Raw genomic sequence first — 230,686 nt, 5'->3', positions numbered from 1 at the left:
CACGTCGCTGATGACCAGTCCGAGGGTGCGGGTCTGGTCGGTACGCAGCGACCGGGCCAGTGTGTTGGGCCGGTAGCTCAGCTCCGAGACGGCGGACAGCACCCGGGCCCGGGTCTCCTCGCGGACCCCGCTGTGGTCGTTGAGGACGCGCGAGACCGTGGCCACGGAGACGCCCGCGCGGGCTGCGACGTCCTTGATGCCTGCCATTGCCGTGCCGTGTTCCAGAGGTGAGGGACGCCGCGTCGGCGCGGTGTCGGGCGGGGAGAGGGGAAGAGCGGTCGGGGTTCCGGTGGCGGGGAGCCGTGCTGGCCTCCGGTCCGGAACGGTGCGAAGTGCTTCCCGACGCGCACCGGTGTACCAGGAGGCGCCGTGCTGCGCATGGAAACGATTACATCGGTAATGGAAAGTGATGTGCGCATGGTGATGCAAGTTGAGGACATCGACGATGCAGGATCGTGATGATGCGCGTGCAGACGCAACTGCGGTGGCCGTGCGGACAGTTCCGGAAGGGGTCGCGGAGTTGTCCACAGGGTCGCCCCGGTGTCGGTCCGCGAGGCTACCGTCGGTGACATGACGTTCCAGCCTGCGGTGCTCGAAGGGGTACTAGAGCGCATCACCTACGCCAATGAGGACAACGGGTACACCGTGGCCCGGGTCGACACCGGCCGCGGCGCCGGCGAACTGCTGACGGTCGTGGGTGCGTTGCTCGGCGCCCAGGCGGGGGAGTCGCTGCGCATGGAAGGCCGCTGGGGTTCCCACCCGCAGTACGGACGCCAGTTCCATGTGGACAACTACGTCACGGTGCTCCCGGCCACCGTCCAGGGCATCCGGCGCTATCTGGGCTCGGGCCTGGTCAAGGGCGTCGGGCCGCGCATCGCGGACCGGATCGTCAGCCACTTCGGCGTCGACACGCTGGAGGTCATCGAGGCCGACGCGGGCAGGCTCATCGAGGTGCCCGGTCTCGGCCCCAAGCGCACCGGACTGATCGCCGCGGCCTGGGAGGAGCAGAAGGCGATCAAGGAGGTGATGGTCTTCCTCCAGGGTGTGGGCGTCTCGACCTCCATCGCGGTGCGCATCTACAAGCAGTACGGCGACGCGTCCATCTCCGTGGTGCGTGGCAACCCCTACCGGCTGGCGGCCGACGTGTGGGGCATCGGCTTCCTGACCGCCGACCGCATCGCGCAGGCGGTCGGCATCCCGCACGACAGTCCCGAACGGGTCAAGGCGGGGCTGCGGCACGCCCTTTCGCAATCCTCCGACCAGGGCCACTGCTATCTGCCCGAGGAGCGGCTCATCGCCGAGGCGGTCAAGCTCCTCCAGGTGGACACGGGCCTGGTCATCGACTGCCTCGGCGCACTCGCGGGGGACGAGGAGGGCGGGGTCGTCCGCGAACCGGTGCCCGACCCGGAGCAGCAGGAGCACAGCCTGACCGCCGTCTACCTCGTCCCCTTCCAGCGCGCCGAGGTGGCCCTGGCGGCGCAGCTCAAGCGGCTGGCCCGCACCCCCGAGGACCGGCTGCCGTGGTTCCAGGACGTCGACTGGGAGGCGGCCCTGGGCTGGCTGGCCCGGCGCACCGGCGCCCGGCTGGCACCCGAACAGGAGGAGGCGGTGCGGCTCGCGCTCACCAGCCGGGTCGCGGTGCTGACCGGGGGGCCGGGGTGCGGCAAGTCCTTCACGGTGCGCTCGGTGGTCGAGCTGGCCCGTGCCAAGGAGGCCCGGGTGGTGCTCGCCGCGCCCACCGGCCGGGCCGCCAAACGGCTGGCCGAGCTGACCGGCGCCGAAGCGTCCACGGTCCACCGGCTGCTGGAGCTGAAGCCCGGCGGGGACGCGGCCTACGACCGGGACCGCCCGCTGGAGGCCGACCTCGTGGTGGTCGACGAGGCGTCCATGCTCGATCTGCTGCTCGCCAACAAACTGATCAAGGCCGTCCCGCCGGGTGCGCATCTGCTGCTCGTCGGGGATGTGGACCAGCTCCCCTCGGTGGGCGCCGGTGAGGTGCTGCGCGACCTGCTGGCCGAGGGCGGTCCGGTCCCGGCGGTGCGGCTGCGCCGGATCTTCCGCCAGGCCCAGCAGTCCGGTGTGGTGACCAACGCGCACCGCATCAACTCCGGCACTCCTCCGCTCACCCGGGGTCTGGCGGATTTCTTCTTCTTCGTGGAGGAGGACACCGAGGCCGCCGGGCTGCTGACGGTGGACGTGGCGGCCCGGCGCGTCCCGGCGAAGTTCGGGCTGGACCCGCGCCGCGATGTGCAGGTGCTCGCCCCCATGCACCGCGGCCCGGCCGGCGCCGGGGCGCTGAACGGCCTGCTCCAGCAGGCCGTCACCCCGGCCCGGCCCGACCTGCCGGAGAAGCGGTTCGGGGGGCGGGTCTTCCGGGTGGGCGACAAGGTCACCCAGATCCGCAACAACTACGAGAAGGGTGCGAACGGCGTCTTCAACGGCACCATCGGGGTGGTCACCGCGCTGCACCCGGACGACCACCGGCTCACCGTGCTGACGGACGAGGACGAGGAGGTCGGGTACGACTTCGACGAGCTGGACGAGCTGTCCCACGCCTATGCGATGACCATCCACCGCTCGCAGGGCAGTGAGTACCCGGCGGTAGTGATCCCGGTCACCACGGGTGCCTGGATGATGCTCCAGCGGAATCTGCTCTACACGGCCGTGACGAGAGCCAAGCGGCTGGTGGTGCTGGTGGGGTCCCGCAGAGCCCTCGGACAGGCCGTCCGCACCGCCTCGGCGGGGCGCCGGTGCACGGCGCTCGACCACCGGCTGCGCGCCTCCGCGCCGGTTCCGGGAGGCGGGATGGGCGCCGGGGGGTGACCATGACGGCCAAGAGGGTGCACCATGTCCAGATGGACGGCACTCCGTGCCACCATGGAGCCCTCTGGCTGACCCCCAGTGCACCGCACAGCGCTGGATAAGGGAGAGTGGAAAGAGTCAGGGCACCTCGAAGAAGAGGCACTACGTCGGTGAGGGATGACGTGAGCGAACACCGCGACAGCGAGAACTCCGTAGTACTCCGCTACGGGGACGGCGAGTACAGCTACCCGGTCGTCGACAGCACGGTGGGCGACCGTGGCTTCGACATCGGCAAGCTGCGCGCCCAGACCGGTCTGGTGACCCTGGACTCGGGATACGGCAACACCGCCGCCTACAAATCGGGCATCACCTTCCTCGACGGTGAGCAGGGCATCCTGCGCTACCGCGGCTATCCGATCGAGCAGCTCGCCGAGCGCGGCACCTTCCTGGAGACGGCCTACCTGCTCATCAACGGTGAGCTGCCCACCGTCGACGAGTTGAGCGCGTTCAAGAACGAGATCACGCAGCACACCCTGCTGCACGAGGACGTCAAGCGGTTCTACGACGGCTTCCCGCGCGACGCGCACCCGATGGCGATGCTCTCCTCGGTGGTCAGCGCGCTGTCGACGTTCTACCAGGACAGCCACAACCCCTTCGACGAGGAGCAGCGGCACCTCTCGACCATAAGGCTGCTGGCGAAGCTGCCCACGATCGCCGCCTACGCGTACAAGAAGGCCATCGGCCACCCGGTCGTCTACCCGAGCAACGACCTCGGCTATGTCGAGAACTTCCTGCGGATGACCTTCTCGGTCCCGGCGCAGGAGTACGCACTGGACCCGGTCGTGGTCAACGCCCTGGACAAGCTGCTGATCCTGCACGCGGACCACGAGCAGAACTGCTCGACCTCCACCGTGCGCCTGGTCGGCTCCTCGCAGGCGAACATGTTCGCCTCGGTCTCGGCCGGTATCAACGCCCTCTGGGGTCCGCTGCACGGCGGCGCCAACCAGAGTGTGCTGGAGATGCTCCAGGGCATCCAGGCCTCGGGCGGCGACGTCGACACCTTCATCCGCAAGGTGAAGAACAAGGAAGACGGCGTCAAGCTCATGGGCTTCGGCCACCGCGTCTACAAGAACTTCGACCCCCGGGCGAAGATCATCAAGTCGGCCGCCCACGATGTGCTCTCGGCGCTGGGCAAGAGCGATGAGCTGCTGGACATCGCGCTCCGCCTGGAGGAGCACGCGCTCTCCGACGACTACTTCGTCGAGCGCAAGCTCTACCCGAACGTGGACTTCTACACCGGCCTGATCTACCGCGCCATGGGCTTCCCGACCAGCATGTTCACGGTGCTGTTCGCGCTCGGCCGGCTGCCGGGCTGGATCGCCCAGTGGCACGAGATGATCAAGGAGCCGAACTCGCGGATCGGCCGACCGCGGCAGATCTACACCGGCATCGTCGAGCGCGAGTACGTTCCGGTCGAGGCGCGCTGAGCCGCGGAGGCGTACACATCCGGCTCCTGACACCGGCACAAACGGAAGGTCCCCATCCGAACGGATGGGGACCTTCCGTTTGTGCGGATTGACGAAGAGACGTAGGTCACAGAAATTAGGGGGTAACCATAAGCGGGGCTCGTAGGTCTAACCGGGTGGCGTCGGCCTCCCGGCGGAGCCTTCGCCACTGCTTCACATCTGTCTTGGGGGACGGATGGGGAGTGAAGAAACGGTGAACGTGCGCGGGGAGCTTGAGCGGCCCTCCCGCAGCACGGACACCCAGAGGCGCCCGGCCAGGATCCCGTGGGGGGAATCCATGACCGGGAATCGGAAGCGCCCCGTCGACGGGCCCGTGGGGGGACCTGGTCGGCGGGGCGCTTTCTGCCGTTCGGGGTGCCGGGCTGTCTGACGGCCGTACTGCGCCGGGCGCGGTGCGGGTCGATACTGGAGACAGGCCGATGCCCGCGAGCCGGTGCCCGGCCGGTGTCAGGCCCGGCCCACCAGCTCGTACCCGGCCTCGTCGACGGCGTCGCGCACGGCGGTGTCGTCCAGCTCGCCGGAGGAGGTGACGGCGACCTCGCCGGAGGCGGCCACGGCCTGCACTGCCGAGACGCCCTCGATCCGGGAGATCTCCTCGGAGACCGCGCCCTCGCAGTGGCCGCAGGTCATTCCGGAAACCTTGTAGGTGGTCGTGACGCTGCTCATGACCCGCTCCTCAACTCTCGGTACGCATTTCTCCGCGGGAACCCGGCGCGGGCTCCCGGTGCGGGCAGCGTCGGAGGGTCGGCCCTCCCGGCGGTGTCCGCGGAACAGACGATATACCCCCGCAGGGTATCCACCAAAGCGTGCTCCCGGAGCCGCTCCGGCCCCCGGCCCCCAGTGGCCCCGGGCCGGCAGTGGCGTGCGTGCGGGCTCTCGGAGCCGTCGGCCGCCGCGTCCGGCAGGGGCACGCCCGCCGTGGGTGCTCGGTGGAAGGCAGGTGGTCGGCATGGACGGCGCGCTGCTGATGACGCTCGCCGTGGTGGGGCTGACGACCCTGCCGCCGCTGGTGCCCAACTCCGCGCTGATCGCGGCGGCCGGGGCGCTGGCGGCGACGGGCCGGATCCCGCTGCCGCTGGTGCTGCTGACCGTGGCGGGCAGCGCCCTGGCCGGGGACGCGCTGATGTACGGGCTCGGGCGGCGCACCGGGGCGCGGCTTCGCCGTCGGCTCTCCCGTGGCCGCCGCCGGGCCGCGCTGGAGTGGACCCAGGAGCGCGTCGGCCGGTACGGGGTGCCGTTCGTGATCGCCGTCCGCTTCCTGCCCAGCGGACGGGTCGTCGGCGGGCTGGCCACCGGAGCGGTCGGCTATCCGGTACGCCGCTTCCTGCTCGGCTCCGGCCTGGCGGAACTGCTCTGGGCGGTCTACTCGGTCGGAGTCGGCTACTGGGGCGGACGGGCGCTCGCCGGGACGCTGTCCGGTGCGCTGATCGGAATCGGCGCCTCGGCGGTGCTGGCCGCAGCCGCCGGGGCGGTGCAGCGGCTGCTCCGGCGGCGGGCACCCGCCCGGCCGGGGCCGCACCGGCCCGAGCTCCCGTCGGGTCCGCCCCGGCCGCCCTCCCGATTCGGTCGGCCGCCGCTGCCGCTGCTGTCGCCGCCTTCCCGGTTCGGTGGGTTGCCGGCGCCGCCCCCGTCCGGTGGGCTGCCGGTGCTCTCCTGGTCCGGTGGGCGGCCGCCGTTGCCGTCGCCGTCGTCCGGTCGGTTGTCCGTGCTCTCGCGGTCCGGTCGGTTGTCGCCGCCCGCCCCGCCCGATCCGTTGCCCGCCGTGCCCGAGCCGGCCCCAGGGCAGGGTTGTCTGTCCGCAGCCAACCCTGCCGATCCCGGCTTCAGGGAACATCGGTACAGCCGTTGGCGCTGACAATGATCATGCTCTGATCGGCGCGAGCGTGCTGACGCGGTCCCGTGCGCGCGACGGGCTTTGCGCTGGGCCGGAACAGCCGGGACGCCCTGGCCGCCGTCGGGCGGCTGACAGCGGGCAAGGAGCTGATGGTGCACGGCGGGGACGGCGCTGACGTGCAGGGTGTACCCCCGGCCGCGCCGTACGGTCGTCCCCTCGTCGGGCGCGGCCCGCCCGGCAGGCTCCAGGTCGGCTGAGTGGAGGCGTCGCGAATGCCGAGCATTGCGCGCCGGCGTCAACGTTCCGGCTTCGGGTCAGGCCGGCGATCCGGGGTGTATCTGGCGAGCATGGTCTGGACGGCCTGTTCGACGGCGTCATGGATGTCGGAGGCGGCGGGGTTCCAGTCGGTCAGCAGCATGCGGGGCCACAGGACGTAGTTGGCGATCATGCCGAGGAACTGGTTTGCGGCGCTCACCGCGTCCGGCACATCGGCGTTGCCCGCCTCGTGCTCGGATTCCAGGTAGTGCTGAACGGAGGTGAAGTAGGGCAGTTTGCCGAGCTCGAACTGCATCCGTCCCAGTTCGGGGAAACGAGGCAGTTCGGCGATGACGATCCGGAACAGGGCTGTCATGCCGGGCTGGCCGACCAGGTCGGCATAGCGGTTGCCGATGGTTGTCAGCCCGGAGCGCAGATCTCCGGGCTGTGGCTGCGCGGCGGTATCGCCGGCGTCCCGCTGCCAGGACTCGGTGACGATGGCCTCGAAGAGGGCCGCTTTGGTGGGGAACCGCTTGAACAGGGTGGACTTCGAGACCCCGGCCGCTTCGGCGATCCGGGCCAGTGAGGTGCCGTCGTAGCCGCGGTCCAGGAACAGCTCTGTGGCCGCGGTGGTGATCGCCTCGCGTTTCTGCTGAGCGAGTCTGCGGTGGTGTGCGGAGAGTTCTGCTGCCATGGGGACAGTATGCCGCAGACCCGAGGCGAGTCACTTGACTCGCCTCAATGGTCCTGCTTATGGTGCGAGAGAAAGGTGAGTCGAGTGACTCGTATCCTATCTGTGGCGCTCGGATGAATGCCGGTAGCCGTGCGGTGGAGGAACAGTTCATGACGATCAACAAGATCGCTTTGGTCACCGGTGCGAATCGCGGCATCGGACGTGGCGCGGCCATCGCTCTGGCCACATGCGGGGTGCGGGTCCTGGTCACCCACCGCGGTGATGCGGCCGGGGCCGAGAAGACGGTGGAACAGGTGCAGGCGGTGGGTGGGACTGCCGCTGTTCTCCGGCTCGACATCAGCGACGTCTCCGCTTTCGCGTCCTTCGTCTCCGAACTGAGCGAGCAGTTGGAGCGCTGGGATGCTTCGCGGCTCGACATCTTGGTCAACAATGCGGGAGTGGGGCTCTTCGGGACGCTGGAGGACGTCACGGTCGACGACTTCGACACGGTGATGGGCACCAACGTCCGGGGCACGTTCTTCCTCATCCAGTCACTTGTGCCGCTGCTGGCCCAAGGCGGCCGCGTCATCAACGTCTCGACGTCACTGACCCGCCACACCAGCCCCGCCACCTCGGTCTACTCCGCCTCGAAGGCCGCCGTCGAAGCCTTGAGCCGCACCCTCGCCGCGGAACTCGGCCCGCGCGGAATCCGGGTCAACTCCATCGCCCCGGGGCCGACCGCCACCGATTTCAACGGTGGTGCGATGCGGGACGACACCGAGATGCGCCAGGGTCTGGCCGGACAGACCGCGCTCGGCCGCGTCGGCGAACCTGAGGAGATCGGCGACGCCATCGCCACGCTGGCCTCCGAGGGCCTGCGCTGGGTCACCGCCCAGCGCCTTGAGGTCTCCGGCGGCGCCCTCCTCTGAGCGGCCAGGCGACGGCCTGCAGCGGCGCAGGCAGCGACAGCCCCGGCTCACTCCCAGCCGTGCCGGGTGGCTCCGGGTCCGCTGCCGTCGCGTCCGGCACAGGTGGCCGGGCCCCGGACGTCGGCCGGGGCGGCACCTGTGGTGCCGCCCCGGAGTGCTGGTGCTCCGGCCGGTGCTCCGGGCGCCGTGCCCGAAGTGGCGGCCGGAGCCGCGTCAGTGGCCGCCGCGGTGCCCCGGCCTGCGGGTCACCCAGTCGCGGACGGTGTCCGCGTACCAGTACGGCTTGCCTCCTTCCACGAGGTCGGGTGGCGGTAGCAGGCCGTGTTTCCGGTAGGAGCGCACGGTGTCCGGTCGCACGCTGATGTGCGCGGCGATCTCCTTGTACGACCAGAGGGTTCGGTCGGCCATCTCTCGCACCTCCCAGGGTGACTGGTGATCACTCGGCCTGTGCCTGGTGAACGACGGAGAGTGACCCTGGGCCGGGCGCTGTGCGGCGCTGTGACACCGAACCCGTGAAACGGTGACATTGGTGACGCGGCTGTCGTCCGGTGCTATGCCCCGCAACTGCGCAGGAACCGGCGGGTGCGTTCGGCGATGGGGAAGGGCTGGTCCGGCGGGCACGGGTACATGTCCTGCTCGACGATGGCGAACAGGTCCACGCCCAGGTTCTGGGCCGCGGTCAGGACGGGCTCCAGCTCCGGCACACCCCCGGGGGGTTCACACATCACCCCGCGGCGCACCGCGGGTCCGAAGGGGGTCCCCTCCCGGACGACGTCGGCGAGGATCTCCGGGTCCACCTGCTTGAGGTGCAGGTAGTCGATCCGCTCGCCGTAGCGTTCGATCAACTCGACGCTGTCGCCGCCGCAGTAGGCGTAGTGCCCGGTGTCCAGGCAGAGGCTGACCAGTCCGGAGTCGGTGGCGTCGAGGAAGCGGACGACGTGTTCCTCGGTGTCGATGTGGGTGTCGGCGTGCGGGTGCACGGCGATGCGCAGCCCGTACTTCTCGCCGACCTCCCGCGCCAGCCGCTCGGTGCCCTCGGCGAGGTGCCGCCACTGCCCGGCGGTCAGTTCGGCGGGCTCGATCAGTTCGGCCGTCCGGTCGTCGCGCCAGAAGGACGGGATGACCACGAGGTGGCCGGCTCCCATGGCGCGGGTGAGTTCGGCGACCTGGGAGACGTGGGCCCAGGTCTCGTCCCAGACGTCCGGTCCCCGGTGCAGGGAGGTGAAGACCGTGCCGGCGGAGACCTTCAGGTCGCGTGCGGCGACCTCGTCGGCCAGCCGGGCCGGATCGGTCGGGAGATAGCCGTAGGGGCCGAGTTCGATCCAGTGGTAGCCCGCCTGCGCCACCTCGTCCAGGAAGCGCTGCCAGGGCACCTGCTGAGGGTCGTCGGGAAACCACACGCCCCAGGAGTCGGGCGCCGAGCCGACCCGGATGCGGTCGAGGGAGGGGGAGGAGGGGGCGGAAGTGCCAGTCATGGCCCAGAGCCAATCCGGTCCGGAGGAGCCCGGTCAAGAGTTTGTCAGGACAACGCTTCATCCTGCCGAAGTCGTCCGGCCGTCGCGGGCTCCGGTGTGCACCCGCCGGTGCGCCTCGACGTCAATATGTAAGGACAAATTATTGACACTGGTCGGCACCGCGACGGACGATGAGCCGGGCACCTGCGCACACCGCGGGCCACCACCCGACCGGCGAGGGAAGAGAGGCACCGGAGAGATGACCGAGCCGCAGCCGCGCGCGCCGCACGATCCGGGCATGCCGCACGACGTACTGACCATGGGCCGCATCGGGGTGGACCTCTACCCCCTCCAGAGCGGCGTCCCGCTCCAGCACGTGGAGAGCTTCGGCAAGTTCCTCGGCGGCTCCGCGACCAACGTCGCCGTCGCGGCGGCCCGGCTCGGCCGCTCCGCCGCGGTCATCACCCGCACCGGCGACGACCCGTTCGGCGTCTACTGCCACGAGGCGCTGCGCGGCTTCGGCGTGGACGACCGCTGGGTGACGCCCGTGGCGCAGTACCCCACCCCGGTGACGTTCTGCGAGATCTTCCCGCCGGACGACTTCCCGCTCTACTTCTACCGCCGGCCCAAGGCGCCCGACCTGGAGATCCGCACCGGGGAGCTCGACCTGGCGGGTGTCACCGGCGCCGCCGTCTTCTGGGCGACCGGCACCGGGCTGTGCGTGGAACCCAGCCGGGCCGCCACCCTCGCCGCGCTCGCCGCCCGGGCGCCCGGCCGGGACGACGCGGTCGCCACCGTCCTCGACCTGGACTGGCGGCCGATGTTCTGGGGCGCGGGCGCGGCCGGTCCGCTCACCGAGGAGGAGGCGGCCGAACAGGCGCGGCCCCACTACCGGCAGGCCCTCGCGCACGCCACCGTCGCCGTCGGCAACCTCGCCGAGTGCGAGGTGGCCACCGGAATCCGCGAGCCGCACGCCTGCGCCGAGGCGCTGCTCGCCGCCGGAGTCGAACTGGCCGTCGTCAAACAGGGCCCGAAGGGGGTGCTGGCCGTGCACGCGGACGGCACCGCCGTCGAGGTGCCCCCGCACCCGGTGGAGGTCGTCAACGGCCTCGGCGCGGGCGACGCGTTCGGCGGCGCGCTCTGCCACGGGCTGCTCTCCGGCTGGGAGCCGGAGTACACGATGCGGTACGCCAACGCCGCCGGCGCCCTCGTCGCCGCCCGCCTGGCCTGCTCCTCGGCCATGCCCGCCGCGCCCGAGGTCGAAGAGCTGCTGCGCGCCTGACGGCCACCCGTCCGCAGGGCCACGTGCCTGACCGGGCGGGCACGGGCGCACCCTCCCCGGCGGTACGGCGGCACCCCGCACCCGCGCCCGTCCCGCACCCCCGACGCCCGAAAGAGAGTCACCCTTGACCCCCAGCAGTGTCAGCATCTCCGAGCTGGCGGCCCTACGGACCCGGCATCCGGAGGCCATCGCCGAGGCCGCGGCGCGCCGCAGGCGCCGGCCGCTGGTGCGGGACGGCTCCCGGCTGATGATCGTCGCCGCGGACCACCCCGCCCGCGGCGCGCTGGGCGTCGGCAGTGACGAGCTGGCCATGGCCGACCGCGCCGACCTGCTGGAGCGGCTCGTCCTGGCGCTCTCCCGGCCCGGCGTCGACGGGGTGCTGGCCTCCGCGGACATCCTGGAGGACCTGCTGCTGCTCGGCGCCCTGGAGGACAAGGTGGTGCTCGGCTCCATGAACCGCGGCGGACTGGCCGGCGCCTCCTTCGAGCTGGACGACCGCTTCACCGGGCACCGCGCCGAGGACCTGGCCCGGGCCCGCTTCGACGGCGGCAAGCTGCTGCTGCGGATCGACCTCCAGGACCCCGGTTCGCTGCGCACGCTGCACTCCGCGGCCCGCGCCGTCGACGACATGGCGGCGCACCGGCTGCCGGTGTTCGTGGAGCCGTTCCTGAGCACCCGCAGCGGCGGCCGGGTCGTCAACGACCTCCGCGGCCCGGCCGTCGCGCGCTCGGTCGCCATCGCCTCCGGGCTGGGCGGCACCTCCGCCTACACCTGGCTCAAACTGCCGGTCACCGACGACCCGGAGGACATGGCGCGGGTGTGCGGGGCCTCCACGCTGCCCGTCGTGCTGCTCGGCGGAGAGGTGCACGGCGACCAGGAAGGCGCCTATGAGAAGTGGCGCAAGGCACTCGGCCTGCCGACCGTGCGGGGACTGGTCGTCGGGCGCTCTCTGCTCTACCCGGCCGGCGGCGACGTCGGCGCGGCCGTGGACACCGCCGTCGGACTGCTCTGAAAGGGGCTGCAAGGAGATGACAGACACCAGCTCGGGTTTCCATCTGCGGGCGGGCAGCGCCGCCTCGGGCCCGTACTCGCTCGCCGTCAGCCCGGAGAGCGCCGAGTGGGGCTACTCGTCGCTGCGGGTGCTGGAGCTGGCCCCGGGCGCCGGGCACACGTTCGCGACCGGCCCGAGCGAGTGGATCGTGCTGCCGCTCAGCGGCGGCTGCACCGTGCGGGCCGACGGGCACACCCTGGAACTGCGCGGCCGGGAGAGCGTCTTCGCCGCCGTCAGCGACTTCGCCTATGTCCCGCGCGACACCGAGGTGGAGATCAGCAGCGCGGCGGGCGGCCGGTTCGCGCTCACCGGGGCGCGCTGCGAACGGCGGCTGCCGGTGCGCTACGGCGCCGCCGAGGACGTGCCCGTGGAACTGCGCGGCAGCGGCACCTGCTCGCGGCAGGTGAACAACTTCGCCGCAGCGGGCGTGTTCGAGGCCGACCGGCTCATCGCCGTCGAAGTCCTCACCCCGGGCGGCAACTGGTCCTCCTACCCGCCGCACAAGCACGACGAGGAGCGGGCCGGCGCGGAGAGCGCGCTGGAGGAGATCTACTACTACGAGATCGCCCCGCACGGCGCCACCGAGGGCCTGGGCTACCAGCGGGTTACCCCCAGCGGCCGCGGCCGGGGCACCGACGTGCTGGCCGAGGTGCGCGGCGGGGACGCGGTGCTCATCCCGGACGGCTGGCACGGGCCCTCCATGGCGGCGCCGGGTCACGACATGTACTACCTGAACGTGATGGCGGGCCCGGGGGTGGATCGCGCGTGGCTTATCTGCGACCATCCAGATCACGCGTGGATTCGTGGCGCCTGGAGCGAATCGCCTATGGATCCAAGGCTTCCACTGTATGAAGCGAAGGATTCCGCAGAATCGCGCGGTGCTGCGCAGAACGAGGAGGGCGAGCGATGACGACCGTCAGGCTGACCGTCGCACAGGCCCTCGTGCGCTTCCTCGCCGCCCAGCACACCGAACGCGACGGGCAGCGGCACCGGCTGATCGACGCCTGCTGGGGCATCTTCGGACACGGCAACGTCGCCGGGCTCGGCCAGGCCCTTGTGGAGAGCGGACAGGGCTGGTCCTCGAAAGAAGCGCCGCTCCCCTTCCACCAGGGCCGCAACGAACAGGCGATGGTGCACGCCGCCGTCGGCTTCGCCCGTCAGCGCAACCGCCTCTCGGCGCAGGCCGTCACCACCTCCATCGGCCCCGGGGCCACCAACCTGACCACCGGCGCCGCGCTGGCCACCGTCAACCGGCTGCCCGTCCTGCTGCTGCCCGGCGACGTCTTCGCCGGCCGCGCCCCCGACCCGGTCCTCCAGCAGCTGGAGGTGCCGTACGCGGGTGACGTCTCGGTCAACGACGTACTGCGCCCCGTCTCCCGCTACTTCGACCGGGTGCTGCGCCCCGAGGCACTGATCCCGGCCGCGCTCCAGGCCGTGCGGGTGCTCGCCGACCCCGTCGAGACCGGCGCCGTCACCCTCGCGCTGCCGCAGGACGTGCAGACCGAGGCGTACGACTGGCCCGAGGAGTTCTTCGCCGAGCGCGTCTGGCGGGTGCCGCGCCCGGTCCCCGAACCCGAGGCGCTCGCCGCGGCGGCCGAGGCCGTCCGCGGCGCCCGGCGGCCGCTCCTGATCGCGGGCGGCGGCGTCCACCACAGCGAGGCCGAGGACGCGCTGCGGGCCTTCGCCGACGTGACCGGCATCCCGGTGGCCGCCACCCAGGCGGGCAAGGGCTCCCTGCGGCACGACCACCCCTGCGAGGTGGGCGGCGTCGGCCACACCGGCACCGCCGTCGCCGACGAGCTTGCCCGCACCGCCGATCTGGTGATCGGGGTCGGCACCCGGTACACCGACTTCACCACCGCCTCCCACACCCTCTTCCCGTCCACCGTGCGCTTCCTCAACCTCAACATCACCGCCTTCGACGGGCACAAGCTCGGCGCGACCGCCGTCGTCGCCGACGCGCGCGCCGCGCTGGAGGCGCTCACCGGCGCCCTGCGCGGGCACCGGGTCTCGCCCGACTACGAGGCCGAGTACGGGCGCGGCAGGCAGGAGTGGGAACGCACCGTCACCGAGGCGTTCGCGCCGAGCCCGCCGGACGCGCCGGCCCGGCCCTCGCAGACCCAGGTGCTCGGCGCCCTGGACTCCGTCGTCGGGGAAGAGGACGTCGTCATCAACGCCGCCGGGTCGATGCCCGGGGACCTGCACAAGCTGTGGCGGGCCCGCTCCCCGCGCCAGTACCACGTCGAGTACGGCTTCTCCTGCATGGGCTACGAGATTCCCGCGGCGCTCGGTGTCCGGCTGGCGGCACCGGAGTGCCCGGTGTGGGCGCTGGTGGGCGACGGCACGTATCTGATGCTGCCCACCGAGCTCGTCACCGCGGTCCAGGAGGGCATCGACATCAACGTCGTCCTGGTGCAGAACCACGGCTACGCCTCCATCGGCGGCCTGTCCGAGCAGACCGGCGGCGAACGCTTCGGCACCGCCTACCGGTTCCGGGACGAGGACGGCGGCTACACCGGCGCGCCGCTCCCCGTCGACCTGGCCGCCAACGCCGCCTCGCTCGGCATGGAGGTGCACCGGGCCGCCACCTGCGACGAGCTCCGCGAGGCGCTGGCCGCGGCGCGCGCCTCCGACCGGCCCACCTGCGTTTACGTCGAGACCGACCCGGACCCGGCCGTCCCCGCCCCCGGGCCGCAGGCGTGGTGGGACGTCGCCGTCGCCGAGACCTCGCAGCGCCCGGCCGCGCGCCGGGCCCGCGCGGAGTACGAACGGCAACGCGCCGACCGGGGGCGGTATCTGTGACCGCGCGCCGGCACCGGCACCCGCGCCGCGGCACCCGCGCCGCGGCACCCGCGCCCCTGCTCCCTCACCCGCACCATGAAAGGTCCCGTCCCCATGAAGACCCTCGGCCACTGGATCGGCAACAAGCCGGTGGAGTCCACCTCCGGCAACGTCGGCCCCGTCTACGACCCCGCCACGGGCGCGCAGCCCACCCAGGTCGCGCTCGCTTCCGTCCAGGAAGTGGACGCGGCGGTCGCCGCCGCGGCCGCCGCCTACTCCGAGTGGTCGCAGTCCTCGCTGGCCCGGCGCACCGCCTTCCTGTTCAAGTACCGCGAGCTGCTGGACGCGCGGCGCGACGAGATCGCCGCGCTGATCACGGCCGAGCACGGCAAGGTGCACTCCGACGCGCTGGGCGAGGTCGCCCGCGGCATGGAGATCCTGGAGCTGGCCTGCGGCATCCCGGAGAAGCTCAAGGGCGAGCTGTCCACCCAGGTCTCCACCCGGGTGGACGTCTCCTCCATCCGGCAGCCGGTCGGCGTGGTCGCGGGCATCACCCCGTTCAACTTCCCCGCGATGGTGCCGATGTGGATGTTCCCGCTGGCCATCGCCTGCGGGAACACCTTCGTCCTCAAGCCCAGCGAGAAGGACCCCTCGGCCGGCTACCGGCTCGCCGAACTGGCCGCCGAGGCCGGGCTGCCCGAGGGCGTGCTCAACGTCGTCAACGGCGACAAGACGGCCGTCGACCGCCTGCTGTCCCACCCGGACGTGGCCGCGGTCTCCTTCGTCGGCTCCACCCCCATCGCCCGGCACATCCAGGCCGAGGCCACCGCCCACGGCAAGCGGGTGCAGGCCCTCGGCGGCGCCAAGAACCACATGATGGTGCTCCCCGACGCCGACCTCGACCACGCGGCGGACAACGCCATCAACGCCGCCTACGGCTCGGCCGGCGAGCGGTGCATGGCCGTCTCCGTCGTCGTCGCCGTCGGAGGAACCGGTGACGAACTGGTCGCCAAGATCGCCGAGCGGGCCGCGGCGCTGCGCATCGGCCCCGGCGACGACCCGGCCAGTGAGATGGGCCCGCTCATCACCCGCGAGCACCGCGACAAGGTCGCCTCCTATGTGGCCGGCGCCGCCGACCAGGGCGCGAAGGTCGTCGTGGACGGCACCGGCTTCCGGGTCGAGGACCGTCCGGAGGGCTTCTTCCTCGGCGTCTCGCTGCTGGACGACGTCCGGCCCGGCATGGCCGCCTACGACGACGAGATCTTCGGCCCGGTGCTGTGCGTGGTGCGCGCCGAGACCTACGACGAGGGCCTCGCGTTGATCAACGCCAGCAAGTGGGGCAACGGCGCCGCCGTCTTCACCCGGGACGGCGGCGCGGCCCGCCGCTTCCAACTGGAGGTGGAGGCCGGAATGGTGGGCGTCAACGTGCCCATCCCGGTGCCGGTCGGATACCACTCCTTCGGCGGCTGGAAGCAGAGCCTCTTCGGCGACCTGCACATCTACGGCAACGACGGCGTGCAGTTCTACACCCGCGGCAAGGTCGTCACCACCCGCTGGCCCGACCCCGCCGACAGCGGCGGCATCAACCTCGGCTTCCCCAGCAACCACTGACGCCTCCCCGGTATCCCCTGCGGCCCGGGAGGCCACCTCCCGCCGCACCGGCGGGAGTCCGCGGAACCGGTCCGGCCGCCGCCCGGCGGCCGGACCCGGCACCGTGCGGCGCGGCGGGTTCCCGCCCCCGTCCGGCTGCGTCACCAGGACGTTCGCCTTCGGTAGGGTCGATCGCATGCTCGGGTACTTGAAGGCCGCACCACTGCCCTGGCTCCGGGCGCTGAAGGACACCGCGCGCTCCGGACTCAGCGTGGAGCGCGCCTCGCTGACACCGCTGACCGCGGTACGCGGCGCGTGCGGCGTCGGACTGGTCGTCGGACTGGCGCTGCTGATCGGCACCCCGCAACTGGCCGTCTCCAGCGCCTTCGGCGCCTTCGCCTCCGGTATCGCCACCTTCCAGCGGAGCTGGCGGCCCCGGCCCGTACTGGCGCTGGCGGCCTCGACCGGCCTGGCAGTCTCCACCTTCCTCGGCTACCTGCTGATCGGCATGCCCTGGGCGTTCGTGCTGCTGCTGGCCCTGTGGGCCTTCCTGGCCGGGATGGCCTGGGGCATCGGCCCCACCTCCGGCGTGGTGGCCGCCTTCAACATCTCCGTGATGCTGATCACCGTCCACCTGCCCACCAGCACCCTGGGCGCGCTCAACCACGCCGCGCTCATCGCCATGGGCGGTGTGGTGCAGGCCGGACTGATCGTGCTGTTCCCCGTACGGCCCTGGGGCGCACACCGCGACACCCTCGCCGACGCGCTGGCCGCCGTCGCCGACTACGCGCGGCGGCTCCGCCACGACCCGATGGCGCCCTTCGACCCCGAACCGCTCATCCAGGCCCGCAGCGCCGCCGCCGTCACCCCGCGTCAGGCCCGCCGCAGGCCACGCCAGTTGCACGGCTACCGGGCCATGGCCGAGCGCTTCCGCCCCGTGCTGGCCTCCCTCGCCGACCCGGTGGTCGGCGGCGCCCCGATGGTGGGGCCCGAACGGGACCGGGTACGCGAACTCCTGGCCGCCGCCGCGACCGTGCTGGACGCCTCCGCGCGCGCCATCCGGCGCGGCCAACGCGTCCGACTGCCCGACCAGGCCCTGGACGTCCTCCAGGTGCCCAAGAGCGGCCCCGTCCTCAGCGGCCCCGCACGACGCGCTGCCCTGCGCCTCATCGCCCTCACGGACGACGCGGTGGAAGCGGCGCAGGAACCCGTGGAGGTCACCCGCGGCGGGGTACTGGCCCGCGTCACCTGGCACGTGGCCGACCGCGAGGGCCGCCGCCGCGGCTTCCCCGACCAGCACCCCGAAGCGGACGCCAGCCTGGACGGCCCCTACGGCCCCGACCCGGACGAGGTGGCCGCCGAGGAGGCCGAGGCCCGGGACGCCGCGAGCACCCGCCGCAAGGCCGCCGGCGGCAAGCACACCCCCGCCGCCGGGCACGCGCTCGCCCGCCACCGCCATCTGCACATGCCCACCCTCGCCGGGCTGGTGCCGGTCGCGCTGCGCACCCTGCGCCGCGAACTCCACTGGAAGTCGCTGATCCTGCGGCACGCGCTGCGCGTCAGCGCCGTCGTCTCGGTCGGCTTCCTGATCGGCCGAGCCCTGCCACCCGCACACGGCTACTGGGTGCCGCTGACCGCCGTCATGGTGCTGCGGCCGGACTTCTCCCGCACCTACGAACGCGGCATCGGCCGCGCCGTCGGCACCTTCGTCGGCGTCGCCATCGCGGGCACCGTGATGGCCCTGGCCGGACCCGGCCCCTACCTCAGTGCCGGGCTCGCCGTGCTCAGCGTCGGCTTCCTCTACCTGCTGCTGAGCACCGGATACGTCATCGCCTCCGTCTGCACCGGCGCATACGTGATCTTCCTGCTCGGCATCCTGGGCACCGACTGGTACCAGACCGCCTACGAACGCGCCGGACTCACCGCGCTCGGCGGACTGCTCGCCATGCTCAGCTACGCACTCTTCCCCGCCTGGCACACCCCGCTGCTGCGCGACCGGCTCGCCGACTGGCTGGCCGCCACCGGCCGGTACGCCATCGCCGTGCTCGACGCCTTCGCGCAGCCCGCCGCGCACGCGCCCCGCCAGGTGCGCGAAGCACTGCTGGACACCCGGGCGGCCCGGCAGAACTGGGAGCAGACCCTCAGCCGCGCCGAGGCCGAACCCGTCCGCCACCGCGGCCGCCTCTCCCGCCGCTCCGCCAGCGACGCCCAGTCCGCGCTGGTCACCATGGGCCGCGCCTGCATGCTGCTGGAGGCCCACCTCCCCGGCCCGGACGCCCGCCCCGACAGCGCCGCCGCCGACTTCTCCGCGGCGGTGGCCACCGACATGTCCGCCGCGGTCACCGCCGTCCGGGAGAGCGAACCCCTGGAGTGGAAGCGCGTCCACCAGGCCCTGGCCCGCTGGTGGGAGGAGGCCGACCACCCGCCGCCGGTGGCCCTGCGCACGGCCGAACTCCTCACCGACGCCCTGGACGACCTCACCCAGGCGACAGCCCCGAAGAAGTCCTGAGCTTCCGTTCCAGGGGTGCGCCCGTCGCGGACCGCCGTCACGCGGGCCCCGTCCGCACCGGAGCCCGGCGCAACTGGTCGCCGTACCGGTAGATCATGATGGGCGGCCCGCCGGTGTCGTCCTCGTCCACCAGCACCCGGTAGATGAACGGCGCCGGGCCGGTCACCTGCACCACCGTCCCCGGCTTGCCCGTCTTCGCGTCCCGCACCCGGTCGCCCTCGGACCACACGGTCACACGCTCCGCAGCCCGGGTCCGTCGCCCGTGTCGCCCCCGCTGCCGCCGCCGTCGCCGCTTCCGTGTCTGCGGCGCAGATGCGCCGCGAACAGCGCCTCCAGATCGGCACGCGGCTGCGGGTCCCATGCCGCCCGCCTGATCATCGTGCGGAACCAACCACAGTCCTGGCAGTCAGGCACCCGCGGCCCGTCGTTCATGAATCGTCCTCGCGCTGGAATTTCCGGCTCACAGCAACAAGAGTGCGTGACGCCACGTAGTCTCAACAGCACTGACAGCTTTACTCGTTCCGTAATAGCCAGCCGGGGTGAGCCCATGGCCAAAACTCCACTCGACCCGTCATCGAGCATGGCGGCCCTCTACGGTGTCCACCTCAAACGGCTCAGAGAACGGCGCGGCTGGACCCAACACGATCTCGCCGCCCGCGTGTTCGTCAGCCCCGGCCGGGTCGCCCAACTGGAATGCGCCTCCGGGGCCCGCCCCACCGCGGAGCTGACCCGCGCCCTCGACGATGCCCTCGACGCGGCCGGCCTGCTGGTCGACCGCTGGCCGCACGTGTACCGGGAGAGCTTTCCGGACTGGGCACGCAGGTTCATGGAGCTCTCTGAGCGGGCGATCATTATTCGCCTGTACGCAGCGCAGGCCGTGCCCGGCTTTCTTCAGACAGAGCCGTATGCTCGCGCAGTGTTGCGACGCGGTCGGACGCTGACCAGCGCCCACATGCTCGACGAACGTGTCGCGGCTCGAATGGCACGACAGGAACGGCTTCAGGGGGTTGGGGCTCCCGCGCTCTCCGTTGTGCTCGACGAAGCAGTGCTCATGCGCCCGGTGGGTGGACACACATCAATGCGAGATCAGTTGGTGAGGCTGCGCGAGGCTTGCACCCAGCACACCGTTCAGGTTCTCCCTTTCAGCTCCGGTGCACACCCGCTGTTGGGTGGGTCACTCACCCTCCTCACCATGCCGGATGGCTCCGAGACGGCGTATGCCGAGGGTGCCGAACACGGACAACTGTTTGAAGAGCCAGACGACGTAGCGTCGTTCAACCGGGCTTACGATCAATTGCGTGCGGAGTCGCTTCCCGTCGCGATGTCCGTGCAAATGATCGCCGACGCAGCGGAAGGCTACAGACATGGCGGATCTGAGCGGCGCGCGCTGGCGCGCAAGCAGCTACAGCAACGCAGCGGGCGGAGAGTGCGTCGAGGTGGCAGACGGCTTCCCGGGCGTCGTTCCGGTGCGTGACAGCAAAGATACGGCTCGGAAACCCTTGGTGTTCTCCGCGCACACCTGGGCGGCGTTCGTCATGGACCTCAGCAGCAGCGGATCTTCGCCTCTGCCCGCTGGAAGTCGCCTGCCGCGAAGGCACCGGCCGGGATCGTGAAGTAGAGGGTTCCGGCGTCGCCCCAGCCCCAGCCGAGATCCATGTCCTCCGCGAGCTGGAGCAGGTGGATCTCGGGGCCGTCGGCGTCGCGTTCGGTGACGTCTGACGCGTACGAGGTGTCGGGCCAGCCGAAGGCACGGTGCCGCCCGGCGGTGTTCCCGTCGAGGTCGGCCATCTCGGTCAGGATGAGCGAGGTGAGCCCCCAGTGCTGCGCGGGATCGTAGGCGATGTCGTCATCGGCGAGATCCCAGCAGTCCGGGAGCATGGTGACCTCTGCGGCGTGCAGGGGGGTGTCCGGATAGCTGTTGGCCGGTTCGGGTGCCCCCGCCTCGGAGGCGAGCGCCGGGTCGGCGGTCAGGACCCGGCATGCCTCGGGGCCGAACATGTCCAGGTGGCGGTACTCCTCGTACGGCACATCCGGATCGAAGCAGAAGAAGTTGAGCAGGCCCGGACGCGTGGGCAGTTCGTCGCCGAGCCAGGGAGCGAGTGCCTCGGTGTCGAGTACGGCATGGAGGGACAGCGGGAAGCCGCCGTAGCGGGGCCAGGGGGTCCCCGGTTCGAGCAGGGCCGGACCGCCGAGCCGGCAGCGTCCGGTGGCAGGCGCCGCGTCCGTCGGACGGTCGAGCCGGAAGCCGCGGCGGGCCATGGCCGTGAACTGGCGGCCGGACTCGTCGCCGAGCCGTTCGGCGCAGATGCGCCGCATCGCGGCGGTGTCGTCGAACTCCATGCGCGGGATCTTCTCAACCCGCAGCCCGCGAGAACCGGTCGGGGCGGGTGGGCGGAGCTGAGTCGCACGATAGGCTCTGCGCCGCCTCTGCCGCCGCTCTCCGGAACTGCCCTGTGTCGCCCTTCGGTCTGTCGCTGCTCTTCTCCGCCGTCTTCATGCCGGTTGGTGCGATGGTCGGGGCACTCGCGTACGGACGGGTGCGCCGGGTCCGAAGCCTGCTGGCGGACGGGGCGCAGGCGCGAGGTGTGGTGACCCGCCTGGAAGCCCGGGAGATGAGCGGCCCCTCCGAGTCGGGAGGCGTCACCTTCCGGAGCTACGGCACCACCGTGTACCACCCGGTCGTCTCCTGGACCACGGAGACGGGGCGACCGATGGAGACCAGGAACATGATCGGCCGCCCGCTGCACCGCACCCCTCCGATCGGCACCTAGGTGACGGTCTTCTACGACCGTTGGACGATGGCATCCGAAGGCACGGCCATCCCCCGGGTCTGCGTCGCTGTGGGCGCGGTCTTCCTGGCGGTCGGAACAGGCTTCCTGCTGGGCGGGGTGCTGCGGGTGTTCTGAACGTTTCCCGCAGCGGAGCGGTACCGGTCGGTGCCATACGGCTCGTCACGTGGTCTTGCCGAGTCCTGCTGGCTGGTGCGTCAGCGGCTGAGATACCGGGTGACCGCCTCCGCCAGTTCACGGTGCCACTGCTGCACGCGGGAGACGCGGCGGGCACTGATCTCGCTCTCGAAGGCCGAGCCGTCGTGCAGCGTGACGGTGACGTGCAGTCGGGACCTGCGGACGGTGCGATGGGTGACGTCGGCGATCTCCGGCCAGGAAAGCTCGATCCTCGCGCCGTCCTGATCGAGGTCCTCGTCGGTCTCGATCTGGTCCCACGGCAGCCCGCGCCCGTCAAGTGTCAGCATGATCCCGTCGGCATCGACGATGATGCTGGAATCCGCGTCCGCCGCGATGAACGACTCGTCGTCCGGGACGGGCGTCTGTTCGGAGCCGCGGCTCGTCGATGCCTCGGCGAGGGTAGGCACGTACGGGGGGACGGACGGGCGTGGTGGGGCAAGGCGACAGTCCGGCCTCGGTTCCGGCGGGCGCTCGGGGCAGGGGCGCGGCCGGTCCCCGTCACTCCCAGGCCGCCGTGTCGGGGTCGATGCCGTGGGCGCGGGTGTCGGCGTCGACGATGCTGCGGAACCAGGTGGCGAGGCCGGGGCGGATGGCGTCGTAGTGGGCGGCGAAGCCCGGATCGGCCTCGTACTTGCGGGCGAGGCAGACCTGCATCTGCCGGGTCAGGGGGAAGTACGAGGCGAAGACCTCGCGGTGCCGCTCGACGAGGTGGCTCGCCTCCGGAGTACCCGGGGCCACCCCGGCGTCCATGGCCTCGGCGAGAGCGCGGTCGAGATCGGCGACTGCTTCGGCGACGGCCTGCCACTCCTCCGCAGTGCGCGAGGCCGAGCGTTCGGCGAACTGCCGCCACTGTGCCGTGTCTCCGTACTCTTTGCGGGCCTGCGCGGTCCAGTCCGGATTCCACTCCGGGCCGAAGAGCGCGGCCTGCTGCTCGGCGGTTAGCAGCAGGCCGTTCTCGTGGGCGTCGATCATCCGGTCCAGTCCGGCGCTCAGCCGCTGGAGGCGGGCGATGCGTTCCGCCACCTGGGCGCGCTGCGCGCGCAGGGCGCCGGGCACGTCCGCGGTCGAGTCGTCCAGGACGGCCTGGATCCGGTCCAGGCCGAGACCGATCTCGCGGTAGACGACGACGCGGTGCAGACGTTCCAGATCGGCCGCGGTGTAGAGCCGGTATCCGGCAGGCGTGCGCAGCGACGGACGTGCCAGACCGATCTCGTCCCAGTGGTGCAGCGCGCGTATCGTCACGTCCAGCCGGGCTGAGACCTGCCCGACGGTCAGGCCCTCGGCGTGGCTTTCCTCAGGCATGCTCCCCATTGTCGCCGCCACCGGCATCCGGTGCGGTGATCCCGACGGCCGCGAGGTTGCGCGCCTCCTCGGTGTCCGGGTCGAAGGGCTTCGCCGCGGTGAGGACGATCCGGGCGTTCTCCGGCGTCGTCACCGTCACGTCGCGGGTGTTCCACGGGGTGTCCCGCGGGCCGTCGACGGAGTCCGGGCGTACCGCACGGCAGGTCTCGACGAGGGAGTCGAGCTGGCCGAGCACGCACGCGAAACTCACGCTCATCGCCGGCGCCTGCTCCGGAACGCTCGTCGCCGGGACGAGGAGCACGTCCTGGAAGGCCCAGCGGCGCAGATGCACCACCGCGCCAGGGATGCTGAACAGTTCGAAGAACCCGAGTCCCCGTGTCCAGAAGTCCACCGAGGCCGTGAGGTCGTCCGTCGGGATCGTCACGAAGGCCGGCATGCCGTAGATGCCGTGGAACGGCTCCGGCGGGACCGCGTCCGGGCCGGGCGGGGGGACAGGGCTCATCTCGAACGCGTTGTAGTAGTCGCTCATGGGCCCCACCTTTCAGCCTCACGCAACGTGAGGGTCAAGCCGTGTCCCTGTGGGGCCGCATCCGGTGGGCACACACGCGGCTGTGGCGGGGGAGCCGCCCCCCGGCGGCTCCCCCGCCACAGCGGTCAGGGGGCATGAGGGTCAGGAGTGGGAGGTGATGACGCCGCCGGGGGTGAGCACGATGTACACGCCGTTGGCGCTGGTCCCGGTGGCGCTCTCGTTCGCCTCCAGGGTGCCGTTGACCGCACCGTCGTCGCCCAGGATCTCCGCGCGGTACCGGTTCTGGCCGAGCTTGGTGACCTCGGCCTTCCAGCCGCCCTCCAGGTCCAAGGTGCCCGGACCCTGCTGCTCGCCGCCCGTCCAGGAGTGGACCTTGCCGCCCATGGTGAGCACGAGGTACATGCCGTTGAAGTTGGCGCCGTCGTCCGCGTCATGGGTGCGCAGCGTGCCGTAGCGCTCACCGCCGTTGACGATCTCGGCGCGGTAGTTCTGGTCACCGCTCCGGTAGATCTCGGCGGTGCTGCCGTCCACCAGGGTCTGGGTACGCACGGGCGAGGCCGCCTTGCTCTCGGTGCTGTCGGCGACGGGTGTGCCGTTGTGCTCGCCCTTCGGGGTCTTGCCCGATGCGGAGGAGGAACCGCCGGACGAGGAGCCGCCGGACGCGGCCTTGTCCTCGCCGCTGGAGTGCGAGGCGGCGGCGGAGTCCTTCTTCTGTGAGCTGCCCGCGGCGTCCTGGTCGCTGCCCTGGCAGGCGGTCAGCGAGAGCGCGGCCGCGGCGGCGAAGGCGACCAGGCCGGTGGTGCGGAGCGTACGGCGGGTGCGGCGAGCGGTCATGATGGAATCCCCCAGGGGCTGTCAGGATGCGGCGGTCGCCGCCCGTCTGCGCGGGCTGCGGCCGCATCGGCTGTGAGCTTGTACCCCATGTGATGGCGCCCGGGCCGAAGTTGTTCACGGAGTTCTGTCCGCATCCGGTAACAGCCCGCCTCCGCCGCGACGAACCGGCAGCGGGGGCTCAGCCGGTGATCCGGCCGCCCGCCACGTCCAGCGTGATGCCCGTGAGATAACTCGCGGCGTCGGAGGCGAGGAAGAGCGCCGCCGAGGCCACGTCCGCCGGTTCGGCCATCCGGCGGAGCGGGTGGCGCAGTGCGGTCCGGTGCTGCGCTTCCTTGGACATGGTGGCGGCGACCTTCTCCGTGCGGACCGTGGAGGGGGCCAGGCAGTTGACGCGGATGCCCTGCGGGCCCAGCTCGGTGGCGAGTTGCCGGGTGAGCGTGGTCACTCCCGCGTTGGCGACGCCATGGGCCAGGTCGGGCGCGCCGGGGCGGGAGCCTCCGGAGGACGCCGAGGATGCAGCGGTCATGGTGAGGACGCTGCCGCTGAAGCGTTCGACCATGGCCGGGAGGAAGGCGCGGATCGTCAGGAAGGTGGCGGTCAGTCCCGCGTCGAGGACGTGCCGCCAGCGTTCCTCGGTCAGCTCCAGGGCGGGTACGGGGGAGCCCCGGCCGCCCGCGAACGCGGCCAGAATGTCGACCGGGCCCAGCTCCTCCGCCACCCGCTCGGCCACCCGGCGCAGCGCCGCGCTGTCCGTCACGTCGGCGAGGGCGCCGATCGCGGTGCCGCCTTCCTTGCCGATGCCGTCGACGACCTCGAACAGCGCCGGGCGGTCCCGTCCCACCAGGCAGACGGCGACACCCTGGGCGGCCAGCGCCCGTCCGGTCCCGGCGCCGATGCCCCGGGAACCGCCGGTGACCACCGCGACCTTGCCCGCCAGGTCCGGGTAGACGGGGTGGGTGGGGACGGGGCCGCCGAGCGGGGCGGACGGCGCGGGGCTGTCCGGTGCGGCACCGCTGGGGCTGTGCGTCATCGGGAGGATCCTCCGGTCGGTTCGCTCGTGTGCAGGCCCAGTTCACTGCGGCGGCGGTGGCCGTAGACCGCCGCGGCGATCGCGCAGCTCACCAGGACGCCGGTGGTGATGCCCCAGCCGACGACGAAGGCCCCCAGCTGTGTCGGCTCCGAGCGGCTGGGCCGCACCTCGCCCTGCGGGTCGGCGATGACCGACAGGGTCTCGCCCACCTCGCTCTCGCTGCACGGGAGGCGCAGGCCGTCGGTGCGGATCCCGTCCTCCGCGAGCGGGCGCATGTCGCAGGTGGGACCGCCCTTGGCGTGGTGGTGCACCTCCGTCAGCTCCACCCGTATCCACTCGCCGCGCTGCCCCAGGACCGAGGCGGTGTTGCCGTTCCCGGCGACGACCAGCAGGGCCAGCCCCGCGAGGATGATGAGCAGCAGATAGCTGGGCCGCGGCCCGTAGTAGGTCAACTCCAGCAGCAGCAGGACCAGATAGACCGCGGTGAGCAGCATCAGCGTCCAGAACAGCGGCTCACCGCCGACATGGGTGGGCAGCACCATGGCGGCCGCGGCCAGCGCGCATCCCACCAGGGTCACGGTCGTCGCCAGAGCCGCGGCGGCGGGGAGCGAGAGCTGCTGGATCCGGGCGTCCAGCCGGGGGCTGAGCCGGTGCGGTGCGGCCGGGCGGGCGCCGAGCCGGGTGTAGAGCCCGGCGCCGGGTGCCAGCCGCGAGTCCCGCGCGCTGCCGCCGGAGCCGGACGGACCCGAGGGGCCGTCGGCGCGCGGCCGGTACCGGCGGGCCCGGGCTGTGCCCCCGCAGCCGGCGACGGTCAGGATCGCGGCCCACGCCAGCAGCGCTCCGTGGACCGTGGGGTCGGGTTCCTCGTACGGGTCGGACGAGAACGCCTGCATCAGCCCCGAGAGGAGGAAGACGAAGGCCAGGAACAGTGCGAGCACGGACAGCGCCGTCCATCCGGCCCGCCGCCCGCGCAGCCCCTGTCCGGCCTTGCCGCCGACCGGGCCGCCGTACAGCTCGATCATCCGGTGCCGGTCGCGGCTGCGGCCGCGCAGCCGCAGCAGCACCACCAGAGCCCCGGGGACGAGGACCGTGCCGGTGCCCAGTGACAGGTTCGCGGCCAGGCCCTCGGGGCGGCCGACGTGCGTGTAGTCGTAGACGCCGGAGGCCAGCAGGCCACTGCCCGCGCAGAGCGCCACGACGAGTGCGGCGCGCGCCCACAGTTCGCCGGGTGCGAGCTGGGCGCGGATCAGCGCCGTGCTCCACGCGGCGTCGTCCGCGGCATCCTCCCCGTGCGCGTCCGGGAGCCCGTCCGTGGCCGTGCTGCCGTCCGCCGTCCGCAGGCCGTCCCGGCCCGTCCTCGCCATTGTGCTGCCCCCGTTCGCCTCGGGCTCCGCCGGCCGGCTCCGAGCCCCGCGCCCCGCACTCTAGGGGCGCCACCGACAGTGTCGGGGGTCGGGTCCGGTGCGGAAAATCCCTGTGGATAAACCCGCCTCGGAGGAGTAGAGAGTCTGCTGTGTCTTCTTCTGCGTCCTCTCCCTCCTCTCCTGCCTCCGCGGCCTCGGCTTCCACGTCGTCCGCACCTCGCATCCGGCCGGCCGTCCTGGCCGATCTGGCGGCGGTCGCGGACATCTACGCGCACTACGTCACCCACACCGTCGTCACCTTCGACCAGACCCCGCCGTCCGCCGACGACTGGCGGCGGCGCTTCGAGGAGCTGTCGGGGCGGGGGCTGCCCTTCCTGGTGGCGGAACTCGGCACCGAGATCGCCGGATACGCCTACGCGGGCCCCTGGCGCCCCAAACCGGCCTACCGGTACACGGTCGAGGACTCCCTCTACCTCGCTCCCGACCGCACCGGCCGGGGGCTGGGCTCGGCTCTGCTGACGCGGCTGCTCCGGGAGTGCGGACCGGCCGGTGTGCAGCAGATGGTGGCCGTCATCGCCGACACCGGCAGCGACGCCTCCACGGCGCTGCACCGCAGGCACGGCTTCACCCCGGCGGGACGGCTCACGGCCGTCGGCCGCAAACACGGCCGCTGGGTCGACACGGTCCTGATGCAGTACTCCTTCGAGGGCACGCAGGACGTGCACGACCGGTAGCAGCACCCGGGACGTGCGGGACGGGGGGTACCGCGCAGGGTGCGCGGAAAGTGCGGAGCAGCACGCTGCGCCCGGCGCCGAGCGCTCGGCGCCGGGCGGCGTGTCACTTCTCTCCGCGCTCCTGCTTGCGGGCCTGCTCCCACTCCTGCCGGCGCTCCTGCTCGCGGGCGCGGCGGGCCGCCTCGGCAGGGCGGCGGACCGGGTCCAGTTCCTGGTCGATGTCCGGGATGGAGTCGTGGTCCTCGTCGCGGGTCTCCGCCTCCCACAGGGTCCGGTATTTCGCGTCCCGCAGTTTCAGCAGGAAGCAGGCCACCAGCGCGGAGAGCAGCGAGCCGAGGAGGACGGCGGCCTTGGTGTGCTCGGTGACGGCGGCGCCCTGGAAGGCCAGCTCGGACACCAGCAGCGAGACCGTGAAGCCGATCCCCGCGAGCATGGCGACCCCGGCCACGTCCGCCCAGGCCAGATCGGAGCTGAGGCGCGCTCGGGTGAACCGGGCCGCCAGATAGGTGCCGCCGAAGACACCGAGGAACTTGCCGACGAACAGTCCGATCATCACGCCGAGCGCCTCCGGTTGCCGGAAGGTCTCGCTCAGTGCCGAGCCCGAGACGCTGACGCCCGCCGCGAAGAGGGCGAAGACGGGCACGGCGAAACCGGCCGACAGCGGGCGGACCAGGTGCTCGATGCGCTCGGCGGGGGAGACGCTGTTCGGGTCGTCGGAGTTGTCGGGCTTGACCCGGAGCAGCAGGCCCATCGCGACGCCCGCGATGGTGGCGTGCACGCCGCTGTTGTACATGAGCGCCCAGATCACCACGCCCAGCGGTACGTAGATGTACCAGCCGCGCACCCGCAGGTTGACGTGGAGGACGCGGAAGAGCACCAGCCCGGCGACGGCACCGGCGAAGGCCGCCCAGTTGAGGGTGGAGGTGTAGAAGACGGCGATGACGAGGATGGCGCCCAGGTCGTCGACGATGGCGAGGGTGAGCAGGAAGGCGCGGATGCCGGAGGGCAGGTTGGTGCCGATCACCGCGAGGACGCCGAGCGCGAAGGCGATGTCGGTGGCCATCGGTACGGCCCAGCCGTTCAGGTTTCCGCCGTCCGCCAGGTTCACCGCGACGTAGCAGAGGGCGGGCACCACCATGCCGCTGGCGGCCGCGACCACAGGCAGTGCGGCCGCCGCGGGGCGGCGCAGTTCGCCGACGGTCAGCTCGCGTTTCAGCTCGATGCCCGCGACGAAGAAGAAGATCGTGAGGATGCCGTCCGAGGCCCAGTGCTCCACGGACAGATCCAGCCCCAGCGCGGGGACGCCGAAGTGGAAGGCCCGCACGCTTTCGTACAGATGTGCGAGCGGGGTGTTCGCCCAGACGAGTGCCACCACGGCGGCGATCAGCAATACCGTCCCACCGACGGTCTCCGTGCGCAGCGCGTCGGACAGCAGCTTGCGCTCGCGGGCCGAGGGGCGTGCGAAGAGCGACGTGTCGCCGCTGCCGCTCTGCTGGTCGCGGTTCTCGTCTGCGGTGGGCGGTGTCATGGGCGGCTCCTGGATCGGCGCGTGCAGGGATACGGGGAGGGTCCCCGTACCGCCGACCAGACTTCCCGGCACACCTGTGACAAACCTGGCGCGATCTTGACGCCTTTCCGACACCGTACTCGAACACATGGGAAGCGCACCCTCCGGTCTCCTGGCCGATGCCCGGCCGATGCCCGCCCGTAGCCTCGCCGGGTCCGGGATCCGCTGTTCCGGAGGCTCGTATTCCGCCCTTCCGGGCCCGGAATCCCGCCCCGACGGGCCGGGGCGACCCGCCTCGCCGGGCCCGGAATCACGCCCCGCGGCAGCGGTCGGATCCGCCTTGAGGGGGTCGGGGGGTGTTGATACTGTGCCCGGGATCTGTAGGGCGTGGCCGCGTGTCGGTACGCGGGGGTATGTCCGCTGTGGGGTAGCGCACGGCGGCGCGGGGGCAGGTTTCTCGACGTGGAACGACGTGAGACGCACACAGAACGGAACACGGGGGTGGTGAGGTGAAGACCCAGGAGCGGAGCTCCGCCGGAGTCGGGCGCGGGGCGGCACTCACCCCACCGGCCGGTGACCGGCTGCCCGCCCCGCCACGCGAGCGCAAGCCCGCGCTCGCCGCGCTCGCCGTCCTCCTCGTGCTGCTCGGCGCGCTGGGTGCCACCGTCCTGGTGATGCGCGCCGGCGACCGGGTCGAGGCCGTCGTGCTGACCAAGCGGGTCCAGCAGGGCCAGACGATCCCCGACTCGGCCGTCGAACCGGTGATGGTCGCCGAGGACAGCGACATCAAATACGTGCGCTGGGACCAGCGCGGCCTGCTCAAGAGGTACCGCTCGACCACCGACCTGGTCGACGGCACCGTACTGGTGGGCAGCATGCTCACCAAGGAGAAGGGTCTGGAGGCCGGCAAGGCCGTGGTGGGGCTCTCGCTCAAGAGCGGGCAGTACCCGCCGCGCCTGAAGGAGGGCGACACGGTCTCCGCCTACCGGGTGGGCCGCGAGACCTCCTCCGGCGGCAGCGACGACTCCGACAGCGGCACCGGGGACGGCTCCGGGCAGCGGCGCGGCTCCTCCGGCAACGCGACGATCGCCGAGGGCGCCAAGGTCCAGTCGATCAAGTCCGGCTCCGGCGACTCCTTCGCCTCCAGCGGCAATCTTCCCGTCTCCGTGGTCGTCGACAAGAGCGACGCCGCCGAGCTGACCGCGGCCGCGTCCAACGGAGAGGTGTCCCTCGTCCTCGACGCCGACGGCGGAAGCTGAGACGCACCCGCGCGCGGACCCACCGCGCCGCGGCCGCGTGGCGGACTCCCCGCCGCCGGGACGCCGGGCCCGCCCGTGGAACCGTCCGCCGTGCGGTGTCGTCGTCGGCTACGGCAGGACACGACGACAGGCACCACGGCACGGACGACAGCACACGGACACAAGGAAAGGCGTAGCCGGAATGGCGCTGATCGCACTCGCCGCCGACAAAGGCGCACCGGGGGTCACCACGACCGCCGTCGCCCTCTCGGCGGTGTGGCCGCGCCGCGCGCTGCTGGCCGAGATGGACACCGCGGGCGGTGACCTCGTCTACCGCAGTCCCGCAGCGGACGGGCGTCCGCTGGACCCCAACACCGGACTGCTGTCGCTCGCCGCGACCGCCCGCAGGGGGCTGGCCGCCGAACAACTCTGGGACCACACCCAGCGGCTCTCCGGTGGTCTCGAGGTGCTGGTCGGGCTCGGCAGCGCCGAGCAGTCCGCCGGGCTGGCCGGGCAGTGGGACACCGTTGGCCGCGCCTTCGCGCACCTCGCCGAGTCGCCGCACCCGCAACTGGCCGCCGACGTGATCGCCGACTGCGGGCGCATCGGTCCGGAGGCCGCCTCCATGGCGCTCCTGCCGCACGCCGCCCTGGTGCTGCTGGTCGCGCGCGACGAGCCGGAGCAGATCGCCCGGGTGCGGGACCGCGCCCTGGCCCTCACCGCACGGCTGCACGGCGCGGGGCACACCGCCGGTCCGCTGGCCCAACCGCTGCTCGGCGTACTGCTGGTGGCCCGCACCCAGGGGGCCACCAAGACCGCGGGACAGGTCAACGACATGTTGGTCGCCTCCCGCGCCGGGGCCCGGGTCGTCGGCGTCCTCGCCCACGACACGCTGGGCGCCGAGCAGTTGGCCGGCCGCCGCCGCGGCCGCGTCGAACGGTCGCTGCTCGTCCGCTCGGTACGCAAGATCGCCACCGATCTGCACCAGCAGTACGGCGCCAACTGGGAGTCGGCCGCACCGCCGCAGCAGCCCCTCACCCCGCCCGGTCCCGGGCAGCAACTCCGCGGCCAGGCCGGCAACTCGGTGCAGGCCCCCGGCCGCAGCCCGGCGCCGGGCGCCGGAGCGCCCCCGCACTCCGGGCAGAGCCCGGGCGGCCCTGCCGAACCCCTCCCGTCCGGTCCGGCCCCGTACCCCCGGTCCGGCCACCCCGGCCATCCCGGTGCGGGCCCCGGCCCCGCCCCGGCGCCCGGGGTGCCCGGATACGCCGCGCCCGGCCCGTGGACCCCCGCCGACCAGGGTGCGCCCGGTCCGCAGACGCCACCGTCCGGACCGCAGCCCACTCGCCCCGGTCCGCAGGCGGCCTCGCCCACCCCGCACCCCTCGCCGCCCGTACCGCAGGCGTCCCCGCCCCCGCAGGCGCCGGGTGCGCTGCCGCCGGTCCAGGCACCCCGGGCGCAACCACCCGCCGCGCCCGCCCCCGGCGCCGCAGGGCAGGACACCTCCCCGCGCGGGCGCAAGGGGCTGCGGGCACGGCGCAGGCCGACGGCGCCCGAAGCGACACCGCCGGTACCGCTGCCCGGCACCCCCGGGAACGGGGACCCGCGGGATGAGGGAGCCGCCTCGTGAGCGCGAGCATGGTCGACCACCAACTGGTGAAGCGGTTCCGGCAGGAGGCCGGGGACCGCATCGCCGAACAGCGCCGCATGGACCAGGCGTCCGGCGTGGCGGCGATGTCCGCCGAGGACGAGCGGCAGTTCGCGCGTGCCGTGATCGCGCAGATCCTCGAGGAGCACGCGCGCACCGAGATCACCTCCGGCCGCACCCCGCTGGACGCGCAGTCCGAGGAGGCCTACGCGGCTGCGGTGCACGCCGCGCTGTTCGGCGTCGGGCGGCTCCAGCCGCTGCTCGACGACCCCGAGGTCGAGAACATCGACGTCAACGGCTACGACCAGGTCTTCGTCGGCTACGCCGACGGCCGCGAGGTGCGGGGCGAGCCGGTCGCCGAGTCGGACGAGGAACTGATCGAACTGATCCAGATACTCGGCGCCTACTCCGGACTCTCCTCCCGCCCCTTCGACTCCGCCAACCCGCAGCTGGACCTGCGGTTGCCGGACGGCTCCCGGCTCTCCGCCGTCATGGACGTCACCCGGCGGCCCGCGCTGTCCATCCGGCGGGCCCGGATGGGCAAGGTCTTCGTCTCCGACCTGGTGGGCAACGGCACCCTCACGCCCGAGCTGGGCAGCTTCCTGACGGCGGCCGTACGGGCCCGCAAGAACGTCATGATCGCGGGAGCGACCAACGCGGGCAAGACGACGCTGCTGCGCGCCCTCGCCAACGAGATCCCCCCGCCCGAGCGGCTGATCACCGTGGAGCGGGCGCTGGAGCTGGGCCTGGACCAGTTCCCCGAACTGCACCCGAACGTCGTCGCGTTCGAGGAGCGGCTGCCCAACTCCGAGGGCCAGGGCACCATCAGCATGGCCGAACTGGTCCGCCGCTCGCTGCGGATGAACCCCTCCCGGGTGATCGTCGGCGAGGTGCTCGGCGACGAGATCGTCACCATGCTCAACGCCATGTCCCAGGGCAACGACGGCTCGCTGTCCACGATCCACGCCAACAGCTCCAGTGAGGTCTTCAACCGCATCTCCACCTACGCGCTCCAGGCCACCGAGCGGCTGCCCATCGAGGCCACCCAGATGCTGATCGCCGGGGCCATCAACTTCGTGGTCTTCGTCGAGCGCCGCAACGCCTTCGCCAGCGGCGGGCGGCTGTCCCGCTCGGTCACCTCCGTACGGGAGATCAACGGCGTGGACGGCCGGGTGCTCTCCAGCGAGGTGTTCGCCGAGGCCCCGGACGGGCGGCTGCTGGCGCACGCGCCGGTCTCCTGTGCCCAGGAGCTGGCCGCACACGGATACCAGCCGACCGGGAACTGGGGGTGAGACCGTGTCTGTGAGCGGCGGTACGGGCGGCATCTTCGCCCTGTCCACCCTCTACGCGCTGCTCTGCGGCGTCGCCGTCGGCGGCGGCGTCGCGCTGCTGATCGTCGCGCTGCGCGGGCTGCCGGCCAAGGCGCCGGACGAGCAGCGGGACGTGGGCAGGCGCGCCGCCGAACTGGCCCGGTTCATGAGCCGGCGCGGGTCGATCGCGGTGTGCGCCGCAGTGCTGGTGCTGCTGCTGACCCGCTGGCCGGTCGCGGCGATCGCCACCGGGGTACTGGTCTTCCTGTGGGACCGGCTCTTCGGCGGTGCTGCCGAGGAGCGCGCCGCGATGAAGCGGGTGGAGGCGCTGGCCGCGTGGACGGAGTCGCTGCGCGACACCATCGCCGGGGCCGTCGGCCTCGAACAGGCCATCCCCGCCTCGGCCCGCGCGGCCGCCCCCTCGCTCCGCCCGCATCTGGACGCGCTCATCGACCGGCTGCGGGCCCGCACCCCGCTGCCCACCGCACTGCAGAACCTGGCGGACGAGCTGGACGACCCGTCGGCCGACATCATCGTCGCCGCGCTCATCCTCAACGCCCGGCTGCGCGGCCCCGGTCTGCGCGAGGTGCTGGGCGCGCTCGCCAAGTCGGCGCGCGAGGAGGTCGACATGCGGCAGCGGGTGATGGCGCAGCGCGCCTCCACCCGGCGCAGCGTGCAGATCGTCGTCGGGGTCAGCGTGGCCTTCGTGCTGGGTCTCGCCGTCTTCAACCGGGACTTCGTCGAGCCCTACGGCAGTCCGCTGGGCCAGCTCGTGCTGGCCGCCGTGTGCGCCATGTTCGCCTGCGGCTTCTGGTGGCTGCGCAAGCTGTCGCAGATCGAGACCCCGGAGCGGTTCCTGGTCCGCGCCGACCAGCAGGCGTCCGGAGCCGGTACGGGCCATCCGGGCGAGCGCGGTGAGGCGCCGGTGTCCGGCGCCGCGGGGCCCGGCGGACCGTCCGCCGGGCCGGGCGCCTCCGGCGCCGGAGCGGAGGTGCCGCGCCGATGACCCCCTTCACGCTCACCGCACTCACCGGCGCGCTGGTCGGCCTGGGCCTGTTCCTGCTCGTCCGTGCCCTGGCACCGGGCAAGCGGAGCACCGTCGCCTCCGTTGCCGAGATCGACGCGCTGCGCGCCCGCGCCGCCGCGCACCAGCAGGGTGCGCAGGGCACCGCGGAGGAGAGCGGGCGGTTCGCGGCCCTCCGTGCCCGGATCGGCGCCCGGGTCGCCGAACTGTATCTGCGGCAGGGCTGGGAGCAGCGCAGCCTCCGCTCCGACCTGGAGGTGCTGGAGCGCAGCTGGGAGAAGTTCCTCGCGACGAAGGTGCTGCTGGCCGCCGCGGGGCTGTTCTTCGGGCCGTTCCTGTTCTCGATCGGCTGGCTGATCGGGTTCGGCCGCAGCCCGCTGATCCCGCTGTGGCTGGCGCTGCTGTGCGCGGTGGTGTTCTTCATGCTGCCGGACCTGGAGGTGCGCCGGGACGCCGCGGCCAAACGGCGCGATCTGCGCCGGGTGGTCGGCGCCTATCTCGACCTGGTGGCCATGAACCTGGCCGGCGGCCGCGGCCTGCCCGAGGCGCTGAAGGCGGCCAGCGAGGTCAGCGACGGCTGGGCGCTGCGCCGCATCCGCGACACCCTGGCCGACGCGCGGATCACGGGGCAGAGCCAGTGGTCGGCGCTCGGCGACCTCGGCGCCCGGCTGGGGGTCGACGAACTCAAGGACATGTCGGCATCCTTGGCACTGGTCGCCGACGACGGCGCCAAGGTGCGCGCCTCGCTCTCCTCGCGGGCCGAGACGATGCGGCACCGGGAGCTCGCCGAGATCGAGGGCAGCGCGGGTGAGAAGTCCCAGTCGATGCTCGTGGCCCAGCTGATGCTCTGCGCGGGCTTCCTCGTCTTCCTCATCTATCCAGCGGCCATGCGCGTCTTCCAGATCTGACGCCCGCCGACCCTCACCCGAAGACCAAGAAAGGACTGAGCACGATGCCGAATCCGCTTCGCTCGATCAGTCATCCCGCCGTCGACTTCCTCGTGACGTTCCTCCGCGGCCGCGTCCAGCGCGCCCGTTCCGGCGAGCTGGACCGCGGCGCCTCCGCCGTCGAGTGGGTGATCATCTCCGCGGTGGTGGTGGCCATCGTCGGCGTGGTCGCCGCCATCATCAACATGGCGCTGAGCGACGGCGCCAACAAGGTCAAGGACTGCATCGACGGCGCCGACGAGAAGGGCACCTGCTAGGAGGAGCGGACCAGGACAGCACCCGCACGTAGGAGTGGCAGCGTGAGAGCGCAGGAACGGCCGGCCGGATGGGCACGCCGCAGACGGGAGGCTGCCTCCCGGCGCGGCGAAAGCGGCATGACCGCGATCGAGTTCGTGCTCCTGACCCCGGTGCTGTTCTTCCTGATCTTCGCGACGGTGCAGTTCGCGCTGTACTTCTTCGCGGACCACGTCGCGCAGGCCGCGGCCCAGGCCGGAGCGCGCAAGGCCCGGCAGGAGGCCGATGCCGATCCGGGCGGCTGGCGCGCCAAGGCGCGGGAGACCTCCGGCTCCTACATCCAGCAGCTCGGCCCGGAGCTGATCCTCGACCCCGACGTGAAGCTGCTCGGCCCGCGGGACAACACCGTCGGAGTGGAGATCCGGGCGCGGGTGCCCTCCGTCTTCCCCGGCCTGGACATGGACGTGTACGCGATCTCCCAGGGCCCGATGGAGCGGTTCGTGCCGGACGGGGGCGGCTGATGAGACGGAGGACGAGCCGCACGTGGAGCGGCGACGGGGGCCTCTCGACGATCGAGGTCGTCGTCCTGGCCCCGGTGATGATCCTGTTCATCCTCGTGCTGGTCGCCTTCGGTCAGCTCGTGGACGGCCGGGGCGCGGTCGACGGCGCCGCCCGGGACGCGGCCCGGGCCGGATCGCTCCAGCACGGCAGCCACGCCGCGGCGATGACCGCCGCGCAGCAGGCCGCCACCGCCACCCTCAAGGGCACCTGCGCCGGGGACGTGACCGTACGGGACGCGGGCAGCGACTACCGCTCCGGCGGGCTGTTCACCGTCGAGGTGAGCTGCCGGGTGCGCGGTCTGGACATGCTCGGGCTGGACATCGCCAAGGACATCTCCGGCCGGTCCAGTTCGCCGATCGACCCCTACCGGAGGACCGGATGAGCCGCCGCGCGGAGTTCCGCGAGCGGGCCGCGGCCTGGCTGCGGACCAGGGAGGCGGCCTGCGACGACCGCGGCTCCGGCGCCGCGGCGGTCATCATGTTCGCGCTGCTGTTCATGGCGCTGGCCGCGTTCGTGGTGGACGGCGGGCTGTCCATCTCGCAGCGCGAGCGCGCCGCCGACATCGCCGAGCAGGCCGCCCGCTACGCTGCGCAGGACATCGACGAGGAGGCGCTGCGCGCCAGCCAGGGCAACAGCGCCCCCATCAACTACGAGAACTGCGGGGCACGGGTTCACGAGTTCGCCTCCCGCTCCGGCCTCTCGGCGGCCGACGTGGCAGCCTCCGGCTGCGTCTCCGCCAGTGCACAGCAGGTCCGGGTCCGCATCCGCCTCACCTACCGCCCGGTCCTGACCGGGCTGTTCTACAGCGCACCGCTCACCGTCCACGGCACGGCGACGGCGGAGTCCGTGACCGGGTGACCCGGTCCGGGTGACCGCCCCTCCTCCACGTCCGCACTTCTCACTCTGGGAGCACACGACATGGCGCGCCGCAGTTCGACACCGGCACCGGCCCCCGGCGGGTCCAGGTCCCGTGCGCGCTCGCGCACGCCCGTCTCCGTGCGCACCCGCCGCACCTTCGGGGACGTACTCAAGGCGTGCGGCGCGTTCCTCGCGCTGGCCGCACTGGTGGCCGGGGTGCCCGCGGCGCTGGCGTACTTCATCGGCTGGCCGCTGCCGCACCGGATGCCGACGCTGGACATGCTGCGGGACGAGGTGAGCGCCGGGGTCTTCATCGACGTCCTGACGGTCGTCGTCTGGCTGGCCTGGGCGCAGTTCACCGCTTGTGTGCTGGTCGAGGTGAAGGGCGCGCTCTCCGGGGTGGGGCTGCCGGCCCGGGTGCCGGGCGCGGGCCCGAGTCAGCTGCTGGCCCGGCAACTGGTCACCGCGGTGCTGCTGCTGGGCTCGACCACGGCGAGTTTCGCGCCCGGGCTGGCCCAGCTCGGCCACCACGTCCAGCCGCACCAGCCCGCGCAGACCGTCGCCAGCGCCCAACTCCTGCCTGGTCAGCAGCAGTCGGCCGGGGACGACGCGCTGCCGGGCGGCGGCAGTGCGCATGTGATGGGCGGAAGCAGCAGCGACACGGTGGTGCCGGCCGCCGCCGGTGGGAAGGGCGACGGCGCGGGGCGGCAGTCCGCGGGGGACTCCACGGACCGGGCGGCGCGGACGAAGTTCTACCGCATCCAGCCTCCGGCGGGCCGGCACCACGACTCGCTGTGGGAGATCGCCGAGCGGCACCTGGACGACGGGCGGCGGTACAAGGAGATCTACCGGCTCAACAAGGACCGGGTGCAGCCCGACGGTTCGCGGCTCTCCGAGGCGAGCCTCATCCGGCCCGGCTGGATCATGGAGATGCCCGCCGACGCGCACGGCGGCGAACTGGTCGAGATGCCCGACGACGCGCAGCAGCTGGGCGAGCGGGAGCGCGCCCAGTTCGAGCGCTACCAGGACAGCGGCTCGGGCCGCGATGCGGGCGGCGGCCACGGCGACCGGCGGCAACAGTCCCCGCAGCGGGACGAGGACCGCTCGGCGCAGGACGAGCCCACCGCGCCCGACCGGTCCGACAACGACACACCCGGCACCGACAAGCCCGGCGGCGACGGCCCCGGCAGCGGGGTGCCCGGCGGCGACGCGCCGGGCGGCGACACCTCCGAGCAGGGCACGCCCGACCGGGACGCCGACCCGGTACCGGACTCGTCCGACTCCGACGACGGCACCCGGGACGACGACTCCGACCCCGAACTGCAACCGAGCGTCCCGGACGACCCGGCGGCCACCAAACCGGACCAGCAGGTCCCGGACGACGGCGGCGACCCGGGCGGGCAGCCCCCCGGCGACCGGGACACCCCGGCCGACCGGGACGCGGACGGCCCCGGTACCGACGCGGACGACGGCACCGGCGCGGACACCGACGACACCCGGGCCCGGCCGGACACCGAGGAGCGGCTGGACGTCCCGCCGGACGCGCACAGCCCCGACCGCCAGGGCCAGTCCGTCCCCGAGACCCCGGCCGAGCGGGAACCGACCCGCACCGACGACCTCGGGGACTCGGCGGACGACGACGGCCTGCCGGGCCCCGGCGTCCCCCAGCCCGACGACATCCGGCCCGGCGGGACGCCCGGCACCTCCCACGACTCCGTGCCCGGCGGCGACGACCGGCACGCGGCGGACCGCGACCGCGGCGGTGCCCAGGACCACGACCGGGGCGGGGAAGGCCGTACCGGCACCGGCGACCGCGCGGAGGACGACACCGCCGCCGATCTCGACCACGCCGGCATCCCGGAGGCCGACCGCAGCAACCGGCTCGACTCGTCGGGCGCCGCGCGGGACGAGGCCGGTGGGGACACCGGCGACGGCGTGCTCGGCCCGGTGGGACTCCCCGAAGCCCTGCTGGGGGCACCGCTGCTGGCGGCGGGCGTGCTGGCGGCGCTGGGGCGCCGGCGACGGACCGCGCTGTGGAAGGCGGTCACCGGCCGGTCCCGGCGCGCGACCGGCGACGACTTCACGCCGCCCTCCGATCCGGCCGCGCTGGCCCGCGACGCGCTCCTCGCCGGAGCGGACCCCGGCGCCGTCCGGTTCCTGGACCGGGCGCTGCGCGGGCTGGCCGAGGACCTGGCCGAGGCGGGGCGGACGCTGCCCGTCGTCTACGCGGCCTGGCTGACCGGCCAGGACCTGCATCTGCAACTGGCCGAGGAAGCCGGACAGCCGCCGGCCCCCTGGCGGTTCGGCCAGAGTCCCGCCTTCTGGACCATCCAGCGCTCGCACACCCGCTTCGACGTGGACACCAGCGGCCCGCCGCCCTACCCGGCCCTGGTCAGCCTCGGCCTGCGCGGCGAGGCGCGGCTGCTGCTCAACCTGGAGTCGGTGCCCGGCCTGGTGTCCGTCGCCGGCGAGGAGGAGCGGCGCACCGCTGTCCTGGCCTCCGTCGCCGCCGAACTCGCCACCGGAAGCTGGTCGCAGGGGACCGGAGTCACCCTCGTCGGCTTCGGCGAGGAGCTGCGCGCGCTGGCTCCCGACCGGGTGCGGCACCTGCCCGACGTGGCGGCGCTGCTGCGCGAGCGGGAGGCCGCCCGGGCCGGGGGGCCCGCCGCCTCCGGTGCGCAGGCGGCGCCCCAGCTGGTGCTCGTCGGCGCCGAGCCCACCGAGGAGGAGGCGCATCGCCTGGCGGCGCTCGCCACCGAACGCGGGGGGCCGCGCGTCGGCTTCGTCGTCGGGGTGACCGGCGGGCGGCTGCCCAGCGCCGTGTGGGAGTTCACGGTCGACGCCGAGGGCACCCTGGCCGCGCCCCGGATGGGACTCCAGGTGCGGGCCCAGCTGCTCCCCGGGGAACTGCGCACCGCGGTGGTCGAGCTGTTCGCCGACGCCGACGGGGAGCGGTCCGAGGGCGGCCGGGGGCCCGGGTTCCGCGTCGACCTGAGCGAGGGCGGCCGCCCGGCCGTCTACGCCCGGATCATGGGCAGCTACGACGTCACCGGGATCGAACCGCCCGAGGAGGCGCGCAGCGCGCTGCTGCACGAGGCCCTGGCGCTGCTGCTGCTCAACCGGGACGGAGTGCACCCGCGGGTGCTGGCCTCCGCGCTGTGGCCCAAGGGCGTCACCGACGACGTCCGGGACGCACTCGTCGAACGGCTGCGCGGCTGGCTGGGCATCGAGACCGACGGCACGCCCCGGCTGTCCACCGACAAGGACGGGCGCCTCGCACTGCGGCCCTCCGTCGTCTCCGACTGGGATGTGCTGCGCACCCTGCACCACGGCTGCACCGGGGACCGCGGCACCAGGCTGGCCGCGCAGGTGCGCCGCCAGAAGCTGACCGAAGCCCTGGACCTCGCCCGCGGACCGCTGCTCTCCGACCGGCCGCAGGGCCGGTACGGGTGGCTCGCCCACGACGCTGTCGAGGCCCAGCACCCGCTGCTCGTCGCCGAGGTCGGGCTGGCGCTCTGCGCAGAGCACCTCAGGTCGGGCGAGCCGGGCGCCGCGGTCGACGCGGTGTACGCGGCGCTGCGGAGCGCCTCGGCCGACGAAAGGCTGTGGGACGCGCTGCTGCGGGCCGCGTACGACACGGGGGAGCAGGCCGTCTTCGACGAGGCCGTGCGCTGGGTCACGGAGCGCGCCGCCGCGTTGCACGGCGCCGAGCGCGGCCTCCCGCCGCGGACCCGGGCCCTGCTGGAGGAGCTGGCCCCGGGCGCGTGTCCCCGCTGAACTCCCGTCGGGCGTGAACGGTTTGTCACCGAATCGCGACCTTCCGCACGAGTCCCGGCGGCGCCGTCTCCCGTCACACCGGAGGAACGCAACTGAACGCGACGGTGTGAGGGGGACGCGATGAGGCGGGCACGGCTCGCGGGGGTCGCCATGGCGGTGGCGGTGGCGGTGGGAGTGCTGTCGGGATGCACCGGGGACATCCATGACACCGAGGCCACGAACCTCGACAAGGGCGGCGCCCGGGGTGCCCCCGGCTACGCGGCGGGCGGTGCCGACGAGCCGCGGAATGGCCCCTCCGGGAAGCCCGAGGAACCGGCCGACTTCCGTTCGACGTTCGCGCTGGACGTCGACACGGCGTCCTACAGCTACGCACAGCGCATGCTCCGGGACGGCGCCAGGCCGGCCCCGCGCACGGTGCGCACCGAGGAGTTCGTCAACAGCTTTCCGCAGGGCTACCGGCGGCCGAAGGGCGACGGTTTCTCCGTCTCGGCGGACGGAGCCCGCCTCGGTGCGGGCGACTGGTCGCTGATGCGGGTCGGGCTGGCCACCAGGAAGAGCGATCCGGACGCGCCGCGCCGCCCGGCCGCGCTCACCTTCGTCCTCGACGTCTCCGGCTCGATGGGCGGGCCCGGACGGCTGGACCTGGTCGAGCACGCACTGCGGACAGCAGCCGGCGGGCTGCGCGAGAGTGACTCCGTCTCGCTGGTGGTCTTCAGCGGGAAGGCCGAGACGGTACTGCCCATGACCCGGCTGGACGACGGCGGCCGCGACCGGCTGCGGGCGGCCGTCGAGGAGTTGGAGCCGCGGTCGAGCACCAATCTGGGCGCGGGAATGCGGGAGGGCTACCGGCAGGCGGCCGAGCACCGGCGGTCAGGGGCCACCAACCGGGTCGTGCTGATGTCCGACGCGCTCGCCAACACGGGGAAGACCGACGCGGACCGGATCCTCGGCGACGTCGCCCGGTACCGGAAGGAGCAGGGCATCTCGCTCTTCGGCGTCGGCGTGGGCAGGAACTACGGCGACGCGCTGATGGAGCGCCTCACCAACAAGGGCGACGGCAGCACCGTCTACCTCTCCACCCGTGCGGAGGCCCAGGAGGTCTTCGTCGACCAGCTGCCCCGCAACATCGAACTGCGCGCCCGTGACGCCAAGGCCCAGGTCGTCTTCGACCAGGACGCGGTGACCGACTTCCGACTGCTCGGCTACGAGAACCGCAAGGTGGCCGACGACGACTTCCGCGACGACACGGTCGACGGGGGAGAGGTCGGCCCGGGGCACACGGTCACGGCGCTGTACGCGGTCAAGCTCGAAGACGGCGCGAAGGGAAGGGCGGCCACCGCGACGGTGCGCTGGCTCGACCCCGACAGCCGGAAGCCACACGAGGAGGAGCACACGATCGCCGCCTCGGAACTGGCGGGGGAGAGCCTGTGGAAGGGCGAGGTCTCCCCGTATCTGCGGCTGTCCGCGGTCGCCGCCTACTTCGCCGAGGCGCTGCGGGCCGGCGGGGACGCCACCGCGCCCGGCCCCGAGCCGAGCCCGGCCGGCGCGGAGGCCGAGCCGCTGCCCGCAGCGCCGTCGCTGGAGAAGCTGCGCTCCGAGGCGGACCGGCTGGCGGAGGAGCCGGGGCTGCGCCCGGCGGCCGGGCTGGCGAAGAACATCAGCCGGGCCCGGAGCATCTCCTGACCCGGGCCGCTCGGCGGACGACGGCCCGCTGAGCTTCCGGGCGGGAGGAACAAGAAGCCGTGGCCCGCGCCCTCGGGGGAAGGGGCACGGGCCACGGCGGCTCTGGGGGAAGCTGCGGCCGGTTCAGCCGACCTGGAGCTTCTGGCCCGGCAGGATCAGGTCCGCGTCGTCGCCGACGGTGGACTTGTTGTCCGCGTAGACCCGCTGCCAGGTGGTGCCGTGCGCCTCGGCGATCTCGCTGAGGGTGTCGCCCGGCTTGACGGTGTAGTTGCCGTGGCCGGTCTCGGGAGCCTGCTGCCGCGGCTGGGCCGGCTCGCTCGGGGCGGCCTTCTTCGGTTCCGCCTTCTCGGGGGCGGACTTCTGCTGCGGCTGTGCCTGGTTGCCGTCGGGGTTCACATCGGCGGCGGGGCCGCCGGCGGTCAGGCCGCCGGCTCCGGCGCAGGCCCAGGCGCCGGGGCCCTGCATCTTCAGGAGCTTCTCGGCGACGGCGATCTGCTGGTCCTTGGTGGCCAGGTCGGCGCGGGAGGCGTAGGCGGTGCCGCCTGCCGCGGCCCAGCTCGACTGGGAGAACTGCAGGCCGCCGTAGTAGCCGTTGCCGGTGTTGGCCTGCCAGTTGCCGCTCGACTCGCACTGGGCCACCTTGTCCCAGGTGTCGACGGAAGCGGCCTGCGCGCCCGTCGCGGAGACCAGCGGCACGGCGACCGCCGCGCCGGCGAGACCGGTCATGGCGGCGATACGGGCGGCCTTGCTGGGGCGACGATGACGGCCCTTGCCGGAGAACAGCATGGTCTTTCGTTCCTTACGGTCGCGGCTGTCCGCCCACTGGTGCGGGGCGAACGTGTCGAGCGGGAGCGACCGTAAGCACGTCTGTCCGAATGCTCCAACGAGGGGCGTTAAAGATCGTTAAAGCCGCTTGACACCCAACGGCGGCATCTGTGCTGGTGATGCGCCTGCGCGAAGATCGGCACGGGTGGGTGTGACGTAGCCGTCGGAGACAAGCGTCACAAGCGGGGACGTTCCGCCGGGGGTGCGCGGCGGTGAGCAGCGGCCGGTGCCGGACGGGCGGCGGGCCGGGGCGCGTCCGCGCACCCCGGCCCGCTCCGTTCCGTCCTCAGGGCCAGATCGAGTCGGCCCACTCCGGGTGGTCGACGAACGGATTGCGATTGTGCTGGAACCGGTCGTATATGACGTCGTTCCGGCGCTTCTCGAAGGTGTCCGGCGGGTCCTGCTCGTTCCACTGCTTCAGCACCGAGAGACGGCCCATGGCGGGCGCCGAGCCGTTGTCCACCTCGTCGTTGGGCTCCAGGTCGGGGAACGCGTCGTCACCCTCGTAGCGCACGGCCATGTAGAGCACCATGCGGGCCACGTCGCCCTTCACCTCGTCGCGCGGCTCGAAGGAGTCGTCGTCGGTGCGGTTGCCCGGCGCCTGGTCGACCTCCTCGCCGCCCTCGTCGAAGTCCTTGTTGCCGCGGGTGCTGTTGACCGAGACATCCGTGGGGCGCAGATGGTGGATGTCGGTGCCGGGACCGGTCGCCGTGCCGAAGTCGCCGTGCGACTTGGCCCACACGTGCTCCCGGTTCCACTGGTCGGCGCCGCCGCCGTTGTCGTCGGCGCTCTGCGAGCGGCCGCTGTAGAGCAGGACGACGGACGAGGAGTCGTCCGGATCCTGGTCGGTCGCCTTGAGCGCGTCCCACACCTGGTCGTAGGAGAGCGCTTCGGAGTCCTCGATGATGCCGTGCAGGGCAGCCTTCAGTTCGGAGCCGGTCTTGCCCTCCGCGTCCTGGTAGTAGTCGGCGGGAGCGTCGTAGGCGGTGGCCGAGGCGGCCGGGTCGGTGGGGGGCGGGGGCATGGCCGAGGCCGGTGCCTGCGGGGACAGCACCAGCAGTGCGGCGGTGCCCAGGGCGGCCAGAGGAGCGTGAACAGCACGCATGGGGGGTCCTCTCGATCCACGGGGCCCACTCGGAAGTCAAGTACCCCGAATGTGCCCCGTGTTGGCATGGGACGGGGGAGCCTGCCAGATTTTCGAACACACGCAAGGGGGGCGGCCCGGTGTGCGAGGCCCGTCCGCGGCTGCCCGCGGCTCTCCAGGAGCACCCTCCCGGCTTCCGGGTGGCGCCCCTGCCCGGCGCGGACCCGCGGGTGCGGAGGCCGCGGGACCGGCGTTATCCTGGGGGCGCGGCGGCCGCCGGCCCCGCACGGCGGTGGGGCCCGCCGGACACCAACCGCGGCGACGGCGCCGCCAACGGTCCCTGCTTGCGACGATGCGCGCCCACGGGCGCCCGGCGAGTAGGAGACAGGTGTGGAGAGGCTTTCGCGGAGTCCCGCGCGGCCCCCGCGCACGCCCGTGGTGCTGCGCGGCCAGGGTCCCGTCGTGGCGGTGGTGGCCCTCGGCGGCGCGCTCGGCGCCTGTGCCCGCTACGGCGCAGGGCAGCTGTGGCCCACCCCGCACGACGCCTTCCCCTGGACCACCCTCGGGGTCAACGTGGCCGGATGCGCCGTCATCGGCGTGTTCATGGTCCTGGTCACCGACGTATGGGCGGCACACCGACTGGTGCGCCCGTTCCTGGGAACCGGGGTGCTGGGCGGCTTCACCACCTTCTCCACCTACGCGGTGGACATCCGGCGGCTGCTGGCGGCGGACGCGCCCGGCACCGCGCTCGGCTACCTCGCACTGACGCTGCTGGGCGCGCTGGCGGCGGTCGGGTTCGCGGCGGCGATCACCCGCCGGCTGATCTCAGGGAGGCAGGGATGACGGAAGCGGACCCGGCCCGGTACGGGACGGCGCTGCGGCTGACCGTGCTGCTCGGCGAGAGCGACCAGCACCACCACCGGCCCGTGTACGCCGAGATCGTGCACCGGGCCCACGCGGCCGGGCTCGCCGGTGCCAGCGTCTTCCGCGGCATCGAGGGCTTCGGCGCCTCCTCGATGGTGCACACCACCCGGCTGCTGTCGCTGAGCGAGGACCTGCCGGTGGCCGTCGTCATCGTCGACGAGGCCGACCGGATCCGGGCCTTCCTCCCCGAACTGGAGGACCTGACCGGGGAGAGCCCGGTGCTGCTCGACGAGGTGCGGACGGTCCGCCTGCCGGGCCGCGGCGCTCCCCGGGAGTCCGGCGGGGCGGGCGCGTGAACTGGCTGTACGTGTGCGTCGGCGCCGCCGTCGGTGCGCCGCTGCGCTATCTGACCGACCGGGCCGTGCAGGCCCGGCACGACGCGCTCTTCCCCTGGGGCACGTTCACCGTGAACGTCGCGGGCTGCCTGCTGCTCGGCCTGCTCACCGGCGCCGCGCTGGCCGGCGCCCCGGTCCTCGGGGCGCCGCAGGCGCAGCTCCTGCTGGCCACCGGGCTGTGCGGGGCGCTGAGCACCTACTCGACGTTCTCCTACGAGACGCTGCGCCTCGCCGAGCAGGGCGCCGCCCGCTACGCGCTGCTCAACGTGGCGGCGAGCCTGGCGGCCGGACTCGGAGCCGCCTTCGCGGGCGTCGCGCTGGCCCGGGCCGCCTGGGGCTGACCGGCCGCGCGGCCCCGGCTCACCAGCCCGCGGGCCTGGCGGTGCCCAGCGCCCGGGTGACGGCGATCTCGACGACGACCCGGTCCGGATTGGGCCGGGGCGGCTTGTAGCGCCGGGTGTAGCGCTCCTCGGCGTCGGCCACCGACTCCGGGTCGTCCCGCACCACGGCGGTGCCCTCCAGGGTGCACCAGCGGCGCCCCTCGGCCTGGCTCACCGCCGCGCGCGCCCCCTCGGGTCCGGCGGCCAGCACATTGCGGACCTTCTTGCTGGAGCGGCTGCTGATGACCCGGGCGATCCGGGTCTGCGGATCGTAGGTCACCCCGACCGGCACCAGATGCGGGGTGCCGTCGGGACGCGGGGTGGTGAGGAAGCAGATGCGGCGCTCCTCCCAGAAGCCGGGATCCACCCCGGCCGCGGTCTGAGTACTCATGGGCGGAACGCTACCGGCCCCGTCACGCGCTCAGCGGTGTACCGGGCCAGCCGAGCAGCCGGGCGCCGATCACCGCGGTCTGCAGCATGTAGCGGTGTGCGGGGTCGGTGGGGCTGGCCCCCGTCAACTGGTGGATCCGCTCCAGCCGGTAGGTGAAGGCGCGCACGCTGAGCGAGAGCCGCCGGGCCGCCTCCGCGGCCACACAGCCGGACTCGAAATAGGCGGTGAGCGTCTCCAGCAGCGGTTCGACCCCGCCCCGGGCCGCGCCCAGCGGACCCAGCGTCGCCTGCACGAGGTCGGCCATGGCCTGCCGGTCGCGGGTCAGCACCGGGTAGACCAGCAGATCCGAGGCGTAGAGCACCGGTTCGCGCAGCTCCAGCCGGGCGCCGAGATCCAGGACGCTGACGGCTTCCTCGTACGACTGCACCACCCCGCCCGGACCGGGCTGGACGCGCCCGATCGCCACCTGGCCGCCGTCCATCGCGGCGTAGCACTGCTTCGCGAAGTAGGTGAGCACCTCGGGCTGGTCGCCCGGCGCCACGCAGAGCATCCGCCCCTCCTTGGTGGTCAGCAGGATGCCCCGGTCGTGGAAGCGGGCGATCAGCGCGCGTTCGACCCGGCGCGCCACCTGGTGGCTCTCGTCGTAGTCGGCCGGACCGCGCGCCGCGGCCACCGCGTGGGTGTGCGAGAGCCGCAGCCCGAAGCGCTCGGCACGCTCGGCCAGCCGGCCCAGGTCGCTGCGGCCGTGCAGCAGGTCGTCGATGAACTCCCGCCGGGTGGCCTCCTCCTGACGCACCGCCTGCCGCTGGGCGCGCTCGTACCCCTCGGCCACCGCGTCGACCACCTGGTGCATCACGGTCAGCAGGCTGTCTGCGTCGCCCGGCAGGGCAGGCCAGGCCGTCCGCGCGGCCGTGAGGTGGGCGCTGACCAGGTCGCGCAGCCCGAACCCGGCGTCGGCCGCGCGTTCCCCCAGCTCGCGCCGCGTCTCCAGCTCGTCCCGTTTCAGCCGGCGGCCCGTCCGGCAGACCTCGTCCAGCAGCGCGACGTAGCCGTCCAGATAGGTCTCCGGTATGCGCGCAGCGTCACTCACCCGTATCTCCGCTCTCCTGGTGCCGCGTTGACGGTTCCTTGACGCCGTCCGGCACGCAGACCCTAGAGAACGCTGCCGGGTTCCGGCAATGCGGTGCGGCGTGCTCCGCGGACAGAATGCTTGTCACGGGGGGAACCACGGGGGAATCCGGGGGGAACCGGGGGATGCCTCAGTGCCGCACACCGGCAGGGGGTGCCGTACACCGGCAGGGCGTGCGGCGCTGAGGCCAACGGGGGCGACGGAGGGGACGGCCATGGGAACTTTCCTGGAAGCGACCACGGCCTTCCCCACCGTCGTGTTCTCCGCCGCGCTGCTCGTCGTCGTGCTCGGCTGGCTGCTCGCGGCTCTCGGCAGTGTCGACCCGGAGGAGGCCGCCGCACCGTTCGGTGCCGCCTTCCCCGGTCTGGCCGGACTTCCGGCCGCCGTCGGGGTCTCGCTGCTGACCGCGGTCGCCTGGCTGCTGAGCCTGGCGGGCGGGCTGCTGCTCGACCGGGCAGGGCTCGGGCCGGGGCCGCAGGCGGCCGCGGGCGCCGCGCTGCTGGTCGCCGCACCGTCGGCCGGCTGGCCGCTCGGCCGCGCCGCGGCGCGGGTCGCGGCCCGGGCGCTGCCGACCGGAACGGGCCCCTCACGCCACGACTTCGTCGGCCTGACCTGCACCGTGCGCACCCGCCAGGTGGACGGCGGGTTCGGCCAGGCCGAGGTCACCGCGGAGGACGGCTCCAGCGCGCTCGTCCAGGTCCGGCAGAACGGGACCGCCCGGCTGACGCTGGGCAGCACCGGCCTGCTGTACGCCTACGACGCCGCGGGCGAGTTCTTCTGGGTGGCGCCCTTCGACCCGGCACTCGACCCGCGCCGCACCTTCGACTGACCCGCAGACCGCCGCACCACAGTCCAACGCACCACCACAGTCCAACGCACCACCGCAGTCCAACGCACACCGCAGTCCAACGCACACCGCACGGTGAAGTCACCGCACCGCCGGACAACCCGTCGGACCGCCGCGCCGCCATGCGTGCGCACCGGCCCCGGCCGGACCGCGGGCCACCGGACCACCGCCGCACACCGGCTCCCCGAGCCGCTCCTTCTTCGTAGAGGTCGTCACATGGAAACCTTCAACCTGGGACTCGGCGTGCTCGTCGCCGTCGTCCTGCTGATCGTGCTCGCAGCCCTGCTGGTCGTCTCCCGGCTCTTCCGCAAGGTCGAGCAGGGGCGCGCGCTGATCGTCTCCAAGATGCGCAAGGTCGACGTCACCTTCACCGGGCAGGTCGTGCTGCCCGTCCTGCACAAGGCCGAGGTCATGGACATCTCGGTGAAGACCATCGACATCTCGCGCACCGGCAGGGACGGGCTGATCTGCAAGGACAACATCCGCGCCGACATCCGGATCTCCTTCTTCGTGCGGGTCAACAAGACCGTCGAGGACGTCATCAAGGTCGCACAGGCCATCGGCACCGAACGGGCCAGCGACAAGAGCACGCTCCAGGAGCTGTTCAACGCCAAGTTCTCCGAGGCGCTCAAGACCGTCGGCAAGCAGCTCGACTTCGCCGACCTGTACACCAAGCGCGACGAACTGCGCGACCGCATCATCCAGGTCATCGGCACCGATCTGAACGGCTACAGCCTCGAGGACGCGGCCATCGACTACCTGGAGCAGACGCCGCTGGCCCAGCTGGACGCCGCCAACGTCCTGGACGCGCAGGGCATCCGGAAGATCACCGAGCTGACCGCCGCCGAACACGTGCGCACCAACGAGTTCCAGCGCGGCGAGGAGAAGGAGATCACCCGGCAGAACGTCGACGCGCGCGAGGCGATCCTGGAACTGGAGCGCCGCCAGGCGGACGCCGAGACCAAGCAGAAGCGCGAGGTCGAGACCGTGCGGGCCCGTGAGGAGGCCGAGACGGCCCGGGTCGTGGAGGAGGAGCGGCAGCGCGCCCAGGCCGCGTTCCTGCGCACCGAGGAGCAGCTCGGAGTGCAGCGCGAGAACCAGAACCGCGAGATCGCCGTCGCCCAGAAGAACCGCGAACGCGTCATCGCCATCGAGAACGAGCGCATCGAGAAGGACCGCCTCCTGGAGGTCATCGCACGCGACCGGGAGACCGAGCTGACCCGCATCTCCGCCGAGAAGGAGGTCGAGGCGCAGCGCCGGGACATCGCCGAGGTGATCCGCGAACGCGTCGCCGTCGACCGGACCGTCGCCGAGCAGGAGGAGTCCATCAAGAAGCTGCGCACGGTCGAGGAGGCCGAACGCGAGCGGCAGGCCCTCGTCATCGCGGCCGAGGCCGAGGCGCAGGAGAAGCTGGTCAAGGACATCAAGGCGGCCGAGGCCGCCGAGCAGGCCGCCACCCACCGGGCCGCCGAGGAACTCACCCTCTCCGAGGCCCGGCTCAAGGCCGCCGATCTGGACGCCAAGGCCAAGGCGCGGCTGGCCGAGGGGGTGCAGGCCGAGAACGCCGCACCGGGGCTCGCCGAGATCCAGGTGCGCGACAAGGAGGCCGAGGTCATCGAGAAGGCCGGCCGAGCCGAGGCCGAGGCCGTCGCGGCCCGGCTGCGCGCCGAGGCCGACGGCGCCCGCGCCCGCGCGGAGGCGGAGGCCGCCGCGGTCGGCGAGAAGCTCAAGGCCGAGGCCGAGGGCCTGACGGAAAAGGCCGCCGCGATGGCGGCGCTGGACGAGGCGTCCCGCGCCCACGAGGAGTACCGGCTGCGCCTGGAGGCCGACAAGGAGGTGCGGCTGGCCGGACTGGACACCCAGCGGCAGCTCGCCGAAGCGCAGGCCGCCGTGCTGGCCAAGGGGCTGGAGAGCGCCGACATCGACATCGTCGGCGGCGAGTCCGCCTTCTTCGACCGGCTCGTCTCCGCCGTCTCGCTGGGCAAGAGCGTGGACGGCTTCGTCGACAACTCCCGCACCGCGCAGGCCCTGGCCGGACCGTGGCTGGACGGCTCCGCCGACTTCACCCGCGACCTCACCCGGGTGCTGGGCTCCTTCAGCACCGGCGACGTGCAGAACCTGACCGTCTCCGCGCTGCTGACGAAGCTGATGAGCGACGGCGGGCAGCAGTCCGGCCGGCTGGGCGAACTGCTGGAGAGCGCACGCGAGCTCGGGCTGGCGGACATGCCGCTGGCCGAGCTGAACGGGGACGGCCGCACCGCTGCCGCGCACGGCGGCGGCCGGGACTGACCCGCAGCCCGCAAGCGGGGCCGGTCCGTTCCGGCAGCGCCCGCAACCGGCCGCCGGGGCCGACACGCCCCGGCAGGCCGGGCACCGGCCCCGCACCCACCGCCCCCGAGGAAGGAAGCCCGCGATGGACACCGGTCCGGACACCGGAACGTACGAGGTGCTGCGCGACCGGCTCGCCGCGCAGGCCGCCGAACTCGCCCGCCGAGCCGAGGCGCTCGATGCGCTGCGCACCCAGGAGTTCGGCGCCCGGCGGATGGCGCTGACCGGCACCGGACGGCTGCGCAGCGAACGCCCGAGCCTGCCGCGCGACGTGGTGGCGGTGGGGGAACGGCTGCTGTTCGGCCGCCACGCCGGGCCGCCCTCGGCGGACGGCCGGACCGAACCGGGCGACGTGCTGGCCCTCCACGACCGGGAGCTGAACCCGCTGCCCGCCGACGCGGTGCCCGGACTGCTGGACGACGCCGACTTCCGGCACGAGTTCGCCGCGTTGCACCGCTACTACCGGCACGCCAGGCTGCTGCGGCTGCGTCCGGTCGAAGGCAGGCTGCTGGCTGTCTTCCAGACCGGCGAGAACCCCGCCGACATCCGGGTGCTGCGCTGGGAACTCGCCCCGGACGGCGGCAGCGCCCGGTTCCTGGACGCGCGCGGCGAGCGCGACCACACCGCCCCGGCCGAGCCCGATCTGGCGTGGACCGAGGCGACCCGCGAGGACCACGTCCCCGGACGCCGTCCGTATGTCGCAGTCGGCGACGGGATCCAGGTCTCCACGGTCGGCGGCTTCCTCACCGTCGGGGACGGGAACGGAACCGGGAACGGGACGGAGACCGGTACCGGGGACGGCCCCGGCGCCGCGGACACCGGCGAGCTGTACCGGGAGCCCGTCGCCGACGCCCTCCAGTCGCTCACGGACGCGGAGATCGCCCACACCGCCGTCGGCCCCCTCGTCCTGCTGCGGGTGCGGCCCTACAAGGAGGAACAGCGCCGCTACCTGGTCGTCGACCCGCTCACCCGGCAGGTGGTCCGGCTGGACGGGATCGGCGCGGCCTGCCGCCGACTGCCCGGCGAGGGCGGCGTGGTCTTCCCCGGCGGCTACTACCTGGCCTCGGGCGAGTGGAAGACCTTCGACGCGGTGGACACCGCCGGGTTCGGCTTCGAGGCCGCACTGCGGGCCCCCGGCGGCGAGGACGTGCTCTTCGCCTTCCACGCGCCCGAGGACGGCGGCCGCGACCTGCTGCTGTCCTACAGCACCCTGCGCCAGGAGTTCGCCGCCCCGCTGGTCTGCAAGGGGCATGCGCTCTTCGGCGACGGCACCCTGGCCGTGCTGCGCGCGGACGGCGACGACGGCGCGGAGCCCGGACGGGTGCACACCGTACAGACCTGGGCCTCCCCGTATGTGTCCGACGCGTTCGAGGCCGCCTCGACAGGAACGGCGGGCGGGGAGGCCGGACCGCTGGCCCGGATCGGCAACCGGGACCTGGTCGGCGGCATCTCCGCGTGCCTGGCCGTCGCCCGCTCCGCCGCGCCCGCACACGGCGAGCCGACCGCCGAGCGCTACCGGGCCCTGGCTGCCGCCTGCGAGCGCACCGCGGACAGCCACCCCTGGCTGGGCGCCCCGGAGACAGGCGACCTGCACACCCCGCTCCAGGAACTGGCGGGCACCGCCGCGCAGGTGCTCACCGAGTTCGAGACCGTCCGCGACCTCACCCGGCAGGCCGCCGAGGAACTGGAGGCCGCGGCAGCCGCACTGGCCGCGGTGGTGCGGCAGGTACGCGGCGACGAGCCCCGCCCGGCCGCCGCGTGGGTCGAGGGGCTGACCGCGCTGCGCGCCGCCCAGGGCAGACTCCTCGGCTGCGCCGAGACGCGCTACGCCGACACCGCGCGCGCCGCCGAACTGGCGGCCGAAGCCGAAGCCGAACTGGCCGCCTTCGGGCTGCGGGCGGTCGAGAGCCTGCGCGAGGAGGGCGCGTTCGCGGACCACCACCGCGACATCGAGGAGCTGATCACCGCCGCGCGGGACGCCGGCACGGCCGCCGAGGCCGCTGCCGTCGCCGAGCGGATCGGTGCCCTGGACCAGGGCCTGCGCACCGTCACCGAGGTGATCGGCGCGCTGGAGGCGGGCGACGCGGCCGTGCGCACCGCCGCCCTGGAGCGCGTCTCCGAGGTGGCCGGTGGGCTCAACCGGGCCCGCGCCACGGCGGAGGCCCGCCGCCGCACCCTGCTCGCGAGCGAGTCCCGGGCCGAGTTCGCCGCGGAGTTCGCACTGCTGGGCCAGTCCCTCACCGCCGCGCTCGCCGCGGGCGACACCCCGCAGCAGTGCGACACCCAGCACGCCCGGCTGCTGGCCAAGGTCGAGGACCTGGAGCGGCGGTTCGCCGAATCCCCGGACTTCCTCGCCGACCTCGACGCCAAGCGCACCGAGCTCAACGACGCCTTCGCCGCCCGCAAACAGGCGCTGGCCGACGCCAGGGCCCGCCGCACCGAACAGCTCGTCGGCTCAGCGGAGCGCACCCTGGGCACCCTCGCCCGGCGCGCCGCGGAACTGGCCGACAGCCAGGAACTCGCCGCGTTCTTCACCTCCGACCCGATGGCGGACGCCGTGCGGCGCACCGCCGGTGCCCTGCGCGAGTCGGGCGAGCCGGCCCGTGCCCAGGAGCTGGAGGACCGGCTCTCCACCGCCCGCCAGGAGGCCGCGCGTGCCCTGCGGGACCGCGGCGAGCTGTACCTGGACGGCGGCAGCGTGCTGCGCCTGGGCCGCCACCGCTTCGCGGTCAACTCCCAGCCGCTGGACCTGACCCTGGTACCCGACGGGGACGGGCTGGCCCTCACCCTGACCGGCACCGACTACCGTGCACCCGTCACCGACCCCGAACTGCTGGCCGACCGGGCGCTGGGCGAGCGGCTGCTCCCCTCCGAGTCGGCGGAGGTCTACCGCGCCGAACATCTGGCGGCCCGACTGCTGGCCGAGCACGGCCCGCAGGTCCTCGGCGCGGCCGAGGACCTGCCCGGACTGGTCCGGCAGGCCGCACGGGACGCCTACGACGAGGGCTACGAGCGCGGCGTCCACGACCACGACGCCGTCCTGGTCCTGCGCACCCTGCTGGAGCTGCACGAAGGGGCCGGGGCGCTGCGCCACGAGCCGGGCGCCCGGGCCGCCGCGCAGCTGTTCTGGACCCACGGCACCGCGCCCGGACAGCGGGACGCCTGGACGCGGCGGGCCGTCTCGCTGGCCCGCGCGGGCGAGACCTTCGGGCCGGTGGCGGCCGGCGCCGGACTCCGCGACGAGCTGGCGGCCGAGATCGGTGCGTTCGCCCGGGAGCGGCCGTATGCCGCCGGGACCGGCGTCCGGCCGGAGGCCGCCGCCGACTACCTGCTGGGCGAACTGACCGGTGCGCCCGGCGGGTTCGTGCTCAGCGGCGCGGCCCGCACGCTGCGGGAGAAGTTCCGGCACAGCATCGACCCGGACCTCCACGACGCCTACCTGGCCGACCTGGCCGCCCTGGACACCCTCGCCGAACGCCACCAACTGGCCACCGCCTGGCTGTCCTCCTACGCCCGCTCCACCGGCTCCGACCCCACCCCGGGCGACCTCGCCGAGACGGTGGCCGCGCAGCTGTGCCCGGAACTGGAGCGCTACGACGGCGACGCGCCGCTCACCCGCACCGTCACCGGACTGCTCGGCGCCCACCCGCGCATCCGGGGCGGCGAACTCACCGTGCGGATCGACGAGTTCCTCGCCCGAACCGCCGCCTTCCGCGCTGAGGCCGTGCCCGCCTTCCGCGCCCACCAGCGGCGCCGCGCCCGGCTGGTCGCGCAGGAGCGGGACCGGCTGCGGCTGGCGGACCACCGGCCGCAGGCCCTGCCCGGATTCGTCCGCAGCAGACTCATCGACGAGGTGTGGCTGCCGCTGATCGGCCAGAACCTGGCCAAGCAGCTCGGTACCGACACCGGAGCCGGGCCGCTCGGCGGACTGCTGCTGCTGCTCTCACCGCCGGGGTACGGCAAGACGACACTGCTGGAGTACGTGGCCGAACGGCTCGGGCTGCTGCTCGTCAAGGTGAACGGCCCAGCCCTCGGCTCCCAGGTGACCTCGCTGGACCCGGCGCAGGCGCCCCACGCGACGGCGCGGCAGGAGCTGGAGAAGATCAACCTCGCGCTGAAGGCGGGCAGCAACACCCTGCTGTACGTGGACGACATCCAGCACACCGCACCGGAGTTCCTGGAGAAATTCATCCCGCTGTGCGACGGCACCCGGCGGGTGGAGGGTGTCTGGGAGGGCGCACCGCACACCTACGACCTGCGCGGCAAGCGCTTCGCCGTCTGCATGGCCGGAAACCCCTACACCGGTTCCGGCAGTCGCTTCCGCATCCCCGACATGCTGGCCAACCGGGCCGACGTGTGGAACCTGGGCGAGGTGCTGACGGGCAAGCAGGACGCCTTCGCGCTCAGCTTCGTGGAGAACGCGCTGACCTCCCACCCGGTGCTGGCGCCGCTGGCCGCCCGCCCCCGGGCGGACGTCGAGCTGCTGGTCGCGCTGGCCCGCGGTGCGTCCGAGGCACGGGCCGACCGGCTCTCCCACCCCTGCCCGCCCGCCGAGCTGGACCGGATCCTGGCCGTGCTGCGCCACGTGCTGGCGGTGCGCGAGACCGTCCTCGCGGTCAACCGGGCCTACATCGCCTCCGCCGGGCAGACCGACGCGACCCGCACCGAGCCGCCGTTCCGGCTCCAGGGCTCGTACCGCACCATGAACAAGATCGTGCAGCGGGTGCAGCCGGTCATGAACGACGCGGAGCTGGGTGCCCTGATCGAGGACCATTTCACCGCCGAGGCGCAGACCCTCACCGCGGATGCGGAGGCCAACCTGCTGAAGCTGGCCGAGCTGCGCGGCGTGCTCACCGGTGACCGTGCGGACCGGTGGGCGGAGATCAAGCGCGGCTACGTCCGCACCCAGGCCCTCGGCGACACCGGCACCGACCCGATGGCCCGGGCCGTCGCCGCGCTCGGCCTGCTGGCCGACCGGGTGGCCGCCGTGGAGGCGGCCCTGCGGCAGCAGCCCGCCGCCCGGGCGCCGGAGCGGGGGTGAGAACGCCCCGCATCGGGACGGGAGCGCCTCCGGTCCCGGGGCCGGGGGCGAGCCGCTACCCGGACGGGACCGCGGCCCGGCTGCGGCCCGGCCCGGGCCCGCCCGCAACCGGGCCGCGGACGGCGCACCGGGGCCGTACCCAGGGGTTCGGCGGGGCGCGGGCCCGCCGGGGGCCGCTGCCGCGCGAGGGGCCGTGCGGCGGGCCCGGGTACCGGCGGCGGGGCGCTGCGATCGGATAACGAGACGGCCGGGGCACCCGTGGCCCGCTGCGGCCGTTGCTTAGGGTGAAGTTCCGAGCGAAGGACCGCGGCGGAAGCGGTTCCGCAGGCGCGACGTCGCAAGGGAGCACCATGGCTGAGGGGCGCGAGCAGCGTACCTACACCGTGCTGGTATTGCTGCCGGTCCTGGTGATGGCAGTGGTGGCCGGTGTCGACATGCTGGCCGGCCCCGAGGTGGGATTCCTTCCGCTGGTCTCCCTCGGCCCCGCCTTCGCCGGACTGGTCGGCACCTGGCGGCGCACCCTGGTCGTCGGTGCGCTGGCGATGCTGCTCTGCGTCGGGCTCGGGATCTACGACGACCTCCTGCTGACCCGGCGCGGCTACACGGCCCTGGCCTCCGTCGCCGGCGTCACCGTCGCCGGTGTGGTGGCCGCGATCATGCGGGGCCGGCGCGAGCAGGAGCTGGCCAGCGTGCGGTCGATCGCGGAGGTCGCCCAGCGGGTGCTGCTGCGCCCGGTTCCGCGCAGCGCGGGCCCGCTGCGGGTGGCGGTCTCCTACACCTCGGCCGTGGCCGAGGCGCGGATCGGCGGCGATCTGTACGAGGTGGCCGCGTCGGCCGACCGGATACGGCTGATCGTCGGCGATGTGCAGGGCAAGGGGCTGGCGGCGGTGGAGACCGCGTCCGTGGTGCTGGGCACCTTTCGGGAGGCCGCCTACGAGGAGCCGGACCTGACGCAGTTGGGCGCCCGGCTGGAGCGCAGCGTGGGACGGGAGTTGGAGGACGAGAAGTTCGTGACGGCCATCATCGCCGAGGTCCGCCCCAAGGAGCGCACCGTGGTCTTCCTCAACCTCGGCCATCCGCCGCCGATGCTGGTCCGCCGGGGCGGCGTGGTGGACTTCCCCCGTCCGGCCAGCTACGCGCTGCCGCTCGGGCTGGCGGCGCACGGCGGCGAGCCGCCCGCCGCGTTCAGCGCCGAGTTCGCGCCGGGCGACCAACTCCTCCTCTACACCGACGGGGTGACCGAGGCCCGGAACGGCGAGGGCGACTTCTATCCGCTCAAGGACAAGGGCGGGCTGCTGCGCACCGGCGACGCGCAGGCCGCGCTGGACACGCTGCGGGAGGATGTGGACCGCTACACCGGCGGCGTCCAGGACGACGACGCCGCGATGCTCCTGGTGCGCTACCGCCCCGGGCGCGGCCCCGGGCGCGACTGAGGCCCCGCGTGCCCGGGACGGGCGGGCGGCCCGGTGACCGACCGGCCCGGGAGACCGCAGGATACGGAAGAGAAGGAAGCGGTAAAAAGGGGACATGACCGAGAGCGGAGACCCGCTGGAGGGTTTGGACGATGTGGACGCGGTCACCCGCGCCGTACTGACCGCGTCCAGGGTGCTGGTGGCGGTGTCGGCCAGTTCGCTGGCCGAGGTCGAGGACCGGGTGACGCTGCCGCAGTTCCGGATGCTGGTGGCCCTCTCCTCCCGCGGCGCCACCAAACTGGTCGCGGTCGCCGAGCTGCTGCGGGTGGCGCCCTCGACGGCCATGCGGATGGCGGACCGGCTGATCACGGCCGGGTTCGTGGACCGCCAGACCAACCCGCACAACCGCCGCGAGACTCTCCTCACGCTCACCGGCGAGGGGCGGCGCATCGTGGGCAGCGTCACCTCCCGCCGCCGCCGGGAGCTGGCGGCCGTCGTCGAACGCCTCGCCCCCGACCGGCGTGCGGCGCTCATCGAGGCCCTGACGGACTTCAACCGGGCGGGCGGGGAACCGCCTGTGCCCCCCACGGACGCCGACGTCCCCTACCCGCTGGGCTGGGGCGACCTGGCCGACCTCGCGGCACCGCCGGCCGCACCGGACGGGGCCGCGGAGCGGTCCCCGGGGGAGCCGTCCTCGGGCGGTCCCGGGGAGCAGTCTGCGGGCAGACCCGGGGGGCAGGCTCAGCACGTCCCCCGCGACCAGCCCTCGGGCCGGCTGCCGGACCGGCCCTCGGACCGGCCGTGACCTGAGCCGTCGCCCGGCCCGGCCCGCCTTCCGGCCCGGCCCGCCCTCTGGCCCGGGAGCCCGTCCCGCGCCCCGGGCCCGGTCAGGCCGGTACGGACTCCGGGGCCGGGGCGGTGGCCGGGGCGTGGAGGGCGCGCAGGGCGCTGCGGTGGCTGAGCCAGCCCACCGGCACGCCCCGTTCGGGGTCCAGCACCGGCATCCCGCTGCCCACCGAGTCCGCGAGCGAGTGCAGCGCCGTGGCCAGCGGCTCGTCCGGCTCGACGACCGGCGGCCGGTGGGCCAGGTCGCCCGCCGTGGTGGGGGCGCCGTCCGGCTGCTCGGACAGCGCCTCTGCCACCGCCCGGGTGGTGACCACTCCGGCGTACCGGCCGGCGGTGTCCAGCACCGGGAGCGCCCCGTGCCCGGAGAGGCTCAGCACGTCGGCCGCCTCGGTCAGCGGCGTGGTGGCGCAGAGCGGTTCGGGCAGCGCCTCCATCACGGAGCCGACCGGCTGGCGGCCCAGCGGTGCGCCCTGTGCCGGGCCCTCCAGGTCGATGCCGCGGCGGCGCAACTTGAGCGTGTAGACGGTGTCCCGGGACAGCAGCCGTCCGGTCGCCGTGGCCAGCGCGATCGCCAGCATCATGGACAGGATGATCGAGTACTCGCCGGTCAGCTCGAAGAGGATGACCACGGCGGTGATCGGTGCCCGGGACGCCCCGGCGAAGACCGCGCCCATCCCCACCAGCGCGTAGGCGCCGACGGCGCCCGCGCTGTGCGGCAGCAGCTGGTGCAGCACAGCGCCGTAGGCGGCGCCCAGCATCGCGCCCATGAACAGGCTCGGCGCGAACACGCCGCCGGAGCCGCCGATGCCGATCGTCACGCTGGTCGCCAGGACCTTGCCGACGAGCAGCAGCAGCAGGAAGCCCACCGCGTACTCGCCCTCGGTCGCGTTCTCCAGCACCGGGTAGCCCACTCCGTACATCTGCGGCAGCGCGAGCAGCAGCAGTCCCAGCACCAGTCCTCCGGCGGCGGGCCGCAGCCATTCGGGTCCGCGCCACAGCCAGTCGCAGGCGTCCTCGATCGCGTACAGGATGCGCGAGAAGCCCACGCCCACGGCGCCGGCGACCACTCCCAGCACCGCGAAGAGCCCGTACTGGCCCAGGTGGTCGACGTGGAAGGCGGGGAGTTCGAGGAAGGCCACGTCCCCGAACGCGGCCCGGCCGATGACGCTCGCGGTGACGCTGGAGAGCACCGCGGCGCCGAACGCCTCGGCGCTGAAGGTCATCAGGATGAGTTCCATGGCGAAGAACACGCCCGCCAGCGGGGCGTTGAACGTCGCGGCGATGCCGCCCGCCGCGCCGCAGGCCACCAGCAGCCGCAGCCGCCCCTCGTCGGCGCGCACCAGCCGGCCCATGGTGGCCCCGAGCGCTGAGCCGACCTGCACGATCGGGCCCTCGCGGCCCACCGAACCGCCGGAGCCGATGGTCAGCGCGGAGGCGAGGGTCTTGACGACGGCGACCTTGGGGCTGATCCGCCCGCCGCGCTGGGCCACCGCGAGCATCACCTCGGGCACTCCGTGTCCGCGCGCCTCCTTGGCGAAGCGCTGGACGAGCGGGCCGTACAGCAGTCCGCCCACCACCGGCGCCAGCACCACGAAGAACGGGCCCAGCCAGGACAGGTGGGGGTGTGCCGAGCCGGGGTCGGCGGCGTAGTCCTCGTGTCCGGAGAAGAGCCGGGTGAACTGCTCGATGCACCAGCGGAACACGATCGAGCCGAGGCCCGCGCCTGCTCCGGTGAGGACGGCCAGCAGCATCAGCCCCCATGGTGCGGAGCGCACCCATGCGCTCGTCGTACCTCTGCTGACACCAGCCCTTATGCCGACCATCACTGCTCCCTTCTTACTTTTGCATTATGCAAAGCTTGTCAAGTGCACGGACAGTGAGCAGAGGACTTGCCAAAGTGGAAAGTAGATGCCTATCCTGAAAGAACGTGAACGGCCGACAACACGGGAGGCAGGTCATGGAGGCAGCGCAGGCGCGGGCGGCACTCGCCCGGCGGGACGCGGTGCAGGGGGCCGGACAGCGGGCCCACGCCGACTGGTACGCGCGCTATCTGCTGGGCTTCCTCGGGTTCACCGTGCTGCTGCTCGGCGCCGCCGCGGCGGCCCGGACGGCTCCGGCGGCCGCCGTCACGCTCAACGCGGTCGGGGCCGTCCTCGGCATGGCGGCCATGGGATACGCCGGCACCCGGCCCGTGGTCACCCGCCGCTTCCACCGCTTCCACCTCGTCTTCAGCGCGGGCTGGAGCGCGCTGTACGTGGCGGCGGTCGTCACCGGCTCGGTCTGGCCGGGGGGCGCCCCGGCGCTGTGGTGGCCGGCCGCGCTGGCCGTGCTCGCGGCGTGGACGCTGGGCGCGGCGCTGCTGGCCCGCCGGGCGGGCGCGCGGTGAGCAGCAGTACCGCACGGCACCCGCGCCACCGGCTGGAGCCGCTGCTGCAGTCCCCGGTCCGGTTCTCCGTGCTGGCCGCGCTGGCCACGGCCGAACGGCTGGAGTTCCGCTTCGTCCGGGACGTGGTGGAGGTCACCGACTCGGCGCTCTCCAAGCAGTCCGCGGCGCTGGAGGAGGCGGGCCTGGTCGAGGTCGAGAAGGGATACCTCGGGAAGCGCCCGCGCACCTGGCTCAGGGCGACCCCGAAGGGCAGGCGGATCTTCCAGGAGCACTGCGAGGGCCTCCAGGCCATCGCCCGGGGCCCGGAGGCGGAACCGCCTGCGGACTCCGGCGGGCGGTAGCCCCTCCCGCCCGGGGCGCCGGTCCAGCGGCGGTGCGGAGCGTGCGGCCGGGCGGCGAAACCGCCGGGGAATGCGCCACGGGGAAAGCCACGGGAGAGGCCGCGAGGAAGCGTCGCGGGAAGGGGCCGGGAAGGCGCCGCGCCGAGCGGGAACCCGCACATGCGAAGGCGGGGAGCGATGCTTCGCCCATCGCTCCCCGCCTTGGCCCACGCCGCCGCGTGAACTTGTGGCTTTTCTTTCGCGAACGCAGTCGTGAATGCCCGCTGAATCAGGCGGTGCGGTGCACGGAGTGCACTTCCCGCAGTGGTGCGGAATGGTGGCCGCGGCGCCGCCTGCCGTTTCCGGGCAATTCTTCGCAGCGGCAGAGCAGATCCATCCGCGAGAGAATGTCGTGGGCCACCGGAACCATGCGCCTACCCGCCTCGGTCAGGCTCATGCCTCCGGGCGTGCGCTGGAACAGCGGCTGCCTGGTGTGGACTTCGAGCTGGCGGATCTGGTCGCTGATGCTGGCGGCCGAGTAGCCCAAGGCGCTGGCCGTTCTGGTCACGCTGCCCGTTCGTGCACAGGTGACGAAGGCGCGAAGCATCCGATCGTTCACTGAGTCTCCCCGTATGGCAAATCATGCAAACTCGGTGCGTTGCGGACACCTGGGCCCGGTCCTGGCCGGTGCCCGAGCAGGGAAGGTCGTCCCGCGGTATCCGCCTGGTCGGACGGCTCACTATTCCCGTAAGTCCCTTGCGGCACAAGGAGACTGACAGGTAGCCCGTTCGCCCGTCCGTACAAGTCCCCTCATCCGCAAGCCGGTTCCGGCATTCGGTCTCTCCGAACACCCCTTGCCGCACGTTCCGGCGGACGACCAGCATTGCTCGCGATCACGGCCGACCAGGCCGGCCTGACGCACAGCGCAGAACGTGTCGACGTATTGCGCGGACGTGGGGGTGCAGCGTCGAAATGTTCAGCATTCAAGAACGCAGTGAAAGTCCGGATACCGGGGCCGCCGAGTCCGGCGACCCGCAGGTGCTCGCGGTCCGGGAACTCACCGTCCGCTACGGTGATTTCACAGCCGTGAACAATGTCGGCTTCACTGTCGGACGCGGTGAGATCTTCGGTCTTCTCGGCCGCAACGGAGCGGGCAAGACCAGCACGATCGCGGCGGTCGCCGGACTGCTGCGGCCCGCCGCCGGACATGTCCAGGTGCTCGGCAGGCAACTGGAGCCCGGGCGGCGCGGCGGTGCCTGGCTGGGCGGCGCGCTCTCCCTCCAGCCGCAGAAGACCAGCCTCTTCCCCCGCCTCCAGGTGGAGGAGACGCTCCGGATGTGGGCGTCGCTCTACCCCGATCCGCGCCCGGTGCCCGCGCTCATCGACGAACTGGGCCTCACCGACAAGGCCCGCACCAGGGCCGCCCGGCTCTCCGGGGGCCAGCAGCAGCGGCTGCTGCTGGCCACGGCGCTGGTGGGCAACACCCCGTTGGTGGTCCTCGACGAACCCACCACCGGGCTCGACCCGCACGCCTCCCGCGACGCCTGGGCCGTCATCAACAAGGCCCGCGCGGGCGGCACCACCTTCCTGCTGAGCACCCACGCCATGGCGGAGGCCGAGGAGAGGTGCGACCGGCTGGCCATCCTGCACGAGGGACGGCTGCGCACCTCCGGAACCCCGGCACAGATCGTGCGCGACCTCACCCGCGGCAGCACCGTCACCGTCCGTTCCTCCCAGGAGGGCCTGCTGCGGGCCGCCCGCGCGGAGTTCGGCACCGACGCGGTGCGGACCGAGCCCGGGGACGGTGGCGGCGCACCGCGCTTCACCGTCGCGGCCCGGCGGCCCGAGCGGGCTGTGGCCTGGTTGGAGGAACGGGCGCCCGAAGCGGACGTACGCCTCCACCGCCCGACGCTGGAGGACGCCTTCCTGGCCGCGACCGGCACCGCACCGGCGGCGGACGGTACCGCACCGGCGGCGACCGGCACGGCACCGGCGGCGGACAGCGCTCCGGCGGCGGCCGGCGGCGCCCGCCCGGAAGGGGGAAGCCCGCGGTGAGCACACTCGGGACGAGCCGGACGGCCGCCGGTCCGGCACGGGACGACGGTCCGCGCGCCGACGGCACCCGGACCGGCACGGCAGACCCCGCGCCGCCCCCGCCGGACGCCGACGGCCCCGGGGCCGCCCCGCGCGGGGAGTTCGCCGCGCTGGCCAGGGGCATGACCAAGGAGCTGGTCCGCGACCCGATGGCGCTGTTCTTCAGCGTCGTCTTCCCGGTCCTGCTCGCCGGGCTGTTCGTCGCCATCATGCAGCTCACCTGGGCCGGCGGCCCCTACAAGGTCGCGGTGGTGGGCAGCGACACCCAGGCGGCCCGGCTCGGCTCGGCGCTCGGCGACGGTTCGCGGGTCACCGCGGTCGACGGTCCGCGCGCCGCCCCCGAGGACATCGACGCCGTGGTCGCCCCGTCCGCCGACGGCGAGGTGCTGCGCGTGGTGACCGACCCCGAGAGCCCCTCGGTGGTGTCCGCGCTGCGCGACGCGCTGCCGGGCACCGGCTGGGCCGGGCGCACCCTGGAGGCCGTGGGCACCGACGGCAGTCCGCCGTTCGAACCGATGCCGTTCGTGCTGCCGGGCGTCCTCGTCTTCGCACTGATGTCACTCGCCCTGAGCGCCACGGCGGGCACGCTGGTCTCGCTGCGGGCGAACGGCACCCTCCGGCTGCTGCGCACCACACCGGCCAGACCGCAGGCCATCCTCACCTCGCTGCTGCCCGCACGCGGCGCGCTCGGGCTGGCGCTGCTCGCCGTCGCCGGGGCCGTCGCGACCGTACTGGGGCTGCTGACACCGCTGTCCGCGCTGACCATGCTGCTGACCACCGCGCTCGGCATGTGGCTGCTGATGTCGGTGGGCTTCCTGCTGGGCGGCACCCTGCGCTCGCCGGAACTGACCAACGCGCTCTCCGGGCTGCTCACCCCGCTGCTGCTGATGGGCTCCGGCGTGCTCTTCCCGCTGGAGCTGATGCCCGAGGGGCTGGCCGAGGCCCTCTCCTGGAACCCGGTGGCGCTGCTGGGCGACGCGCTCCGGCACGACGTCACCGGCGGTGTCACCCGGCACGCGCAGTGGCTCGACTGGCTGCTGATCGCCGCCACCGCCGCGCTGCTGACCGCCGCGGCCGTCCGCGCCTTCCGCTGGGACACGGAGAAGAAGAACTGATGAACGCCGACGCGACGACCACACTGCCCCGCCCCGACACCGTCCCCGGAACCGGCCCCGCCGTCCCGGAGACCGCTGCCCCGGAGACCGCCGAGCAGGTCACCGCCGTAGAGGATGCGGCCACCGCACCACCGCCCGACTCGCTGCGCCGGATGGGCGACCTCGTCTCGCCCTACGGTCTCGTCAGCGGCGCCGTGCGCCTCCCCGGCAGCCCCGGAGATCCGGAGTTCCCCATCTTCACCGCCTCCCTGGGCGACCCCGGCCATGTGCTGACCGGGCACGAGGACTGGGAACTGGGCGCCGAGCACGGCAACTTCGACGGGGCGGGCGGCGATCTGTCCGCCGACCGGGCCGCGCTGCTGGCGGTCGCCGAGTCCCTGGAGCGCTACTCCTCCTGCGCCCGGGACGCCGGCCGCTTCCGCTGGGCGACCGCCGCCGAACTCGGGCCGGAGGCCGTCCCGCTGGACGCCTGGCCCAAGCTGTCGGAGGCCGAACTGGCCGCCGGCGGCCACGGACTGGTCGCCCCCGACCCGGACGCGCCCATGCGCTGGGTACGCGGCTGGTCCTTCACCCGGTGCCGGCCGGTCTGGGTGCCCGCCGTGCACGTGTGGCTGAAGAACCCGCCCGAGTCGCGCGGGGAGCGCGTCAGCCACCCCGTCTCCACCGGCTGCGCCGTGCACACCGACCCGACGGCCGCCGTCGTCAACGGGCTGCTCGAAGTCGTCGAACGCGACTCCATCGCGCTGACCTGGCTGCAACGGCTGCGGCTGCCCCGGCTGACCGTGGAGACCGAAGCGCTCTCGCCCCGGCAGCGCGCTTTCGTGCGGCGCGCCGCCAACCCGCACCTGCGCACCCGGTTCTTCGACGCCACCACCGACCTGGGCATCCCGGTGGTCTACGGTGTGCAACTCGCCGACGACGACCCCCAACTGGCCCAGGTCGTCGCCGCCACCTGCGACCCCGACCCCGGCGACGCCGTCGCCAAGCTGCACCGCGAGGCCGCGTCCCTGCGGATCGCGCTGCGGCACCACATCACCGACCAGGCACGCGGGGACAGGGCGGGCGACGACGCGGAGCAACTGGTCGACGTCGTCGGCGGCGCGGCACAGGCCGGACCCCGCTCGGCCCGGGACCGCTTCGCGTTCCTGCTGGAGGGGGACCGGGAGGAGCGGCCCCTGACCGCGCTGCCCCGCCCCGCCGCCACCGACCCGGGCAGCGTCCTGGACTGGCTGCTGGAGCGGCTGCACGCACGCGGCTGCGAAGTGCTCGCCGTGGACCTGACCACCGACGAGGCCCGGCAGGCCGGCGCCACCGTGGTCCGGGTCGCCGTACCCCGGCTCATGCCGCTCTCCTTCGTGCACCGGGCCCGCTACCTGGGCCACCCCCGGCTGTACGAGGCGCCCCGCGCGATGGGCCACCCGGTGCTGGACGAGGAGGAGATCACCCGGCTCCCGCAGCCGTTCGCCTGACACCCCGCCGGCCCGTCCGTCCCCGCACCCGTCCACCGCCACCACCACACCACCCCGGGCAGGAGAAGCGATGCACACCGGAACGACCGGCCCCAGCAGACCGCTGTTCCTCGCGGCCGGCTCCTTCGGGCACGCCGTCGGCGAGCGGCTGGCCGAAGTGTTCACCGGCGCCGCCACCGCGGGCGTCGACGAGGGCAGCCACCCCAGCTTCTGGCCGGTCAGCGATCTGCTGGTGCTGATCACCGACCACGCCAGACCGACCCTGGCCGAGGCGGTCGAATCCTCCGCGTACGCCTGGGGCGTGCCCTGGCTGCCGATCGAGCTGGAACCCGCGGAGCTGCGCTGCGGACCCGCCGTGCGGCCCGGATTCGGCGCCTGCCACCGCTGCTTCGTGCGCCGCCGCGACCAGCACGACCGCTCGCCCGTACCGCGCCGGGTACGCGAGCGGCACGGCCGCGGCGGCGGCACCGGCGACGACCACGCGCCGCACCCCGGCCGGGCGCGGGTCACCGGCTACGCGCCGCACCACGTCGGCATGGCCGTCGCGCTGGCCCGCGCCGCCGTCCACGACCTCTTCGCGGCGCCACCGGAGAGCGAGACCACCGCCACCCGGGTGCGCTCCGTCAACCTCGCCGACGGCAGGACGGCACGCCACCACGTGGTGGCCGTGGACCAGTGCCCGCGCTGCCGCCCGCCGCGCGGCGGCGAGGACACCTCGTGGCGGACCTTCGAGCGGATGACCGGCGCCGCACCGGTGGGGAGCTGACGAGGATGCCGAACGGGGACGTACTCACCGCCGAGCAGACCGGCGCCGCCGCGCTGCGCGACCCGCAGCTGTCGGTACCGGCACTGCCCCGGCTGCGCCGCGGCGTGGCCGTGCAGCAGGTCGAGGAGGGCCTGGCGGTCGAAGGGCTGCCCGCGCCCCAGGTGTTCCGCGGCAAGGCCGCCACCGCACTGCTGCCCCGGCTGCTTCCGCTGCTGGACGGGAGCCGGGACCGCACCGCGCTCGCCGAGGAGCTGGAGCTGACGCAGCGCGCCGTCTTCAAGGCCCTCTCGCTGCTGTGGATGTGCGGAGTCATCGAGGATTCCCCACCGCCCCGGGCCGCCGGCCGGCCGGACGCCGGGTCCGCGCTGCCCGCCGAACTCGCCGACTACCTCTCCCGGATGGGCGACTCCACCGGCGCCAACGGCTACTGGGAGCAGGGCGCGCTGCGGCTCGCCGCGGCCCGGGTGGCCCTGTTCGGCACCGGACCGGAGGCCGCCGCGCTGGCCGCGGAACTGGCGCCGTCCGCGCAGGTGACGCGGGTGACCGGGCCGGACGCCGTACCGCCTCCGGAGACCACCCTGGCCGTGACCGCCGGTCTGCGGCGCGGCGAACTGTCCGCCGTCGCCGCCGCCTGCCGGGACCGGGACGTCCCGCTGGTGCGGGTGGCCGTCTCCGCCGGGCGGGCCCGGCTCGGGCCGTTCGTCCACCCGCGGTACACGCCGTGCCTGGAGTGCCTGCTGGCGGAGGAGTCCGGGGCTCCGGACTCCTTGGCGGACACGGAGCCGGACGAGGAGGCCGCGGCGCTCACCGCCGCGCTGGCCGCGCACGACCTGTTCGGGTTCCTCTCCCGCGCCGTCCCCTCGCCCTACCCCAACCAGTGGCGCACCGTCGCCCTGGACGACCTCAAGCAGCAGCGGCACAGCGGCGCCACCCGCCCCGGCTGCCCCACCTGCTCCGCCCTCCCCGCCGTCGAGAAGAGCGGCGCCGCCGACGGCCCCGACCCCGCGCCGCTGGCCGCCCGCTACGAGGCGTTCATCGGGTTCCCGCCGCACGAGTACATGGACCTCAAGGGCCACCAGCAGCACTACAAGCCCTCCAACCTGGCCCTCCAGCGCCAGCAGAAGACGTGGCCCGTCTGCCCCCGCACCGAACTCCCGCCCCCGGACACCGCACGCCTGACCGGACAGCCCCACGGGCAGGAGACCGGCCCGGAGGCCGCCGTCGACCGGGACACCCTCTCCCTCGTCCTGGCCACCGTCGCCGGCATCCGCGTCGGCGACCCGGACTTCCTGCGCCGCTGGACACCCAGCGGCGGCAACATCGGCTCCGTCCTCGCCCACCTGGCCGTCCGCGACGCGCCCGGCCTGGAGCCCGGCCTCTACGGATACGTACCCGGAGACCACCGCCTCGCGCTCCTCGCGCCCGGCACCGAAGCGCTCGACGGCCTGCCGGGAGCCGGCCCCGCCACCCTGGTGCTGACCGGCAACCTCGGCAAGGTCGCCAAGAAGTACCACTCCTTCGCCTTGCGGGTGACGCTGCTCGACGCGGGCTGCGCCCAGGCCACCCTGCGCCGCGTCTGCCGCACCCTGGGCCTGCCGCGCGCCCCCGTACACCGCTGGGACGAGCGAGCGGCCGCCGCGGCGCTCGGCGTCGACCCGCGCGTCGAACCCGTCACCGCCGTCACCGACCTCGGGAGGCCGCTGTGATCGCCCCGGACGACCTCGCACTCCAGCTCGTGGACTCCTTCGCGTCCGCGCCCGCGCGCCCGCACGACCCCCCGGCCGCCCGGCGCGCGGCCCCGCCCGAGTCGCTCGGGCCGTCCACGGCCGTGCCCGCACGCGCGGACCGGGACCCCGCCACCCGGCTGGATCTGCTGGACACCCTGCGCAGCCGCCGCGCCAACCGCCTCTGGTCCCCGGAAGCGCTGCCCGCGCCGCTGCTCACCGACGTCATCGCCGAAGGCGTGGCGGCCGACGCCGAGGAGTGGCCGGACGAACAGCCGCACACCCCGCTGGAGATCAGCGTCGTCGCCTTCCGGGTGGCCGGGCTGCGGCCCGCCGTGCACCACCTCGACGCACTCGCCCGCACCGCCCGGCCGGTGCTGGAGCTGCCGCCGCCCGAGCAGCGCCACACCCTCACCCTGCAGTCCGAGTTCGGCGACGCGCCGGCGATCGTCTCGGTCGCCGTCGACCTGCGCACAGCCGAGGAGCGCGACGGCGGCCACGGCTACCGGACGCTGCTCACCCGGGTCGGCGCCGCCGTCCACACCATGTGGCTGGCCGGGGTCGCGCACGGGCTGACGGGTTCGGCGTTCGCCGGGTTCATCCCCGCCTCCGTCCGCGCCCCGCTGCGCTCCGACGGAACCAGCAGGCAGCAGGTGTTCGCGCTCGCGCTGGGCCATCCGCCCGCGGCCCAGTCCGGCGACGGCACCGTGCCGCCCGCCGGGAGCGGACCGGCCGCCCCCTGAATGTCCGGTGGCGCGCCCCGGGGCCGGCACCAGCCCCCCGGCACGCGCAGGCCGGCTGTCCCACCGATCCGCACCCGAGCGACGAAAGGAAGTGAGCAGCATGGAAGACGTCATCGACCTGTACGCCGTGGCCGAGGACGAGCTGGCCCTCGAAGAGCTGCCCGAGGGCAACGCCCTGGCCAGCTTCTCCACGGCGACCAGCGCCAGTACCGCCTCCTGCCCGGCCACCAGCGCGTCGAGCGCCTCCAGCGTCTCCAGCTACGGCTGACCGGCACCCCAACCCGCAGCACCCACGGAGGAGGTCACCCATGGAGTCCATGGACCACCTGGAGCTGGACCTGTACATCGAGGATCAGGATCTCGCGGTCGAGGAACTGCCGGACGGCAACGCGCCGGGCGGCTGCTTCGCCTGCGCGGGTTCGGCCTCCACGGCGTCCTGCCCCGGCTCGTCGGCGGCCACCGTCGGCAGCGCGTCCTGCATCGGCTGACACCCGCGGCAGCACGCACGCCATCCACAGCACCAGCGACACAGCAGAAGGGAGATGAGAGATGCAGCAGCACCCCGGCGACGACCTCGACCTGTTCGTCGAGTCGTTCGACGACGATCTGGCGGTCGAGGAGCTGAGCGAGGGCACCGCGCTGAGCACCTGGGGCAGCGCCACCACGGCGGGATCCGCCTCCTGCCCGTGGAGCACCGCCTCGTCCTCGTCGTCCGCCTCCAGCTTCGGCTGACCGGCACGGACGGCACACCGGGCACCACCGGCCACCCGTACGCCACCGAACCGCACGGAAGGAGGTGACACCCATGGACAACACCAACAGCGTCGAACTCGAACTGTGGGCCGAGGACCTCGAAATGGAGGCACTGCCCGAGTCGGACAGCCCCTTCACCACCTTCGGCTGCGCCGCCACCGCGGGCTGCGGCAGCTGCCCCGCCGCCTGCCTGGGCACGGCGGGCTGCTTCTCCTCCAACGGCAACTGAGGCGGCGGTGTCCACCGCTTGCCCAGCGGCCTGGTGACACGCGAACACCGGACCGCGCCGTGAGGTGAGACCCCGGTTCCGGAGCGGGCGAAGCGCCCCGGAACCGGGTGCTCGCGGACGCGACCCGCGAGCACGCTCAGGCTACGACGCGGCCCGCGCGCCGAACCGCCACCAGGGAGTTGTGCATGGAGACCCTCACCCGACCCAAGCTCCGCGAGGGCCTGGAAGTCATCCGCGGGATGGACGACCACCCGCTGCTGTACGACGCGTCCTCCGGCATCTACCACCGGCTCAGCCGCTCGGCCGCCGGCCTCGTCCAGCGCCTCGACGGCTCGCGGTCGCTGGAGGACATCGCCACCATGATGGCGGCCCACGGCACCAAGACCCCCGAGGCGGCCCGCACCGAACTGGACCGCTTCGTCCGGAACCTCTACGACAGCGGTCTGCTGGACGGCGCCCCCACCCCGCAGCGGGCCCGCGACACCGGGCGGCGCGGCAAGCGCAACCAGATGATGCCGCGCTTCGTGGTCAGCCGCACGCTGCTGCCCCGGCTGCTGGAGCCGCTCGCGGTACCGCTGCGCCGCGTACCCGGCCGTGTCACGGCGGGCGTGCACCTGGCCGGCGGGATGCTGGGCACCGTACTCGCCGCCTGGGCGCTGTTCGCCGGGCCGTCCCCCGACCCGCGCCCGGCGCACTGGACGACACTCCTCGCGCTGGTGCTCTTCCTCTGCCAGATCGTGCTCCACGAGTGCGCGCACGCGATGGTCGCGCAGATCCTGAAAGTGCCCGTGCGAGGCTTCGGCTTCGCGCTGCTCTTCTACTTCATGCCGCTCGCCTACGTGGACCGCACCGACGCCTACCGGCTGCGCTCCCGCACCAGCAGGGCCGTGCTCGCCCTGGCCGGCCCCGTCAACGACGGCTGGGTCGCCGGGCTCACCGCGCTGGTGGCCGTCACGGCCGACGGCACGGCGGCGTCCGTGGCGGCCACCATGCTGGTCTTCCAGATCCTCAGCGTCCTCACCAACCTCAACCCCCTGCTGCCCAGCGACGGCTACGCCGCACTGGAGGCCGGCCTGGGCACCGTCGACGCCCGCGGCCGCGCCTTCGGACTGCTCAAACACACCCTGCTGCACCGCCCGCTGCCCTCCCACCTGGCCGCCATGACGCCCACGGCCCGCCGGCTGCACCTGGCATACGGCGCGCTGTGCACGCTGTACGTGCTGGTGCTGGCGTACGTCGCGGTGCTGGGCACGGTGTTCTCCTGGGGCAGTGTCCAGGGAGTGTGGGGCCGGTGACCACGCCCCGGATCCGGCCCGAGCCGGGCCGCCCCGAACTCACCCGCGTCGCCGGACTGCCCGCCGCGTACTGCCCGCTGCCGTCCGAGCGCACCGCCGAACTCCTGGACCGGCACGCCGAGCTGAGCGGCGCGCTGGAGGAGCTGCGGCCCCGGGTCGAAGACGTCCTCTACACCCTCGTCCCCCTCCTCGACGACGCCCGCGACCTGCGCCGCGCCGTACTGGCCGCACGCCGCGCCGCACACCGCGCCGCCCCGCCGGGCTGGGACGGGCCGACCACTGCGCGGATCGCCGAGTACGCGGACGAGGCGGCACGCGGCGCGCTGCGCCGCTGGCAGGAGTTGACCGCCGCCGCGCAGGCGGTGGCCGGGGAACTGGACAAGGAGGTCGCCCGCGACCGCGCCGCTGCCGAGGACACCCTGGCAGCCGCCCTGGAGGAACCGTCGTTCGCGCACTCCCTGGCGCTGGCCACCCCCGACTGGGTGCGCTACGGCAGAGCCCGCGGCAACCGCAAGCGGCAGCGCGCCCTGCGGACGCTGTACTCCTACACCGTCCGCGCCGCCGCCAAGACCAGCCCCTTCGCCCGGCTGACGACGGTCGGCGTCCCCGGCGGCGCCCACGACGGCCGCGCCGTGCAGCAGGTGTCCGCCACGGTCGTCCTCACCGCCCTGTACGCGCTGGCCCGCTCGCCCCGCACCGCGCAGCTGCTGCGCTACCGTCCGGCCCCCGTCCGCCCGGCCGACCCCACGGCGGAGGCGTCCGACGATCCCGCGCTGCTGATGCTCCACCCCGAGTACGTGGCCACCGGCGGGGTCACCTGGCGGCTGGACCAGGTGGTCGAGGCGGGCCCGGCGGCGGACTGGGCCCGGGCGCTGACGGCCGCCCGCACTCCGGACCAGAGCATGTCGGCCGGTGGCGACAGCATCCCGGAGCATGCCGACGGCACCGTGGAGTACGCCGACGCGCTGCGCGCCCTCGGCGGGCCGGACCCCTTCCGGCGCTTCCTGCGGATGCTCGACAGCGGCGTCCTGGCGCCCGTCCCCCCGTGGCGGCGCGGCGAGGACGCACTGGACGCCCTGCTGGCGCTCACCCGGCAGCTGCCCGACGCGGACTCGGCCGGCCCCGCGAAGGCGCTGGCCGCCGGGGACGTGGCGGACGGGACCGGCGCGGCGGACGGGACCGATGCGGCGGACGGGACCGGCGCGGCGGACGGGACCGAAGCGGCGGACGGGCTCGCGGTCGTGCACGGGTTGCGGGCCCTGGCCGCCGAACGGGAGCGGTTGGCCGAACCCGTCCGGCCGGGTCCCGAGGCCCCCCGGCGACGGGCCGGAGCCGTGGCGCGGGTGCGCGAGCTGGGCCGGGAGTGGGCCGCCGCGGCGGGCTGGGACCGGTTCGAGCCGGCCGAGGTCTGGTACGAGGACGCGGCCACCGGACTGCGGCTGCCACCGGTCGTGGCGGACGAGCGCACGGCGGAGGACCTGCGCCGGCTGGGCGCCGCGATCCGCCCCCGGCTGTTCCGCTCGCACCTCTACGACACCCTGGTGCGCCGCTTCGTGGCCGCCTACGGCAGCGGCGGCAGCTGCGACGACGTCCTCGGCTTCGCCATGCGCTGCGGCGCCGAGAGCGACCGCGACCCGGAGCTGGAGCGGGCCGTGCAGCTCGACCTCGCCGTGCGCGAGGACCCGGGTGAGCGGGCCTGGCTCCCGGTCGGCCCGAGCAGCGCGCCGCCCACCGCCGCCGTGCTGTTCCAGCAGCTCCGCGGCGGCTCCGGCGGCGCCGCGGACGGCGGCCCGCGACTGGTCGTCAACCAGTTCAACCCCGGTACCGGCGGCCTGCTCACCCGCTTCACACAACTGCTCGGTGGCGACTTCGCCGAGGCGCTCCGCGGCCATGTGCGCCGCTGCTGGCCGCATGCCGCACACCACCGCGAGCTGGTGCTGTGGACGGAGTGCAGCACCGCGCAGGCCCAGTCCTGCGGGCTGCTGCCCCCGCTCACCCTGCCCGGGGAACTCGGCGCCGCCGACGCGCTTCCGCTGGACGCCACCCGCCTGGTGCACGATCCGCGGCAGGACACCCTCACCCTGCTGGCGCCGGACGGGTTGCCGCTGGCGGCCGCCTACACCGGTCTGGTGCCCACCCATCTGTTCCCCAAGTTCGCCCGCTTCCTGGCCGTGCTGTCCGACCCGTGGATCAACGGCTCGCCGCTGTCCGACCACCGGATGCCCTTCCAACTGCCGCGCGATCCGGAGCAGGTGTGCGCACAGGACAGGCAGACGCTGGACGGTGCGGGCACGGTGGTGACGCGACGGGCCTCCTGGACCGTGCCGGTGCACCGGCTCCCGCTGCCGTCCCCGGACGCGGGATGCGACGCGTCGGGGGTCGCCGCGATGGACGCCTTCCGCCGCGCGCACCGGGTGCCGCGCGAGGTGTTCGCCTACCTGCTGCCCGCGAACGGCGGCGGGTTCGGCCCCGACCACGACCGCAAGCCGCTGTGGGTCCGGCTGGACTCGGCCGTCTCGCTGGAGGTCCTGGCGCACTGGATCACCCCGGGCACCGGCCATCTGCGGCTGGTCGAGGCACTGCCCGCACACGACGAGCATCCGCTGCGCGACGCGGACGGGCACCGGCGCGCGGCCGAGCACGCGGCCCTGCTGCACTGGGCCGGCACCGGTGAGGAGGAGGGATGACCAGCACCGCTGTCCGCCCAGGGGAGGCGGCACACGGGGGCGCAGAGGCCGAGGGCGGTGGCGCGGGCGCGAACCTCGCGCAGCCCGCGTCAGCGGGTGCCGGAGCCGCGTCCGAGGGCGCCGGTGGCGCCTGGGACTGGTGGTATCTGCGGGCCTATCCCGGAGGCCCCGCGCGGATGGACGCCGCCGTCCGTGCGGTGCTGCCCTGGCTGGCGGCCCGTGCCGCCGAACTGCGGGTCCCGGACTGGCACTTCCTGCGCTACTGGGACGCAACCGGCCACCACCTGCGGCTGCGCATCCGCTGCACGCCCGAGCAGGCCGACACGCTGCACAGCCGCACCCCCGAAGTGCGGGCGCTGCTGGCCGCGCTGCCGGAAACGGAGCACCCGGACGGCGGCGGACTGCTGCCCGCCGAACCCACCATGGCACCCCGGCACCAGCCCGTCGGCGCGAGCCCCGCCCCCTACGCGCCCGAACGCGCCAAGTACGGCGGAACGGCGGGTGTCGCCGCGGCCGAGGAAGTCTTCACCGACTGCTGCGCGCTGCTCGCCGAGACGGAGCTGGTGGCGCTGCCGACCACCTTCGAGCGGGCCGCCGCCGCCGTCGAACTCACCGGCACGCTGGTGGCCGGCTGTCTGGCACCGGAGGAGCGGGACGCGTTCTGGACCGCGCACCGGCGCCGGTGGCTGGCCCGGCTGCGGCTGGTGCTCCCGGCGGACGAGACCCGTGAGCGGCTGCGCGCCCTGGCCTCGCAGGTGGGGGACGCGCCCCGGCCGGGCGAGACCGTCCGCCGCCGGTGCGCGGCACACGCGGCGCTGGTGTCCGCGGCGCTGGACCGCTGCGCGGCGGCCCGCGTCCCCGTACCCCGGGCCGAACTGCTGCTGCACCACGTCCATATGACGTACAACCGGCTGGGCTTCCCGCCCGCCGAGGAGGCGGCACTGGTGCTGGCCGCCCGCGTGCTGACGGCCGGACGCTGACGGCGGCGCCGGTGCGCACCGTGGGCGCCGGTGCCGAGGACGGGCGCCGGAGCGGGGGCGTTGCGGCGCCCGCCCCGGAACCTGCCCCGGCCTGCCGTCAGATGCGGGCGGGTCCGCCCCGGTGCGGGCCCGTGGTTCCTCCGTCCCGGCGCCGGCGACGACGGTCAGGCGGCGCGCGGTGCGGGCGTGGGCTGGGAGGGGGCGGGGCGGGTGAGTTCGGCGCGGCCGAAGAGCAGCGCGTACCCGGCGGGGAGCCGGTCCAGGATGCGGGCGACCAGGTCCTCCCCGGCGAGCCTGGCCACCAGTTCGAGTACCGTGCCGGTGTCCCAGCGTGCTGTGGCAGGGGTGCCGCCGGTGCGGGAGGCGAGGTCGGCGACGAACTCCCAGCCGGTGAACTGCTCGGGCTCGCGGGCCGCAGAGGTCAGGAAGCGCGCGGCCTCTTCCGGGAGCACGTCGGCGAGTTCGGTGCGCTCCTCCTCTGGCAGGCGCCGGCCGAGGGAGGTCAGGACGGCGTGGATCACCGCGTCGGCCCGTTCGCGGGTGGGGTAGGCGCCGTCGTAGCGCACCTGCTCGACGAGCCGGTGGTACGTCATGGCCGCTGTGACGGGGGCGTCCTGGGGCTTGATCTGCGTCAGTGACACGTCTCGGTCTCCGGTTGTGTTGAGGCGGCGCGCGTCCCGGGCCCGGTCCCGGTGGCGTTTCCGGGGAGCGGGCCGACGGGCTTCTCGTACGCCGGACGGGCGGATCGGCCGCGGGAGGGGAAGCGCTCTTCCTCTCCCGCGGGCCGCCGCCGTGCTCGGCGCCGCGCCGTCGCGAGAACTCAGTGGACTCGGTAGCTGATCCGCGTGCGTCCGGCTTCGTCGCCGGCGGTGCTGTGGACGGCCTCGGCGGGTGCGGGCCGCCGGAGGCCAGGTGCGTCCGCCGCGTGAGCGGCGTGGACGCCTCGGGTGGTGGCCGGCCGCGTGCCGGGGACGTCCGGTGGCCGCCCGCTGCGCCGGGCGCGCAGAGTGTCGGCGGCCGCGCGGCGGGGTTCCGCCGGGCCGGCGGGGGTGTTGCGTCCGGCTTCGGTGGCGAACGCGTCCGGGGCGTCCCCCGGCGGGTGGAGCGCGGGTACGTCGCCCGCTCGACGAAGCGCGGCGCCGCACCGGCGCGCGTCCGCCGGACTCGCGGACGGCCGGGGCCGATTGCCGCTCGCGCCTGTGAACTGCGGCGTGCGGCGGTCGGGCTCGTGGCACGGATCGGTGCGCATCACTGTTACGAACACCTCCGATGAGCCTGGGCAGTTTCTCCGTGTTCCGCCTATGCGCTGCACCTCGTTCTCCTTGTATCATGTCGTCAGAATGATGACAAGTGCGGTTGTCGCCCTGTGGACGACGTGCGAGGGGGAGGATCCCCGTGCCCACACCTGAAGAACAGCCGGTGCCGACACAGTCGGTACCGACCGCCGGGAGCGGTCCCGCACCCGTCTCCTTCCCCGCCGCCGCGACGGCGCTGCACCGGATCCAGGACGCGGTGCGCAGCGCGCAGACGGCCTCCGCCGGCCACCGCGCGCCCCCCGGTCCGCCCCCCGCCCTCCCGTCGGCCGACTGCCAGCAGGCGCTGGCCGCGCTGCTGACGCTCCGGCAGGTGCGCGACCAACTCGCCGGCTGGGAGACCGCGCTGATCGAGACCGCCCGCACGGCAGGGGCGAGCTGGGCCGAACTGGCCGCGCCGCTCGGCGTCGCCAGCAGGCAGGCGGCCGAACGCCGCTACCTGCGGGGCCGTCCCGGAGTCCCCGGCGCCACCGGCGAACAGCGGGTGCGCGCCACCCGGGAACGCCGGGCGGCCGACCGCACGATGGCGTCCTGGGCCCGGGGCCGCGCCTTCGACCTGCGCCAGCTCGCCGGCCGGATCAGCGCGCTGCCCGACCTCCCCGCCGCATCCCGCACGCCGCTCGCCGGGGCGCTCGCCGACAGCGACGCGGCGCGGCTGGTCGGCCCGCTGCTGGACAGCCGTCCGCACCTGGCCGGACACCCCGAACTCGCGGAGTGCGTCGACGCGCTCGCGCACGACGCCGGGCGGCTCCGCCGGGACGCCGACTCCCGGCGGGCGGACGCCCCGGCGGGCGGCCGGGCAGGTGCCCGCCCGCACTCGCACCCGGAGGAGCCCGCCGGCCACACGGCCTGACGGCACGCGTAGCGGGCGACCGAAGGTCGCGCCCGTGCTCGGCAGGTGGCCGCCGGCACGGGGCCGGACGGCCGCCTGCCGGCGCCTCGCGGGGCGCGGGGCGTGCGTCCCGCGTCCCCGGACGCCGAAACGGCGGGACGGCCGGCCCGTGCGGCGGACGGACCCGGCGGCGCGCACGGATCCGCCGCGGCGCCACCGTGCACGGCATTCGCAGGCCAGTTTCACCGTATTGGCCCTTTCGTATCAGTCCAATCAGGACCAGACTCCGCTGTGCAGTGATTGTTGGACGTGCTGCGACGGCGAAGAGATCGGACGGGACGACACGCAGGAGGGGTGAGTGATGAGTGGCGGATCCGGCGCGGCCGGACGGAGCGGAGCGACGGCGGGGAGGGGCGGCGGTGGCGCGGCCGGACCGGGCCGGCTGGTCGTCGGGGTGAGCGGTTCGCTCGCGAGTCTGGCGGCGCTGCGCGCCGCCGCGCGGGAGGCGGCCGACACCGGCCGCCCGCTGCTGGCGGTACTGGCCTGGGAGCCGCCGCGCGGCGAAGCCGGGTACGTGCTGCGGCCGGACCGGATCTGGGCCGAGAACTGGCGCCGGGAGGCCCGCGCGCGGCTGGACCGCGCCTTCGAGGAGGCGTTCGGCGGTGACCCTCCGGAGGTGGCCGACGTCGAGCGGCGGCTGGTGCGCGGCCGGCCCTGGCGCGCCCTGTGCGCGACGGCCGACCGTCCGGACGACCGCCTGGTCATCGGGGTGCGTGGCGCGCGCTGGGGGCTGTTCGGGCGCGGCGGTACGGCCCGCCGCGTCCTCACCCGCGCCCGCTGCCCCGTGCTCACGGTGCCCGCACCGCGCTTCCCGGTCCTCCTCCGCACCCGGTTGCGGCACGCGAGAGCGGTCCACTTCCTGCCAGGGGGATCCGGCCGGGCAGCCGTCTGACGCCGGGGCTGTCGAGCTGCCGAGCCCGGAGCGGCGGGCCGTCGTCCGTGCGGCCGGCCGGCCGCACGCACGGTGCCCGGGGGCGGCCGGCCGGTGCGGAAGGTCAGGCGAACTGGGGGGTTCTGGCCCTGGCCAGCTGTGCGACGAGAGCCGTGCAGAAGGCCGGCAGATCGTCGGGTCCGCGGGTGGTGACGAGATTCCCGTCGATCACGACCTCCTCCTCGACGACCTCGGCGCCCGCGTTGCGCAGATCCGTGCGGATGCTGGGCCAGGAGGTCAGGCGCCGGCCGCGGACCACCTCCGCCTCCACCAGCGTCAGCGGACCGTGGCAGATGGCCGCGACGGGTTTGCCGGCGCGCATGAACTCCCGGGCGAAGCCGACCGCGTCGGGATCGGTGCGGAGCTGGTCGGGGTTCATCGCGCCACCGGGCAGCAGCAGCGCGTCGTAGTCGTCGGCGGACGCGTCGGCGGCCGTCCGGTCCACCGTGAGGGTGCCGGCCGGGTCGATGTCCATCTGGCGGGCGTTGATCTCCCCGGTGTGCAGCGCGATCACCTCGGTCCGCGCCCCGGCCCCGTGCAGCGCGCCGCGCGGCTGCTCCAGTTCGATCCGCTCCACGCCGTCGGTGGCGAGCAGGGCCACCCGTGTGCCGTTCAGTTCGGCCGTCATGATGCGGCTCCCTTCGGAGTTCCGGGGATTTCCGCTCGTAGCGCGGCGAACCCGCGTGCGGTCCCGACACAGCCTCCTTAGTAAGCCTCTCATGCCTACAAAAGCTCTCAAAACGGTCAGATGCTGTTGTGATCGTCGGATGATGCGCCCCGGCGACGATCCGTGCCGTACCCGACTCTGGCCTCCGGTCCGGTCAGCGTCCCGCCGGGGCGCCGACCAGGGCCCGGACCGCGGCATCCAGACGCGCGGCCGTGCGGGGCGGAGCCCCGGACCGGCCGACGTGCCCGGCCCGCACGAGCACTCCGGTGGCACCCGCCCGATGTGCGGCACCCAGATCGGCGGTGCGCCCTCCGACCACCGCGGTCTCCGCCGGGGGCACGCCCAGCACCCGGCACGCGGCGAAGACCAGACCGGGTTCCGGCTTCCGGCACGCGCAGCCGTCCTGCGGCCGGTGCGGGCACACGGCGGTCACCGTGAGCGGCCCCAGCAGCGCCTCCATCCGCGCATGCAGCGCGTCGAGCTGTTCCAGTCGCAGGGCTCCGTGTCCGATGCCGGGCTGATTGCTCACCACCCCCGCGTGGACTCCGGCGGTGCGCAGCGCCTCCAGCGCCTCGCGAGCCGAGGCCAGCGGGCGGATCCGGCCGGGATCGGTGTTGTGCGGCACCTCCTCGACGAGGGTGCCGTCCCGGCCGAAGAGCACGGCCCGGGGCTGCCCGCACCCCGGCACGGCCCGGCACCGGCCCGAACTCGTGTGGGGGAGCCGCACCAGCGGCTCCTCGGGTCCGTCCTGGTACCAGGACGCGGTCAGCGTGCGCAGGACGACCGCCGCCGGACGGGCGCCCCCGGCCCTCGCGGGTGCCGCCCTGCGCGCGGACGCCGGGCCGCTCATGCGGGACCGCGCCCGCCCGCGCCCCGGCACGCGCGCGGTGCCGGCCACCTCCGCGGGCCGGGGCGGACCGGCCCGTCCGGACGGGGGTGCCGCAGGCGGGATGCCGACGCTGTGGGCGCATTCATGGACACTCCCTGCGGTCACGGACGCCGTGTGCCGTCGCACGGGCATCGCGGGCGGTGGGATGCGGAGGTGCACGAGGCTGAGGGACGCGGAGAGGCGCTGAGGGTCCGAGGGGGCTTCGCTGTCCTCAGCCTGCGGGTGCCCGCCGGGTGCCGCAACCGCCGACGGCCCCGTCGCCTCCCGCGGCGCAGCCCCGGGCGACCCGGAAGCCCACGTCGTCCACCCGGAAGGACGGATGGCTGCGGCGCCGCACCGCGGCCCGGCAGCTCCAGTGCTCGTCGAACCAGCCGCCGCCCCGCAGCACCCGGTAGCCGCCGTACACCTCGGGGTCGTACAGGTCCCAGCACCAGTCCCAGACGTTGCCGAGCATGTCGTACAGGCCCCACGCGTTGGGAAGCCTGCCTCCCACCTCGTGGAGGCGCTCCTGCGAGGTGCCGCGGTACCAGGCGATCTCGTCCAGCGGCCCGTAGCGCGGTCCGGAGGTCCCGGCGCGGCAGGCGTGTTCCCATTCGGCCTCGGTCGGCAGCCGGTACCCGTCGGCGTCGCGGTCCCACTCGACGCCGGAGCCGTCGTCGTCCGTGCGGTGCCCGCCCTCGTCCCCGCGGTGCCCGGCGATGCCGTTCGGGGCGCCCCGCAGCCGGTAGGCGGGGGTGCGGCCCTCCTGGCGCGAGAGGGCGTTGCAGAACCGTACGGCGTCCCACCAGTTCACGCCCTCGACGGGCAGCCGGTCCCCGTGTGCGGTACTCGGCCGCTCGCCGGTGATCCGTGCGTACAGCTCCTGGGTGACCGGGTGCGCGGCCAGCCGGTACGGCGCGAGGTCGACCGACCAGCTCCGCCGCGTCCGCCGGTCGGACAGGGTGACCCGCCCCGGGGGTATCGCCACCAGTTCGACCTGCGTATCCGCTTCCATGATCGGGTGACCCTACCGGTTGGCCGGGCCTGGCGCTGCCTGGACGAAGCGTCTAATTTTAGATGCTGCGTCCAATCCTTGGGCGTGCGGTCCCTCGGAACCTCCGGCAAGGGAGCAGTTCTCATGTCCACCTCCTCCCAGGACGCCCCCCAAGCACCCCCGGCAGCCCCGGCGCGCCACCTGCGCGATCCGCGCTCCGGCCGCCGTTACCCGCTGGACCCGTTGCGCTGGCGGGGGGACGACGGCACACCGCTGCTGGTCTCGCCGGCGCGCGCGCCGGGGCCGGCCGACATCGTGACGGCCGACCGGTCGCTGTGGCGCTACCGGGCCGCGCTGCCCCCGCTGCCCCCGGTCAGCCTGGGCGAAGGGTGCACTCCGCTGCTGGCACGCACCTGGGGCGGCGTCGAGGTCGGCTTCAAACTGGAGTGGTTCAACCCGAGCGGCAGCTTCAAGGACCGCGGCAGCAGCGTGATGATCTCCGCGCTGGCCGCGCAGGGGGTCGACCAGGTTCTCGAGGACAGCTCCGGCAACGGCGGCTCCTCGGTCGCCGCGTACTGCGCCGCCGCCGGCGTCGGCGCCACCATCCTCGTCCCCGCGCACACCTCACCCGCCAAGACGCTGCAGGCCACCGCCTACGGGGCCCGGGTGACCCCGGTGGACGGCGACCGGGACGCGACAGCCGCGGCGGCGCTGCGCCGGGCCGAGCAGACCGTCTACGCGAGCCACAACTGGCACCCGTACTTCCTCGAGGGCACCAAGACGCTGGCCTACGAGATCTGGGAGGACCTGGGCTTTCGCGCCCCGGACGCCGTGGTCACCGTCGCCGGCGCGGGCAGCACCGTACTGGGCTGCGATCTGGGGTTCGGCGAACTCCTCGCCGCAGGGCGGATCGCCGCCCTGCCCCGGCTCCTGGTGGCTCAGCCGGCCAACTGCGCGCCGCTGCACGCCGCGTTCCACGCCGGGGCCGACGTCGGGACCCGGGGGGCCGGACAGGGTGCCCCCGCGTCCGGGCGGTGGCGTCCGACGCTGGCCGAGGGGACGGCCATCAAGGAGCCCGTCCGGCTCCCCGAAGTGCTGGCCGCCGTCCGCCGCTCGGGCGGTACCACGGCCGCCGTCCCGGAGGAGGACATCGCCTCGGCCCTGCGCCGCCTCGCGGCCACCGGCCTCTACGCGGAGCCCACCAGCGCCACCGCCGCGGCCGCCGTCGATCTCTTCGCGGCGCGCGGCGAACTGCCGCCGGGCGGCACCACGGTCGTCATCCTCACCGGCTCGGCCCTCAAGGCGCCGACGGCGACGGCGCAGATCATCGAGGAGGCACCGTGAGCGACGCCGAGGACGAACTGCTGCTGCGCGAGGCGGAGAAGATCGTCACCGCCGTCGGGCGGATGTTCCCCGGCCTGTGCGAAGCCGTGCTGCACGACCTGCGCGACCCCGACCACGCGGTGCGCGCCGTGGAGAACAACCTCTCCGGCCGCCGGATCGGCGACCCGGCCACCGAACTGGGCCTGGCCCGGATCGCGGACCCCGACCACCCCGAGGTCCTGCAGAACTACCCCAACCGGTTCCCCGACGGCCGCCCCGCCAAGAGCACCTCGGTCGGCATCCGGAACAGCGAGGGCGGCTATGTCGCCGCTGTCTGCCTCAACCTGGACGTCTCGCTGCTCTCCACCCTCACCCGCGGCCTGGAGCAGTTGCTGCACACGGAGGACCACCGGCCGCCTGTCACCGAGACCCTGCGCGCCCGCACCCTGGACGAACTGCGCGGTGTCGCGGAGTCCTTCGCCGCCGCCCGCGGCACCACCCCGCGCGCCCTGGCCGCCGCCGACCGCGCCGCCCTCGTACAGGCCGTACAGGAGCAGGGCTACCTCGAACTCAAGGGCGCGGTGCCGGCCCTGACGGGCCTTCTCGGGGTCTCCAGGGCCACGGTCTACAACGACCTGCGCCGCTGAGGCGGCACCGGACACAGCGACCGCACCGCGTCGGCCGCCGCCCCGGATCGGCGAGGAGATCCGAGCTTCTCCCCGCACTGCCGGCCGAACGGCACCGGCGGCCGGCGAACCCGGCCGCCGGTGCCGTTCGGCTCCGCACCCGGCGGCCGGCGGCCCGTCGGCCGTTCGTACTTCTCCTCTTTGCTCATGTGTGCGGATCGCCCAGATGCCGTGCACGCGCGACCGCGCCGACAGTGCTCCGACCTCTTCGGTCCCGCACCCGAGGCTGCCGGTGACCTCCGCCCCCGCCACAGCTGTCGGGAAGTCAACACCGCTCCCGCACAGGGCAGTTACACACATGATCACGAATGTGCAACAGAAGGGTCCAGGGGGTGCGGTGCTTGATCGGGAGTGCCACCATCAACGCTCAACGCGGCCGGGGCGATCATTGGCGAACGCACATCTTCTGGCATCAGCCCGGCCCGGCGCGCTTCAGTGCACTCCCTCCCCGTCTGTTGGGACAACTCCATGCTGGACAAGCTGCAACGCAGGCTGGGTCTGCGGACCGACGCGGTCATCTTCTTCACCTCGGCGGCGCTGACGGTCCTGTTCGTCGCCACCACCATCACGCTGACCGACCAGGTCGACAGCGTCTTCACCGCGGCCTCGGACTGGATCCTCACGAACCTCGGATGGTTCTACATCCTGGGCGTCACCACGTTCGTGCTCTTCCTGATCTGGATCGCGCTCAGCCGCTACGGGCACGTGCGACTGGGCGGGCAGCACGCGCGCCCCGACTACAGCAACGGCGCGTGGTTCGCGATGCTCTTCGCGGCGGGGATCGGCACCATCCTGATGTTCTGGGGGGTCGCCGAACCGATCAGCCACTTCGCCGACCCGCCCGAACAGGGCGTCAAGCCGGAGTCGAACTCGGCGGCCGAACGGGCGATGGCGTTCGCCCTCTACCACTTCGGCCTGCACACCTGGGCCATCTTCTGCCTCCCGGCGCTGGCCTTCGCCTACTTCGTCTACCAGCGCGGCCTGCCCTTCCGGGTGAGCTCTATCCTGCACCCGCTGCTCGGCGACCGGATCAGCGGCCCGATCGGCAAGACCGTCGACGTCACGGCCGTCGTGGGCACCCTCTTCGGGGTCTCGGTCTCCATCGGCCTGGGCACCCTTCAGATCAACAGCGGTCTGAACGAACTCTTCGGCGTTCCGGAGAACAAACTGGTCCAGGTCCTGCTGATCGCGGGCGTGACGGCGATCGCGACGGCATCCGTGGTCAGCGGCCTGGACAAGGGCATCAAGATGCTGTCCAACGTCAACATCCTGATGGCCGTCGGCCTGCTGGTCTTCGTTCTCGTCGCCGGGCCGACGCTCTTCATGGCCAAGGGCATCGTCGAATCGACCGGCACCTACCTCAGCTCGGTGGTGCCGCTGTCGTTCTGGAACGACACCTTCGCCGACACCGGCTGGCAGGGGAGCTGGACGGTCTTCTACTGGGCCTGGACCATCACCTGGTCGCCGTTCGTCGGCATCTTCGTCGCCCGCATCTCCAAGGGGCGCACGATCCGGGAGTTCGTCCTGGGCGTGCTGGGGCTGCCCACCGCCTTCACGGTGATCTGGTTCAGCATCTTCGGCATGGGCTCGTTCGACATCGAGATGAACGGCCCGGGCGGGCTGGTCAAGGCGGTCGTGGACGACGGGGACGTGCCCGGCGCGCTCTTCACGTTCCTGGACAACTACCCGGCGGCCACCTTCGTCTCGGCGCTGTCGGTGCTGATCGTGGTCATCTTCTTCACCACCTCCGCCGACTCCGCCTCCATGGTGGTCGACATGCTGTGCGAGCGGGCGGACGAGAAGAAGCGCACCCCCACCCGGCAGCGCGTCTTCTGGGCCGTCATGCAGGGCGTGGTCGGCGGCACCCTGCTCGCGGCCACCGGCAAGAGCGGGCTGGACGCCCTCCAGCAGGTCATCACCGTCATCGGGCTGCCGTTCTTCGTGATCGCCTTCCTGGTCATGTTCTGCCTGCTCCGGGCGCTGAAGGCGGACTTCCCCGAACTGGGCCGCAGCCCGTACGCCGGGAAGCCGAGGACCCCGGAGCCGGAGCCGGAGCCGGAGCCCGCCGGGGCGCCTGCGGCCGCAGCGGAGGGGCAGCCCGCCGGACCGGCCAAGGACCCGGTCGGCTGAACACCCGCCCGACACGCACGCGCGGCGCCGCCGCGCGGCCGACCTGAAGGACCGGAGGCGGGGCGGGGACGGAGCGGATGCCCGTCCCCGCCCCGCCTCCGGTCCGGGCGGGGCCGCGGTCGGCGCCGACGGAACCGCCACCGGCCGGCGGGAGCGGCCCGGCGGGGTCAGCCCACGCCGACCGGGTTGACGAAGGTGCCGGGCCGGGTGGCGCCGGACTGGTCGACCAGGGCACCGCCGTAGGGCCAGTCGAGCGTGACGTGGGTGGTCTCGTCGGGCGGGGTCAGCAGGACCTTGCTCACCTTGAAGGGCTTGGGCCCCTTCATGTCGTGCGGCAGCGGCAGGACGTTCATGGAGACCATGGCGGTGTCGTCACCCGGGTCCAGGGTGAGGGTGCTCGGCTTGTCCGAGGAACGGCGCAGATCCCAGGTGTCGCCGGAGTCGCTGACCAGACGGATGCCGGGGAAGCCGTACACGGTGCAGGTGCGTCCGCCGCTGTTGGTGAGCCGGATCGAGGCGATCTGCTGGTAGTCGGCCTCCATGTCCGGGGCGCCGCCGTGCGGACCGCCCCAGGAGTAGCGCAGTTCACCGGTGTGGCAGCGCTTGCTCTCCCGGGCCTGGGCGGAGGCGGGGTTCACCGCGTCCGTCCGCGAGCCCTTGACGGCCGTCTTCTTCACCCCGTCCCCGGCGTCCTGCGAGCCCTTCTGCGAGCCGCCGTCCTGCGTGCCGGAGGAGGAGCCGGCGGCCGAACCCGAGTGCGAAGCGGCCTTGTCCGACGATCCGGACGACGCGTCGCACGCGGTCGCTCCGGCGCCGACCGCGAGGGCGGCCAGCACGGCGGCGGCGCAGCGGACGGCGCGGTTGCTCTTGGCGGTCATGGATCCTCATTTCCGGCGCCGGGCTTTCCCCGGCGCACCCGTGGCGAGTGCGTCGTACGGGAGGTGTGATGGCCGCCGTGCGGCTCGAGTTCACGGGACTGTGTCCGGAACGTGTAACAGCCACGCGCGGTCCCGCGCTCCTGCTGCCGGTACCTATCCGAGCCCGCTGCCACGGCCCGTCGTCGTCCCGGTCAGCCGGCCCACCGGACAGCTCGGTGCCCGCGCATCCGTGCAGGTATCGCGCCCCCGCGTGCTCCTCGCCGCACGTACCGATGTCGGAGGGGAGGGCTACCGTTGCGGCCATGATCGACGTCGAGGTGCGCAGCGCGACACCGGGCCCGTCCGGCGACCCTCCGCCGACGGTGCTGGTACGGCTGGACGGTGACCGGACGACGGCCCGCGAGCTGATCCGGCGGGCGGTCGAGGAGCAGATCCGGGAGCTGCGCACCGACGCGGCCCGCAGCCGGCGCGCCCTCGACCGCCAGTACCTGTCCGAGGACGACGTCCGGACGCAGGCCGCCACCGGTGTGATCAGGATGCCGCGGCAGCCGGCCGATCCGGACGTTCCCGAGGAGGTGTCCCGGGCGCACCGGGCCTTCGCCCGGGGGACGTTCGCGGTCTTCGCCGGCGGACGGCAGGTCGCGGACCTCGACGAGGAGATCACGCCCCGGCCCGGTGAGCCGGTGGTGTTCCTGCGACTGGTCGCACTGGCGGGAGGCTGAGCACGGTGGAGCGTTCCCCCTCCGCGGACGACCTCGACATACCGGAGGACTACCGCGGCGTGGTCCGCGAGCAACGCGAGGCGCTCTGGCGGCTGGTGGACCGGGTTCGGGCAGCGGCGCGGGCCGACGACCCGAAAGGCCTGCGGGAGCTCGCCGAGGAGATCCGCTCCCGGATCGAGCAGGGCGACGACCGCGCCCTCGGCAATCTCACCCCGCACCTGGCCGACATCGTCGCCGCACTCGACGTGCTCTACGACACCGCCTTCCCCGCCGGCCGCGGCGACGACATCACCGCACTGCTGGCCGCACCGTGGCCGACGGCGCACCGCAGAGCCCTCCTCGCCGCTTTCCTCGGCTGCGACGTCCGGCACCGGCTGCGGTTGGACGAGGTGGCGGAGCGTGCCGTCGCCGCCACCGACATCCGGTTGCTGCGGGTCCTGATCCGCACCCCGCTCGGCACCCTGCGGCGGGAGACCGTCGCGCGGATCCTCGACGCCCTGTACCCGGCCGGTGCCCTGGACGCGGACCTGGTCGAACGTGCCGTCACCGACGACCCCTACCTCGGCCTCGCCCTCGCCGGCCGCTCACCCACCGGCGAGCCGACCGGCCCTTCACTCGCCTGCCTCGACGCGGTACGCACCCACGTCGACGCGCTGACATGGCGGCTCGTCTCCGCACCGGAACCGGCCGACTGGGACGCGCTGCCCAAGGGGCCGGCCCCGCGCGGACTGCGCTTCGTCCGGGCGGCCCTGGCCTGGCAGGGCGATCCCCGGGTGGCCCGCCACCTGGGCGGGGCCGAACTCACCGGCGGGGAGCGCGCCGCCCTGCTGGACCTGCTGCGGGACCGGCCGCCGGAGGAACAGCGCCGGGCGTTCGGCTGGCGGCGGCGCGCCGGGGACGCCGACGCGCTGCTCCCGCTGTTCGGCCTGGAAGGGGCCGGGCCGCTGCTGCGTCTGATCCGGGCGATGCCGGACGGCGTCACCCGCCAGAACCGGGCCGCTCTCCTCGCCGCGGTCGAGGACGCCGGGCCGGACACCGCGCGGCGCCTGCTGGAACACGAACCGAACGAACTCGTCTCCGCGGCCCTGGGCGAGAACCGGGCCCAGGTGCTCAAGCGCGTCAGACACCACTCGCTGCAAGGAATCGCCGCGTTCGGAATGCTGCCCCTCGCCGCCCACGAGACGGTACTCGACCGCTATCTGGCACTGCGCGCGTCCGCGAAGAAGGGCGCCGAGCTGGGCCCGAACCGCAGACACAGCCACGCCGCCGCGATCGCCGTCGCCCTCGACCATCTGGCCCAGGTGGCGGGCGCACCGGACGCCGACCGGCTCGAATGGGACTGCGAGGCGCGGCTCGCTGCCGAGACCACCACCGAGGCGGAAGCCGGCCCCTACCGGATCGCGTTGCGATTCGACGGAGCCGACCCAACCCTGACGGTCAGCCGGGCGGGCAGGACACTGAAGTCGGTGCCGGCCGCCGTCCGCGCCGACCCCGGCTACCACGAACTGCGCGCGCACCAGAACCGGTTGCGGGAGCAGGCCCGCCGGATGCGGACGGGGCTGGTGGAGCGGCTGGTCGCCACCGCCGGGGCGCTGGCGCCCGACGAACTGGAGCGGCTGCGCTCGCTGCCCGCCGGCGCGGCGATGCTGCCCGCGCTGCTCTGGCGGGACCGGGCAGGAACGATCGGTCTGCTGGACGAGGTCGACACCACCGGTCCCGTCACCGCAGTCCACCCGGTCGAACTGCACGAACGGCGGCTGCTGGCCCACTGGCAGCAGCAACTGGTGCGGCGCCGGCTCCGCCAGCCGGTCAAACAGGCGTTCCGCGAGCTGTATCTGCTCACCCCGGCCGAGTGCGAGGCAGGCGACGTTTCCTGGCGGTTCGCCGGTCAGACGGTCGACGGCAAGGTGGCGGGCCAACTGCTGTCCGGCCGGGGCTGGTCCACCCACGGCGAGTACGACGACCACCAGGCGACCCGCACCGTCGGTGGTGGTCTCGTCGCGGCGCTGGAGTGCGAGTTGAGCGGCTACTTCGGGATGGGCGAGGTCCGCGTGGGCGGGCTCCGCTTCCTGACCGGCGGACCTTCCGCCCCCGGCCGCCGAGGTGCCCCGGCCGGACCCGACAGCGCCGGCAGCCCGGTATCCCTGGCCGACGTACCGCCGGTGGCGTTCTCCGAGGCCATGCGGGACCTGGACCTGGTGGTGTCGGTCGCCGGCACCGAGCCGGAGACCCACGCGTCCCCGGCGCGGGCGGCGAGCCGGGCACAACTGCTCGCGGCCCTCGTCGCCGACCTGGACCTGGCCCGGGTCGCCGTCGAAGGGCACACGGCCGTCGTCCGCGGCACCCGAGCCACCTACCGGGTGCATCTGACCAGCGGCAGCATCCACGTCGAACCGGCCGGCCACCTGTGCGTCGTGCCCGCCTCCTTCGGCACCACGGCACACCGCCGGCTCTTCCTCCCGTTCGCCGACGAGGACCGGATGACGAGCATCATCCTCAGCAAAGTGCTCCTTCTCGCCGAGGACGAGCAGATCACCGACCCCTCGATCCTCACCCAGCTCGACGCCCTCACGGCCGCGGCCGGGCCCGACTCCTGACCTGGCCGGGCGCTACCGTGGCCGGCTCACGGGGTGTCCCGGCGGTGCCGGCCGGGCCGCGGCTGCTGTTGCGGATGGCCGCCCTGCCCGGCAGGCGGCGCGAGCCCGGCCGGCTGGTGTGCGCCCTGCCGGTGCGACTGCCGGGAGGCGAGTCGTGCGGGCTGCGGCCGGCCGTCGGGCACGAGGCACGTCGATTCGGCCTGCGCCGCCGCGCCGCTGCCGGATATCCCGCCGGGCCACCAGTTCCACCGGCCGAGCGCCGTCATCAGTGCGGGCAGCACATAGATCCGGATGATCGCGGCGTCCAGCAGGATGGCCGCCGCGAGCCCCACGCCCAACTGCTTGAACTCGACCATGCTCAGCGTGCCGAAGATGGCGAACACCCCGACCATGACGATCGCCGCGCTGGTCACCACTCCCGCCGAGCGCGTGATGCCCGCGCGGATCGCGGCCCGCACCGTGGCGCCCTCGGACGCGGCTTCGCGGATCCGGCTGACCACGAAGACGTGGTAGTCCATCGACAGCCCGAACAGCACGACGAACAGGAAGAGCGGCAACCACGAGACGACCGCGCCCGAGCTGGTGAAGGCGAGCAGGCCCTCCGCCCAGGTGTGCTGGAAGACGGCGACCAGGACACCGAACGAGGCGGCGGCGGAGAGCAGGTTCAGCAGGATCGCGGAGAGCGCCACCGCGAGCGAACGGAAGATCAGCACCATGGTGACGAAGGTCAGCAGCAGGACGAAGCCCACCACCCAGGGCAGCCGGGCCTCCAGATGCCCGGTGAAGTCCACGCCCTGTGCCACCTTGCCGCCGACCGCGCTCTCCGCGTCGGGCACGTCGTTCACGGCCTGCGGCACCCAGCCGCGCAGCACGTCCAGGGACTCGCGGGCGCCGTCGCTCTCGGGCCGGTGGGGCGTGCCGATGTCGACGGTGTGCACTCGGCGGTCCGCCGACTCCTCGATCGTCGGAGTCGAGTCGTGTGCGAACAGCCCGTCGTCGGCGGTGCGCTCCAGCAGCGCCTCCAATGCGGCCTTCACCTCCTCGGCCCGGCCGGCGGGTGCCCGGACGGCGACCTGGTGCACAGTGCCCGTGCTGGGGAACGCCTCGGTCAGCCGGTCCATGGCCCGCACCACCGGGATGTCGCGGGAGAGGTCGTCGGAGCCCGGCTGCTTCAGCCTCATCCCGAGGGCCGGCGCGGCGAGCAGCAGCAGCGCGCCCACCGACACCACCAGCGTGGTCAACGGCCTGGACAGCGCCGGGCGCAGCAGCGCGGGCCACACCCGCGACTCGCCGGGCCGCAGGGTCAGCCGCCACAGCACCGGCACCTTGGGCTTGTCGACCCAGCGCCCGAGCTTGGCGAGCAGGGCGGGCAGCACGGTCAGCGAGGCAAGCACGGCCACGGCGACGACGATGATCGAACCGGTGGCCAGCGACGCGAAGGTCGCCTCGTCGGCCAGATAGAGCCCCGCCATCGCCACGATCACCGTGGTGCCGGACACCACCACGGTGTGCCCGGAGGTCTCCGCCGCGATCTCGATCGCGTCCACGTGGGACTTCCCCGCACGGCGTTCCTCGCGCTCCCGCTTGAGGTAGAAGAGCGAATAGTCCACGCCCACGGCCATGCCCATGAGCAGGATGACGTTGCTGACCGCGCTGGTCTCGGGCAATACGTGAGAGGCGAGCGAGGAGAGCCCGATGGCGGCGCCGACGCAGGAGAGTGCCAGTACCACGGGAACGCCCGCCGCGGTGATCGCACCGAAGACGACGAGCAGGATCAGCAGCGTCAGCGGAAGGCTGATCAGCTCGGCCCGCTCGAAGTCCTCGCCGAGGGTCTCCGACAGACCCTTCGCCGTGGAGCCGGTGCCCACCTCGTCGACCCGCAGGCCCTCGTGACCGTCCTCGACGGCCGCGCCGGCTTCGAGCAGGGGCCCGACCCGCCTGTCGGCGTTCTCCGTGTCGCCTTTCATGGTGACGGGGACCAGCAGCGCCTTGCCGTTCGGCGAGAGGACCGGATCGCCGACGCTCTCCACTTCGGCGAGCGCCGTCATCCTCCGGACCACCTCCGCGGCCGCCGCCTGTCCGGCGGTCCGGTCCAGCTCTCCGCCGTCCTCGGCGGTGATCAGTACGTTCTCCTCGGGCTTCTCGGGGAAATCCCCGGAGTGCACGATTCTTCCCGCCCGGCCCGACTCGCCCACCCCCGATTCCTCGTCGCTGATCGCATTGGTGCCGGCCGCTCCCCCCAGGAAGAGACATACGGCGACGAACGCGATCCACAGCCCGATGGCGGACCAGGGGTGTGCGGCGCTCCATCGTGCGATCCGCACCGTTGCCGATTTCTTCGGCACGTCTTTCCTTCCGGTAGGGCGAGCCCGACGCGGGATGCCGGTCGGACCTCGAGGGCAGAGAGCTGGATCGGATTCGGCGAACGGGAATTCCGGTCAGGAGACCCGTCAGCCGCCGGCGCGACGTCCGCCGCTTCCGGCCCTCACCAGGCGGAGAACGGCGAAGCCGAGAACGGCGAGCGCGGTGGCGGCCAGGACCGCCGTGGAGTAGGTCCCGGCGAGGTCGGTCACCTGGTGCCAGCGCTCGCCGAGCAGGTAACCGGCGAGGACGAAGAGCGCGTTCCACAAGGCGCTGCCGGCCGTGGTCAGGGCCAGGAAGAGCGGAAGGCGCATCCGTTCGATGCCTGCGGGGACGGAGATCATGCTGCGGAAGAGGGGAATCATCCGTCCGAAGAAGACGGCCTTGGTGCCGTGCCGTGCGAACCACGCCTCGGCGCGCTGGATGTCGGAGACCTTCACCAGAGGGATCCGGGCCGCCAACGCCACCATGCGCTCCCGGCCGAGAAGGGCTCCGAGCGCGTAGAGGGCCAGCGCGCCGGCGACCGAGCCGGCGGTCGTCCACCACAGCACCGCGGCCAGCGAGAGATCCCCCCGGGCGGCGGCGAATCCGGCGAGCGGCAGGATGACTTCGCTCGGCAGCGGCGGGAAGAGGTTCTCCAGCGCGATGGCCACGCCCGCGCCCACGGCGCCCAGGGATTCCGTCAGATCGGCGGCCCACCCGGCGAAGCCGCCGGCCGGCAGCTGAGAAGCAGAATTGTTCATCACGCCGTCGACGGTAGAAAGCGCAGGGGCGGGCCGGTATGCGGACCGCCGCACGGCCGGCTGGGGAAGGGCACAGCGGAAGGGTGTGGTTTTCCGCAGTCCCCAGGTGCACTCGGTGCGGCTAGCGTGAGGGCTATGCGCACATTGAGACGCCGGTGGTTCCGGGTGACCGTAGGGGTTCTCTGCGGTGCGCTGTCAGCGGTGGCCGAACTGGTCCTCGTGCTCGCGGGCGGTCTGTGGTCGCTCGCCGTGTCGGGCGGGCGCACCGGTACCGGCCCGCCGCGCGGGGTGGCGGTCACAGCCGGACGGCTGGCCGGCTGGGAGCGCCGACGGATGGCCGCCTGGTACGGAACCGACCCGGCCGTGCCCGCCGGCGGGAGCGCCGCCTTCGCCTATCTCGCGGCGCGGTGCGGCGTCGGGCTGCTGGGCGGCGTCGTCCTGCTGGCCGCGGCCGTCGGTGCCGGCTACGCCTCGTTCCTGGCATGGGGCTGGTTCGTCCTCGCGGAGATCGAGTATCCCGCGACTGTGCTGCTGTCCGCTCTCGGCGGGCTGTTCCTGCTCTTCCTGTGCGCCCAGGGCCTGCACGGGGTGGCGTCGCTGGACGCACACCTCGCCCGGCGCTTCGCCGGCGGGAGCGAACACGAAGTCCTGCAACGCCGTATCGGTGAACTGGCCGCCAGCCGCGCCGGGGTGGTCGAGGCCGTGCACGACGAACGGAGACGGATCGAACGCGATCTGCACGACGGTGTACAGCAGCGTCTCGTGGCGCTCGGCATGCTGCTGGGCCGGGCACGCCGCGACACGGACCCGACCAGGGCCCGGGAACTGGTGCTCCAGGCGCACGCCGAGTCCCAGCAGGCGCTGACACAACTCCGGGAGGTCGCCTGGCGCGTGTACCCCGCGGTACTGGACGAGGACGGGTTGCCCGAGGCGCTGGAGACCGTCGCCGCGCGTGCGGGAATCCCGGTGCGGCTCTCCTCGCGCGTGGGTGACGGCCTGCCCCGGACCGTACGGACGGTGGCGTACTTCGTGGTGGCCGAGTGCGTCACCAACGCGGTCAAGCATTCCAGGGCTTCGTACACGTCGGTGCACGTCGAGCAGCGGGGTGATGTGCTGGAGGTGCGGGTGGAGGACGACGGCCGGGGCGGCGCCGATCCTTCGGGCGGCGGTCTGCTCGGCCTGGCCCGGCGCGTGGCCGCCCTCGACGGGCACCTCACCGTCCACAGCCCCGCCGGCGGCCCGACCCGCATCACCGCGGAGCTGCCGTGCGACTGATGATCGCGGAGGACTCGACACTGCTGCGCGAGGGTCTGGTGCGGCTCTTGGCCGACGAGGGGCACGAGATCACCGCCTCGGTCGGCACCGCGACCGAACTACTGGCCGCGGTGGAGAGCGGACCACCCGACACGGTGATCCTCGACGTCCGAATGCCCCCCACCCACACCGACGAAGGGCTGCGGGCCGCCCTGGAGATCCGGCGCCGCCTGCCGGGGACCGGCGTGCTCATCCTGTCGCAGTACGTCGAGCACCGCTACGCGACCGAGCTGTTGACCACCGATGCCACCGGCGTGGGCTACCTGCTCAAGGACCGGGTCGTCCAAGTCGACGAGTTCCTGGACGCACTGGAACGCGTCGGCTCCGGCCGCACCGCCTTCGACTCCGAGGTGGTGCGGCAACTCCTCGCCCGCAGCAGCCATTCCGACCCTCTGCAAAGGCTCACGCCGCGGGAGAGCGAAGTCCTGGCCGCCATGGCACAGGGGCACACGAACGCGGCCATCGCCGCCCAGTTGTACGTCTCGCAGAGCGCGGTCGAGAAACACGTCAACGCCATCTTCGACAAACTCGACCTCGACCGCTCCACTGCCTACAGCCGCCGAGTCCTGGCAGTGCTGCGCTATCTCGGGTCGTGACAGCCGCGACCCCGGCCGCCATGGGCGCGGTGCGCGGCGACCCGCATTCCGTGGCCGTCGATCAAGGGGGAGGGAGATCATGAGCAGTGACGTGTGGGAATCCGGCGCCCCGGGGGTGCTGAGGCTTCCCTCGGGACGAATGATCAGGGGGCGGGGCCTGCGGCACGACGTGCCGGCCGGTCGGACACCGGCACTCACCGTGCACCTCACCGGCCGGCGGCGGCCTGAGCCGTCCTGGGAGTCCCTGTGGGTTCCCTGGCGCGACTTCTGGCTCCCCACCGACCCCGATACCGCGCTGCGCACACTCCGCCTCGCTCACCGACGGGCCGCGAGTGAACGTGTCGAGGTGTGTTGCGGCGGAGGAGTCGGACGGACCGGAACGGCACTGTCGGCGATGTGCGTCTTCGAGGGCCTGAACCCCGAGGAGGCCGTCACCTGGGTACGGGAGAAGTACCACGCCCGCGCGGTCGAGGTGCCCTGGCAACGACGGTTCATCCGCCGTGCCCTGGCGCCCCGGGTGCCCGACCCGCAGGAGCCGTGACCGTCCCCTTCCCGCCACGCCGGAGGCCGCTCGCCGGTTGACGCCGGGCCGGGGGCCGGTTCCCCACTCGGAGGAAGACGGGCGAGCCGGACCGACTCCCGCGGCGGGCCTCGGTGCGGGGCCGGCCCGGCGCCAGTCAGCCACCGCAGCTGGAACCCGAACCGTGGGGCAGGTCAAGATGTCACCAGACCGTGCAGTGCACCCCGTTGCTGAGTGGGCCTCGGCCTTCCGGCGCGCGGGAAACACACTCAAGGAAGGTGCAGCGGCAGGTGTTCTCGATCGGGGCATCCGTCGGGTCTTGGCCTACCACGTCATCTTCCGCTGGAATCGGATCGGACTGTCCCTCGGCGCTCAGAGCGCTCTCGCGCTCGCAGCCCGCAACGCCGTCCTCGATCCGCCTCCGGCCGCGGGCTGAGTACCCCTCCCGGCCGTGATCGCTCACGTCCGGTCTGCGGTTCGGCCAGCTGTCCGAGATGCCGGTGCGTGTCATGGCAGGGCGGGGGCCGATCTCCCGGCCGCGGAACCCGGGTGTCATCCGTTCGGTGGATTGGATGTCTTTCGGCTCGACGGACCGGTGCCGGCGGCAGGGGGCCGCCCCTGCGGGGAGGAGAGGGGGAGAGCTGTGCCGATTCCGCACGGGGGGCTGGGTCGGTGCCAGCCCGCCGCAGCGACGGCACCGGGCGCCCGGCCGGGCGCTGAGTGGGTGCCCCCGGTAGGACTCGAACCTACGGCCAAGCGCTTAGAAGGCGCCTGCTCTATCCACTGAGCTACGGGGGCCGTCCTCCGTCGCGGGTGGGCGGGCTCGCCGCCCCCCGTGACCGGCGGTGTCAAGGATAGGGGGCCTGGCGGCTCGTCCTGTTCGCTTCACGGCCGCGACGCTATGTGGAGGTTCCGTGAAGCGGTCCCGATAATCGCAGGCGGGTGCGATTCACGCAGCGGTTTTGGCCGTGTGGGTTGCGGGTGTTGCGCAGTCGTTATGGGGGCGGCGGGGTGGCAGGTGGGTCATGCGGGGTGAACGGGTTCAAAGGTGTCTTTCAGTGTTGAAACTACACATTTTCCTCGCTCGCAACCGTGGATAAGCTTCAAAACTGCCGCAAAATTGGGCATTCTGCACCATGTGGCGATCTTGGACGTACGGCTTGAACTGCTCGACGCGCTCACCGCACTGCGTGAGCGCGTCGCAGCCGCGCGCTTTCCTCTCCCGCTGCCGGGCGCCGAGCGCGCCCGGCAGTCCCGGGACGAGCTGCTGGCCCAGCTCGACGACTACCTCGTCCCCCGCGTGCGCACTCCCGAGGCACCGCTCCTCGCGGTGATCGGCGGTTCGACGGGCGCGGGCAAGTCGACGCTGGTCAACTCCCTGGTGGGGCGCAAGGTCAGCGAAGCGGGCGTGCTGCGGCCCACGACCCGCACACCTGTGCTGGTCTGTCATCCGGACGACCGGGGCTGGTTCGTCGGGCAGCGGGTGCTGCCTCGGCTGGAGCGGGCCTGGACGCCCCGGCAGGACCCGCCCGGGACGCCCGCCGCGCCCGGTATGGGCGCCGCTCCCGGCGCATTCGGCGGACCGGGCGCCCCGGGCCCGCACGACACGCCCGGCAGCCACGGCGACCCGACCGGTGCCGTGGACGGCGGCGACCGGTTCGCCGACCGGCCCACGGACCGTGCCGCCGACTGGGACAGCGGCTGGGCCACCGACTGGGACCCCCGCCGGAGCCCGGGCCGGGACACCGCGGCCGAAGCGGAATGGGGGCACGAGTGGGACGCCGACCCGGACGTAGGACGACGCGTCCTCCGGGTCGAGACCGACAGCGGCCTGCCTCCCGGCCTCGCCCTGCTCGACGCGCCCGACATCGACTCCCTCGTCGCGCACAACCGGGACCTGGCCGCCGAACTGGTCTGCGCCGCCGACATCTGGGTGCTCGTCACCACCGCCGCCCGCTACGGCGACGCCATCCCCTGGCACCTGCTGCGCACCGCCAAGGAGTACGACGTCACCCTCGCCACCGTCCTCGACCGGGTGCCGCACCAGATGGCCGCCGAGATCACGGCGCAGTACGGGCTGCTCCTCGACCGGGCGGGGCTCGGGAGGATCCCCTGCTTCACCATCCCGGAGCTGCCCGAATCGGCGGGCGGATCCGGGCTGCTGCCCGTCTCCGCCGTCAGCGGACTGCGCGACTGGCTGGAGGAGCACGCCCAGGACGCCGACGCCCGGTACGCAGCCGCGAGCCGCACCGCCGACGGGACGCTCGCCTCGCTGCGTCCGCGCATCACGGCCCTGGCCGGCTCCTCCGCAGCGCAGCACGCGGCAGCCGAACGACTCACCCGGTACGTCGAGAACGCCTACCGGACCGCCGGGCAGCGGCTGCGCACCCGCATCGCCGACGGGGAACTGCTGGCGGGCGATGTCGCCGAGCACTGGCGCAGCTTCCCCACCGACAGCGACGGCGAAGAACTGTTCGACGCCTTCGCCGAGGGCCTGACCGCACTGCTGTCGGGCGCGGTCGCCGCCGCCGACGAACGGATCGCCGAACTGCGCCGGGGCGTCCCCGGCCTGGAGGGCTGCGGCCGGCTCCTCCCCGGCGGTCAGAGCGAACGCGACGAGGCCGTCGGCCGGATCGGCGTGATGGTGCGCAGATGGCGCCGCTGCGTCGAGGAACTGGCCGAGGAGGAGACCCGGGCGGCGGGCCGCGCCACGTGCGGCGAGGAGGACGCCGAGCACGTCGTCGGCCTGCTGGCCGCCTCCCTGCTCGGCGGGGTGCGGGTCGCGGGCGCCGACGAGGCACTCGAGGACCTGCTCGGCGAGGAGGGCGCCCACGAACTGCGCGAGCAGTGCGCGGAGCTGCTGGAGCACTGCGTGCGGCGCGTCCTGGACGGGGAGCGCGACCTGCGCCTCGTCCCCTTGGCGGAGCTCGACGCCGGTCCCGGACCGCAGATGGAACTGATCGCCGCGTTCTCGGTGCTGGACAAGCTCACCAGAACGCACGGGCTCCACGAGCCGCACCAGTTGCGGGTACTCCACCGGCCGCAGCGGCCGGAGGACGCGCTTGGCGGCCCCAAGGAGCAGAGCAGGACGGACGTGACCGCCCGAGAATTCCCGCCGACGCGCGCACCGCTCGGTACGGAGAACGGCGCGCGCGGTCTGCAGAGCGCGCACATGGAGAGGTGACAGCAGTGACATCCACCGATGCCACCAACCCCGGAGCGGGCGAGCCGCCCGAGCGCTGGTCCGGCAGTTGGCCCGACGACTGGAGCAGCCCGCACAGCGAGCCCGTCGAAGGGCAACTGGAGCTGAGCCTGGACGATCAGCCGCCGCCCCAGGATCCTCCCGTGCGGAGCGGCCCGGACGGCCCGGACGGACCGGAGGCCCACGGCCACGTCGCGGCGGCGGAACTGCCGCGCCAGCAGTCGGAGGCTTCGGTCGACGGCCCGCCCGAGGGCGGACGCGTACCGGGCCGGCCGGAAGGACGGGACGGACCGGGAGGACGGGACGTGCCGGGAGGACCGGACACGCCAGGCAGGCCAGGTGTGCCGGGCCCTGGGCCGGGTGCAGTGGACGGGGCCGGCGTGTCCGGAGATTCCGACGTGGCCGGCGCGCCTGGCGGACCCGGCGGGTCGGGGGAATGGGGCGACCAGGTGGCTCCTGAGCCCCGGGAAGCGGTGGCTGTCCCGGTGGCGCACGCGCAACCGGCCCCGGTCCCCGAGACGGCGGTCGCAGAGCACCGTTCTGGCCGCGAGTGCCACGACCTCCCCGGCGGCAGCGGCACCGTGCACCGCGAGGAAGAGCCCCAGGACGCGCACGCCTATGCAGCCGCACCGGATTCCGGATGGGACGACGGCGTCATCGCCCGCCGGGCACGCGCGGAACGCGCCGCCCCACCGGCCGCGCAGGCCGAGGCCCCCGCCCACGCCGCGCCCGCACCGACCACAGCGCCTGCGCCCCCGGTCCAGCAGGTCCAGCAGGCCCAGCAGGTTCAGTCGACTGCGCCGGGCCGACCGGTCGGAGGCACCGAGCCCGCCGGATCCGCCGAACCGACCGCGCGTACGGCGCCGGCCGGAGCCGCCGAGCCGACCCAACCCGCCGCGCGCCCCGAGCCCTCCGCGTCGCCCGGCCATCCTGCCCGCCCCGAGCGCGCCGTCGAACCGGAGACCGCTCAGCGGGCTCCCAACCCCCGCAGCCACACCGCCGCGACACCGGCTCCGGCCCGCGCAGCGGAACACCCCCGGCCGGGATTCGCCGCGACCCCGCCCTGGCGCGGCACGCCCTGGCCGGAACCCCCGCGCGGCACCGACCCCGGCGCCGCCCCCGAAACCCACCCGGCCGACGCCGAGCCGGCGCCCGCTCCTGGCCTACCGGAGTCCGCAACAGCCGTACCGGAGTCCGCAGCAGCCGTACCGGAGCCCGCTCCTGCCGTACCGGAGCCGGACGGTGCCGCGGCTGCCGCCGCGCCCCGAGGCGCCCCCGGGGACTCCACCCGGCGTGTCGAAGGGGGCTGCGGCCCGGGCCGCGCAAGGCTCGCGGGAGGCGCTCTCCACGACGTCGGAACCGCGGGCGGTGCTGCGCGACGGGACACCGACACGGTGCCCCTGCGGAACACCCGGAACGAGCAGCGCGACCGGAACGACCGGAACGACGCCAGCCGGGACCTGCACGGAGACCTCCGGCGGGACCCGCGCCGCGATGCGGGGGAGAGCGACCTGCGCCGGCGGCTCGGCGCCCTGCGCGAACTCGTCGGGCTGTCGCGTACCCGGCTGGACGCCGACGTGCTCGCCGAGGCGGGCACCGTGCTGGACGAGGCGGCGAACCGCAGGGGGCTGCCCCGCTCCTACACGACCGTCGCCCTGGCGGGTGCGACGGGCAGCGGAAAATCGTCCCTGTTCAACGCACTCACCGGCGGTCGACTCTCCGAGGTGGGGATGCGCCGCCCCACCACAGCCGCTCCGGTGGCCTGCACCTGGGAAGCGGGACGCTACAGCGACGGCAGCCCCGACGGGCTCCTGGACAGGCTCGGCATCCCGCAGCACGCACGCCACCGCACGCACGACGGCACGCTGAGCGGCCTCATCCTCGTCGATCTGCCCGACCACGACTCCGCCGCCCCGGGCCACCGCGAGCAGGTGGACCGGATGCTGGAGCTGGTCGACGCCGTGGTGTGGGTGGTGGACCCGGAGAAGTACGCGGACGCGCTGCTGCACGAGGACTACCTGCGCCGCCTCGCCGGACACGCCGAGGTCACGTTCGTCCTCCTCAACCAGACCGACCGGCTCACCCGAGACTCCACGGACGCCGTGCTGGACGATCTGCGGCGGCTGCTGGACGAGGACGGCATGGCACTGGGCGAGCATGGTGAACCGGGCGCGGTAGTGCTGTCCGCCTCGGCGCTGACCCACGAGGGCATCGACGTGCTGCGGGAGGAGCTCGGCGAGTTCGTCGCGCAGCAACGGGCGGCGGTCCTGCGGCTGACCGCCGATCTGGACGGTGCGATGGACCGGCTGCGTTCCGTCTACACCGAGCCGGGGCCGGGCGCCGAGGGCGGTCCCGGCGGGTTGAGCGAGCGCGCCCGCGAGGACTTCGAGGACCGGCTCGCCGTCGCCGTCGGTGCGGCGGCAGCGGGTCAGGCCGCGGAGCGGGCGTGGCTGCGGCAGGCCGAGCACTCCTCGGGCATCCCCTGGGTGCGCGCGCTGCGCTGGTACGCCTCCAGGCCGACTGCGGAGCGCGGCGAGTGGTCCGGTGCGGAGGCCGGGGAACAGCCGGACGGCCCCGTCCCGGGGGGCCGCGTCCGCCGCGACGCCCTCCAGCAGCCGCTGGCCGCACGGCCGGTGGTAGCCCAGGCCGTGCGGGAGCTGGCGGACGCGGCTGCGAGCGGCCTGCCCGACGCCTGGGGGCACACCGTCCGCGAATCGGCCCGCCGCGGCGCCGCGGGGCTTCCCGAGGCACTGGACGAGGTCATGGAAGCCTGCTCCGCCGGGCCGGACGCGGAGCGGACCGCCGCCATCACGGCATCGCTGACGGACTTCCCCTACGGAGCGGAGACGCCGCAGGCGGCCAAGCCCGCATCCGCCACCGCAGCGGCCGTGCCCGGTCAGCAGTCCGCCCCCGGCGCTCCGGGCCCCCGCGGCGCGGGCGACCCCGGCCGCGCCCGCGGCCCGGAACTCGGCGGTGACGCTCCGGCGGACGGTCCGGACTCCGGTTCCGGCTCCGCGTGCGGGTCCGGGGCCGGGTCGAGGGGAGCACCGGTCTCCCCGGGACTCGACGGGGCACCCGAGAGGACGGCCGCGGCGCCCGACGGGCCCGCGCGGGACACGGCCGGGGCGTCGGACGCGGACCGGAGCGCGGGTTCCGGGCCACGGGTACCGCGTCCGACCTGGCACACCGCCGCCTTCGCCGGGCAGTGGCTGCTGTTCGCCCTCCAGGTGGCCGGAGCCGTGTGGGTGGCTGTCGTCGCCGTCGTCGCCCACGGGTTCGACCAGACCGCGCTGCTGCCCTGCGTTCTCCTCGCGGCCGCCACCCTCGCCGGCCCGGGACTCGCCTGGGCGTGTCGCCGCGCCGCGCGGGGACCGGCCCGGACCTACGGGCTGGAGGAGGAGCGGCGCCTGCGCCGCTTGGCGGCCTGCTGCGGCGGGACGCGGGTGCTGGAGCCGGTGGCCGCCGAGCTGCTGCGGTACCGGCAGGTGCGGGAGCAGTACGCCATCGCCGCCGGTGCGGTCGACTCGGTAGTGGAGGAGCGGCCGGTGGACCCCTGGATCGGTTCGCAGGCCGCTGCGGTGGTCGGGGCCCAGGGCGCTGCTGCCGTTGCCGGAGGCCGGGTCGGCGGCGTGGACGGTCCCGGAGCTGGAGCGTTCGCGGGCGGCCGGCGAGGTTCCTCCGGAGCCGGCGGTCCGGGTGGTCGGGGTGGTTCCGGTGACCTGGCCGCGTCGGATGTCGCGGGTCGGGAGGCCGGCGCCGACACCGACACCGACACCGCGGCGTCACCCACCGGTGTGAGCGAGCTGTGCACAACTTCCGAGTAATCCACAGCTGAGAGCGTCTTTCCCCACGCCCCTCGTTCTCCTCCCACTCTGGAATCCGCACGACGGCACCGAGGCGACGACCTGCGGCGGCCCCTACGGGACCGCCGCACGTCGCTCGCCTCGGGGCCGCCGCGCGCTCGGGCACCCGCCGGTGTCCACCGGCGGCAATCGGCAGCGACCAGGGGGAGACGCACATGAACGAGACCTATGTGACGGTGACCGGCAACGTGGCGACGAAAGTCGACCACTGGACCTCGCCGTCCGGACTTCCGGTCGCCAGGTTCCGGCTGGCCAGCACGGTCCGGCGGTTCGACAGGCAGAACCAGCGCTGGGCGGACGCCTCCACCAGCTTCTACACGGTCTGGGCCTGGCGAGGACTGGCCGGACATCTCGCCTCGTCCGTCGCCCGCGGTGAACCCGTCATCGTCCGCGGCCAGTTGCGCGTCGTGGAGGACGAGCGGGACGGACGCCGTTATCTGACGGCCGAGTTGCTCGCGACGACGGTGGGGCACGATCTGACACGCGGCACCTCGGCGTTCGTGCGGACGCCCCGCGCGAACCCGGAGCCCACCCGCGGCACCGCACCGGCCTGGCCCCCGGTGGCCGCGGCAGGACCACCGCCCTTCGGTGCGCCGGGTGACGGGGCCGGCACACCGGGTCCCGATCCCGTGCCGGAAGAGGCCGTGCCAGATGGTGAACTCCTGCCCGAGGCGCTGGCGGAGGACGGTGTTCCAGGTCGGCGCGGCGCGTCGTGATCGTCCCGGTCCGTCGGATTCGGCGATAACGATTCCGAGTCGGAATGTGTGGCCACCGTGAATCGTGGGGATCGCGAGGCGTTTTGCTCCTTACCATCCCACGCGTACTGACCAGGGGGTTCAGAGCTTTGCGGTGGACCGGCGACTCGCGGACGACGCGGCCGGGGGGAGAGTCCGCCAAGAGGGGAAGACCATGACTTCTGTACGGGCGCGGGCGGCCCGTCGGCTCACCGTCGTCGCGGCGGCAACCGCGCTGTGCGCGACAGGCCCGGCAGGTGCCGTCGGGCCGGCGGCCGCGGCTCCGGCGACGGCCGCGGCCACTGCCGGAGCCGGCGCGGGCGGAGCGTTCGCCGACGGGGGACCCGAGCAGCGCAGCGGAGCGGTGGCCACGCTCGACGGCCTGCGCACGCACGGCCGGGCGGTGGTCGCGGCGGACGGCGAGAAGCAGACGGTCGGCGCCGGGCTCTTCGAGATGTCCGTCGACGGGGGCGGAACCCTGCAGACGTACGGACTCGACGTGCTCAACCCGACACAGGAGCAGTCGCGTTACGCCGAAGGGGAGTGGAAGACCTCGTCGCTGTCCGGCAACCGCAACGCGGGGAAGATCCGCTGGACAGTCGAGCACTCCTATCCGCGGCGCAACGACCTCCAGGCGCTGGCGAAGTCCGCGGGCGCCAAGCGGCTCACCCCGCAGACCGCGGCGGCGGGCACCCAGGTCGCGATCTGGCGGCTGGCCGAGAACGGCGCGAGCGGGGCTTCGAGGGGCGGGGGGAGGGGGGAGGGGCCCCCGGAGCCGCCCGACATCACCCCCACCGACCCCGCCGCACGGAAGCTGGCCGACCATCTCGTGAAGAAGGCCCGGTCGATGTCCGAGCCGGGCGCCTCCCTCACCTTCGACAAGGCGGAGGTCTCCGGCCGCACCGCCGAGCGCCCCGGCCCGGTGACGGTGCGCACGAACGCCGCCGCCGTGAGCGTGGCGCCCGGACCGCACGCCGCCTCCCAGGGGATGCGGATCGTCGACCGGGAGGGGAAGCGGGTCCGTACGGCGCGCAACGGGACGAAGCTCTACTTCGAACTGCCCGAGGGCGTGGAGGCAGGCAAGGGGTCGCTGACCGCGCAGGTCGCCACGAAGGTGCCGCTGGGCCGGGTGTTCACCGGCTCCGGTGAGCGCGGCCGGGGGCAGGCGCAGATCCTGGCCGGGTCGAGCCAGTCGACCGTCTCCGCCACCGCCACGGTCAACTGGGCCGAGCGCGGGCCTGCCCCCGCCACCACGGCGAGGGAGAACTGCGCCGACTCCGGGGTGGACATCACCGTCTCCAACGGCGGCGACTCCTCTTTCCCGCTGCGGGTCGGCAAGCAGCGTGAGGACATCGCCGGAGGCGGGCACGGCACCGTGACGGTCCCGGTGGCGGAGGACCAGCCGTACCGGATCCCGGTGCGCGGACCCCACGGGTACCGGAAGACGTTCAGCGGTGTTCTCGACTGCACGACCGCCGCCGCCGGTGGCGGAGTGACCCGGCAGAACGCGCCCGCAACGGTCGAGCGGCCCGCGACCGTGGGCGGTGGCGGTGTCCCGGCATCGGACGGTGACCTGGCGGAGACCGGCGGCGGTGCCGGCACCCGCTTGTTCGCTGCCGTGGCCATCGCGCTGCTGGCCGTGGGAGTGACCACGCTCCGGATCGTGCGCCGCCGCGGCTGAGCCGCCCGCCGGGCTGCGGCCTCGGCCGGCTCCCGGCCCCCGCCCGGGGACCGCGGTCGGCCCGCCCCGGCTCCCGAGCTCTCCGTGTCCGGGAGGGCTGCGTCCGGCCGGATCCGGTGCGCTGCAAGGTGCCGGGCGCAGGTGCGGTTTCCGGCCCGGGGCCCGGGTGCGGCAAGATGGGGAGCGTATGCCTTAGCTGGAGCGGCCGCACCTCAACCCTGCGGCACGCTGCCGCATGACGACCCGCGCGGCCTGGCCGCGTACGACTACCTACAGATTGCCGGACGGTTCCTCTTGGCTGAGTACATCTACACCATGCGCAAGGCGCGCAAGGCGCACGGCGACAAGGTGATCCTCGACGACGTCACCTTGAGCTTCCTGCCCGGCGCGAAGATCGGTGTCGTGGGCCCCAACGGCGCGGGCAAGTCCACCGTGCTCAAGATCATGGCGGGTCTGGAGCAGCCCTCCAACGGTGACGCGATGCTGTCGCCGGGCTACACCGTGGGCATCCTGCTGCAGGAGCCGCCGCTCGACGAGTCCAAGACGGTGCTGGAGAACGTCCAGGACGGCGTCGCGGAGACCAAGCAGCAGCTCGACAGGTTCAACCAGATCGCCGAGCAGATGGCGACCGAGTACACCGACGAGCTGATGGAGGAGATGGGCAAGCTCCAGGAGAAGCTCGACCACGCGAACGCCTGGGATCTGGACGCGCAGCTCGAGCAGGCCATGGACGCGCTGGGCTGCCCGCCCGGCGACTGGCCGGTCACCAACCTCTCCGGTGGCGAGAAGCGCCGTGTCGCGCTCTGCAAGCTCCTGCTGGAGCAGCCCGACCTGCTGCTGCTGGACGAGCCGACCAACCACCTGGACGCCGAGTCGGTGCAGTGGCTGGAGCAGCACCTGGCCAAGTACCCGGGCACCGTCGTGGCCATCACCCACGACCGCTACTTCCTGGACAACGTGGCCGGCTGGATCATGGAGCTGGACCGCGGCCGCGCCATCGGCTACGAGGGCAACTACTCCACGTACCTGGAGAAGAAGCAGTCCCGCCTCAAGGTGGAGGGCCAGAAGGACGCCAAGCGGCAGAAGCGTCTCAAGGAGGAGTTGGAGTGGGTCCGCTCCAACGCCAAGGGGCGGCAGGCCAAGTCGCGGGCGCGGCTGACCCGGTACGAGGAGATGGCCGCCGAGGCGGAGAAGACCCGGAAGCTGGACTTCGAGGAGATCCAGATCCCGCCGGGGCCGCGGCTGGGCAATGTGGTCGTCGAGGTGGAGAACCTCAGCAAGGCGTTCGGGGACAAGGTGCTCATCGACGACCTGTCCTTCACGCTGCCGCGGAACGGGATCGTGGGTGTGATCGGCCCGAACGGTGCGGGCAAGACCACGCTGTTCAAGATGATCCAGGGGCTGGAGGAGGCCGACTCCGGCTCGATCAAGGTCGGTGACACGGTCAAGATCTCCTATGTCGACCAGAGCCGCGCGAACATCGACGCGAAGAAGACGCTGTGGGCGGTCGTCTCCGACGAGCTGGACTACATCAACGTCGGCCAGGTCGAGATGCCGTCGCGCGCCTATGTGAGCGCGTTCGGGTTCAAGGGCCCGGACCAGCAGAAGCCCGCGGGTGTGCTCTCCGGCGGTGAGCGCAACCGGCTGAACCTGGCGCTCACCCTCAAGCAGGGCGGCAACCTGCTGCTGCTGGACGAGCCGACGAACGACCTGGATGTGGAGACACTCTCCTCGCTGGAGAACGCGCTGCTGGACTTCCCGGGCTGTGCGGTGGTCGTCTCCCACGACCGCTGGTTCCTGGACCGGGTGGCCACCCACATCCTCGCCTACGAGGGCGAGAGCAAGTGGTTCTGGTTCGAGGGCAACTTCGAGTCCTACGAGAAGAACAAGATCGAGCGGCTGGGGGCGGACGCGGCGCGTCCGCACCGGGCGACGTACAAGAAGCTCACCCGGAGCTGAGCGCGTGCGGCACAGCTACCGGTGTCCGCTGCGCTGGTCGGACATGGACGCCTTCGGGCACGTCAACAACGTCGTCTACCTCCGCTATCTGGAGGAGGCCAGGATCGATTTCCTGACCCGGGCGGCGCGGGAGACGGATCCGCAGGCGTTCACGGGCGGCACTGTCGTGGCGCGGCACGAGATCGACTATCTGCGGCAGTTGGTCCACCAGGCGGATCCGGTCACGGTGGAGACGTGGGTGGTGAAGCTGACCGCGGCGTCGGTGACGTTCGGCTACGAGATCAGGGACCCCGAGTCCGAGGGGCGCCCGTTCGTGCGGGCGCGGACGGTCGTGGTGCCGTACAACCTGGAGGAGGGCTATCCGCGGCGGCTGTCGGCCGCGGAGCGCTCCTTTCTGGAGGGGTACATCGATGACAGCCACAGCGGCTGACCGGCTGGTCTTCGCCGACCCCGGGGAGGCGGCGGGGCTCGCCGCGTTCCTGGAGCGGCTGGTGCGCTGGGAGAAGAACGCCGCGGTGCGTATCCAGGCGGGTGGCGGGGTGGCCGGGGTGTTCGCCAGGCCCGCCCGCTTCGAGGTGCTGGCCGTGCGCACCGGGCGGCTGCTGGAGCCGGCGGAGCTCGATGTCACCGTTGCCGCCGGTGAGCTGCTGGAACTCGTCGAGGAGGACCGGGAGGCCGTCGCTGTTCCGAAGGCCGTGACCGGTCCGTCCTGGGCGGGTGTGCTGCCGCCGCGCGGCGGCTGGCGGGAGTTCGCCCGGGTGCCGGTGGACGCGGTGGGGTCGGTGGCGGCCGCCGCGGTCGGTGAGTTCCGGGAGCGGGCCGAGAAGCTGCCGCCGGAGCGCCGGGGCAGGCAGACCCTGGACGCGCTCGCGGAGGAGATCTGGTCCCGCCCGCTGGGGCGCACGCAGCTGCCGCTGCGCGCCGCGCACGCGGCGCATGCGCTCGGTTTCCTGCGCGGGACGGATCCGGCGGCGCTGCTGGAGTCCGGGCCGTGGCTGCGGCTGCGGACGGTCTACGGGTCGGTGGCCGTGCGCCGCCGGGAGCGTCCGGGAGCGGGCGGCGGGCTGAGCGTCACGCCTGTATGAGTCGTACGTCGGTGGGTGACCGTCGGTTTCCGGTCGCCGGAGGCGGCCCGCCGGAGCAGGCCCGCCGGGAGGCACCGCCGACGACGTTCCGCCCCCCTGTGCGGCCCTTCCGGCGGAGGGGCCGCAGCAGGGCGGGTGCCGGCGGTGGCGCCCCGGCAGGACCGTCCCGGCGCCGGCGAGCGGTCCGCGGTGCCGGTCAGTCCGCGGTGTTGATCAGCGAGCCGGCGGCGTAGACGAGGTAGTCCCAGAGCTTGGCCTCCAGCGGGGCGGGCAGCTCCAGGCTGTCGACGGCGTCCCGCATGTGCCGCAGCCAGGCGTCGTGCGCGGCCCGGTCGACCGTGAAGGGCGCGTGCCGCATCCGCAGCCGCGGGTGGCCCCGCGCGTCGCTGTAGGTGCGGGGGCCGCCCCAGTACTGCATCAGGAAGAGCGCCAGCCGCTCCTCGGCCGGTCCCAGGTCCTCCTCCGGATACATGGGCCGCAGCAGGGGGTCCTCGGCGACACCCTGGTAGAAGCGGTGCACCAGCCGCCGAAACGTCTCCTCGCCGCCGACCTGTTCGTAGAAGGTCTGCGTTTCCAGACTGCCGCGCGGAATCTCCATCACCCGTCCATGGTCGCAGACGGCCCGGAGGAGGTCCGCGGACCTAGGACCGGCCCTCCTCGGTTCCTCCTCCGGGCCCCGCACCCCACCGCTTCCGGTCAGGTGGCGTCCCAGCGGAAGACCCGGGCGGCGATCGCCGTCAGCACCGCGGCGAACAGCAGCAGTCCGCCCATCACGGGCAGCGCGCTGCCCCAGCTCTCCCCGCGGGTGAGGACGTCCTGCATGGCCGAGGCCAGATGCTTGAGCGGCAGGAACTCGCTGACCGCGCGGATCCATCCCGGTGCGTTGTCCAGCGGGAAGAAGGCGCCGGAGAGGAACGCCATGGGCAGGATGACCAGCTGCGCCATCCCGTTGGCCGCCTCCTCGGTCTTGGCGAACGAGCCGACCAGCAGTCCGATGGACATGAACGCCAGCGTGCCGCACACCACCAGTGGCAGGCACAGCCACCAGTCACCGGCGAGTTTCAGCCCGTAGTAGGGCAGCGAGGCCACCGCCAGGAAGATCGCCGTCTGTGCGAAGGCGGTCACCAGGTTCACGCCGACCCGGGCGCCGACCACGCTGCGCGCACTGATCGGGGCGAGCCACAGACGGCGCAGGATGCGCTTGCGGCGCCAGCTCACCAGGTTGAAGGCGGAGCCGAAGACACCGCCCATCGCCACCGCCCACCCCAGCAGCCCCGGCGTGAGGTACTGGATCGGTTTGGTGGTCTCGTCCTCCACGGTGCCGGTCCGCAGCGCGAAGGCGGGCGGCTGCCCGGTCGCACGCTGGTTGGCCTGCTGGACGATGCTGTTGAGCACGCCCCGTACGCTGCCAGAGCGCACCTGGTCGGCCGCCGAGTAGCGCAGCTCCACCTTGCCGTCCCGCTGGAAGACGGCGGCGTCGGCGTCGCCCTTGCGGACCTTCTCCAGGGCCTCGCGGCGGGCCGCGGCCGAACCGTCGGTCTTCTCGATCTCCAGGACGTCCCGCAGCCCGGCGCGCTCCTTGTCGGGCATGCCGTCGAGCACCTTGACGCTGCCGACCTGCACGATCTCGGACTTGTCGGCCCCCTGGTCCTTGAAGAGCGCGCCGAAGAGCATCAGGAACATCAGCGGGAAGATCAGTGTGAAGAAGACCGCCGCACGGTCGCGGCCCAGCCCGCGTGCCATCGCCAGCGACAGGTTGAGGAACGCTCTCACTCCCGGTACTCCCGCCCCGTCAACTGGAGGAAGACGTCCTCCAGGGTGTCGACTCCCAGCTCCTGCACGAGCGAGCGCGGCGGTCCCACCCGCAGCACCTTCCCGTGGTCCATGACGGCGACCCGGTCGCACAGCCTCTCGGCCTCGTCCATGTAGTGCGTGGTGAGCACCACGGTGCGGCCGGAGGAGTTGATGGTGCGCAGCAGGTCCCACAGGTTGCGCCGGGCCTGCGGGTCCAGGCCGGTGGTGGGCTCGTCCAGGAAGACCAGCTCCGGATCGTGGACCAGGGCGCAGGCGATGGACAGCCGCTGCGCCTGACCGCCGGAGAGCTTGTCCTCCCGGGTGTCCGCCTTCTCGGCGAGTCCCACGGTCTCCAGCATCCGGTCGGCGTGCGGCTCCTCGATGCCGTAGAGCGCGGCGAAGGTGCGTATCTGCTCCCGGGCGGTCAGCCGCTCGAAGAACGCGGACGCCTGGAGCTGCACGCCTATCCGGCGCAGCAGTGCCGGGTCGCGCGGCCAGGAGGGCGACCCCAGCAGCTGTGCGGTTCCCTCGTCGGGTTCGCGGAGCCCTTCCAGGAGCTCCATGGTGGTCGTCTTGCCGGCTCCGTTCGGCCCGAGAATGCCGTAGAACTCGCCGCGCCGCACTTCGAGGGAGACACCGTCGACGGCCTGCGTCTCCCCGTAGCGTTTGCGCAGCCCGTCGGCTGTGATCGCGTTGGACATGCGCGGAGACTAATGGCTGAATCCAGTATTCCGGTCTCGCGCGGTCATCTGTTCCGTCTCACCTGGCCACCGGGCGGATCGCGGTGGGGCGGCGCCCGGGATGCGGCCGGACCACCAGCGCCCCGTACACCTCGTACGCCCCGGTCCGCGGCAGCCGGGAACCGGGCGGCCGACGGGACGCGTGAGGGAGGGCAGGAGCGGGTGTGGCGGCAGCTCTCGGCCGGCGGAATCGGCGTGCCGGGAGATGCCGGGGGACGTGCCCGGGTCGGGCATTCGGTCGCGATCCGAACAAGATCCCGGCCAAGTCCCTGCCACCGCTGCCCGCAGCGGCCATACTGCTGGCCTGGGCACCACGGCCGGGGCGTCCCGACGCTCGCGGTCCCGGGCAGGGGAGCCGGGGGCCGCGCGGAACGGAGCGGAGGGTACGCACGCGGCAGGGTGTCGGCCAGCGACCGAGGGGGAGGGCTCCAGCCGTGACTCAGCAGCCGACCGTGCCACCGGCCCCGCCGCCGCTGTCCGCGGCGCCGCCGGACGGGCCCGGTGCGGGACCGGACCGGGCCGCGGCGGGCGGTGGGCCGCAGCCCGCGGCGCCGCCGGCTCCGCGCCGCACGGCCTGGTCCGAGGGGGTGCGGCGGCTGCGCGCGGCCGCGACCACCGAGCCGGGCAGGCTGCGGGTGATCGGTGCGGCCCTGGTCGCGCTGGTGCTGCTGTTCGGGGCCGTGTCGGCGTGGCAGGTCTCCGACCGGGTGGCGGCGGCGGACGCCGTCGTCGACCACAGCCAGCCGCTGAGCGCGGACGCCGCGCACATCTACCGCTCGCTGGCCGACGCCGACACCTCGGCCTCCAGCGGCTTCCTCGCGGGCGGTGACGAGCCCCGCTCGGAGCGCCGCCGCTATGAGAAGGACATCCGCGAGGCGTCCGAACTGCTCGCCGAGGCGGCGACCGCCTCCGGCGGGTCGCCGACCGCGGAGCGGCAGATCGCCGTACTCAACCGCGGGCTGCCCGTCTACACGGGCCTGGTGGAGTCCGCACGCGCCGACAACCGGCAGGGCCTGCCGCTGGGCGGCGCCTATCTGCGGTACGCCAACGAGAAGATGCGCGGCGAACTGCTCCCCGCTGCCCGCAAGCTGTACACGGCCGAGACGGAGCAGCTGGGCGGCGACTACGCGGACGCCGAGAGCTGGCCGCTGCTCGGTCTCGGCACCGGCGTGCTGGCGCTCGCCGCACTGGGCTGGGCGCAGCGCCGCAACTACCGCCGCACCAACCGGGTCTTCGACCGCGGTCTGCTCGGCGCGACCGCCGCCGTGCTCGCGCTGCTGGTGTGGCTCGGGGCGGGGCACATGCTGGCGCGCTCGGGTCTGCACGAGTCCGACACCAAGGGTGCGCGTTCGCTGCAGGCTCTCAACGAGGCGTGGATAGGCACCCTGCAGGCGCGCGGTGACGAGAACATGACGCTGGTCGCGCGCGGTGGCGGCGCGGCGTACGAGAAGAGCTACCGCAAGCAGATGGCCGCGGTCGCGGGCACCGGTGAACGGCGCGCCGAGGGCGGGCTGCTGGGGGAGGCCCGCCGGGTCGCGGACGACCGCAGCGGCGGTGACGCGGTGCGGGACGCGCAGCGGGCCGTGCGGACCTGGCAGGAGCGGCACCGGCAGGCGCGGGCCGAGGACGACGGCGGCCACTACGAGGACGCGGTCGCCCGGGTGATCGGTGCCGAGGACAGCACGCGGGAGAGCTTCGACGCGGCGGACGCGAGCCTGGGCCGGGCCGCGGCGCACGAGCAGCGCCAGTTCGAGGAGGCCGCCGCGGCGGGCCGTGGCCGGTTCGGCGGGCTGCTGGTGGGAGCGCTGCTGCTGGCCGTGCTCGGAGCGGTGGGCACGGTGTTGGGCATCGGGCGGCGGCTCGGCGAGTACAGGTGAGGAGGGGGGACGCCATGTCGGCATCGGGAGCGGAGACACCGGACACGGCGGGTGCACCGGGCACACAAGGCGTACCGGGCGCACGGGGTGCGGCGGACGAGGCGGGCGCGACAGGCGCAGGCGCTGCGGACGCGAGACGCACCGTGGACGCCACTGCTGGCGCACGCGCCACGGCCACCGGGGCCGCGACGGGCCGGGACTCCGGCACCACGACCGGCCGGGATCCCGGCGACAGGCCGGAGCCAGGCTGCGGGGCCGGGCCGGCGCCGGGCCGCCGGAGCCGCCGGGTGCTCGCACGGGTGCGGCCGGGCGGCGCCTCCCGCAGACCGTGGACGGTCGCCGCGGGCGGTCTGGCCGTCGCAGCGGCGGTGCTGGTCGCCGCGGTCGCGGGCACCGGAGCCTTGGGCGGCGCCTCGGCGGACCGCGGAGCAGCGCGCCCGGGTCCGGGCCCGGGCGCGGCGGTGGGGCGGCCCGCCTCCGCCACCGAGCCCGGGGCCGAGCCGCGGCCGGAGAAGTGCGCGGACGGCAGCAATCCCGCGGAGAGCCTCAAGCCGTCCGGCGCCTCCGGGAAGGCGGTCGAGCGGATCAAGAAGAAGGACAAGCTGGTTGTCGGTGTCGACCAGAACAGCTATCTGTGGGGCTACCGGGACCCGTCCACCGGCACCATCGAGGGCTTCGACATCGACCTGGTCAAGGCCATCGCGCGCGATCTGCTGGGGAAGGACGGTGCCGACCGGATCGTCTACCGCACCATCCCCACCGACCAGCGTGTCCCTGCCATCCAGAGCGGTGATGTGGACATGGTCGTGCGGACGATGACCATCAACTGCTCCCGGCGCGCGCAGGTCGCCTTCTCCACCGCCTACTTCCAGGCGGGCCAGCAGTTGGTCGTGCCCAAGAAGCACGCGCGCGTCAAGGGCTTCGACAGCAGCATGCGCGGCAAACACGTGTGCTACGCCGCGGGTTCCACGGCGGAGAGGATGATGAAGAGCCCCGCGTACGCGGCACTGGGCGCGCGCCCGGTCGTCGTGCCCAACCAGCTCGACTGCCTGGTGCGCATGCAGCTCGGCGAGGCGGACGCGACGGTCACCGACAGCGCCCTGGGCGCCGGGCAGGCCGCACAGGACCCCTCGGTCGAACTCGTGGGGGAGCCGGAGACGCTGGAGCCGTACGGCGTCGCGATGAACCTGGAGGACGAGGATCTGGTCCGCAGGGTCAACAAGGTGCTGGAGGACTACCGCGAGCACAAGTGGAAGTCTTCCTACGACCGCTGGCTGGCCGACGACATGATGGGTACGGAAGGGAAGAAGCCCGCACCGCCCGAGCCGCTCTACCGCGACTGAACCGGACGCGGCGGTCGCGCTGCGGACGCGGCCGCCGAGGCGGCCGCCGAAGTGGCCGCCGCGTACCGGTTCGTGGGAACGGGTCCGTGAGTACGAGTCGAACAGCGAGGTGATCGATGGGGTCCGCGGGAGCCGCCGGAGAGGTGATGAGCCGGGAGGAGACCGACCGGGTGCTGGAGCGGCTCGACGCCGAGCACGAGGCGGTGGAGTCCTCCCTGCTGGCGCTCCAGGACCACGCCGGGCGCCGGCTCCTGGAGGGCGCCGAGCTCGCCGGGACGACCGCGCACCGCTGGGCCCGGGCCGAGGCCGCCGTCACCGCGCTGTGGAACGGGTTCGAGGTCTACGCGCGCACCCTGCGCCAGGCCCGCGAGCTGCGGGAGCGTCGCCGCTGGCCCAGCCGCGACGACCTGGTCGAGCTGACCCGGCTGCTGCGCGGCACCCTCACCGTCCCCGGCGCGGGGCTGCCAGGTGCCCCGGGGGCGGGCCTGTCCGGGGCGCCGAAGCTGGCCGAGGAACTGACCCTCGGACAGCTCGTCGAGCGGATGAACGGGTGGTACGCGCAGGCACTCGACGTGGTGGCGGCGGCCGACTCCGTGTGGTCCGCGCTGCCGGCGCGGATCGACATGCTCGCCGCCGAACTGGGCCGCGTGCGCTCCCTGGCGCACTCGGTGGGCATGCGACCCGGTGAGCACCCGTCCGCCGACGACCTGGAGCGCATCACGGCCGAACTCACCGCGCTGCGCCAGGAGGTCCTCCGGGACCCGCTCGCCTTCTGGACACCGACCGGGGGCAGCGGCGCGCCGGGCGGCGGCAGGCCGGACACCACCCGCTACGACGGCGCCGCCCGCGCGCTGGAGGAGGTACGGCGCGAGATCGACGCCGTGCTCGCCGTGCGGCAGGACGCCGAACAGCGGCTGATGAAGCTGCGCGACCTGCTCACCCGCGCCGACCGCACCCTCGCCGAGGCCCGCGCGGCGCGCGGCGAGGTGCTGGCCAAGATCGCCGCCTGCGAGGTGCCCGCCGTCAGCGGCCCGCCCGCGGCGCTGCACAGCCGCCTCGCCGAAGCCGTCGAGCACCGCAGGTACGCGCAGTGGCACCGGCTCTCACCGCTGCTGGAGGAGCTGGAGGTGAGTGCCGAGGGCGAGCTGGAGCGGGCCCGCGCCCAGCTCTCCGCCGTCACCGCGCCACTGGCCGTGCGGGCGGAACTGCGCGGCCGCCTGGACGCGTACAAGGCAAAGGTGGCCCAGCACGGTCTGGCCGAGGACAGTCTGCTCATCGAGCGCTACGACACGGCGCGCCGGATGCTGTGGAGCGCCCCCTGCGACCTGCGGGCCGCGGAGGACGCCGTACTGCGCTACCAGCGGGCCACACAGGAGGCACTGCAGCACCGGCGGCAGACCCGGGACGCCGCGGGCGGAGCGATGAACATGGGGGCGGAGTGAGCGAGCAGACCAGCGCACCGGAGCGGCCGTGCCAGCGGCCGCAGTGCGACGGCGTGTACGAGGACATGGGAGGGGGCGAGCTGTACTGCGGCACCTGCGGGCTCGCGCCCGTGGTGGCACCCGGCGGGATGCTGGGCGCGGCGCCCACCGGGATGACCGGCCCGGCGCGGGACAGCCGCTCCTCCGGCTCCGGGCGCTCGGGCTCCGCGCGGACCTCCTCCCGCGGCTCGGCGCGCTCGCGCTCCTCGCGCCGTTCGGTCTCCGGGCGGCTCTCCCGCTCGCTGTCCGGGCGCGGCACCGAGCGCTCGGTCTCCGTGCGCAGCTCCAGCTCCTCCGCCGAGAGTTCCGGGCGGAGCAGGCTGGGCGCCGGACTGGTGCAGGTCCCGCAGGTGCCCCGGCCGGATCCGGCCGGGGTCGTCCTGGCGGACCCGGAGGTGCCCGAGCGCAAGCGCTTCTGCAGCAACGGGGAGTGCGGCGCGGCGGTGGGCCGGGCGCGCGGCGACCGGCCGGGCCGCACCGAGGGGTTCTGCACCAAGTGCGGCCACCCCTACTCCTTCGTGCCCAAGCTGCGTCCCGGCGACATCGTGCACGGCCAGTACGAGGTCGCGGGCTGCCTGGCGCACGGTGGGCTGGGCTGGGTCTACCTGGCCGTCGACCGGGCCGTCTCGGACCGCTGGGTGGTCCTCAAGGGGCTGCTGGACACCGGTGACCAGGACGCGATGGCGGCGGCGATCGCCGAGCGCCGCTTCCTGGCGGAGATCGAGCACTCCAACATCGTCCGCATCTACAACTTCGTCGAGCACCTCGACCAGCGGACCGGCAGCCTCGACGGCTACATCGTGATGGAGTACGTCGGCGGCAGCTCACTCAAGCAGATCGCCAACGACCGGCGCACCCCGGCGGGGAAGCGCGATCCGCTGCCGGTGGAGCAGGCGTGCGCCTACGGCATCGAGGCCCTGGAGGCCCTGGGGCATCTGCACAGCCGCAACCTGCTCTACTGCGACTTCAAGGTCGACAACGCGATACAGCAGGGCGACCAGCTCAAACTGATCGACCTGGGCGCGGTGCGCCGCATGGACGACGACGAGAGCGCCATCTACGGCACCGTCGGGTACCAGGCGCCCGAGGTCGCCGAGGAGGGCCCCTCGGTCGCCTCCGACCTGTACACCGTGGCGCGCACCCTCGCCGTGCTGACCTTCGACTTCCAGGGCTACACCAACGTCTACGTCGACAGCCTGCCCAACCCGGAGAACATCGGGGTCTTCCAGCGGTACGAGTCCTTCTACCGGTTCCTGGTGCGGGCGACCGACCCCGACCCGCGCCGCAGGTTCGCCTCCGCGCAGGAGATGGCCGACCAACTGCTCGGGGTGCTCCGGGAGGTCGTGGCGCTGCAGACCGGGAAGCCGCGGCCCGCACTGTCCACCCTCTTCGGCCCGGAACCCCGGGTCGTGGACACCGAGCTGTTCGCGCCGCAGTCCGGCGACGCCTCCCTGCTGGGGGCGCGCGATCCGGCGGCGGGGAAGCGCCGCGCCCGGCGGGCCGCGCTCGCGGGCGCGGGCCGTTCCGCGGGGTCCGGGAGCGCCGCCACCGCCCCGGCGGTGCCGGAGCCGACGGGCGGCACCGCCGCGCCGCCCGACCCAGCCGCAGCGCCCCAGGTGCCGCCGGCCCGTACCGCGCCGCCCGCGCCGCTCGCCTCGTTCCCGCCGCCGGGCGGCACCGGGAGCCCGGCCGTCGCCCCCGCGGTCGCGCTGGCCCCGTTCCGTACCCGGCCGGTGGCGTTGGCGCTGCCCGTTCCGCGCGTCGACGCCACCGACCCCAACGCGGGCTTCCTCGCCGGGCTGTCGGCTTCCTCACCCGTCGAGCTGCTCACCGCGCTGGAGGGGGCACCGGCCGACTCCCCGGAGTTGCGGCTGCGTACCCTGCGCGCCCTGCTGGAGAGCGACGCGGGGCAGGAGGGTGCCGGAGCCGCACTCGACGCGCTGGACGCCCTGGAGGCCCGGCACGCCGACGACTGGCGGGTGGTGTGGTATCGCGGCCTGGCGGCGCTGGCGACCGGCGACCGGGAGACCGCGGCGCTCTCCTTCGACGCGGTCTACGACGCGTTCCCCGGCGAGCCCGCGCCCAAGCTGGCCCTGGGCTGCTGCGCGGAGGTGCTCGGCCAGTCGGACAACGCCGCCGAGTACTACCGGCTGGTGTGGACGACCGATCCGTCGTATGTGAGTGCCGCGTTCGGGCTGGCCAGGGTGCGGCTGGCGACCGGCGACCGGCCGGGCGCCGTCCAGGTGCTGGAGTCGGTGCCGGAGTCCTCCATCCACTACACCGCCGCGCGCATCGCGGCGGTACGCGCCCGGCTGCGGCAGCGCTCGCCGCACGAACCGCTGCTGGAGGAACTGCGCGCGGCCGCACAGCAGGTGGCCGACCTCCAGCACGTCGGCCTGGACGAGGTGCGCCGCCACGAGCTGACCTGCGAGGTACTCGGGTGCGCACTCGACTGGCTGCTGTGCCAGGCTGTTCCCGCCCGGGGGGCCGCTTCCTCCGGGCCCGCACCTGCGGGTGCGCCGGGAGCACCGCCGGGTGCCGGGGTACGGCTGTTGGACAGCCCGCTCACCGAAGAGGGGCTGCGCTTCGGCCTGGAGCGCTCCTACCGGCTGCTGGCCCGGCACGCGCAGAGCGGAACCGCGAGGATCGAACTGGTGGAGCGGGCCAACCGTTTCCGCCCCAGGACGTGGGTGTGACCATGCCTCAGTTGGACCGACTCTCCGCCTGCCCGAGCTGTGCGGAACCGCTCGAGGAGGGCGACCGCTTCTGCGGTGCCTGCGGTGCGGACCTGGCAGCCGCCGTGCGGGGCCTCGCGGCCGGCCGCGGCACCCCTCCGGCGCCGCGGCGGGAACCCACGCTCCCGGACGGCCTCCCGGCGGCCGCGCCGCCCGGCCAGGACGTCCCGCCGCCTCCGGTGCCGCCGCCGCCCGCGGCGCCGCCGCAGGCCGGACCCGGCCAGGCGCCTCCCGCGGCGCCGGGTGCGCCCGCCGGCGGCCGGGCCGGCCCGGGCCCGGTGCCCCCGGTCCCGAGTGTGCCGCCGCCCCCGCCGCCGCCCCCTGCGGCGCCGGGCGGGCCCGACGCGGCGCAGCCGCCCGCCGCCGGACCGTACGGTGCGGCTCCCGCGCCGTCCGGGAGCACCCCGCCCGCCGCACCGGTGGCACCCGCCGCCCCGGACCCGCGCGGCGATCCGGACGCGGCGGCCTCCGATCCGCGTGCGGCCGCCGCAGGGCCGCAGCCCTCCGGGCCGGTCTGCGTGGCCTGCGGCACCGGGACGATCGACAGCGACGGCTACTGCGAGCACTGCGGCCACAAGCAGCCCCGGGAACGTGATCACATGGAGTCCGCGCTGGACACCGTCGCGGCCGCCAGCGACCGGGGGCTGCGGCACCACCGCAACGAGGACTACTTCGCCCTCGCGGAGGCCGCCACACCGGAGGGCGCACCCGCGACGCTCGCCGTCGTCTGCGACGGCGTCTCCTCGGCCACCCGCCCCGACGAGGCGTCGGCGGCGGCGGCCGAGGCCGGGTGCTCCTCGCTGCGCCGGGAGCTGCCGGCGGGCCGCCATCCGCAGCAGGCCATGCACGACGCGCTGGTGGCCGCCTCGGAGGCGGTCAACGCGCTGGCCGCCGACACCCCGGTCGAGCCGTCCAAGAACGCTCCGGCCTGCACCGTCGTCGGCGCGGTCAGCGTGGAGGGCGTCGTGACCGTCGGCTGGATCGGCGACAGCCGCGCCTACTGGGTGCCCGACGACCGCGTCTCGGCGCCGGCGCGGCTGACCGAGGACGACTCCTGGGCGGCCCAGATGGTCGCCGCGGGGCTGATGAACGAGGCCGAGGCCTACGCCGACCCGCGGGCGCACGCGATCACCGGCTGGCTCGGCGCGGACGCCTACGAGATCGACCCGCACACCTGCTCGTTCAAACCCGAACAGCCCGGTGTCGTGGTGGTGTGCACGGACGGGCTGTGGAACTACGCGGAGTCGGCGGGGGAGATGGCCGCGGCCGTACCGGCCGACGCCTCGGCGCGCCCCCTCCACGCCGCGCAGCACCTGGTCGGCTATGCGCTGGACGGTGGTGGGCACGACAACGTGACGGTGGCCGTGCTGCCGTTCCCCGCACCGTCGGGAGGGGCGGGCCCGGCCTGAACCGAGCGCGCCACGGGGGCCCTCGGACACCGCTGTGCGGTGCCGGAGGGCGACGGGAGCGCAGTCCGGGGGGAAGTACCGCACGCACCACCGCACTTCCGTCCCGCCCCGTTGTCCACTACTCGTCGGAGAGCAGACAGGAGCGGAACAGATGGCCAACTTCGCGAAGTCCAACGCGCCGCGCTTCTCGGTGGAGGTCTACCAGAACGCGTACCTGCCCGAAGGCGCCCGAGAGGTCAACGCCGTGGTCACCGTCACCTCCACGGGGGGTGGTACGAGCGGCGGCATGCCGTTGCCGGTGACCGGGCCGGGCGGGGCCCCGGCGGCGGAGGGGGCCGACGCGGCGGTCGTCATCATGCTCGACTGCTCCGGCTCGATGGACTACCCGCCCACCAAGATGCGCAACGCGCGCGACGCCACCGCCGCCGCGATCGACACGCTCCGGGACGGCGTCTCCTTCGCCGTCGTGGGGGGCACCCACAAGGCGCGGGAGGTGTTCCCCGGCGGCGGCGCGCTCGCCGTCGCCGACGCCACCACCCGGGCCCAGGCCAAGGACGCGCTGCGCGGCCTGTCGGCGGGCGGCGGCACCGCGATCGGCACCTGGCTGCGGCTGGCCGACCGGCTGCTGAGCGCCGCCGACGTCACCATCCGGCACGGCATCCTGCTCACCGACGGGCGCAACGAGCACGAGGAACCCGCCGCGCTGCGCGCGGCGCTGGAGGCGTGCGCGGGTCACTTCACCTGCGACGCGCGGGGCGTGGGCACCGACTGGGAGGTCCAGGAGGTCACCGGGATCGCCTCGGCACTGCTGGGCACCGCCGACATCGTGGCCGACCCGGACGGGCTGGCGGCGGATTTCACCAGGATGATGGAGAACGCCATGGGCAAGGAGGTCGCCGACGTGGCGCTCCGGCTGTGGACACCGCAGGGCTCCCGGATCGCGTTCGTCAAGCAGGTGGCCCCCACGGTCGAGGAGCTGACCGGCCGCCGCACGGAGGTCGGTCCGCGCGCCGGCGACTACCCGACCGGGTCCTGGGGGGACGAGTCGCGCGACTACCACGTCTGTGTGGAGGTGCCGGCCGCCGGGATCGGCCAGGAGATGCTCGCCGCGCGGGTCTCACTGGTGCTGCCCGCGCCGGACGGCGGATCCGCGCAGACGCTCGGGCAGGGGCTGGTGCGGGCCGTGTGGACGGACGACCTGGCGGCCACCACGTCCATCAACCCGCAGGTGGCGCACTACACAGGGCAGGCCGAACTGGCCCAGGTGATTTGTACGGGGCTCGACCTCCGAAAGGCGGGAGACGAAGCGGGCGCAACGGCCAAACTGGGACGAGCGGTGCAGTTGGCGAACGCGTCGGGGAACACGGATACTGCGAAACTGCTTTCGAAGGTGGTCGACGTGGTGGATGCCGCGACGGGTACTGTTCGACTCAAGACGAAGGTCGCCGAGGCCGACGAGATGACGCTGGAGACGCGGTCCACCAAGACGGTCCGCGTGAAGCGCTAGCGTCCCGGCCGCGGCGCCTCCGCACGACCGGCGCGACCCGCACCAGCAGGTACCGACGAGCAGGAGCACGGAGGGGGAGGCACCACCATGCCGACTTGCCCGAACGGCCACCAGTCAGCGGCCGACGACTGGTGCGAGGTCTGTGGCCACCGCATGGCCGAAGCGCCGGGGTCGCCCGCCGGTGCCGCACCGCCGCCTCCTCAGCCGCCCGCTCCGGGCGGTTACGGCTACCCCGGCCCGCCCGGTCCGCCGCCCGCGCCCGGCCCGCCTCCGCCCGGCCAGGGCTACGGCTACCCGGGACCCGGCTCCGGCCCGCCCGAGCCGTGCCCCCAGTGCGGGACCCCGCGCGAGTCCCAGGCGCCCTTCTGCGAGGAGTGCCGCTACAACTTCCTGACCCACTCGCCGACCACCTACGTCCCGCCGGGCCAGCAGCCCCAGGCCGGTCGTCCCGGCTTCCCGCCCCCCTCCGGTCCGGGCGCCCCGGAGCCCGGAGCCCCGGGCCCCGGCATGGGCGGCCCGGGTGCGCCCCCGCCCCCCGGCCCCGCCCCCGCCTTCGGCGGTCCGGGTGGTCCCGGGGGTTCCGAGGCCCCCGGCCCGCCCGGGCCGCCGGCATTCGACGGCCCGGGTCCGCAGGGTCCCGGCGCCGGACCGGGTCATCCGGGCGAGCCCGGTGCGCCGGGCATGCCCGGCGCACCGGGCCAGGGCCCCGGATCCGGCTACGGGACGGACGGCCGCGGCAGCGGCGAGCAGCAGGCGCCCGCCGGGCCCGGAGCGCCCGCGCCCGGCCCGGTCGGCCCGGGTGGCTTCCCCCACCAGGGCCGGCAGCCCTACCCCTCCGCTCCCCCCGCGGACCCGTACGGCGCCCCGCACGGTCAGCCCGCGGGTGGCGACTGGGAGCTGTCCCCGCCAGGCCCCGCCGAGCAGCGGACGGGCGCGCCCCCGGCGCCGCCGCAGGCGCCCGGGGGGCATCCCGGGCCGCCCCCGGCCCCGCCCGGCCCGCCGGCGCCTCCGGCACCCGGCGTACCGGCCCAGCACGGCCCCGGCCCGGGCTCTCCGCAGCAGGGCGGGCCCGCGGAGTACGCCGGTCCGCCCGCCCCGGACCACGGCATGCCGACGCACGGCATGCCGGAGCATGGCGCCCCGGACCACGGCGGGCCGGAGCACGCCGCGCAGGGCGGCGGTGCGTGGACGGTGACGATCGCCCCGGACCGTACGTACTTCATGGCGATGATGCAGCGCAGCGGCCCCGAGGCGGCGGCACTCAACCTTCCCGCCTACTCCCCGGAGCAGCAGCTGCCGCTCACCGGCCCGCAGGTGACCATCGGCCGCCGCCGCGCCTCCACAGGGGAGGCCCCGGACATCGATCTGGGCCGCTCCCCGGAGGACCCCGGGGTCTCGCATCAGCACGCGGTGCTGGTGCAGCAGCCCGACGGCAGCTGGTCCGTCGTCGACCAGGATTCCACCAACGGCACCACCATCAACGGCGCCGAGGAACCGGTCCAGCCCTTCGTGCCCGTCCCCCTCAAGGAGGGCGACCGGGTCCACGTCGGCGCGTGGACGACGATCACGCTGGTGCGCCGGTAGTCCGAACGGCAGTCCCGGCCGCAGGGGGTGTGGCGGCGCGGCCCCACGCCCCCCGCCTACTTCTCCAGGGAGGGCGACGGCAGGGACTGCAGGGCGAGCGAGGGCTCGTCGACGATCCGGATGCCGCGCTCGTCCAGTGCCTTCTTCACCCGCCAGCGCAGCTCCCGCTCCGCCGCCAGGTTCTTCTCGGGCATGGTCTTGACCGAGACGCGCAGCACCATGGAGTCGAGCGTCACCTCGTCCAGGCCGAGCACCTGCACGGGCTCCCACAGGATCTCGTCCCAGGGGCGCTCCTTGCTCATCTCCTCGCCCACCGCGACGACCACGGCGCGGACCTCCTCCAGGTCCTCCTCGGCGCGTACCCGGACGTCCAGCGCCGCCATGGACCAGCCCTGGCTGAGGTTGCCGATGCGCTTGATCTCGCCGTTGCGGATGTACCAGATCTCGCCGGCGTCCCCGCGCAGCTGCGTCACCCGCAGTCCGACCTCCAGGACGACCCCGGAAGCCTCTCCGGCGTCCACCCGGTCCCCGACCCCGTACTGGTCCTCCAGGAGCATGAACATCCCTGCCAGGACGTCCGTCACCAGGTTGCGGGCGCCGAAGCCCAGTGCTACGCCCGCGACACCGGCGCTGGCCAGCAGCGGCGCCGGGTTGATGCCCAGCCCGGAGAGCACCGTCAGGGCCGCGGTGCCCATGATCACGAAGGAGGCGACGCTGCGCAGGATGGAGCCGATCGCCTGGGAGCGCTGCTTGCGCCGCTCGCCGCTCACCAGCAGCCCGCGCAGCGCCTTGCCGCTGTCGCTGATCTCGGATCTGCGGTTCATCCGGGTTATCAGCTGGGTGATCGCGCGCCGGACCAGGTAGCGCAGCACCACGGCGACGACGCAGACGAACACGATGCGCACGCCGGAGGCGAGCCAGTCCGACCAGTGCTCCTGGACCCATCCGGCCGCCTCTCCCGCACTGTCCTGGGCGTCCTCCAGGGACTTCGGCGGCCGGGGGCCGTCCGGCGGGGGCGATGCGCTGAGCAGCCAGTACACAGGTCGACCTTCCGTGCGTGTCACCTCGGCAAGGCACCCGTTGGAATGCCGGCACCACACTAACGGCGCAGGGGCTTCACATTCGGTGCCACCGAGCAGTATGGGGCCAGGCGTTCGGGCGGGGAGGCCGTTCCGGCCGGGAGGCGACCGGTGTGGTCCAAAACACGCACATCTCCTTTCCCGGTCGTGGTGGCGCAGTGACCAGGGCACGGGACACACTGAGGGGAGATCGTCCCGGCGCGAGCCACGCGCCGCCGACGTACAAGGAGGCACCGTGCCGCATGTCCTGGTCCTCAACGCGTCGTACGAGCCGCTCGGCGTCGTACCGCTCCGCCGCGCGCTCGTACTCGTCCTCAACGGAAAGGCGATCAGCCTCGAGGACTCCGGCGCCCTGATGCACAGCGCCACCCACGTCATACCCGCCCCCAGCGTCGTCCGTCTCAAGCGGTTCGTGAGGGTGCCCTTTCGCGGCAGCGTCCCCCTCACCCGCCGTGCGCTGTTCGCCAGGGACGGCGGCCGCTGCGCCTACTGCGGTGGCATCGCGACCAGCGTCGACCACGTCATCCCCCGCAGCAGGGGAGGGGCGCACGCCTGGGAGAACGTCGTGGCGGCCTGCCGCCGCTGCAACCATGTGAAAGCCGACCGCCAGGTCGCCGAGCTGGGCTGGCGGTTGCGCCACCAACCGGCCCCGCCCTCCGGCCTCGCCTGGCGCATCATCGGCACGGGGCACAGGGATCCACGGTGGCTCCCCTACCTCCAGCCGTACGGCGCTGATGACGATCTCGCCCGGATCGACGGCAGATCCACTGCCTGAGACCCGGGCTTTGTCGTGCCGCCCCCGCCTGCGCGGGTGCGGCCTTCGTACGTCCCGGAGACGTCCCGGAGGGGGTGCCGCGCCGCGGCGCCCCCCGACTCCCGGGAGCTACCCGCCGCCCTTGTCGCCGTCCCGCCGGGCGTGCTTGGCGCGGCCCGAGGAGTCCACGGCGTAGACCTCCATCGACCACAGCGAGATCCCGAAGCGCGTCGCCCGCTTGTCGCCCACCACCCGTACGAAGCGGGTGTCCTTGGGCGAGTCCATCCGGACCGACTCCTTGCCGCCTTCGCCGTCCCGCACCGTGGCGGCGGTGCGCCAGTGCTTGCCGTCGGGGGAGACCTGGATCCGGTAGCGCGCCGCGTAGGCGTCCTGCCAGCGCAGGACGACCTGTCCCACACGGGCGTGTTCGGCCAGTTCCACCTGCACCCACGCGCCGTCCTCGGCGGGGGAGGACCAGCGGGTGCCGCGCTTGCCGTCCGCGACCGCGGCGGCCGGGAAGTCCTTCGTCTCGTCCCCGGAGGAGGTCGCGCGGGCCTCGCGGGCCAGGTCTGGCCCGGCGGTGCGCGGATAGGCCCGTACGGTGAGCGTGCGGCGCTCCCCGCCGAAGGAGACCGGGATGCGGTAACTGCCCGTTCCCACCGAGCTGTCGGCGCTGATCCGCAGCGGCACGTCCACCCTGCCGCCCCGGCGCACGGTGGTGCGCGCCGGAGTGCGCACGGTGAAGCCCTTGGGCGCGTGCACCGTGACCTTGTCCCGTACGTCGGTGGGCCGGTTGCCGGTCAGCCGCGCGGTGACGCGGGTGGTGCCCCCGCCGATCGCGGCGTCCACGGTGGTGCGCGGCAGCGACAGGGAGGCTTCGGGGGTGTCGGCGTACCAGGGGGTGATCTCGTGGACGACCGGCGGTTTCGCGTCCTGGCTCCACACCAGCCGCACGGCGTCGGCCCTCGCGTCGTGCCCCCCGGTGGCCAGGTGCGTCCAGCCGGTCCGGGAGAGCGCCCCCAGCCGCTGCCAGCCCTTGCCGGGGACGTGTGCCTCGACCGTGCCCCGGGTGCCCGAGTCCGGGCCGGTCAGCACCGTGACGGCGCGCAGCGGGCGGGGCTCGGGCAGCCGCACCGTCAGCGCGTCCCGCGCCGGACGGCCGCCGTCCCCGCCGTTCCCGTCGCCGGCGCCCGGTTCGGCCGCGGCGGCCGGCGGGACGAGCATGGGCGGCTGCTGGGGCGTGAAGGTGGCGGAGGCCGGGGGTACCGCGGCGCGGTAGGACGTGCTCGGATCGCCGTCCGCGGCGGCGGAGAGCGGGTGGTCGGGGGCCCCCTCCGGGCTGCCGCTCACCGTCGGCCGGGCACCGCCGGCGCCCGCGCCGCTGTCGCCGCCCTTGTCCGTCCGTTCGGAGCCGGACCTCCCCTTCGACCCGTGCCGGCCGCCGCTCCAGCTCTCGGACAGCTTCAGCGCCTTGTCCGTGAAGTCCGCGAGCACGCCCTTGCCGACCGTGACCTTGCTTCCGTGGCTCTCGGCGCGCAGCCGCCGCACCTCCAACTGCGCCTTCCAGGCTGCGGCTCCGTCACCGCCGAGCTGCGCGACGAGCATGTCGACCGACCGCTCGCCGGCCGCGCCGAGCCGCGACAGCTGGGTCAGCCACGGCTTCACCTCCCGGCCGAGCCCCTCGGGCACCTTCGAGGGCGCCGTGCGCATGGTCGTGAAGGCGTCGCGGAGCTCTTCGGCGGCCCGGTCCAGCCCGGAGCCCGGCCCGTTCTCGTACTCCTGCCAGAAGTTCTCCAGCAGCGGGCGCACATAGGCGGACTCGTCGCTGCCGAGCATCGAGGAGGAGTCGTTGCCCGCCAGCGCGTGCACGGCGGCGCGGGCGTCCGCGGAGCTGCCGCGGCCGCCCGCCAGGTCGTCCACCGCGGCCCGCCAGGACTCCTTGGGCCGGTAGCCCCGCGGGTTCCAGGCGTAGTCGGCGGCCGTGAACAGCGGGATGCGGGACGCCCGCGGCTGCTTCATGGCGTTGGTCAGCAGTGCGGCCGAACCGGAGGCGACGGCCGGTTCGCGGCCCCGGTAGGGGCCCAGGAAGATCCGGTCCGAGGCGAAGTCGTTGACCGGGTAGTTGTCCATCGTCACCAGGCGGTGCCGCGGGAAGGCGCTGCGCGCGCGGGCGAGTTCGGCGCCGCTGATGGTGCGGGGCACCACCCCCACCCCGCTCCAGCCGATCTCCACGCGGTCGTCGAGCTTCTCGGCGAGCGCGGCCCGGTATTCGGTGCGGCCCTTCTGGTAGAACTCGGTCGGCACCACGGACAGCGGTGCGGCGTCCGGGTGGCGGGTGGCCAGATGGTCGGCCACGGCGTTGGCCAGCTCGGCCTGGGCGCGGGCCGCGGCCGCGGGGCCGGAGCCGTAGGTGTCGGCGTCCTGGTCGCAGTGCCACTCCGTGTAGCTGACGTCCTCGAAGCGCAGTTGGAAGGCGCCCACGCCCAGCGCGCGCATGGCGTCCAGTTTGCGCAGCAGTGCCTTGCGGTCCCCGGGAGAGGAGAAGCACAGGCCCTGGCCGGGTGAGACCGCCCAGCCGAGGGTGACGTGGTTGCGCCCGGCGCGGTCGGCCAGCTCGCGGAAGTCGGCGCGCTGCGCCGCCGGATACGGGTCGCGCCAGCGGGGCGCCTGGCGGAAGGGGTCGTCCCCCGGCGCGTACAGGTAGCGGTTCTGCTTGGTGCGGCCCATGAAGTCCAGTTGCGACAACCGCTCCTGCTGCGTCCAGGGCTGGCCGTAGAAGCCTTCGGTCGTGCCGCGCACCGAGGCGGTCGGCCAGTCGCGCACGGAGACGCCGGGGAAGCCGTGCCGTCCCTCGTGCTCGGTGGCGAGCTGCCGCAGCGTCTGCGCGGCGTGGAAGAGGCCCGCGCCGTCCGTCCCGTCCAGCGCGACGGTGTCGTGTCCGTCGGCCTGTCCCGCGGCCAGTCGGTAGCCGCCCGCGGGCAGGTCGTCGCGCGCGTGGGCGCGCAGGGCGCGCAGCGCGGTGCCGGCCGATTCGGTGCCCACCCGTACGACGAGGCCGCCGGAGGCGGCGGAACGGCCGCCGCCCGCCGCCCGCTCGTGCAGCGTGCGCACCCCGGCCGCACGCAGCGTCGCGCGGACGGTGCGCAGGGCGTGCGGGTCCGCGTCCTCGTCCGCGATCAGCGTGGCCGCTGTCGAGACGGGGACGAATCCGCCCTGGGCGTGCATCTTCTGCGGGCGCGGCCAGACCGGGGGCAGGCCGTCCCGGGTGCTCTCGTCGTCCCGGCTCCCCGCGGAGGGGCCGTCCGGTGTCGCCGGGGCGGCCGCCTGTGCGGCGGGTGCTCCGGTGAGCAGGCCGGAGACGACCGCCGCGGCGAGCGCGGCGGCGCTCATCCTGGCCCTGCCGCCCGGTGCCTGGCGCGGGACGGTGCCCGTGCCGGGCCCGGAGACCCTCGGGCCGCCCTGGCCGCGCGCTGTCCCCACCGCTTCCTCCCGATGTCCGACCGGAACCCCTCCGCCGAGCGGGCACGGGCCCGGCGCACCCGCGTGCCTGCCGTCCGTGCCGCTGCAGCCTCCGTCAGCACCATAGAGGCGGGTGCTGCGCCGCGTTCACCTCGGGAGGCCACAGATGTGCCACAAACCGTGTGCCTGCGGATTCTACGGTCCGCGGGCCCGCCCGGCACCGGCCGCGTCCCCGGTCACCGCACCGGGTGCGGCAGGACACCGCACCCCCGGCTGCGCCGCAAATCCTCGCCAGAGTGCCCGTTTTGTCCGTCGGATCTCCTTCTCCGGTGGATTGCTGTCGCCGATTCGCCGCGGGAACGCGCGTGAGCTGGGACACGTTTCCCCTTCGGACACGTCTGCGCGCCCGTCTGCTGGGTAGGGCGAGTCCTGACCATCCATTCGTCAACGAACGGAGGCCCCTGGTGGCCGCGTCCGCTGAACTCCTGATCTCCGCCCTGACTCCGCTTCCCCAACAGCGCGCACTCTCCAAACGAGGGCACGAGCCGGTAGACCTGTCCGGTGTGTCCGACCCCGACTCCGGACTCGACGGCTCGTGCATCTGCGGCTGCGCGGACGCTCCACTCACCAGTGAGCCCCCGCTCGCCGACGTCGCCCCGCTGACCAGTGAGCCCCCGCTCGCGGAGGCGCCGCTGACCAGCGAACCCGCCGGGGTCGGATTCGGCACGGAGCCCGCAGAGATCTGATCGCGCGGCCCGCCGCGGCGCACGGAGCCCCGCTCTCCTGCCGGAGCGCACCGGACCGCCGGGTCCGGGTGCCCGGGAGGCGGCCCCTCCGTGCTCGCGGCCCTGGGCGCCGCCCGCTGCCGCTCCGCCGTCCCCCGGCCGTGCCGGGCCGGAGCGCCGGACGCCGGCCCGTCGCCCGGCTGCCGCGCTGCGCTGCGCTCCGGCGTGCGCCCCGCAGTCCCGCGCCTCCCGCCTCGAAGGAGGCGCCCGCGCCTCGAACGCGCTCTCCGTGCGCCCGCGCCCCGGCCCCGAACAGGGCGGCTGCCCGCAGGAGCACCCCGGCGCGCGACCCGTTCACCCGTCCGATATCTTGGCTGTGTGAGCGACAAGGTCAAGAAGAACGCACTGCGCGCAGGTACGGTCACCCTCGGCGCGGCGCTGCTGCCGCTGCTGTCGTCCCCCGCCTTCGCGCTCACCCGCGACGACGGCGACCAGCCGGGCTCCGGCCTGAGCGTCCTCGACACCCTGGGCCTGTACGTCGCAGCGCCCCTCGTGCTCTTCCTGGTCATCGCCGGTCTGGTGACGCTGAGCGAAAAGCGCGGCAAGAAGGGCTGACTCCCCGGGAGCCCGGTCCGGCGCGCTGGGCCGCGCCCTATCGGCAGTCGAACTGCCGTGCTTTAGTGCGAGGTTGTCCGGGTTCGGTGACAGCTCTGTCACACACGTTGGCATCCCGTCGGCTGTGGGGAATTGCCCACACCATGACGCAAGAAGTACCACTCCCGCCCCGTACCGGACTGCCCACCAGCGACGAACGGCTGCGCGCCGCGCTCCGGTACGCGCAGGGCGGCGCCGAGCCGTCCGGCGCGCCGTTCGGGCCGCCCGGCCGCGCGATGATCACCGGACTGGCCGCGCTCGCGCTGCACTGCTTCGCCACCGCCCCCTCCCTACTGGACCTCGACCGGATCGACGTGCTGGTCCCGGAGCTGGGACAGCCTCTCGGCCCCGGTACCAGGGTGCCGCTCCCGTCGGGCTGCGCCTACACCTCGGCGCATCTGGTGCGGACCCGGATCGTGCCCGAACCGGAGGAGATCACCGGACTGCCCGTGGCTCCCGTGCCGCGCGCGCTGGCCGACGCGGTGGCCCAGTCGGCCGACGCCGACGAGGTGCGCGGCCTGCTGACCGAGGCGGTGCGCGGCGGGCACTGCGAGCCGCAGCCGGTGGTGCGCGAACTCACCAGGGCCCGGCTGCTCGGCCTGCCGCACGTCGCCGACGCCGTGGAGAGCCTGCTGGCCGAGGGGCGGGCGCTGACCGAGGGCCTGCTGTACGGAATGGTCTTCGGCCAGGGGCTGCCCGACCCCTGCTGGAACGTCGAACTGCGGGTGCCCGGGGGTCCGCACCTCGGTGCCGTCGACGCCTACTGGCCGGACCAGGCCGTCGCTGTGGAGATCGATGCGCGTTCCCCCCGGGCCGGTGCGGAGGCGGCCTGGGACGCGTGCACCCACAAGCGCGAGTCCCTGGAGCAGTTCGGGGTCACCGTCGTGCACGTCACCCCGGAGAAGCTGCGCGAGACCCCGGCCCAGCAGGCTGCCGTGGTCCGGACGGCGCTGATGGCCGCCGCGGAGCAGCCGCCCGCCGAGTACGTGGCGGTCCTGCCGCGCTGAGCGGCCGGGTCAGTCGCAGTATTCGGCCTCGACCACGTCGCGGGCGCCGTCCGACCAGTCGCCGTTGAGGTTGACGGCGATCGTGTGGGTGCCGTCCGGCGTGGTGTAGGCCGCCGTGCTGGAGCCGTGGATGGTGCCGTCGTGGCCCCAGACCGTGACCCCGCAGGAGAGGGTGCGCTCGGTCAGTCCCAGCCCGTAGCGGTCGGTCGCGTCCGCTCTGCGGGTCGTCCGCATCCGGGCCGCCTCCCGCGGCGGCAGCAGCCGGCCGGTGGCCAGGGCGCGGACGAAGCGCACCAGGTCGCCGGTCGAGGAGATCATCTCGCCGGACGCCCCGGCCAGCGAGGGGTTGAGCGCCGTGACGTCCCGGACCGGCGGGTCGGCGCCCGGCGCGAACAGCGTGGAGTACTCCTTGCCGTGCTGCCCCGGGATGCGCGTCGAGGTGCCGGGCAGCGAGGTGTCGCGCAGCTTCAGCGGGCGCAGCACCCGGCGTTCGATCTCCGTCGCGTAGGAGTGTCCGGTGGCGCGCTCGATGACCATCCCGGCCAGCAGATAGTTGGTGTTGGAGTAGCTCCAGCCGGCGCCGGGGCGGAACAGCGGCGGTCGGGACAGGGCGCGCCGCACCAGTTCGCCGGCGCTGTGCGTGCGCATCCGCACGCCCGGGAATCGCGGGCTGAAGTAGGCGGCACGCAGGGCCGGATCCGCGGTGTAGTCGGGGATGCCGCTGGTGTGGCCGAGGAGTTGGCGCACGGTGACGGCGCGCTCCGGTCCGCCCACCGCCGCCCCGTACCGGCCCAGCCGCACGTCCGGGAGCCAGCGGCCGACCGGATCGTCGAGCCCGAGCGTGCCCTCCGCCTCCAGTTGCAACAGCACCGTCGCCACGAACGGCTTGGTCAGGCTGCCGATCCGGAACCGGTCGCCGGCCAGCCGCGGGCGGCCGGTGGCGTGGTCGGCGGTGCCGGCGCTGCCGTTCCACACCCCGGCCCCGTCCGCCACCTGCGCCAGCACTCCCGGCGCGTCGTCCCGCGCCACCAGCGCCTCCATCGCCGCGCGGGTGCGGGTGTGCCCCAGGTCGGCCGCGGTGGAGGTGCTCGCCATCAGCCCGCAGCCGGTCACGGTGGAGATCAGCCCGCTCAGCAGGCGCCGCGGCAGGTGCATGGACGGGGACTCTAGTGAGCCGGACGGCTGGTGTGCCAGACGGCGAGGACGACCAGGACGCACCCGGCGAACTGGGTCGCGGTGGGTCGTTCCCCGAGGAAGACGACACCGAGGACGAGCGCCAGGACCGGTTGCAACAGCAGCAGCGCGGCGCTGGTCACCGGCGCCAGCCGGGCCAGCGCGGGGCCCATCAGCACGAGCGCCAGCACCTGCCCGAACAGCGACATCACCGTCAGCCAGCCCAGCGGACCCCAGCCGGGCGCCGGGTCGATCCCCGTCCACAGTGCCCCCAGCACCCCGGAGGTGACACCGGCGGCCAGCGTGGAGACGCACACCGGGTGGAGGGTGTGCGCCCCGCCGCCGCCCAGCCGGGTCAGGAACAGATATCCGGCGAACGCCACTCCGGCGCCGGCCCCGTAGAGCACCCCGGAGACCGGGCTGCTGCCCGGTTCGGGGTGCCCGATGGCGCCGCTGGCCAGCGCGACGCCGAGCAGCAGCACGGGCAGGGTGCGCCAGTAGCGTGCGCCGGGCCGGGTGCGGGTGACGGCGAGGGCCAGCAGCGGGAAGACGGCGATCTGGATGTTGAGCAGCACGGTCGCGATGGAGGAGCCCACGTCGTGGATGCTCTGCGCCCAGAAGACGAAGTCGATGCCCAGCAGCGCGCCCGCCACCAGGTCGAACCGCCGGGCGCGGACCGGCCGGGGGCCCAGCCGCCGCCGTTCCAGCAGGGCGAGGGGCACCAGCACGACCAGGGCCAGCGCGCAGCGCAGGAAGGCGGCGGTGCCCGCGTTGACCCCGGACAGCTTCACGAACATCGCGGAGGCGGAGATGCACGCCGACGCCGCCACCGCCAGCGGCACCGGTGCGGCGCCGGCCAGGCGGCCGTACGGTGCGGTCTGCTGTGTCCTCTCTTCGGTGCCGGTCATGGCCGTCACTCTGCCTGCCGTGACTGCCAAGGAAAAGCGATGATTCGTTGGCAGTATCGGTGAGCGCTGCTGATGAATCCCGTCCGCCCGGGTGCGCGTCCAAGGCCGGACCGCCGGACCGCCGGACCGCCAGACCGATGAGGTTTCCCCACATGTTCAGCTCCGACCGGCTCCGCGCCCTCGACGCCGTCGCCGTGCACGGCTCGCTGGTGCGCGCCGCGGCCGCCCTGCACATCACCCCCTCCGGCGTCTCCCAGCAACTGGCCAAGCTGGAGCGCGAGGCGGGCCACATCCTGCTGGAGCCGCAGGGCCGCGGCGTCCGCCTCACCCATGCGGGCCGGGTGCTGGCCGACCACGCTGCCCGCGTCGTCGCGCAGCTCTCCGCGGCCGAGAGCGATCTGGCCGACCTCGGGGACGAGATCCTCGGACCCCTCCGGCTCGGCGGCGTCGGCAGTTGTCTGCGTGCCCTGCTGCCGGGCGTGCTGGCCGCGCTCACCGAGGCGCACCCCCGGCTGCGGCCCACCGTGGTGGACGGCGAGGTTGTTGACATGGTGCCGCTGCTGCTCGCCGGTGAACTGGACCTGCTGCTGATCGAGAGCTGGCACAGCCGTCCCATGCCGCTGCCCGAGGGCGTGCGGGTCAAGCCGCTCGCCGTGGAGGAGGTCCAGGTGGCGCTCCCGGCCCGGCATCCGCTGGCGGACCGGGAGGCGGTGGACCTGGCAGAGCTGGACGGCGTCGACTGGTCGAGCTGCCCGGTGGGCACCGAGCCCTATGAGGCGCTGGTCCAGGCGCTGCGGGCGCGCGGTGTCGAGCCCCGGGTGCGCTACGCGGTCGGTGAGTACGCCACCCAGCTCGCCTTCGTGGCCCGCGGGCTGACCGCGGCGCTGGTGCCCGGCATGGGGCGGTGGCCCTGCCCGCCGGGGGTGCGCTTCGTGCCGGTCGAACCGGCGCTCCACCGCGAGGTGCGGGCGGCCTGGCGGGCGGGCGGCGACAGCCCCTCGGTCCGCGCCTGCCTGGCGGCACTCACCGCCGAGGAGTGGGACGGGGAGGCGGCCGGCGCCGCCGCGCACTGAGCCGCACGGCGCGACCGGTCCGCGGCGGCGCGGAGCCCCCGCGGGGCGCGGCCCGTCCCGCGGGTCACGGCTTGCGGAGCAGCAGTTCGGTGTTGCGGTCGCCCTCGGCCCCCGCCAGCCCGTGCCGGGCACCGGGTGCGTTGAAGGCGAGCTCCCGGTAGAGGGAGGCCAGCCCGGTCTGCGACAGGTCGGTGAAGTCCGTCCGGTGCGGGGCCGCCGATTCGATCAGCGTGGTGAACAGCGAGAGCGTGCCGTCCCGGTTGTCCACCAGCTCCAGGGTGCGCGCGAGTTGCGGGAAGTCGGTGTGGGAGGCCGTACTGACCTCCCAGAACGTGCCGTGCGGGGTGACCCGGTTGCGGTGGCTGTGCCCGTTGATCCAGGCCAGCGCGTGCGGGGTGTCCCGCAGCAGGGCCAGCAGTTCCGTGCCGCCCTCCGGGGTGGTGGTGCTGGTGTGGTGGCTGAAGACGAGCGCGTACTTGTCGCGGTGCGCCGCCAGTTGCCGCCGCAGCCAACTCAGCTGCGCCGCGCCGACCCGGCCCGTGTAGTGCCCGTCCCGGCGGGTGGTGTCCAGGCTGTAGCCCCTCACGTCCGGGGCTATCGGGAAGGCGTAGTACAGGGTGCCCTCCGCCGCGTTCTCCTCGGTGTACCCGTGCCCGGCCGGCCCGGGGCCCAGCGCCTCCGGGCGGGCGAGGGCGCGGACGTAGTCCCGCGGGGTGACCGGGGCTCGCGCGGGGTCCGGGGTGACCTTGCGCATGCGGCGCCGTTCGGCGCGCAGCATCTGCGTGAAGAGCCGGCCCCCGGGGTCCCGGCCGCGCTCCACGGCGCGCCACAGCCGGGTGCCCTGCCCCTCGGGCAGCTGCATCAGCTTCCGGTCGCCGGTGGCGAAGTCCGCGAAGAAGCCGCGCGCGTCGGCGGCGGCGAAGCAGCCGCCGGGCAGCGCGTCGTGGTTGCCGACCGTGGCGTACCAGGGCAGCCTCAGGCCGGGGCTGGCAACCTGCCGTCCGGCGGCCCGCAGGAAGCCCCGCAGCCGGGGGAAGCCGACGGCCTTGTCGCGGTCGCGCAGGTCCGAGTCCGGCTGCCAGAAGTCCGGCAGCCCGCAGTCCTGCACTCCCTCGTGGATGCGCGGGTCACCGGTGTCGGGGATGATCCGGCCGCCGCTCAGCACGGCGGTGAACCAGTCCAGTTCGGCACGCGAGTTGTTGTCGGTGTTGTCGCCCGTGGTCACCACGCAGGAGAGGGAGGCGCCGGTGGCCGGGCCGCCGGCCAGCGCGTTGACCCGCTCGACGAGGGAGACGGCACCGGCCACCGACAGGGACTCCTGCGGCCGCCAGGCGCTCGCGGTCTGCGCACGCAGGTACTCGTAGCGCAGTGGGTGCTGGACATCCACCAGATGCAGGTCGGTGAACTGGACGAACGAGGCGAGCGGTACGGCGCGGGCGGCGCGCCGCACACCGGCCCGCGCCAGTTCGGTGCGCACCACCCGGGCCCAGCCGGGCCCGGTCACCAGGCGCCGGAACGGGCCGTCCCCGGAGGGTGCCGCGACCCCCGTGAGGGTGGTGCCGGTGTGCGGCGCGTCCACCGCGGCCCGGCCGCCGGGGACGCGGCGGTGCGCGCGGGCGCCGGAGGCGGGCGCGGCCGCGGGGGGCGAGCCGGTGGCGGGGCCCAGCGCGGCGGCGGCCCCCGCCGAACCGGCGAGTACCAGCACCCGGCGCCTGCCGGGAGCGCGGGAGGACGGGAGGCGGCGGGGCGCGCGGTCCGGGTGTGCGGCGTCGGGGCCGTCCGGGCCGGGCACGGCGGTGCAGTCCGCGGGCGGGACGGTGGGCGGGGCGGCGGGCGGGGTGCTGGGTGCGGAGCGGCTGCGAGGGGACATGCGGTCTCCCGGTGCGGAGGTTCGGCAGGGGCGGGGAGCCCCTCCTCCGGTGCATTGGCAGCCCGGATGACCCCCGTTTGAACAGCGTGGGAACGCCCGCCGCCGGGTGTCGCAACCGCGTGCAAGTATGGCTCCAGCACGACTGCGACGAGATCCGCGAGAGTGGGGAGACCAAACAAGTGCCTGGCACGAATCTGACGCGCGAGGAGGCCCAGGAGCGGGCCCGGCTGCTCACCGTGGACTCGTACGAGATCGAGCTGGATCTGAGCGGTGCGCAGGAGGGCGGCACCTTCCGCTCGGTGACGACGGTCCGCTTCGAGACGGCCGCGGCGGGGGACACCTTCGCCGATCTGATCGCGCCCGGCGTGCACGAGGTCACCCTCAACGGCGAGGCCCTCGACCCGGCCTCCGTCTTCGCCGACTCGCGCATCGCCCTGCGCGGACTGCCCCAGGGACCGCAGGAGCTCCGGGTCGTCGCCGACTGCGCGTACACCAACACCGGCGAGGGCCTGCACCGCTTCGTGGACCCGGTCGACGGCCAGGCCTACCTCTACACCCAGTTCGAGGTGCCGGACGCGCGCCGGGTCTTCACCACCTTCGAGCAGCCGGACCTCAAGGCCACCTTCCAGTTCACCGTCCGCGCCCCCGAGGGCTGGACGGTGATCTCCAACTCGCCCACCCCCGAGCCCCGGGACAACGTCTGGAGCTTCGCACCCACCCCGCGGATCTCCACCTACATCACGGCGCTGATCACCGGTCCGTACCACTCGGTGCACAGCAGCTGGGAGGGGAAGGGCGCGGACGGCCGCAGCGTGCCGCTGGGCATCTACTGCCGCCCGTCGCTGGCCGAGTACCTGGACGCCGACGCGATCTTCGAGGTCACCCGGCAGGGCTTCGACTGGTTCCAGGAGAAGTTCGACTACCCGTACCCGTTCGAGAAGTACGACCAGCTCTTCGTGCCCGAGTTCAACGCGGGCGCCATGGAGAACGCGGGCGCCGTCACCATCCGGGACCAGTACGTCTTCCGCTCCAAGGTCACCGACGCCGCCTACGAGGGCCGCGCCGAGACCATCCTGCACGAGCTGGCCCACATGTGGTTCGGCGACCTGGTCACCATGGAATGGTGGAACGACCTGTGGCTGAACGAGTCGTTCGCCACCTACACCTCCATCGCCTGCCAGGCGCACGCCCCCGGCAGCCGCTGGCCGGACGCCTGGACGAGCTTCGCCAACCAGATGAAGACCTGGGCCTACCGCCAGGACCAGCTCCCCTCCACCCACCCGATCATGGCCCCGATCCGGGACCTGGACGACGTCCTGGTCAACTTCGACGGCATCACCTACGCCAAGGGCGCCTCCGTCCTCAAGCAGCTCGTCGCCTACGTCGGGATGGAGGAGTTCTTCCGCGGCGTCCGCGCCTACTTCCAGCGCCACCAGTGGGGCAACACCCGGCTGAGCGACCTGCTCGGCGCGCTGGAGGAGACCTCCGGGCGGGATCTGAAGACCTGGTCCCGGGCCTGGCTGGAGACCGCGGGCATCAACGTCCTGCGCCCCGAGCCGACCTGCGCACCGGACGGCACCCTCACGGCGCTGGCCATCCGACAGGAGGCCCCCGCGCTGCCCGCCGGCGCCGAGGGCGAGCCGACGCTGCGCCCGCACCGCCTCGGCGTCGGCTTCTACGACCTGGTGGACGGCAAGCTGGTGCGCACCGACAGCGTCGAACTCGACGTCGACGGCGAGCTGACCCAGGTGCCGCTTCCCCGCAGCCGCAAGCGCCCCGACGTGCTGCTGCTCAACGACGGCGACCACACCTACGCCAAGGTCCGGCTGGACGAGGAGTCGCTGGCCAACGTCACCCGGCACCTGGGCGACTTCTCCGACCCGCTGCCGCGCGCCCTGTGCTGGGCCTCCGCCTGGGACATGGCCCGCGACGCCGAGCTGTCCGCGAGCGCCTTCCTGGAGCTGGTGCTCTCCGGCATCGGCAAGGAGTCCGACATCGGCCTGGTGCAGTCCCTGCAGCGCCAGGTCAAGCTCGCCCTCGACCTGTACGCGGCGCCCGAGCACCGGGAGGCCGGGCTCACCCGCTGGGCCGCGGCCGCCGACGAGCAGCTCCGCGCCGCCGCGCCGGGCAGCGACCATCAGTTGGCCTGGGCGCGCGCGTTCGCCGCCGCGGCCCGCACCGACGCGCAGCTCGACCTGCTGGCCGGACTGCTGGACGGCAGCCGCACCGTCGAGGGCCTGGTCGTCGACACGGAGCTGCGCTGGGCGTTCCTGGAGCGGCTGGCCGCCACCGGCCGGGCCGACGAGGCCGAGATCGCGGCCGAGCTGGCGCGCGACGCCACCTCGGCCGGGGAGCGGCACGCCGCCGCCGCGCGTGCGGCGCGTCCCACCCCGGAGGCGAAGGCCGAGGCGTGGCGGGCCGTGGTGGAGGGCGACGAGCTGCCCAACGCGGTGCAGGAGGCCGTCATCTCCGGCTTCGTCCAGACCGACCAGCGCGCCCTGCTGGAGCCCTGGACCGAGCGCTACTTCGCCGCCGTCAAGGACGTGTGGGAGCAGCGCAGCCACGAGATGGCCCAGCAGGTCGCCATCGGCCTCTACCCCACGCTGCAGGTCTCCCAGGAGACGCTGGACGCCACCGACGCCTGGCTCGCCTCGGCACGGCCGAGCGCGGCGCTGCGCCGCCTGGTGACCGAGTCCCGGTCCGGGGTCGAGCGGGCGCTGCGCGCTCAGGCCGCGGACGCGGCGGCGGGCGCCGCGGGCTGACGGCCCGGCGGCGCTCCCCGCTGCCGCCGCACACGCATCGGCCCCCGGTGGTGACCGGGGGCCGACGTGCGGGGGGTGGATCAGTTGCGGGTGCGGCTTACTTGAAGCCGACGTTCTCGAACGCGACGGACGCCACGCCGTTCGCCCACAGTTGCTCGACCTGCGCGCGCTCGGAGGCGTCGGGCTGGTCGTTGGTGCAGGACGTGCCGGGGCCGCCGCCCGACATCAGCTCGCTGCACGGCCCGGAGTAGTGGTCCGGCAGGCCGAGCACGTGACCGGTCTCGTGCGCGACGACGCGGTCGGAGTCGTACTGCTGGTTCTGGGCGTAGTCCAGGAAGATGTAGCCGCTGCCGTGGCCGTCGGTGTACGCGTAGCTGCCGCGCGAGTCGTTGCCCTCGCGGTAGTCGAAGCTGGCGCCGCCGCCCTCGGCCAGCTTCACGTTCGAGACGGCCGAGTTCCACACCGCCGTGCTGTTGGCGATCTCGCTCCGGAACGAGGGCGCGCCGCTGGTGCTGTAGTTGATGGTGACCTGCTGGATGCCCGGCTTCTCGGCCTGCTTCTTGAAGGCTTCCTTGACGATGAACTTGAAGAACTTCTCGTTGCGCTGCTGGTTCTCGCCGGTGAAGCCCTGAGTGGTTGCGGAGGCTGCCGTCGAGGACGCCGCGGGACGGGAGGCGGCCGCGTCGTCCGCCGCGGAGGCGGGCACGGCGCCGAGGCCGAGTGCGACGGTCACGCCCAGGCCGAGCGCCGCCGAAAGAGCCGATCTGCGGTATTCCATGGGGGGTCTCTCCTTGGTTTCGGAGAAACCGGCGCCGCTCTGGGATGTTGGCGTGGGGGGCGCCGCCGGTCCCTCCGGACGGATTGCTGCTCCGGGAGAGTCTGTTCGAACGGACGGCGTTCCGGAATGATGCCAACTCCCGATAGGACCGGTGAATCCCCCCGCGCCGCACGGACGTTCGCGCACCGTTCACCGGTCCGGCGCTCTCTGGTGGGACCCGCGACCCGCCGATATGCTCCGCGGTGTGGAGCTCGAAGTGAGGCATCTTCGTGCAGTGTGTGCGATCGCCGACACCGGCAGCGTGCACAAGGCGGCCCGCCAGCTCGGGATGACGCAGCCTTCGCTGACGACCCAGCTCAGGCGGATCGAACAGGCCGTCGGCGGTCCGCTCTTCAACCGGGAGCGGACGGGCAGCAGGCCCACGCCGCTGGGCCGCACCGTCCTCACCCGCGCCCGGCCGATCGTCGCGCAGATGACGGAGCTGATCCGGGAGGCCAAGGACGCCGCCGGCCTCGGCCACGCGGACCCCGGGGGGCGGCTGCGGCTCGGCAGCACCGGCAGCAGGGCCGTCCCCGGCTGGCTGCGCCGCCTGCACCGCAGGCTGCCGGACACCGACATCACCTTCCAGACCGACGTCTCGGCCAACACGCTGCTGCAGATGGTCGCTGACAACCAGCTCGACGCCGCCTTCGTGCACGAGGTCGAGGGAGCCCCGCTGCGGGTCCCCGACGGCATCCGGCTGCGGGTCCTGGTGCGGCGCGAGCCCCAGTTCGTCGCCGTGCCCGCCACCCATCCGGCGGCGCGGACCGGGCGGGCCGTGGCCGTCGCGGAGCTCGCCGGGGAGAAGTGGATGGTCGACCCGTCGGTCGACGGCGACTGGGACGGGCTGCGCCGGGTGTTCACCGCTGCGCGGATCGATCCGCGGGTGGTGTACGGCGACTATCTCTCCGCGGGCGATCTGGTCGCCGCCGGGGAGGTCGTCTCGCCCTGCCAGCCCACCTCGCAGCCGCGGCCGGGCATGTCCATCGTCCCCCTGGTGGGGGATCCGCTCGGGGTGCGGCTGGTGGTGGCGCTGCGGGCCGGACGGTGCGCGGGCATCGAGGGGGACGGCGTCGTCGAGGATCTGCGCGCCTCCTACGAGGAGGTGGCGCTGGGCAGTCCCGCTTACGCGCGCTGGCTCGCCGCCCGGCGCGACCCCGGGCTCCCCGTCGTGGCCTGAGACGTCCCGCCGGGCCGGTCCCGCCGCGGGCCGGTGCCGGGACCGGCCCGCGGAGCGGGGCTAGTACTGCAACCGCATGTGAAGCACCGACGAAAGGCGCCTCGTCCCTGTGACGGAAGTCGCTGGTGGCGGGGCACCTTTCGGGGTTCGTCCGGACCTCCTGCCGGGGTTGCTGCTCGATCGCGGGAAGCGAGCGCTTTGCCCCCCACTTGATTACGCCGGTGTGCCTAGGTGCATGATGTGCCTGAGCATAGGGGGGACGCATGACGCAGACCACGCCGCCGAAACGGGGGCTGACACCGCCGGGGGCTCCGGGGAATCCGGATGTGCCGCCGCAGGGGTTCGTGCCCGTGCGGCCTCCGGACGGCGGGAACGCCGCGGTGTTCACCGTCGGGGCTGTGGCAATCGGGGCTGAGACCGTGATCGCCGCGCTGGTCGCCGTCCTGTACAGCTTGCAGTCCGAGTCCCACGGCGGCGAAGGCGGCCTGGGATGGCTGTTCGGCACCGTATTCGCGCTCGTGCTGCTGGCAGTCCTTTCGATGATCGCAGGGCTGGCCGGTTCGGCGATGACGGTGCTTCCCCTGGTCCTCCTCGGGCGTGCGGTGGCCCGCCGTACGGGGCGACGCGACAGCTGGCGGCTCACCCTGGCCACCGTGGCGGTCGTTGCCGCCGCCCTGGCGCTGCTCATCGGCTCCTGCGTGCTCCTGGCCGGCTTCGGCGGCCCCGGCGACCTGCTCGTCTATCCCGTCCTTGCCCTCAGCCTCATCGTCGGGCTGGCCCCCGCGACCCTGTGCGCCCGGGCGGCGGGGAACCCCGGAAAGCCCGGGGCCCGGTGGCGGGTGCTCGGGAGCGTGGCGCTGGGCGGTCTGGGGCTGCTCGCGGTGACGCTTGCGGTCGGGGCCGCGGCGTACAGCTCGGGGATCCTCAAGATCTACGAACCGCCCCGGCTCACTGAGGCCGACATGGTCGGCACCTGGACGGACGGCGACGGCGGAAGCCTCCGCTTCGAGGCGGACGGCACGGTGTCGGCGAAGGGCGTCAACGAGTACGAGGCCACGGGTGAGCAGTCCGGTACCTCCGACTGCACCGGGACATGGCAGCTGACCGCGAACGACGGCGTCGATCGGCCGTTCGAGCTCGGCATCGCGGACTGCGAGAGCCTGTCCTCCGGCTGGGACATCGGCGGTACGGAGGAACACCCGACGGTCTTCACCTGGATCGGCGAGCCGGATTCGGGTGAGCGGTACATCCTTACGCGACAGCGGTGAGCCATCCGGTGCTGAGGTATCGGGCCTGGCCGGGTGGAGGTGTGCGGTCATGCCGCCCTCGATCCGTAGCCTCCACCGCCACACGGGTCCCAGCCGACTGCCCCGAAGCTACGGCGTAAGCACCACGCAGTACGCCAGGAACGTGGGAATCGATCTCCACCAACGTGGGACGGCCCGCTGCGGCAGTTCCCTCACCGCTCGTCAGCGACTTCCGTCGGTGCCCCCATGTGTGGGTCGTGGCCTCGGCGTGGGTAATGGCAGCGTCGGGCCCGGGCCTGACCGCGGCGCCGGAAGTGTGACCCAGACGGTGCTCGTTGCTGTGGCAGCGGGGCGTGACGACGACGTGCCCGATCATCCGGCGGATCTCGGGGACGCTGAGGGGTATGAGGCCCCGCTCGTCATTTCCGCTGCCCCTTTTGCGGCTTCTTGCGCGCGGATGGCCGTGAGGTGGGCGAGGACGGCCATGGCCAGGGTGATGTGCCGGTACCAGGCCCGGTAGAGCCGCACCTGGTAGTGGTCGAGCCCGCACTCGCCTTTCGCGGTCTGGAAGCACTCTTCCACCGCCCACCTCGCCCCGGCGGTCCTGACCAGGTCTTTCAACCGGGAAGTGACCGGCCCGTAGCAGACGTAGTAGGCGAGGTCAGCAGGATCGGCCAGGCTGCGGCGGGCAGGCACCCAGTGTCCGTACCCGTCCTCCCAGCACGGCCGGACGGCGACGCGGGCCCAGTGGTAGATCCGCTGGCCATGGGCTCCGGCCGGGATCCGCTTCCACGCCTGCTTCGGCAAGGCCGCGATCAGAGCGTCGACGCGGGCGTCCTGGCCGTCGGCGGTGATCACGGTGTCGTTGACCTTGGTGGCCGGCACATACGCGGCCCGCCGCTCTTCGAGCCAGGCGCGGAAGTGCTTGACCTGCGCGTACGCCTCGTCCGCGGTCACCCAGGCGAAGGGAACACAGGCATCGATGGCGCGTTGCAGCATCCACTTGAGATGCTCGATCTTCGTGGCGAACGGCACCGTGTCGTCGATCCCGGCCTTCCGGCAGCGGTCGCGGTCATCCGTCCAGGACTTCGGGACGTAGAGTTCCCGGTTGACCAGCACCCGCCCCTTGCCGGATGCGTAGGCGAGGAACGTGCCGATCCGGCAGTTCTCGGTGCGGCCGGCGGTGCCGGAATACTGCCGCTGGACCCCTGCTGACGCCCTTCTTCAGGAATCCGGTGCCGTCCCCGATGAGCACGCCGTCCTTGGCGCCGATGGTCTCCACGACGAAATCCCGGACATCGTCCCGGACCGCGTTCTCGTCCCACTCGGAGTGGTTGAGCAGGCGTTGCACACCGTCCGGGCGGAGCTGGCCGACCTGCTCGGCCAGCGTCCAACCGTTCTTCTTCCCCAACGGCGCAAGCAGGCCCGTCATGTAGTCCAGAGCTCGATCGCGTGGCTCCGACCTGCCAAAACGACGCCCGAAGCGGGCATGCAACCCCGCTGTGCCATCGGACTACGACTCGATCTGCTCAACCGTCAACGGCTCATCACACAGTCCGACCAGCGAGCATTCCCGCCAACCGTCACGCCACATGCGGTTGCAGTACTAGGCGACGGCGTCGGCGCGCTGGGCGCGCAGCGCCCGGGCCAGGTCGTCCCGGGCCTCGGCGACCAGCCGCCGCAGCGCGGGTGCGGCATCCGGATGCCCGGTCAGCCACGCGTCCGCGGCGTCGAGGGTGGCCTGGTCGCCCTGCGCGGCGGGGAACAGGCCCCGCACGACGGCCATGCCGATCTCGATCGAGCGAGTGGCCCAGACCGTCTCCAGCATCTCGAAGTAGCGCGCGGTGTACGGCGCGGTCAGCTCGGCCTGGCCGGGCTGCGCGAAGCCGGAGATCGTCGCTTCGACCAGGGAGTTGGACAGCGCGTCGGACTCCACGACCGAGGCCCACGCCTGCGCCTTGACCGCGGCCGAGGGGCGGGCGGCCAGACAGCGGACCTGGTGCCGCTTGCCGGAGGCGGTGTCGTCCCGCGCCAGTTCGGCGTCGACTGCCTCCTCGTCGGCCAGGCCGGCGGCGGTCAGGGCGCCCAGGATGGTCCAGCGCAGCTCCTGGTCCACCGCCAGCCCGTCGATCCGGGCGGTGCCGGCCAGCAGCCCCTGCAACAGCCGCAGCTCCTCCTCGCGGGAGGCGACGGCGGTGAGGAATCGAGCCCAGGCCAACTGGTGTCCGCTGCCCGGCTCGGCCTGCCGCAGCCGGGTGACCGCGCACTCCGAGAGCAGCCGCCCGGCCTCGGGACGCCATTCGGGGGCCGTGTAGTGCTCCAGGGCCAGCTTCGCCTGGCCGTGCAGCATCTGCAGCACACCGATCTCGGTCTCCTGCCCGGCGAACCGCAACACGAGGTCGAGGAAGTCCCGGGCCGGCATCAGCCCGTCCCGGGTCAGGTTCCACACGGCGGACCAGCACAGCGCGCGGGCCAGCGAGTGCCCGGCGCCGGAGGGGCCGGGGGCGGGGTCGGTGAGTTCGCCGAGGTGCTCGCGCAGGGTCGCCAGGGACGCCTCGTCGAAGCGGATCTTGCAGTAGGTCAGGTCGTCGTCGTTGACCAGCACCAGATCCGGCCGCTGGGCACCGGCCAGTTCGGCGACCGGGGTGCGCGGGCCCGCGACGTCGACCTCGGCGCGCGCGTACCGCTCCAGGACGCCCCGCGCCGGGTCGCGCCGGTAGAGGCCCACCGCGACGCGGTGCGGGCGCAGCACGGGGTGCTCGGCGGAGGCGGCCTCCTGGAGCACGGCGAGTTCGGTGACCCGGCCGGCCGCGTCGTAGGTGAACTGCGGCGTGAGGGTGTTGACCCCGGCGGTCTGCAGCCACGCCTCGGACCACTCGGCCATGTCCCGGCCGGAGGTCTCCTCCAGCACGGACAGCAGGTCCGCCAGCCGGGTGTTGCCCCACTGGTGGCGCTTGAAGTAGCGCCGGGCGCCTTCCAGGAAGGCGTCCTTGCCGACGTAGGCGACGAGCTGTTTGAGGACGGAGGCGCCCTTGGCGTAGGTGATGCCGTCGAAGTTGAGCTTGGCGTCCTCCAGGTCCCGGATGTCGGCGGTGACCGGGTGGGTGGAGGGGAGCTGGTCGGCGCGGTAGGCCCAGGACTTGCGGCGGTTGGCGAAGGTGATCCAGCCGTCCCGGAAGCGGGTGGACTCCACCAGCGCGAAGGCGCCCATGAAGTCCGCGAAGGACTCCTTGAGCCACAGGTCGTCCCACCACTCCATGGTGACCAGGTCGCCGAACCACATGTGCGCCATCTCGTGCAGGATGACGTTGGCGCGGCCCTCGTAGGAGGCCTCGGTGACCCTGCCGCGGAAGACGAACTCCTCGCGGAAGGTCACGCAGCCCGGGTTCTCCATGGCGCCGATGTTGTACTCCGGCACGAACGCCTGGTCGTACTTGCCGAACGGGTACGGGTAGTCGAAGTGGTCGTGGAAGAAGTCCAGGCCCTGCTTGGTGACGGTGAAGATGTCCTGCGGGTCGAAGTAGCGTGCCAGCCCCTTGCGGCACAGGGCACCCAGCGGGATCTCCAGCTCGCTGCCGTCCTCGAGGGTGCGCCGGTAGGTGTCGGCGACGTAGTGGTAGGGGCCCGCGACGACGGCGGTGATGTACGTCGAGATGGACTCGGTGCGGGCGAACCGCCACAGGGCCGCGGCCCCGTCGTCCACCGGGCGCGGCTCGCCCTCCTGGGCGCCGTTGCTGAGCACCGTCCAGCCGGCGGGTGCGGTGACGGTGAAGTCGAAGGGCGCCTTGAGGTCGGGCTGCTCGAAGGTGGCGAAGACGCGGCGCGCGTCGGCCGGCTCGTACTGGGTGTAGAGGTATACCTGCCCGTCCTCGGGGTCGAGGAAGTGGTGCAGTCCCTCGCCGGTGCGGCTGTAGGCGCACTGCGCGTCGATCGTCACCTCGTTCGCGGCGCGCAGCCCGGACAGCGTCACGCGGGCACCGTCGAAGACCTCCTCGGCCCGGAGCGTCTCGCCGTTCAGGGTGACCGAATGGACGTGCGGGGCCACCAGGTCCACGAAGGTGGTGGCGCCCTCCTCGGCGCAGGCGAACCGGATGGTGGTGGTCGAGCGGAAGGTGCGGGGCCCGCTGGCGGGCGGCGGCTCGATGGCGGAGCGCAGGTCCAGCGCCACGTCGTACCCGCTCACGGTCAGCAGCGCCGCGCGCTCCCGGGCCTCCGTGCGGGTCAGGTTCTCTCCGGGCACGCCGCGCTTCCTCTCCGATCGGTCACGGTCCCGCCGCGTGGCACGGACCGCATGGTCGACAGCCTGTTCAGGATCGCATGCGGCGCCGGGCGGGCACACCCGGGAATGCCGTCGCCCGCCCGGTGCGTTGTCCGCGTTCGAGATCACCGTCACACCGCGGCCGCGGCCGCGGTGCAGCAGACCTTCGTCGCCGAGGAGAGGCCCATGCCCGAGAAGACGCCCGCCGATTTCTGGTTCGATCCGCTGTGCCCCTGGGCGTGGATGACCTCCCGCTGGATGCTGGAGGTCGAGAAGCTGCGGCCGATCGAGGTCCGCTGGCACGTGATGAGCCTTGCGGTGCTCAACGAGAAGCGGCTGGAGGAGCTGCCGGAGAACTACCGGGAGCTGATGGCCCGCGCCTGGGGTCCGGTGCGGGTGTGCGTGGCCGCCGAGCAGGAGCATGGCTCCGCGGTGCTGGGCCCGCTGTACACCGCGCTGGGCAACCGCGCCCACCCGGGCGGCCGGGAGCTGGACCGGGAGGTGATCCTGGAGGCGCTCGCCGAGGCGGGGCTGCCCGCCTCGCTGGCCGACGCCGCCGACTCGGACGCCTACGACGCGGCGCTGCGCGCCTCGCACGAGGAGGGCATCGGGCTGGTGGGCCAGGAGGTCGGCACCCCGGTCATCGCCGTGCCGGGTGCGGACGGCGGGCGGATCGCCTTCTTCGGCCCGGTGGTCACCCCGGCGCCCAAGGGCGAGGCCGCGGCCCGGCTGTGGGACGGCACGCTGATGGTGGCCTCGACGCCCGGCTTCTTCGAGATCAAGCGCACCCGCGACGTGGGCCCGCTCTTCGACTGACGGGCCCGCCCGGTGCGCGGCTCGCCGGTCCGTCCGGCGTGCGGGGCCCGCCCGCGCGGCCGGGGCGCCCGGTGCGCGGGTGTGGGCCCGGAAGTACGCGGGGCCCCTGCGTGTCACGTCCACACAGGGGCCCCGCCGTCCTCCGCCCCCGGGAAAGGTGAGAAGACGATCACGAGGGTGGAAGGCCTGCCGCAGGCGAGGGGTGTGCTCCTCGGCTACGGGGTGAGCAGCATGCTGTTGGCGCGCTCCTTCGCCGCGGTGTAGCGGGCCGCGACGTCCTGCCAGTTGACGACGCGCCACATGGCCTCGACGAAGTCCACCTTCTGGTTGCGGTACTGCAGGTAGAAGGCGTGTTCCCAGGCGTCGAAGACGAGCAGCGGCACCGAGCCCTGCCCGACGTTGCCCTGGTGGTCGTAGACCTGTTCGACGATGAGCCGTCCGGTGACCGGCTCGTAGGCGAGTACGCCCCAGCCCGAGCCCTGGGTGGTGGCCGCCGCCTTGGAGAGGTGGGCCTTGAACTTGGCGAAGCCGCCGAACGACTCGGCGATGGCGTCGGCCAGTTCGCCGGTGCCGTCCTTCTCCAGCGGTTCGCCGCCGCCGTCGCCGGTCATGTTCTGCCAGTAGATGCTGTGCAGGATGTGCCCGGACAGGTGGAAGGCGAGGTTCTTCTCCAGTCCGTTGACCGAGCCCCACTGGTCCTTGTCCCGGGCCTCCGCGAGCTGCTCCAGGGTGTCGTTGGCCCCCTTCACGTACCCGGCGTGGTGCTTGTCGTGGTGCAGCTCGATGATCTCGCCGCTGATGACCGGCTCCAGCGCGGAGTAGTCGTACGGCAGCTCCGGCAAGGTGTAGGTCGTGATCGACATGCTCTCGCCCCTCACTCGCTATTGCATAATACTTGCAAAAAGAAGCTAGCAGCAACAGATCCCGAAAGAGCGGAGCGCCCCCCGTGCGAGGGGGGCGCTCCGCTCTTTCGGATCGGCCGGAAGTCGTAGGACCGGCGTGCGCTGAGGTGCTGTCAGGACCCGCGGGCGGGTCGGCCGTCCGCAGGCGCCGGGGTCTGCGGACGCCGGCGCTGCCGGAGGTACCCGGCCACGGCCAGCACCACCGTCAGACCCGCGGTGAACGCCAACTGGGTGCGGGTGTCGCCCTCGCGGAGCATCAGCAGCAGAATCGCGGCGATACCGGCGAGCGCCACGATGGTCAGCCCCGGGAACAGCCACATCCGCACCACCAGTTTCTCCGGGGCCTCCCGCTCCAGCCTGCGCCGGGTGCGGAACTGCGAGACGGCGATGAAGCCCCAGACCACGAGCGTCGCCGCGCCGACCATGTTCAGCAGCCACTGGAAGACCGTCTTCTCCCAGAAGAAGTTCAGCAGCACCGCCACGAAACCGAAGAGGGACGAGGCGACCACCGCGTAGCGCGGCACTCCCTGGGCGCTCACCCGGTTCAGGAACGCCGGGCCCTCGCCCCGCTCCACCAGCGAGTACGACATCCGCGAGGCGCCGTAGATGTTGGCGTTCATCGCCGACAGCAGCGCGATGAGCACCACCACGTTCATGATCTGCGCGGCGGCAGGGATCCCGAGGTGGTCCAGCACCGCGGCGTACGGACCGGAGAGCACGGACTCGTCCTGCCACGGGATCAGCGTGACGATCACCAGCATCGAGCCGACGTAGAACAGCGCGATCCGCCAGACCGCGGTACGGACCGCCTTGGCGACCCCCGAGACCGGCTTCTCCGACTCGGCGGCCGCGATCGTCACCGTCTCCAGACCGCCGAACGCGAACACCGAGGCGAGCAGCCCCACGATCAGCCCCTCGGTGCCGGTCGGGAAGAAGCCCCCGTCCCCGGTCAGATTGCCGGCGCCCGGCGAGTCGGTGCCCGGCAGCAGGCCGGCTATCGCGAGCCCGCCCAGCACCAGGAAGGCGCTGATGGCCAGGACCTTCACCGCGGCGAACCAGAACTCGTACTCGCCGAAGTTCCGCACCTGGGCCAGGTTGGTGGCGCAGAAGACGAGCATGAACAGCGCGACCCACATCCACTGCTCGGTCCCGGGCAGCCAGCCGGTCATGATCTTCGCCGCCGCGGTCGCCTCGGTGGCGATGGCCACGCACAGCAGCGTCCAGTAGATCCAGCCCGCTGTGAAACCCGCCCAAGGTCCCAGGGCCCGCTCCGCGTGGACCGAGAAGGAGCCGGAGGCCGGGCGGGCCGCCGACATCTCGCCCAGCATCCGCATGACGAGCATCACCAGCGCGCCGGAGGCGGCGTAGGCGAGGACGATCGCGGGGCCCGCGGCGGCGATGCCCGCGCCGGAGCCGACGAAGAGCCCCGCGCCGATGACGCCGCCCAGGGCGATCATCGAGAGGTGGCGCTGCTTGAGGCCGTGCGCGAGGGCGCCCCCGGAGGGGCCGGTGCCCTCCGGAGGGCCGGACGGCGTGGGGGGTTCGCCGGGAGAATGTGGCGCGTCGGAGGTCTCGGTGCGCGTCATCAGTGGCCGTTCCTGGAGTGTGTGAGGGTGAGCGGGGGACGGGGCGCTGCGCGTGGTCCCGCAGCCATCGGGGAGACTGGCGTTTCCACAGTGTTCGGGAGCCTGCCCCGGCACGGCAATAATCGTGCAGTGCCTTCCGCAATGCGGACAGCCCCCTTCGGCGGTGAACCGGGGCGAACCGGCCCTTCCGCGCCCCGCACTGTCAGCAAGCTCACGCCGCCCCGCACTGTCAGCAAGCTCACGCCCCGCTCACGCTCGGCGCACGAGTGGATTCGGCTAGCGTCGACGCGCACGAGGCCGACGTTCTGCGCGCCCGTGCCTGCTTCTACCAGCTCGCACCAGACGGAGATGCCAGATGAGTGCCCTCACTTCCGCAGCCACACCGCGTCCGGGAGCCGTGCTCGCGGATCTGCTGCCCGCCTCCAGCTCAGCCCGCGCCCGGGTCCGGGACGTCGCACTCGTCCTCGGCGGCGCCGCGCTGACCGGCGCCGCCGCCCAGCTCGCGGTGCCGATCCCGGGCTCGCCCGTGCCGGTCACCGGCCAGACCTTCGCCGCGCTGCTGATCGGCGCCGGACTGGGCGCCGGGCGCGGCTTCCTGGCCCTGGCGCTGTACGCGGTGGCGGGCATGGCCGGGGTGCCGTGGTTCGCGCAGGCGTCCGCGGGGGTCGGGATGCCCTCCCTCGGCTATGTGTTCGGGATGGTGCTGGCCTCGCTCGCCGTCGGGGCCCTCGCCCGCCGGGGCGGTGACCGCGGCGTGCTGCGCACGGCCGGGACCATGGCGGTCGGCACGGTGATCATCTACGCGTTCGGCGTCCCGTACCTGGCGCTGTCCACCGGTATGTCGGCCGGTGAGGCGCTCGCCGCCGGGCTGGTGCCGTTCCTGGTCGGCGACGCCGTCAAGGCCGCGCTGGCTATGGGCGCGCTGCCCGCGGCCTGGAAGCTGGCGGGCCGCCAGGACTGACGCCCGCGCCCGGCCCGGAAGCGGGCCGCGCATCCGCTGTGCCCGAGGGGGCCCGGCGCCGTCGCGGCGCCGGGCCCCCTCGGCCTGCTGCGGCCTGCCCGCGGCGGGCCGCCTTCCGGGTGCCGCTCAGCGGCGGCTCGCCTGCGGGCCGGTCTCTCCGGCGGGCTTCGGCACCCGGGCGGTCGCGGTGGCGTCCGGCCCGCCGCCGTCCTCGCCGGAGGGCGCGTCGGTGCCGGGAGCGCCGGGCAGCGGTTCGCCCCGCTGCCGGACGATCCGGTCCTTGACCAGCGAGGCCGCCAGCACCACTGCGGCGACGACGAGGGACAGGATCATCTGGACCCGGCCGTCCTCGTCGGTGAACATGTAGCCGATCACGAAGACGATCAGGCCGATGGTCGCCCAGGTCAGATACGGGTACAGCCACATCCGCACGGTCAGCTTCTCCGGGGCCTCCCGCTCGATCCGGCGCCGCATCCGCAGCTGCGAGGCGCAGATGACCAGCCAGACGAAGAGGGCGACGGCGCCGGAGGAGTTCAGCAGGAACTCGAAGACCGTGTCCTTGGCGATGTAGTTGAAGAAGACCGCGACGAACCCGAAGGCCACCGAGGCCAGGATCGCGGTGGTGGGCACCCCGCGGCCGTTGGTGCGGCCGAAGGAGGCCGGCGCGTCCTTGCGCTCACCCAGCGAGAAGGCCATCCGCGACGCGGTGTACAGGCCCGAGTTCAGGCAGGAGAGCACGGCGGTCAGCACCACGACGTCCATGACGGTGCCCGCGTACGGGATGTCCAGCGAGTTCAGCACGGCCACGTACGGGCCTTCGGAGGCGATCGCCTTCGAGTCCCAGGGCAGCAGCGAGACGATCACGAAGATCGAGCCGATGTAGAACAGCCCGATCCGCCAGATCACGCTGTTGACGGCCTTGCGCACGGCGTCGACCGGGTTCGGCGACTCGGCGGCGGCCAGGGTCACGATCTCGCTGCCCATGAACGAGAAGACCACGAGCAGCATGCCGGAGAGGATCGCTCCGGGACCGTGCGGCAGGAATCCGCCGTGTCCGGTCAGGTTCTCCGTCCCCGCGAAGTGGTCGGCGGGCGGCAGGCCCGCGAAGGCGATCACCCCGACGACGATGAACGCGATGATCGCGACGACCTTGATCCCGGCGAACCAGAACTCGAACTCGCCGTAGGAGCCGACGGAGATCAGATTGGTGCCGGTCAGCACCAGCATCACCAGCAGGGCCCAGCCCCACTGCGGTACCGCGGGCGCCCAGCCCTCCAGGATCTCGGCGGCCGCGGTCGCCTCCACGGCGAGCACGACGGACCAGAAGAACCAGTACAGCCAGCCGATGGTGAACCCGGCCCAGCGGCCCAGCGCACGGTCGGCGTAGGTGGAGAACGACCCGGAGGTCGGCTGGGCGGCGGCCATCTCGCCCAGCATCCGCATCACCAGGACGACGAGCAGCCCGGCGAGCGCGTAGGAGAGCAGGATGCCGGGACCGGCGTCCGCGATACCGGCCTTGGAGCCGATGAAGAGTCCGGCGCCGATGACGCCGCCGATGGCGATCATGGACAGATGGCGGTTCTTGAGGCCCGCCTGGAGGCCGTCACCGTCCCCGGTACCGGGTGCGGGCGGGCTCTGTGGCGGCTCCCCCGACGTGCGCGGGGTGTGCTGGGAACTCATGGGGCAGCCGGCTCCTAATGAGGGTGGTGTGCAAATGAGCGCTCACATGTAACGGCTCCTAATGCCCCCTATGGAAGAGGTGAATCACGATTGTTGCCTACGGAACATCGGGAATACCTCCCGTACGGCTGAGAAACACCTCCTGCTCCGCCGTCCGACCGTGCCCCGCGCCGCCGGACCGCGCCCTGGGAGGCCGGTCGCCCGGCGGAGATGGCACACTCTGCGTCATGCGCGTCTACCTCGGCTCCGATCACGCCGGTTTCGAACTCAAGAACCACCTCGTCGAGTGGCTCCGCACGGCCGGCCACGAGCCCGTCGACTGCGGACCCCACATCTACGACGCCGAGGACGACTACCCGCCCTTCTGCCTGCGCGCCGCGCAGCGCACCGCCGCGGACGGCGACGCGCTCGGCATCGTCATCGGCGGCTCCGGCAACGGCGAGCAGATGGCCGCCAACAAGGTCCCCGGCGCCCGCTGCGCCCTGGCCTGGAGCACCGAGACGGCCGCCCTGGCCCGCGAGCACAACGACGCCAACCTGGTCAGCGTGGGCGCCCGGATGCACACCACCGAGGAGGCCGTCTCCTTCGTGGAGACCTTCCTGAACACGCCCTTCTCCGAGGGCGAGCGGCACCGGCGCCGCATCGCGATGCTCGCCGACTTCGAGCGCAGCGGCGAACTGCCGCCCGTGCCCGCGCACCACCCCCAGCCCTGAGCCGTGCCCGAGGGCCACACCATCCACCGGCTCGCCCGCGAGGTCGCGGACCGGTTCGCCGGACACCCGCTGGACGTCTCCAGCCCCCAGGGCAAGTTCGCCGACGGTGCCGCGCTGCTGGACGGCGCGGCGCCGACCGGCACCGAGGCGCACGGCAAGCACCTGTTCCTGGGCTTCGGACCGGCCGGCTGGGTCCATATCCACCTGGGCCTCTACGGCACCTTCCGGTTCGGCGAGGGCCCGCCCCCGGCGCCCGTCGGGCAGGTCAGGCTGCGACTGGCCACCCGCCCCGGTGAGCGCCCCGCGGGCCCACCGCACTACGCCGACCTGCGCGGGCCCACCCGCTGCGAACTGCTGACCGAACCGGAGAAGCAGGCGGTCGGCGGCCGGCTCGGCCCCGACCCGCTGCGCCCCGCCTCCGACCCGGCAGCCGCCTGGGCGCGGATCTCCCGCAGCCGCACGACCGTCGCCGCGCTGCTGATGGACCAGAAGATCGTCGCCGGGGTCGGCAACGTCTACCGTGCCGAGGTGCTCTTCCGGCACGGCATCGACCCCTACCGCGCCGGCCGGGACCTCACCCGCACCGAGTGGGAAGCGCTGTGGGACGATCTCGTCGCGCTGATGACCGACGGCGTCCGCAAGAACCGCCTCGACACCGTGCGCGACGAGCACACCCCCGAGGCCATGGGACGCCCGCCGCGCGTGGACGACCACGGCGGCGAGGTCTACGTCTACCGCCGGGCCGGACTCCCCTGCCTGGTGTGCGGCAGCCCGGTCGCCACCGCGGAACTGGCGGCCCGCAACCTGTTCTGGTGTCCCTCCTGCCAGCGCCGGTGACCGGTCAGAACCCGTGCGGCAGCCACGGCTGGACCTCGCTCCCGAAGGCCGCGGAGGCTGCCGCGAGCGCGCCCGAGCCCGGCCGCCGCTCGCGCACCAGCCCGGCCGCGCCCAGCGCGGCCAGCGAGGTCCCGCCCAGATAGGCACGGCCCACCTCCCGCACGGACAGCGACAGATCGGCCGCGTCCCGGGTCGGCTCGCACACCGCCCCCTTCGCGTCGCCCGACAGCCGCCAGCGGCCCGTGTTCCACGGGCAGAAGGTGTCCTCGACCTCCAGTACCACCTCCACCGGGGCGGCGTAGCCACGCGCGGCCAGCGCGGCGCCCACCTCCACCGGCCGCAGATACAGCGAGTCCCGGAACGCCGTCGCACAGCGGCGCGGATCGCTCACCAGATGCAGCCAGGGGTCGTCCAGCGGACGGTCGTCGGCGACCACGGTGGCCGTCAGGTCGATGCCCCACAGAAAGCGCCACAGTGCGGCGTGTCCGGCCGGATCGAGCGCCTCCAGTTCCCGCAGCCGCACCTCGCCCTCCGCGGCGCCGGTCTGCGTCCAGTGCAGCCGCACCGCGTAGCGCGCGTACCCCACCGGTTCGCCTCCCGCAGCACCACCACGCAGCGCAGCGGCGAGGCCCCGTCGCGCTTGCGCTCCGGGTCGACCAGCGGCACCCGCTCCCACCCCGGGCGCCGCTCCAGCATTCCCGGCCGGCGGGGCACCGCGCGGGCGTAGACGGACTCGCACTCCGCGAGCAACGAAGCGGCCTCGTCCGACTGGCGCAGCCGCAGCCCCGCCGCCTCGTCCGCCGTCCCGGCGGGCAGCTCCAGCGCGACCCGCGCGGTGTCGATCCGCGCCGAGAGCGCGCGCGCCGCCAGCCCGTAGCCGAACCGGCCGTAGATCCCCGCCTCGGACGCCGTCAGCACCGCCAGCGGCTCCTCGCCGGCCTCCCGCACGTCGTCGAGCTGCCGCCGCATCATCGAGCGCAGCAGCCCCCGCCGACGGTGGGTGGGCGCCACACTCACCATCGTCACCCCGGCCGCCGGGACGACGGCGCCACCGGGCACCGCCATCCGGAACGACAGCAGCCCCGCCGTGGCCACCGGGCGCCCCTCGTCCCACACCCCGATCGAGCGCTCCGACTCGGTCAGCGAACGGTTCAGTTCCTGTTCCTCGGACGTCTCGTCCGCGGCGAACGCACTCTGCAGGGACGCGTACCAGGCGTCCCACTCGGACGGCTGGAGAACCTGCGGCTCAGTTGTCATACCGCCATCACTAGCAGGCAGTTCGAACGCGGGCGAACGTATTTGCCCGCTGGCGCGCCGCCCCCTGGGCGCGCGGCCCCCCGCGCACACCTCTCGGCCGCTGCCGGGAATCGACGGCTCGCCGACAGGGTGGCTAGGCTCCGTGAGCATGGCGGACCGCCGCGTGGGACTCTCAGCAGCCACGGCCCGGTTGCACCAGGCGCAGAAGACCTGGCACCGGGCCCGCACCACCCTGCGCAGGTCCGCCGTCGACTACTTCCGCGGCGGCGCCTCCGACTGGGTCGCCCTGGTCGGTCTGCTGCTCACCGTCCCGGCCCTGGCCTGCGCCACGGTGGTCACCCCGCTGTGGTGCGCCCCCGAGGCGCTGGTGCTCCCGCTCATCGCGGGCGGCCTGCTGCTGCGGCCCGCCAGCCTGCTGGCGCTGTACGCTGCCGCCGCGGTCGCGCTCATGGTCGAGTCGCTGCTGCTGCCGCCCTGGGAGTCGGCCGACGGCGGGCGCGTGACGCCGGGCACCATCCTGGTGGTGGCGGCGGCCGGACTCTCCGGGCTGCTCATCGCGCAGTTCCGCAGCCGGGTGGGCGTGCCCTGGCGGCGCGGCGGCACCATGCTCTTCGACCTGCGCGAACGCATCCGGGTGCAGAGCAAGTTGCCCAAGCTGCCGGCCGGCTGGCACCACGAGATGGCCCTGCGCCCGGCGGGCGGGCAGTCCTTCTCCGGGGACTTCGTCGTCGCCGCGCGCACCGGCCCGGGGCGCCGGACCCTGGAGCTGGTCCTCACCGACGTCTCGGGCAAGGGCATGGACGCGGCCTCCCGCGCCCTGCTGCTCTCCGGCGCCTTCGGCGGGCTGCTGGGCTCGCTTCCGCCGCACGCCTTCCTGCCCGCGGCCAACGGCTATCTGCTCCGCCAGTCGTGGGAGGAGGGCTTCGCCACCTCCGTGCATCTCGTCCTGGATCTGGACAGCGGCGACTACGAGTTGCTCTCGGCGGGGCACGTACCGGCGATGCAGCTCAACGCCGGTTCGGGCAAATGGGAGGAGAAGGCCGGCGAGGGGCCGCTGCTGGGCGTCTACGACGGCGCCGAGTTCGACCCGGTCAAGGGGACGCTGCGGCGCGGGGACGTGCTGATGCTCTTCACCGACGGGCTGGTGGAGACCGCGGAACGGGATCTGACCGAGGGCATGGACCGGCTCACGGGGGAGGCCGACCGCTATGTCGCCACGAGCTTCCACGGCGCGGCCTGGCATCTGATCGAGTCGGTGGCGCGCGACGTCAACGACGACCGGGCGCTGCTGTTGATCTGCCGCGACTGACGGCGTCTCGGAGCACCGCCGCGGCCGAGGCGGTCAACCGGCACGGCGTCCGCTCACCCGCTGTCGGTATGTTCGATCCGCTGGGGCGGGCTCCTCGTCCAGCAGCGGGCCCCCTCGCGCGGTTGCGGGAGGGGGCCAAAGGCGTTTGGACGGACGCTACTTCTTGCGGTGCGAGGCGGGCGTCTGGCCCGACTCCCGCTTGCGGGCCACGGCCCCGGGGTCGCGCTTGAAGAACCAGTCCATCTTCGGCTCGATCACGAACTTGAACAGCCGGGTCACCCACGGGGTGCACAGCACCGTCATCATCACGGCGGCCAGCAGGGTGATGACGACCCGGCTGAGCGGGTGGTCGACCCAGTCCATCTCGTACCAGTCGAACTGCCGCGAGCTCTGGATGAAGAAGATGTGCAGCAGGTAGGCGTAGAGCGTGCCGGCGCCCAGCGCGGTGAACCACATCAGCCGCCGCGGCACCCAGGAGAGGAAGCAGGCCGTCATCACCAGGCCGCAGCCGAAGAGCGCCAGGTACATCACCGCACCGGCCCAGGACGGGACGCCCATGTCCTCGGCCGCCTTGTCGTGCAGGAACCAGGCCTTGGACATCCGGGGGACCGCCCAGTAGGCGAAGACCATCGCGCCCAGCGTCACCGGCACCGCGAGGTAGCGGGCCTCCTTGCGCTTGACCAGCTTGAAGTGCTCGGGGCGCAACTGGAGGCCGAGCACGAAGAACGGCAGGAACTGCGCCACCCGCATCAGGTTCAGATCGCCGCTGATGCTCGGCGTCACGCTGGCCGCCGCTCCGATGGCCAGCGCCACCGGCATCGGCCAGCGCAGGCTCTTCCACAGTGGAGTCGTCAGCCGCCAGAGGAACAGCGCGCACAGGAACCACAGCGCGAACCCCGGCTCCTGGAAGTGGAACTCGCGGTCCGGGTCGTCGTTGGCCCAGCGCATGAAGAACGTGTAGCCGAACTGGATCGCCAGGTAGGGCACGACCACGCCGGTGACCAGCCGCTGGACCTGCTTCGGCTTGCCCTCGAAGCTCCTGGAGAGGTAACCCGAGATGATGATGAACGCCGGCATGTGGAACGTGTAGAGGACGAAGTAGAGCGCCTCGGCCGTTCGGCTGTCGCTGCGCAGCGGGTCCCAGGCGTGCCCGATCCCGACGAGGACGATCGTCAGGTACTTCGCGTTGTCGAAGAACGGGTCCCGCTGCTTGGCTGCTGGCTTCTTCTGCGCCTGCGCGGGCTGCGACGTCGCAGCCCGCTCCGCGGACGCGGGTGGCGTCTCGGAGGGGGACTCCTGGCGGACGGGGGGGAGCGGCGCCCGCTCATAACCAGCGTGCAACATCTGCCGCACCATAGCGGGTCACCATGTGAGCCGTAAATTCTCGCCTCGCGCCGCCTTCCCGCCGTGCCGCGCGCTATTCCCCGGTTTCCGGAACAGAGCTGACGGGACGTGACGTGAGTGTTCGATCTGCCGGACGATGTCCCATCTAAGCGGGGCGTGTGAGGTCTCTGTGACGCCGGAGACAAGGGGGACGGCACTCTCGGTACGCGTTGTGAGCGAGGACACAATTCGCAGATCCCCCCGGAGAATTCCGGCCGCCGGAGGACTGCGGCACCGCGTGCCGATCCTTCTGCGCAAAGTGCACCCGCTGTGCCGTGTGCCACGCGACGCATTTCCGGCATTCGTCAAGCCGTCGTGCGGTGATCACGTCGAATTGATGGCAGGAATTCCGGGCGCCCGGCAGCCCGCCGACTGCGTCACCTACGCCCCAAGTGTCCCGTGCTGTCCCCCTGGTCGGTGATCAGTATTTACCCGATGATGGGCCCGGCGGCGCTCCGGTCGGCTCCTCGCGCAAGGGAGTTGGTGGCACGATGGGTGCGCGCTGTGTGCGCGGGGGTACGGCCACAGTGGCGGCCCCCGGGGCCGGGTGAGGCATTCCGACCATGAGGGTGTGAGCAGTTGTGGCCATCTCGTTGTCCGTTGTCGTGCTGTTGGCGGTCATCCTGGTCGTGATGATCCGGGGCAAGTCCATCAAGCCGGGACCGGCCATCGTCGCCGTGCTCTTCGGCTTCTTCCTCGCCTCCAGCGGCATGGCCCCGTCCATCAACCGGTTCCTGAACTCGGTCGCCGACACGATCAACCAGATCAGCTTCTAGCGGGCCGGCCGCAGCGGCTTCCCCGGTCGGCGCCCCGGTCGCGCGCGACGCCCGTGGGGGCCGAGGGTGCCCGCGCCGCGGTCGGGCCGCGACGCGGCGCGACCGCCCTCCCGCGGTCGTCGGAGCCCCGAGCCGTACGACGCCGCGGAGGCCGAGGCGCCGAGGCGACGTGAGAGCGCCGCGGCGGCAGGGCGGTGAGACGGCAGGGTGGCGATACGGCGAAAGGCCCGGCCCCTCGGGGGCCGGGCCTTTCGCACTCCTGAGCGGGCGACGGGAATCGAACCCGCGTAGCTGGTTTGGAAGACCAGGGCTCTACCATTGAGCTACGCCCGCGTGAGCCGGATCGGCGGACCGGATCGGCACGCACCGCATCCTACGACATGTACTCTACGTGTCGCACCGACGGGGTGTGGCGCAGCTTGGTAGCGCGTCCGCTTTGGGAGCGGAAGGTCGTCGGTTCGAATCCGGCCACCCCGACCACGTACTATGAAAGACGCGCGTGCCTGTGTCGTGTCTGCATGCATACGGGGCGCAGCCAAGAAGTCAGCAGAACCCCCAATGCCAGCCCCAAGGAGACCGACCGTGAAGAGCGCCGTGGAGACCTTGAACCCGACCCGGGTTCGGCTCACTGTCGAGGTGCCCTTCGAGGAGCTCAAGGACAGCCTCGACGCGGCGTACAGCAAGATCAACCAGCAGGTCACCGTGCCCGGGTTCCGCAAGGGCAAGATCCCTGCGCGCCTGATCGACCAGCGTTTCGGCCGCGGTGCCGTCCTGGAGGAGGCCGTCAACGACGCGCTTCCGAAGCTCTACCAGTCCGCCGTCGAGGAGGGCGAGCTCAATGTGCTCGGCCAGCCCGAGGTCGACATCACCGAGCTGAAGGACAACGAGCTGCTGGCCTTCACCGCCGAGGTGGACGTCCGCCCCGAGATCGAGATCCCGGACTACTCCGGCATCGAGGTCGAGGTCGACGCGGCCGAGGTCGCCGACGCGGACGTCGACGAGGCCGTCGAGCAGCTCCGCGAGCGTTTCGCCTCGACCACCGCGGTCGAGCGGGCCGCCGCCGAGGGCGACGTCGTCAAGGTCGACCTCGAGGCCCGGATCGACGGCGAGGTGCTGGAGGACGGCGTCGCGCAGGGCGTCGACTACACCATCGGCTCCGGTGAGCTGCTGGACGGGATCGACGAGGCCGTCACCGGCCTGGAGGCGGGCGGCACCGCCACCTTCACCTCCGAGCTGAAGGGCGGCTCCGGCGCGGGCCGCGAGGCCGAGGTCGCCGTCACCGTGCAGACCGTCTCCGCGCGGGAACTGCCCGAGCTGGACGACGAGTTCGCCCAGCTCGCCAGCGAGTTCGACACGCTGGAGGAGCTGCGCGCGGACAGCCGCAAGCGGCTGGCCGACCAGAAGAAGCAGGAGCAGGCGACCCAGGCCCAGGAGAAGGTGCTCGACGCCCTCCTGGAGCTCATCGAGGTCCCGGTTCCGGAGAAGCTGCTGGCGGACGAGATCGAGAGCCGCAAGCACAACCTGGTCAACCACCAGCTCGGCCAGCTCGGCCTGGACCTCGAGTCCTACCTGAAGATGCAGGACAAGAGCGAGGAAGAGTTCGACGCCGAGCTCAAGGAGCAGGCGGAGAAGGGCATCCGCACCCAGTTCGTCCTCGACGAGCTGGTCAGCAAGGAGAAGCTCAACGTCAGCCAGGAAGAGCTGACCGAGCACCTGATGCGCCGCGCCCAGTCCTCCGGCATGAGCCCGGACCAGTTCGCGCAGGCCGTCGTCGAGGGCGGCCAGGTGCCGGTCCTCGTCGGTGAGGTCGCCCGCGGCAAGGCGCTGGCCACCGTGGTGGAGGCCGTCACCGTCAAGGACACCGCCGGCGAGGTCGTCGACCTGAGCGACGAGGACGCCGAGGAGGCCGCGGAAGGCGCCGAGGCCGAGCAGGCACCGGCCGCCGAGGCGGCGGACGAGGCCGGCAAGGCCGAGAGCTGATCCGGCTCGCCTGACCCGCGAACGGGGGGCGCCGGGGCGCGCGAGTGCACGCCCGGGCGCCCCCCGTTCGGCTGTCGGCCACGGCGGATGCGCCCGCCCGGGGGTACCTGCGCTCACAGCGAAATGCGCTCTGCCCGGGATGGCGGCCGACGACCGGCGCGTTAGGGTCCCCAGTAGACGAAGACCCCAGTGGCGGCCAGCTCCGCGTGGCCGTCCGGACACGAGCAGGTGGACACGTGACGCTTCCGATGCCTTCCGCCGCCGGCGAGCCCAACTTCGGTGGTGGCCTCGGCGATCAGGTCTACAACCGGCTGCTCGACGAGCGCATCATTTTCCTCGGCCAGCCGGTGGACGACGATATCGCCAACAAGATCACCGCCCAGCTTCTGCTCCTTGCCGCCGACCCGGACAAGGACATCTTCCTGTACATCAACAGCCCGGGTGGTTCCGTCCAGGCGGGCATGGCGATCTACGACACCATGCAGTACATCAAGAACGATGTCGTCACCATCGCCATGGGCCTGGCCGCCTCCATGGGACAGTTCCTGCTGACCGCGGGCACCCCCGGCAAGCGCTTCGCGCTGCCCAACGCCGACATCCTCATCCACCAGCCCTCCGCGGGCCTGGCGGGCTCGGCCACCGACATCAAGATCCACGCCGAGCAGCTGCTGCGCACCAAGAAGCGGCTGGCCGAGCTGTCGGCCGCGCACAGCGGTCAGACCGTCGAGCAGTGGACCCGCGACGCGGACCGCGACCGCTGGTTCACCGCCGAGGAGGCGCGCGAGTACGGCCTCATCGACGAGGTGTACGGCAACGCCGCGCAGCTTCCCGGCGGTGGCGGCACGGGCGCGTGAGCCCCGCCACAGCGCCGCAGGGCACCCGCTCCTCCCGCAGCCACCAGCTCATCTCCAGGAGAACCTCCCGATGACCTCATTTCCCACGGACGCCCGGGCCGAGTTCACCGGCATCGCGCCCGAGTCCCGCTACGTCGTGCCGCGCTTCGTGGAGCGCACCTCGCAGGGCGTGCGGGAGTACGACCCGTACGCGAAGCTCTTCGAAGAGCGCGTGATCTTCCTCGGTGTGCAGATCGACGACGCCTCGGCCAACGACGTCATGGCGCAGCTCCTGTGCCTGGAGTCGATGGACCCCGACCGCGACATCTCGGTCTACATCAACTCGCCGGGCGGCTCCTTCACCGCGCTGACCGCGATCTACGACACGATGCAGTTCGTCAAGCCGGACATCCAGACGGTCTGCATGGGGCAGGCCGCCTCCGCGGCCGCCGTGCTGCTGGCTGCCGGCACCCCCGGCAAGCGGATGGCGCTGCCCAACGCCCGCATCCTGATCCACCAGCCCTACAGCGAGACGGGGCGCGGTCAGGTCTCGGACCTGGAGATCGCGGCGAACGAGATCCAGCGGATGCGCGAGCAGCTGGAGGACATGCTGACCAAGCACTCCACCAAGGAGCGCGAGATCATCTCCCAGGACATCGAGCGCGACAAGATCCTCACCGCCGAGGAGTGCCTGGAGTACGGCCTGATCGACCAGATCGTCTCCACCCGGAAGACCTCGGTGGGGGTCTGAGGGTCCGCGCGCACGGCCCTGCCCCCTTGGAGCGGCACCGGATGTGTCGGTCCGGTCGCTCCAAGGGGGGCCCATTCCGGCGGTCCGGCAAGGTACCGTCGAAGAGCACGTACCTCGGTCCGTATCCCTGACGGATCCCAGGCGAAGGGGAAGCTCCTCGTGGCACGCATCGGTGATGGCGGCGATCTGCTCAAGTGCTCGTTCTGCGGCAAGAGCCAGAAGCAGGTGAAGAAGCTCATCGCGGGTCCAGGTGTGTACATCTGCGACGAGTGCATCGATCTCTGCAACGAGATCATTGAGGAGGAACTCGCCGAGTCCTCCGAAGTCCGGTGGGACGAGCTGCCCAAGCCCCGGGAGATCTACGAGTTCCTGGAGGGCTACGTCGTCGGCCAGGAGGCCGCCAAGAAGGCCCTCTCGGTGGCCGTCTACAACCACTACAAGCGGGTGCAGGCGGGCGAGAACGGCCAGGGCAGGGACGACGGCATCGAGCTGTCGAAGTCCAACATCCTGCTGCTGGGCCCCACCGGTTCCGGCAAGACACTGCTGGCCCAGACCCTCGCGCGGATGCTGAACGTCCCCTTCGCCATCGCCGACGCGACGGCGCTGACGGAGGCGGGCTACGTCGGCGAGGACGTCGAGAACATCCTGCTGAAGCTCATTCAGGCGGCCGACTACGACGTCAAGAAGGCCGAGACCGGGATCATCTACATCGACGAGATCGACAAGGTGGCCCGCAAGAGCGAGAACCCCTCGATCACCCGGGACGTCTCGGGCGAAGGTGTGCAGCAGGCGCTGCTGAAGATCCTGGAGGGCACCACGGCCTCGGTGCCGCCGCAGGGCGGCCGCAAGCACCCGCACCAGGAGTTCATCCAGATCGACACGACGAACGTGCTGTTCATCGTGGGCGGTGCCTTCGCCGGGCTGGAGAAGATCATCGAGTCCCGGGCGGGCGCCAAGGGCATCGGCTTCGGTGCCGACATCCGCTCCAAGCGGGAGATCGAGGCGACCAACCAGTTCGAGGAGGTCATGCCGGAGGACCTGGTGAAGTTCGGGATGATCCCGGAGTTCATCGGCCGGCTGCCGGTCATCACCTCGGTGCACAACCTCGACCGGGAGGCCCTGCTCCAGATCCTCATGGAGCCCAGGAACGCGCTCGTCAAGCAGTACCAGCGGCTCTTCGAACTCGACGGTGTCGAGCTGGACTTCGACCGCCCGGCCCTGGAGGCCATCGCCGACCAGGCCATCCTGCGCGGCACCGGGGCCCGCGGACTGCGCGCCATCATGGAGGAGGTCCTCCAGTCGGTGATGTACGAGGTGCCCTCGCGCAAGGACGTCGAGCGCGTCGTGATCACCGAGGAGGTCGTGCACTCCAATGTGAACCCGACCCTGGTGCCGCGCGCCCGCGGCAACGGCGACCAGCAGCGCCACGAGAAGAGCGCCTGACCGCGGCGGAGCGCGACGGCCCTCGCGGGCCCGGCACCGGCAGTCCGCCCCTCTCCTCGTACCACGCGAAGGCCCGCCCCGGATCCGGGGCGGGCCTTCGCGTGGGTGGAACGCCGGCCGTCGATCGGCACTCCGGCCGGCCGAGCCACTACTCCGGCACGGTCATCTGGTCCTCGACGCGTACGCGTGACCCGCGCGAGCTCCGCCGGGCCGACAGCGGTCCGCTCATGTTCGGCTCACTTCTTGACACGGGCCGCGTCGTAGACCTTCGCGGTCAGTTCGGCGGTCTCGTCGGCGGAGGCGGGGCCGCTGCCGTTGGTGGCGGTCACGATGGCGATGGTGCTGTCGTCCGCCCAGGCGCACACGGTCATGCTGGTGCTGATGACCTTGTACTCCTGGCACTTCATGAGGTCGCCGTCGAACCCGGAGGGGCTCACCTTCTTCGGCTCGCCCGCGGCCTTCGCCGAACCGCCGGTGGTCTTCTCGAGCTGGCCCAGCAGCCAGTCCACGCCCTTCTCGGGGTCGTCCAGGGTGCCGTAGGCGCCGCTGAAGTTCAGCCTCTTCTCACCGGCGGTGTACTGCGCGCTGATGTGGCCCTCGGGGTCCATCCCGGGGATGTCCTGCTTCTTGTCCCCACTGGTGCCGACCTTGACCTGGCCGCCCTTGCCGGTGTCGGGCTCGCCCTTGCGCTGGTACTCGCCTATGGACTGCGGCGCGTCGAGCTTGTAGGCGCCGCCCCCGATCACCCCGAACATGAACAGGCCGCCGATGATGGCGCCCACGACGACCAGCGCGCCCACCACGATGCCGATGGTCTTGCCCTTGCCCCCGCCGCCCTGCGGCGGCATCGGCATGCCCGGATGCGGCTGTCCGGGCATCCCCGGCTGGCCGGGCTGCCCGTAGGGAGCGCCGCCCTGCGGCTGGCCCGGCTGGCCGTACGGTGCGCCGCCCTGCGGCTGGCCCTGCTGCGGATAGCCGTAGCCGGGCTGCTGCTGGGGCTGGCCCTGCTGGGGGTAGCCGTAGCCGGGCTGCTGCTGCGGCGGCTGCTGCGGGTACCCGTAACCGGGCTGCTGCGGCTGCTGCGGCTGCTGCGGCTGCTGTCCGTAGGGTCCCTGCCCGTAGGGACCCGGCTGGTTCTGGCTCATGGCGGCGCTTCCCCTCCGTGGATGTGCTTGAACGCGCTACGACATCTTGACGGATGCACGACGAGAGCGCCGCACCGGGCGCCGAATCGGGGCCGCCCGGGAACGCAATCGTGAAGAACGACCGGCGAATCATCCGGACATGTCACGGAAGGCCCCGGCACGCAGCGGCGGCGTCCGGGAAACCACCCGGACGCCGCCGCTCGCTCCGCGCCGCTGCGCGTGCTGCTAGGAGATCGGCACGCGGACGTCCTCGCGGACCTTGGCGGTGGTCTCGCCGGCCTCGGTGACCGAGGTGCCCTTGCCGCTGATCGCGTCGGCCGCCGAAGCGGTCACCACGAAACCGATGGTGCTGTGGTCGCCCCACATGCAGAACGGCATGGTGAAGCTGTCGACCCCCGAGGAGCTTCCGGGCGGTGCGCTGTACTTCACCTTCTGGCACTTCATCACCGCGTCGTCGCCCAGGCCGCCGGGGTGGACCTCCTGCGGCTCGCCGTCGAGTTCGGCCTTGCCGCCGCCGCTGGTGCCGGGGTCCTCCTTGGCCTCCTTGGCGACCATCAGCAGCGCCGCGTCGACGACGGCCTCCGGGTTCTCGATGCTGCCGTAGACACCGCCGAAGCTGAGCTTCTTCGCGTCGATGCCGGTGCCGCTCTCATAGCTGGCGGAGACGTTCTTGGGGTCCTTGACGCCGAACTGCTCGAACTTGTCCTTGTCGGAGTCGCTGAAGCCGTTCGAGGAGCTGTTCTCCGAGCCGGGCTTCTTGTCGAACTCGCCCGCCACCGTCGCCGGGGTGATGAGCTTGTACTTCTTGCCGTCGTCGGCCACCGCGGCGCCGCCGCCCTTGCCGCCGCCCTCGTCGTCGTCCGTGCCGGTGAACAGGATGACGCCGCCTATCACGGCCGCCACCAGCACCAGCGCGCCGACCACGATGCCGATTGTCTTGCCCTTGCCGCCGCCGCCCTGCGGCGGCATCGGCGGCCCGGGCTGGCTGTAGGGGCCCTGCTGGCCGTAGGGGTCGGGCTGGCCGTAGGGCCCCGGCTGGCCATAGGGGGCGGCCTGGCCCGGCTGCCCCGGCGCGCCCTGCTGCGGGAAGCCGTAGCCCTGTGGCGGCGGTCCGGGCGGCTGCTGTGGCGGCGGCTGTTGCGGGTAGCCGTAACCGGGCTGCCCGGGGGCGCCGCCGTACGGGTTGGGGCCGCCCTGCTGCGGCGGCTGCCCGTACGGACCCGGCTGCTGGTCGTACGGCCCGGGCTGTCCTGGCTGTTGGCCGTAGGGGCCGGGTTGCTGGTTGCTCATGAGCGGCGCTTCCCCTCCGTGGACAAGTGGTCGAATGCGCTCCGCACATAGTGACGGATGCCGCCGGGGCGTGCGTCACCGGTCCGCGAACCGGTTCGAGGGCGGGGCACGCACGCCCGTACACTGGCGGTCGTGACCGACAACACTCAGCAGAGCCCGGCAGCCGACGGGCCGAACAGCGCCGCCCCCGCAGATCTGCCGACCCAGTACGCGCCGGCCGAGGTGGAGGGGAAGCTGTACGAGCGCTGGGTGGAGCGGGGCTACTTCGAGGCCGACGCCAAGAGCGGCAAGCCGCCCTACACGATCGTCATCCCGCCCCCGAACGTCACCGGCTCCCTGCACCTCGGGCACGCCTTCCAGCACACCCTCATGGACGCGCTCACCCGCCGCAAGCGGATGCAGGGCTACGAGGCGCTGTGGCTGCCCGGTATGGACCACGCGGGCATCGCCACCCAGAACAAGGTCGAGCAGCAGCTCGGCGAGGAGGGCAAGTCCCGCCAGGACCTCGGCCGGGAGGCGTTCGTCGAGCGGGTGTGGCGGTGGAAGGAGGAGTACGGCGGCCGGATCCTCGGCCAGATGCGGCGCCTCGGCGACGGCGTCGACTGGTCCCGCGAGCGCTTCACCATGGACGAGGGCCTCTCGCGCGCCGTCCAGACCGTCTTCAAGAAGATGTACGACGACGGGCTGATCTACCGCGCCGAGCGGATCATCAACTGGTGCCCGCGCTGCCTGACGGCCATCTCCGACATCGAGGTGGAGTACCAGGAGGACGACGGGGAGCTGGTCCAGCTCCAGTACGGCGAGGGCGAGGAGACCGTCGTCGTCGCCACCACCCGCGCCGAGACAATGCTCGGCGACACCGCGATCGCCGTCCACCCCGACGACGAGCGCTACCAGCACCTGATCGGCAAGCAGATCAAGCTGCCGCTGACCGACCGGACCATCCCCGTCGTCGCGGACGGCCACGTCGACCCGGAGTTCGGCACCGGGCAGGTCAAGGTGACGCCGGCGCACGACCCGAACGACTTCGAGATCGGCCGCCGGCACGGGCTGCCGATGCTCACGGTGATGGACGAGCGCGGTGTCATCACCGCGCACGGCCCCTTCCAGGGCCTGGACCGCTTCGAGGCGCGCTCGGCGATCGTGGCCGCGCTGCGCGAGCAGGGCCGGGTGCTGGAGGAGAAGCGCCCCTACGTGCACAGCGTCGGGCACTGCTCCCGCTGCAAGACGACGATCGAGCCGCGGCTGTCCATGCAGTGGTGGGTCAAGGTCGCCCCGCTCGCGCAGTCCGCCGGCGACGCCGTCCGCGACGGCCGGGTGCGGATCCACCCGGCCGAGATGTCCTCCCGGTACTTCGACTGGGTCGACAACATGCACGACTGGACGATTTCGCGCCAGCTGTGGTGGGGGCACCGCATCCCGGTCTGGTACGGCCCCGACGGCGAGGTCGTCTGTGTCGGCCCGGACGAGGAGCCGCCCGCCGGCGAGGGCTGGCACCAGGACCCGGACGTGCTGGACACCTGGTTCTCCTCCGGGCTGTGGCCGTTCTCCACGCTCGGCTGGCCGGACCGGACGCCCGACCTGGAGACGTTCTACGCCACCGACGTCCTGGTGACCGGCTACGACATCATCTTCTTCTGGGTGGCCCGGATGATGATGTTCGGCACGTATGTGATGGAGGAGCCGCCCTTCCACACCATCGCGCTGACCGGCCTCGTCCGCGACGAGCACGGCAAGAAGATGTCGAAGTCCTTCGGCAACGTCGTCGACCCGCTGGACTGGATGGACGCCTACGGCTCCGACGCGCTGCGCTTCACCCTCGCCTCGGGCGCCAATCCCGGCACGGACGTGCCGATCGGCGAGGACTGGGTCAAGGCGTCCCGCAACTTCGCCAACAAGATCTGGAACGCCACCCGCTTCGCGCTGATGAACGGGGCCACCGTCGAGGGGCCGCTGCCGCAGACCGGGGAACTGGCGGCCACCGACCGCTGGATCCTCTCCCGGCTGAACGAGGTGCTGGCCGAGGTCGACGGCTACTACGACGACTACCAGTTCGCCAAGCTCTCCGACGCGCTGCGGCACTTCGCCTGGGACGAGGTCTTCGACTGGTACGTCGAGCTGTCCAAGACCACCTTCGCCAAGGGCGGCAGGCCCGCCGAGGTCTCGCGCCGCGTGCTGGGCGAGGTGCTGGACGTGACCCTGCGGCTGCTGCACCCCGTCGTCCCGTTCGTCACCGAGACCCTGTGGACGACGCTGACGGGCGGCGAGTCCGTGGTCGTCGCGCCCTGGCCGCAGGACTCGGGGTTCCGCGACGCGGAGGCGGAGCGGGAGATCGCCACCGTCCAGCAGGCGGTGACCGAGGTCCGCCGCTTCCGCGCCGACCAGGGCCTCCAGCCGGGCCAGAAGGTTCCCGCCGACCTGGCGGTGCAGGGCACCCCGCTGGTGGCCCACGAGGACGCCATCCGCCAGCTCCTGCGGCTCCAGCCCGCGGGGGAAGGGTTCCAGGCCACGGCCTCGCTGCCGGTCGCGGGCGCGACGGTCAGCCTCGACCTCTCCGGCGCGATCGATGTGGCGGCCGAACGCAAGCGGCTGGCCAAGGACCTGGCGGCTGCCGAGAAGGAGCTGGCGCAGACCGGCGCGAAACTCGGCAACGAGGCGTTCCTGGCCAAGGCGCCGGACCAGGTGGTGGAGAAGATCCGGGGCCGCAAGGCCGCCGCCGAGGCCGACATCGACCGGCTGCGGCAGCAGCTGGACCGGCTCGGTTGACCGGCCGCACGGCAGGCGCGTCCGCGTGACCGGCGGTGCGGAACCGGCCCGGGCCGGTTCCGCACCGCCGTGCGTGCGTCCGTGCGGCATCCGATCGCGCACTGTCCGGCCGGGGAGGTTCCGCCGGAGGGCGAGCAGGGTTCGGGTCAGGTGTCGAGCACGGGCGCAGCAGCGCAGTATGCCCGAATGGCACATTGTGCCACCTGGTGGGGGGTCGTCCGGTCTGTCCGAACGCACCCCCGTCCGCCGCCGAACCCTTACGTAGACTGGTCGCGTGAGCGACGAGCCCCAGCCCGACGAGCCCCGGCCGCACGAACCCGAGCCCCACGAGTCCGAGCCGCACGAGCCGCGGCCCGCCTCCTTCGAGGAGATCGTCGGGGAAGAGACCGACCGCGATCCCGATCTGGCGGTGATCGAGGCGGGCAGCCGCACCCTGCGGGCCCAGGCCGGGCCCCCGCAGCCGGAGCCGGTGCCCGCCCGGCCCGAGGACCCCGAGGTGGACCGGGCCCTGCGGGCGGTGGAGGAGGAGCTGGCGACCCGCTGGGGCGAGACCAAGCTGGACCCCTCGGTGCAGCGCATCGCCGCGCTGGTCGACGTGCTGGGCGAGCCGCAGCGCTCCTACCCCTCCATCCACATCACCGGCACCAACGGCAAGACCACCACGGCGCGCATGATCGAGGCCCTGCTGGGCACCTTCGAGCTGCGGACGGGGCGCTACAGCTCCCCGCACGTGCAGTCGATCACCGAGCGCATCAGCGTCGACGGCGCGCCGCTCTCGGCCGAGCGCTTCATCGAGACCTACGAGGACGTCAAGCCGTACGTCGAGATGGTGGACGCGCAGCAGGACTACCGGCTCTCCTTCTTCGAGGTCCTCACCGCGATGGCCTACGCCGCGTTCGCCGACGCGCCGGTGGACGTGGCCGTCGTCGAGGTCGGCATGGGCGGCACCTGGGACGCGACCAACGTCATCGACGCGGGTGTCGCCGTCATCACCCCCATCTCCCTCGACCACACCGACCGGCTCGGCGACACGCCCGAGCGGATAGCTCAGGAGAAGTCCGGGATCGTCAAGCCGGACGCCACCGTGGTGCTCGCCCAGCAGCCGGTGGAGGCGGCCTCCGTCGTGCTGAAGAAGGCCGTGGAGGTGGACGCCACCGTCGCCCGCGAAGGCATGGAGTTCGGCGTGGTCTCCCGGCAGCTCGCCGTCGGCGGCCAGCAGCTCACGCTGCGCGGCCTGGGCGGGGAGTACCCGGACATCTTCCTCCCGCTGCACGGCGCGCACATGGCGCACAACGCGTGCGTGGCGCTGGCCGCCGTGGAGGCGTTCTTCGGCATCGGCCAGCAGCAGGCCCGCACCCTCGACATCGACGTGGTCCGCGAGGCGTTCGCCGCGGTCTCCTCGCCCGGCCGCCTGGAGCTGGTGCGCAACAGCCCCCCGGTGCTGCTGGACGCGGCGCACAACCCGGGCGGGGCCCTCGCCACGGCCGAGGCCGTCAGCGAGGCGTTCGACTTCAGCCGGCTCGTCGGAGTCGTGGCCCCCAGCGCCGACAAGGACGTGCGCGGACTGCTGGAGGCGTTCGAACCGATCTTCGCGGAGATCGTCGTCACCCGGAACTCCAGCCACCGTTCGATGGACGTGGACGAGCTCGCCGCGCTCGCCGTGGAGGTCTTCGGCGACGAGCGGGTCCAGGTGGAGCCGCGGCTGGACGCGGCGCTGGAGGAGGCGGTCACCCTCGCCGAGGAGGAGGGCGAGTACGCCGGGGCCGGGGTGCTGGTCACCGGCTCGGTCATCACGGTCGGCGAGGCCCGGCTGCTGCTCGGCGGGGGGCGCTGAATGCGAACGCTGTGCGCGTCCACGCTGATCGGCGAGTTCTTCGTCATCGGTTTCGCCGGATTGGTCGCGATGCAGACGAGTGAGCTTTCGGCGGCCACCGTCTGGACGGTCAGCGGGATCGCCATGGTGCTGTGTCTGCTGCTGTGCGGCGTCCTCACCCGTCCGGGTGGCGTCCAGCTCGGCTGGGCGCTCCAGATCGCCCTGGTGGCCAGCGGGTTCGTGGTCCCCGCGATGTTCTTCCTGAGCGCCTGTTTCGCCGGACTCTGGTGGGCTTCGGTGCACTTCGGCCGGAAGGTCGACGAGGCGAAGGCGCGCTTCGCGGCAGCGGCCGCGGCGACGGGCGAGGCCGAGCCCGCCGGCTGAGGCGCGGGTGGCACCCGCCGAGGCGGCGGGTGCCACCCGGGCGGCGGAAAAGTGCTCCCCGGCGTCGGAGCGGCCGCGGGCCGCAGGTAGCCTCTGCTCACCGTACGACCGCAGCCAAGGAGCCGCACGCATGACCCAGCGCACCCTCGTCATCCTCAAGCCCGATGCCGTCGCACGCGGTCTGGTGGGCGAGATCATCGGCCGTATCGAGCGCAAGGCGGGGTGGACGATCGCGGCCATGGAGCTGCGTACGCTGGAGCGGGCCGCGCTGGAGCAGCACTACGCCGAGCACGAGGGCCGCCCGTTCTACCAGCCGCTGATGGAGTTCATGGCCTCCGGCCCGTCCGTCGTCGCGGTCGTCGAGGGCGAACGGGTGATCGAGGGAGTGCGGGCGCTGGCCGGGCCGACGGACCCGATCGCGGCCCCCGCCGGGTCGGTGCGCGGAGATTTCGGCACCATTGTGCGGGAGAATCTCATCCACGCCTCGGACTCGGAGGAGTCGGCCGCGCGGGAGATGAAGATCTTCTTCCCCCGATTCTCCTGAGCCGGGCCTCGCCCGCCGCCGAATCGACCGCCTGAGGCGGAATGGACCGGGGCTCGGCTCCGACACGACGTCACCATTACGGTGGCCGTTCGGACTTCCGCCGACAATGGCGGAGGAACCGTCTCCACGTGTTCGAGCAACCGCGTCTACGATGGAAGCCTCGCGTTTCGAGCATGCCGGCGAGGTACTCCACATCCTTCCGTAGCCGCACACCACATCGCCCCACTTGGAAGGCCAGACGCATCCATGGGAACCAATATGTCGTTCATCGGCCGTGATATGGCTGTCGACCTCGGGACCGCCAACACGCTGGTGTACGTCAGGGGTCGCGGGATCGTCCTCAACGAGCCGTCCGTCGTCGCGATCAACACCAACACCGGCGGAATCCTCGCGGTCGGCGCCGAGGCGAAGAAGATGATCGGCCGCACCCCTGGCAACATCGTGGCCGTCAGGCCCCTGAAGGACGGCGTGATCGCCGACTTCGAGATCACCGAGCGGATGCTCCGCTACTTCATTCTGAAGATCCACAAGCGGCGCTATCTCGCCCGGCCCCGCGTGGTGGTGTGCGTGCCCTCCGGTATCACCGGAGTCGAGCGCCGCGCCGTCATCGAGGCGTCCACCCAGGCGGGTGCCCGCCAGGTGCACATCATCGAGGAGCCGATGGCCGCGGCGATCGGCTCCGGGCTGCCCGTCCACGAGGCGACCGGCAACATGGTGGTGGACATCGGCGGCGGCACCACCGAGGTCGCCGTGATCTCGCTGGGCGGCATCGTCACCGCGCAGTCCATCCGGGTGGCGGGTGACGAGCTCGACAACGCGATCATCCAGCACATCAAGAAGGAGTACAGTCTCCTCCTCGGCGAACGCACCGCCGAGAGCATCAAGATCACCATCGGCTCGGCGCACGACCTCGACAAGGACGAGCACACCGAGATCCGCGGCCGCGACCTGGTCAGCGGGCTCCCCAAGACCGTGGTGATCTCCGCGACCGAGGTCCGCAGGGCCATCGAGGAGCCGGTCAACGCGATCGTCGATGCGGTCAAGACCACCCTCGACAAGTGCCCGCCGGAGCTGTCCGGCGACGTGATGGACCGCGGCATCGTGCTCACCGGCGGTGGCGCGCTGCTGCGCGGTCTGGACGAGCGGCTCCGCCGGGAGACGGGGATGCCCATCCACATCGCCGAGGACCCGCTGGACTCGGTCGCGCTCGGCTCCGGCAAGTGCGTCGAGGAGTTCGAGGCCCTCCAGCAGGTGCTCGACGCGCAGCCGCGCCGCTGAGCCCCGAGCGCGCGCCGGTGCGCAACAACTGACCGTTCACGCGGCGGGTCGTTCGAACGCAGTGGCGGCCCCCGCCATGCACCCCGCCCAGGCGGGGCTGCCCCACAGAAAGGCACGGCCGCCGCACGTGAGGGACACACGAGAAAGCCGGCTGCTGCTCGTCCTGCTGATTGCCATCGCGTTCGCACTGATCACGGTGGACCTCAGAGGGGGCGAGCAGTCTCCGCTCGACGGAGCGCGGCGGTCCGCCGCCTCCGTCCTTGGCCCGGTAGAGAACGGTATGGCCTCGGCCGTCGACCCCGTCGGCAACGCCGTCGCCGCCGTCCGCGACTCGGGTGCCCGCCACGACAGACTCAGCCGGCTGGAGCAGGAGAACGCGGCGCTGCGGCAGAAGCTCGGCTCCAGCGACCGCAACCGGGCCCGGGCCAAGGAACTGGACAAGCTGCTCAAGACCGCCGGAGCGGGCGGCTACGGTGTCAAGGGCGCCCAGGTCGTCGCGATCGGCGCGGCCCAGGGGTTCTCCTGGACCGTCACCATCGACGCGGGCCGCGAGGACGGGCTGCGCCGCGACATGACCGTGCTGAACGGCGACGGACTGGTCGGCCGGCTGACCACCGTCGGGCCCTCCAGCTCCACCGTGCTGCTGGCCAACGACCCCGACTTCACCGTCGGCACCCGGTTGGAGAAGAGCAACGAGCTGGGCTTCGCCACCGGGCGCGGCGGCGACGCGCTGTCCGTCCAGCTCCTGAACGGCAAGGCCAAGGTGAAGAAGGGCGACCGGCTGGTCACCTTCGGCTCCAGCGACGACAAGCCGTTCGTCCCCGGCGTCCCGGTCGGCGAGGTCACCAAGGTCAACCGGCACCAGGGCGACCTCACCCGGACGGTACGGGTGCGGCCCTACGTGGGCTTCACCCGACTGGACGTGGTCGGCATCGTCGTCAAGCCGCCGCGCAAGGACCCGCGTGACGAGGTCCTCAAGTCCAAGAAACCCCCGAAGCCCAAGCCCGCCCCCACCGTGACCGTCACCAAGACGCCCGGCGCCACCTCCTCGCCCAGGAGCTGATCCCCGTGCACCTCCTCAACCGGATGCTGCTCTCGGCCGCTCTCGTGGTCGTCGCCCTGATGCTGCAGGTCACCGTGCTGGCCAGACTCCAGCTTCCCGGCGCCGTGCCCGATCTGCTGCTGCTCGTCGTCCTGGGCCTCGCACTGGTCTACGGCCACACCGCCGGCGCCCTGGTGGGCTTCGCCGCCGGGCTGCTGGCCGACATCGCCCCACCCGCCGATCACGCGGTGGGCCGCTACGCGCTGGTGCTCTGCCTGATCGGCTACGCCGCCGGGCTGACCAAGCCGGAGGGCGGGCAGCACCGCTCGGCCACCGTGCCGATGCTCGTCGTCGCCTCCGCCGCCATCGGCTCCACCCTGCTGTACGCCGGGGTCGGCGCCCTGGTCGGGGACACCGTGGCCCGCCCCGACGGACTCGGCGGACTGTTGCTCACCGCCACCCTCTACGACCTGCTGCTGGCGCCGTTCGTGGTCCCGCTGATCATGTCCCTGGCGCGGCGCGGCGAGAAGGACCCGATCGGGGCCGAACCCGGCGGCGGCAGCGCGGACGGCGGGATGCGCGCCTACGGCTGGCTCACCTCCGGCGGGAGCCTGGACGCCCGGCTCGGTGGCGGGGTGTTCGGCAAGAGCGGCAGCGGCAGCGTGTTCGGCAAGGGCGGCAAGGGGCTCAAGACCGGAAAGCGGACCTCGCGCAACAAGGCCGTGAGCCTCAGCGGCCGCGGCAAGGCCGGGAAGATCAAGGGGGTCAAGCGGCTGTGAGGCGCGCCCGCACCCTTCTCCGCCCCCCGCCCGCCGGCCACGACCACCGGCCCGACCACCGCCCTTCGAGGAGGCGTTGCGCGCCGTGACCAACATTCCCGAGACCGGCCGCTCCTCCCGCGTCACCATCCGGCTGGTCGCCATCCAGATCCTGGTGCTGTCGCTGCTGCTGACGCTGGGCGGCCGACTGTGGTACCTCCAGATCCGCAACGGCGACGAATACCAGAAGGAGGCCAAGGGCAACCACGTCCAGCAGGTCGTCGAACCCGCCACCCGCGGCTCGATCCTGGACGCGCGGGGCGTACCCATCGCCGACAACGAGACCCGCCTGGTGGTCTCGGCCTCCCGCACCGAGCTGATGAAGCAGGACGACGACGGCAAGGCCGTCCTGGAACGGCTCGCCAAGGTCCTGGACATGTCGCCCAGGACGGTCAGGGAGAAGGTGCGGCTCTGCAACGCGGAGACCCCGCAGCCGTGCTGGAACGGCTCCCCCTACCAGCCGATCCCGGTCACCGACGACGCCGAGCCCAAGCAGGCCCTGCAGATCCGGGAGCGCTCCGAGGACTTCCCCGGCATCACCGCCGAGCCGGAGGCCGTCCGGCGCTACCCGGCCCCGCACGGCGCCAACACCTCGCAGGTGCTCGGCTACCTCTCGCCCGTCACCGACGACGAGATCGAGAAGGCCAAGGACACCGACTCGCCGTTCCTGGCCTCCGACGAGGTGGGCCGCAACGGCCTGGAGCGGTCCTACGACAGCGAATTGCGCGGCTCCTCGGGTGTCACCCGCTACGAGGTGGACAACCTCGGACGCGTGATGGGTGAGGCCGACCGGGACAAGGCCCGCCCCGGCTCGAATCTGATCACCTCCATCGACTCGCGGCTCCAGGCTGTTGCCGAGAAGCAGCTCGACAAGGCGATGAAGGACGCCCGCAAGAAATTCGACAAGAATACCGGCCGCAACTACAAGGCCGACGCGGGCGCCGTCGTGGTGATGGAGAACAAGACGGGGCGGGTGGTCTCCATGGCCTCCAACCCCGAGTACGACCCCAACGCCTGGGTCGGCGGCATCTCCGGCAAGGAGTACGCGAAGCTCACCGGGAAGAAGTCCAACTACCCGCTGCTCAACCGCGGGATCCAGGGCCTGGCGGCGCCGGGCTCCATCTTCAAGGTCATCTCCACCTCCGCGGCCGTCAAGGCCGGCTACCCGTTCGACGGCCGCTACAACTGCTCCTCGGACTTCGAGGTGGGCGGCCAGGTCTTCAAGAACTTCGAGTCGGAGAGCTTCGGCGGCATCAACCTCGGCCGGGCGCTGGAGGTCTCCTGCGACACCGTCTTCTACCGCCTCGCCTACAAGGAGTGGAAGAAGGACGGCGGGAACCTGCCCAAGAAGGGCGCGAAGGACTGGTTCTACAAGACCGCCCACCAGTTCGGCCTCGGCGACAAGACCGGCATCGACATCCCCAACGAGGTCGAGGGCCGCATCCCGGACCGCCAGTGGAAGAAGGACTACTGGAAGGCCAACAAGGACGCCTGGTGCAAGCAGGCCGACAACGCCGGCGACGACCCCAGCTACGCCGAGAAGATCGCCAAGGAGAACTGCGTCTCCGGCATGAAGATGCGGGCCGGTGACAGCGTCAACTACTCCATCGGCCAGGGCGACACCCTGGTCACCCCGATCCAGATGGCCACGATCTACGCGGCGCTCGGCAACGGCGGCACCCTGAACGACCCCACCATCGGCAAGGCCGTCGTCAGCCCCGACGGCAAGTCCGTCAAGGAGATCGAGCCGCATGCGCACGGCAAGCTGCCGGTGAACGGCAGGACCCTCCGCAAGATCGACAAGGGCCTCCAGGGCGTGGCCACCCACGGCACGGCGGCCTGGCGGTTCGGCGAGGCCGGCTGGCCGCAGAACAAGATCAAGATCCGGGCCAAGACCGGTACCGCCGAGGTCGCGGGCAAGCAGACCACCTCCTGGCTGGCCACCTACACCGACGACTTCACCGTCGTCATGACCATCTCCCAGGGCGGCACCGGCTCCGGCGCCTCCGGCCCCGCCGTACGCGAGATCTACAACGCCATGTACGGCGTCGGCTCCGACGGCGGCATCGACAAGAAGAAGGCCCTGCTGCCCAAGCCGCAGACCAAGCTGCCGAAGATCGACAAGGACGGCGCCATCGTCGCCCAGCGCGACAAGCGGTCCGCCGACGACCCCTCCAAGAGCCCCTCCGCCTCGCCGTCCGGTCAGGGCCCCTCCACCGCACCGCCCGGCGAGACCCCCGAGACCCGGCGCGAGGGCGAGGCCGCACGCAACGAGGGCGAGCAGCAGCAGCGCCGCCGGGACGGCGCCCAGCAGGCCGGCGCAACCCGCGAGTCCGCCGGAGGTGACCGCCCATGACCAGCCGGACGTTCGCACTCGGCGGCTACGGACCGCGCCGCCGCTCGGCCTGGGACCGGCTGACCGCACGGGACTCCGTCGTGTGGCGGATGGACTGGGTCATCCTGCTCTCCGGGGTCGCCCTCGCGATCATCGGATCGCTGCTGGTCTACTCCGCCACCCGCAACCGCACCGAACTCAACCAGGGCGACCCGCGGTACTTCCTGGTCCGGCACGTCATCAGCCTGGGCATCGGCATCGCACTGATGATCGGCACCGTCTGGCTCGGCCACCGCAGACTCCGCAGCGCCGTCCCCGTGCTCTACGGCCTCACCGTGCTGCTCGCGCTCTGCGTCCTCACCCCGCTCGGTGCCACCATCAACGGATCGCGCGCCTGGCTGAACCTCGGCGGCGGCTTCACCGTCCAGCCCGCCGAGTTCATCAAGATCACGGTGATCCTCGGGATGGCCATGCTGCTGGCCGCCAAGGTCGACGCGGGCGACCAGGACCACCCCGACCACCGCACCGTGCTGCACGCGCTCGGCATGGCAGCCCTGCCCATCGCGGTCATCCTGGCCATGCCGGACCTCGGCTCGGTGATGGTGCTCGTCGTCATCGTGCTCGCCGTCCTGCTCGCCTCCGGCGCCTCCAACCGCTGGGTCATCGGACTGTGCCTGGCCGGAGCCGGGGGAGCGGTGCTGGTGTGGACGCTCGGCCTGCTGGACGAGTACCAGATCAACCGGTTCGCCGCGTTCGCCAATCCGGCACTCGACCCGGCGGGCGTCGGCTACAACACCAACCAGGCCCGCATCGCCATCGGTTCCGGCGGCCTCACCGGCAAGGGCCTCTTCGAGGGCACCCAGACCACGGGCCAGTTCGTCCCCGAGCAGCAGACGGACTTCGTCTTCACCGTCGCGGGCGAGGAACTCGGCTTCGTGGGCGGCGGGCTGATCCTCGTGCTGCTGGGTGTGCTCATCTGGCGCGCCTGCCGGATCGCCCGGGAGTCGTCCGAGCTCTACAGCACCATCGTCGCGGCGGGCGTGATCGCCTGGTTCGCCTTCCAGGCGTTCGAGAACATCGGCATGACGCTCGGCATCATGCCGGTGGCCGGCCTGCCGCTGCCGTTCGTCTCCTACGGCGGCACCTCCATGTTCGCGGTCTGGATCGCCGTCGGACTGCTGCAGTCGATCCGCACCCAACGCCCGATAGCGGCATAGCCGCAGCCCTGCTGCGCGCCGCAACCCCGCCCGCACCGCTGTGCTCCGCCCCTCCCGAGGGCCGCGCACAGCGGCGCGGGCGCACGGCCATCCGGACGGCCCGGGCCAACCGTTACTCTGGACGACTGGCCCTGTCCTCCGTACGAAAGCGCGCCCCAGATGCCCGTCGAGTCGGTCTTCCCTCAGCTAGAGGCCCTCCTCCCGCACGTCCAGAAGCCGATCCAGTACGTGGGCGGTGAGCTGAACTCCACCGTCAAGGACTGGGACGCGACGGACGTCCGCTGGGCGCTGATGTACCCGGACGCCTACGAGGTCGGTCTGCCCAACCAGGGCGTCATGATCCTCTACGAGGTGCTCAACGAACGCGAGGGCGTGCTGGCCGAGCGCACCTACAGCGTCTGGCCGGACCTGGAGAAGCTGATGCGGGAGCACGACGTCCCGCAGTTCACCGTCGACGCGCACCGCCCGGTCGGCGCCTTCGACGTGCTCGGCGTCTCCTTCTCCACCGAGCTGGGCTACACCAACCTGCTCACCGCCCTCGACCTCTCCGGCGTCCCGCTCCACGCCCGGGACCGCACCGAGGACCACCCGATCGTGATGGCGGGCGGTCACGCCGCGTTCAACCCGGAGCCCGTCGCCGACTTCCTGGACGTCGCGGTGATCGGTGACGGTGAGCAGGCCGTGCTGGAGGTCACCGAGATCATCCGGGCCTGGAAGGCCGAGGGGCGCCCCGGCGGCCGGGACGAGCTGCTGCTGCGGCTCGCGAAGACCGGCGGCGTGTACGTGCCGCGCTTCTACGACGTCGAGTATCTGGTCGACGGCCGGATCTCCCGCGTCGTGCCGAACCGCTCCGGCGTCCCGTGGCGGGTGAGCAAGCACACCGTGATGGACCTGGACGAGTGGCCCTACCCCAAGCAGCCGCTGGTCCCGCTCGCCGAGACCGTCCACGAGCGGATGTCGGTGGAGATCTTCCGCGGCTGCACCCGCGGCTGCCGCTTCTGCCAGGCGGGCATGATCACCCGCCCGGTCCGGGAGCGCTCCATCACCGGCATCGGCGAGATGGTCGACAAGGGCCTGAAGAACACCGGATTCGAGGAGGTGGGGCTGCTCTCCCTCTCCTCCGCCGACCACAGCGAGATCGGCGACGTCGCCAAGGGCCTCGCCGACCGCTACGAGGAGGACAAGGTCGGTCTGTCCCTGCCCTCCACCCGGGTGGACGCCTTCAACATCGACCTGGCCAACGAGCTGACCCGCAACGGCCGCCGCTCCGGCCTCACCTTCGCCCCCGAGGGCGGCAGCGAGCGCATCCGCAAGGTCATCAACAAGATGGTCTCCGAGGAGGACCTGATCCGCACCGTCGCCACCGCCTACGGCAACGGCTGGCGCCAGGTGAAGCTCTACTTCATGTGCGGGCTGCCCACCGAGACCGACGAGGACGTCCTGCAGATCGCCGACATGGCCACCCGCGTCATCGCCAAGGGCCGCGAGGTCGCCGGCTCCAACGACATCCGCTGCACCGTCTCCATCGGCGGCTTCGTCCCCAAGCCGCACACCCCCTTCCAGTGGGCACCGCAGCTCTCGCCCGAGGAGACCGACGCGCGGCTGGCAAAGCTGCGCGACGCGATCCGCGCGGACAAGAAGTACGGCCGCTCCATCGGCTTCCGCTACCACGACGGCAAGCCCGGCATCGTCGAGGGCCTGCTCTCCCGCGGCGACCGCCGCCTCGGCGCGGTGATCCGCGAGGTCTACGAGCGCGGCGGCCGGTTCGACGGCTGGCGTGAGTACTTCTCCTACGACCTGTGGATGGAGTCGGCCGCCGAGGCGCTGCGCGACGCGGACGTCGACGTCGACTGGTACACCACCCGCGAGCGCTCCTACGAGGAGGTGCTCCCCTGGGACCACCTCGACTCCGGCCTGGACAAGGACTGGCTCTGGGAGGACTGGCAGGACGCCCTCGACGAGACCGAGGTCCCGGACTGCCGCTGGGACCCCTGCTTCGATTGTGGAGTGTGTCCTCAGATGGACACGGAGATCCAGATCGGCCCGACGGGCAAGAAGCTGCTGCCGCTGACCGTGGTGCAGTAGCCCTGCTCCGCTCCGCCCCGCCCGGGCGGGCCGGGGACTCGGTGCGTCCGCCGTCCGTAGCGGGCAGGGCCCGCTGCACCCGCCCGGGAGGCCGCGTTCGACTGAGCGGCGGCCCTCGCCGCGGGGCAGCCGCGTACCCTGGGCGGCAGGATCATCCGCACGGACCCGGGCCTCGGGGGCCGGCGGCCCGGACGAAACCCCGGGCCCGGCCCGCCGGACGTGCCCGGCGGCCGCGGGCGACGGCCCCGCCACCCGGGGGCGCCACCGCGGCGGTGCGTGCGGACTTCCGCCTCCGTACACGACGCACAGGACACATCCGTCAGACGAGGGCGGCCGCGCCTCGCGCGACGCCCGGCACCGAGGAGAGAACCACTGGGCAAGCGACAGCCCGAAGGCCCGCCGCCCGCACCTGCTGTGCAGCGCCTCCGCCTGCGCTACACGAAGCGGGGCCGCCTTCGGTTCACCAGCCACCGCGACTTCCAGCGCGCCTTCGAGCGGGCCCTGCGCCGCGCCGAGGTACCCATGGCGTACTCCGCCGGTTTCACCCCGCATCCCAAGGTCAGCTACGCGAACGCCGCCCCCACCGGCACCGGCAGCGAGGCGGAGTACCTGGAGATCGGCCTCGTCCGGCACCGTGACCCCGAGGAGCTGCGCGCCCAGCTCGACGCGTGCATGCCCGACGGCCTCGACCTCGTCGACGTGGTCGAGGCGCACGGCTCCGACTTCAGCGACCGGCTCCAGGCCTCTGTGTGGGAGATCCGGCTCGACGGCGTCTCCCCGGCGCAGGCGCAGCGGGCGGTGGCGGCCTTTCTGGCCGCGGGGACCGTCGAGGTGCAGCGGCAGACCAAGAAGGGCGTCCGCTCCTTCGACGCCCGGGCCGCCGTCCGCTCGCTGACCGCCACCGCGCGGCCCGCCGGGGCTGACATCGCCACCGGCACCGATAGGCCGGGCGAGGGGGCCTGTGCGATACTGCGCCTGGTAGTACGACACGTGACACCTGCCGTACGACCCGACGACGTCCTGTCCGGTCTCCGCGCTACGGCCGACCTGGCGCCGCCGGTCCCCGCAGCGGTGACCAGGCTGGCGCAGGGGCCGCTCGATGAGGAGACCGGCACGGTGACCGACCCGTTCGCACCTGACCGCGACGCGCTTCCGGGGCCCATCGGCTCAGGGGTTTCCAGCGCCGCGACGGTGCCGGGCGGCACCGCGTAGGGCAGCCGCCGAAGCCGCGCCGCCGCCGACGACGCACGCCAGGGAGCCACCCGGGCCGCCGTACGGCAGGCGAACGCACAGACCAGCAGACTTTCGCCGTAGCCGGGCCGGACAAGGGCCGGAACCGGCGAGTGACACGAACAGCTCCCGTGCGGCGCCCGCGCCCCGGAGAGCGGCCCACCCCAAGGGTGAGCCGCCCCGGACCCCACGAGCGCGGCGCCCGGGAGCGTGACGGGAGAACCGCCCGCATGCTTGAACCAACTGAATCCAACGAATCGGCGGCGCCCACAGCCGGAGCCGCCGCCTCCGCGGAAGCCTCCGAGGCCACCGTCCCCGGTGCCGCCGGTCCCTCCGGCGGTTCGGCCGCCGACCGCGGCAGCACCGTCGGCGGTGGAACCGCCGGGGCCCCCGAGACCGCCGGTGGCGCCCTCAGCACCCCGAGCGACACACTGCCGCCGCGCCGTCGGCGTGCCGCCAGCCGCCCCGCGGGGCCGCCCGCCGCGGACGCCGGCGACGCCGGTGACCGGCCGTCGCCCGTGCGGGACAGTGCCGCCGACGGTTCGCAGGACGCCGGGTCCCGGGACGACTCCGGGGACCCCCCGGCCCCGGCCGCCCGGCCGCGCCGCCGCGCCACCCGCAAGGCCACCGCGCCCGCCGGAGCACCGGCCCCGGCCGAGCCCGCCGCGCAGCCGGAGGCCGCAGAGCAGACCGCCCCCGCCGCGCAGCCGGAGGTCGCTGGCGGCACTGTCGAGGTCGGCACCGAACCGCCGAAGGCCGCCGGCCGCCGCCGGGCCACCCGCAAGGCCACCGCGCCCGCCGGTTCGCCCGCTCCGGCAGCCGGAGCCGAAGCCGAGCCCGCGGCCGCCGCCGGGGCGAGCGCTGACGCCGAGGAGCCGAAGCCCCGTACCCGCCGCCGCGCCACCAGCCGCCGGGCGGCCGAAGGCGCCGAGGCGGCCGAGCAGGAGAAGCCCGCGACGGCCCGCCGCCGGAGCAGCCGGGAGACGACGGCAGCCGCCGAGTCCGCGGAGAGCACCGGGACCGCGGAGTCCGCAGCGCCCGCACGGAGCGCGGGAGCAGACGACTCCGGTGCGGCCGGGTCGGAAGCCGCCGAGTCCAAGCCGCGCAGCCGCCGCCGCGCGGGCACCCGCAAGACCGCGGCCGCCGAGTCCGGGGCCGAGTCGCAGACCGGGACGCCCGCGGAGGCCGCTGCCGACACCGCCGCCGAGCCCCCGGCCGAGCCCGCGCCCGCCGCGCGTACCCGGCGCCGGGCGACGCGGGCCGGTTCCGCGCCCGCCGCCGAGGCGGAGCAGAGCCCCGCCGACACCGCCGGGGCGGCCGAGGGCGGCAAGCCGGCCAGGACGAGCCGGAAGGGCAAGGCGGCCAAGGCCGCCGAGGTGCAGGAGGAGTCCGCCGCGCCGCAGGCCGACGGGAAGCCGGCCGCCGGCGGGAAGTCCGAGGCCGCGGAGAAGTCCGAGGCCGCCGGGAAGTCCGAGGCCCGCGCCGGCCGCCGGAAGCGGGCCGCGCCGCCGGTGGCGATGTTCCAGCCGCCCGTCTTCACCGAGCCCGCCTTCCAGACTCCGCAGTCCGCCGCCGCGGCGGCCGAGGCGGAGCGCCGCGCGGAGGCCCGGTCGCAGGAGGAGCCGGAGGACGAGGGCGCGGACCGGGAGGAGACGCAGCCCACCCGGCGTCGGCGCCGCCGCGCGGACTCCGGTGAGCAGCAGCCCGCCGCCCGGGACGAGCAGGACCGCGACACCGCCGACGAGCAGTCCGAGGGTTCGGAGAGTGCCGAGGGCGAGGAGCAGGAGGGCGCCCGGGGCGAGGAGCGCCCCGCGCGCCGCCGCCGCAGGGGTGGTCGCCGTCGGCGCCGCGGCGAGGGCGCGGAGCAGGCCGAGGGCGCCGAGGGCGAGGAGCGGGATGACCGCTCCGGGTCCGCGGAGGAGTCCGCGGCGGCCGAGCCGGCCGGAGCGGATGCTGCCGAGGACGCCGAAGGCGAGGAGGCCGAGGCCGCCTCCTCGGGCGGCTCCAGCAGCAGCTCGCGCCGCCGTCGCCGACGCCGCCGCCGGTCCGGTGACGCGGACGGTTCCGGGAACGAGCCCACCACTCAGGACGACCCCGAGCGCACCGTCGTCAAGGTCCGCGAGCCGCGCAAGAAGAAGGACGAGCCGGCCGACGAGGTGCAGGCCATCAAGGGCTCCACCCGGCTGGAGGCCAAGAAGCAGCGCCGTCGCGAGGGCCGCGAGCAGGGCCGCCGCCGGGTGCCGATCATCACCGAGGCGGAGTTCCTGGCCCGTCGCGAGGCCGTCAAGCGGGAGATGGTCGTCCGGCAGAGCGGGGAGCGTACCCAGATCGCCGTCCTCGAGGACGACGTGCTGGTCGAGCACTTCGTCAACAAGGAGCAGTCGACCTCGTACGTCGGCAATGTCTACCTCGGCAAGGTGCAGAACGTGCTGCCGTCGATGGAGGCCGCGTTCGTCGACATCGGCAAGGGCCGCAACGCCGTGCTGTACGCGGGCGAGGTCAACTTCGAGGCGCTGGGCATGGCGAACGGCCCGCGCCGGATCGAGACCGCGCTCAAGTCGGGCCAGTCGGTGCTGGTGCAGGTCACCAAGGACCCGATCGGCCACAAGGGTGCGCGGCTGACCAGCCAGGTCTCGCTGCCGGGCCGCTACCTGGTCTATGTGCCCGAGGGCTCCATGACGGGCATCAGCCGCAAGCTCCCCGACACGGAGCGCTCGCGGCTCAAGCAGATCCTCAAGCGGGTCGTCCCCGAGGGTGCCGGTGTGATCGTGCGCACGGCGGCCGAGGGCGCCAGCGAGGACGAGCTGCGCCGCGACGTCGAGCGGCTGCAGGCCCAGTGGGAGGAGATCCGGAAGAAGTCCCAGAAGGGCAACGCGCCCACGCTGCTCTACGGCGAGCCGGACATGACCGTCCGCGTGGTGCGCGACATCTTCAACGAGGACTTCTCCAAGGTCACCGTCAGCGGCGCCGAGGCGTGGGAGACCATCCACGGCTATGTCTCGCACGTGGCTCCCGATCTCAGCGACCGGCTGCAGAAGTGGACGTCGGACGTGGACGTCTTCGCCACGTACCGCATCGACGAGCAGCTCGCCAAGGCGCTGGACCGCAAGGTGTGGCTGCCCAGCGGCGGCTCGCTGGTGATCGACCGGACCGAGGCGATGATCGTCGTCGACGTCAACACCGGGAAGTTCACCGGCCAGGGCGGAAACCTGGAGGAGACGGTCACCAGGAACAACCTGGAGGCGGCCGAGGAGATCGTGCGCCAGCTGCGGCTGCGCGACCTCGGCGGCATCATCGTGATCGACTTCATCGACATGGTCCTGGAGTCCAATCGCGATCTGGTGCTGCGCCGGCTGCTGGAGTGCCTGGGCCGGGACCGCACCAAGCACCAGGTGGCGGAGGTCACCTCGCTGGGCCTGGTGCAGATGACCCGCAAGCGGGTCGGCCAGGGGCTGCTGGAGTCGTTCTCCGAGCAGTGCGTGCACTGCAACGGGCGCGGCGTCATCGTGCACCTGGACCAGGCCGTGGCCGCCGGTGGCGGCGGCAAGAAGGGCAAGAAGGGCAAGAAGGGCGACAGCAAGGCCGAGGCCAAGGCGGAAGGCAAGTCGGAGCCGAAGACCGGCGACCGGCAGGCCGCGGAGGCGCAGCCCGAGCCCTCGCCCGCCACCGCTCCGGCGGCCGCCGCGGTGGAGCCCTCCGAGGCGGCTGCCGAGGCGGCCGATGTCACCGCGCCGGTACCGGTCGAGTTCGTGCCGGACGAGGAGCTCTTCAGCAGCGCTGCCGAGGCGGAGGCCGCCGCGGCCGCGGCACGCGGAGGACGTTCGCGGCGGCGCGGCAGCCGGAAGGCGAGCGCCCCCGCGGGTGCGCCCCGGACCGGCGGCGAGGCCTCCCGGGCCGCCGAGGTGGTCGAGCCGGCCGCACCGGAGCCGGAAGCCCGGCCCGCCGCGGCCGGGCCCGCTCCGGCGTCGGCGGAGCCCGCGGTCGCGGCCGAGCCCGCAGCGGCGGCCGCCGCTGCGGAAGCGGCACCGGAGCCCGCGGCCCGGCCCCGCCGCCGGGCGACGCGCAAGGCGAGCGCGCCCGCCGGTGCGCCGCGCACGGGTGACGACACTGCCGCCGTGCTGGTCGTCGCGGCGGACGAGGCGGCCGCGCCGGCCGCTGCCGCCGAGCCCGTGCCGGCGGCCGGCGAGGTCGTCACGGATGCGGCTCCGGTTCGCCCGCGGCGGCGGGTGACCCGCACGGTCACCGCCACCGCCCCGGAGGAGGAGGCCGCGGCTCCGGCGAAGAAGACCGCCGCGAAGAAGGCGGTCAAGAAGGCCCCGGCGAAGAAGGCGGCGGCCAAGAAGACCGCCGCGAAGAAGACGGCGGCCAAGACGGCGGCCAAGTCGGCGGACAAGGCGGACAAGGCGGCCGAGAAGCCCGCCAAGTCGGCGGAGAAGGCGGCCGGCAAGGCGGCGGCGAAGAAGACCGCGAAGAAGACCGCCAAGAAGACGGCCACCAGGAAGACGGCCGCGGCCGAGCAGGAAGGCGGGGCCTCGGTCTCCGCCTCCGCCTCCGAGGAATGACCCGTACCGGGCGGGGAGGGCCAGGCTCTCCCCGCCCGCGGCGGGCGGGGGACGCGGTCGGACCTCCAGGTCCGTATGGGGTACCCTTGACCATCGGCGTGTCCTGACCAGGGCGCGCTGCTCCTGAGCACATCCCTCCCGGTTCCGTTCGGTTCCCGGGAGAGGCCGCTCAATCCTTCCGGATCAGTTCCGCGCGCTCTCGCGCGGACGGGCGGCTGGCGTCAGGAGTTCCGACACGAGCGAGAGAGAGTTCCGCGTGTACGCGATCGTGCGCACCGGCGGGCGCCAGCAGAAGGTCTCTGTGGGCGACGTCATCGAGGTTGACCGTATTTCCGAGAGCAAGGTCGGCGACAGCGTCGAGCTCTCGACCCTGCTCGTCGTCGACGGTGACGCGGTCACCAGCGACCCCTGGGTCCTGGCGGGCGTGAAGGTCCAGGCCGAGGTGGTGGACCACCACAAGGGCGACAAGATCCGGATCCAGAAGTACAAGAACAAGACCGGGTACAAGAAGCGCATCGGTCACCGCCAGCTCCACACCGCGCTGAAGGTCACCGACATCCCCGCCCCGGCCAAGAAGTAAGGACTGAGGAGAGATGGCACACAAGAAGGGCGCATCGTCCACCCGGAACGGTCGCGACTCCAACCCGCAGTACCTCGGCGTGAAGCGCTTCGGCGGTCAGGTCGTCAACGCGGGTGAGATCCTGGTCCGCCAGCGCGGCACCCACTTCCACCCGGGCACGGGCGTCGGCCGCGGCGGCGACGACACCCTGTTCGCGCTGGACGCGGGTGCGGTGCAGTTCGGCACCCACCGCGGCCGCAAGGTCGTGAACGTCGTCCCGGCCGCTCGGTAAGCAGCCGGACGGCACACTCTCCACACCGAGGGCGGACTCCATCTCCCGTGCGCGCGGCCCGCGCACGGGAAGCGGGTCCGCCCTCGGCGCGTTCGGGCCGGGGGCCGTCGGCGGACGACCCCCGGACCGGGACGGCGCCGGGGACGCGGACAGCGTTCCCGCGCGACGGGGCTCGCACGGAGCCGCGGCACCACCACCCCAGAGCACGCCTTGGAGGCACCCCCTATGACCACCTTCGTGGACCGCGTCGAGCTGCATGTCGCCGCGGGCAGCGGTGGGCACGGCTGCGCCTCCGTGCACCGGGAGAAGTTCAAGCCGCTGGGCGGCCCCGACGGCGGCAACGGCGGCCGCGGCGGTGACGTGGTGTTCGTCGTCGACCCGGACGTGACCACGCTGCTGGACTACCATCACAGCCCGCACCGCAAGGCCACCAACGGCCGGCCCGGTGAGGGCGGGCACCGCTCGGGACAGGACGGCAAGGATCTGGTGCTGCCGGTACCGGACGGCACCGTCGTCCTCGACCGGCACGGCGAGGTGCTGGCCGACATGGTCGGCGCCGGCACCACCTTCGTCGCGGGCCGGGCGGGCCGCGGCGGACTCGGCAACGCGGCGCTGGCCTCCGCCCGGCGCAAGGCGCCCGGGTTCGCGCTGCTGGGCGAGCCCGGCGAGACCCGGGACGTCGTCCTGGAGCTGAAGACGGTCGCGGACGTCGCGCTGGTCGGCTATCCGAGTGCGGGCAAGTCCTCGCTGATCTCGGTGCTCTCCGCGGCCAAGCCGAAGATCGCCGACTACCCCTTCACGACGCTGGTGCCCAACCTCGGTGTGGTCACCGCCGGGGGATCGGTCTTCACCATCGCGGACGTGCCGGGTCTGATCCCCGGCGCCAGCGAGGGCAGGGGCCTCGGCCTGGAGTTCCTGCGGCACGTCGAGCGCTGCTCCGTGCTGGTCCATGTGCTGGACTGCGCCACGCTGGAGACCGACCGCGACCCCGTCTCCGACCTGGACGTGATCGAGGCGGAGCTGGCCCGCTACGGCGGTCTGGAGGACCGGCCGCGGGTCGTCGTCCTCAACAAGACCGACATCCCCGAGGGGAAGGACCTGGCCGACATCATCCGGCCCGATCTGGAGGAGCGCGGCTTCCCCGTCCTGGAGGTCTCCGCCGTCTCGCGGCAGGGACTCAAGGAGCTGTCGTACGCGCTGGCCGGTCTGGTGGACCAGGCGCGCGCGGCACGTCCGGCGCAGGAGTCCACCCGGGTCGTCATCCGGCCCAAGGCCGTCGACGACGCGGGCTTCACGGTGACCCGGATCGAGGACGGCTTCTTCCGGGTGCGCGGGGAGAAGCCCGAACGCTGGGTGCGGCAGACCGACTTCAACAACGACGAGGCGGTCGGCTACCTCGCCGACCGGCTCGCCCGCCTCGGTGTCGAGGACGAGCTGTGGAAGGCGGGGGCCCGCGAGGGCGACGGCGTCGCGATCGGCGACGAGGAGAACGCCGTGGTCTTCGACTGGGAGCCCACCATGGTCACCGGCGCCGAGATGCTCGGCCGCCGGGGCGAGGACCAGCGCATGGACGCGCCCCGTCCGGCCGCGCAGCGCCGCCGGGACCGTGAGGCGGAGCGGGACGAATCCCTGGGTGCCTACGAGGACTTCGACCCCTTCGAGTGAGGACCGGCCGCGGCCGTCACCGGCGCGCGGCCGTCCGCAGGGCAGTCCCCCCGGCCCGCGGCACCATGGCCGGGGCACCGGCACACCGCGGGGACGGCCGGGCTCCCCGCCGCCCCGCGGCCGGGCCCCCGCCCCTGCCGTCCCGCGGGTGTGCCGTCAGTCCTCCGGCTGCGGACTCACGCCCTTGCAGCGGGGGGTGTCGTCGGCGAGCCCGGGGCGGGCCGCGGCCCGCAGCCGCAGGAACCGGCGCAGGTAGGCGTCGTGCACCGCCGGATCGTCGACCTTCAGCAGCGTCTCGTCGTTCTTGGTCAGGGCCGGGCCCGAGTAGTTGTGGCTGCCGGTCCACACCAGGGCGCCGGCGGCCCCCGCGTAGCGGCCGGAGATCAGCAGCGTCTTGGAGTGGACGACCTCCCGCGAGGTCGCGGGATCGCCGTCGTCGTCGTAGTGCAGGCAGCGCATGGCCGGACCACCGGGTGCGTGCAGCGCCTCCCAGGTGCCGGGGGAGCCGGTGCTGTCCTCGCTGTCGCTCTCGGCGTAGACGATGTCCACGGCGCAGCCCTGCCGTTGCAGCTCGGCGAGCTTGTCGGCGACGCCCTGCCGGGTGAGTTTGAACATGGCCAGCCGGACGCTGGTTCGATGGCTGCCGCGGGCGTCGCTCCAGCGGCAGGTGACGTTGTCCAGGAGGGCGCGCACGGTGTCCCCGCCGTCCGGCCGGGGGAAGAAGTAGCCGGTGTAGGGGGCGGCAGCGGTGCGGGTGTAGCGCCAGTCGCGCCAGTCGGCCACCGCGGCGTTGTCGAAGTACCGGCTGTAGGCCGCGTGGAGGCGGGCCTGCAACACGACCAGCGCGTCGTTCCAGAACTTGGTGTAGCTGCCGGTGGACAGGTTCGAGGAGGTCTGTACGACGACGTTCCGTAAGCCGCCGGTGTGCGAGAAGAGCCAGAACTTGTTGTGCGCGATCGACGGGCCCGCGCCTGGCCTGCCCAGGCAGGACTTCCCCTCGGGGCAGAGCGCGACGAAGGAGCGCTTCGACCGGTCGGTGCCCAGCGCCTTGCGGAGGATGCCGTAGGAGGTACTGGAGGGCATCGCGCTCACGCTGGACTCGTCCAGCAGCACCCGGACCCGCACGTGCCGCCCGGCCGCGGTGTGGGCCGCGGCCAGCGCGCGCGCCACCTCGGCGTCCCAGAAGTGGTACAGGGCGACCTTGATGGTGGAGCGGGGGGCCGCGGCCTTGATCCGGGCCAGCAGGTCGCTGCGGATGGCGCGCTGCTGGGCGGCCGTTCCGTCGGGCTGATTGAACACCGGCCCGGTGCCCGGTCCCTTGCCCGGCAGGGCGGCCGCCGCGGGGGCGGGAGCGGCGAGGTGCAGCCCCGCGCAGAGGAGCAGGGCGAGTGGTGCTGCGGCGGTTCTCGGGTGTCTCACGTGCGTCCCCTCCTGGCTGGTGGTGCGGGGCCCGGCGGATGGTGCGGGGTTGCGGGCCGGGCCGCCAGCGAGCGTAGGGACGTGCGGTCGCCGCTTTCAGGGCATTGAGCCACCTTCTGGTGCTGATGTGATGAGTGGGATACCGAGAGACGGAAGGGCCCCGAGAGGTGAACTCCTCTCGGGGCCCCGCACCGTTCCGCGCTCCTGTGCGCCGGTGTGCTGTCCCTGCGCCACCCGTAGGGGTGGCAGTGCCGGATACGCGGTTGCCGGATGCGGGATCAGCCCCGCGAGCCGGTCCGGCGCGCAGCCGACGGCCGACGGCTCAGGTCGAGACCGCGTCCTCCGGATCCGCCGTGCCCGGCGCCTCCAGCTCGGCCTCCTCGGCGGCCTCCTGGAGCTCGCGCTGCCCGGGGATCTCCGCCGTGCGCCGCGCGACGCGCACGTTGCGCGCCTCGGCCTCGGCCGCCAGCTCCAGCGCGGCGGCGTTGAAACGGACCAGCGAGGGCGGGTCCGAGGGGCCCAGCAGATGGGTCTTCAGCTCCCGGCGGGCCTGCGCCATGGTGTCCTTCTCCGGGGCGCGGACCGACTCCAGCAGCTCCGGGAGCTGCCGCGCGTCGGGGCTGAGCACGGTGCCGGCCCGCACGGTCGGGAAGGTGCCCCGGAACTCGTCCTCGGTCATCCCGCTGGTGTTGGCGACCGCGTACGGCTTCTCGCTGGTGAGGTAGTCCGAGACCACCGAGGAGACGTCCGAGACGAGCAGGTCGGCCTGGTTGAAGCAGGTGAAGATCCCGGGCCGCGGGCCGTCGACGATCTGGTGCTCCCAGTCGGGGAAGGACGCCCAGTAGGCCGCCTCCCACGCCTCGGTCGCCGCGCGCACCCGCTCGGCATTGCCGTCCTCGGGCGTGCCCTGGATCTTCATCCGCTCCATCTCGTCCGCGCTGGCGCGGAAGGCCGTGGTGGAGAGCCGGTCCAGCTCCGCGGTGCGCCGCTCCAGCTCGGCCGCGGCCTCCGCACCGCGCCGCGGGCCGTTGCGGGCCGCGTTCGCCTGGGTGATCAGGGCGCGGATGCGCTGGTCGGCTGCGCCGGCCCGCGGGTCGACCGAGCCGGTCATCGGGTGCGGTTTGTACAGCAGCCGTACCTTCGGGTCGGCCAGCAGCGCCTTGACGATGTTCTCGCCGGCCAGTCGCACCGAGGTGTTGCCCGGGTTGCCGTCCCAGCCCTCCCAGGTGGGGGCGTACAGCACCGTGGTGTACCCGTCCCGGGCGGCGGCGCGCTCGTCGGCGTGCCGGATGGGGGTGAGCTGGGGGCGGCCGACCTCGACGATGTCCTTGTCGTCCACGCCGACCTCGGCGAGCCGGTAGCGCTCGCGGGCGGCTTCTCCGGCGACCCACACCTGGTCGTAGGCCTTGGCGTAGGGGTTGCAGGAGGAGAGTTTGTCGGACTCGCCGTGGTTGATGAAGGCGTGCTTGAGGGTGGGGATCCGCAGGACCTGGGAGGTCTTGCCGGAGTTGGCCGGGTGCAGCAGCACCTTGAGCGTGGAGTGCTCCAGGTGCATCAGATGCGAGACCTTGGGGATGCAGACGATCGGGACGTCGGTGGCGTCGATCTTCTGCACCATGAACCGCTCCCGCAGCACGAGCAGCGGCCGCCCCTCCAGCTCCGCCAGCGTGGAGAGCCACATGTTCGCCTGGTACGCCGACGTCGTCCCGCCCGAGAAGTACATCCCCGTGGTCGGCTTGTACCGTGCCAGCCACGCGTCCAGCCAGGCCATCACCTCCTGCTCGCCCTTGGAGCGCTTCTTCGGCAGCAGCCAGGTGGCCAGATAGAAGGCGCTGCCCAGGGAGAGCAGCAGGGTGCAGCTCACGCCGACGAGCCCCCACTCCTCCACCGCCAGGCTCGCGCTGAGCGTCAGGCCCAGGGTGCCGGGGATGGAGAAGCGCAGCAGCCTGCGGCTGGGCTGGCGGGCCAGCAGGCGGGACGGCGCGTGGGTGAGGTGGAGCGACGAGGTGTCGATGTTGCGCGTGACGACCGGCAGGGTGCGGGTGCGGCGCACGAGCTGGGCCACCGCCTGGCACAGGAAGTGCGCGGCGTAGGAGGCCAGCAGCAGCAGGGTGAGCGGACGCTCTATGTCCGGCGGTACCTCCGGGATCCGGACCAGGCCGATGATCACCAGCATGTCGCGGAGGAGCTGCCGCGTGGTGACATCGAAGCGGACCTTCCCCAGCAGCGCCAGCAGCCCCGGCTGCCGGTGTGTCAGGTACAGGTCGAGGGCGAGTCCCGCCAGCGAGGCGGCGACGAAGACGGGCACGTTCGGCAGCAGCGCTCCGGCGAGCTGCACGGTGTAGAACACCGCGAGCGCGAGCAGGGCCGCGAGCTGCACGGCGCGTCGTGTGGCGAGTCCGGCAGAGGGCACGGGCTGGGCTCCTGGCATGGAGATAGAGGGTCTGCGAAGGGGGTGGCCGGTGGCGGTGGCCGAGGTCGACCCCTGACGGTATGACGCCCGTGGGTCAAGTGACAATCTTCGACGCCGCAGGATGGGCGCTTACCTGGTCAAACGTAACCATCCTCACGCGTCCGTTGCGTGAAACGGATGAGCGGCCCGGACCGGCGCTGACGTAGATTGCGACCCGAGAGCACGGCGGGTCACGGCTCCACCGGGCGCACCCGTCGCCCGGTCGAGCCGCGCGTCCCGCCGCGGCGGCACAGGCGCGAGGGGTACGTACGGGCGTGGCACGAGACAGCGGAACAGGGCACGCGGCGGGCGCCGCCGAGGGCGCACCGGGCACGGCGGTGCCCCCGGGACCTGCCGGGCAGGCCGCGGAGAGCGGGCAGGCAGCCCGCAAGGCGGTGCGAGAGGCGCGCCGCGTGGTCGTCAAGGTCGGCTCCTCCTCGCTGACCACCGCGGCCGGCGGACTGGACGCCGACCGGGTGGACGCTCTCGTCGACGTGCTCGCCAAGCACATCGGCGCTCAGCAGGCCGAGCCCGGGCAGACCCCGCGGGAGACGGTGCTGGTCTCCTCGGGCGCCATCGCAGCCGGACTGGCGCCGCTGGGGCTGGCCAAGCGCCCCCGGGACCTGGCCCGCCAGCAGGCCGCGGCGAGCGTCGGCCAGGGGCTGCTGGTGGCCCGCTACACGGCGTCCTTCGCGCGCTACGGCCGCCGGGTCGGCCAGGTGCTGCTCACCTCGGACGACACCAGCCGCCGGGCGCACTACCGGAATGCCTACCGCACCCTGGACCAGCTCCTGGCCATGGGCACCGTTCCGGTCGTCAACGAGAACGACACCGTGGCCACGGACGAGATCCGGTTCGGCGACAACGACCGGCTCGCCGCGCTCGTCGCCCACCTCGTCCGCGCCGACCTGCTGGTGCTGCTCTCGGACGTGGACGGCCTCTACGACGGCAACCCCACCACCCCCGGCACCCGCCGGGTCGCTCAGGTGCGCGGCCCGGCCGATCTGGAGGGCATCGACATCGGCAGCGCGGGCAGCGCGGGGGTGGGCACCGGCGGCATGGCCACGAAGGTGGAGGCGGCCGGCATCGCGGCGGGCGCCGGAGTGCCCGTGGTGCTCACCTCCGCCGTGCACGCCGCCGACGCGCTGGCCGGGCGGGAGACCGGCACCTACTTCCATCCGACCGGCCGACGCGCCGCCGGGCGGCTGCTGTGGCTCGCGCACGCCTCCACGCCCACCGGGGCACTCACCCTGGACGAAGGCGCCGTGCGGGCCGTCGTGGACCGCCGCACCTCGCTGCTGCCCGCCGGGATCGCCGGGGTGGAGGGCGACTTCTCGGCGGGCGATCCGGTCGAGCTGCGCGACGGCCGGGGCCGGGCCGTCGCGCGCGGGCTGGTCAACTTCGACGCGAAGGAGCTGCCGCGGCTGCTGGGCCGCACCACCCATGAGCTGGCCCGTGAGCTGGGGCCGGCCTATGAGCGCGAGGTCGTGCACCGGGACGACCTGGTGCTGCTGCGCGGCTGACCGGAGCTGTCCGCCGGGCTCCGAATCGGGCGCCACATTCGGGCGGCCGGGAAAAAGTCCAGCCTTTCCACGGACACCTTCCGCAAAACGGTCCCGCGCGCGCCCTGGGGCTGGTCAACTTTGACTCGGGCGGTGCAAGCAGCACGTGCACCCGCACGTGCACGCAGCGTACCGCCCGCAGTACGGAACGAGACCAGCAGCACGCACGGAAGACACCAGGGCAGCACCAGCACCACTCCAGGAGGCCACCGGTGGGACGACTGGCCGGCGTCGGAACGGCGCCCTCCCCCCAGCCCGAGGAACGAGTCGACTCCCGGCTCTGGCACGTCACGCTCAACGTCGCCGGTCGCGACGCGCCGCTGGGGGACGTACGGCGCGCGCTCGAACGGCTCGCGCACGACCACCCGTTCCTGCTCACCAGCCGCTACGCCGACGACCACGCCGAGATCCGCTACTGGGAGGAGGCCCAGGACCTGCACGACGCCGCCGCCGTGGCGCTGCGGCTGTGGGGCGAGCACCGTTCCTCGGCCGGGCTGCCGCCCTGGGAGATCGTGGGGCTCGAGGTGATCGGACGCGAGACCTACCGCCGGCGCGTCGCCGAGGGCTGCGGCCCGCCGCCCGTCAGCACGGTGGGCGTGCACCCGTTCTGACCCCCGGCGCCCGCGGCGCGGCGCCGCGCGTACGGCCGCCGCTGAGACACCGGCGCCGCCCCGCACCCGCCCCGGCTACGATGCGCGCCATGAGCGCATCCGAGACCCCGGACACCCCCGTCCGCCAGGCGGCCCGCCGTGCGCGGGCAGCGGCGGCCGACCTCGCCCCGGCCCCCCGTACCACCCGTGACCGCGCGCTGCTGGCGATCGCCGACGCGCTCATGGCCCGCACCCCGGAGATCGTGGCCGCCAACGCCGACGACGTCGCCAAGGCGCGCGCCGCCGGCACGGCGGAGTCCGTCGTCGACCGGCTCACGCTCACCCCGGAGCGGGTCGCGGCCATCGCCTCCGACGTGCGCGACGTCGTCGCGCTGCCCGACCCGGTGGGCCAGGTGCAGCGCGGCTCGACGCTGCCCAACGGGCTGGAGCTGCGCCAGGTGCGGGTACCGCTGGGCGTGGTCGGGATCATCTACGAGGCCCGCCCCAACGTCACCGTGGACGCCGCGGCGCTCTGCCTCAAGTCCGGCAACGCCGTGCTGCTGCGCGGCTCCTCGTCCGCGCACGCCTCGAACTCGGCGCTGGTCGCGGTCGCCCGGGACGCGGTGGCCGAGGCCGGACTCCCCGCCGACGTGGTGCAGTTGGTGCCCGGCGAGAGCAGGGAGAGCGTCACCGAGCTGATGCGTGCCCGGGGCCTGGTGGACGTGCTGATCCCGCGCGGCGGCGCCTCGCTGATCAGGACCGTGGTGGAGCAGTCGACCGTGCCCGTCATCGAGACCGGCACCGGCAACTGCCATGTCTACGTCGACGAGCGCGCCGACCTCGACACCGCGCTGGCGATCCTCGTCAACTCCAAGGCCCAGCGCCCCAGCGTCTGCAACGCCGCCGAGACCGTCCTGGTGCACGCCGGGATCGCCGACGCCTTCCTCCCGCGCGCCCTCGAGGCGCTCGCCGAGGCGGGCGTCACCGTGCACGGCGACCCCGCCTGGCAGACGGCGGCCGGCCCCGCCGGGACGACGGTGCTGCCGGCGACCGACGAGGACTGGGCGAGCGAGTACCTGTCCTACGACATCGCGGCAGCCGTGGTGCCCTCCCTGGACGCCGCCGTCGAGCACATCCGCACCTGGTCCTCCGGGCACACCGAGGCGATCGTCACGTCCGACACCGCGGCCGCCCGCCGCTTCACCGCGCTGGTGGACTCCGCCGCCGTGCTGGTGAACGCCTCCACCCGGTTCACCGACGGGGCCCAGTTCGGCTTCGGCGCCGAGATCGGGATCTCCACGCAGAAACTGCACGCGCGGGGGCCCATGGGCCTGCCCGAACTCACCTCCACCAAGTACGTCGTCACCGGGGACGGGCACGTCCGCGACTGAACGGCACCGATTTTCCGCCCGGTTCCCGGCGGCCCTGCCCAAATTGACCGCATAGGTCTACGCTGGAAGGCGTGCCGGACGACGTGGGGGGCGGGCCGTTCCCGGACGGCGAGGAGCCCGAGTACCGCGACCGCGGGGCAGCGGACGACGAGTTCGCCTCCGTGGTGCTCGACGAGGACTTCGTACGCGCCGCTGAGGTGCACGAACCGAGCGCGGCCGAACGGATACACGCCTCCGACCGGTCGCGCGCGGAGAGCGAGCCCTTCCGCGGCGTCGAGGACGGCTTCGGCTGTCCGCGCGGCGAGGGCGAGATCCCGCACGAGGAGTTCGCGGAGGCGGACGACCCCTTCGACGGTGACTTCGACGACGATCCCGACGACAAGGGCCGCTTCGACCGCTCCGAGTACCGGGTGGAGTACGAGCGCGCCGAGGGCGGCCCGCCCGAACCGCAGCCGGGCCACGAGCACGGCTCCGACTTCGGGTACCGGGCCCACCGCCGCCCGGTGCCGCACCAGGGGCCGCGCCCTTACCGCGGCCACCGCGAGTGGCAGCGGCCGGTCGCCTGGGTGCTCGCCGTGGTGATGGGCATCGGGATGGTGGCGCTCGCCTTCTCCGCCGTCTACCGGGGCACCTCCGACCAGCGCCAGGATCCGACCCCGCCGCCCGCCACCACGGGCGTGGACCGGGACGGCCCGGGCGCGGTCTCCCCCGTCCCCGCCGTGGAGCCGCCCGGCGGCTGACGGGCCGCCCCACCCGGCGTCGCGAGGGCCGCTCGAAGCCCCGGTCCACCCGGCCGGTCCGGCACCGCGGGGGCCCGGCGACGCCCGAGGAGCAGACCGCGCGGGGTCCCGCAAGTTGGCCGGAGGCGCGCCGTTCACGTCCGCCCGGTCGGTCCTACCCTGGTGCTATGGCCGGGCGAGTGGATCCTCCTGACGGGACGCCCGACGGCGGTCCCGACGGCGACGACGAGTACCGATCCCTGGTGTTCGACGAGTCGTTCATCAAGGCTGCGCGGCTCCAGGAGTTCTCCGCGCAGGAGCGCATGGCGGACGAGGAGCACGCCGCGGTCCGCGCCCGCTCGCACGCCGAGCGCCGGGGCCGGACCGGCCTGGGCTTCTCCCGGCAGGGGCTGGTCCTGGTGGCGCTGATCGTGCTGGCCTTCGGCACCGCCATCTACATGGGCATACGGAACCCCTACCCCTCCTCGGTCCGGACCGGCGCCGACCCCCTGCGCAGCGATGTGCTGCCGCTGGCCCCCACCGGCCGGGTCCCGGGCGGCACCCCGGGCGACCTGTTCGAGAACAGCCCCGCGGCGCGGTTCGCGACCGGGGCCGACGGAGTGGCACTGCCACCCGTTCGGAGCAGCGACCACTTCTCGGAGAGCCAGGTGCTGTCGGCGCTGACCGTTGCCAAGGACTACATCGTGGAGAGCTCCCTGGACCCGGACGTCCTCACCGGTGGCGCGGTGCGGCCGGTGCGCCTGCTGCTCAATCCCCGCCAGCAGCGCCAGTTCGACCGCAGCGTGGAGCACCCGCGGGATGACGGGCGGCGCAGCGCCACGGCCTGGATGGTGCGCCTCGACCGCGGCAAGGCGACGCTGGCCAGCTCGAAGGTGCGGGTCGACGGCACCCTCGCCGTCGAGGAGGTCGGCGACGGGCTGGAGGTCACCGCCGACCACGTCTTCGTCTACGCGGTGCGGCCCGCCGACGGCGACGAGGGGAAGAACGCGGACAGCGGGTCGGCCGGGAAGCCCCCGCGGAACGCCTCCCTCTTCTCCGTACGGCGGGAGGTGCGCTTCCGCTTCGAGCGGCAGGACCTGCGCGAGCATCAGGTCACCGTGCGCCAGGTCGCCATGCGGGCGGGGCCGATGAACTGCGGTGAGGACCCCTCCGACGCGCTGGCGCCGCTGCTGGCGGGCGAGCGGGCCGAGGACGCGGGCAAGGCGGGGACCGACCCGTACGCGCGGGGCCGGTCCGCCGCCTCGGTGTGCGGACTGCTGGCGGCTAGCGCTCGCCCGAGCCCGGATCGTCCTTACCGGCCGAGCCGTTAGCCGGACCGCTGCCGCCGCCCTGGCCCTCGGAGCCGCCGCGGCCGGTGAAGGTGTCGCGCAGCCGGCCGCCGACGTCGCCGACGCCGCCCGCCAGGTCGCGGACGAAGCCCATCAGCGGGTCCTTGCTGTTGCGCACCGTCTCGGAGTAGTGGTTCGCCGACTCCCGGAAGGAGTCCCGCACCGAGGTGTCCTTGTCGTCGGCGCGCTTCGGGTAGTGGCCGTCCATGATCCGCTGGAAGTCGCGGCTGGCCTCCCACTTCTTCAGCTCGGCGGCGCGCACCGTGGTGAAGGGGTGCGAGCGCGGCAGCACATTCATGATCTTCAGCACGGAGTCGCGCAGGTCCCCGCCCGCCTCGTACTCCTCGGCCTGCGCCAGGAAGGCGTCGACGTTCATCTCGTGCAGGTGGTTGCCGCCGGCCAGCTTCATCAGCCCGCGCATCGACGCCTGCAGGTCCTGGCCCACCAGCAGCCCGGCCCGGTCGGCGGACAGCTCGGACTTGCGGAACCACTCGCGCAGCGCCGTCACCAGCGCCATGACCGCGACGTTCCCCAGCGGGATCCAGGCGACCTTGAAGGCGAGGTTGGACAGGAACAGCAGTATCGTCCGGTAGACCGCGTGGCCGGAGAGCGCGTGCCCGACCTCGTGGCCGATCACGGCGCGCATCTCCTCCTCGTCCAGGAGCTCGACCAGCCCGGTGGAGAGCACGATGATCGGCTCGTCCATGCCGACGCACATCGCGTTGGGCTTCGGGTCCTGGGTCACGTACATCGGCGGGATCTTCTCCAGATCCAGGATGTAGCAGGCGTCCCGCAGCATGGCGTTGAGGTGGGCGAACTGCTGGTCGCTGACCCGTACCGAGTCGGAGAGGAACAGCAGCCGCATGCTGCGCTCGGGAAGCAGGCCGCTGAGAGCCTTGACCACGGTGTCGAAGCCGCTCAGCTTGCGCAGCGCCACCAGCGCCGAGCGGTCGGTCGGGTGTTCGTACGCACGCGAGGAGATCCCCTCGAAGCGCCGCCGCTCACGGCCCGGCAGGCGCTCGGTGCCGCCTGTGCCGTCTGTCATGGTGTTTCCCCCTCGTCGACTGGGCTGTCCACACTAGAGCCTCTCGTCCGGATTCCGCTGGGCCCGTGGGCCCTGCACGCACCGGATCCGGCTCCTCGGCCCGGCCCGGTCCGAAAACGCGGGACCCTGGAAGGTGGGACGCGGAGCGGGGCCTTCCCGTTGCGTCCGGATGAGTCGGGGTGAGCGCCCGGAGGGTCCACGCTTACGATGTGGCTGCGCAGTTCCGCTCCCGTCGCATGTGTCGGCCGCGGGACCGCGTGCCGACTGTCCGCGCCTCACGGGATGGGTTTCCGCCGACGATGACTCTGTCCAGCACCGCACACGACGCCCTGCTGTCCCTCGCCTCGGGGGGCGAGCACGGCGAGGGCGGTCAGCACGAGAGCCTGAGCCCCTATCTGACCGGTGGTGGCGCGCTCCTCGCGCTGATCCTGCTGCTGTGGATCACCACGCGTTTCAACCGGGACCGCTGAGCGTAGAGTCGCCCCGCATGGGAGAGGACATAGTGCCCGGGACCGGTAAGCGGCGACTCGGTGTGATGGGCGGGACCTTCGACCCCGTCCACCACGGCCACCTGGTGGCCGCGAGCGAGGTGGCGGCCCGCTTCCACCTCGACGAGGTGGTGTTCGTACCCGCCGGGCAGCCGTGGCAGAAGAGCCACAAGCAGGTGTCGCCCGCCGAGGACCGCTATCTGATGACGGTCATCGCCACGGCGTCGAACCCGCAGTTCTCGGTGAGCAGGATCGACATCGACCGCGGCGGCAAGACGTACACGATCGACACGCTGCGCGAACTCGCCGAGGCCAATCCGGACACCGACCTGTTCTTCATCACCGGCGCCGACGCGCTCTCGCAGATTCTCAGCTGGCGCAACACCGAAGAGCTCTTCTCGCTGGCTCACTTCATCGGCGTCACCCGGCCCGGCCACGCGCTGGCCGACCCCGGGCTGCCGCAGGGCGGCGTCTCCCTGGTGGAGGTCCCCGCGCTGGCCATCTCCTCCACCGGCTGCCGCGCCCGGGTGGAACGCGGTGACCCGGTCTGGTACCTGGTCCCCGACGGGGTCGTGCGGTACATCAACAAGCGTGCGCTGTACCGGCGGGACGCGGAGGGGGACGCGCGAGCGTGAGCGACGGCTACGGATACGACCCCTACGGCTCCCGGCCCGAGATCATCGGCTACGACGAGTACGGCAGGCCCGTCCACCGCACGCAGGAAATGCCGCACGAGGGGGCGTACCCGGGGCAGGAACCGTATCCGGCCTACGACCCCTACGCCCAGGTCCCCGGGCAGCAGCAGGCGGGCTACGACCCGTACGGGGGCTATCCGCAGCAGCAGGGCGGCCACCCGGGCCACCAGGCTCCGCACGCGCCGCAGGGCGCGCCGTACGCGGGCGCGCAGCCCCAGCAGGCCGTGCCGTACCCGGAGGCGCACCCCCAGCAGCACCAGCAGCCCGCGCCCTACTCCGAGGCGGACTCCCGGCAGGCCGACCGGGTGCCTGCGCAGGGCGGGCCGTCCCCGCAGGAGCAGCCCCCGCACGGCGGGGGAGGCGGCCGGGGCCGGGAGGAAGCGGCCCCCTCCGGCGAGGAGGACGCGTACCGCACCGAGCAGTTCTCGTTCGTCGAGGAGACCAGCGACGACTCCGAGGACGTCATCGACTGGCTCAAGTTCACCGAGAGCCGCACCGAGCGCCGCGAGGAGGCCAGGCGCCGGGGCCGGAACCGGAGCGTGGCACTCGTCGTCGTGCTCGCCCTGCTGCTGGTGGGCGGCACCGGCTGGGCCTGGTACGCGGGCCTGCTGCCGGGCACCGGGGGCGACGACAGCGAGGGCGGCGCCGCGGCGGGCGAGCAGCGGGATGTGATCGTGCTGCACCTGCGGGAGCAGGGGGGCGCCAGCTCGACGGCCCTGCTCGTGGACAGCGAGGGCGCGGGCGAGGGCTCCACCCTGCTGCTGCCCAACGCGCTCGCCGTCTCCGCGGGGAACGGCAGCACGACCACCCTCGGCAAGTCCGTGCAGGACCGCGGCGCCGGACCCACCCGCGACGCGCTGAACACCCTGCTCGGCTCGGACATCAAGGGCACCTGGCGGCTGGACACCCCGTTCCTGGAGAACCTCGTCGAGCTGGTCGGCGGTATCACCCTGGACACCGACACCACCGTGCCCGGCGCGAAGCGGGGCGCGGAACCGCAGGTCGAGAAGGGTGGCGACCAGGATCTGGACGGCCGCGCCGCGGTCGCCTACGCCACCTACCGCGCCCGGAGCGAACCGCAGACCGCGCAGCTCGCCCGGTTCGGGCAGGTCATGCAGGCGCTGCTGAAGAAGATCTCCGCCGACGCGTCGGCGGCCACCAGGACCGTCGAGTCCCTCGGCCAGATTCCCGACCCCTCGCTGTCCGAGGCCCAGCTCGGCTCCGCGCTGGCCGCGCTGGCGGACCGCGCCAAGCAGGGCGATTACCGCACCCGGACGCTTCCCGTGCGCGCCGACGGGACGCTCGGCAGCCAGGCCGGCGACCGGATCGTGAAGAAGGTCCTCGGCGGCAGCGTCAAGAACTCCGATCCGGACGCCGTGCCCCGGGTGAGCCTGAAGAACGCCAGCGGCAGGCGCGGCCTGGACGGCACGGCCTCCGCGGCGCTGGTCAACGGCGGCTACACCGTGGTCAAGGCCGGCACGGGCGCCACCCGCGCCACCTCGCTGGTGACCTACGCCGAGCCTGCGCGGAAGGCCGAGGCCGAGGGGATCGCCAAGACGCTGGATCTGCCCGGCAGCGCGGTGCGCAAGGCCGAGGGGGCCGCGAACGCCGATGTCACGGTGGTGCTGGGCGCCGACTACCAGGGGTGACGGCGGTCGCGCGCGGCGGCTGCCGGTCGCGCGCACCGTCCCCGGCCGCCGTGACGGGGCCGAAATCCGGTCGCGCGGCCGTGAGACCCTGGAACACGAGATGTTCCCGACCCGAAAGCCTCACCTGTGACCGCCACGGACCGTTCCCTAGAGCTGATCAGCACCGCCGCCCAGGCGGCGGCCGACAAGCTCGCGCACGACATCGTCGCCTACGACGTCAGCGACGTGCTCGCCATCACCGACGCCTTCCTGCTCGCCTCGGCGCCCAACGACCGGCAGGTCAAGGGCATCGTCGACGAGATCGAGGAGCGGCTGAACAAGGAGCTGGGCGCCAAGCCCGCGCGCCGCGAGGGCGAGCGGGACGGCCGCTGGGTGCTCCTCGACTACGTCGACATCGTCGTCCATGTCCAGCACAGCGAGGAGCGGGTCTTCTACGCTCTGGAGCGGCTGTGGAAGGACTGCCCGGAGCTGGAGCTGCCCGAGGACGCCGTGGCGACCCGCGGCAAGGGCGCCGAGCACGCCGAGGCGACGGGGGCCGGCGCCGGGTCCGCCGGCGAACTGGACGGAGAGCTGCGCTGAACGGCACGGGGGCGGTGCGGGACCGCAGGATCGTCCTGTGGCGGCACGGCCAGACGGCCTGGAACCTCGAACGCCGGTTCCAGGGAACGACGGACATCCCGCTCACCGCATCGGGGCTCGACCAGGCCCGCCGGGCCGCACGGCTGCTCGCGGCGCTGCGCCCGGACGCCATCCTCTCCTCGGACCTGCGGCGCACCACGGCCACCGCGGCGGAGCTGGCCGCGCTCACCGGGCTCGGCGTCACCTACGACGAGGGCCTGCGTGAGACCTATGCGGGCGAGTGGCAGGGGCTCACGCACGAGGAGATCGTCGACCGCTACGCGGAGCAGTACGCCGCCTGGAAGCGCGGCGAGCCGGTGCGCCGGGGCGGCGGTGAGCTGGAGACCGAGGTCGCCGAGCGGGCGGCACCCGTGGTGGAGCGCGGAGTCGACAAGCTCCCGGACAGCGGCACGCTCGTCGTCGTCAGTCACGGCGGCACCATCCGCACCACCATCGGCCGCCTCATCGGGCTGCCGCCGCACACCTGGGAGTCGCTGGGCGGGCTGTCCAACTGCAGTTGGTCCGTGCTGGGCGAGACGCCGCGCGGCTGGCGGCTGCTGGAGCACAACGCGGGCAGCCTGCCCGAGCCGGTGCTCGGCGACGACGACTGACCTCACCGGACGGGACCGTCGGGAACGCAGGGGCCACCGGGGCCCGAGGGGCGGCAGAGGGCCGGAGGGCAGCGATGTGCCACCGGATTTCTCATTCGGCCCGGCCACCCGCTAAGCTTCAGATCGTCCGCGGCGCTCCGGTGCCGCAGCCCGGGGCTATAGCTCAGTTGGTAGAGCGCTTGCATGGCATGCAAGAGGTCAGGAGTTCGATTCTCCTTAGCTCCACAACCCAGGATCCCGCCCTCCGCCACGGAGAGCGGGATCTTTGCCGTGCGGCCCCGGTGCACGCGCCGGGCGCGACCCTCGCGGACGCCGGATCACCGCGCCTTCGCACCCCCGGCGTCATCGCACCTGCTGCTGCCCGTGCGCAGCATCCGCTCCCGGACCCGGGACAGCGGCTCGGCGTGCTCCTGGCAGCCGATCATCGGATCGTCCATCGTCCGCAGCAGCCCCAGGAGCCGCTCCGACTCGTCGTCGTGCGGCACATAGGCCACGATCCGGGCCTCGGACGCACCGCTGATCTGGAGCGACGTCGAGCTGAGCCGCAGCCGGCCGACCGAGGCGTGCTGCACCATCTTCACCCGCGCCCCCGGCGGCGCCACATCGCCGCTGCGCCACAGCTTCGAGAACTCCGCGCTCGCCTCGCACATCCGCGCCAGGAACTCCTCCCAGGCGGCCTCGCCGACGTGCCGCCCGTAGCTGCCGCGCAGCGTCGCCACCATCAGCGACAGCTCCGCCTCGCGGTCCAGCAGCGCGCAGCAGCACGGCGGCATGGCCACGAACTGCTGCCACAGCACATTGCGTTCGGGCTGCCCCACCAGATCCACCATCGGGAACAGCGCCCGGTACCCGGCGTTGGCGGCGAGCACGTCGTAGCGGCCGTTGTAGACCACCGCCGGCATCGGGTCCATCGCGTCCAGGATGCGGTGCACCTCCGGGTCGACGGCCTCGGCCAGCCGCTCCGGCGACGGCGGACGCGGCACCTCCGCCAAGTGGTACAGATGATCGCGCTCGGCCTCGTCGAGCCGCAGCGTGCGGGCCACCGCGTCCAGGACCTGCGCACTGGCGTTGATCGGACGGCCCTGCTCCAGCCACGTGTACCAGGTCACCCCCACCCCGGAGAGCTGGGCCACCTCCTCACGGCGCAGCCCGGGGGTGCGGCGGCGGAGTCCCGCGGGCATCCCCACGTCGGCGGGGGAGACCCGGGCGCGGCGGCTGCGCAGAAACGCGGCCAGTTCGGATCTGCGGCGCCGGGCGGTATGGCGGGCCGCTCCGGTGGCACCGCCGGCCGCTCGCGGCTCCGTTCGTCTCTCGGCGATGACTGTCACATCCTCCATCGTCGCGGCAGCCCGCACCGGCTGCCAGGTGCTGTCAGTACCAGCATCGGCACGCTCTCGTGAGCCCCGCGGCCGTCCGGCCAGGCTTCCCGCATGACATCCACCTCGTCCTCCCCGCCGTCCTCTTCGCCCCTCCCGGCGTCGGCCGCCGCGGGGACCTCCGCACCGGCCGCGGAACGCGCGCCGGCGGCCGAATCCGCACCGGTGACGGAACCCGCACCGCGGCACCCGGAATCCGCTGCCCGCGGCCTCAGTAAAGACCACGCCGCCGACCGCCGTTCCGTTCCCGGCAGCGGACCGGGTCCCGCCAGGGACTCGGCCTCCGGCAGCGGCCACGCGCGTCGGGGCCCGCGCCCCGGGTGGCTCCTGGCGATCGTGCTCAGCGGTCAGTTCATGGCCCTGCTGGACACCTTCATCGTCAACGTCGCTGCCCCCGATCTGCGCGCGGATCTGCACGCCTCGGGCGCGGGGCTGCAACTGGTGATCGCCGGCTACACCCTCGCCTACGCGGTGCTGCTGATCACCGGAGCCCGGCTGGGTGCCCTGCTGGGGCACGCCAGGATGTTCCTGTGCGGCCTCGCCCTCTTCACCGGCGCCTCGCTCGCCTGCGGTCTGGCGACCGGCACCGGCTGGCTCATCGCCTTCCGGCTGGTGCAGGGCGCGGGCGGTGCCGTGATGCTGCCGCAGGTCCTCAGCCTGCTCCAGCGGACCTTCACCGGAGCCGCCCGCAGCCGCGCGCTCGGCGCCTACGCCGCCGTGCTCGGCGTCGGTGCGGCGGCGGGCCAGCTGCTGGGCGGGGTGCTGGTCAGCGCCGACCTGTTCGGCTGGGGCTGGCGCCCGGTCTTCCTGATCAACGTCCCGGTGGGTGCCGCCCTGCTCCTCGCGGGGCCCTCGCTGCTGCGGGTGCGCACCGAGCCCAGGGGCGGCGCCGAGGAGCGGCGGGCGCTGGACCTGCCGGGGCTGATCCTGCTCGGTGCGGTGCTGCTGCTGTTCACCGTCCCCGTCGTGCTGGGGCGGGAGCAGGGCTGGCCGCTGTGGGGATGGGCGTCCCTGGCGCTGTGCGCCGCGCTCGCCCCGGTCTTCGGACGGTACGAACTGCTGCTGTCCCGCCGCGGCGGCCGGCCGCTGGTCTCCCCGCTGGTGCTGCGGGCTCCTGGTGTGCCGCTGGCCGTGCTGCGCATCTTCTGCATGATGGCGGTCAATGCCGGTTTCGTCCTGGTGGTGATGCTGCATCTGCAGACCGGGCTGGGGAAGAGCGCGCTGCTCGCCGGGGTCTCGATGGTGCCGACCGCCGGGCTCTTCGCGCTGGTCGGAATGGTCTGGCGACGCCTGCCGCAGTCGTGGCACCCCCGGCTGTCGGCCACCGGGTTCCTGGCCGCCGCGGTCTCGTTCGGGTGGCTGGGGGCGCTTCTGTCCGGCGGCGGGGACGGTGGCCCGTGGCTCTACGTCTGCCTGAGCGTCAGCGGAATCGGCATGTCCCTGGCCTACAACCCGGTGCTCTCCGGCGCCCTGGCGCGGGTGCGGCAGAGCGAAGCGGCCGACGCCAGCGGACTGTTGGTGACCACCGCGCAGCTCGGCCTGCTGAGCGGGGTGGCACTGTTCGGCGCCGTCTTCCTGGAGCACGTCGAGAGCGCCCCGGTCACCCCCGCGACCTCGGCGCACGCGCTCACGCTCACCTGCGCGGCCCTGGCCGTCGTGTCACTCGCCGCGGCGGGGGCGGGCGCGTTGAGCGGAGCGGTGCGCGGGGTAGGAGGAGAGACGGGGGAAGGTTGACCGGCCCTTAGCCCGGACGCCGGAACGTGGCAGAATCGGGGCGGCTGGAAGGGGGAGCCCAGGGGGAAGGGGAGGGGCGAGTGGGATGTCGGCGACGGTCCTCGGCGAGGACGGCACCGGACCCGCGCGCGTACGGCCCCCGCCCGGCGCGGAGCACCGGCCGGGTCTTCCGGGCAATCTGCAGTGTCCGTCCTGCGGTTCGGCGAACGTCGCCCAAGTGCTCGGCGACAACGGAGGAGTTTCCTACGTGTGCACGGCATGCGGCCACATCTGGAGCTGACTGAGCGATGGGCGCCCACAGCAGGAAGTGCGACTGGTGCGGCAGCGGCACCCCGATCGTCCGTGACATGGAACCGGTCAACAGTGCCTACCAGTACTGGTGCGAGGACTGCGCGCGGGCGCTGATCATAAAGGGCGACCCGATCGAGACCTACCGGGAATTGGACGGCGAGCCGATCTACGGCCGCCTGCTGGAGGCGCACTGCACGCTGAAGCGCTTCTACTCCTTCGCGACGGCCTGAGTTCCGCCCGCGGCGCCGACGTGCCCCGCTGTCCTTGCCGCCCCTGCTGTCCCCGGCGCGCCGCCCGGCCGGTGCCCGGCCCCTCTTCCGCACAACACCCGCAGTGCCACCACGGCGGTGACGGCGAGGAACACCGCCCCCGCGAGCGGGTAGCAGGCCGACAGCAGTATCTCGGCCCCGTTCTGGTGGAGTTCGGGAGGGCGCGGCGCGTCCGGGTCCCGGGGGACCCACCACGGCACGTAGGACCAGAAGACCAGGGCCGCCAGCAGCGCTCCGGCCGACCAGCGGAGACTGCGGCGCCGCTGCGCCTCCACGACCAGCAGGAGCGTCAGCGGCAGACACCACACCCAGTGGTGCGACCAGGAGATCGGGCTGATCAGCAGCATGGTGACGGCACAGGCGGCGGTGGACCAGGCGGCCGCGTTCGGCAGACCGCGGCGCCCCGCGAGGGCCGCGGCCACAGCCGCTCCCAGGCCGAGCACGGCTGCGAGGAGGGCCGGGCCCAGCCACAGTCCGCCCGGGTCCCCGGTGTGCAGCAGCCGCGCTGCCACCCCGTTCAGCGACTGGTTGTCGGTGAGCTCCGCCCGTCCCACCCGGTCGGGTCGCAGCACGGCTCCGCTCCAGAAGCGCAGGGAGTCGTGCGGGAGGAGCAGCGCGGACAGCAGCGCGGTACCCAGGAAGGCCGCTGCCGCGACGGCGGCCTGCCGCAGCCACGGGTTCCGCGGTCCCTCCCAGCGCTCCGGTCCTCCCGGCCCGCCCCGGCCGTCCGGGTGCCGCGGCCGCGGTCGGCTCCTGGCCGGCCGGTGCAGCGCCAGCCCGTGCAGGGCCAGGAAGACGGCGAACAGCGCGGGGGTGAGCTTGATGCCCGCCGCGACGCCGATGCCCACCCCCGCCCAGCGCTGCCCTGGGCGGCGGGTGAGGTCCCACAGCACCAGGGCGGCCACCAGCAGGTTGATCTGCCCGTAGCGCAGTGTGGTCCACACCGGTTCGCACCACACCGCGACCGCGGCGACGCCCAGGGCTGCGGCCGGCCGCGGGACGTGCAGCGGGCGGTGCAGCAGGCGCAGCGACAGGTGCGCCAGGGTCACCAGCAGTACGAGGCCGGAGACGGTCGCCGCCGCACGCAGGACGGGCACCTCCGGCAGCGTCAGGGGGAGGAACAGCAGCGCGGCGAACGGCGGATAGGTGGCGGGCAGGTCCGCGTAGGTGGCGCGCATCGCGTAGAGGTCGTGGCCGTCGAGCACGGCCCGGCCCTCGGCCCGGTAGACCATCAGGTCGATCATCGAGGGGTCCGTGGCGTGCTGCGCGGCCCAGAAGGCGGCGAAGGAGAGCAGCGACACCGCGAGCGCCGGGGCCATCGGCCGCCGCAGCAGCCGGTCCTGGACACGGCGGCCGGCCCGGGGTGCCGGTGGCGCTGCGCTCCCGACGGGGCGGCGCGAGGTGCTCACGGGCCGACAGTACCGACTGCCGGGGCCGGGACCTGGTACGGCGGGGCCGCCCACCGGTCCCGGTGTCGCGGAAAGCGATTTGGCAGAAGGCGGTGTACCCCGTGTAAGCTGGCGAAGCCGCCGAGGGGAAACCCCGGCGGACCAGAGATCTGGGGCTATAGCTCAGTTGGTAGAGCGCTTGCATGGCATGCAAGAGGTCAGGAGTTCGATTCTCCTTAGCTCCACAGAACAAGAGGTGGGGTGTACCCGCGGATTCCGCGGATGCATCCCACCTCTTTCGTATGCCGATTCCAAGCCGCTTCCTTGCCGCTTCCCTGCCGATTCCTGCGGTGCGCCGCGTATGACGGCGTTCTCCCGTGCGAGGTGTGGTCCCCGCATCCGGGCGCTGCTCCCACCCTGCCCTGGGCGTGCCTTCCGGGCTCCGCGCCGCCGGGCTGCCGACGGTCTCCGGCCGGGGCCCCGCCGCGTGCGGTACCCTGAGCGCCATGCGTGCCGTACGCCTTCTGCTTAGCGAGCCGCGCTGAATCACCGCCGGTCCCCCTCCGCGGGCCGGCATCGGCGCGGCTCCCCCTCCTGTGCGAGGGGTTTTTTCGTTTCAGGAGCGCTGGGCAGAGACGACCGATGGAGCTTTGAGGACGATGAGCGAGACGACCACCGCCGCCGAGAGCGCGGCCCCCCATCGCTACACGGCGGCCCTGGCCGCCGACATCGAGGCACGCTGGCAGGATTTCTGGGAGAAGCACGGCACCTACGAGGCGCCCAATCCGGGCGACGGGCCGCTGGGCGGCGACGCCGAGCAGGCTGCCAAGCCCAAAAAGTTCATCATGGACATGTTCCCGTATCCCTCGGGTGCGGGGCTGCACGTCGGCCACCCCCTCGGCTACATCGCGACGGACGTCTACGCCCGCTACGCGCGGATGACCGGCCACAACGTGCTGCACACGCTGGGCTTCGACGCCTTCGGGCTGCCCGCCGAGCAGTACGCCGTCCAGACCGGCACCCACCCGCGCACCTCGACCGAGGCCAACATCCTCCAGATGACGGCGCAGCTGCGCCGCCTGGGCCTGGGGCACGACAAGCGCAGGTCGTTCGCCACGATCGACCCCTCGTACTACCGCTGGACCCAGTGGATCTTCCTGCAGATCTTCAACTCCTGGTACGACGCCGAGGCGCGCACAGCGCGGCCCATCGAGGAACTGGTCGAGCAGTTCGCCTCCGGCACCCGGGAGACCCCCGAGGGGTGGGGGGCGTGGCAGGAACTGAGCGAGCGGGAGCGGGCCGACCTGCTGGGGGAGTACCGGCTGGCCTATGCCTCCGACGCACCCGTCAACTGGAGCCCCGGCCTGGGCACCGTGCTGGCCAACGAGGAGGTCACCGCCGACGGCCGCTCCGAGCGCGGCAACTTCCCCGTCTTCAAGGCCGAGCTGCGGCAGTGGAACATGCGGATCACCGCCTACGCCGACCGTCTGCTGGAGGACCTGGAGGACCTGGACTGGCCCGAGGCGATCAAGCTGCAGCAGCGCAACTGGATCGGCCGCAGTGAGGGGGCCCGGATCGGCTTCCCCCTCGGGGACGCGGCCGTCGACGTCTTCACCACCCGCCAGGACACCCTGTTCGGCGCCACCTATCTGGTGCTGGCCCCCGAGCATCCGCTGGTCCGGACCGTCGTCCCCGAAGCCTGGCCCGAGGGCACCCACCAGGTGTGGACGGGCGGACACGCGACCCCTGCCGGGGCCGTGGCCGCCTACCGGGCGCAGGCGGAGGCCAAGTCCGACGTCGAGCGCCAGGCGGAGGCCAAGGACAAGACCGGTGTCTTCACCGGCGCCTACGCCACCCACCCGGTCACCCGGGAACCCGTCCCCGTCTTCATCGCCGACTACGTGCTGATGGGGTACGGCACCGGCGCCATCATGGCCGTCCCCGCACACGACCAGCGTGACTTCGAGTTCGCCCGCGCCTTCGAACTGCCGATGCGCTGCGTCGTCGAGCCCACCGACGGCCGCGGGACGGACCCGGCCGACTGGCAGGAGGCGTTCAGCTCCTACGAGGCGGCGCTCGTCAACTCCCGTGCCGAGGGCATCAGCCTGGACGGGCTGGGCGTGGGCGAGGCCAAGGAGCGGATGCGCCGGTGGCTGGAGCAGCACGGCCTGGGCGAGGGCACGGTCAACTACCGGCTGCGCGACTGGCTGTTCAGCAGGCAGCGCTACTGGGGCGAGCCGTTCCCGATCGTCTACGACGAGGACGGCATCGCCCATGGGCTGCCCGAGTCGATGCTGCCGCTGGAGCTGCCGGAGGTCGAGGACTACTCCCCGCGCACCTTCGACCCGGACGACGCGGACACCTCCCCGGAGACCCCGCTGTCCCGGAACGAGGAGTGGACCCACGTCAGCCTGGACCTGGGCGACGGCAAGGGGCCGCGCCGCTTCCGGCGGGAGACCAACACCATGCCCAACTGGGCCGGTTCGTGCTGGTACGAGCTGCGCTACCTGGACCCGCAGAACGACGAGAAGCTGGTCGACCCGCGGATCGAGAACTACTGGATGGGACCGCGGGAGGGGCAGCCCAAGGGCGGTGTCGACCTGTACGTGGGCGGTGCCGAGCACGCCGTGCTGCACCTGCTCTACGCCCGCTTCTGGTCGAAGGTGCTGCACGACCTGGGGCACGTCTCCTCCGTCGAGCCGTTCCACAAGCTGTACAACCAGGGGATGATCCAGGCGTTCGTCTACCGGGACGCGCGCGGCATCGCCGTACCCGCTGCGGAGGTGGAGGAGCGCGACGGCGCGTACTACCACCAGGGCGAGAAGGTCAGCCGGGTGCTGGGCAAGATGGGCAAGTCCCTGAAGAACGCCGTCACCCCGGACGAGATCTGCGGCGAGTACGGTGCCGACACCCTGCGGTTGTACGAGATGGCGATGGGTCCGCTGGACGTCTCCCGGCCCTGGGACACCCGCGCGGTCGTCGGCCAGTTCCGGCTGCTGCAGCGGCTGTGGCGGAACGCCGTGGACGAGACGACGGGCGAGCCGACCGTGGTCGACTCCGCGCCGGACGAGGCGACCCTGCGTGCCCTGCACAAGGCGATCGACGGCATCGGCCAGGACATGGCCGCACTGCGGTTCAACACCGCGATCGCCAAGCTCACCGAGCTGAACAACCACGTCACGAAGCTGCCCGAGGTCCCGCGTGGCGTCGCCGAGACCATGGTGCTGCTGGTCGCCCCGCTGGCTCCGCACATCGCCGAGGAGATGTGGCGCCGGCTGGGCCACGAGGGGTCCGTCGTCCACGAGGACTTCCCGGTGCCCGACCCGGCGTACCTGGTGGACGAGACCGTGACCTGCGTGGTGCAGATCAAGGGCAAGGTCAAGGCCCGGCTGGAGGTGGCGCCGTCCGTCTCCGAGTCCGAACTGGAGGCGCTGGCGCTGGCCGAGCCGGTGATCGTGAAGGCACTGGGCGGTGCCGAGGTCCGCAAGGTGATCGTCCGGGCGCCCAAGCTGGTCAACATCGTTCCCGCGTAACGGCCGGCCGGACCCGGCGGCCGCTCGGCCCGGTTCGGTGCGGCCGACCGGTCACGGGAGGGTGCGCGACCCCTACGGGACGTCATGGGGGCGGATCCGGGTTCCGCGGAACCCGGATCCGCCCCCGCCCGTTTACGCTGAACGGAGAAGGGGCGACGGACGACTAAGGAGCGACCTGTGGACGTGGGAGTCGTCATCGGCCTGATGTTCGTACTCGCCGTTTTTATCTTCGGCACGATCATCACGCTGCGTGTCGTGCGAGCCGTCAAGCGCGGGGTGGAGCGCACCGGGGCGCAGGTGCGGCGCACGACGGAGGAGACCCTGCTCAAGGCCCGCTCCGCCCAGCCCGGTCCGGTCGGCCAAGCAGCCCGTATCCGCCTGGAGCTGCGCTCCTCGATCGACAGCACGCGGGCGGCGCTGGAGGCCGAGGCGCAGCAGGACCCGGGCCTCGGCGAAGCCGTCCAACTCCTCGACAGCCTGCACGAGCACGCGCGCCACCTGGACCGGGAACTGCGCGTGCTGATGGAGCGCGAGCCGGACCACTCCCGTATCGCCGCCCGGCTTCCGGAGGCGCGCGAACGCATGCGGCACATCAAGGAGTCGGCGGACTCGCTGCGCTACGCCGCCCAGGACCGGGCACGCCGGTTCGACGCCGAGGAGCTGGGCGCGCTGCGGGACCGGATCGACATCGAGTCCGGTGCGCTGCGCCACTGGACGCCGGGCCCCGGCGGCCCCCGGCCCGAAGCCGCTGCCGACGCCTCCTCCGCCGGGGAGGCCGCGGCCGGCCGCGGCGCCGAACCGTCCGCGCCGGCGGCCCACTCGGAGAAGCAGGAAGAGCAGGAGAGGCAGGAGGGTCGGGAGAGGCAGGAGAAGTCCGCGCAGTCGGCTCAGCCGGAACTCGGGCCGTCCGGGCAGGGCTCCGGCCGCTCCGCAGCCGACCTGACCGGGTCCGACCTGACCGGCGCCGATCCGATCGCTCGGGTGGCCGACCGCGGGGACACCGCCGGGGTCTTCGAGAAGCGGCGGCCGCGGAACGCCTCCTGAGGCGCTCCGTTCGCCCGCCCGATACCCTCCGTTCCATGCACGGCCCCCTCGCGATCGTCACGGACTCCACCGCCTACCTGCCGCCGGAGGCGCTGCGCAGGCACGGGATCGAAGCCGTGCCGCTGACCGTCGTCCTCGGCGACCGGGCCCTGGAGGAGGGGACGGAGATCTCCGCGCGATCACTGGCCACCGCGCTGCGCGAGCGGCGCCCGGTCACCACCTCGCGGCCCAGTCCCGAGATGTTCGCCCGCACCTACCGGGCCGCGGCCGAGGCGGGCGCGGCGGGAGTCGTCTCGCTGCACCTGTCCGCCGAGTTCTCGGGGACCTACGACGCCGCGGCGCTGGCCGCCGCGCAGTCGCCGGTTCCGGTACGGGTGGTCGACACCGGGGTCGTGGCCATGGCGCTGGGGTTCTGCGCGCTGGCCGCAGCGGAGGCGGCCGAGGCCGGTGCCTCGCTGGACGAGGCGGTGGCGGCCGCCGAGAAGCGTGCCGAGGGCATCTCCGCGGTCTTCTACGTCGACACCCTGGACTACCTGCGCAGAGGCGGCCGGATCGGCGCGGCCCAGGCGCTGCTGGGCTCCGCGCTCGCCGTCAAGCCGCTGCTGGAGGTGGCGGACGGCCGGATCGGGATGCTGGAGAAGGTGCGGACCGCCTCCAAGGCCATCGCGCGGCTGGAGGAGATCATCGTGGAGCGCGCCGGGGACGCGCGGGTGGACATCGCCGTGCACCATCTCGCCGCCGCCGAGCGGGCCGAACAGCTCGCGGAGCGCTTCCGGTCCCGGGTGCCCGGCCTGCGCGAGCTGCATGTGAGCGAGGTCGGCGCGGTCATCGGCGCCCATACGGGGCCGGGGCTGCTGGGAGCCGTGCTTTCCCTCAGGTGAGTGAGCGAGATATCCACAACCCGCGGGTTTTCCACCGGAACTGAGCAAGATCACCGGAGGCTGTCGAGGCCGCCTACCGTCGGCGGGCATGAGCGAACGAGCAGCGGGAGCAGTCCCCACCCGGCGCCGTCGAGCAGACCCGCGGGAGCCGTGGGAGACGTCATGGGAAATGCCGCCCCCCGACATGCCGGGGGAGGGCGGAAGCGCCACGAGCCGCCGCGCAGAGCGGGGCGATGAACACTCGGACGGTGCAGGCGACGGCGAAGGCCGCGGAGAGCAGGACAGCGCGCCCCCGGACGGCCGTCGGGAGGCCGGACTCCGCGGAGAACAGGGCCGTGGCGGGGAGGCGCCGCGGGAGCCGAACGCTTCGGACGCCGCTGCCGAGACCCGGGGCCCCGGTGGTCGCCTCCGGCGCCCGTCGCGGCGCCGACCGCCTCGGGGCCCCAGGGCCGCTCCCGGCACGCGTCCGACCCGCCGGGGCACGCACCGGCTGCCCCGGCGCGGGGTGCGCCCACCGTCCGCGGGGCCCGATGCGGCGGCCCGCGCCCGGTCGCTGCTGACCGAGCAGCGCTCCACCGGTTCCGTGACCGGTCCCGACCCCGAAGACCGGCCGCCGAGCGGGCGGCACCCCACCGACCGCAACGGCGCCGCTCTCCCGGATCCCGCCGGACCCGCCATCGAACCGGCCTCGGGCGATCCGCGCAGCGCCGAGCACGCAAGCCGGCGGCGCAGGACCGAACCGGATACCGCTGTCATGCCGCGGGCCGAGGCTGTCGCGGCGGCGCGGTCAGCCGTGCGGCGCAGCAAGGAGCGCAGGCATCGACGTGAAGCGCCGGAGGGCCCGGCCGGTCCGCTGGGCCCGTCGGAGCGCGGGCCGCAACCCGGGCTCGGACCGCGCGAGGCCATCGAGCGCCGCGACAACCACCCCTGCACGGAGCGGCGGGATCAGCCGGAAGCGGATCCGCCGGCCCCGGTCCGGCTCCCGGATCCGTCTCCAGGCCCGGCCCCGACCCCGTCTCCTGCCCGGGACTCGGACCCGGCCCCTTCCTCGGCCCCGGAGCCCGCTCCGGCTCTGCCCGCGCGGGAACGCTGGGGGCTCGCGCTCGCGGACCGGATGCCGGTCTGGCTGCGGGTGCGCTGCGCCATGGAGCCGAAGACGCTGGTCGCGCTCTGTCTGGTGCTGCTGGTCGGACTCGGCTTCGCCGTCCACCACTTCTGGACGGGCCGGCCGCAGGGCGTCCCCGTCCCCGCCATGTCCGGCCCGTCCGAACCCTCCGGTGCGCCCGGCGGAGCCTCCGCACCTCCCGGGGAGAGCGGTGCGCCCTCGACGGCCCCCGCTGCCGGCGGTGCGGCACCCAGCGGGCGGCTGGTGGTGGACGTCTCCGGGAAGGTGCGCGAGCCCGGGCTCCAGCAGCTGCCCGCCGGTTCGCGCGTGGCCGACGCGCTCGAGGCCGCCGGGGGGCTCCGCAGGGGAGCGGACGCCGAGGGACTGAACCAGGCCCGGCCGCTGGTCGACGGCGAGCAGATCGTCGTGGGCGAACCGGGCCGGTCCCGAACCGCCGGGGGCACAGCCCCGGGCGGTGGTGCCCCGGGGGCCGGAAGCGCGGCCGGTCCCTCGGGCGCCATGGTCAGCCTCAGCTCGGCCACCCGGGAGCAGTTGGAGACGCTGCCGGGCGTCGGGCCGGTCCTGGCGCAGCACATCGTGGACTACCGCACACAGCACGGCGGGTTCCGCTCGGTCGACCAGCTCAAGGAGGTCGACGGCATCGGGGAGAAGCGGTTCGCGGACATCCGGCCGCAGGTGACGCCGTGAGCCCTGGCCGAACGCGCGCCGGAGCCGGCGGCGGTCCGCCCCGCGCCGCATCCCGGCCCGGCCCCCTGGGCGCCGCCGCCTGGGCGCCCGCGCCGGATCGTGCGGCTGCCGGTCGCCCCGTGGGGGACGGAGAGGAGCCACCGGATCTGCGGCTGGTGCTGCCCGCCGGGGCGGCGTGGGCGGCCGCCGCCCTCGCCCTGGGCGCTTCGGCGGAGCATGCGGCGCTCGGCGTCGTCCTCTGCGCTGCCGCCGGGCTGGCCCTGCTGGCCGGGCCTCTCCGGCGCCGGGGTCCCGCGACCCCGTCGCCCATCGGGCCGGGGCGCGCCGGGTCCGGTGGGCGCGGTGCGCCCACGGTGCGGGGCGCTGCCGGAAGCGGCCCCGGGCGCAAGGATCCGGCGGGCCCGACGCTGTCGGTGAGCGCTGCCGTGGCCCTGTTGTGCGCCGCGGCGGCGGGTGGGACGGCGGCCCTGCACGCCGCCGATCTGCACCGGGGCCCGTTACCCGGACTCGCCGCCGACCACGCGCGGGTGGCGGTAGAGGTCACCGTCGCCGAGGACCCGCATCCCAGCCGGCCCAGGACGCTCGGTGCGCGGCAGCTCGCCGGGAGGGTGGTGGTCCGCGCCGACGCGGTCGCGCTGGTCGGCGCATCCGGCAGCCGGACCCGGCTGCGGACGCCGGTGCTGCTGCTGGTCCGCCCCGAGCGGGACGGCGGCCCGGCCGACCGGGAGCGGGCCGGGCCGGAAGGCGCCCGGGAAACCGGCAACGGCCGGGGGGCGGACAGCGCGGCGCGGAGCGCCTGGTTGCGGCTGCTGCCCTCCACCCGGCTGCGGGTGGAGGCCGACCTCAGGCCTCCCGCGCCCGGTGGGCGGGGCGGCCGGGAGATCGCGGCGGTACTGCGGGTGCGGTCCGGTCCACCGCGGATCGTGGCGGGGCCCACCGCTGTCCAGCGGGCGGCGGGCGCGCTGCGCGCCGGACTCCGGGAGGCGAGCGGGGGGCTGGAGGCGGACGCGCGAGGACTGCTGCCCGGGCTGGTGGTCGGTGACACCTCCCGATTGAGCCGGGAGCTGGCGGACGCCTTCCGGGCGGTCGACATGACACACCTGCTCGCGGTGAGCGGAAGCAACCTCTCGATCATGCTGGCGCTTCTCATCGGTCCGCCCGGCCTCGCCCACCGGGCGGAGCGCCGGGGTCTCGCACCCCGGCTCGGCCTTCCGCTGCGGGCCACCGCGGTCGCGGCCGCGCTGCTGACGCTGGGTTTCGTCGTGGTGTGCAGACCGGATCCGAGCGTGCTGCGGGCGGCGGCCTGCGGACTGATCACGGTGTGGGCCATCGGCACCGGGCGGCGGTGCTCCCTGCTGCCCGCGCTGGCAGCGGCCGTGCTGCTGCTGGTGTGCTACGACCCGTGGCTGGCCCGGGACTTCGGATTCCTGCTCTCCGTGCTGGCCACGGCGTCCTTGCTGACGGTGGCACCGCGCTGGTCGGAAGCGCTGCGGCGGCGCGGCTGGCCCGGCAGGGCAGCGGAGGCGCTGGCCGCCGCAGCCGCGGCGCAGGCCGCCTGTGCGCCCGTGGTGGTGGTGCTGGCGGCGCATGTGAGCCTGCTCGCGGTGCCCTGCAACCTGCTGGCGGAGTTCCTGGTCGCACCGGCCACCGTGCTGGGATTCGCCGCGCTCGCCGCCGCCCCGGTCGCGATGCCCGCGGCGGAGGGGCTCGCCTGGCTGGCGGGCTGGCCGGTGAGTGCCGTCGCCGGTGTCGCGCGCACGGGCGCCGGCCTGCCGGGCGCGGAGATCGGCTGGTCGGGCGGCTGGCCGGGCGCGCTGGGGCTGGCGGCCCTGCTGGCCGGGGCCCTGGCGGTGCTGCACAGGTCCGCCGCGTGCCGCCCCTGGCTGGGGGCCGCCTGCGCGCTGGGCGTGCTGCTGGCCGTGCTGCGCCCTCTACCGCTGGTCCGGCCGTTCACCGGGTGGCCCCCGGCGGGCTGGCGGATGGTGGCCTGCGATGTCGGGCAGGGGGACGCGCTGGTGCTCGCGCTGGACGGGGAGCGCGGCGGCGCGGGCGGGGCGGTCGTGGTCGACGCGGGACCCGAACCCGACGCTGTCGACCGGTGCTTGCGTGATCTCGGGGTGCGCAGCGTTCCGCTGGTCGTGCTGACCCACTTCCACGCCGACCATGTGGCCGGGCTCCCCGGGGTGCTGCGCGGGCGGAGCGTCGGGGAGATCCGCACGACGGCGCTGGCGGAGCCGCCCGGCCAGGCGGCGTTCGTGCGCGGCACGGCCCGCGGTGCGGGAGTGCCGGTACGCCTCTCGCACGCGGGGGAGCGGCAGCGTGCCGGAGACCTGCGGTGGGAGGTGGTGTGGCCCCCGCCGGACCCCGTGGACGGGGGTGCTGCCCCAAGTCCACGTGGCGCCGGTGGCGGCGGAACCGGGGGCGACGGAGCCAACGATGCCAGCGTCACCCTGCTCGTCCGCACGGCGGGTCTGCGCCTCTTCCTCCCCGGCGACCTCGAACCCGAGGCGCAGCAGGCGCTGCTCGCCGCCCGGCCCGGCCTGCCGCGGGTGGACGTGCTCAAAGTCGCGCACCACGGGTCGCGCTTCCAGGCCCCGGCACTGCTGCGGCGGCTCCGGCCCCGGGTGGCGCTGGTCTCGGCCGGCCGGGAGAACCCGTACGGGCACCCCGCGCCCGAGACACTGCACGCCCTGTCCGCAGCGGGTGCCCTCGTGGCGCGGACGGACCGGCACGGGGCGCTGGCACTGACCCGGTGCCCGGACGGCACCCCCGCCGTGGTGACCCGGCGGGGCACCCCCGGCGCCGGCGGTGCCCCCGCGGGATCTGCTGCGGCCTCCGGCGGGAGGGTCAGTCGCGCTCCAGCCAGCCCTCGTGCGCTGCCGCGACCTCTTCCAGCAGGGCGGGATCGCAGACGGCGGGTGGATCTTCGAGCACCACCAGCCACTGGGCGTCCTCGGCGTCGTCCTCTCCGGCGAGGGCATCGCGGACGAGGTCGGGCTCCTCGGCGAGTCCGAGGCGCTCCTCCAGCGTCGCGGCGACCTTCTCGGCCGCCTCCCGGTCGGGCAGCACCAGTACATGCCGTACGTCGTTCACCGGGGCATTCTCTCAACCGCCCCGAAGACCGCACCCGGCCCCCCGGGGGGCGGGGCCCGGGTCCGGAGGTCCCGGCCCCGCTCGGAGCCGCGTTCCGGCGAGTGGGCAGCGCCGGTTCCCGGGCCGCCGCTGCCCGGACCACCGGTGTCACGGAGGCGTGCGTGCACCGGGAGGGCGGAGAAGCCGGCGGTGGGGGCTCGTAGGGCTGTTGTGTCGGTGCGGCGTGGGATGCTGTTCGCGATGGCTGGTACGCGTAGCAAGACCCCGGACGATCCGCTCGCGCCCGTGACCGTGGCGGTGGGGCAGGAAGAGCTGCTCATCGAGCGTGCCGTGCGGGTGGTGATCGATGCCGCACGCGCCGCGGACGCCGACACGGATGTGCGGGACCTGGCGTCCGGCGAGCTCCAGCCCGGCACGCTGGACGAGCTGACCAGCCCCTCGCTCTTCGCCGAGCGGAAGGTCGTCGTGGTGCGCGCTGCGCAGGACCTCGCGGCGGAGACGGTCAAGGACGTGAAGGCGTATCTGACGGCGCCGGTCGAGGAGATCACCCTGGTGCTGGTGCACCAGGGCGGTGCCAAGGGCAAGGGGCTGCTGGACGCGGCGCGGAAGGCGGGCGCGCGCGAGGTCGAGTGCCCGAAGATGACCAGGCCCGCGGACCGGCTCGCCTTCGTCCGGGGCGAGTTCCGTGCCCTGGGGCGGTCGGCGACGTCCGAGGCGTGCCAGGCGCTGGTGGACGCCATCGGCAGCGATCTGCGCGAACTGGCCTCGGCCTGCCGGCAGCTCACCGCCGATGTCGAGGGCACCGTGGACGAGGCAGTGGTCGGCCGTTATTACACCGGCCGGGCCGAGGCGTCCAGCTTCACCGTCGCCGACCGGGCGGTCGAGGGGAAGGCCGCCGAGGCGCTGGAGACGTTGCGCTGGGCGGTCTCCACGGGAGTGGCACCGGTGCTGATCACCAGCGCGCTGGCACAGGGAGTGCGGGCCATCGGCAAGCTCGCAGGGGCCCCGCGCGGGGCGCGGCCGGGCGACCTCGCACGGGAGCTGGGCATGCCTCCGTGGAAGATCGACCGGGTGCGTCAGCAGACCCGCGGCTGGACGCCGGACGGGGTGGCCGCCGCGCTGCGCGCCGTCGCCGCGGCGGATGCGGCTGTCAAGGGCGGCGGAATGGATCCGGAGTACGCGCTGGAGAAGGCCGTCGTCACCATCGCGAGTGCCGCCCGCTCCCGCTGACCGCGCACCCACTGCCGTCCGCTGTCTGCCTCCCCCTCGCCCCGCGCCTCCGGTCCGGGTGGCCCGAGTCCGGCATGCGCCGCCATCCGGCATGCGCAGTCGGCCCACCGCGAAAGCCGGCACGACGAAGGCCCCGTCCGAGCCCTGGGGAGGGGCTGGGGCGGGGCCTTCGCTGTCTGTCCGGTGCGCCGCACCCGCGTGGCGAACGCAGGCCGCGTGCGGCGCCCTGTCTCAAGCGGTTGCTCGGGCGTACGGCGGATGAGAGAGGGCCCGCCACATGCCGTCCGAGCGGTCATTCCGAGCGTCGGGGAGACCGACGAGCTGCGGAGTGCTCCGAGAGGGCGGTCAGCCCTTGAGGGTGGCCACGTGCTTGGCCAGCGCGGCCTTCTTGTTGGCCGCGTTGTTCTTGTGCAGGACACCCTTGCTGGCGGCCTTGTCGAGCTTCCGGGCGGCGACCTGCTGCGCCTCGGCCGCCTTGGCGGCGTCACCGGCGGAGACGGCCTCGCGGGTGCGGCGGATCGCGGTCTTCAGCTCGGACTTCACGGCCTTGTTGCGCTGCCGGGCCTTCTCGTTGGTCTTGATCCGCTTGATCTGGGACTTGATGTTCGCCACGAATGAGCCTTTGCGGTTCGGAGTTTTCAAACGCTGGTGCCGAGCAGGCACCCTTCAGTGCCATAAGGCACAGTCGGTCAGGCTACCAGCCGGGGCAGCACCCCTCCCAATCCGGTCGGTGCCCCGTGCGCATGGGACCATGGGATGCGACACATCCGTCTCGACGGGCCCGCACCGGGCCGCCGAAGGTGTTCGAGACCTCGCCGAACGAACCGACAGCCCGAAACCGACAGGCCAGAACCGACAGGACACTGCGTGCCCGCGACCCCAACGAACGCGCCGGAGCCGAGCCGTACCGACCCGGCGCTGATCCGTAACTTCTGCATCATCGCGCACATCGACCACGGCAAGTCCACGCTTGCCGACCGGATGCTCCAGCTCACCGGCGTCGTGGACAAGAGGCAGATGCGTGCGCAGTACCTCGACCGTATGGACATCGAGCGCGAGCGGGGCATCACGATCAAGTCCCAGGCCGTGCGGATGCCCTGGGCCCCCACGGACGACGCGTCCACCCCGCACGTCCTGAACATGATCGACACCCCTGGGCACGTGGACTTCACCTACGAGGTCTCCCGCTCGCTCGCGGCCTGCGAGGGGTGCATCCTCCTGGTGGACGCCGCGCAGGGGATCGAGGCGCAGACCCTCGCCAATCTCTATCTGGCGATGGAACACGACCTCACGATCATCCCCGTGCTGAACAAGATCGACCTGCCCGCGGCGCAGCCGGAGAAGTTCGCCGCCGAGCTGGCGCACCTCATCGGCTGCGAGCCGGGTGACGTGCTGCGCGTCTCGGCCAAGACCGGTGAGGGCGTCGAGGAGCTGCTGGACCAGGTCGTGCGCCAGGTCACCCCGCCGACCGGGAACGCGGAGGCGCCGGCCCGCGCGATGATCTTCGATTCGGTCTACGACGCGTACCGCGGTGTGGTCACCTACATCAAGGTCGTCGACGGGATGCTCGGCAGGCGCGAGCGGATCCGGATGATGTCCACCGGGGCCACCCACGAGCTGCTGGAGATCGGTGCGAACTCGCCGGAGATGACGCCCGCCGACGGGCTGGGTGTGGGCGAGGTCGGCTATCTGATCACCGGTGTGAAGGACGTCCGCCAGTCCAAGGTGGGCGACACCGTCACGCAGCTGACCAAGGGCGCCGAGGAGCCGCTGCCCGGCTACAAGGACCCCAAGCCGATGGTGTTCTCGGGGTTGTATCCGCTGGACGGCTCCGACTATCCGGAGCTGCGTGACGCCCTGGACAAGCTGCTGCTCAACGACGCCGCGCTGACCTACGAGCCGGAGACGTCCGCGGCGCTGGGCTTCGGCTTCCGGGTGGGCTTCCTGGGGCTGCTGCACCTGGAGGTGATCCGGGAGCGGCTGGAGCGGGAGTTCGGCCTCGACCTGATCGCCACGGCGCCCAACGTGATCTACCGCGTGGAGATGGAGGACGGCACCGAGTACGTGGTGACCAACCCCAGCGAGTTCCCCACCGGGAAGACCGCCACGGTGCACGAGCCGGTGGTGCGCGCGACGCTCATCGCGCCCAGCGAGTTCATCGGCGCGATCATGGAGCTGTGCCAGTCGCGGCGCGGCGCCTTGCAGGGCATGGACTACCTGTCCGAGGACCGGGTGGAGCTGCGGTACACGCTGCCGCTCGCGGAGATCGTCTTCGACTTCTTCGACGCGCTGAAGTCCAAGACCCGCGGCTACGCCTCGCTGGACTACGAGCCGACCGGCGAGCAGACGGCCGACCTGGTCAAGGTCGACATCCTCCTCCAGGGCGACAAGGTGGACGCGTTCTCCGCGATCGTGCACAAGGAGAAGGCGTACTCCTACGGCACCCGGATGGCCAACAAGCTGCGGGAGCTGATTCCGCGGCAGCAGTTCGAGGTGCCCATCCAGGCGGCTGTCGGCGCCCGTGTCATCGCCCGCGAGACGATCCGCGCGATCCGCAAGGACGTCCTGGCCAAGTGCTACGGCGGCGACATCTCGCGGAAGCGGAAGCTGCTGGAGAAGCAGAAGGAAGGCAAGAAGCGGATGAAGGTCGTCGGGCGGGTGGAGGTGCCGCAGGAGGCGTTCATCGCGGCGCTCTCCAGTGACGACTCCGGCGGCGACGCCAAGGCCAAGGCCAAGAAGTAGCCCGGCGCGCGCCGCGGCGGCGGCCGGTCCGCACCCCGGCCGCCGCCGCGCCCGCCGTGCTGCCGTGGCGGTCCGGTCGGCGGCTCTGCCGACGGTACCCGTGTGCGCTCCGCAGCAGCCCCCTTACGTAGCGGTAGACCCCTTACGTAAGGGGGCTGCTGCCTTTACTCTGATCACTGCTCAGTAGTTACTCGTGAGTCAATAAGCGCGAGCCGACACGCAGCAGGACGAAGCAGGACGACGAAGCAGGACGCGGGTCCCGGAGGATGTCGTGAGCGACACACAGTCCCTGATCGAGAACCGGCCGCCTTCCGTGGCCACGCTCTTCCTGGAGCGGGTCGAGGCCACACCCGACGCGGAGGCGTACCGCTATCCGGTGATCCGCCCCGCGGGCCAGGACGAGGGCCCGGACGAGTGGCGCTCCTACAGCTGGCGCGAGGCGGCCGAGCGGGTGTTCTCGATCGCGGCGGGGCTCATGGACCTGGGGGTGCGCCCCGAGGAACGGGTCGGCATCGCCTCCAGCACCCGGATCGAGTGGATCCTCTCCGACCTGGGCATCCTGTGCGCGGGCGCCGCCACCACCACCGTCTACCCCAGCACCAACGATTCCGAGACGGCCTACATCCTCGCCGACTCCGACAGCAGGGTGCTGATCGCCGAGGACGCCGACCAGCTCGCCAAGGTCCGCGCGCACCGGGACGAGTTGCCGAACCTGGCGCATGTCGTGCTCGTCGACGGGGAGCCCGGGGCCGAGGACGCGGCGGGCGACTGGGCGCTGAGCTTCGCGGAGCTGGAGCGGCGGGGCGCCGCCTACCGGGAGAAGCACCCCGACGCCATCACCGAGACGGTGCAGGGGCTGCGCTCGGACCAGTTGGCCACCCTCATCTACACCTCCGGTACGACGGGAAAGCCGAAGGGTGTCCGGCTGGCGCAGGACGCCTGGTCGTACATGGCTCGTGCGGTGCCGCAGACGGGGCTGCTGAACAGCGACGACGTGCAGTACCTGTGGCTGCCGCTGGCGCACGTCTTCGGCAAGATGCTGATCTCCGTGCAGATCGACTCCGGACACGTCATCGCGGTGGACGGCCGGGTCGACAAGATCATCGACAATCTTCCGGTCGTCCAGCCGACGAAGATGTGCGCGGTGCCGCGAATCTTCGAGAAGGTCTACAACGGCGTCGCGCAGAAGGCGCGGGCCGGCGGCGGTGCCAAGTACAAGATCTTCCAGTGGGCGGCCGAGGTGGCCCGCGAGTACGCGCGCACGACACAGGACAACCAGCGCCGCACCGGAGTGCCGGACGCGCCGACCGGGCTCAAGGTCAAGCACGCCCTGGCCGACCGGCTCGTCTACAGCAAGCTGCGGGACGCGTTCGGCGGCCGGATGGTCGGCTGCGTCTCCGGTTCGGCCGCGCTCGCCCCCGATCTCGGCTACTTCTTCGCCGGAGCGGGCATCCCGGTCCTGGAGGGCTACGGACTCACCGAGTCGTCCGCCGCCAGTTTCTGCAACCGCACCGACAACTTCCGCACCGGCACCGTCGGCAAGCCGATGCCCGGTACCGAGGTGCGGATCGCGGACGACGGCGAGATCCTGCTGCGCGGCCCCGGCATCATGCAGGGGTACCACGGGCTGGCGGACAAGACCGCCGAAGTGCTGGAGGAGGACGGCTGGTTCCACACCGGCGACATCGGCGAACTGTCGGACGACGGCTACCTGCGGATCACCGACCGCAAGAAGGACCTGATCAAGACCTCCGGGGGCAAGTACATCGCGCCCGCCGAGGTGGAGGGCCAGTTCAAGGCGATCTGCCCGTACGTCTCCAACATCCTGGTGCACGGCGCGGGTCGGAACTACTGCACCGCCCTGATCACACTGGACGAACCGGCGCTCACGGCGTGGGCGGCGGACCACGAGGACCTCAAGGGCAAGCCCTACGCCGAGGTGGTCGCCTCCGAGCAGGTGCGCGCCCTGGTGGACGGCTATGTCGAGCAGCTCAACGCGGGGCTCCAGCGCTGGCAGACGGTCAAGAAGTTCCGGGTCCTGCCGCGGGACCTGGACATCGAGCACGGTGAGCTGACGCCCAGCCTCAAGATGAAGCGCCCGGTGGTGGAGCGGGAGTACGGCGAGCTGATCGAGGAGATGTACGAGGGCACTCGCGAACGCTGAGGCCCGCCCCGGGCCGCATACCGCGGCCCGCAGCTCGACGGGGGCGGGGCGGCAGCAGCCGCCCTCCGGTGGCCGGGGCAGCGGAGCGGCGACCGCCAGGATCCGGGCAACGCGTTTCAGGGGCGCGGCCGGGGCTGCTGCTTCGCGGGCCGGCGCGCACGGTGCCGGCGTTCCGCCTGCCGCCGGGTCCCGGGCCCGGCCGGGAAGTTCCCACGGAGAATGACCAGTCCGCTCGCACCGCCCGATGTGCTGGGCTGTCTCCGCCTGATGCGCTGAGCTGTCTCGAAACCGTCCGTCCCGGGCAGGGCTGTGTCCAGCAGCACCGGCGCGCACTCCGGCGCCGACGGCGCCCGTGGCGCCTCCGGGCCCGCCCGCACCACCGGCAGAGGAGCCCCTGAACACGGCCTCCGGCTCCAGGAAGCCGTCCACCGTCATGGCGTCGGCGGGCAGGAGGCCCGCCTCCTCGGCGGCCGCACGCCCGAGTGGCGGTGTGCGCCTCGCCGCACCGCCGACCGTCATGGTTCCGGCCGGTCGCGGAGCGCGCGCCGGTCGCGGCGCGGAACCGGGGAAGGCAGCAGGTTATCCGGCTGCCGGGCGATGTCAATCGCACACGGGCGCGAGCCGCAGTCTTGGGCCACCATTTCCGTGACTCGGCGCATATGAGCGGGCCCCTTCTGTCACCCTTGCTCCACCGCGCCGAGCGTGGTGAGGGAACGGCCGGGGGTGTGCCCGGGAAAGGCCCGGGGAGGGGTGCGATGAACAGCGTGGACGAGGCGGGGATGGCGCAGTCGGCGGAGAGGAAGGGCGGCGCCGGGGCGGACACGGCGATCGCGGTGCCGCCGCCGCTCGCGGCACCGGGCGGGGGCGGGATGCCGTATGCCGTGCGGACGGAACTGCCGGGCAACGCGCTCGCCGCCGGTGCGGCCCGCCGCTTCGCCCGGGTGGCACTGAGCCGCTGGGGCGTGCACGGGACGCCGGCGGACGACGCGGTGCTGCTGGTCAGTGAACTGGTCACGAACGCGGTGGTGCACGCGGGGACATCGGTCGGACTGGAGTGCCGGTATGCGGCGGGGGTTCTCTACGCCGAGGTCGCCGATCTCCACCCGGCCCGCCGGGTCGCCGCGCACGGCGAGGAGGGGCACGGCCTGCGGCTGGTCGGCGCGCTCGCCAAGGAGTGGGGTTTCAGCTACCGCCGGGACCGCAAGTCGGTGTGGTTCCAGCTCGGCACGGCAGCCCACCCCCCGGACGCCGGCGACGGCGCAGGTGCAGAGACAGCCGCGGACGCCGCACGGGAGACGGGTGCCGTTCGGGAGAGGCAGCGGGCGGGTACCCCGGCCTTCGGCCCGCTTCCCGGCGGCGCCCCGCGCGAGGGGCCCGGTGACGGCCTGTCGCGCAGACCGCAGTCGTGCCCGTCCGGGGGCCCGGTGGAAGAGCCGGGCGGTGCCGCGCAGTGCCCGGCGCCCCGGCTCCCGCACCGGGACTGGATGTGCAACGGCGCGCTCTCCTTCCTCGCCGAGGCGTCCGACATGCTGGCCGGGCACACGGACGAGGACAAGGTCGCCTCGCTCGCCGGGCAGCTGATGGTGCCCCGCTTCGCCGACTGGTGCGCGGTGTGGCTGCTGGACGACGAGCGCTCCCGACTGCCCCGGCTGGCCCGGGTCTGGCACGCGCAGGAGGGCCGGATCGAGGAACTGCGCGCCCGGCTCGCCGGGGAACCGCCCGCCCCCGCGGGCCGTGTGCTGCCGGGGCGGGCGTCCCCCTGGCGCCGGCCGGAGGACGCCGCGGCGGGCGGCGGCAGCGGTGCCTCGGCCCAGTGCGATCTGGTGGTCGGCGGCCGCCTGGTCGGCACGCTGGTGATCGGACGTGCCGGACTGCTGCGGATACCGGACGAAGTGCTGGGTCTGGTGGAGGACTTCACCCGCCGGGTGGCGCTCGCGGTGCTCTCCGCCCGCCGCTACGCGCTCCAGGAGAACATCAGCCGGATCCTCCAGCGCGGGCTGCTGCCCAGCGAGGAGATGCACGTCCCCGGCCTGGACACCGCGCTGGTCTACGAACCGGTCGGTGAGGGCACATGGGCGGGCGGCGACTTCTACGACCTGCTGCGGTTGCCGGACGGCCGCTGGCGGTTCGCCCTCGGTGATGTCTGCGGCAACGGCCCCGAAGCCGCCGTGGTCACCGGACTGGCCCGCCCGGTCCTGCGGCTGCTGGCCCGCGAGGGCCACTCCGTGCCCGAGACCCTGGACCGGCTCAACCGGGAGGTCGGTGAGCAGGCCCGGTTCCTGTCCGTCGTCTACGGGGAACTCGCCTTCCGGGACGGCCTGGTGGATTGCACGCTCACTTGCGCCGGGCATCCGCTGCCGCTCGTCCGGGACGCCGCGGGGCAGGTGCGGACCGCCGCGCTGCCGCAGTTACTCCTCGGGGTCGCCCAGCAGGTCAGTTACGAGTGCCAGTCCTTCACGCTGCACCCCGGCGACACGCTGCTGTGCGTCACCGACGGGGTGACCGAACGGCGTTGCGGCCGTCGGCTGTTCGACGACGGCGACGGACTGGCGGCGTGCTTCGCCGACTCCGCGGGGCTGGACGCGGGCGGGACGGCCGAGCGGCTGCGCCGCGCGGTGTACGCCTTCGCGCCGGATCTGCCCGCCGACGACCTGGCGATGCTGGTGCTGCGGCTGCCGGAGGCCACCGGCACCGCCGCCGCGAGCACCGGCTGACCGACGACCCGGCCGCGCACACCGGCTGACCGGGCGGCACCGCGCGGCGTGGCCGGAAACCGTGCCCCGCTCCCCGCGCCGCGCATCCCCGCGCGGGCGGCTCAGTCCACCAGGTCCCGGACGACCGCGTCGGCCAGCAGGCGGCCGCGCAGCGTCAGCACGGCCCGGCCGGCCTCGTACGGGCCAGGTTCCAGCAGCCCGTCGGCACGCGCCCGGGCGGCCGCCCGGGCGCCGTCGGGGGCCAGCAGCGAGAGGGGGCAGCCCTGGCGGAGCCGCAGCTCCAGCAGGATCCGCTCGACCCGCCGGTCCTCGTCGCCGAGCAGCTCCCGGCCCGCGCCGGGTGAGCGGCCCTCGGCCAGCGCCCGCGCGTAGCCGGCCGGGTGCTTGACGTTCCACCAGCGCACCCCGCCGACGTGGCTGTGGGCGCCCGGTCCGGCGCCCCACCAGTCGGCGCCCGTCCAGTACAGCTCGTTGTGCCGGCACCGGGCGGCCGGGTCGCCCGCCACCGCCCAGTTGGAGACCTCGTACCACTCCAGGCCGGCGGCGGCCAGCCGCTCCTCGGCGATCAGATAGCGGTCGGCGTGCACGTCGTCGTCGGTCATCGGCACCTCGCCGCGCCGCACCCGCCGGGCGAGCCGGGTGCCCTCCTCCACGATGAGCGCGTACGCCGAGATGTGGTCCGGGCCCGCGGCCAGCGCGGCGTCCAGGGAGGCGCGCCAGTCCTCGTCCGTCTCGCCCGGCGTCCCGTAGATCAGATCCAGGTTCACGTGCGCGAAGCCCGCCTTGCGGGCCTCCGCGACGCACTCCTCCGGCCGGCCGGGCGTGTGGGTGCGCTCCAGCACCCGCAGCACGTGCTCGCGTGCGCTCTGCATGCCGAACGAGATCCGGTTGAATCCGGCCTCCCGCAGCTCGGCCAGGTAGCCCGGGTCCACCGAGTCCGGGTTCGCCTCGGTGGTGATCTCGGCGTCCTCGGCCAGTCCGAACTCGTCCCGGACGGCCGCCAGCATGCGGGCCAGGTCGGCGGCGGGCAGCAGGGTGGGGGTGCCGCCGCCGACGAACACCGTCTGGACCCGGCGCGGATCCTCGCCCAGCACCCGGCGGGCCAGCCGGATCTCCTCCGTGAGGCTGTACGCGTAGTTCTCCTGGGAGGCGGCCACCCCGCCGTCGGCGCCGCGCAGCTCGGTGGCGGTGTAGGTGTTGAAGTCGCAGTAGCCGCAGCGGGTGGCGCAGTACGGGACGTGGAGGTAGAAGCCGAGCGGGCGTGCGCTGTCGGCGCCGCCAGTCAGCGTGTGCGGGGGGAGCGAGCCGTCGTGCGGTACGGGCTCGCCGTCGGGCAGTGCGGAGGGCATCCGTCCATTGTCCCCGGTCCGCGTGCGGATGCGGCACCCGCCGGTTCCGGAGGCCGCACGGGCGCCCGCGGCCCGGCTGCGGGCACCCGGCGCGGGCCCGCACCGGCTCTCCCGCGAAGCGCGTACCCCTGCGGTCCGGGCGCGCACCCCGCGGTCCGGGCACGACACCCCTCCGCGGCCCGGCCGGGCGGCTCGCCGGGACGGTCAGGCGCTGTCCGGGGCCGTCACGAAGTCGATCAGTTCTTCCACGCGGCCCAGCAGCGCCGGCTCCAGGTCCTTGTAGCTGCGCACCCGGCCCAGGAGCTGCTGCCAGGCTGCCCCGGTGTGCTCCGGCCAGCCGAGGGCGCGGCACACCCCGGTCTTCCAGTCCTGGCCGCGCGGTACGCGCGGCCAGGCCCGGATGCCCGCCGAGGCGGGTTTCACGGCCTCCCAGATGTCGATGTACGGGTGGCCCACCACCAGCACGTGGTCCCCGCAGACGTCCGCGGCGATCCTGGACTCCTTCGAGCCGGGCACCAGGTGGTCCACCAGCACTCCGAGCCGGGCCCCGGGGCCCGGCGAGAACGCCTCCACGACGGCGGGCAGGTCGTCGACGCCCTCCAAGTACTCCACGACCACCCCCTCGATGCGCAGGTCGTCCCCCCACACCTTCTCGACCAGTTCGGCGTCGTGCCGTCCCTCGACGTAGATCCGCCCGGCGCGTGCCACCCGGGCCCGCGCGCCCGGTACGGCCAGCGAGCCGGAGGCCGTCCGCTGCCGCCCGGCCGGGGCGCCCGTGCCGGGCCCACCGCCGGGCGCGGGCCGTACCAGCGTCACCGTCCGCCCCTCCAGCAGGAAGCCCGCCGCCGCCATGGGGAAGACCCGGTGCTTGCCGAAGCGGTCCTCGAGCGTGACGGTCGGGCCCTCGGCGGTCTTCTCGCACCGCACCACCGCCCCGCAGAAGCCGGTGCTGACCTCCTCCACCACCAGGTCCGGCTCGGCGGCCACCTCCGGCACGGCTCGGGGCCGCTTCCACGGAGGGGTCAGGTCCGGGTTGTCGTAACGGCTGCGCATGCCGCTCATTCTGCTACGTGCCCCGCGGCCCGCTGCCAGCTCTACGGCGTGGAGCGGCGCGCCAGCTCGTCCCGCTGCGTGCGGACGAATGCCGCGTCGACCAGCGCTCCGTGCCCCGGCACGTACACCGCGTCCTCGCCGCCCAGGGCCAGCAGCCGGTCCAGCGCGGCCGGCCAGCGGGAGAGGTGGGCGTCCGCGCCGGCCTGCGGTGCTCCGGACTCCTCCACCAGGTCGCCGCAGAAGACGACGTCGGGGGAGCCGGGCACCAGGACGGCCAGGTCGTGCTCGGTATGCGCGGGGCCGACGTTCACCAGCACGACCTCGCGTCCGCCGAGGTCGAGGGTGAGCTGCCCGCTGACCGGATGGTGCGGGCGCACCAGCACGTCGGCCGCCTCGCCCGCCTCGTCCTCCAGCAGGCCGTGCGCCACGGCGTCGTCCCGCAGTGCGTCGGTGCCGCGGGCCAGCAGTTCGCGGACGCCGACGGCCGCGTACACCTGGGCGCCGGAGAAGACTGCGGTGCCGAAGATGTGGTCGAAGTGCGGATGGGTGAGGACGATCCGCGTCACCCGGCTTCCCAGCAGCGCGGCCACGTCCGCGCGGATTCCGGCGCCCTCCCGCAGGCTGGATCCGGTGTCGACGAGCAGCGCGCCGCCGTCCCCGGCGACGGCGCCGACCGTCGCGTCCCACTGCGGCAGCCTGCGCCGCAGTACCCCGGGGGCGATCCGCTCCCAGCGGCTGTCGGCGGCCGACGGGTCCTGCCTGGCGTCTTCTGCGAACGGCTGCATGGGACGACGCTAACCGGAGCGCCCGGGCGCTGCGCTCCCGGCTGCTCCGCAAGCAGCTCCGCAGGCCGGCCCCCGAGCGGCCCCCGAAGGCGCCTTCGGAAGCCGCGTCCGGGAGTGCGGGCGGGGGGTACCGTCGGGCCTGCGGGCGGGCGGCCCTTGCCCCGGCTGTGGTGACCGGCCGTACACTGGCCCAGGGGCTTGGCACTCCGGCACGAAGAGTGCCAGAGGAAAGCCGCCGGAAACGGGACCTCGGACCAGCGGCCGGACGGGAGGTGTGCGCCGTGCTCAGCGAGCGTCGACTTGAAGTGCTCCGCGCCATCGTCCAGGACTATGTCGGCACGGAGGAGCCGGTGGGCTCCAAGGCCCTCACCGAGCGGCACAACCTCAAGGTGTCCCCGGCCACGGTCCGCAACGACATGGCGGCGCTGGAGGACGACGGATTCATCGCCCAGCCGCACACCAGCGCGGGCCGCATCCCCACCGACAAGGGGTACCGCCTCTTCGTCGACAAGCTCGCCGGGGTCAAGCCGCTCTCCTCGCCCGAGCGCCGTGCCATCCAGAACTTCCTGGAGGGCGCCGTCGACCTCGACGACGTCGTCGGCCGCACGGTGCGGCTGCTGGCGCAGCTCACCCGGCAGGTGGCCGTGGTGCAGTACCCGTCGCTGACCCGCTCGACGGTGCGGCACGTGGAGCTGCTCGGGCTGGCTCCCGCGCGGCTGATGCTGGTGCTGATCACCGACACCGGCCGGGTCGAGCAGCGGCTGATCGACTGCCCGGCGCCGATCGGCGAGGCGGTGCTGGCCGATCTGCGCGCCCGGCTCAACAGCCGGGTGGTCGGCGAGCGGTTCACCGAGGTCCCCTCCCTGGTGCAGGACCTGCCGGAGGCGTTCGACGCCGACGACAGGGGCACGATCCAGACCGTGCTGGCCACCCTGCTGGAGACCCTGGTCGAGGAGACCGAGGAGCGACTGATGATCGGCGGAACCGCCAATCTCACCCGCTTCGGGCACGACTTCCCGCTCACCATCCGGCCCGTTCTGGAGGCGCTGGAGGAGCAGGTCGTGCTGCTGAAGTTGCTCGGAGAAGCCAAGGATCCGGGTATGACCGTACGAATCGGGCATGAGAACCAGCACGAGGGGCTGAGTTCCACATCGGTCGTCTCGGTCGGTTACGGTTCGGGCGACGAAGCAGTCGCCAAACTCGGCGTGGTCGGACCGACCCGCATGGACTACCCCGGAACGATGGGAGCTGTACGCGCAGTGGCACGGTACGTCGGACAGATCCTGGCGGAGTCATAAGGTGGCGACGGACTACTACGCGGTCCTCGGCGTGCAGCGTGACGCCTCGCAGGACGAGATCAAGAAGGCGTTCCGCAGACTCGCGCGCGAGCTGCACCCGGACGTCAACCCGGATCCGAAGACCCAGGAGCGGTTCAAGGAGATCAACACCGCCTACGAGGTGCTCTCGGACCCGCAGAAGAAGCAGGTCTACGACCTGGGCGGGGACCCGGCGTCGGGGGCCGCGGGCGGCGGCGCCGGCGGGTTCGGCGGGGGCTTCGGCAACTTCAGCGACATCATGGACGCCTTCTTCGGCACGGCGGCGCAGCGCGGCCCGCGCTCGCGCACCCGCCGGGGCCAGGACGCCATGATCCGGCTGGACATCGACCTGGAAGAGGCGACGTTCGGCACCACCAAGGAGATCCAGGTCGACACGGCCGTCGTCTGCAACTCCTGCAGCGGTGACGGCGCCGCCCCCGGCACCTCGGCGCAGACCTGCGACATGTGCCGCGGCCGGGGTGAGGTCTCCCAGGTCACCCGGTCCTTCCTGGGTCAGGTGATGACGTCCAGGCCGTGCCCGCAGTGTCAGGGCTTCGGCACCGTGGTGCCCACCCCGTGCCCGGAGTGCGCCGGGGACGGCCGGGTGCGCTCGCGGCGCAGTCTCACCGTGAAGATCCCCGCCGGTGTCGACAACGGCACCCGCATCCAGCTCTCGGGCGAGGGCGAGGTCGGCCCCGGCGGCGGCCCGGCCGGCGACCTGTATGTGGAGATCCACGAGAACGCCCACCCGACCTTCCAGCGCCGCGGCGACGATCTGCACTGCACCGTCACCATCCCGATGACGGCGGCGGCGCTGGGCACGAAGGTGCCGCTGGAGACGCTGGACGGCATGGAGGAGATCGACATCCGTCCCGGCACCCAGTCCGGCCAGTCGGTCCCGCTGCACGAGCGCGGCGTCACCCACCTGCGCGGCGGCGGCCGGGGTCAGCTCATCGTGCATGTCGAGGTGACGACCCCGACCAAGCTGGAGGCGGAGGAGGAGGAGCTGCTGCGGCGGCTGGCCAAGCTCCGCGGTGAGGAGCGGCCCACGGGCCAGTTCCAGCCGGGACAGCAGGGGCTGTTCTCGCGCCTGAAGGACGCCTTCAACGGACGCTGAGCGCAGGCGGCGGGGCCGCGTGTCCTCCGGGCCGGGGGGGTGTCCCTATGGGTTTCGTCAACCTGTAGGGGCTGGTTGGGGGTTGTAGAAGGTGCCGTCGCGGAGCATCGCGAAGAGCACGTCGGCT

Annotated in this window: 181 protein-coding genes, 5 tRNA genes and 5 pseudogenes (1 of these 191 cut by a window edge); 133 read left to right on the top strand and 58 right to left on the bottom strand. The window is 73.3% G+C overall.

Annotated features, from left to right (window positions below; genetic code table 11):
• Nucleotides 1-207 carry the 5' portion of a LacI family DNA-binding transcriptional regulator gene (locus tag ACFYMO_RS09800; RefSeq protein ID WP_366769780.1) on the bottom strand. The gene continues 801 nt to the left of window position 1, outside the view, so the window shows 207 of its 1,008 coding nt (coding positions 1-207); the start codon lies at nucleotides 205-207; the stop codon falls past the left edge of the window.
• Nucleotides 208-570: 363 nt separating this feature from the next.
• On the opposite strand from ACFYMO_RS09800, the gene ACFYMO_RS09795 reads away from it, so the two are divergent.
• Together ACFYMO_RS09795 and ACFYMO_RS09790 are read left to right on the top strand one after the other, a co-directional pair.
• Nucleotides 571-2,823 carry an ATP-dependent RecD-like DNA helicase gene (locus ACFYMO_RS09795; RefSeq protein ID WP_366769781.1) on the top strand — a complete coding sequence of 751 codons (2,253 nt, stop codon included), beginning with the start codon at nucleotides 571-573 and terminating at the stop codon, nucleotides 2,821-2,823.
• A gap of 149 nt (nucleotides 2,824-2,972) precedes the next feature.
• Nucleotides 2,973-4,289 (top strand): citrate synthase, encoded by a 1,317-nt coding sequence (locus ACFYMO_RS09790; protein WP_366769782.1) that lies wholly within the window; start codon nucleotides 2,973-2,975, stop codon nucleotides 4,287-4,289.
• A 486-nt stretch (nucleotides 4,290-4,775) separates the two neighbouring features.
• Here the strand turns inward: ACFYMO_RS09790 and ACFYMO_RS09785 are convergent, their stop codons facing one another.
• Nucleotides 4,776-4,994 carry a heavy-metal-associated domain-containing protein gene (locus ACFYMO_RS09785; RefSeq protein WP_019357117.1) on the bottom strand — a complete coding sequence of 73 codons (219 nt, stop codon included), beginning with the start codon at nucleotides 4,992-4,994 and terminating at the stop codon, nucleotides 4,776-4,778.
• A gap of 283 nt (nucleotides 4,995-5,277) precedes the next feature.
• On the opposite strand from ACFYMO_RS09785, the gene ACFYMO_RS09780 reads away from it, so the two are divergent.
• Together ACFYMO_RS09780 and ACFYMO_RS09775 are read left to right on the top strand one after the other, a co-directional pair.
• A complete protein-coding gene (locus tag ACFYMO_RS09780) occupies nucleotides 5,278-6,183 on the top strand; it encodes a VTT domain-containing protein (RefSeq protein ID WP_366769783.1) in 906 nt (301 codons plus the stop codon).
• Nucleotides 6,184-6,227: 44 nt separating this feature from the next.
• On the top strand, nucleotides 6,228-6,419 hold the full coding sequence (locus ACFYMO_RS09775) for a hypothetical protein (protein ID WP_366769784.1): 192 nt from the start codon (nucleotides 6,228-6,230) through the stop codon (nucleotides 6,417-6,419).
• 38 nt (nucleotides 6,420-6,457) lie between these two features.
• On the opposite strand, the gene ACFYMO_RS09770 is transcribed toward ACFYMO_RS09775, so the two are convergent.
• Entirely contained in the window at nucleotides 6,458-7,111 is a 654-nt protein-coding gene (locus ACFYMO_RS09770; protein WP_366769785.1) for a TetR/AcrR family transcriptional regulator, read from the bottom strand.
• A gap of 149 nt (nucleotides 7,112-7,260) precedes the next feature.
• Here ACFYMO_RS09770 and ACFYMO_RS09765 point away from each other — a divergent pair, with 149 nt between their 5' ends.
• Entirely contained in the window at nucleotides 7,261-8,019 is a 759-nt protein-coding gene (locus tag ACFYMO_RS09765; RefSeq protein WP_366769786.1) for an SDR family oxidoreductase, read from the top strand.
• A 213-nt stretch (nucleotides 8,020-8,232) separates the two neighbouring features.
• Here the strand turns inward: ACFYMO_RS09765 and ACFYMO_RS09760 are convergent, their stop codons facing one another.
• Both ACFYMO_RS09760 and ACFYMO_RS09755 read right to left on the bottom strand, forming a co-directional pair.
• Complete coding sequence (locus ACFYMO_RS09760) at nucleotides 8,233-8,427, bottom strand: AlpA family transcriptional regulator (RefSeq protein WP_070033377.1); 195 nt, start codon at nucleotides 8,425-8,427, stop codon at nucleotides 8,233-8,235.
• A gap of 143 nt (nucleotides 8,428-8,570) precedes the next feature.
• Entirely contained in the window at nucleotides 8,571-9,494 is a 924-nt protein-coding gene (locus ACFYMO_RS09755) for a sugar phosphate isomerase/epimerase (protein ID WP_366769787.1), read from the bottom strand.
• Nucleotides 9,495-9,771: 277 nt separating this feature from the next.
• Here ACFYMO_RS09755 and iolC point away from each other — a divergent pair, with 277 nt between their 5' ends.
• The 6 genes from iolC (at nucleotide 9,772) to ACFYMO_RS09725 (ending at nucleotide 18,686) form a co-directional block, all read left to right on the top strand.
• The gene (gene iolC / locus ACFYMO_RS09750) at nucleotides 9,772-10,755 is read left to right on the top strand and encodes a 5-dehydro-2-deoxygluconokinase (protein ID WP_366769788.1); all 984 of its coding nucleotides are present in this window, start codon (nucleotides 9,772-9,774) and stop codon (nucleotides 10,753-10,755) included.
• A 124-nt stretch (nucleotides 10,756-10,879) separates the two neighbouring features.
• Complete coding sequence (locus ACFYMO_RS09745) at nucleotides 10,880-11,767, top strand: deoxyribose-phosphate aldolase (RefSeq protein WP_366769789.1); 888 nt, start codon at nucleotides 10,880-10,882, stop codon at nucleotides 11,765-11,767.
• A 16-nt stretch (nucleotides 11,768-11,783) separates the two neighbouring features.
• Nucleotides 11,784-12,716 (top strand): 5-deoxy-glucuronate isomerase, encoded by a 933-nt coding sequence (gene iolB, locus ACFYMO_RS09740; RefSeq protein ID WP_366769790.1) that lies wholly within the window; start codon nucleotides 11,784-11,786, stop codon nucleotides 12,714-12,716.
• On the top strand, nucleotides 12,713-14,608 hold the full coding sequence (iolD, locus tag ACFYMO_RS09735; protein ID WP_366769791.1) for a 3D-(3,5/4)-trihydroxycyclohexane-1,2-dione acylhydrolase (decyclizing): 1,896 nt from the start codon (nucleotides 12,713-12,715) through the stop codon (nucleotides 14,606-14,608). The genes iolB and iolD overlap by 4 nt, the downstream gene beginning before the upstream one ends.
• Before the next feature lie 93 nt (nucleotides 14,609-14,701).
• A complete protein-coding gene (locus tag ACFYMO_RS09730) occupies nucleotides 14,702-16,198 on the top strand; it encodes a CoA-acylating methylmalonate-semialdehyde dehydrogenase (protein ID WP_366769792.1) in 1,497 nt (498 codons plus the stop codon).
• A 175-nt stretch (nucleotides 16,199-16,373) separates the two neighbouring features.
• Nucleotides 16,374-18,686, top strand: a complete 2,313-nt coding sequence (locus tag ACFYMO_RS09725) for an FUSC family protein (RefSeq protein ID WP_366769793.1) — start codon at nucleotides 16,374-16,376, stop codon at nucleotides 18,684-18,686.
• Nucleotides 18,687-18,723: 37 nt separating this feature from the next.
• Here ACFYMO_RS09725 and ACFYMO_RS09720 read toward each other — a convergent pair whose 3' ends face one another.
• Both ACFYMO_RS09720 and ACFYMO_RS09715 read right to left on the bottom strand, forming a co-directional pair.
• On the bottom strand, nucleotides 18,724-18,921 hold the full coding sequence (locus tag ACFYMO_RS09720) for a hypothetical protein (protein ID WP_366769794.1): 198 nt from the start codon (nucleotides 18,919-18,921) through the stop codon (nucleotides 18,724-18,726).
• Entirely contained in the window at nucleotides 18,918-19,118 is a 201-nt protein-coding gene (locus ACFYMO_RS09715; RefSeq protein WP_366769795.1) for a hypothetical protein, read from the bottom strand. The genes ACFYMO_RS09720 and ACFYMO_RS09715 overlap by 4 nt, the downstream gene beginning before the upstream one ends.
• 115 nt (nucleotides 19,119-19,233) lie before the next feature.
• Between ACFYMO_RS09715 and ACFYMO_RS09710 the strand changes: the two genes are divergently transcribed.
• Entirely contained in the window at nucleotides 19,234-20,160 is a 927-nt protein-coding gene (locus ACFYMO_RS09710) for a helix-turn-helix domain-containing protein (protein WP_388545414.1), read from the top strand.
• Nucleotides 20,051-20,299: a DUF397 domain-containing protein gene (locus tag ACFYMO_RS09705; protein WP_388545412.1), complete on the top strand. Its 249-nt coding sequence runs from the start codon at nucleotides 20,051-20,053 to the stop codon at nucleotides 20,297-20,299. Before ACFYMO_RS09710 ends, ACFYMO_RS09705 begins: the two co-directional genes overlap by 110 nt.
• Here ACFYMO_RS09705 and ACFYMO_RS09700 read toward each other — a convergent pair.
• Nucleotides 20,229-21,026: a YwqG family protein gene (locus tag ACFYMO_RS09700; protein WP_366769798.1), complete on the bottom strand. Its 798-nt coding sequence runs from the start codon at nucleotides 21,024-21,026 to the stop codon at nucleotides 20,229-20,231. The two genes, ACFYMO_RS09705 and ACFYMO_RS09700, sit on opposite strands and share 71 nt — an antisense overlap.
• A 113-nt stretch (nucleotides 21,027-21,139) precedes the next feature.
• On the opposite strand from ACFYMO_RS09700, the gene ACFYMO_RS09695 reads away from it, so the two are divergent.
• A complete protein-coding gene (locus tag ACFYMO_RS09695) occupies nucleotides 21,140-21,457 on the top strand; it encodes a hypothetical protein (protein ID WP_388545409.1) in 318 nt (105 codons plus the stop codon).
• 215 nt (nucleotides 21,458-21,672) lie between these two features.
• On the opposite strand, the gene ACFYMO_RS09690 is transcribed toward ACFYMO_RS09695, so the two are convergent.
• The 6 genes from ACFYMO_RS09690 to ACFYMO_RS09665 all read right to left on the bottom strand — a co-directional run bounded on the left by ACFYMO_RS09690 (nucleotide 21,673) and on the right by ACFYMO_RS09665 (nucleotide 26,711).
• Nucleotides 21,673-22,059, bottom strand: a complete 387-nt coding sequence (locus ACFYMO_RS09690) for a hypothetical protein (protein WP_366769800.1) — start codon at nucleotides 22,057-22,059, stop codon at nucleotides 21,673-21,675.
• Between the two features lie 91 nt (nucleotides 22,060-22,150).
• Entirely contained in the window at nucleotides 22,151-22,954 is an 804-nt protein-coding gene (locus ACFYMO_RS09685; protein ID WP_366769801.1) for a MerR family transcriptional regulator, read from the bottom strand.
• Nucleotides 22,947-23,483: a VOC family protein gene (locus ACFYMO_RS09680; protein ID WP_366769802.1), complete on the bottom strand. Its 537-nt coding sequence runs from the start codon at nucleotides 23,481-23,483 to the stop codon at nucleotides 22,947-22,949. Before ACFYMO_RS09680 ends, ACFYMO_RS09685 begins: the two co-directional genes overlap by 8 nt.
• A 141-nt stretch (nucleotides 23,484-23,624) precedes the next feature.
• Nucleotides 23,625-24,317 (bottom strand): hypothetical protein, encoded by a 693-nt coding sequence (locus tag ACFYMO_RS09675; protein ID WP_366769803.1) that lies wholly within the window; start codon nucleotides 24,315-24,317, stop codon nucleotides 23,625-23,627.
• Nucleotides 24,318-24,495: 178 nt separating this feature from the next.
• A complete protein-coding gene (locus tag ACFYMO_RS09670; protein WP_388545404.1) occupies nucleotides 24,496-25,347 on the bottom strand; it encodes an SDR family NAD(P)-dependent oxidoreductase in 852 nt (283 codons plus the stop codon).
• A complete protein-coding gene (locus ACFYMO_RS09665) occupies nucleotides 25,344-26,711 on the bottom strand; it encodes a hypothetical protein (RefSeq protein ID WP_388545401.1) in 1,368 nt (455 codons plus the stop codon). The genes ACFYMO_RS09670 and ACFYMO_RS09665 overlap by 4 nt, the downstream gene beginning before the upstream one ends.
• Before the next feature lie 149 nt (nucleotides 26,712-26,860).
• Between ACFYMO_RS09665 and ACFYMO_RS09660 the strand changes: the two genes are divergently transcribed.
• Nucleotides 26,861-27,445, top strand: a complete 585-nt coding sequence (locus ACFYMO_RS09660; protein WP_388545398.1) for a GNAT family N-acetyltransferase — start codon at nucleotides 26,861-26,863, stop codon at nucleotides 27,443-27,445.
• A gap of 103 nt (nucleotides 27,446-27,548) precedes the next feature.
• Here the strand turns inward: ACFYMO_RS09660 and nhaA are convergent, their stop codons facing one another.
• Complete coding sequence (gene nhaA, locus ACFYMO_RS09655) at nucleotides 27,549-28,973, bottom strand: Na+/H+ antiporter NhaA (RefSeq protein WP_366769806.1); 1,425 nt, start codon at nucleotides 28,971-28,973, stop codon at nucleotides 27,549-27,551.
• A 488-nt stretch (nucleotides 28,974-29,461) separates the two neighbouring features.
• Here nhaA and ACFYMO_RS09650 point away from each other — a divergent pair, with 488 nt between their 5' ends.
• From ACFYMO_RS09650 to ACFYMO_RS09600, 11 genes are all read left to right on the top strand, one after another.
• Nucleotides 29,462-30,211, top strand: coding sequence for a hypothetical protein (locus ACFYMO_RS09650; RefSeq protein ID WP_366769807.1), 750 nt, complete (start codon nucleotides 29,462-29,464; stop codon nucleotides 30,209-30,211).
• A gap of 181 nt (nucleotides 30,212-30,392) precedes the next feature.
• On the top strand, nucleotides 30,393-31,817 hold the full coding sequence (locus ACFYMO_RS09645; protein ID WP_366769808.1) for a hypothetical protein: 1,425 nt from the start codon (nucleotides 30,393-30,395) through the stop codon (nucleotides 31,815-31,817).
• Between the two features lie 8 nt (nucleotides 31,818-31,825).
• Nucleotides 31,826-33,127: an ATPase, T2SS/T4P/T4SS family gene (locus ACFYMO_RS09640; RefSeq protein WP_366769900.1), complete on the top strand. Its 1,302-nt coding sequence runs from the start codon at nucleotides 31,826-31,828 to the stop codon at nucleotides 33,125-33,127.
• A gap of 10 nt (nucleotides 33,128-33,137) precedes the next feature.
• On the top strand, nucleotides 33,138-34,151 hold the full coding sequence (locus ACFYMO_RS09635; protein WP_366769901.1) for a type II secretion system F family protein: 1,014 nt from the start codon (nucleotides 33,138-33,140) through the stop codon (nucleotides 34,149-34,151).
• Nucleotides 34,148-35,077, top strand: coding sequence for a type II secretion system F family protein (locus tag ACFYMO_RS09630; RefSeq protein ID WP_366769809.1), 930 nt, complete (start codon nucleotides 34,148-34,150; stop codon nucleotides 35,075-35,077). The genes ACFYMO_RS09635 and ACFYMO_RS09630 overlap by 4 nt, the downstream gene beginning before the upstream one ends.
• Nucleotides 35,078-35,121: 44 nt before the next feature.
• A complete protein-coding gene (locus tag ACFYMO_RS09625; protein WP_075001425.1) occupies nucleotides 35,122-35,373 on the top strand; it encodes a hypothetical protein in 252 nt (83 codons plus the stop codon).
• Nucleotides 35,374-35,490: 117 nt separating this feature from the next.
• Nucleotides 35,491-35,871: a TadE family protein gene (locus tag ACFYMO_RS09620; protein WP_239501826.1), complete on the top strand. Its 381-nt coding sequence runs from the start codon at nucleotides 35,491-35,493 to the stop codon at nucleotides 35,869-35,871.
• Nucleotides 35,871-36,293 carry a TadE/TadG family type IV pilus assembly protein gene (locus ACFYMO_RS09615; RefSeq protein ID WP_366769810.1) on the top strand — a complete coding sequence of 141 codons (423 nt, stop codon included), beginning with the start codon at nucleotides 35,871-35,873 and terminating at the stop codon, nucleotides 36,291-36,293. The genes ACFYMO_RS09620 and ACFYMO_RS09615 overlap by 1 nt, the downstream gene beginning before the upstream one ends.
• Nucleotides 36,290-36,769 (top strand): pilus assembly protein TadG-related protein, encoded by a 480-nt coding sequence (locus ACFYMO_RS09610; RefSeq protein WP_366769811.1) that lies wholly within the window; start codon nucleotides 36,290-36,292, stop codon nucleotides 36,767-36,769. The genes ACFYMO_RS09615 and ACFYMO_RS09610 overlap by 4 nt, the downstream gene beginning before the upstream one ends.
• A 138-nt stretch (nucleotides 36,770-36,907) precedes the next feature.
• Complete coding sequence (locus ACFYMO_RS09605; protein WP_366769812.1) at nucleotides 36,908-40,546, top strand: BTAD domain-containing putative transcriptional regulator; 3,639 nt, start codon at nucleotides 36,908-36,910, stop codon at nucleotides 40,544-40,546.
• A gap of 120 nt (nucleotides 40,547-40,666) precedes the next feature.
• Nucleotides 40,667-42,229, top strand: coding sequence for a von Willebrand factor type A domain-containing protein (locus tag ACFYMO_RS09600; RefSeq protein WP_388545391.1), 1,563 nt, complete (start codon nucleotides 40,667-40,669; stop codon nucleotides 42,227-42,229).
• Between the two features lie 123 nt (nucleotides 42,230-42,352).
• On the opposite strand, the gene ACFYMO_RS09595 is transcribed toward ACFYMO_RS09600, so the two are convergent.
• On the bottom strand, nucleotides 42,353-43,015 hold the full coding sequence (locus tag ACFYMO_RS09595; protein WP_388545388.1) for a transglycosylase family protein: 663 nt from the start codon (nucleotides 43,013-43,015) through the stop codon (nucleotides 42,353-42,355).
• Between the two features lie 325 nt (nucleotides 43,016-43,340).
• Entirely contained in the window at nucleotides 43,341-44,159 is an 819-nt protein-coding gene (locus tag ACFYMO_RS09590; protein WP_388545385.1) for an endonuclease I family protein, read from the bottom strand.
• A 369-nt stretch (nucleotides 44,160-44,528) separates the two neighbouring features.
• On the opposite strand from ACFYMO_RS09590, the gene crcB (ACFYMO_RS09585) reads away from it, so the two are divergent.
• The 3 genes from crcB (ACFYMO_RS09585) to crcB (ACFYMO_RS09575) are packed head-to-tail and all read left to right on the top strand — an operon-like array spanning nucleotide 44,529 to nucleotide 45,738.
• Complete coding sequence (crcB, locus tag ACFYMO_RS09585; protein WP_388545382.1) at nucleotides 44,529-44,981, top strand: fluoride efflux transporter CrcB; 453 nt, start codon at nucleotides 44,529-44,531, stop codon at nucleotides 44,979-44,981.
• The gene (locus ACFYMO_RS09580) at nucleotides 44,978-45,358 is read left to right on the top strand and encodes a DUF190 domain-containing protein (protein ID WP_366769817.1); all 381 of its coding nucleotides are present in this window, start codon (nucleotides 44,978-44,980) and stop codon (nucleotides 45,356-45,358) included. Before crcB (ACFYMO_RS09585) ends, ACFYMO_RS09580 begins: the two co-directional genes overlap by 4 nt.
• Nucleotides 45,355-45,738, top strand: coding sequence for a fluoride efflux transporter CrcB (gene crcB, locus ACFYMO_RS09575; RefSeq protein ID WP_366769818.1), 384 nt, complete (start codon nucleotides 45,355-45,357; stop codon nucleotides 45,736-45,738). Before ACFYMO_RS09580 ends, crcB (ACFYMO_RS09575) begins: the two co-directional genes overlap by 4 nt.
• 19 nt (nucleotides 45,739-45,757) lie before the next feature.
• Here crcB (ACFYMO_RS09575) and ACFYMO_RS09570 read toward each other — a convergent pair whose 3' ends face one another.
• Both ACFYMO_RS09570 and ACFYMO_RS09565 read right to left on the bottom strand, forming a co-directional pair.
• Entirely contained in the window at nucleotides 45,758-46,168 is a 411-nt protein-coding gene (locus ACFYMO_RS09570; RefSeq protein WP_360297178.1) for a TIGR03618 family F420-dependent PPOX class oxidoreductase, read from the bottom strand.
• Nucleotides 46,169-46,190: 22 nt separating this feature from the next.
• Nucleotides 46,191-47,258 (bottom strand): CdaR family transcriptional regulator, encoded by a 1,068-nt coding sequence (locus ACFYMO_RS09565; protein WP_019358906.1) that lies wholly within the window; start codon nucleotides 47,256-47,258, stop codon nucleotides 46,191-46,193.
• Nucleotides 47,259-47,511: 253 nt separating this feature from the next.
• On the opposite strand from ACFYMO_RS09565, the gene ACFYMO_RS09560 reads away from it, so the two are divergent.
• The 5 genes and pseudogenes from ACFYMO_RS09560 to ACFYMO_RS09540 all read left to right on the top strand — a co-directional run.
• Nucleotides 47,512-48,126 carry a hypothetical protein gene (locus ACFYMO_RS09560; RefSeq protein ID WP_366769819.1) on the top strand — a complete coding sequence of 205 codons (615 nt, stop codon included), beginning with the start codon at nucleotides 47,512-47,514 and terminating at the stop codon, nucleotides 48,124-48,126.
• Between the two features lie 234 nt (nucleotides 48,127-48,360).
• The gene (locus tag ACFYMO_RS09555) at nucleotides 48,361-50,433 is read left to right on the top strand and encodes a flotillin family protein (RefSeq protein ID WP_366769820.1); all 2,073 of its coding nucleotides are present in this window, start codon (nucleotides 48,361-48,363) and stop codon (nucleotides 50,431-50,433) included.
• Nucleotides 50,434-50,557: 124 nt separating this feature from the next.
• Nucleotides 50,558-55,513: a DNA repair ATPase gene (locus ACFYMO_RS09550; protein WP_388545376.1), complete on the top strand. Its 4,956-nt coding sequence runs from the start codon at nucleotides 50,558-50,560 to the stop codon at nucleotides 55,511-55,513.
• 350 nt (nucleotides 55,514-55,863) lie between these two features.
• Nucleotides 55,864-56,946 carry a PP2C family protein-serine/threonine phosphatase gene (locus ACFYMO_RS09545; protein WP_366769822.1) on the top strand — a complete coding sequence of 361 codons (1,083 nt, stop codon included), beginning with the start codon at nucleotides 55,864-55,866 and terminating at the stop codon, nucleotides 56,944-56,946.
• Between the two features lie 94 nt (nucleotides 56,947-57,040).
• Nucleotides 57,041-57,565: pseudogene (locus tag ACFYMO_RS09540) on the top strand (MarR family winged helix-turn-helix transcriptional regulator); the annotation flags it as partial.
• Between the two features lie 247 nt (nucleotides 57,566-57,812).
• On the opposite strand, the gene ACFYMO_RS09535 reads toward ACFYMO_RS09540, so the two are convergent.
• Complete coding sequence (locus tag ACFYMO_RS09535) at nucleotides 57,813-59,522, bottom strand: chloride channel protein (protein WP_388545681.1); 1,710 nt, start codon at nucleotides 59,520-59,522, stop codon at nucleotides 57,813-57,815.
• A gap of 206 nt (nucleotides 59,523-59,728) precedes the next feature.
• On the opposite strand from ACFYMO_RS09535, the gene ACFYMO_RS09530 reads away from it, so the two are divergent.
• The gene (locus ACFYMO_RS09530; RefSeq protein ID WP_366769823.1) at nucleotides 59,729-60,157 is read left to right on the top strand and encodes a hypothetical protein; all 429 of its coding nucleotides are present in this window, start codon (nucleotides 59,729-59,731) and stop codon (nucleotides 60,155-60,157) included.
• Nucleotides 60,154-60,498: a transcriptional regulator gene (locus tag ACFYMO_RS09525; protein WP_366769824.1), complete on the top strand. Its 345-nt coding sequence runs from the start codon at nucleotides 60,154-60,156 to the stop codon at nucleotides 60,496-60,498. The genes ACFYMO_RS09530 and ACFYMO_RS09525 overlap by 4 nt, the downstream gene beginning before the upstream one ends.
• Nucleotides 60,499-60,766: 268 nt before the next feature.
• Here ACFYMO_RS09525 and ACFYMO_RS09520 read toward each other — a convergent pair whose 3' ends face one another.
• Entirely contained in the window at nucleotides 60,767-61,096 is a 330-nt protein-coding gene (locus tag ACFYMO_RS09520; RefSeq protein ID WP_366769825.1) for a LysR family transcriptional regulator, read from the bottom strand.
• Nucleotides 61,097-61,449: 353 nt separating this feature from the next.
• Between ACFYMO_RS09520 and ACFYMO_RS09515 the strand changes: the two genes are divergently transcribed.
• The 13 genes from ACFYMO_RS09515 to ACFYMO_RS09455 all read left to right on the top strand — a co-directional run bounded on the left by ACFYMO_RS09515 (nucleotide 61,450) and on the right by ACFYMO_RS09455 (nucleotide 74,332).
• The gene (locus ACFYMO_RS09515) at nucleotides 61,450-62,532 is read left to right on the top strand and encodes an ABC transporter ATP-binding protein (RefSeq protein WP_366769826.1); all 1,083 of its coding nucleotides are present in this window, start codon (nucleotides 61,450-61,452) and stop codon (nucleotides 62,530-62,532) included.
• Nucleotides 62,529-63,686, top strand: coding sequence for an ABC transporter permease (locus ACFYMO_RS09510; protein ID WP_366769827.1), 1,158 nt, complete (start codon nucleotides 62,529-62,531; stop codon nucleotides 63,684-63,686). The genes ACFYMO_RS09515 and ACFYMO_RS09510 overlap by 4 nt, the downstream gene beginning before the upstream one ends.
• The gene (locus tag ACFYMO_RS09505; RefSeq protein WP_366769828.1) at nucleotides 63,686-65,155 is read left to right on the top strand and encodes a YcaO-like family protein; all 1,470 of its coding nucleotides are present in this window, start codon (nucleotides 63,686-63,688) and stop codon (nucleotides 65,153-65,155) included. The genes ACFYMO_RS09510 and ACFYMO_RS09505 overlap by 1 nt, the downstream gene beginning before the upstream one ends.
• 70 nt (nucleotides 65,156-65,225) lie before the next feature.
• Nucleotides 65,226-65,921 carry a TOMM precursor leader peptide-binding protein gene (locus tag ACFYMO_RS09500; RefSeq protein WP_388545371.1) on the top strand — a complete coding sequence of 232 codons (696 nt, stop codon included), beginning with the start codon at nucleotides 65,226-65,228 and terminating at the stop codon, nucleotides 65,919-65,921.
• Between the two features lie 5 nt (nucleotides 65,922-65,926).
• On the top strand, nucleotides 65,927-67,627 hold the full coding sequence (locus ACFYMO_RS09495; protein ID WP_388545368.1) for a hypothetical protein: 1,701 nt from the start codon (nucleotides 65,927-65,929) through the stop codon (nucleotides 67,625-67,627).
• A complete protein-coding gene (locus ACFYMO_RS09490; RefSeq protein WP_366769831.1) occupies nucleotides 67,624-68,388 on the top strand; it encodes a nitroreductase family protein in 765 nt (254 codons plus the stop codon). The genes ACFYMO_RS09495 and ACFYMO_RS09490 overlap by 4 nt, the downstream gene beginning before the upstream one ends.
• A 100-nt stretch (nucleotides 68,389-68,488) precedes the next feature.
• Nucleotides 68,489-68,656, top strand: coding sequence for a thiocillin family RiPP (locus ACFYMO_RS09485; RefSeq protein WP_019358890.1), 168 nt, complete (start codon nucleotides 68,489-68,491; stop codon nucleotides 68,654-68,656).
• 40 nt (nucleotides 68,657-68,696) lie between these two features.
• Entirely contained in the window at nucleotides 68,697-68,876 is a 180-nt protein-coding gene (locus tag ACFYMO_RS09480) for a thiocillin family RiPP (RefSeq protein ID WP_019358889.1), read from the top strand.
• 61 nt (nucleotides 68,877-68,937) lie between these two features.
• Nucleotides 68,938-69,120, top strand: coding sequence for a thiocillin family RiPP (locus ACFYMO_RS09475; protein WP_276475444.1), 183 nt, complete (start codon nucleotides 68,938-68,940; stop codon nucleotides 69,118-69,120).
• A gap of 73 nt (nucleotides 69,121-69,193) precedes the next feature.
• Nucleotides 69,194-69,370 (top strand): thiocillin family RiPP, encoded by a 177-nt coding sequence (locus ACFYMO_RS09470; protein ID WP_019358887.1) that lies wholly within the window; start codon nucleotides 69,194-69,196, stop codon nucleotides 69,368-69,370.
• Between the two features lie 185 nt (nucleotides 69,371-69,555).
• Nucleotides 69,556-70,665: a PqqD family peptide modification chaperone gene (locus tag ACFYMO_RS09465; protein ID WP_366769832.1), complete on the top strand. Its 1,110-nt coding sequence runs from the start codon at nucleotides 69,556-69,558 to the stop codon at nucleotides 70,663-70,665.
• Nucleotides 70,662-73,352 (top strand): hypothetical protein, encoded by a 2,691-nt coding sequence (locus ACFYMO_RS09460; protein ID WP_388545362.1) that lies wholly within the window; start codon nucleotides 70,662-70,664, stop codon nucleotides 73,350-73,352. The genes ACFYMO_RS09465 and ACFYMO_RS09460 overlap by 4 nt, the downstream gene beginning before the upstream one ends.
• Nucleotides 73,349-74,332, top strand: coding sequence for a lantibiotic dehydratase C-terminal domain-containing protein (locus tag ACFYMO_RS09455; RefSeq protein WP_366769834.1), 984 nt, complete (start codon nucleotides 73,349-73,351; stop codon nucleotides 74,330-74,332). The genes ACFYMO_RS09460 and ACFYMO_RS09455 overlap by 4 nt, the downstream gene beginning before the upstream one ends.
• Nucleotides 74,333-74,496: 164 nt before the next feature.
• Here the strand turns inward: ACFYMO_RS09455 and ACFYMO_RS09450 are convergent, their stop codons facing one another.
• Nucleotides 74,497-74,973: a DUF2267 domain-containing protein gene (locus ACFYMO_RS09450; protein ID WP_366769835.1), complete on the bottom strand. Its 477-nt coding sequence runs from the start codon at nucleotides 74,971-74,973 to the stop codon at nucleotides 74,497-74,499.
• 754 nt (nucleotides 74,974-75,727) lie between these two features.
• Between ACFYMO_RS09450 and ACFYMO_RS09445 the strand changes: the two genes are divergently transcribed.
• Together ACFYMO_RS09445 and ACFYMO_RS09440 are read left to right on the top strand one after the other, a co-directional pair.
• On the top strand, nucleotides 75,728-76,498 hold the full coding sequence (locus ACFYMO_RS09445) for a type III effector protein (protein ID WP_366769836.1): 771 nt from the start codon (nucleotides 75,728-75,730) through the stop codon (nucleotides 76,496-76,498).
• Between the two features lie 340 nt (nucleotides 76,499-76,838).
• Nucleotides 76,839-77,429, top strand: coding sequence for a universal stress protein (locus ACFYMO_RS09440; RefSeq protein WP_366769837.1), 591 nt, complete (start codon nucleotides 76,839-76,841; stop codon nucleotides 77,427-77,429).
• Nucleotides 77,430-77,532: 103 nt separating this feature from the next.
• Here ACFYMO_RS09440 and ACFYMO_RS09435 read toward each other — a convergent pair whose 3' ends face one another.
• The 3 genes from ACFYMO_RS09435 to ACFYMO_RS09425 form a co-directional block, all read right to left on the bottom strand.
• Nucleotides 77,533-78,096 (bottom strand): DJ-1/PfpI/YhbO family deglycase/protease, encoded by a 564-nt coding sequence (locus ACFYMO_RS09435; RefSeq protein ID WP_388545359.1) that lies wholly within the window; start codon nucleotides 78,094-78,096, stop codon nucleotides 77,533-77,535.
• Between the two features lie 193 nt (nucleotides 78,097-78,289).
• On the bottom strand, nucleotides 78,290-78,985 hold the full coding sequence (locus ACFYMO_RS09430; protein WP_366769839.1) for an HAD-IIIA family hydrolase: 696 nt from the start codon (nucleotides 78,983-78,985) through the stop codon (nucleotides 78,290-78,292).
• Nucleotides 78,986-79,235: 250 nt separating this feature from the next.
• A complete protein-coding gene (locus ACFYMO_RS09425; RefSeq protein WP_366769840.1) occupies nucleotides 79,236-80,018 on the bottom strand; it encodes an SUMF1/EgtB/PvdO family nonheme iron enzyme in 783 nt (260 codons plus the stop codon).
• 123 nt (nucleotides 80,019-80,141) lie between these two features.
• On the opposite strand from ACFYMO_RS09425, the gene ACFYMO_RS09420 reads away from it, so the two are divergent.
• The 3 genes from ACFYMO_RS09420 to ACFYMO_RS09410 all read left to right on the top strand — a co-directional run bounded on the left by ACFYMO_RS09420 (nucleotide 80,142) and on the right by ACFYMO_RS09410 (nucleotide 84,136).
• Nucleotides 80,142-81,341, top strand: coding sequence for a pyridoxal-phosphate dependent enzyme (locus ACFYMO_RS09420; RefSeq protein WP_366769841.1), 1,200 nt, complete (start codon nucleotides 80,142-80,144; stop codon nucleotides 81,339-81,341).
• On the top strand, nucleotides 81,338-81,967 hold the full coding sequence (locus ACFYMO_RS09415) for a PAS domain-containing protein (RefSeq protein ID WP_366769842.1): 630 nt from the start codon (nucleotides 81,338-81,340) through the stop codon (nucleotides 81,965-81,967). Before ACFYMO_RS09420 ends, ACFYMO_RS09415 begins: the two co-directional genes overlap by 4 nt.
• A gap of 507 nt (nucleotides 81,968-82,474) precedes the next feature.
• On the top strand, nucleotides 82,475-84,136 hold the full coding sequence (locus ACFYMO_RS09410) for a BCCT family transporter (protein ID WP_366769843.1): 1,662 nt from the start codon (nucleotides 82,475-82,477) through the stop codon (nucleotides 84,134-84,136).
• A 167-nt stretch (nucleotides 84,137-84,303) separates the two neighbouring features.
• Here ACFYMO_RS09410 and ACFYMO_RS09405 read toward each other — a convergent pair whose 3' ends face one another.
• The gene (locus ACFYMO_RS09405; protein WP_366769844.1) at nucleotides 84,304-85,014 is read right to left on the bottom strand and encodes a DUF4232 domain-containing protein; all 711 of its coding nucleotides are present in this window, start codon (nucleotides 85,012-85,014) and stop codon (nucleotides 84,304-84,306) included.
• 302 nt (nucleotides 85,015-85,316) lie between these two features.
• Between ACFYMO_RS09405 and ACFYMO_RS09400 the strand changes: the two genes are divergently transcribed.
• Together ACFYMO_RS09400 and ACFYMO_RS09395 are read left to right on the top strand one after the other, a co-directional pair.
• A complete protein-coding gene (locus tag ACFYMO_RS09400; protein WP_366769845.1) occupies nucleotides 85,317-85,736 on the top strand; it encodes a hypothetical protein in 420 nt (139 codons plus the stop codon).
• A gap of 5 nt (nucleotides 85,737-85,741) precedes the next feature.
• Entirely contained in the window at nucleotides 85,742-88,333 is a 2,592-nt protein-coding gene (locus tag ACFYMO_RS09395; protein WP_366769846.1) for a DUF4132 domain-containing protein, read from the top strand.
• Between the two features lie 26 nt (nucleotides 88,334-88,359).
• On the opposite strand, the gene ACFYMO_RS09390 is transcribed toward ACFYMO_RS09395, so the two are convergent.
• Nucleotides 88,360-90,678, bottom strand: coding sequence for an MMPL family transporter (locus ACFYMO_RS09390; RefSeq protein WP_388545353.1), 2,319 nt, complete (start codon nucleotides 90,676-90,678; stop codon nucleotides 88,360-88,362).
• 105 nt (nucleotides 90,679-90,783) lie between these two features.
• Nucleotides 90,784-91,437, bottom strand: coding sequence for a DedA family protein (locus ACFYMO_RS09385; RefSeq protein ID WP_366769904.1), 654 nt, complete (start codon nucleotides 91,435-91,437; stop codon nucleotides 90,784-90,786).
• Between the two features lie 135 nt (nucleotides 91,438-91,572).
• Between ACFYMO_RS09385 and ACFYMO_RS09380 the strand changes: the two genes are divergently transcribed.
• From ACFYMO_RS09380 to ACFYMO_RS09370, 3 genes are all read left to right on the top strand, one after another.
• Complete coding sequence (locus ACFYMO_RS09380; protein ID WP_366769849.1) at nucleotides 91,573-92,712, top strand: sensor histidine kinase; 1,140 nt, start codon at nucleotides 91,573-91,575, stop codon at nucleotides 92,710-92,712.
• Nucleotides 92,712-93,347 (top strand): response regulator transcription factor, encoded by a 636-nt coding sequence (locus ACFYMO_RS09375; RefSeq protein WP_366769905.1) that lies wholly within the window; start codon nucleotides 92,712-92,714, stop codon nucleotides 93,345-93,347. The genes ACFYMO_RS09380 and ACFYMO_RS09375 overlap by 1 nt, the downstream gene beginning before the upstream one ends.
• Nucleotides 93,348-93,426: 79 nt before the next feature.
• Complete coding sequence (locus ACFYMO_RS09370; RefSeq protein WP_366769850.1) at nucleotides 93,427-93,888, top strand: protein-tyrosine phosphatase family protein; 462 nt, start codon at nucleotides 93,427-93,429, stop codon at nucleotides 93,886-93,888.
• Between the two features lie 704 nt (nucleotides 93,889-94,592).
• On the opposite strand, the gene ACFYMO_RS09365 is transcribed toward ACFYMO_RS09370, so the two are convergent.
• Nucleotides 94,593-94,665: transfer RNA gene (locus ACFYMO_RS09365), tRNA-Arg, on the bottom strand.
• 349 nt (nucleotides 94,666-95,014) lie between these two features.
• Between ACFYMO_RS09365 and ACFYMO_RS09360 the strand changes: the two genes are divergently transcribed.
• The 7 genes and pseudogenes from ACFYMO_RS09360 (at nucleotide 95,015) to ACFYMO_RS09330 (ending at nucleotide 106,391) form a co-directional block, all read left to right on the top strand.
• A complete protein-coding gene (locus tag ACFYMO_RS09360) occupies nucleotides 95,015-97,051 on the top strand; it encodes an ATP-binding protein (protein ID WP_366769906.1) in 2,037 nt (678 codons plus the stop codon).
• A 1,239-nt stretch (nucleotides 97,052-98,290) separates the two neighbouring features.
• Nucleotides 98,291-99,825, top strand: a pseudogene (locus ACFYMO_RS09355) (GTPase); the annotation flags it as partial.
• Between the two features lie 1,262 nt (nucleotides 99,826-101,087).
• A complete protein-coding gene (locus tag ACFYMO_RS09350) occupies nucleotides 101,088-101,648 on the top strand; it encodes a single-stranded DNA-binding protein (protein WP_366769851.1) in 561 nt (186 codons plus the stop codon).
• Nucleotides 101,649-101,841: 193 nt separating this feature from the next.
• On the top strand, nucleotides 101,842-103,347 hold the full coding sequence (locus tag ACFYMO_RS09345; protein WP_366769852.1) for a thioester domain-containing protein: 1,506 nt from the start codon (nucleotides 101,842-101,844) through the stop codon (nucleotides 103,345-103,347).
• A 294-nt stretch (nucleotides 103,348-103,641) separates the two neighbouring features.
• On the top strand, nucleotides 103,642-105,306 hold the full coding sequence (ettA, locus tag ACFYMO_RS09340) for an energy-dependent translational throttle protein EttA (protein ID WP_069991186.1): 1,665 nt from the start codon (nucleotides 103,642-103,644) through the stop codon (nucleotides 105,304-105,306).
• 4 nt (nucleotides 105,307-105,310) lie between these two features.
• Nucleotides 105,311-105,736 carry a thioesterase family protein gene (locus ACFYMO_RS09335; protein ID WP_366769853.1) on the top strand — a complete coding sequence of 142 codons (426 nt, stop codon included), beginning with the start codon at nucleotides 105,311-105,313 and terminating at the stop codon, nucleotides 105,734-105,736.
• Nucleotides 105,717-106,391: a hypothetical protein gene (locus ACFYMO_RS09330; protein ID WP_388545349.1), complete on the top strand. Its 675-nt coding sequence runs from the start codon at nucleotides 105,717-105,719 to the stop codon at nucleotides 106,389-106,391. The genes ACFYMO_RS09335 and ACFYMO_RS09330 overlap by 20 nt, the downstream gene beginning before the upstream one ends.
• Before the next feature lie 196 nt (nucleotides 106,392-106,587).
• Here ACFYMO_RS09330 and ACFYMO_RS09325 read toward each other — a convergent pair whose 3' ends face one another.
• From ACFYMO_RS09325 to ACFYMO_RS09315, 3 genes are all read right to left on the bottom strand, one after another.
• Nucleotides 106,588-106,992: a globin gene (locus tag ACFYMO_RS09325; RefSeq protein ID WP_026004411.1), complete on the bottom strand. Its 405-nt coding sequence runs from the start codon at nucleotides 106,990-106,992 to the stop codon at nucleotides 106,588-106,590.
• Nucleotides 106,993-107,087: 95 nt separating this feature from the next.
• Nucleotides 107,088-108,164, bottom strand: a complete 1,077-nt coding sequence (locus tag ACFYMO_RS09320; protein WP_366769855.1) for an ABC transporter permease — start codon at nucleotides 108,162-108,164, stop codon at nucleotides 107,088-107,090.
• Nucleotides 108,161-108,886 (bottom strand): ABC transporter ATP-binding protein, encoded by a 726-nt coding sequence (locus ACFYMO_RS09315; RefSeq protein ID WP_366769857.1) that lies wholly within the window; start codon nucleotides 108,884-108,886, stop codon nucleotides 108,161-108,163. Before ACFYMO_RS09315 ends, ACFYMO_RS09320 begins: the two co-directional genes overlap by 4 nt.
• 473 nt (nucleotides 108,887-109,359) lie before the next feature.
• Between ACFYMO_RS09315 and ACFYMO_RS09310 the strand changes: the two genes are divergently transcribed.
• The 7 genes from ACFYMO_RS09310 (at nucleotide 109,360) to ACFYMO_RS09280 (ending at nucleotide 120,861) form a co-directional block, all read left to right on the top strand.
• Nucleotides 109,360-110,802: a hypothetical protein gene (locus ACFYMO_RS09310; RefSeq protein ID WP_388545344.1), complete on the top strand. Its 1,443-nt coding sequence runs from the start codon at nucleotides 109,360-109,362 to the stop codon at nucleotides 110,800-110,802.
• A 287-nt stretch (nucleotides 110,803-111,089) separates the two neighbouring features.
• On the top strand, nucleotides 111,090-112,145 hold the full coding sequence (locus ACFYMO_RS09305) for a glutamate ABC transporter substrate-binding protein (RefSeq protein ID WP_366769858.1): 1,056 nt from the start codon (nucleotides 111,090-111,092) through the stop codon (nucleotides 112,143-112,145).
• 146 nt (nucleotides 112,146-112,291) lie between these two features.
• Nucleotides 112,292-113,587: a hypothetical protein gene (locus ACFYMO_RS09300; RefSeq protein ID WP_366769859.1), complete on the top strand. Its 1,296-nt coding sequence runs from the start codon at nucleotides 112,292-112,294 to the stop codon at nucleotides 113,585-113,587.
• Between the two features lie 65 nt (nucleotides 113,588-113,652).
• On the top strand, nucleotides 113,653-116,322 hold the full coding sequence (locus ACFYMO_RS09295) for a tetratricopeptide repeat protein (protein WP_388545676.1): 2,670 nt from the start codon (nucleotides 113,653-113,655) through the stop codon (nucleotides 116,320-116,322).
• A 2-nt stretch (nucleotides 116,323-116,324) separates the two neighbouring features.
• Entirely contained in the window at nucleotides 116,325-117,770 is a 1,446-nt protein-coding gene (locus ACFYMO_RS09290; protein WP_388545340.1) for a PP2C family serine/threonine-protein phosphatase, read from the top strand.
• Nucleotides 117,771-117,921: 151 nt separating this feature from the next.
• Nucleotides 117,922-119,277, top strand: a complete 1,356-nt coding sequence (locus tag ACFYMO_RS09285; protein WP_388545337.1) for a VWA domain-containing protein — start codon at nucleotides 117,922-117,924, stop codon at nucleotides 119,275-119,277.
• Nucleotides 119,278-119,958: 681 nt separating this feature from the next.
• A complete protein-coding gene (locus ACFYMO_RS09280) occupies nucleotides 119,959-120,861 on the top strand; it encodes an FHA domain-containing protein (protein ID WP_388545334.1) in 903 nt (300 codons plus the stop codon).
• Nucleotides 120,862-120,917: 56 nt separating this feature from the next.
• On the opposite strand, the gene ACFYMO_RS09275 is transcribed toward ACFYMO_RS09280, so the two are convergent.
• The gene (locus ACFYMO_RS09275; protein ID WP_366769863.1) at nucleotides 120,918-121,901 is read right to left on the bottom strand and encodes a mechanosensitive ion channel family protein; all 984 of its coding nucleotides are present in this window, start codon (nucleotides 121,899-121,901) and stop codon (nucleotides 120,918-120,920) included.
• Between the two features lie 274 nt (nucleotides 121,902-122,175).
• Here ACFYMO_RS09275 and ACFYMO_RS09270 point away from each other — a divergent pair, with 274 nt between their 5' ends.
• Nucleotides 122,176-122,715 (top strand): HNH endonuclease, encoded by a 540-nt coding sequence (locus tag ACFYMO_RS09270; protein ID WP_019358101.1) that lies wholly within the window; start codon nucleotides 122,176-122,178, stop codon nucleotides 122,713-122,715.
• 108 nt (nucleotides 122,716-122,823) lie between these two features.
• Here the strand turns inward: ACFYMO_RS09270 and ACFYMO_RS09265 are convergent, their stop codons facing one another.
• Entirely contained in the window at nucleotides 122,824-126,084 is a 3,261-nt protein-coding gene (locus ACFYMO_RS09265) for a beta-N-acetylglucosaminidase domain-containing protein (RefSeq protein WP_366769909.1), read from the bottom strand.
• 533 nt (nucleotides 126,085-126,617) lie between these two features.
• Here ACFYMO_RS09265 and ACFYMO_RS09260 point away from each other — a divergent pair.
• The 3 genes from ACFYMO_RS09260 to ACFYMO_RS09250 all read left to right on the top strand — a co-directional run bounded on the left by ACFYMO_RS09260 (nucleotide 126,618) and on the right by ACFYMO_RS09250 (nucleotide 128,539).
• Nucleotides 126,618-126,899, top strand: a complete 282-nt coding sequence (locus ACFYMO_RS09260; RefSeq protein WP_075001366.1) for a hypothetical protein — start codon at nucleotides 126,618-126,620, stop codon at nucleotides 126,897-126,899.
• Between the two features lie 357 nt (nucleotides 126,900-127,256).
• Nucleotides 127,257-127,493, top strand: a complete 237-nt coding sequence (locus ACFYMO_RS09255; RefSeq protein ID WP_366769864.1) for a hypothetical protein — start codon at nucleotides 127,257-127,259, stop codon at nucleotides 127,491-127,493.
• A gap of 143 nt (nucleotides 127,494-127,636) precedes the next feature.
• Nucleotides 127,637-128,539 carry a hypothetical protein gene (locus ACFYMO_RS09250; protein ID WP_366769866.1) on the top strand — a complete coding sequence of 301 codons (903 nt, stop codon included), beginning with the start codon at nucleotides 127,637-127,639 and terminating at the stop codon, nucleotides 128,537-128,539.
• A gap of 9 nt (nucleotides 128,540-128,548) precedes the next feature.
• Here the strand turns inward: ACFYMO_RS09250 and ACFYMO_RS09245 are convergent, their stop codons facing one another.
• A complete protein-coding gene (locus ACFYMO_RS09245; RefSeq protein ID WP_366769867.1) occupies nucleotides 128,549-129,694 on the bottom strand; it encodes a serine hydrolase domain-containing protein in 1,146 nt (381 codons plus the stop codon).
• 11 nt (nucleotides 129,695-129,705) lie between these two features.
• Nucleotides 129,706-130,620 carry a DMT family transporter gene (locus ACFYMO_RS09240; RefSeq protein WP_366769868.1) on the bottom strand — a complete coding sequence of 305 codons (915 nt, stop codon included), beginning with the start codon at nucleotides 130,618-130,620 and terminating at the stop codon, nucleotides 129,706-129,708.
• Nucleotides 130,621-130,772: 152 nt separating this feature from the next.
• Here ACFYMO_RS09240 and ACFYMO_RS09235 point away from each other — a divergent pair, with 152 nt between their 5' ends.
• On the top strand, nucleotides 130,773-131,693 hold the full coding sequence (locus tag ACFYMO_RS09235) for a LysR family transcriptional regulator (protein WP_366769869.1): 921 nt from the start codon (nucleotides 130,773-130,775) through the stop codon (nucleotides 131,691-131,693).
• Nucleotides 131,694-131,757: 64 nt separating this feature from the next.
• Here the strand turns inward: ACFYMO_RS09235 and ACFYMO_RS09230 are convergent, their stop codons facing one another.
• On the bottom strand, nucleotides 131,758-133,563 hold the full coding sequence (locus ACFYMO_RS09230) for a TIGR03767 family metallophosphoesterase (protein WP_388545328.1): 1,806 nt from the start codon (nucleotides 133,561-133,563) through the stop codon (nucleotides 131,758-131,760).
• Between the two features lie 179 nt (nucleotides 133,564-133,742).
• Between ACFYMO_RS09230 and pepN (ACFYMO_RS09225) the strand changes: the two genes are divergently transcribed.
• Nucleotides 133,743-136,325 (top strand): aminopeptidase N, encoded by a 2,583-nt coding sequence (gene pepN / locus ACFYMO_RS09225; protein ID WP_366769871.1) that lies wholly within the window; start codon nucleotides 133,743-133,745, stop codon nucleotides 136,323-136,325.
• Nucleotides 136,326-136,422: 97 nt separating this feature from the next.
• Here pepN (ACFYMO_RS09225) and snpA read toward each other — a convergent pair whose 3' ends face one another.
• Complete coding sequence (gene snpA / locus ACFYMO_RS09220; RefSeq protein WP_366769872.1) at nucleotides 136,423-137,103, bottom strand: snapalysin; 681 nt, start codon at nucleotides 137,101-137,103, stop codon at nucleotides 136,423-136,425.
• A 232-nt stretch (nucleotides 137,104-137,335) separates the two neighbouring features.
• Here snpA and ACFYMO_RS09215 point away from each other — a divergent pair, with 232 nt between their 5' ends.
• Nucleotides 137,336-138,322 carry a LysR family transcriptional regulator gene (locus ACFYMO_RS09215; protein WP_366769873.1) on the top strand — a complete coding sequence of 329 codons (987 nt, stop codon included), beginning with the start codon at nucleotides 137,336-137,338 and terminating at the stop codon, nucleotides 138,320-138,322.
• A gap of 398 nt (nucleotides 138,323-138,720) precedes the next feature.
• Complete coding sequence (locus ACFYMO_RS09210; RefSeq protein ID WP_366769874.1) at nucleotides 138,721-139,590, top strand: hypothetical protein; 870 nt, start codon at nucleotides 138,721-138,723, stop codon at nucleotides 139,588-139,590.
• Nucleotides 139,591-139,941: 351 nt separating this feature from the next.
• Here the strand turns inward: ACFYMO_RS09210 and ACFYMO_RS09205 are convergent.
• Nucleotides 139,942-141,064, bottom strand: a pseudogene (locus ACFYMO_RS09205) (IS701 family transposase).
• Between the two features lie 111 nt (nucleotides 141,065-141,175).
• Nucleotides 141,176-143,809 carry an aminopeptidase N gene (gene pepN, locus ACFYMO_RS09200; protein ID WP_366769875.1) on the bottom strand — a complete coding sequence of 878 codons (2,634 nt, stop codon included), beginning with the start codon at nucleotides 143,807-143,809 and terminating at the stop codon, nucleotides 141,176-141,178.
• Between the two features lie 204 nt (nucleotides 143,810-144,013).
• On the opposite strand from pepN (ACFYMO_RS09200), the gene ACFYMO_RS09195 reads away from it, so the two are divergent.
• A complete protein-coding gene (locus ACFYMO_RS09195) occupies nucleotides 144,014-144,643 on the top strand; it encodes a DsbA family protein (RefSeq protein WP_366769876.1) in 630 nt (209 codons plus the stop codon).
• Nucleotides 144,644-144,858: 215 nt separating this feature from the next.
• Here ACFYMO_RS09195 and ACFYMO_RS09190 read toward each other — a convergent pair whose 3' ends face one another.
• Both ACFYMO_RS09190 and ACFYMO_RS09185 read right to left on the bottom strand, forming a co-directional pair.
• A complete protein-coding gene (locus ACFYMO_RS09190; RefSeq protein WP_366769910.1) occupies nucleotides 144,859-145,500 on the bottom strand; it encodes a superoxide dismutase in 642 nt (213 codons plus the stop codon).
• A gap of 158 nt (nucleotides 145,501-145,658) precedes the next feature.
• Complete coding sequence (locus ACFYMO_RS09185; protein WP_366769877.1) at nucleotides 145,659-147,131, bottom strand: amino acid permease; 1,473 nt, start codon at nucleotides 147,129-147,131, stop codon at nucleotides 145,659-145,661.
• A gap of 355 nt (nucleotides 147,132-147,486) precedes the next feature.
• On the opposite strand from ACFYMO_RS09185, the gene ACFYMO_RS09180 reads away from it, so the two are divergent.
• Nucleotides 147,487-148,092: a biotin transporter BioY gene (locus ACFYMO_RS09180; protein WP_366769878.1), complete on the top strand. Its 606-nt coding sequence runs from the start codon at nucleotides 147,487-147,489 to the stop codon at nucleotides 148,090-148,092.
• Nucleotides 148,093-148,218: 126 nt separating this feature from the next.
• Here ACFYMO_RS09180 and ACFYMO_RS09175 read toward each other — a convergent pair whose 3' ends face one another.
• Nucleotides 148,219-149,772 carry an amino acid permease gene (locus ACFYMO_RS09175; RefSeq protein WP_366769879.1) on the bottom strand — a complete coding sequence of 518 codons (1,554 nt, stop codon included), beginning with the start codon at nucleotides 149,770-149,772 and terminating at the stop codon, nucleotides 148,219-148,221.
• 227 nt (nucleotides 149,773-149,999) lie between these two features.
• On the opposite strand from ACFYMO_RS09175, the gene ACFYMO_RS09170 reads away from it, so the two are divergent.
• Both ACFYMO_RS09170 and ACFYMO_RS09165 read left to right on the top strand, forming a co-directional pair.
• Nucleotides 150,000-150,485 carry a ribose-5-phosphate isomerase gene (locus tag ACFYMO_RS09170; protein ID WP_019358119.1) on the top strand — a complete coding sequence of 162 codons (486 nt, stop codon included), beginning with the start codon at nucleotides 150,000-150,002 and terminating at the stop codon, nucleotides 150,483-150,485.
• A 3-nt stretch (nucleotides 150,486-150,488) separates the two neighbouring features.
• Complete coding sequence (locus ACFYMO_RS09165; RefSeq protein WP_388545320.1) at nucleotides 150,489-151,322, top strand: Fpg/Nei family DNA glycosylase; 834 nt, start codon at nucleotides 150,489-150,491, stop codon at nucleotides 151,320-151,322.
• A gap of 4 nt (nucleotides 151,323-151,326) precedes the next feature.
• Here the strand turns inward: ACFYMO_RS09165 and ACFYMO_RS09160 are convergent.
• A pseudogene (locus ACFYMO_RS09160) lies at nucleotides 151,327-152,579 on the bottom strand (GNAT family N-acetyltransferase).
• A gap of 148 nt (nucleotides 152,580-152,727) precedes the next feature.
• On the opposite strand from ACFYMO_RS09160, the gene ACFYMO_RS09155 reads away from it, so the two are divergent.
• The gene (locus ACFYMO_RS09155) at nucleotides 152,728-153,888 is read left to right on the top strand and encodes a PP2C family protein-serine/threonine phosphatase (RefSeq protein ID WP_366769883.1); all 1,161 of its coding nucleotides are present in this window, start codon (nucleotides 152,728-152,730) and stop codon (nucleotides 153,886-153,888) included.
• Nucleotides 153,889-154,044: 156 nt separating this feature from the next.
• Here ACFYMO_RS09155 and ACFYMO_RS09150 read toward each other — a convergent pair whose 3' ends face one another.
• A complete protein-coding gene (locus ACFYMO_RS09150; protein ID WP_366769884.1) occupies nucleotides 154,045-155,244 on the bottom strand; it encodes an acyltransferase family protein in 1,200 nt (399 codons plus the stop codon).
• A gap of 608 nt (nucleotides 155,245-155,852) precedes the next feature.
• Between ACFYMO_RS09150 and ACFYMO_RS09145 the strand changes: the two genes are divergently transcribed.
• Nucleotides 155,853-156,047, top strand: coding sequence for a hypothetical protein (locus tag ACFYMO_RS09145; RefSeq protein WP_019358124.1), 195 nt, complete (start codon nucleotides 155,853-155,855; stop codon nucleotides 156,045-156,047).
• 262 nt (nucleotides 156,048-156,309) lie between these two features.
• On the opposite strand, the gene ACFYMO_RS09140 is transcribed toward ACFYMO_RS09145, so the two are convergent.
• Nucleotides 156,310-156,380 (bottom strand) — tRNA-Gly (locus ACFYMO_RS09140).
• Between the two features lie 70 nt (nucleotides 156,381-156,450).
• On the opposite strand from ACFYMO_RS09140, the gene ACFYMO_RS09135 reads away from it, so the two are divergent.
• The 5 genes from ACFYMO_RS09135 (at nucleotide 156,451) to clpX (ending at nucleotide 161,054) form a co-directional block, all read left to right on the top strand.
• Nucleotides 156,451-156,527: transfer RNA gene (locus ACFYMO_RS09135), tRNA-Pro, on the top strand.
• 102 nt (nucleotides 156,528-156,629) lie between these two features.
• Nucleotides 156,630-158,027, top strand: a complete 1,398-nt coding sequence (tig, locus tag ACFYMO_RS09130) for a trigger factor (protein WP_366769885.1) — start codon at nucleotides 156,630-156,632, stop codon at nucleotides 158,025-158,027.
• 248 nt (nucleotides 158,028-158,275) lie between these two features.
• Entirely contained in the window at nucleotides 158,276-158,881 is a 606-nt protein-coding gene (locus tag ACFYMO_RS09125) for an ATP-dependent Clp protease proteolytic subunit (protein WP_209238803.1), read from the top strand.
• Nucleotides 158,882-158,951: 70 nt separating this feature from the next.
• Entirely contained in the window at nucleotides 158,952-159,611 is a 660-nt protein-coding gene (locus tag ACFYMO_RS09120; protein ID WP_019358127.1) for an ATP-dependent Clp protease proteolytic subunit, read from the top strand.
• 159 nt (nucleotides 159,612-159,770) lie between these two features.
• Nucleotides 159,771-161,054, top strand: a complete 1,284-nt coding sequence (clpX, locus tag ACFYMO_RS09115; protein WP_019358128.1) for an ATP-dependent Clp protease ATP-binding subunit ClpX — start codon at nucleotides 159,771-159,773, stop codon at nucleotides 161,052-161,054.
• A gap of 236 nt (nucleotides 161,055-161,290) precedes the next feature.
• Here the strand turns inward: clpX and ACFYMO_RS09110 are convergent, their stop codons facing one another.
• Together ACFYMO_RS09110 and ACFYMO_RS09105 are read right to left on the bottom strand one after the other, a co-directional pair.
• Nucleotides 161,291-162,199, bottom strand: a complete 909-nt coding sequence (locus ACFYMO_RS09110; RefSeq protein ID WP_388545314.1) for a hypothetical protein — start codon at nucleotides 162,197-162,199, stop codon at nucleotides 161,291-161,293.
• Nucleotides 162,200-162,424: 225 nt separating this feature from the next.
• Nucleotides 162,425-163,489, bottom strand: coding sequence for a hypothetical protein (locus ACFYMO_RS09105; RefSeq protein WP_366769887.1), 1,065 nt, complete (start codon nucleotides 163,487-163,489; stop codon nucleotides 162,425-162,427).
• Between the two features lie 132 nt (nucleotides 163,490-163,621).
• Here ACFYMO_RS09105 and ACFYMO_RS09100 point away from each other — a divergent pair, with 132 nt between their 5' ends.
• The 15 genes from ACFYMO_RS09100 to obgE all read left to right on the top strand — a co-directional run bounded on the left by ACFYMO_RS09100 (nucleotide 163,622) and on the right by obgE (nucleotide 186,079).
• Nucleotides 163,622-166,255, top strand: a complete 2,634-nt coding sequence (locus tag ACFYMO_RS09100; protein WP_366769888.1) for a valine--tRNA ligase — start codon at nucleotides 163,622-163,624, stop codon at nucleotides 166,253-166,255.
• A gap of 274 nt (nucleotides 166,256-166,529) precedes the next feature.
• Nucleotides 166,530-168,089, top strand: a complete 1,560-nt coding sequence (locus ACFYMO_RS09095; RefSeq protein ID WP_366774485.1) for a folylpolyglutamate synthase/dihydrofolate synthase family protein — start codon at nucleotides 166,530-166,532, stop codon at nucleotides 168,087-168,089.
• On the top strand, nucleotides 168,090-168,452 hold the full coding sequence (locus tag ACFYMO_RS09090) for a DUF4233 domain-containing protein (protein ID WP_388545309.1): 363 nt from the start codon (nucleotides 168,090-168,092) through the stop codon (nucleotides 168,450-168,452).
• Nucleotides 168,453-168,582: 130 nt separating this feature from the next.
• On the top strand, nucleotides 168,583-168,996 hold the full coding sequence (gene ndk, locus ACFYMO_RS09085) for a nucleoside-diphosphate kinase (RefSeq protein ID WP_019358134.1): 414 nt from the start codon (nucleotides 168,583-168,585) through the stop codon (nucleotides 168,994-168,996).
• A 258-nt stretch (nucleotides 168,997-169,254) separates the two neighbouring features.
• The gene (locus tag ACFYMO_RS09080; RefSeq protein WP_366774508.1) at nucleotides 169,255-170,274 is read left to right on the top strand and encodes a rod shape-determining protein; all 1,020 of its coding nucleotides are present in this window, start codon (nucleotides 169,255-169,257) and stop codon (nucleotides 170,272-170,274) included.
• 127 nt (nucleotides 170,275-170,401) lie between these two features.
• The gene (gene mreC, locus ACFYMO_RS09075; protein WP_366774487.1) at nucleotides 170,402-171,337 is read left to right on the top strand and encodes a rod shape-determining protein MreC; all 936 of its coding nucleotides are present in this window, start codon (nucleotides 170,402-170,404) and stop codon (nucleotides 171,335-171,337) included.
• A gap of 23 nt (nucleotides 171,338-171,360) precedes the next feature.
• Nucleotides 171,361-172,095 carry a rod shape-determining protein MreD gene (gene mreD / locus ACFYMO_RS09070; RefSeq protein ID WP_366774509.1) on the top strand — a complete coding sequence of 245 codons (735 nt, stop codon included), beginning with the start codon at nucleotides 171,361-171,363 and terminating at the stop codon, nucleotides 172,093-172,095.
• Between the two features lie 85 nt (nucleotides 172,096-172,180).
• Entirely contained in the window at nucleotides 172,181-174,490 is a 2,310-nt protein-coding gene (gene mrdA / locus ACFYMO_RS09065; RefSeq protein WP_388545306.1) for a penicillin-binding protein 2, read from the top strand.
• Nucleotides 174,487-175,686, top strand: a complete 1,200-nt coding sequence (gene rodA, locus ACFYMO_RS09060; RefSeq protein WP_366774489.1) for a rod shape-determining protein RodA — start codon at nucleotides 174,487-174,489, stop codon at nucleotides 175,684-175,686. Before mrdA ends, rodA begins: the two co-directional genes overlap by 4 nt.
• A gap of 159 nt (nucleotides 175,687-175,845) precedes the next feature.
• Complete coding sequence (locus tag ACFYMO_RS09055) at nucleotides 175,846-177,771, top strand: TIGR03960 family B12-binding radical SAM protein (protein ID WP_388545303.1); 1,926 nt, start codon at nucleotides 175,846-175,848, stop codon at nucleotides 177,769-177,771.
• 414 nt (nucleotides 177,772-178,185) lie between these two features.
• Nucleotides 178,186-178,983: a TIGR03936 family radical SAM-associated protein gene (locus ACFYMO_RS09050; RefSeq protein WP_366774491.1), complete on the top strand. Its 798-nt coding sequence runs from the start codon at nucleotides 178,186-178,188 to the stop codon at nucleotides 178,981-178,983.
• Nucleotides 178,984-179,231: 248 nt separating this feature from the next.
• Entirely contained in the window at nucleotides 179,232-183,563 is a 4,332-nt protein-coding gene (locus ACFYMO_RS09045; RefSeq protein ID WP_388545300.1) for an Rne/Rng family ribonuclease, read from the top strand.
• A gap of 256 nt (nucleotides 183,564-183,819) precedes the next feature.
• Complete coding sequence (gene rplU, locus ACFYMO_RS09040; protein ID WP_019358143.1) at nucleotides 183,820-184,143, top strand: 50S ribosomal protein L21; 324 nt, start codon at nucleotides 183,820-183,822, stop codon at nucleotides 184,141-184,143.
• Nucleotides 184,144-184,156: 13 nt separating this feature from the next.
• A complete protein-coding gene (rpmA, locus tag ACFYMO_RS09035) occupies nucleotides 184,157-184,414 on the top strand; it encodes a 50S ribosomal protein L27 (RefSeq protein WP_366774493.1) in 258 nt (85 codons plus the stop codon).
• Between the two features lie 225 nt (nucleotides 184,415-184,639).
• The gene (gene obgE / locus ACFYMO_RS09030) at nucleotides 184,640-186,079 is read left to right on the top strand and encodes a GTPase ObgE (protein ID WP_366774494.1); all 1,440 of its coding nucleotides are present in this window, start codon (nucleotides 184,640-184,642) and stop codon (nucleotides 186,077-186,079) included.
• A gap of 156 nt (nucleotides 186,080-186,235) precedes the next feature.
• Here obgE and ACFYMO_RS09025 read toward each other — a convergent pair whose 3' ends face one another.
• Both ACFYMO_RS09025 and ACFYMO_RS09020 read right to left on the bottom strand, forming a co-directional pair.
• Nucleotides 186,236-187,498 carry a phospholipase D-like domain-containing protein gene (locus ACFYMO_RS09025; protein WP_388545296.1) on the bottom strand — a complete coding sequence of 421 codons (1,263 nt, stop codon included), beginning with the start codon at nucleotides 187,496-187,498 and terminating at the stop codon, nucleotides 186,236-186,238.
• 322 nt (nucleotides 187,499-187,820) lie between these two features.
• Complete coding sequence (locus tag ACFYMO_RS09020) at nucleotides 187,821-189,911, bottom strand: hypothetical protein (protein WP_388545293.1); 2,091 nt, start codon at nucleotides 189,909-189,911, stop codon at nucleotides 187,821-187,823.
• A gap of 377 nt (nucleotides 189,912-190,288) precedes the next feature.
• Here ACFYMO_RS09020 and proB point away from each other — a divergent pair, with 377 nt between their 5' ends.
• From proB to ACFYMO_RS08995, 5 genes are all read left to right on the top strand, one after another.
• Nucleotides 190,289-191,473, top strand: a complete 1,185-nt coding sequence (gene proB / locus ACFYMO_RS09015) for a glutamate 5-kinase (RefSeq protein WP_388545670.1) — start codon at nucleotides 190,289-190,291, stop codon at nucleotides 191,471-191,473.
• A 110-nt stretch (nucleotides 191,474-191,583) separates the two neighbouring features.
• Entirely contained in the window at nucleotides 191,584-192,123 is a 540-nt protein-coding gene (locus ACFYMO_RS09010) for a hypothetical protein (protein ID WP_388545667.1), read from the top strand.
• A gap of 80 nt (nucleotides 192,124-192,203) precedes the next feature.
• On the top strand, nucleotides 192,204-193,493 hold the full coding sequence (locus ACFYMO_RS09005; protein WP_388545291.1) for a glutamate-5-semialdehyde dehydrogenase: 1,290 nt from the start codon (nucleotides 192,204-192,206) through the stop codon (nucleotides 193,491-193,493).
• 71 nt (nucleotides 193,494-193,564) lie between these two features.
• Nucleotides 193,565-194,233 (top strand): hypothetical protein, encoded by a 669-nt coding sequence (locus ACFYMO_RS09000; RefSeq protein ID WP_388545288.1) that lies wholly within the window; start codon nucleotides 193,565-193,567, stop codon nucleotides 194,231-194,233.
• 167 nt (nucleotides 194,234-194,400) lie between these two features.
• Nucleotides 194,401-195,543 carry a hypothetical protein gene (locus tag ACFYMO_RS08995; RefSeq protein ID WP_366774499.1) on the top strand — a complete coding sequence of 381 codons (1,143 nt, stop codon included), beginning with the start codon at nucleotides 194,401-194,403 and terminating at the stop codon, nucleotides 195,541-195,543.
• Here ACFYMO_RS08995 and ACFYMO_RS08990 read toward each other — a convergent pair.
• A complete protein-coding gene (locus tag ACFYMO_RS08990; RefSeq protein WP_366774500.1) occupies nucleotides 195,497-196,606 on the bottom strand; it encodes a M48 family metallopeptidase in 1,110 nt (369 codons plus the stop codon). The genes ACFYMO_RS08995 and ACFYMO_RS08990 overlap by 47 nt on opposite strands.
• A gap of 299 nt (nucleotides 196,607-196,905) precedes the next feature.
• Here ACFYMO_RS08990 and ACFYMO_RS08985 point away from each other — a divergent pair, with 299 nt between their 5' ends.
• The 6 genes from ACFYMO_RS08985 to ACFYMO_RS08960 all read left to right on the top strand — a co-directional run bounded on the left by ACFYMO_RS08985 (nucleotide 196,906) and on the right by ACFYMO_RS08960 (nucleotide 200,892).
• Nucleotides 196,906-197,076: a hypothetical protein gene (locus ACFYMO_RS08985; RefSeq protein WP_175488449.1), complete on the top strand. Its 171-nt coding sequence runs from the start codon at nucleotides 196,906-196,908 to the stop codon at nucleotides 197,074-197,076.
• Nucleotides 197,077-197,093: 17 nt separating this feature from the next.
• Nucleotides 197,094-197,729 carry a nicotinate-nucleotide adenylyltransferase gene (gene nadD, locus ACFYMO_RS08980; RefSeq protein WP_026004905.1) on the top strand — a complete coding sequence of 212 codons (636 nt, stop codon included), beginning with the start codon at nucleotides 197,094-197,096 and terminating at the stop codon, nucleotides 197,727-197,729.
• Nucleotides 197,726-199,438 carry a LytR C-terminal domain-containing protein gene (locus tag ACFYMO_RS08975; protein WP_366774501.1) on the top strand — a complete coding sequence of 571 codons (1,713 nt, stop codon included), beginning with the start codon at nucleotides 197,726-197,728 and terminating at the stop codon, nucleotides 199,436-199,438. Before nadD ends, ACFYMO_RS08975 begins: the two co-directional genes overlap by 4 nt.
• 126 nt (nucleotides 199,439-199,564) lie before the next feature.
• Nucleotides 199,565-200,017, top strand: a complete 453-nt coding sequence (gene rsfS, locus ACFYMO_RS08970) for a ribosome silencing factor (RefSeq protein WP_366774502.1) — start codon at nucleotides 199,565-199,567, stop codon at nucleotides 200,015-200,017.
• Nucleotides 200,018-200,031: 14 nt separating this feature from the next.
• Nucleotides 200,032-200,667: a histidine phosphatase family protein gene (locus ACFYMO_RS08965; protein ID WP_366774503.1), complete on the top strand. Its 636-nt coding sequence runs from the start codon at nucleotides 200,032-200,034 to the stop codon at nucleotides 200,665-200,667.
• Between the two features lie 152 nt (nucleotides 200,668-200,819).
• A tRNA-Ala gene (locus tag ACFYMO_RS08960) sits at nucleotides 200,820-200,892 on the top strand.
• 92 nt (nucleotides 200,893-200,984) lie between these two features.
• Here ACFYMO_RS08960 and ACFYMO_RS08955 read toward each other — a convergent pair.
• Nucleotides 200,985-202,004: a helix-turn-helix transcriptional regulator gene (locus ACFYMO_RS08955; RefSeq protein WP_366774504.1), complete on the bottom strand. Its 1,020-nt coding sequence runs from the start codon at nucleotides 202,002-202,004 to the stop codon at nucleotides 200,985-200,987.
• Nucleotides 202,005-202,379: 375 nt separating this feature from the next.
• On the opposite strand from ACFYMO_RS08955, the gene ACFYMO_RS08950 reads away from it, so the two are divergent.
• From ACFYMO_RS08950 to ACFYMO_RS08940, 3 genes are all read left to right on the top strand, one after another.
• A complete protein-coding gene (locus ACFYMO_RS08950) occupies nucleotides 202,380-203,777 on the top strand; it encodes an MFS transporter (protein ID WP_366774505.1) in 1,398 nt (465 codons plus the stop codon).
• Nucleotides 203,778-203,862: 85 nt separating this feature from the next.
• Nucleotides 203,863-204,057 carry a hypothetical protein gene (locus ACFYMO_RS08945; RefSeq protein ID WP_388545281.1) on the top strand — a complete coding sequence of 65 codons (195 nt, stop codon included), beginning with the start codon at nucleotides 203,863-203,865 and terminating at the stop codon, nucleotides 204,055-204,057.
• A 7-nt stretch (nucleotides 204,058-204,064) separates the two neighbouring features.
• Nucleotides 204,065-204,298: a hypothetical protein gene (locus tag ACFYMO_RS08940; RefSeq protein ID WP_019358162.1), complete on the top strand. Its 234-nt coding sequence runs from the start codon at nucleotides 204,065-204,067 to the stop codon at nucleotides 204,296-204,298.
• On the opposite strand, the gene ACFYMO_RS08935 is transcribed toward ACFYMO_RS08940, so the two are convergent.
• Nucleotides 204,277-205,746 carry a glycosyltransferase 87 family protein gene (locus ACFYMO_RS08935; RefSeq protein ID WP_388545277.1) on the bottom strand — a complete coding sequence of 490 codons (1,470 nt, stop codon included), beginning with the start codon at nucleotides 205,744-205,746 and terminating at the stop codon, nucleotides 204,277-204,279. The two genes, ACFYMO_RS08940 and ACFYMO_RS08935, sit on opposite strands and share 22 nt — an antisense overlap.
• 151 nt (nucleotides 205,747-205,897) lie before the next feature.
• On the opposite strand from ACFYMO_RS08935, the gene ACFYMO_RS08930 reads away from it, so the two are divergent.
• The 6 genes and pseudogenes from ACFYMO_RS08930 to ACFYMO_RS08905 form a co-directional block, all read left to right on the top strand.
• A tRNA-Ala gene (locus tag ACFYMO_RS08930) sits at nucleotides 205,898-205,970 on the top strand.
• 414 nt (nucleotides 205,971-206,384) lie between these two features.
• The gene (gene leuS / locus ACFYMO_RS08925; protein WP_388545274.1) at nucleotides 206,385-209,258 is read left to right on the top strand and encodes a leucine--tRNA ligase; all 2,874 of its coding nucleotides are present in this window, start codon (nucleotides 206,385-206,387) and stop codon (nucleotides 209,256-209,258) included.
• Between the two features lie 177 nt (nucleotides 209,259-209,435).
• A complete protein-coding gene (locus ACFYMO_RS08920; RefSeq protein WP_366774831.1) occupies nucleotides 209,436-210,302 on the top strand; it encodes a hypothetical protein in 867 nt (288 codons plus the stop codon).
• A gap of 35 nt (nucleotides 210,303-210,337) precedes the next feature.
• Entirely contained in the window at nucleotides 210,338-211,183 is an 846-nt protein-coding gene (locus ACFYMO_RS08915) for a DegV family protein (RefSeq protein ID WP_388545271.1), read from the top strand.
• A gap of 1,144 nt (nucleotides 211,184-212,327) precedes the next feature.
• Nucleotides 212,328-212,996 (top strand): ComEA family DNA-binding protein, encoded by a 669-nt coding sequence (locus ACFYMO_RS08910; RefSeq protein WP_366774833.1) that lies wholly within the window; start codon nucleotides 212,328-212,330, stop codon nucleotides 212,994-212,996.
• 119 nt (nucleotides 212,997-213,115) lie between these two features.
• Nucleotides 213,116-215,764 (top strand): annotated as a pseudogene (locus ACFYMO_RS08905) (ComEC/Rec2 family competence protein); the annotation flags it as partial.
• A gap of 79 nt (nucleotides 215,765-215,843) precedes the next feature.
• Here ACFYMO_RS08905 and ACFYMO_RS08900 read toward each other — a convergent pair.
• Complete coding sequence (locus tag ACFYMO_RS08900; protein WP_366774841.1) at nucleotides 215,844-216,089, bottom strand: hypothetical protein; 246 nt, start codon at nucleotides 216,087-216,089, stop codon at nucleotides 215,844-215,846.
• A gap of 240 nt (nucleotides 216,090-216,329) precedes the next feature.
• Here ACFYMO_RS08900 and holA point away from each other — a divergent pair, with 240 nt between their 5' ends.
• Entirely contained in the window at nucleotides 216,330-217,319 is a 990-nt protein-coding gene (holA, locus tag ACFYMO_RS08895; RefSeq protein WP_388545268.1) for a DNA polymerase III subunit delta, read from the top strand.
• A gap of 345 nt (nucleotides 217,320-217,664) precedes the next feature.
• On the opposite strand, the gene rpsT is transcribed toward holA, so the two are convergent.
• The gene (rpsT, locus tag ACFYMO_RS08890; RefSeq protein ID WP_074998680.1) at nucleotides 217,665-217,931 is read right to left on the bottom strand and encodes a 30S ribosomal protein S20; all 267 of its coding nucleotides are present in this window, start codon (nucleotides 217,929-217,931) and stop codon (nucleotides 217,665-217,667) included.
• 255 nt (nucleotides 217,932-218,186) lie between these two features.
• Between rpsT and lepA the strand changes: the two genes are divergently transcribed.
• The 3 genes from lepA (at nucleotide 218,187) to ACFYMO_RS08875 (ending at nucleotide 224,939) form a co-directional block, all read left to right on the top strand.
• Nucleotides 218,187-220,061, top strand: a complete 1,875-nt coding sequence (lepA, locus tag ACFYMO_RS08885) for a translation elongation factor 4 (RefSeq protein WP_366774834.1) — start codon at nucleotides 218,187-218,189, stop codon at nucleotides 220,059-220,061.
• 271 nt (nucleotides 220,062-220,332) lie between these two features.
• Nucleotides 220,333-222,225: an AMP-dependent synthetase/ligase gene (locus ACFYMO_RS08880; RefSeq protein WP_388545265.1), complete on the top strand. Its 1,893-nt coding sequence runs from the start codon at nucleotides 220,333-220,335 to the stop codon at nucleotides 222,223-222,225.
• 755 nt (nucleotides 222,226-222,980) lie between these two features.
• Entirely contained in the window at nucleotides 222,981-224,939 is a 1,959-nt protein-coding gene (locus tag ACFYMO_RS08875) for a SpoIIE family protein phosphatase (RefSeq protein WP_388545262.1), read from the top strand.
• Between the two features lie 101 nt (nucleotides 224,940-225,040).
• On the opposite strand, the gene hemW is transcribed toward ACFYMO_RS08875, so the two are convergent.
• From hemW to ACFYMO_RS08860, 3 genes are all read right to left on the bottom strand, one after another.
• Entirely contained in the window at nucleotides 225,041-226,288 is a 1,248-nt protein-coding gene (gene hemW / locus ACFYMO_RS08870) for a radical SAM family heme chaperone HemW (RefSeq protein WP_366774837.1), read from the bottom strand.
• A gap of 204 nt (nucleotides 226,289-226,492) precedes the next feature.
• Complete coding sequence (locus ACFYMO_RS08865) at nucleotides 226,493-227,341, bottom strand: DUF3097 domain-containing protein (protein WP_366774838.1); 849 nt, start codon at nucleotides 227,339-227,341, stop codon at nucleotides 226,493-226,495.
• A 41-nt stretch (nucleotides 227,342-227,382) separates the two neighbouring features.
• Nucleotides 227,383-228,126, bottom strand: a complete 744-nt coding sequence (locus ACFYMO_RS08860) for an MBL fold metallo-hydrolase (protein WP_366774839.1) — start codon at nucleotides 228,124-228,126, stop codon at nucleotides 227,383-227,385.
• A gap of 281 nt (nucleotides 228,127-228,407) precedes the next feature.
• Between ACFYMO_RS08860 and hrcA the strand changes: the two genes are divergently transcribed.
• A complete protein-coding gene (gene hrcA, locus ACFYMO_RS08855) occupies nucleotides 228,408-229,424 on the top strand; it encodes a heat-inducible transcriptional repressor HrcA (RefSeq protein ID WP_026004907.1) in 1,017 nt (338 codons plus the stop codon).
• 1 nt (nucleotide 229,425) lies between these two features.
• Nucleotides 229,426-230,559, top strand: a complete 1,134-nt coding sequence (dnaJ, locus tag ACFYMO_RS08850) for a molecular chaperone DnaJ (protein WP_366774840.1) — start codon at nucleotides 229,426-229,428, stop codon at nucleotides 230,557-230,559.
• Nucleotides 230,560-230,686 lie beyond the last annotated feature (127 nt).

Origin of the sequence: Streptomyces sp. NPDC007025 (assembly GCF_042869455.1) — a bacterium.
Classification (GTDB): domain Bacteria; phylum Actinomycetota; class Actinomycetes; order Streptomycetales; family Streptomycetaceae; genus Streptomyces.
Note: the sequence above shows the minus strand (reverse complement) of the source record. Positions and strands in the feature narration are given on the sequence as shown.

Bases quoted from the DNA above. Each gene is read 5' to 3' on its own strand.
- ACFYMO_RS09795 (WP_366769781.1), top strand. From the start codon at position 571: ATGACGTTCCAGCCTGCGGTGCTCGAAGGGGTACTAGAGCGCATCACC.
- ACFYMO_RS09785 (WP_019357117.1), bottom strand. From the start codon at position 4,994: ATGAGCAGCGTCACGACCACCTACAAGGTTTCCGGAATGACCTGCGGC.
- ACFYMO_RS09780 (WP_366769783.1), top strand. From the start codon at position 5,278: ATGGACGGCGCGCTGCTGATGACGCTCGCCGTGGTGGGGCTGACGACC.
- ACFYMO_RS09770 (WP_366769785.1), bottom strand. From the start codon at position 7,111: ATGGCAGCAGAACTCTCCGCACACCACCGCAGACTCGCTCAGCAGAAA.
- ACFYMO_RS09765 (WP_366769786.1), top strand. From the start codon at position 7,261: ATGACGATCAACAAGATCGCTTTGGTCACCGGTGCGAATCGCGGCATC.
- ACFYMO_RS09760 (WP_070033377.1), bottom strand. From the start codon at position 8,427: ATGGCCGACCGAACCCTCTGGTCGTACAAGGAGATCGCCGCGCACATC.
- ACFYMO_RS09755 (WP_366769787.1), bottom strand. From the start codon at position 9,494: ATGACTGGCACTTCCGCCCCCTCCTCCCCCTCCCTCGACCGCATCCGG.
- iolC (WP_366769788.1), top strand. From the start codon at position 9,772: ATGCCGCACGACGTACTGACCATGGGCCGCATCGGGGTGGACCTCTAC.
- iolB (WP_366769790.1), top strand. From the start codon at position 11,784: ATGACAGACACCAGCTCGGGTTTCCATCTGCGGGCGGGCAGCGCCGCC.
- iolD (WP_366769791.1), top strand. From the start codon at position 12,713: ATGACGACCGTCAGGCTGACCGTCGCACAGGCCCTCGTGCGCTTCCTC.
- ACFYMO_RS09730 (WP_366769792.1), top strand. From the start codon at position 14,702: ATGAAGACCCTCGGCCACTGGATCGGCAACAAGCCGGTGGAGTCCACC.
- ACFYMO_RS09725 (WP_366769793.1), top strand. From the start codon at position 16,374: ATGCTCGGGTACTTGAAGGCCGCACCACTGCCCTGGCTCCGGGCGCTG.
- ACFYMO_RS09715 (WP_366769795.1), bottom strand. From the start codon at position 19,118: ATGAACGACGGGCCGCGGGTGCCTGACTGCCAGGACTGTGGTTGGTTC.
- ACFYMO_RS09710 (WP_388545414.1), top strand. From the start codon at position 19,234: ATGGCCAAAACTCCACTCGACCCGTCATCGAGCATGGCGGCCCTCTAC.
- ACFYMO_RS09705 (WP_388545412.1), top strand. From the start codon at position 20,051: ATGGCGGATCTGAGCGGCGCGCGCTGGCGCGCAAGCAGCTACAGCAAC.
- ACFYMO_RS09700 (WP_366769798.1), bottom strand. From the start codon at position 21,026: ATGGAGTTCGACGACACCGCCGCGATGCGGCGCATCTGCGCCGAACGG.
- ACFYMO_RS09685 (WP_366769801.1), bottom strand. From the start codon at position 22,954: ATGCCTGAGGAAAGCCACGCCGAGGGCCTGACCGTCGGGCAGGTCTCA.
- ACFYMO_RS09680 (WP_366769802.1), bottom strand. From the start codon at position 23,483: ATGAGCGACTACTACAACGCGTTCGAGATGAGCCCTGTCCCCCCGCCC.
- ACFYMO_RS09675 (WP_366769803.1), bottom strand. From the start codon at position 24,317: ATGACCGCTCGCCGCACCCGCCGTACGCTCCGCACCACCGGCCTGGTC.
- ACFYMO_RS09670 (WP_388545404.1), bottom strand. From the start codon at position 25,347: ATGACGCACAGCCCCAGCGGTGCCGCACCGGACAGCCCCGCGCCGTCC.
- ACFYMO_RS09665 (WP_388545401.1), bottom strand. From the start codon at position 26,711: ATGGCGAGGACGGGCCGGGACGGCCTGCGGACGGCGGACGGCAGCACG.
- nhaA (WP_366769806.1), bottom strand. From the start codon at position 28,973: ATGACACCGCCCACCGCAGACGAGAACCGCGACCAGCAGAGCGGCAGC.
- ACFYMO_RS09645 (WP_366769808.1), top strand. From the start codon at position 30,393: ATGGCGCTGATCGCACTCGCCGCCGACAAAGGCGCACCGGGGGTCACC.
- ACFYMO_RS09640 (WP_366769900.1), top strand. From the start codon at position 31,826: ATGGTCGACCACCAACTGGTGAAGCGGTTCCGGCAGGAGGCCGGGGAC.
- ACFYMO_RS09630 (WP_366769809.1), top strand. From the start codon at position 34,148: ATGACCCCCTTCACGCTCACCGCACTCACCGGCGCGCTGGTCGGCCTG.
- ACFYMO_RS09625 (WP_075001425.1), top strand. From the start codon at position 35,122: ATGCCGAATCCGCTTCGCTCGATCAGTCATCCCGCCGTCGACTTCCTC.
- ACFYMO_RS09620 (WP_239501826.1), top strand. From the start codon at position 35,491: ATGACCGCGATCGAGTTCGTGCTCCTGACCCCGGTGCTGTTCTTCCTG.
- ACFYMO_RS09615 (WP_366769810.1), top strand. From the start codon at position 35,871: ATGAGACGGAGGACGAGCCGCACGTGGAGCGGCGACGGGGGCCTCTCG.
- ACFYMO_RS09610 (WP_366769811.1), top strand. From the start codon at position 36,290: ATGAGCCGCCGCGCGGAGTTCCGCGAGCGGGCCGCGGCCTGGCTGCGG.
- ACFYMO_RS09600 (WP_388545391.1), top strand. From the start codon at position 40,667: ATGAGGCGGGCACGGCTCGCGGGGGTCGCCATGGCGGTGGCGGTGGCG.
- ACFYMO_RS09595 (WP_388545388.1), bottom strand. From the start codon at position 43,015: ATGCTGTTCTCCGGCAAGGGCCGTCATCGTCGCCCCAGCAAGGCCGCC.
- ACFYMO_RS09590 (WP_388545385.1), bottom strand. From the start codon at position 44,159: ATGCGTGCTGTTCACGCTCCTCTGGCCGCCCTGGGCACCGCCGCACTG.
- ACFYMO_RS09580 (WP_366769817.1), top strand. From the start codon at position 44,978: ATGACGGAAGCGGACCCGGCCCGGTACGGGACGGCGCTGCGGCTGACC.
- ACFYMO_RS09570 (WP_360297178.1), bottom strand. From the start codon at position 46,168: ATGAGTACTCAGACCGCGGCCGGGGTGGATCCCGGCTTCTGGGAGGAG.
- ACFYMO_RS09560 (WP_366769819.1), top strand. From the start codon at position 47,512: ATGGGAACTTTCCTGGAAGCGACCACGGCCTTCCCCACCGTCGTGTTC.
- ACFYMO_RS09555 (WP_366769820.1), top strand. From the start codon at position 48,361: ATGGAAACCTTCAACCTGGGACTCGGCGTGCTCGTCGCCGTCGTCCTG.
- ACFYMO_RS09550 (WP_388545376.1), top strand. From the start codon at position 50,558: ATGGACACCGGTCCGGACACCGGAACGTACGAGGTGCTGCGCGACCGG.
- ACFYMO_RS09545 (WP_366769822.1), top strand. From the start codon at position 55,864: ATGGCTGAGGGGCGCGAGCAGCGTACCTACACCGTGCTGGTATTGCTG.
- ACFYMO_RS09535 (WP_388545681.1), bottom strand. From the start codon at position 59,522: ATGCTGCTGGCCGTCCTCACCGGAGCAGGCGCGGGCCTCGGCTCGATC.
- ACFYMO_RS09530 (WP_366769823.1), top strand. From the start codon at position 59,729: ATGGAGGCAGCGCAGGCGCGGGCGGCACTCGCCCGGCGGGACGCGGTG.
- ACFYMO_RS09515 (WP_366769826.1), top strand. From the start codon at position 61,450: ATGTTCAGCATTCAAGAACGCAGTGAAAGTCCGGATACCGGGGCCGCC.
- ACFYMO_RS09505 (WP_366769828.1), top strand. From the start codon at position 63,686: ATGAACGCCGACGCGACGACCACACTGCCCCGCCCCGACACCGTCCCC.
- ACFYMO_RS09500 (WP_388545371.1), top strand. From the start codon at position 65,226: ATGCACACCGGAACGACCGGCCCCAGCAGACCGCTGTTCCTCGCGGCC.
- ACFYMO_RS09495 (WP_388545368.1), top strand. From the start codon at position 65,927: ATGCCGAACGGGGACGTACTCACCGCCGAGCAGACCGGCGCCGCCGCG.
- ACFYMO_RS09485 (WP_019358890.1), top strand. From the start codon at position 68,489: ATGGAAGACGTCATCGACCTGTACGCCGTGGCCGAGGACGAGCTGGCC.
- ACFYMO_RS09480 (WP_019358889.1), top strand. From the start codon at position 68,697: ATGGAGTCCATGGACCACCTGGAGCTGGACCTGTACATCGAGGATCAG.
- ACFYMO_RS09475 (WP_276475444.1), top strand. From the start codon at position 68,938: ATGCAGCAGCACCCCGGCGACGACCTCGACCTGTTCGTCGAGTCGTTC.
- ACFYMO_RS09470 (WP_019358887.1), top strand. From the start codon at position 69,194: ATGGACAACACCAACAGCGTCGAACTCGAACTGTGGGCCGAGGACCTC.
- ACFYMO_RS09465 (WP_366769832.1), top strand. From the start codon at position 69,556: ATGGAGACCCTCACCCGACCCAAGCTCCGCGAGGGCCTGGAAGTCATC.
- ACFYMO_RS09455 (WP_366769834.1), top strand. From the start codon at position 73,349: ATGACCAGCACCGCTGTCCGCCCAGGGGAGGCGGCACACGGGGGCGCA.
- ACFYMO_RS09440 (WP_366769837.1), top strand. From the start codon at position 76,839: ATGAGTGGCGGATCCGGCGCGGCCGGACGGAGCGGAGCGACGGCGGGG.
- ACFYMO_RS09435 (WP_388545359.1), bottom strand. From the start codon at position 78,096: ATGACGGCCGAACTGAACGGCACACGGGTGGCCCTGCTCGCCACCGAC.
- ACFYMO_RS09430 (WP_366769839.1), bottom strand. From the start codon at position 78,985: ATGAGCGGCCCGGCGTCCGCGCGCAGGGCGGCACCCGCGAGGGCCGGG.
- ACFYMO_RS09425 (WP_366769840.1), bottom strand. From the start codon at position 80,018: ATGGAAGCGGATACGCAGGTCGAACTGGTGGCGATACCCCCGGGGCGG.
- ACFYMO_RS09420 (WP_366769841.1), top strand. From the start codon at position 80,142: ATGTCCACCTCCTCCCAGGACGCCCCCCAAGCACCCCCGGCAGCCCCG.
- ACFYMO_RS09410 (WP_366769843.1), top strand. From the start codon at position 82,475: ATGCTGGACAAGCTGCAACGCAGGCTGGGTCTGCGGACCGACGCGGTC.
- ACFYMO_RS09405 (WP_366769844.1), bottom strand. From the start codon at position 85,014: ATGACCGCCAAGAGCAACCGCGCCGTCCGCTGCGCCGCCGCCGTGCTG.
- ACFYMO_RS09400 (WP_366769845.1), top strand. From the start codon at position 85,317: ATGATCGACGTCGAGGTGCGCAGCGCGACACCGGGCCCGTCCGGCGAC.
- ACFYMO_RS09385 (WP_366769904.1), bottom strand. From the start codon at position 91,437: ATGAACAATTCTGCTTCTCAGCTGCCGGCCGGCGGCTTCGCCGGGTGG.
- ACFYMO_RS09380 (WP_366769849.1), top strand. From the start codon at position 91,573: ATGCGCACATTGAGACGCCGGTGGTTCCGGGTGACCGTAGGGGTTCTC.
- ACFYMO_RS09375 (WP_366769905.1), top strand. From the start codon at position 92,712: ATGATCGCGGAGGACTCGACACTGCTGCGCGAGGGTCTGGTGCGGCTC.
- ACFYMO_RS09370 (WP_366769850.1), top strand. From the start codon at position 93,427: ATGAGCAGTGACGTGTGGGAATCCGGCGCCCCGGGGGTGCTGAGGCTT.
- ACFYMO_RS09350 (WP_366769851.1), top strand. From the start codon at position 101,088: ATGAACGAGACCTATGTGACGGTGACCGGCAACGTGGCGACGAAAGTC.
- ACFYMO_RS09345 (WP_366769852.1), top strand. From the start codon at position 101,842: ATGACTTCTGTACGGGCGCGGGCGGCCCGTCGGCTCACCGTCGTCGCG.
- ACFYMO_RS09330 (WP_388545349.1), top strand. From the start codon at position 105,717: ATGACAGCCACAGCGGCTGACCGGCTGGTCTTCGCCGACCCCGGGGAG.
- ACFYMO_RS09315 (WP_366769857.1), bottom strand. From the start codon at position 108,886: ATGTCCAACGCGATCACAGCCGACGGGCTGCGCAAACGCTACGGGGAG.
- ACFYMO_RS09300 (WP_366769859.1), top strand. From the start codon at position 112,292: ATGAGCCGGGAGGAGACCGACCGGGTGCTGGAGCGGCTCGACGCCGAG.
- ACFYMO_RS09295 (WP_388545676.1), top strand. From the start codon at position 113,653: ATGGGAGGGGGCGAGCTGTACTGCGGCACCTGCGGGCTCGCGCCCGTG.
- ACFYMO_RS09290 (WP_388545340.1), top strand. From the start codon at position 116,325: ATGCCTCAGTTGGACCGACTCTCCGCCTGCCCGAGCTGTGCGGAACCG.
- ACFYMO_RS09285 (WP_388545337.1), top strand. From the start codon at position 117,922: ATGGCCAACTTCGCGAAGTCCAACGCGCCGCGCTTCTCGGTGGAGGTC.
- ACFYMO_RS09280 (WP_388545334.1), top strand. From the start codon at position 119,959: ATGCCCGGCGCACCGGGCCAGGGCCCCGGATCCGGCTACGGGACGGAC.
- ACFYMO_RS09265 (WP_366769909.1), bottom strand. From the start codon at position 126,084: ATGAGCGCCGCCGCGCTCGCCGCGGCGGTCGTCTCCGGCCTGCTCACC.
- ACFYMO_RS09250 (WP_366769866.1), top strand. From the start codon at position 127,637: ATGACGCAAGAAGTACCACTCCCGCCCCGTACCGGACTGCCCACCAGC.
- ACFYMO_RS09245 (WP_366769867.1), bottom strand. From the start codon at position 129,694: ATGCACCTGCCGCGGCGCCTGCTGAGCGGGCTGATCTCCACCGTGACC.
- ACFYMO_RS09240 (WP_366769868.1), bottom strand. From the start codon at position 130,620: ATGACCGGCACCGAAGAGAGGACACAGCAGACCGCACCGTACGGCCGC.
- ACFYMO_RS09235 (WP_366769869.1), top strand. From the start codon at position 130,773: ATGTTCAGCTCCGACCGGCTCCGCGCCCTCGACGCCGTCGCCGTGCAC.
- ACFYMO_RS09230 (WP_388545328.1), bottom strand. From the start codon at position 133,563: ATGTCCCCTCGCAGCCGCTCCGCACCCAGCACCCCGCCCGCCGCCCCG.
- snpA (WP_366769872.1), bottom strand. From the start codon at position 137,103: ATGGAATACCGCAGATCGGCTCTTTCGGCGGCGCTCGGCCTGGGCGTG.
- ACFYMO_RS09215 (WP_366769873.1), top strand. From the start codon at position 137,336: ATGCTCCGCGGTGTGGAGCTCGAAGTGAGGCATCTTCGTGCAGTGTGT.
- ACFYMO_RS09195 (WP_366769876.1), top strand. From the start codon at position 144,014: ATGCCCGAGAAGACGCCCGCCGATTTCTGGTTCGATCCGCTGTGCCCC.
- ACFYMO_RS09185 (WP_366769877.1), bottom strand. From the start codon at position 147,131: ATGACGCGCACCGAGACCTCCGACGCGCCACATTCTCCCGGCGAACCC.
- ACFYMO_RS09180 (WP_366769878.1), top strand. From the start codon at position 147,487: ATGAGTGCCCTCACTTCCGCAGCCACACCGCGTCCGGGAGCCGTGCTC.
- ACFYMO_RS09175 (WP_366769879.1), bottom strand. From the start codon at position 149,772: ATGAGTTCCCAGCACACCCCGCGCACGTCGGGGGAGCCGCCACAGAGC.
- ACFYMO_RS09170 (WP_019358119.1), top strand. From the start codon at position 150,000: ATGCGCGTCTACCTCGGCTCCGATCACGCCGGTTTCGAACTCAAGAAC.
- ACFYMO_RS09155 (WP_366769883.1), top strand. From the start codon at position 152,728: ATGGCGGACCGCCGCGTGGGACTCTCAGCAGCCACGGCCCGGTTGCAC.
- ACFYMO_RS09150 (WP_366769884.1), bottom strand. From the start codon at position 155,244: ATGGTGCGGCAGATGTTGCACGCTGGTTATGAGCGGGCGCCGCTCCCC.
- ACFYMO_RS09125 (WP_209238803.1), top strand. From the start codon at position 158,276: ATGCCTTCCGCCGCCGGCGAGCCCAACTTCGGTGGTGGCCTCGGCGAT.
- ACFYMO_RS09120 (WP_019358127.1), top strand. From the start codon at position 158,952: ATGACCTCATTTCCCACGGACGCCCGGGCCGAGTTCACCGGCATCGCG.
- ACFYMO_RS09110 (WP_388545314.1), bottom strand. From the start codon at position 162,199: ATGAGCCAGAACCAGCCGGGTCCCTACGGGCAGGGACCCTACGGACAG.
- ACFYMO_RS09105 (WP_366769887.1), bottom strand. From the start codon at position 163,489: ATGAGCAACCAGCAACCCGGCCCCTACGGCCAACAGCCAGGACAGCCC.
- ACFYMO_RS09090 (WP_388545309.1), top strand. From the start codon at position 168,090: ATGCGAACGCTGTGCGCGTCCACGCTGATCGGCGAGTTCTTCGTCATC.
- ndk (WP_019358134.1), top strand. From the start codon at position 168,583: ATGACCCAGCGCACCCTCGTCATCCTCAAGCCCGATGCCGTCGCACGC.
- ACFYMO_RS09080 (WP_366774508.1), top strand. From the start codon at position 169,255: ATGTCGTTCATCGGCCGTGATATGGCTGTCGACCTCGGGACCGCCAAC.
- mreD (WP_366774509.1), top strand. From the start codon at position 171,361: ATGCTGCTCTCGGCCGCTCTCGTGGTCGTCGCCCTGATGCTGCAGGTC.
- rodA (WP_366774489.1), top strand. From the start codon at position 174,487: ATGACCAGCCGGACGTTCGCACTCGGCGGCTACGGACCGCGCCGCCGC.
- ACFYMO_RS09055 (WP_388545303.1), top strand. From the start codon at position 175,846: ATGCCCGTCGAGTCGGTCTTCCCTCAGCTAGAGGCCCTCCTCCCGCAC.
- ACFYMO_RS09045 (WP_388545300.1), top strand. From the start codon at position 179,232: ATGCTTGAACCAACTGAATCCAACGAATCGGCGGCGCCCACAGCCGGA.
- rpmA (WP_366774493.1), top strand. From the start codon at position 184,157: ATGGCACACAAGAAGGGCGCATCGTCCACCCGGAACGGTCGCGACTCC.
- obgE (WP_366774494.1), top strand. From the start codon at position 184,640: ATGACCACCTTCGTGGACCGCGTCGAGCTGCATGTCGCCGCGGGCAGC.
- ACFYMO_RS09005 (WP_388545291.1), top strand. From the start codon at position 192,204: ATGCGCGCCATGAGCGCATCCGAGACCCCGGACACCCCCGTCCGCCAG.
- ACFYMO_RS08995 (WP_366774499.1), top strand. From the start codon at position 194,401: ATGGCCGGGCGAGTGGATCCTCCTGACGGGACGCCCGACGGCGGTCCC.
- ACFYMO_RS08990 (WP_366774500.1), bottom strand. From the start codon at position 196,606: ATGACAGACGGCACAGGCGGCACCGAGCGCCTGCCGGGCCGTGAGCGG.
- ACFYMO_RS08985 (WP_175488449.1), top strand. From the start codon at position 196,906: ATGACTCTGTCCAGCACCGCACACGACGCCCTGCTGTCCCTCGCCTCG.
- nadD (WP_026004905.1), top strand. From the start codon at position 197,094: ATGGGAGAGGACATAGTGCCCGGGACCGGTAAGCGGCGACTCGGTGTG.
- ACFYMO_RS08955 (WP_366774504.1), bottom strand. From the start codon at position 202,004: ATGGAGGATGTGACAGTCATCGCCGAGAGACGAACGGAGCCGCGAGCG.
- ACFYMO_RS08945 (WP_388545281.1), top strand. From the start codon at position 203,863: ATGTCGGCGACGGTCCTCGGCGAGGACGGCACCGGACCCGCGCGCGTA.
- ACFYMO_RS08940 (WP_019358162.1), top strand. From the start codon at position 204,065: ATGGGCGCCCACAGCAGGAAGTGCGACTGGTGCGGCAGCGGCACCCCG.
- leuS (WP_388545274.1), top strand. From the start codon at position 206,385: ATGAGCGAGACGACCACCGCCGCCGAGAGCGCGGCCCCCCATCGCTAC.
- ACFYMO_RS08915 (WP_388545271.1), top strand. From the start codon at position 210,338: ATGCACGGCCCCCTCGCGATCGTCACGGACTCCACCGCCTACCTGCCG.
- ACFYMO_RS08910 (WP_366774833.1), top strand. From the start codon at position 212,328: ATGGAGCCGAAGACGCTGGTCGCGCTCTGTCTGGTGCTGCTGGTCGGA.
- holA (WP_388545268.1), top strand. From the start codon at position 216,330: ATGGCTGGTACGCGTAGCAAGACCCCGGACGATCCGCTCGCGCCCGTG.
- ACFYMO_RS08875 (WP_388545262.1), top strand. From the start codon at position 222,981: ATGAACAGCGTGGACGAGGCGGGGATGGCGCAGTCGGCGGAGAGGAAG.
- hemW (WP_366774837.1), bottom strand. From the start codon at position 226,288: ATGCCCTCCGCACTGCCCGACGGCGAGCCCGTACCGCACGACGGCTCG.
- ACFYMO_RS08865 (WP_366774838.1), bottom strand. From the start codon at position 227,341: ATGCGCAGCCGTTACGACAACCCGGACCTGACCCCTCCGTGGAAGCGG.
- ACFYMO_RS08860 (WP_366774839.1), bottom strand. From the start codon at position 228,126: ATGCAGCCGTTCGCAGAAGACGCCAGGCAGGACCCGTCGGCCGCCGAC.